At 27.8% G+C, this 230,686-nt stretch carries 247 protein-coding genes, 1 tRNA gene, 4 pseudogenes, 1 riboswitch and 1 other annotated feature (1 of these 254 cut by a window edge); of the genes and pseudogenes, 220 read left to right on the top strand and 32 right to left on the bottom strand.

Going from position 1 to position 230,686, the window contains the following annotated elements; all coding sequences use genetic code 11:
* The first annotated feature begins 154 nt into the window (after window positions 1-154).
* The 19 genes from ACYQ1T_RS12720 (at window position 155) to ACYQ1T_RS12810 (ending at window position 18,594) form a co-directional block, all read left to right on the top strand.
* Window positions 155-556 carry a PBECR3 domain-containing polyvalent protein gene (locus tag ACYQ1T_RS12720; protein ID WP_459835363.1) on the top strand — a complete coding sequence of 134 codons (402 nt, stop codon included), beginning with the start codon at window positions 155-157 and terminating at the stop codon, window positions 554-556.
* Window positions 557-744: 188 nt separating this feature from the next.
* The gene (locus ACYQ1T_RS12725) at window positions 745-1,713 is read left to right on the top strand and encodes an asparaginase (RefSeq protein ID WP_459835365.1); all 969 of its coding nucleotides are present in this window, start codon (window positions 745-747) and stop codon (window positions 1,711-1,713) included.
* Between the two features lie 82 nt (window positions 1,714-1,795).
* Window positions 1,796-1,897, top strand: a riboswitch (purine riboswitch).
* A 121-nt stretch (window positions 1,898-2,018) separates the two neighbouring features.
* Window positions 2,019-3,374 carry an NCS2 family permease gene (locus ACYQ1T_RS12730; RefSeq protein ID WP_459836551.1) on the top strand — a complete coding sequence of 452 codons (1,356 nt, stop codon included), beginning with the start codon at window positions 2,019-2,021 and terminating at the stop codon, window positions 3,372-3,374.
* Between the two features lie 224 nt (window positions 3,375-3,598).
* Window positions 3,599-4,480, top strand: coding sequence for a YicC/YloC family endoribonuclease (locus tag ACYQ1T_RS12735; protein WP_459835367.1), 882 nt, complete (start codon window positions 3,599-3,601; stop codon window positions 4,478-4,480).
* A gap of 14 nt (window positions 4,481-4,494) precedes the next feature.
* On the top strand, window positions 4,495-4,764 hold the full coding sequence (gene remA, locus ACYQ1T_RS12740) for an extracellular matrix/biofilm regulator RemA (protein ID WP_008678315.1): 270 nt from the start codon (window positions 4,495-4,497) through the stop codon (window positions 4,762-4,764).
* The gene (gene gmk / locus ACYQ1T_RS12745; RefSeq protein WP_459835369.1) at window positions 4,764-5,405 is read left to right on the top strand and encodes a guanylate kinase; all 642 of its coding nucleotides are present in this window, start codon (window positions 4,764-4,766) and stop codon (window positions 5,403-5,405) included. The genes remA and gmk overlap by 1 nt, the downstream gene beginning before the upstream one ends.
* Window positions 5,386-5,604: a DNA-directed RNA polymerase subunit omega gene (gene rpoZ / locus ACYQ1T_RS12750; protein WP_459835372.1), complete on the top strand. Its 219-nt coding sequence runs from the start codon at window positions 5,386-5,388 to the stop codon at window positions 5,602-5,604. Before gmk ends, rpoZ begins: the two co-directional genes overlap by 20 nt.
* A gap of 2 nt (window positions 5,605-5,606) precedes the next feature.
* On the top strand, window positions 5,607-6,806 hold the full coding sequence (coaBC, locus tag ACYQ1T_RS12755) for a bifunctional phosphopantothenoylcysteine decarboxylase/phosphopantothenate--cysteine ligase CoaBC (protein WP_459835374.1): 1,200 nt from the start codon (window positions 5,607-5,609) through the stop codon (window positions 6,804-6,806).
* A 64-nt stretch (window positions 6,807-6,870) separates the two neighbouring features.
* Complete coding sequence (gene priA / locus ACYQ1T_RS12760; RefSeq protein WP_459835377.1) at window positions 6,871-9,072, top strand: primosomal protein N'; 2,202 nt, start codon at window positions 6,871-6,873, stop codon at window positions 9,070-9,072.
* Between the two features lie 12 nt (window positions 9,073-9,084).
* Window positions 9,085-9,528 carry a peptide deformylase gene (def, locus tag ACYQ1T_RS12765; protein ID WP_459835379.1) on the top strand — a complete coding sequence of 148 codons (444 nt, stop codon included), beginning with the start codon at window positions 9,085-9,087 and terminating at the stop codon, window positions 9,526-9,528.
* Window positions 9,529-9,540: 12 nt separating this feature from the next.
* A complete protein-coding gene (fmt, locus tag ACYQ1T_RS12770; RefSeq protein WP_459835382.1) occupies window positions 9,541-10,467 on the top strand; it encodes a methionyl-tRNA formyltransferase in 927 nt (308 codons plus the stop codon).
* A gap of 22 nt (window positions 10,468-10,489) precedes the next feature.
* Window positions 10,490-11,188 carry a zinc metallopeptidase gene (locus ACYQ1T_RS12775; protein WP_459835385.1) on the top strand — a complete coding sequence of 233 codons (699 nt, stop codon included), beginning with the start codon at window positions 10,490-10,492 and terminating at the stop codon, window positions 11,186-11,188.
* Between the two features lie 11 nt (window positions 11,189-11,199).
* Window positions 11,200-12,519: a 16S rRNA (cytosine(967)-C(5))-methyltransferase RsmB gene (gene rsmB / locus ACYQ1T_RS12780; protein ID WP_459835387.1), complete on the top strand. Its 1,320-nt coding sequence runs from the start codon at window positions 11,200-11,202 to the stop codon at window positions 12,517-12,519.
* Window positions 12,520-12,527: 8 nt separating this feature from the next.
* Window positions 12,528-13,553 (top strand): dual-specificity RNA methyltransferase RlmN, encoded by a 1,026-nt coding sequence (rlmN, locus tag ACYQ1T_RS12785; RefSeq protein WP_459835389.1) that lies wholly within the window; start codon window positions 12,528-12,530, stop codon window positions 13,551-13,553.
* A gap of 21 nt (window positions 13,554-13,574) precedes the next feature.
* A complete protein-coding gene (locus ACYQ1T_RS12790; protein WP_459835391.1) occupies window positions 13,575-14,294 on the top strand; it encodes a Stp1/IreP family PP2C-type Ser/Thr phosphatase in 720 nt (239 codons plus the stop codon).
* Window position 14,295: 1 nt separating this feature from the next.
* Window positions 14,296-16,317, top strand: coding sequence for a Stk1 family PASTA domain-containing Ser/Thr kinase (gene pknB, locus ACYQ1T_RS12795; protein ID WP_459835393.1), 2,022 nt, complete (start codon window positions 14,296-14,298; stop codon window positions 16,315-16,317).
* A gap of 128 nt (window positions 16,318-16,445) precedes the next feature.
* Window positions 16,446-17,315: a ribosome small subunit-dependent GTPase A gene (gene rsgA / locus ACYQ1T_RS12800; protein ID WP_459835396.1), complete on the top strand. Its 870-nt coding sequence runs from the start codon at window positions 16,446-16,448 to the stop codon at window positions 17,313-17,315.
* The gene (gene rpe / locus ACYQ1T_RS12805; RefSeq protein WP_459835399.1) at window positions 17,309-17,956 is read left to right on the top strand and encodes a ribulose-phosphate 3-epimerase; all 648 of its coding nucleotides are present in this window, start codon (window positions 17,309-17,311) and stop codon (window positions 17,954-17,956) included. Before rsgA ends, rpe begins: the two co-directional genes overlap by 7 nt.
* A gap of 2 nt (window positions 17,957-17,958) precedes the next feature.
* A complete protein-coding gene (locus tag ACYQ1T_RS12810; RefSeq protein ID WP_459835402.1) occupies window positions 17,959-18,594 on the top strand; it encodes a thiamine diphosphokinase in 636 nt (211 codons plus the stop codon).
* 279 nt (window positions 18,595-18,873) lie between these two features.
* Here ACYQ1T_RS12810 and rpmB read toward each other — a convergent pair whose 3' ends face one another.
* A complete protein-coding gene (gene rpmB, locus ACYQ1T_RS12815; RefSeq protein WP_008678335.1) occupies window positions 18,874-19,065 on the bottom strand; it encodes a 50S ribosomal protein L28 in 192 nt (63 codons plus the stop codon).
* A gap of 227 nt (window positions 19,066-19,292) precedes the next feature.
* Between rpmB and ACYQ1T_RS12820 the strand changes: the two genes are divergently transcribed.
* The 6 genes from ACYQ1T_RS12820 to ACYQ1T_RS12845 all read left to right on the top strand — a co-directional run bounded on the left by ACYQ1T_RS12820 (window position 19,293) and on the right by ACYQ1T_RS12845 (window position 25,082).
* Window positions 19,293-19,643: an Asp23/Gls24 family envelope stress response protein gene (locus ACYQ1T_RS12820; RefSeq protein ID WP_459835406.1), complete on the top strand. Its 351-nt coding sequence runs from the start codon at window positions 19,293-19,295 to the stop codon at window positions 19,641-19,643.
* An 11-nt stretch (window positions 19,644-19,654) separates the two neighbouring features.
* Window positions 19,655-21,292 (top strand): DAK2 domain-containing protein, encoded by a 1,638-nt coding sequence (locus ACYQ1T_RS12825; RefSeq protein WP_459835408.1) that lies wholly within the window; start codon window positions 19,655-19,657, stop codon window positions 21,290-21,292.
* A gap of 93 nt (window positions 21,293-21,385) precedes the next feature.
* Window positions 21,386-23,416 (top strand): ATP-dependent DNA helicase RecG, encoded by a 2,031-nt coding sequence (gene recG, locus ACYQ1T_RS12830; protein ID WP_459835411.1) that lies wholly within the window; start codon window positions 21,386-21,388, stop codon window positions 23,414-23,416.
* Between the two features lie 64 nt (window positions 23,417-23,480).
* Window positions 23,481-24,032 carry a 16S rRNA (guanine(966)-N(2))-methyltransferase RsmD gene (rsmD, locus tag ACYQ1T_RS12835; protein ID WP_459835414.1) on the top strand — a complete coding sequence of 184 codons (552 nt, stop codon included), beginning with the start codon at window positions 23,481-23,483 and terminating at the stop codon, window positions 24,030-24,032.
* A 21-nt stretch (window positions 24,033-24,053) separates the two neighbouring features.
* Window positions 24,054-24,527, top strand: coding sequence for a pantetheine-phosphate adenylyltransferase (gene coaD, locus ACYQ1T_RS12840; protein WP_459835416.1), 474 nt, complete (start codon window positions 24,054-24,056; stop codon window positions 24,525-24,527).
* 18 nt (window positions 24,528-24,545) lie between these two features.
* Window positions 24,546-25,082: an ATPase gene (locus tag ACYQ1T_RS12845; protein ID WP_459835418.1), complete on the top strand. Its 537-nt coding sequence runs from the start codon at window positions 24,546-24,548 to the stop codon at window positions 25,080-25,082.
* Here ACYQ1T_RS12845 and ylbJ read toward each other — a convergent pair.
* Window positions 25,068-26,252: a sporulation integral membrane protein YlbJ gene (ylbJ, locus tag ACYQ1T_RS12850; RefSeq protein WP_459835420.1), complete on the bottom strand. Its 1,185-nt coding sequence runs from the start codon at window positions 26,250-26,252 to the stop codon at window positions 25,068-25,070. The genes ACYQ1T_RS12845 and ylbJ overlap by 15 nt on opposite strands.
* 48 nt (window positions 26,253-26,300) lie before the next feature.
* Window positions 26,301-27,506, bottom strand: a complete 1,206-nt coding sequence (locus tag ACYQ1T_RS12855) for a nucleotidyltransferase (protein ID WP_459835423.1) — start codon at window positions 27,504-27,506, stop codon at window positions 26,301-26,303.
* 232 nt (window positions 27,507-27,738) lie between these two features.
* On the opposite strand from ACYQ1T_RS12855, the gene pta reads away from it, so the two are divergent.
* The 19 genes from pta (at window position 27,739) to ACYQ1T_RS12950 (ending at window position 44,824) form a co-directional block, all read left to right on the top strand.
* Window positions 27,739-28,740, top strand: a complete 1,002-nt coding sequence (gene pta / locus ACYQ1T_RS12860; RefSeq protein WP_459835426.1) for a phosphate acetyltransferase — start codon at window positions 27,739-27,741, stop codon at window positions 28,738-28,740.
* Window positions 28,741-28,764: 24 nt separating this feature from the next.
* Window positions 28,765-29,964, top strand: coding sequence for an acetate kinase (locus ACYQ1T_RS12865; protein WP_459835428.1), 1,200 nt, complete (start codon window positions 28,765-28,767; stop codon window positions 29,962-29,964).
* A 199-nt stretch (window positions 29,965-30,163) separates the two neighbouring features.
* The gene (locus ACYQ1T_RS12870; RefSeq protein WP_459835430.1) at window positions 30,164-30,673 is read left to right on the top strand and encodes a YceD family protein; all 510 of its coding nucleotides are present in this window, start codon (window positions 30,164-30,166) and stop codon (window positions 30,671-30,673) included.
* Between the two features lie 2 nt (window positions 30,674-30,675).
* Entirely contained in the window at window positions 30,676-30,861 is a 186-nt protein-coding gene (gene rpmF, locus ACYQ1T_RS12875; RefSeq protein ID WP_021875537.1) for a 50S ribosomal protein L32, read from the top strand.
* Between the two features lie 56 nt (window positions 30,862-30,917).
* Entirely contained in the window at window positions 30,918-31,919 is a 1,002-nt protein-coding gene (gene plsX, locus ACYQ1T_RS12880; RefSeq protein WP_459835433.1) for a phosphate acyltransferase PlsX, read from the top strand.
* A gap of 75 nt (window positions 31,920-31,994) precedes the next feature.
* Complete coding sequence (gene acpP, locus ACYQ1T_RS12885) at window positions 31,995-32,225, top strand: acyl carrier protein (protein WP_459835436.1); 231 nt, start codon at window positions 31,995-31,997, stop codon at window positions 32,223-32,225.
* 165 nt (window positions 32,226-32,390) lie between these two features.
* Window positions 32,391-33,089, top strand: coding sequence for a ribonuclease III (gene rnc / locus ACYQ1T_RS12890; protein ID WP_459835438.1), 699 nt, complete (start codon window positions 32,391-32,393; stop codon window positions 33,087-33,089).
* Window positions 33,082-34,113, top strand: coding sequence for an elongator complex protein 3 (locus ACYQ1T_RS12895; RefSeq protein ID WP_459835440.1), 1,032 nt, complete (start codon window positions 33,082-33,084; stop codon window positions 34,111-34,113). The genes rnc and ACYQ1T_RS12895 overlap by 8 nt, the downstream gene beginning before the upstream one ends.
* A gap of 185 nt (window positions 34,114-34,298) precedes the next feature.
* On the top strand, window positions 34,299-37,859 hold the full coding sequence (smc, locus tag ACYQ1T_RS12900; RefSeq protein ID WP_459835443.1) for a chromosome segregation protein SMC: 3,561 nt from the start codon (window positions 34,299-34,301) through the stop codon (window positions 37,857-37,859).
* A gap of 12 nt (window positions 37,860-37,871) precedes the next feature.
* Window positions 37,872-38,783 (top strand): signal recognition particle-docking protein FtsY, encoded by a 912-nt coding sequence (gene ftsY, locus ACYQ1T_RS12905; protein ID WP_459835446.1) that lies wholly within the window; start codon window positions 37,872-37,874, stop codon window positions 38,781-38,783.
* 144 nt (window positions 38,784-38,927) lie between these two features.
* A complete protein-coding gene (locus ACYQ1T_RS12910) occupies window positions 38,928-39,257 on the top strand; it encodes a putative DNA-binding protein (RefSeq protein ID WP_459835449.1) in 330 nt (109 codons plus the stop codon).
* A 17-nt stretch (window positions 39,258-39,274) separates the two neighbouring features.
* Window positions 39,275-40,627 (top strand): signal recognition particle protein, encoded by a 1,353-nt coding sequence (gene ffh, locus ACYQ1T_RS12915; RefSeq protein WP_459835452.1) that lies wholly within the window; start codon window positions 39,275-39,277, stop codon window positions 40,625-40,627.
* Window positions 40,628-40,665: 38 nt separating this feature from the next.
* Window positions 40,666-40,911, top strand: a complete 246-nt coding sequence (gene rpsP, locus ACYQ1T_RS12920; protein WP_459835455.1) for a 30S ribosomal protein S16 — start codon at window positions 40,666-40,668, stop codon at window positions 40,909-40,911.
* Between the two features lie 47 nt (window positions 40,912-40,958).
* A complete protein-coding gene (locus tag ACYQ1T_RS12925; RefSeq protein WP_459835458.1) occupies window positions 40,959-41,198 on the top strand; it encodes a KH domain-containing protein in 240 nt (79 codons plus the stop codon).
* Between the two features lie 123 nt (window positions 41,199-41,321).
* Window positions 41,322-41,819: a ribosome maturation factor RimM gene (gene rimM, locus ACYQ1T_RS12930; protein ID WP_459835460.1), complete on the top strand. Its 498-nt coding sequence runs from the start codon at window positions 41,322-41,324 to the stop codon at window positions 41,817-41,819.
* Window positions 41,809-42,537: a tRNA (guanosine(37)-N1)-methyltransferase TrmD gene (gene trmD / locus ACYQ1T_RS12935; protein WP_459835463.1), complete on the top strand. Its 729-nt coding sequence runs from the start codon at window positions 41,809-41,811 to the stop codon at window positions 42,535-42,537. The genes rimM and trmD overlap by 11 nt, the downstream gene beginning before the upstream one ends.
* A gap of 101 nt (window positions 42,538-42,638) precedes the next feature.
* Window positions 42,639-42,989, top strand: coding sequence for a 50S ribosomal protein L19 (gene rplS, locus ACYQ1T_RS12940; protein WP_459835466.1), 351 nt, complete (start codon window positions 42,639-42,641; stop codon window positions 42,987-42,989).
* A gap of 138 nt (window positions 42,990-43,127) precedes the next feature.
* Window positions 43,128-44,012 (top strand): ribosome biogenesis GTPase YlqF, encoded by an 885-nt coding sequence (ylqF, locus tag ACYQ1T_RS12945; RefSeq protein ID WP_459835468.1) that lies wholly within the window; start codon window positions 43,128-43,130, stop codon window positions 44,010-44,012.
* A gap of 14 nt (window positions 44,013-44,026) precedes the next feature.
* The gene (locus ACYQ1T_RS12950; RefSeq protein ID WP_459835469.1) at window positions 44,027-44,824 is read left to right on the top strand and encodes a ribonuclease HII; all 798 of its coding nucleotides are present in this window, start codon (window positions 44,027-44,029) and stop codon (window positions 44,822-44,824) included.
* On the opposite strand, the gene ACYQ1T_RS12955 is transcribed toward ACYQ1T_RS12950, so the two are convergent.
* Window positions 44,825-45,196, bottom strand: coding sequence for a YraN family protein (locus tag ACYQ1T_RS12955; protein WP_459835471.1), 372 nt, complete (start codon window positions 45,194-45,196; stop codon window positions 44,825-44,827). It lies immediately after the preceding gene.
* A gap of 117 nt (window positions 45,197-45,313) precedes the next feature.
* Here ACYQ1T_RS12955 and ACYQ1T_RS12960 point away from each other — a divergent pair.
* Window positions 45,314-46,348, top strand: a pseudogene (locus ACYQ1T_RS12960) (YifB family Mg chelatase-like AAA ATPase); the annotation flags it as partial.
* Here ACYQ1T_RS12960 and ACYQ1T_RS12965 read toward each other — a convergent pair.
* The gene (locus ACYQ1T_RS12965) at window positions 46,331-47,947 is read right to left on the bottom strand and encodes a recombinase family protein (RefSeq protein ID WP_459835472.1); all 1,617 of its coding nucleotides are present in this window, start codon (window positions 47,945-47,947) and stop codon (window positions 46,331-46,333) included. The pseudogene ACYQ1T_RS12960 and the gene ACYQ1T_RS12965 sit on opposite strands and share 18 nt — an antisense overlap.
* A gap of 56 nt (window positions 47,948-48,003) precedes the next feature.
* Between ACYQ1T_RS12965 and ACYQ1T_RS12970 the strand changes: the two genes are divergently transcribed.
* Both ACYQ1T_RS12970 and ACYQ1T_RS12975 read left to right on the top strand, forming a co-directional pair.
* Complete coding sequence (locus ACYQ1T_RS12970) at window positions 48,004-48,201, top strand: helix-turn-helix domain-containing protein (protein ID WP_459835474.1); 198 nt, start codon at window positions 48,004-48,006, stop codon at window positions 48,199-48,201.
* Window positions 48,202-48,326: 125 nt separating this feature from the next.
* Window positions 48,327-48,461 (top strand): hypothetical protein, encoded by a 135-nt coding sequence (locus tag ACYQ1T_RS12975; protein WP_459835477.1) that lies wholly within the window; start codon window positions 48,327-48,329, stop codon window positions 48,459-48,461.
* 8 nt (window positions 48,462-48,469) lie between these two features.
* Here the strand turns inward: ACYQ1T_RS12975 and ACYQ1T_RS12980 are convergent, their stop codons facing one another.
* From ACYQ1T_RS12980 to ACYQ1T_RS12990, 3 genes are all read right to left on the bottom strand, one after another.
* A complete protein-coding gene (locus ACYQ1T_RS12980; protein ID WP_459835479.1) occupies window positions 48,470-48,823 on the bottom strand; it encodes a helix-turn-helix domain-containing protein in 354 nt (117 codons plus the stop codon).
* 17 nt (window positions 48,824-48,840) lie between these two features.
* On the bottom strand, window positions 48,841-49,191 hold the full coding sequence (locus ACYQ1T_RS12985; RefSeq protein ID WP_459835481.1) for a helix-turn-helix domain-containing protein: 351 nt from the start codon (window positions 49,189-49,191) through the stop codon (window positions 48,841-48,843).
* Between the two features lie 130 nt (window positions 49,192-49,321).
* Window positions 49,322-49,678, bottom strand: a complete 357-nt coding sequence (locus tag ACYQ1T_RS12990; RefSeq protein WP_459835483.1) for a helix-turn-helix domain-containing protein — start codon at window positions 49,676-49,678, stop codon at window positions 49,322-49,324.
* Window positions 49,679-49,811: 133 nt separating this feature from the next.
* On the opposite strand from ACYQ1T_RS12990, the gene ACYQ1T_RS12995 reads away from it, so the two are divergent.
* Genes ACYQ1T_RS12995 through ACYQ1T_RS13015 form a run of 5 tightly spaced genes read left to right on the top strand, consistent with a single transcriptional unit; the run spans window position 49,812 to window position 50,827 of the window.
* Window positions 49,812-49,970 (top strand): hypothetical protein, encoded by a 159-nt coding sequence (locus ACYQ1T_RS12995; protein ID WP_459835485.1) that lies wholly within the window; start codon window positions 49,812-49,814, stop codon window positions 49,968-49,970.
* A 9-nt stretch (window positions 49,971-49,979) separates the two neighbouring features.
* Complete coding sequence (locus ACYQ1T_RS13000; protein ID WP_459835487.1) at window positions 49,980-50,123, top strand: hypothetical protein; 144 nt, start codon at window positions 49,980-49,982, stop codon at window positions 50,121-50,123.
* A 31-nt stretch (window positions 50,124-50,154) separates the two neighbouring features.
* The gene (locus tag ACYQ1T_RS13005; protein ID WP_459835490.1) at window positions 50,155-50,307 is read left to right on the top strand and encodes a DUF6906 family protein; all 153 of its coding nucleotides are present in this window, start codon (window positions 50,155-50,157) and stop codon (window positions 50,305-50,307) included.
* A gap of 4 nt (window positions 50,308-50,311) precedes the next feature.
* Entirely contained in the window at window positions 50,312-50,476 is a 165-nt protein-coding gene (locus ACYQ1T_RS13010) for a hypothetical protein (RefSeq protein ID WP_459835492.1), read from the top strand.
* A gap of 39 nt (window positions 50,477-50,515) precedes the next feature.
* Entirely contained in the window at window positions 50,516-50,827 is a 312-nt protein-coding gene (locus ACYQ1T_RS13015) for a hypothetical protein (RefSeq protein WP_459835494.1), read from the top strand.
* 174 nt (window positions 50,828-51,001) lie between these two features.
* Here the strand turns inward: ACYQ1T_RS13015 and ACYQ1T_RS13020 are convergent, their stop codons facing one another.
* The gene (locus ACYQ1T_RS13020; protein ID WP_459835496.1) at window positions 51,002-51,373 is read right to left on the bottom strand and encodes a hypothetical protein; all 372 of its coding nucleotides are present in this window, start codon (window positions 51,371-51,373) and stop codon (window positions 51,002-51,004) included.
* 252 nt (window positions 51,374-51,625) lie between these two features.
* Here ACYQ1T_RS13020 and ACYQ1T_RS13025 point away from each other — a divergent pair, with 252 nt between their 5' ends.
* Both ACYQ1T_RS13025 and ACYQ1T_RS13030 read left to right on the top strand, forming a co-directional pair.
* On the top strand, window positions 51,626-51,862 hold the full coding sequence (locus tag ACYQ1T_RS13025) for a hypothetical protein (RefSeq protein ID WP_459835498.1): 237 nt from the start codon (window positions 51,626-51,628) through the stop codon (window positions 51,860-51,862).
* A 91-nt stretch (window positions 51,863-51,953) separates the two neighbouring features.
* Window positions 51,954-52,250 carry a hypothetical protein gene (locus ACYQ1T_RS13030; RefSeq protein ID WP_459835500.1) on the top strand — a complete coding sequence of 99 codons (297 nt, stop codon included), beginning with the start codon at window positions 51,954-51,956 and terminating at the stop codon, window positions 52,248-52,250.
* Here the strand turns inward: ACYQ1T_RS13030 and ACYQ1T_RS13035 are convergent.
* On the bottom strand, window positions 52,230-52,868 hold the full coding sequence (locus tag ACYQ1T_RS13035; protein ID WP_459835502.1) for a hypothetical protein: 639 nt from the start codon (window positions 52,866-52,868) through the stop codon (window positions 52,230-52,232). The genes ACYQ1T_RS13030 and ACYQ1T_RS13035 overlap by 21 nt on opposite strands.
* A gap of 68 nt (window positions 52,869-52,936) precedes the next feature.
* Between ACYQ1T_RS13035 and ACYQ1T_RS13040 the strand changes: the two genes are divergently transcribed.
* From ACYQ1T_RS13040 to ACYQ1T_RS13255, 44 genes and pseudogenes are all read left to right on the top strand, one after another.
* Window positions 52,937-53,182, top strand: a complete 246-nt coding sequence (locus ACYQ1T_RS13040) for an AbrB/MazE/SpoVT family DNA-binding domain-containing protein (RefSeq protein ID WP_459835504.1) — start codon at window positions 52,937-52,939, stop codon at window positions 53,180-53,182.
* A 234-nt stretch (window positions 53,183-53,416) separates the two neighbouring features.
* Entirely contained in the window at window positions 53,417-53,572 is a 156-nt protein-coding gene (locus tag ACYQ1T_RS13045) for a hypothetical protein (RefSeq protein WP_459834710.1), read from the top strand.
* A 277-nt stretch (window positions 53,573-53,849) separates the two neighbouring features.
* Window positions 53,850-54,713: a rolling circle replication-associated protein gene (locus ACYQ1T_RS13050; protein ID WP_459834711.1), complete on the top strand. Its 864-nt coding sequence runs from the start codon at window positions 53,850-53,852 to the stop codon at window positions 54,711-54,713.
* Window positions 54,710-55,003: a hypothetical protein gene (locus ACYQ1T_RS13055; protein WP_459834712.1), complete on the top strand. Its 294-nt coding sequence runs from the start codon at window positions 54,710-54,712 to the stop codon at window positions 55,001-55,003. The genes ACYQ1T_RS13050 and ACYQ1T_RS13055 overlap by 4 nt, the downstream gene beginning before the upstream one ends.
* 12 nt (window positions 55,004-55,015) lie before the next feature.
* Window positions 55,016-55,534: a Holliday junction resolvase RecU gene (locus tag ACYQ1T_RS13060; protein ID WP_459834713.1), complete on the top strand. Its 519-nt coding sequence runs from the start codon at window positions 55,016-55,018 to the stop codon at window positions 55,532-55,534.
* A complete protein-coding gene (locus ACYQ1T_RS13065) occupies window positions 55,535-55,864 on the top strand; it encodes a hypothetical protein (protein WP_459835507.1) in 330 nt (109 codons plus the stop codon).
* 159 nt (window positions 55,865-56,023) lie between these two features.
* A complete protein-coding gene (locus ACYQ1T_RS13070) occupies window positions 56,024-56,431 on the top strand; it encodes a hypothetical protein (protein ID WP_459835510.1) in 408 nt (135 codons plus the stop codon).
* A gap of 141 nt (window positions 56,432-56,572) precedes the next feature.
* A pseudogene (locus tag ACYQ1T_RS13075) lies at window positions 56,573-57,720 on the top strand (IS3 family transposase).
* Window positions 57,721-57,882: 162 nt separating this feature from the next.
* A complete protein-coding gene (locus ACYQ1T_RS13080) occupies window positions 57,883-58,113 on the top strand; it encodes a hypothetical protein (RefSeq protein ID WP_459835512.1) in 231 nt (76 codons plus the stop codon).
* Between the two features lie 72 nt (window positions 58,114-58,185).
* Entirely contained in the window at window positions 58,186-58,413 is a 228-nt protein-coding gene (locus ACYQ1T_RS13085) for a hypothetical protein (protein WP_459835514.1), read from the top strand.
* Window positions 58,414-58,549: 136 nt separating this feature from the next.
* A pseudogene (locus ACYQ1T_RS13090) lies at window positions 58,550-58,678 on the top strand (DUF3850 domain-containing protein); the annotation flags it as partial.
* Window positions 58,679-58,709: 31 nt separating this feature from the next.
* On the top strand, window positions 58,710-59,255 hold the full coding sequence (locus tag ACYQ1T_RS13095) for a hypothetical protein (protein ID WP_459835516.1): 546 nt from the start codon (window positions 58,710-58,712) through the stop codon (window positions 59,253-59,255).
* Between the two features lie 17 nt (window positions 59,256-59,272).
* Complete coding sequence (locus tag ACYQ1T_RS13100; protein WP_459835518.1) at window positions 59,273-59,467, top strand: hypothetical protein; 195 nt, start codon at window positions 59,273-59,275, stop codon at window positions 59,465-59,467.
* A 22-nt stretch (window positions 59,468-59,489) separates the two neighbouring features.
* Complete coding sequence (locus ACYQ1T_RS13105) at window positions 59,490-60,077, top strand: hypothetical protein (RefSeq protein WP_459835520.1); 588 nt, start codon at window positions 59,490-59,492, stop codon at window positions 60,075-60,077.
* 369 nt (window positions 60,078-60,446) lie between these two features.
* Window positions 60,447-60,857: a hypothetical protein gene (locus ACYQ1T_RS13110; protein WP_459835522.1), complete on the top strand. Its 411-nt coding sequence runs from the start codon at window positions 60,447-60,449 to the stop codon at window positions 60,855-60,857.
* Between the two features lie 73 nt (window positions 60,858-60,930).
* Window positions 60,931-61,458 (top strand): terminase small subunit, encoded by a 528-nt coding sequence (locus ACYQ1T_RS13115; RefSeq protein ID WP_459835525.1) that lies wholly within the window; start codon window positions 60,931-60,933, stop codon window positions 61,456-61,458.
* Window positions 61,459-61,621: 163 nt separating this feature from the next.
* Window positions 61,622-62,971, top strand: coding sequence for a terminase large subunit domain-containing protein (locus tag ACYQ1T_RS13120; RefSeq protein ID WP_459835527.1), 1,350 nt, complete (start codon window positions 61,622-61,624; stop codon window positions 62,969-62,971).
* Window positions 62,972-62,973: 2 nt separating this feature from the next.
* Window positions 62,974-64,506 carry a capsid protein gene (locus ACYQ1T_RS13125; protein WP_459835529.1) on the top strand — a complete coding sequence of 511 codons (1,533 nt, stop codon included), beginning with the start codon at window positions 62,974-62,976 and terminating at the stop codon, window positions 64,504-64,506.
* Window positions 64,490-66,181, top strand: coding sequence for a phage minor capsid protein (locus tag ACYQ1T_RS13130; protein WP_459835531.1), 1,692 nt, complete (start codon window positions 64,490-64,492; stop codon window positions 66,179-66,181). The genes ACYQ1T_RS13125 and ACYQ1T_RS13130 overlap by 17 nt, the downstream gene beginning before the upstream one ends.
* Before the next feature lie 4 nt (window positions 66,182-66,185).
* Window positions 66,186-66,377, top strand: a complete 192-nt coding sequence (locus tag ACYQ1T_RS13135; protein WP_459835533.1) for a hypothetical protein — start codon at window positions 66,186-66,188, stop codon at window positions 66,375-66,377.
* Window positions 66,378-66,559: 182 nt separating this feature from the next.
* Window positions 66,560-67,126: a hypothetical protein gene (locus ACYQ1T_RS13140; RefSeq protein ID WP_459835535.1), complete on the top strand. Its 567-nt coding sequence runs from the start codon at window positions 66,560-66,562 to the stop codon at window positions 67,124-67,126.
* A gap of 315 nt (window positions 67,127-67,441) precedes the next feature.
* Window positions 67,442-68,047, top strand: coding sequence for a hypothetical protein (locus ACYQ1T_RS13145; protein WP_459835537.1), 606 nt, complete (start codon window positions 67,442-67,444; stop codon window positions 68,045-68,047).
* Window positions 68,048-68,072: 25 nt separating this feature from the next.
* Window positions 68,073-68,978, top strand: a complete 906-nt coding sequence (locus ACYQ1T_RS13150; RefSeq protein WP_459835539.1) for a capsid protein — start codon at window positions 68,073-68,075, stop codon at window positions 68,976-68,978.
* Between the two features lie 13 nt (window positions 68,979-68,991).
* Window positions 68,992-69,222 carry a hypothetical protein gene (locus ACYQ1T_RS13155; RefSeq protein WP_459835541.1) on the top strand — a complete coding sequence of 77 codons (231 nt, stop codon included), beginning with the start codon at window positions 68,992-68,994 and terminating at the stop codon, window positions 69,220-69,222.
* A 34-nt stretch (window positions 69,223-69,256) separates the two neighbouring features.
* Window positions 69,257-69,619: a head-tail connector protein gene (locus ACYQ1T_RS13160; RefSeq protein ID WP_459835543.1), complete on the top strand. Its 363-nt coding sequence runs from the start codon at window positions 69,257-69,259 to the stop codon at window positions 69,617-69,619.
* A 2-nt stretch (window positions 69,620-69,621) separates the two neighbouring features.
* Window positions 69,622-69,945, top strand: coding sequence for a hypothetical protein (locus ACYQ1T_RS13165; RefSeq protein WP_459835545.1), 324 nt, complete (start codon window positions 69,622-69,624; stop codon window positions 69,943-69,945).
* Window positions 69,945-70,328, top strand: coding sequence for a hypothetical protein (locus ACYQ1T_RS13170; protein ID WP_459835547.1), 384 nt, complete (start codon window positions 69,945-69,947; stop codon window positions 70,326-70,328). The genes ACYQ1T_RS13165 and ACYQ1T_RS13170 overlap by 1 nt, the downstream gene beginning before the upstream one ends.
* Window positions 70,328-70,711, top strand: a complete 384-nt coding sequence (locus tag ACYQ1T_RS13175; protein ID WP_459835549.1) for a phage tail terminator protein — start codon at window positions 70,328-70,330, stop codon at window positions 70,709-70,711. Before ACYQ1T_RS13170 ends, ACYQ1T_RS13175 begins: the two co-directional genes overlap by 1 nt.
* A gap of 8 nt (window positions 70,712-70,719) precedes the next feature.
* Complete coding sequence (locus tag ACYQ1T_RS13180; RefSeq protein WP_459835552.1) at window positions 70,720-71,169, top strand: phage tail tube protein; 450 nt, start codon at window positions 70,720-70,722, stop codon at window positions 71,167-71,169.
* A gap of 12 nt (window positions 71,170-71,181) precedes the next feature.
* Window positions 71,182-71,523 (top strand): hypothetical protein, encoded by a 342-nt coding sequence (locus ACYQ1T_RS13185; protein ID WP_459835554.1) that lies wholly within the window; start codon window positions 71,182-71,184, stop codon window positions 71,521-71,523.
* Window positions 71,480-71,848, top strand: coding sequence for a Gp15 family bacteriophage protein (locus ACYQ1T_RS13190; protein ID WP_459835556.1), 369 nt, complete (start codon window positions 71,480-71,482; stop codon window positions 71,846-71,848). The genes ACYQ1T_RS13185 and ACYQ1T_RS13190 overlap by 44 nt, the downstream gene beginning before the upstream one ends.
* A 40-nt stretch (window positions 71,849-71,888) precedes the next feature.
* Window positions 71,889-72,557: a ribosomal protein L7/L12 gene (locus ACYQ1T_RS13195; protein ID WP_459835558.1), complete on the top strand. Its 669-nt coding sequence runs from the start codon at window positions 71,889-71,891 to the stop codon at window positions 72,555-72,557.
* A 60-nt stretch (window positions 72,558-72,617) separates the two neighbouring features.
* Window positions 72,618-75,200: a phage tail protein gene (locus ACYQ1T_RS13200; RefSeq protein ID WP_459835560.1), complete on the top strand. Its 2,583-nt coding sequence runs from the start codon at window positions 72,618-72,620 to the stop codon at window positions 75,198-75,200.
* A 14-nt stretch (window positions 75,201-75,214) separates the two neighbouring features.
* On the top strand, window positions 75,215-75,565 hold the full coding sequence (locus tag ACYQ1T_RS13205) for a DUF6711 family protein (RefSeq protein ID WP_459835563.1): 351 nt from the start codon (window positions 75,215-75,217) through the stop codon (window positions 75,563-75,565).
* A 98-nt stretch (window positions 75,566-75,663) separates the two neighbouring features.
* The gene (locus tag ACYQ1T_RS13210; protein ID WP_459835565.1) at window positions 75,664-75,927 is read left to right on the top strand and encodes a hypothetical protein; all 264 of its coding nucleotides are present in this window, start codon (window positions 75,664-75,666) and stop codon (window positions 75,925-75,927) included.
* A complete protein-coding gene (locus ACYQ1T_RS13215) occupies window positions 75,927-76,310 on the top strand; it encodes a hypothetical protein (RefSeq protein ID WP_459835567.1) in 384 nt (127 codons plus the stop codon). Before ACYQ1T_RS13210 ends, ACYQ1T_RS13215 begins: the two co-directional genes overlap by 1 nt.
* 37 nt (window positions 76,311-76,347) lie before the next feature.
* On the top strand, window positions 76,348-81,171 hold the full coding sequence (locus ACYQ1T_RS13220; RefSeq protein ID WP_459835569.1) for a carbohydrate binding domain-containing protein: 4,824 nt from the start codon (window positions 76,348-76,350) through the stop codon (window positions 81,169-81,171).
* Window positions 81,172-81,352: 181 nt separating this feature from the next.
* Entirely contained in the window at window positions 81,353-81,634 is a 282-nt protein-coding gene (locus tag ACYQ1T_RS13225) for a hypothetical protein (RefSeq protein WP_459835571.1), read from the top strand.
* Between the two features lies 1 nt (window position 81,635).
* Window positions 81,636-81,932 carry a phage holin family protein gene (locus ACYQ1T_RS13230; RefSeq protein WP_459835574.1) on the top strand — a complete coding sequence of 99 codons (297 nt, stop codon included), beginning with the start codon at window positions 81,636-81,638 and terminating at the stop codon, window positions 81,930-81,932.
* Between the two features lie 43 nt (window positions 81,933-81,975).
* Complete coding sequence (locus ACYQ1T_RS13235) at window positions 81,976-82,464, top strand: cobalt ABC transporter permease (RefSeq protein ID WP_459835577.1); 489 nt, start codon at window positions 81,976-81,978, stop codon at window positions 82,462-82,464.
* Between the two features lie 54 nt (window positions 82,465-82,518).
* Complete coding sequence (locus tag ACYQ1T_RS13240) at window positions 82,519-83,421, top strand: N-acetylmuramoyl-L-alanine amidase (RefSeq protein WP_459835580.1); 903 nt, start codon at window positions 82,519-82,521, stop codon at window positions 83,419-83,421.
* A gap of 181 nt (window positions 83,422-83,602) precedes the next feature.
* Entirely contained in the window at window positions 83,603-84,469 is an 867-nt protein-coding gene (locus ACYQ1T_RS13245; RefSeq protein WP_459835583.1) for a DUF4760 domain-containing protein, read from the top strand.
* A 324-nt stretch (window positions 84,470-84,793) separates the two neighbouring features.
* On the top strand, window positions 84,794-84,916 hold the full coding sequence (locus ACYQ1T_RS13250; protein ID WP_459835585.1) for a hypothetical protein: 123 nt from the start codon (window positions 84,794-84,796) through the stop codon (window positions 84,914-84,916).
* 181 nt (window positions 84,917-85,097) lie between these two features.
* Window positions 85,098-85,277 (top strand): hypothetical protein, encoded by a 180-nt coding sequence (locus tag ACYQ1T_RS13255; RefSeq protein WP_459835588.1) that lies wholly within the window; start codon window positions 85,098-85,100, stop codon window positions 85,275-85,277.
* A 23-nt stretch (window positions 85,278-85,300) separates the two neighbouring features.
* Here ACYQ1T_RS13255 and ACYQ1T_RS13260 read toward each other — a convergent pair whose 3' ends face one another.
* Window positions 85,301-85,459 (bottom strand): hypothetical protein, encoded by a 159-nt coding sequence (locus tag ACYQ1T_RS13260; RefSeq protein ID WP_459835590.1) that lies wholly within the window; start codon window positions 85,457-85,459, stop codon window positions 85,301-85,303.
* 134 nt (window positions 85,460-85,593) lie between these two features.
* On the opposite strand from ACYQ1T_RS13260, the gene ACYQ1T_RS13265 reads away from it, so the two are divergent.
* Both ACYQ1T_RS13265 and ACYQ1T_RS13270 read left to right on the top strand, forming a co-directional pair.
* A complete protein-coding gene (locus ACYQ1T_RS13265) occupies window positions 85,594-86,349 on the top strand; it encodes a DNA adenine methylase (protein ID WP_459835592.1) in 756 nt (251 codons plus the stop codon).
* A gap of 75 nt (window positions 86,350-86,424) precedes the next feature.
* Window positions 86,425-86,568, top strand: coding sequence for a hypothetical protein (locus ACYQ1T_RS13270; protein WP_459835595.1), 144 nt, complete (start codon window positions 86,425-86,427; stop codon window positions 86,566-86,568).
* On the opposite strand, the gene ACYQ1T_RS13275 is transcribed toward ACYQ1T_RS13270, so the two are convergent.
* Window positions 86,569-87,024 (bottom strand): helix-turn-helix domain-containing protein, encoded by a 456-nt coding sequence (locus ACYQ1T_RS13275; protein WP_459835597.1) that lies wholly within the window; start codon window positions 87,022-87,024, stop codon window positions 86,569-86,571.
* Between the two features lie 21 nt (window positions 87,025-87,045).
* Here ACYQ1T_RS13275 and ACYQ1T_RS13280 point away from each other — a divergent pair.
* The 11 genes and pseudogenes from ACYQ1T_RS13280 to ACYQ1T_RS13330 all read left to right on the top strand — a co-directional run.
* Window positions 87,046-87,168: pseudogene (locus ACYQ1T_RS13280) on the top strand (ATP-binding protein); the annotation flags it as partial.
* A gap of 51 nt (window positions 87,169-87,219) precedes the next feature.
* On the top strand, window positions 87,220-87,519 hold the full coding sequence (locus ACYQ1T_RS13285) for a magnesium chelatase subunit ChlI family protein (RefSeq protein WP_459835600.1): 300 nt from the start codon (window positions 87,220-87,222) through the stop codon (window positions 87,517-87,519).
* A 17-nt stretch (window positions 87,520-87,536) separates the two neighbouring features.
* On the top strand, window positions 87,537-88,589 hold the full coding sequence (gene dprA, locus ACYQ1T_RS13290; RefSeq protein ID WP_459835603.1) for a DNA-processing protein DprA: 1,053 nt from the start codon (window positions 87,537-87,539) through the stop codon (window positions 88,587-88,589).
* A 45-nt stretch (window positions 88,590-88,634) separates the two neighbouring features.
* Window positions 88,635-90,719, top strand: a complete 2,085-nt coding sequence (gene topA / locus ACYQ1T_RS13295) for a type I DNA topoisomerase (protein ID WP_459835605.1) — start codon at window positions 88,635-88,637, stop codon at window positions 90,717-90,719.
* A 214-nt stretch (window positions 90,720-90,933) separates the two neighbouring features.
* Window positions 90,934-91,710, top strand: coding sequence for a GTP-sensing pleiotropic transcriptional regulator CodY (codY, locus tag ACYQ1T_RS13300; RefSeq protein ID WP_459835607.1), 777 nt, complete (start codon window positions 90,934-90,936; stop codon window positions 91,708-91,710).
* Window positions 91,711-91,894: 184 nt separating this feature from the next.
* Window positions 91,895-92,596, top strand: a complete 702-nt coding sequence (rpsB, locus tag ACYQ1T_RS13305; protein WP_459835610.1) for a 30S ribosomal protein S2 — start codon at window positions 91,895-91,897, stop codon at window positions 92,594-92,596.
* Between the two features lie 81 nt (window positions 92,597-92,677).
* The gene (gene tsf, locus ACYQ1T_RS13310) at window positions 92,678-93,586 is read left to right on the top strand and encodes a translation elongation factor Ts (protein WP_459835614.1); all 909 of its coding nucleotides are present in this window, start codon (window positions 92,678-92,680) and stop codon (window positions 93,584-93,586) included.
* A gap of 74 nt (window positions 93,587-93,660) precedes the next feature.
* The gene (gene pyrH, locus ACYQ1T_RS13315) at window positions 93,661-94,377 is read left to right on the top strand and encodes a UMP kinase (RefSeq protein ID WP_459835617.1); all 717 of its coding nucleotides are present in this window, start codon (window positions 93,661-93,663) and stop codon (window positions 94,375-94,377) included.
* Between the two features lie 10 nt (window positions 94,378-94,387).
* Window positions 94,388-94,945: a ribosome recycling factor gene (gene frr, locus ACYQ1T_RS13320; RefSeq protein WP_459835619.1), complete on the top strand. Its 558-nt coding sequence runs from the start codon at window positions 94,388-94,390 to the stop codon at window positions 94,943-94,945.
* Between the two features lie 57 nt (window positions 94,946-95,002).
* Window positions 95,003-95,758: an undecaprenyl pyrophosphate synthase gene (gene uppS, locus ACYQ1T_RS13325; protein ID WP_459835621.1), complete on the top strand. Its 756-nt coding sequence runs from the start codon at window positions 95,003-95,005 to the stop codon at window positions 95,756-95,758.
* 18 nt (window positions 95,759-95,776) lie between these two features.
* Entirely contained in the window at window positions 95,777-96,571 is a 795-nt protein-coding gene (locus ACYQ1T_RS13330) for a phosphatidate cytidylyltransferase (protein WP_459835623.1), read from the top strand.
* A 96-nt stretch (window positions 96,572-96,667) separates the two neighbouring features.
* Here ACYQ1T_RS13330 and ACYQ1T_RS13335 read toward each other — a convergent pair whose 3' ends face one another.
* Window positions 96,668-97,606, bottom strand: coding sequence for a 5'-nucleotidase, lipoprotein e(P4) family (locus ACYQ1T_RS13335; protein WP_459835625.1), 939 nt, complete (start codon window positions 97,604-97,606; stop codon window positions 96,668-96,670).
* 380 nt (window positions 97,607-97,986) lie between these two features.
* On the opposite strand from ACYQ1T_RS13335, the gene ACYQ1T_RS13340 reads away from it, so the two are divergent.
* The 29 genes from ACYQ1T_RS13340 to ACYQ1T_RS13480 all read left to right on the top strand — a co-directional run bounded on the left by ACYQ1T_RS13340 (window position 97,987) and on the right by ACYQ1T_RS13480 (window position 133,115).
* Complete coding sequence (locus ACYQ1T_RS13340; protein WP_459835627.1) at window positions 97,987-98,946, top strand: AI-2E family transporter; 960 nt, start codon at window positions 97,987-97,989, stop codon at window positions 98,944-98,946.
* Window positions 98,947-98,966: 20 nt separating this feature from the next.
* Window positions 98,967-100,127, top strand: a complete 1,161-nt coding sequence (gene dxr / locus ACYQ1T_RS13345) for a 1-deoxy-D-xylulose-5-phosphate reductoisomerase (protein WP_459835629.1) — start codon at window positions 98,967-98,969, stop codon at window positions 100,125-100,127.
* Between the two features lie 12 nt (window positions 100,128-100,139).
* On the top strand, window positions 100,140-101,159 hold the full coding sequence (locus ACYQ1T_RS13350) for a M50 family metallopeptidase (protein WP_459835631.1): 1,020 nt from the start codon (window positions 100,140-100,142) through the stop codon (window positions 101,157-101,159).
* A gap of 11 nt (window positions 101,160-101,170) precedes the next feature.
* Entirely contained in the window at window positions 101,171-102,220 is a 1,050-nt protein-coding gene (ispG, locus tag ACYQ1T_RS13355) for a flavodoxin-dependent (E)-4-hydroxy-3-methylbut-2-enyl-diphosphate synthase (RefSeq protein ID WP_459835633.1), read from the top strand.
* 124 nt (window positions 102,221-102,344) lie between these two features.
* On the top strand, window positions 102,345-106,673 hold the full coding sequence (locus ACYQ1T_RS13360) for a PolC-type DNA polymerase III (protein WP_459835635.1): 4,329 nt from the start codon (window positions 102,345-102,347) through the stop codon (window positions 106,671-106,673).
* Between the two features lie 269 nt (window positions 106,674-106,942).
* A complete protein-coding gene (gene rimP, locus ACYQ1T_RS13365; RefSeq protein ID WP_459835637.1) occupies window positions 106,943-107,404 on the top strand; it encodes a ribosome maturation factor RimP in 462 nt (153 codons plus the stop codon).
* Between the two features lie 16 nt (window positions 107,405-107,420).
* The gene (nusA, locus tag ACYQ1T_RS13370; RefSeq protein WP_459835639.1) at window positions 107,421-108,518 is read left to right on the top strand and encodes a transcription termination factor NusA; all 1,098 of its coding nucleotides are present in this window, start codon (window positions 107,421-107,423) and stop codon (window positions 108,516-108,518) included.
* Between the two features lie 13 nt (window positions 108,519-108,531).
* Window positions 108,532-108,798: an RNase P modulator RnpM gene (gene rnpM, locus ACYQ1T_RS13375; protein WP_459835641.1), complete on the top strand. Its 267-nt coding sequence runs from the start codon at window positions 108,532-108,534 to the stop codon at window positions 108,796-108,798.
* Window positions 108,791-109,105, top strand: a complete 315-nt coding sequence (locus ACYQ1T_RS13380) for a ribosomal L7Ae/L30e/S12e/Gadd45 family protein (protein WP_459835644.1) — start codon at window positions 108,791-108,793, stop codon at window positions 109,103-109,105. The genes rnpM and ACYQ1T_RS13380 overlap by 8 nt, the downstream gene beginning before the upstream one ends.
* A gap of 15 nt (window positions 109,106-109,120) precedes the next feature.
* On the top strand, window positions 109,121-111,169 hold the full coding sequence (infB, locus tag ACYQ1T_RS13385) for a translation initiation factor IF-2 (RefSeq protein ID WP_459835646.1): 2,049 nt from the start codon (window positions 109,121-109,123) through the stop codon (window positions 111,167-111,169).
* A gap of 17 nt (window positions 111,170-111,186) precedes the next feature.
* Entirely contained in the window at window positions 111,187-111,537 is a 351-nt protein-coding gene (rbfA, locus tag ACYQ1T_RS13390) for a 30S ribosome-binding factor RbfA (RefSeq protein WP_459835648.1), read from the top strand.
* A gap of 1 nt (window position 111,538) precedes the next feature.
* On the top strand, window positions 111,539-112,513 hold the full coding sequence (locus ACYQ1T_RS13395; protein WP_459835650.1) for a DHH family phosphoesterase: 975 nt from the start codon (window positions 111,539-111,541) through the stop codon (window positions 112,511-112,513).
* Between the two features lies 1 nt (window position 112,514).
* Window positions 112,515-113,393, top strand: coding sequence for a tRNA pseudouridine(55) synthase TruB (gene truB / locus ACYQ1T_RS13400; RefSeq protein WP_459835652.1), 879 nt, complete (start codon window positions 112,515-112,517; stop codon window positions 113,391-113,393).
* A gap of 11 nt (window positions 113,394-113,404) precedes the next feature.
* Window positions 113,405-114,328 carry a bifunctional riboflavin kinase/FAD synthetase gene (locus ACYQ1T_RS13405; protein WP_459835654.1) on the top strand — a complete coding sequence of 308 codons (924 nt, stop codon included), beginning with the start codon at window positions 113,405-113,407 and terminating at the stop codon, window positions 114,326-114,328.
* A gap of 130 nt (window positions 114,329-114,458) precedes the next feature.
* A complete protein-coding gene (gene rpsO / locus ACYQ1T_RS13410) occupies window positions 114,459-114,722 on the top strand; it encodes a 30S ribosomal protein S15 (protein WP_008678426.1) in 264 nt (87 codons plus the stop codon).
* A gap of 154 nt (window positions 114,723-114,876) precedes the next feature.
* Window positions 114,877-116,991, top strand: coding sequence for a polyribonucleotide nucleotidyltransferase (locus tag ACYQ1T_RS13415; RefSeq protein WP_459835657.1), 2,115 nt, complete (start codon window positions 114,877-114,879; stop codon window positions 116,989-116,991).
* Window positions 116,992-117,134: 143 nt separating this feature from the next.
* The gene (locus ACYQ1T_RS13420) at window positions 117,135-118,442 is read left to right on the top strand and encodes a M16 family metallopeptidase (protein WP_459835659.1); all 1,308 of its coding nucleotides are present in this window, start codon (window positions 117,135-117,137) and stop codon (window positions 118,440-118,442) included.
* 81 nt (window positions 118,443-118,523) lie between these two features.
* Window positions 118,524-118,850, top strand: coding sequence for a YlmC/YmxH family sporulation protein (locus tag ACYQ1T_RS13425; RefSeq protein WP_459835661.1), 327 nt, complete (start codon window positions 118,524-118,526; stop codon window positions 118,848-118,850).
* A gap of 19 nt (window positions 118,851-118,869) precedes the next feature.
* A complete protein-coding gene (gene dapG, locus ACYQ1T_RS13430) occupies window positions 118,870-120,072 on the top strand; it encodes an aspartate kinase (protein WP_459835663.1) in 1,203 nt (400 codons plus the stop codon).
* A gap of 53 nt (window positions 120,073-120,125) precedes the next feature.
* Entirely contained in the window at window positions 120,126-120,851 is a 726-nt protein-coding gene (locus ACYQ1T_RS13435) for a ClpP family protease (RefSeq protein ID WP_459836553.1), read from the top strand.
* A 149-nt stretch (window positions 120,852-121,000) separates the two neighbouring features.
* Window positions 121,001-122,836 (top strand): S8 family peptidase, encoded by a 1,836-nt coding sequence (locus tag ACYQ1T_RS13440; RefSeq protein WP_459835665.1) that lies wholly within the window; start codon window positions 121,001-121,003, stop codon window positions 122,834-122,836.
* A complete protein-coding gene (locus tag ACYQ1T_RS13445) occupies window positions 122,808-124,517 on the top strand; it encodes a S8 family peptidase (RefSeq protein ID WP_459836555.1) in 1,710 nt (569 codons plus the stop codon). Before ACYQ1T_RS13440 ends, ACYQ1T_RS13445 begins: the two co-directional genes overlap by 29 nt.
* A gap of 123 nt (window positions 124,518-124,640) precedes the next feature.
* Window positions 124,641-127,115: an FtsK/SpoIIIE family DNA translocase gene (locus ACYQ1T_RS13450; RefSeq protein ID WP_459835668.1), complete on the top strand. Its 2,475-nt coding sequence runs from the start codon at window positions 124,641-124,643 to the stop codon at window positions 127,113-127,115.
* Window positions 127,116-127,206: 91 nt separating this feature from the next.
* Window positions 127,207-128,544, top strand: coding sequence for a 30S ribosomal protein S12 methylthiotransferase RimO (gene rimO, locus ACYQ1T_RS13455; protein WP_459835670.1), 1,338 nt, complete (start codon window positions 127,207-127,209; stop codon window positions 128,542-128,544).
* Window positions 128,528-129,118, top strand: a complete 591-nt coding sequence (pgsA, locus tag ACYQ1T_RS13460; RefSeq protein ID WP_459835672.1) for a CDP-diacylglycerol--glycerol-3-phosphate 3-phosphatidyltransferase — start codon at window positions 128,528-128,530, stop codon at window positions 129,116-129,118. Before rimO ends, pgsA begins: the two co-directional genes overlap by 17 nt.
* Before the next feature lie 187 nt (window positions 129,119-129,305).
* On the top strand, window positions 129,306-130,361 hold the full coding sequence (gene recA, locus ACYQ1T_RS13465) for a recombinase RecA (protein ID WP_459835675.1): 1,056 nt from the start codon (window positions 129,306-129,308) through the stop codon (window positions 130,359-130,361).
* A gap of 280 nt (window positions 130,362-130,641) precedes the next feature.
* A complete protein-coding gene (rny, locus tag ACYQ1T_RS13470) occupies window positions 130,642-132,183 on the top strand; it encodes a ribonuclease Y (protein WP_459835677.1) in 1,542 nt (513 codons plus the stop codon).
* Window positions 132,184-132,389: 206 nt separating this feature from the next.
* Window positions 132,390-132,650, top strand: coding sequence for a stage V sporulation protein S (locus ACYQ1T_RS13475; RefSeq protein WP_016206312.1), 261 nt, complete (start codon window positions 132,390-132,392; stop codon window positions 132,648-132,650).
* Window positions 132,651-132,854: 204 nt separating this feature from the next.
* The gene (locus ACYQ1T_RS13480) at window positions 132,855-133,115 is read left to right on the top strand and encodes an HPr family phosphocarrier protein (RefSeq protein WP_459835680.1); all 261 of its coding nucleotides are present in this window, start codon (window positions 132,855-132,857) and stop codon (window positions 133,113-133,115) included.
* A gap of 51 nt (window positions 133,116-133,166) precedes the next feature.
* On the opposite strand, the gene ACYQ1T_RS13485 is transcribed toward ACYQ1T_RS13480, so the two are convergent.
* Window positions 133,167-133,385, bottom strand: a complete 219-nt coding sequence (locus tag ACYQ1T_RS13485) for a DUF378 domain-containing protein (RefSeq protein WP_459835682.1) — start codon at window positions 133,383-133,385, stop codon at window positions 133,167-133,169.
* Between the two features lie 142 nt (window positions 133,386-133,527).
* Here ACYQ1T_RS13485 and purB point away from each other — a divergent pair, with 142 nt between their 5' ends.
* From purB to ACYQ1T_RS13500, 3 genes are all read left to right on the top strand, one after another.
* Complete coding sequence (purB, locus tag ACYQ1T_RS13490; RefSeq protein ID WP_459835684.1) at window positions 133,528-134,958, top strand: adenylosuccinate lyase; 1,431 nt, start codon at window positions 133,528-133,530, stop codon at window positions 134,956-134,958.
* Window positions 134,959-135,118: 160 nt separating this feature from the next.
* Window positions 135,119-135,286 carry a hypothetical protein gene (locus ACYQ1T_RS13495; protein ID WP_459835686.1) on the top strand — a complete coding sequence of 56 codons (168 nt, stop codon included), beginning with the start codon at window positions 135,119-135,121 and terminating at the stop codon, window positions 135,284-135,286.
* Between the two features lie 177 nt (window positions 135,287-135,463).
* Window positions 135,464-136,762: a hypothetical protein gene (locus ACYQ1T_RS13500; RefSeq protein WP_459835688.1), complete on the top strand. Its 1,299-nt coding sequence runs from the start codon at window positions 135,464-135,466 to the stop codon at window positions 136,760-136,762.
* Between the two features lie 45 nt (window positions 136,763-136,807).
* On the opposite strand, the gene ACYQ1T_RS13505 is transcribed toward ACYQ1T_RS13500, so the two are convergent.
* Window positions 136,808-137,440, bottom strand: coding sequence for a GerMN domain-containing protein (locus ACYQ1T_RS13505; RefSeq protein WP_459835690.1), 633 nt, complete (start codon window positions 137,438-137,440; stop codon window positions 136,808-136,810).
* Window positions 137,441-137,669: 229 nt separating this feature from the next.
* Here ACYQ1T_RS13505 and ACYQ1T_RS13510 point away from each other — a divergent pair, with 229 nt between their 5' ends.
* Window positions 137,670-138,866, top strand: coding sequence for a DUF6398 domain-containing protein (locus tag ACYQ1T_RS13510; protein WP_459835692.1), 1,197 nt, complete (start codon window positions 137,670-137,672; stop codon window positions 138,864-138,866).
* Window positions 138,867-138,904: 38 nt separating this feature from the next.
* On the opposite strand, the gene ACYQ1T_RS13515 is transcribed toward ACYQ1T_RS13510, so the two are convergent.
* Window positions 138,905-139,900 carry a hypothetical protein gene (locus ACYQ1T_RS13515; RefSeq protein WP_459835694.1) on the bottom strand — a complete coding sequence of 332 codons (996 nt, stop codon included), beginning with the start codon at window positions 139,898-139,900 and terminating at the stop codon, window positions 138,905-138,907.
* Window positions 139,901-140,266: 366 nt separating this feature from the next.
* Here ACYQ1T_RS13515 and ACYQ1T_RS13520 point away from each other — a divergent pair, with 366 nt between their 5' ends.
* The 5 genes from ACYQ1T_RS13520 to ACYQ1T_RS13540 all read left to right on the top strand — a co-directional run bounded on the left by ACYQ1T_RS13520 (window position 140,267) and on the right by ACYQ1T_RS13540 (window position 145,336).
* Window positions 140,267-140,605: an arsenate reductase family protein gene (locus tag ACYQ1T_RS13520; protein WP_459835696.1), complete on the top strand. Its 339-nt coding sequence runs from the start codon at window positions 140,267-140,269 to the stop codon at window positions 140,603-140,605.
* Between the two features lie 42 nt (window positions 140,606-140,647).
* A complete protein-coding gene (locus tag ACYQ1T_RS13525; RefSeq protein ID WP_459835698.1) occupies window positions 140,648-141,064 on the top strand; it encodes a hypothetical protein in 417 nt (138 codons plus the stop codon).
* 242 nt (window positions 141,065-141,306) lie between these two features.
* Entirely contained in the window at window positions 141,307-141,999 is a 693-nt protein-coding gene (locus tag ACYQ1T_RS13530) for a tetratricopeptide repeat protein (protein WP_459835700.1), read from the top strand.
* A 40-nt stretch (window positions 142,000-142,039) separates the two neighbouring features.
* The gene (locus ACYQ1T_RS13535) at window positions 142,040-143,158 is read left to right on the top strand and encodes a peptidase S41 (protein ID WP_459835702.1); all 1,119 of its coding nucleotides are present in this window, start codon (window positions 142,040-142,042) and stop codon (window positions 143,156-143,158) included.
* A gap of 159 nt (window positions 143,159-143,317) precedes the next feature.
* Window positions 143,318-145,336 carry an amylo-alpha-1,6-glucosidase gene (locus ACYQ1T_RS13540; RefSeq protein WP_459835704.1) on the top strand — a complete coding sequence of 673 codons (2,019 nt, stop codon included), beginning with the start codon at window positions 143,318-143,320 and terminating at the stop codon, window positions 145,334-145,336.
* A gap of 29 nt (window positions 145,337-145,365) precedes the next feature.
* Here the strand turns inward: ACYQ1T_RS13540 and ACYQ1T_RS13545 are convergent, their stop codons facing one another.
* Both ACYQ1T_RS13545 and ACYQ1T_RS13550 read right to left on the bottom strand, forming a co-directional pair.
* Window positions 145,366-146,544 (bottom strand): iron-containing alcohol dehydrogenase, encoded by a 1,179-nt coding sequence (locus tag ACYQ1T_RS13545; protein WP_459835707.1) that lies wholly within the window; start codon window positions 146,542-146,544, stop codon window positions 145,366-145,368.
* Between the two features lie 133 nt (window positions 146,545-146,677).
* Entirely contained in the window at window positions 146,678-147,103 is a 426-nt protein-coding gene (locus tag ACYQ1T_RS13550; RefSeq protein WP_459835709.1) for an RbsD/FucU family protein, read from the bottom strand.
* Between the two features lie 210 nt (window positions 147,104-147,313).
* Between ACYQ1T_RS13550 and ACYQ1T_RS13555 the strand changes: the two genes are divergently transcribed.
* The 3 genes from ACYQ1T_RS13555 (at window position 147,314) to ACYQ1T_RS13565 (ending at window position 150,850) form a co-directional block, all read left to right on the top strand.
* Window positions 147,314-148,789 carry a sugar ABC transporter ATP-binding protein gene (locus ACYQ1T_RS13555; RefSeq protein WP_459835711.1) on the top strand — a complete coding sequence of 492 codons (1,476 nt, stop codon included), beginning with the start codon at window positions 147,314-147,316 and terminating at the stop codon, window positions 148,787-148,789.
* Between the two features lie 18 nt (window positions 148,790-148,807).
* Window positions 148,808-149,785, top strand: a complete 978-nt coding sequence (locus ACYQ1T_RS13560; protein ID WP_459835713.1) for an ABC transporter permease — start codon at window positions 148,808-148,810, stop codon at window positions 149,783-149,785.
* Window positions 149,786-149,857: 72 nt separating this feature from the next.
* Window positions 149,858-150,850 (top strand): ABC transporter substrate-binding protein, encoded by a 993-nt coding sequence (locus ACYQ1T_RS13565; RefSeq protein ID WP_459835715.1) that lies wholly within the window; start codon window positions 149,858-149,860, stop codon window positions 150,848-150,850.
* Between the two features lie 115 nt (window positions 150,851-150,965).
* Here the strand turns inward: ACYQ1T_RS13565 and ACYQ1T_RS13570 are convergent, their stop codons facing one another.
* Window positions 150,966-152,753 carry an L-fucose isomerase gene (locus ACYQ1T_RS13570; protein ID WP_459836558.1) on the bottom strand — a complete coding sequence of 596 codons (1,788 nt, stop codon included), beginning with the start codon at window positions 152,751-152,753 and terminating at the stop codon, window positions 150,966-150,968.
* Window positions 152,754-152,927: 174 nt separating this feature from the next.
* On the opposite strand from ACYQ1T_RS13570, the gene ACYQ1T_RS13575 reads away from it, so the two are divergent.
* The 21 genes from ACYQ1T_RS13575 (at window position 152,928) to ACYQ1T_RS13675 (ending at window position 169,103) form a co-directional block, all read left to right on the top strand.
* Window positions 152,928-154,337: a rhamnulokinase gene (locus ACYQ1T_RS13575; RefSeq protein WP_459835718.1), complete on the top strand. Its 1,410-nt coding sequence runs from the start codon at window positions 152,928-152,930 to the stop codon at window positions 154,335-154,337.
* 89 nt (window positions 154,338-154,426) lie between these two features.
* On the top strand, window positions 154,427-155,191 hold the full coding sequence (locus ACYQ1T_RS13580; RefSeq protein WP_459835720.1) for a DeoR/GlpR family DNA-binding transcription regulator: 765 nt from the start codon (window positions 154,427-154,429) through the stop codon (window positions 155,189-155,191).
* A gap of 176 nt (window positions 155,192-155,367) precedes the next feature.
* Window positions 155,368-156,162, top strand: a complete 795-nt coding sequence (locus ACYQ1T_RS13585) for a class II aldolase/adducin family protein (protein ID WP_459835722.1) — start codon at window positions 155,368-155,370, stop codon at window positions 156,160-156,162.
* On the top strand, window positions 156,162-157,823 hold the full coding sequence (locus tag ACYQ1T_RS13590; protein ID WP_459835724.1) for a propanediol/glycerol family dehydratase large subunit: 1,662 nt from the start codon (window positions 156,162-156,164) through the stop codon (window positions 157,821-157,823). Before ACYQ1T_RS13585 ends, ACYQ1T_RS13590 begins: the two co-directional genes overlap by 1 nt.
* An 18-nt stretch (window positions 157,824-157,841) precedes the next feature.
* Window positions 157,842-158,450 (top strand): propanediol/glycerol family dehydratase medium subunit, encoded by a 609-nt coding sequence (locus ACYQ1T_RS13595; RefSeq protein ID WP_459835726.1) that lies wholly within the window; start codon window positions 157,842-157,844, stop codon window positions 158,448-158,450.
* The gene (locus ACYQ1T_RS13600; RefSeq protein ID WP_459835728.1) at window positions 158,447-158,839 is read left to right on the top strand and encodes a diol dehydratase small subunit; all 393 of its coding nucleotides are present in this window, start codon (window positions 158,447-158,449) and stop codon (window positions 158,837-158,839) included. The genes ACYQ1T_RS13595 and ACYQ1T_RS13600 overlap by 4 nt, the downstream gene beginning before the upstream one ends.
* Complete coding sequence (locus ACYQ1T_RS13605) at window positions 158,839-160,659, top strand: diol dehydratase reactivase subunit alpha (protein WP_459835730.1); 1,821 nt, start codon at window positions 158,839-158,841, stop codon at window positions 160,657-160,659. Before ACYQ1T_RS13600 ends, ACYQ1T_RS13605 begins: the two co-directional genes overlap by 1 nt.
* 7 nt (window positions 160,660-160,666) lie before the next feature.
* Entirely contained in the window at window positions 160,667-160,972 is a 306-nt protein-coding gene (locus ACYQ1T_RS13610) for a hypothetical protein (RefSeq protein WP_459835732.1), read from the top strand.
* Complete coding sequence (locus tag ACYQ1T_RS13615) at window positions 160,965-161,408, top strand: GlcG/HbpS family heme-binding protein (protein WP_459835734.1); 444 nt, start codon at window positions 160,965-160,967, stop codon at window positions 161,406-161,408. Before ACYQ1T_RS13610 ends, ACYQ1T_RS13615 begins: the two co-directional genes overlap by 8 nt.
* A complete protein-coding gene (locus ACYQ1T_RS13620) occupies window positions 161,387-162,838 on the top strand; it encodes an aldehyde dehydrogenase family protein (protein ID WP_459835736.1) in 1,452 nt (483 codons plus the stop codon). Before ACYQ1T_RS13615 ends, ACYQ1T_RS13620 begins: the two co-directional genes overlap by 22 nt.
* 15 nt (window positions 162,839-162,853) lie before the next feature.
* On the top strand, window positions 162,854-164,056 hold the full coding sequence (locus ACYQ1T_RS13625; protein WP_459835738.1) for a zinc-dependent alcohol dehydrogenase: 1,203 nt from the start codon (window positions 162,854-162,856) through the stop codon (window positions 164,054-164,056).
* Window positions 164,057-164,067: 11 nt separating this feature from the next.
* On the top strand, window positions 164,068-164,373 hold the full coding sequence (locus tag ACYQ1T_RS13630; RefSeq protein ID WP_459835740.1) for a BMC domain-containing protein: 306 nt from the start codon (window positions 164,068-164,070) through the stop codon (window positions 164,371-164,373).
* A gap of 25 nt (window positions 164,374-164,398) precedes the next feature.
* Window positions 164,399-164,677, top strand: coding sequence for a BMC domain-containing protein (locus tag ACYQ1T_RS13635; protein WP_459835743.1), 279 nt, complete (start codon window positions 164,399-164,401; stop codon window positions 164,675-164,677).
* Window positions 164,678-164,691: 14 nt separating this feature from the next.
* Window positions 164,692-164,985, top strand: a complete 294-nt coding sequence (locus ACYQ1T_RS13640; RefSeq protein ID WP_459835745.1) for a BMC domain-containing protein — start codon at window positions 164,692-164,694, stop codon at window positions 164,983-164,985.
* A 141-nt stretch (window positions 164,986-165,126) separates the two neighbouring features.
* Window positions 165,127-165,405, top strand: a complete 279-nt coding sequence (locus ACYQ1T_RS13645; RefSeq protein ID WP_459836560.1) for a BMC domain-containing protein — start codon at window positions 165,127-165,129, stop codon at window positions 165,403-165,405.
* A 76-nt stretch (window positions 165,406-165,481) separates the two neighbouring features.
* Window positions 165,482-166,069, top strand: coding sequence for a phosphate propanoyltransferase (pduL, locus tag ACYQ1T_RS13650; protein ID WP_459836562.1), 588 nt, complete (start codon window positions 165,482-165,484; stop codon window positions 166,067-166,069).
* A gap of 60 nt (window positions 166,070-166,129) precedes the next feature.
* Entirely contained in the window at window positions 166,130-166,378 is a 249-nt protein-coding gene (locus ACYQ1T_RS13655) for a EutN/CcmL family microcompartment protein (RefSeq protein WP_459835748.1), read from the top strand.
* A gap of 23 nt (window positions 166,379-166,401) precedes the next feature.
* Window positions 166,402-167,733, top strand: coding sequence for a 4Fe-4S dicluster domain-containing protein (locus ACYQ1T_RS13660; RefSeq protein ID WP_459835750.1), 1,332 nt, complete (start codon window positions 166,402-166,404; stop codon window positions 167,731-167,733).
* Window positions 167,734-167,735: 2 nt separating this feature from the next.
* Complete coding sequence (locus ACYQ1T_RS13665) at window positions 167,736-168,284, top strand: BMC domain-containing protein (RefSeq protein ID WP_459835753.1); 549 nt, start codon at window positions 167,736-167,738, stop codon at window positions 168,282-168,284.
* A gap of 14 nt (window positions 168,285-168,298) precedes the next feature.
* Window positions 168,299-168,658 (top strand): ethanolamine utilization microcompartment protein EutS, encoded by a 360-nt coding sequence (eutS, locus tag ACYQ1T_RS13670; RefSeq protein ID WP_459835755.1) that lies wholly within the window; start codon window positions 168,299-168,301, stop codon window positions 168,656-168,658.
* Between the two features lie 10 nt (window positions 168,659-168,668).
* Window positions 168,669-169,103 carry a EutP/PduV family microcompartment system protein gene (locus ACYQ1T_RS13675; RefSeq protein WP_459835758.1) on the top strand — a complete coding sequence of 145 codons (435 nt, stop codon included), beginning with the start codon at window positions 168,669-168,671 and terminating at the stop codon, window positions 169,101-169,103.
* 18 nt (window positions 169,104-169,121) lie between these two features.
* Here ACYQ1T_RS13675 and ACYQ1T_RS13680 read toward each other — a convergent pair whose 3' ends face one another.
* Window positions 169,122-169,937 (bottom strand): metallophosphoesterase, encoded by an 816-nt coding sequence (locus ACYQ1T_RS13680; protein ID WP_459835760.1) that lies wholly within the window; start codon window positions 169,935-169,937, stop codon window positions 169,122-169,124.
* A 174-nt stretch (window positions 169,938-170,111) separates the two neighbouring features.
* Here ACYQ1T_RS13680 and ACYQ1T_RS13685 point away from each other — a divergent pair, with 174 nt between their 5' ends.
* From ACYQ1T_RS13685 to ACYQ1T_RS13715, 7 genes are all read left to right on the top strand, one after another.
* Window positions 170,112-170,651 carry a hypothetical protein gene (locus tag ACYQ1T_RS13685; RefSeq protein WP_459835762.1) on the top strand — a complete coding sequence of 180 codons (540 nt, stop codon included), beginning with the start codon at window positions 170,112-170,114 and terminating at the stop codon, window positions 170,649-170,651.
* Between the two features lie 74 nt (window positions 170,652-170,725).
* A complete protein-coding gene (locus tag ACYQ1T_RS13690) occupies window positions 170,726-171,511 on the top strand; it encodes a nucleotidyltransferase domain-containing protein (RefSeq protein WP_459835765.1) in 786 nt (261 codons plus the stop codon).
* 229 nt (window positions 171,512-171,740) lie between these two features.
* Window positions 171,741-172,934: an acetate/propionate family kinase gene (locus tag ACYQ1T_RS13695; RefSeq protein WP_459835768.1), complete on the top strand. Its 1,194-nt coding sequence runs from the start codon at window positions 171,741-171,743 to the stop codon at window positions 172,932-172,934.
* A 228-nt stretch (window positions 172,935-173,162) separates the two neighbouring features.
* Window positions 173,163-174,635, top strand: a complete 1,473-nt coding sequence (locus ACYQ1T_RS13700; RefSeq protein WP_459835770.1) for a sensor histidine kinase — start codon at window positions 173,163-173,165, stop codon at window positions 174,633-174,635.
* 156 nt (window positions 174,636-174,791) lie between these two features.
* Window positions 174,792-176,516 carry an FUSC family protein gene (locus tag ACYQ1T_RS13705; RefSeq protein ID WP_459835772.1) on the top strand — a complete coding sequence of 575 codons (1,725 nt, stop codon included), beginning with the start codon at window positions 174,792-174,794 and terminating at the stop codon, window positions 176,514-176,516.
* Between the two features lie 229 nt (window positions 176,517-176,745).
* Window positions 176,746-177,717, top strand: a complete 972-nt coding sequence (locus ACYQ1T_RS13710) for a PfkB family carbohydrate kinase (protein WP_459835774.1) — start codon at window positions 176,746-176,748, stop codon at window positions 177,715-177,717.
* A gap of 5 nt (window positions 177,718-177,722) precedes the next feature.
* A complete protein-coding gene (locus ACYQ1T_RS13715; protein ID WP_459835776.1) occupies window positions 177,723-179,147 on the top strand; it encodes a glycoside hydrolase family 32 protein in 1,425 nt (474 codons plus the stop codon).
* A 75-nt stretch (window positions 179,148-179,222) separates the two neighbouring features.
* Here ACYQ1T_RS13715 and ACYQ1T_RS13720 read toward each other — a convergent pair whose 3' ends face one another.
* Window positions 179,223-180,509, bottom strand: coding sequence for an NCS2 family permease (locus ACYQ1T_RS13720; protein ID WP_459835779.1), 1,287 nt, complete (start codon window positions 180,507-180,509; stop codon window positions 179,223-179,225).
* Between the two features lie 441 nt (window positions 180,510-180,950).
* Between ACYQ1T_RS13720 and ACYQ1T_RS13725 the strand changes: the two genes are divergently transcribed.
* Entirely contained in the window at window positions 180,951-181,943 is a 993-nt protein-coding gene (locus tag ACYQ1T_RS13725; RefSeq protein ID WP_459835782.1) for a prolyl oligopeptidase family serine peptidase, read from the top strand.
* Between the two features lie 138 nt (window positions 181,944-182,081).
* Here ACYQ1T_RS13725 and ACYQ1T_RS13730 read toward each other — a convergent pair whose 3' ends face one another.
* The gene (locus ACYQ1T_RS13730; RefSeq protein ID WP_459835784.1) at window positions 182,082-183,368 is read right to left on the bottom strand and encodes a dicarboxylate/amino acid:cation symporter; all 1,287 of its coding nucleotides are present in this window, start codon (window positions 183,366-183,368) and stop codon (window positions 182,082-182,084) included.
* Between the two features lie 194 nt (window positions 183,369-183,562).
* Here ACYQ1T_RS13730 and nadA point away from each other — a divergent pair, with 194 nt between their 5' ends.
* From nadA to nadC, 3 genes are read left to right on the top strand one after another with little or no spacing between them, the layout of a single operon-like run.
* Window positions 183,563-184,480 (top strand): quinolinate synthase NadA, encoded by a 918-nt coding sequence (nadA, locus tag ACYQ1T_RS13735; RefSeq protein WP_459835786.1) that lies wholly within the window; start codon window positions 183,563-183,565, stop codon window positions 184,478-184,480.
* Complete coding sequence (locus ACYQ1T_RS13740; RefSeq protein ID WP_459835788.1) at window positions 184,473-185,777, top strand: L-aspartate oxidase; 1,305 nt, start codon at window positions 184,473-184,475, stop codon at window positions 185,775-185,777. Before nadA ends, ACYQ1T_RS13740 begins: the two co-directional genes overlap by 8 nt.
* Window positions 185,755-186,594, top strand: a complete 840-nt coding sequence (gene nadC, locus ACYQ1T_RS13745; RefSeq protein WP_459835791.1) for a carboxylating nicotinate-nucleotide diphosphorylase — start codon at window positions 185,755-185,757, stop codon at window positions 186,592-186,594. Before ACYQ1T_RS13740 ends, nadC begins: the two co-directional genes overlap by 23 nt.
* 43 nt (window positions 186,595-186,637) lie before the next feature.
* Here the strand turns inward: nadC and ACYQ1T_RS13750 are convergent, their stop codons facing one another.
* A complete protein-coding gene (locus ACYQ1T_RS13750) occupies window positions 186,638-187,075 on the bottom strand; it encodes a GatB/YqeY domain-containing protein (protein WP_459835793.1) in 438 nt (145 codons plus the stop codon).
* Window positions 187,076-187,273: 198 nt separating this feature from the next.
* On the opposite strand from ACYQ1T_RS13750, the gene ACYQ1T_RS13755 reads away from it, so the two are divergent.
* A tRNA-Val gene (locus ACYQ1T_RS13755) sits at window positions 187,274-187,349 on the top strand.
* Window positions 187,350-187,417: 68 nt separating this feature from the next.
* The gene (locus tag ACYQ1T_RS13760) at window positions 187,418-188,125 is read left to right on the top strand and encodes a M48 family metallopeptidase (protein WP_459835795.1); all 708 of its coding nucleotides are present in this window, start codon (window positions 187,418-187,420) and stop codon (window positions 188,123-188,125) included.
* 49 nt (window positions 188,126-188,174) lie between these two features.
* On the opposite strand, the gene ACYQ1T_RS13765 is transcribed toward ACYQ1T_RS13760, so the two are convergent.
* Window positions 188,175-189,281, bottom strand: coding sequence for a GH25 family lysozyme (locus ACYQ1T_RS13765; protein ID WP_459835797.1), 1,107 nt, complete (start codon window positions 189,279-189,281; stop codon window positions 188,175-188,177).
* A 118-nt stretch (window positions 189,282-189,399) separates the two neighbouring features.
* Here ACYQ1T_RS13765 and ACYQ1T_RS13770 point away from each other — a divergent pair, with 118 nt between their 5' ends.
* Window positions 189,400-190,890 (top strand): N-6 DNA methylase, encoded by a 1,491-nt coding sequence (locus ACYQ1T_RS13770; protein WP_459835799.1) that lies wholly within the window; start codon window positions 189,400-189,402, stop codon window positions 190,888-190,890.
* Between the two features lie 81 nt (window positions 190,891-190,971).
* Here the strand turns inward: ACYQ1T_RS13770 and ACYQ1T_RS13775 are convergent, their stop codons facing one another.
* Complete coding sequence (locus tag ACYQ1T_RS13775) at window positions 190,972-191,817, bottom strand: hypothetical protein (protein WP_459835801.1); 846 nt, start codon at window positions 191,815-191,817, stop codon at window positions 190,972-190,974.
* Window positions 191,818-191,971: 154 nt separating this feature from the next.
* Here ACYQ1T_RS13775 and ACYQ1T_RS13780 point away from each other — a divergent pair, with 154 nt between their 5' ends.
* The 6 genes from ACYQ1T_RS13780 (at window position 191,972) to ACYQ1T_RS13805 (ending at window position 197,643) form a co-directional block, all read left to right on the top strand.
* Entirely contained in the window at window positions 191,972-192,202 is a 231-nt protein-coding gene (locus ACYQ1T_RS13780; RefSeq protein WP_459835803.1) for a hypothetical protein, read from the top strand.
* A gap of 401 nt (window positions 192,203-192,603) precedes the next feature.
* Window positions 192,604-193,071: a Cys-tRNA(Pro) deacylase gene (ybaK, locus tag ACYQ1T_RS13785; RefSeq protein WP_459835805.1), complete on the top strand. Its 468-nt coding sequence runs from the start codon at window positions 192,604-192,606 to the stop codon at window positions 193,069-193,071.
* A 114-nt stretch (window positions 193,072-193,185) separates the two neighbouring features.
* Complete coding sequence (locus ACYQ1T_RS13790) at window positions 193,186-194,178, top strand: LacI family DNA-binding transcriptional regulator (RefSeq protein WP_459835808.1); 993 nt, start codon at window positions 193,186-193,188, stop codon at window positions 194,176-194,178.
* A 171-nt stretch (window positions 194,179-194,349) separates the two neighbouring features.
* Window positions 194,350-195,729, top strand: a complete 1,380-nt coding sequence (locus ACYQ1T_RS13795) for a sucrose-specific PTS transporter subunit IIBC (protein WP_459835810.1) — start codon at window positions 194,350-194,352, stop codon at window positions 195,727-195,729.
* Between the two features lie 122 nt (window positions 195,730-195,851).
* Complete coding sequence (locus tag ACYQ1T_RS13800; protein ID WP_459835812.1) at window positions 195,852-196,652, top strand: RelA/SpoT domain-containing protein; 801 nt, start codon at window positions 195,852-195,854, stop codon at window positions 196,650-196,652.
* 118 nt (window positions 196,653-196,770) lie between these two features.
* Entirely contained in the window at window positions 196,771-197,643 is an 873-nt protein-coding gene (locus tag ACYQ1T_RS13805; RefSeq protein ID WP_459835815.1) for an SDR family oxidoreductase, read from the top strand.
* A 46-nt stretch (window positions 197,644-197,689) separates the two neighbouring features.
* Here the strand turns inward: ACYQ1T_RS13805 and ACYQ1T_RS13810 are convergent, their stop codons facing one another.
* Window positions 197,690-197,908: a hypothetical protein gene (locus tag ACYQ1T_RS13810; protein ID WP_459835817.1), complete on the bottom strand. Its 219-nt coding sequence runs from the start codon at window positions 197,906-197,908 to the stop codon at window positions 197,690-197,692.
* 163 nt (window positions 197,909-198,071) lie between these two features.
* On the opposite strand from ACYQ1T_RS13810, the gene ACYQ1T_RS13815 reads away from it, so the two are divergent.
* On the top strand, window positions 198,072-198,305 hold the full coding sequence (locus ACYQ1T_RS13815) for a TIGR04540 family protein (protein ID WP_459835819.1): 234 nt from the start codon (window positions 198,072-198,074) through the stop codon (window positions 198,303-198,305).
* A gap of 60 nt (window positions 198,306-198,365) precedes the next feature.
* Here the strand turns inward: ACYQ1T_RS13815 and pflB are convergent, their stop codons facing one another.
* Window positions 198,366-200,597 carry a formate C-acetyltransferase gene (gene pflB, locus ACYQ1T_RS13820; protein ID WP_459835821.1) on the bottom strand — a complete coding sequence of 744 codons (2,232 nt, stop codon included), beginning with the start codon at window positions 200,595-200,597 and terminating at the stop codon, window positions 198,366-198,368.
* A gap of 329 nt (window positions 200,598-200,926) precedes the next feature.
* Here pflB and tnpA point away from each other — a divergent pair, with 329 nt between their 5' ends.
* Complete coding sequence (gene tnpA / locus ACYQ1T_RS13825) at window positions 200,927-201,382, top strand: IS200/IS605 family transposase (protein ID WP_459831012.1); 456 nt, start codon at window positions 200,927-200,929, stop codon at window positions 201,380-201,382.
* 103 nt (window positions 201,383-201,485) lie between these two features.
* On the opposite strand, the gene ACYQ1T_RS13830 is transcribed toward tnpA, so the two are convergent.
* From ACYQ1T_RS13830 to ACYQ1T_RS13840, 3 genes are read right to left on the bottom strand one after another with little or no spacing between them, the layout of a single operon-like run.
* A complete protein-coding gene (locus tag ACYQ1T_RS13830) occupies window positions 201,486-202,112 on the bottom strand; it encodes a TlpA family protein disulfide reductase (protein WP_459835824.1) in 627 nt (208 codons plus the stop codon).
* A 16-nt stretch (window positions 202,113-202,128) separates the two neighbouring features.
* Window positions 202,129-202,806, bottom strand: coding sequence for a cytochrome c biogenesis CcdA family protein (locus tag ACYQ1T_RS13835; RefSeq protein WP_459835827.1), 678 nt, complete (start codon window positions 202,804-202,806; stop codon window positions 202,129-202,131).
* A 13-nt stretch (window positions 202,807-202,819) separates the two neighbouring features.
* Window positions 202,820-203,293 carry a hypothetical protein gene (locus tag ACYQ1T_RS13840; protein WP_459835829.1) on the bottom strand — a complete coding sequence of 158 codons (474 nt, stop codon included), beginning with the start codon at window positions 203,291-203,293 and terminating at the stop codon, window positions 202,820-202,822.
* Window positions 203,294-203,481: 188 nt separating this feature from the next.
* Between ACYQ1T_RS13840 and ACYQ1T_RS13845 the strand changes: the two genes are divergently transcribed.
* Window positions 203,482-203,865 carry a desulfoferrodoxin gene (locus ACYQ1T_RS13845; protein WP_459835831.1) on the top strand — a complete coding sequence of 128 codons (384 nt, stop codon included), beginning with the start codon at window positions 203,482-203,484 and terminating at the stop codon, window positions 203,863-203,865.
* Window positions 203,866-203,948: 83 nt separating this feature from the next.
* On the opposite strand, the gene ACYQ1T_RS13850 is transcribed toward ACYQ1T_RS13845, so the two are convergent.
* Complete coding sequence (locus ACYQ1T_RS13850) at window positions 203,949-204,830, bottom strand: ComEC/Rec2 family competence protein (protein WP_459835833.1); 882 nt, start codon at window positions 204,828-204,830, stop codon at window positions 203,949-203,951.
* 165 nt (window positions 204,831-204,995) lie between these two features.
* Here ACYQ1T_RS13850 and ACYQ1T_RS13855 point away from each other — a divergent pair, with 165 nt between their 5' ends.
* The 18 genes from ACYQ1T_RS13855 to pyrE all read left to right on the top strand — a co-directional run bounded on the left by ACYQ1T_RS13855 (window position 204,996) and on the right by pyrE (window position 223,182).
* Complete coding sequence (locus tag ACYQ1T_RS13855; protein ID WP_459835835.1) at window positions 204,996-205,601, top strand: NUDIX hydrolase; 606 nt, start codon at window positions 204,996-204,998, stop codon at window positions 205,599-205,601.
* 34 nt (window positions 205,602-205,635) lie between these two features.
* Window positions 205,636-206,814, top strand: a complete 1,179-nt coding sequence (locus ACYQ1T_RS13860; protein WP_459835837.1) for an MFS transporter — start codon at window positions 205,636-205,638, stop codon at window positions 206,812-206,814.
* A 128-nt stretch (window positions 206,815-206,942) separates the two neighbouring features.
* The gene (locus ACYQ1T_RS13865; protein WP_459835839.1) at window positions 206,943-207,500 is read left to right on the top strand and encodes a GNAT family N-acetyltransferase; all 558 of its coding nucleotides are present in this window, start codon (window positions 206,943-206,945) and stop codon (window positions 207,498-207,500) included.
* Between the two features lie 62 nt (window positions 207,501-207,562).
* Complete coding sequence (locus ACYQ1T_RS13870) at window positions 207,563-207,826, top strand: ATP cone domain-containing protein (protein WP_459835841.1); 264 nt, start codon at window positions 207,563-207,565, stop codon at window positions 207,824-207,826.
* A 168-nt stretch (window positions 207,827-207,994) separates the two neighbouring features.
* Window positions 207,995-208,195, top strand: a complete 201-nt coding sequence (locus tag ACYQ1T_RS13875) for a heavy-metal-associated domain-containing protein (protein ID WP_459835843.1) — start codon at window positions 207,995-207,997, stop codon at window positions 208,193-208,195.
* A 200-nt stretch (window positions 208,196-208,395) separates the two neighbouring features.
* Window positions 208,396-209,559 carry a galactokinase gene (locus tag ACYQ1T_RS13880; RefSeq protein WP_459835845.1) on the top strand — a complete coding sequence of 388 codons (1,164 nt, stop codon included), beginning with the start codon at window positions 208,396-208,398 and terminating at the stop codon, window positions 209,557-209,559.
* A 10-nt stretch (window positions 209,560-209,569) separates the two neighbouring features.
* Window positions 209,570-210,559 (top strand): UDP-glucose 4-epimerase GalE, encoded by a 990-nt coding sequence (gene galE / locus ACYQ1T_RS13885; RefSeq protein WP_459836565.1) that lies wholly within the window; start codon window positions 209,570-209,572, stop codon window positions 210,557-210,559.
* 9 nt (window positions 210,560-210,568) lie between these two features.
* Complete coding sequence (gene galT, locus ACYQ1T_RS13890) at window positions 210,569-212,086, top strand: UDP-glucose--hexose-1-phosphate uridylyltransferase (RefSeq protein WP_459835847.1); 1,518 nt, start codon at window positions 210,569-210,571, stop codon at window positions 212,084-212,086.
* Window positions 212,087-212,148: 62 nt separating this feature from the next.
* Window positions 212,149-213,162: a LacI family DNA-binding transcriptional regulator gene (locus ACYQ1T_RS13895; protein ID WP_459835850.1), complete on the top strand. Its 1,014-nt coding sequence runs from the start codon at window positions 212,149-212,151 to the stop codon at window positions 213,160-213,162.
* A gap of 154 nt (window positions 213,163-213,316) precedes the next feature.
* Window positions 213,317-216,229 carry an acyl-CoA dehydratase activase gene (locus tag ACYQ1T_RS13900; protein WP_459835852.1) on the top strand — a complete coding sequence of 971 codons (2,913 nt, stop codon included), beginning with the start codon at window positions 213,317-213,319 and terminating at the stop codon, window positions 216,227-216,229.
* Between the two features lie 4 nt (window positions 216,230-216,233).
* On the top strand, window positions 216,234-217,478 hold the full coding sequence (locus tag ACYQ1T_RS13905) for a 2-hydroxyglutaryl-CoA dehydratase (RefSeq protein ID WP_459835854.1): 1,245 nt from the start codon (window positions 216,234-216,236) through the stop codon (window positions 217,476-217,478).
* A 61-nt stretch (window positions 217,479-217,539) separates the two neighbouring features.
* Entirely contained in the window at window positions 217,540-217,770 is a 231-nt protein-coding gene (locus tag ACYQ1T_RS13910; protein WP_459835856.1) for a hypothetical protein, read from the top strand.
* Window positions 217,771-218,048: 278 nt separating this feature from the next.
* Window positions 218,049-218,819, top strand: coding sequence for a class I SAM-dependent methyltransferase (locus tag ACYQ1T_RS13915; RefSeq protein ID WP_459835859.1), 771 nt, complete (start codon window positions 218,049-218,051; stop codon window positions 218,817-218,819).
* 99 nt (window positions 218,820-218,918) lie between these two features.
* The gene (locus ACYQ1T_RS13920) at window positions 218,919-219,767 is read left to right on the top strand and encodes a TerC/Alx family metal homeostasis membrane protein (protein ID WP_459835861.1); all 849 of its coding nucleotides are present in this window, start codon (window positions 218,919-218,921) and stop codon (window positions 219,765-219,767) included.
* A gap of 89 nt (window positions 219,768-219,856) precedes the next feature.
* Window positions 219,857-220,107 (top strand) — a binding site (T-box leader).
* Window positions 220,108-220,153: 46 nt separating this feature from the next.
* Complete coding sequence (locus ACYQ1T_RS13925) at window positions 220,154-220,636, top strand: Lrp/AsnC family transcriptional regulator (protein WP_459835863.1); 483 nt, start codon at window positions 220,154-220,156, stop codon at window positions 220,634-220,636.
* Complete coding sequence (locus ACYQ1T_RS13930; RefSeq protein WP_459835865.1) at window positions 220,633-221,802, top strand: aminotransferase class I/II-fold pyridoxal phosphate-dependent enzyme; 1,170 nt, start codon at window positions 220,633-220,635, stop codon at window positions 221,800-221,802. Before ACYQ1T_RS13925 ends, ACYQ1T_RS13930 begins: the two co-directional genes overlap by 4 nt.
* A 101-nt stretch (window positions 221,803-221,903) precedes the next feature.
* Window positions 221,904-222,329 (top strand): hypothetical protein, encoded by a 426-nt coding sequence (locus ACYQ1T_RS13935; protein ID WP_459835868.1) that lies wholly within the window; start codon window positions 221,904-221,906, stop codon window positions 222,327-222,329.
* Between the two features lie 172 nt (window positions 222,330-222,501).
* Window positions 222,502-223,182 (top strand): orotate phosphoribosyltransferase, encoded by a 681-nt coding sequence (gene pyrE, locus ACYQ1T_RS13940; RefSeq protein ID WP_459836567.1) that lies wholly within the window; start codon window positions 222,502-222,504, stop codon window positions 223,180-223,182.
* A gap of 41 nt (window positions 223,183-223,223) precedes the next feature.
* On the opposite strand, the gene ACYQ1T_RS13945 is transcribed toward pyrE, so the two are convergent.
* Entirely contained in the window at window positions 223,224-224,207 is a 984-nt protein-coding gene (locus ACYQ1T_RS13945) for an alpha/beta hydrolase fold domain-containing protein (protein ID WP_459835870.1), read from the bottom strand.
* A 155-nt stretch (window positions 224,208-224,362) separates the two neighbouring features.
* Here ACYQ1T_RS13945 and ACYQ1T_RS13950 point away from each other — a divergent pair, with 155 nt between their 5' ends.
* From ACYQ1T_RS13950 to ACYQ1T_RS13975, 6 genes are all read left to right on the top strand, one after another.
* On the top strand, window positions 224,363-225,349 hold the full coding sequence (locus ACYQ1T_RS13950; RefSeq protein WP_459835872.1) for a hypothetical protein: 987 nt from the start codon (window positions 224,363-224,365) through the stop codon (window positions 225,347-225,349).
* The gene (locus ACYQ1T_RS13955; RefSeq protein WP_459835875.1) at window positions 225,318-226,214 is read left to right on the top strand and encodes a hypothetical protein; all 897 of its coding nucleotides are present in this window, start codon (window positions 225,318-225,320) and stop codon (window positions 226,212-226,214) included. The genes ACYQ1T_RS13950 and ACYQ1T_RS13955 overlap by 32 nt, the downstream gene beginning before the upstream one ends.
* 314 nt (window positions 226,215-226,528) lie before the next feature.
* A complete protein-coding gene (locus tag ACYQ1T_RS13960) occupies window positions 226,529-227,023 on the top strand; it encodes a QueT transporter family protein (RefSeq protein WP_459835877.1) in 495 nt (164 codons plus the stop codon).
* 106 nt (window positions 227,024-227,129) lie between these two features.
* Window positions 227,130-229,052: an ABC-F family ATP-binding cassette domain-containing protein gene (locus tag ACYQ1T_RS13965; RefSeq protein ID WP_459835880.1), complete on the top strand. Its 1,923-nt coding sequence runs from the start codon at window positions 227,130-227,132 to the stop codon at window positions 229,050-229,052.
* A 23-nt stretch (window positions 229,053-229,075) separates the two neighbouring features.
* Window positions 229,076-230,443, top strand: a complete 1,368-nt coding sequence (locus ACYQ1T_RS13970) for an MBOAT family O-acyltransferase (RefSeq protein WP_459835882.1) — start codon at window positions 229,076-229,078, stop codon at window positions 230,441-230,443.
* An 83-nt stretch (window positions 230,444-230,526) separates the two neighbouring features.
* On the top strand, window positions 230,527-230,686 hold the 5' portion of the coding sequence (locus tag ACYQ1T_RS13975; protein WP_459835885.1) for an acetate uptake transporter. 452 nt of this gene lie beyond the right edge of the window; the window shows 160 of its 612 coding nt (coding positions 1-160); the start codon lies at window positions 230,527-230,529; its stop codon lies off the right edge, out of view.

Consider the following 230,686-nt stretch of genomic DNA (forward strand, 5'->3'; position numbering starts at 1 on the left):
AGATAGAAAAAGGTAGGGAGGTTAACTTTCTACCTTTTTACTATTAATAATAACTTTATATAAAGTGTAAACTTATTTCTTTGTATTGCATAAGATGTATTATAGTAGGATGTTTTAAAAGGCTTATATATACTATGCAGAATAGAGGGGTATTATGGAAAATAGATTTTGTACCTATAAACGAGTAGGTTATTTTAGAGAAAAGATGGCAGAATATTTAGGGGTAGAATATACTGGTACCATTTATGCTTCCCCTGGTGTAATAAAGCATATTAAAAAGAGACATGGAAAACACCTTAGCAAAAAAATTAGCGGGAATTTATTAGAAACTATGAAGAATATTATTGAAGAACCAGATTATGTGGGAATATATAAATTAACAGAGAGAGAAGTTTTAATTGAACTAGTTAAAAAGATAGATACAAATATATTAATAGGAATAGAAATTGATAATTATAGTGAGTATATATATGTTTCAACTATGTATCCAATAACCGAGGGGAAAGTAAATAATAAATTGTATAGTGGAAAGCTAATTAAATGGAAATCATCCTAAAAAAGTTGAAACAATTCAAGATGAAATGTATAATATGTATAGTAAATTTTATAATTTTTGAGGTGAGAAATGGCTCCTCACACGCTGTAAACAGTAAAAAGAGATGTAGGATACGCCGACCTACCAAAAATATTTAAAAACTTTTGGGAAACCAAGAGTTTTTATTTTTATAAATTAGGAGGAACATTATGAGAAAAATAGCAGTGATTTTTAATGGTGGAACAATATCAATGAAGGTTGACGAAAGGTTAAAAGCAGCTGTACCTAGCCTTACTGGAGAAGAAATAATGTCTATGGTTACAGGAATAGAGGATTTTGCAGAAGTGGAGTCATATAGTTTTTCTAGTATGCCATCCCCACACATGACTATAGAAAAAATGTTTGAGCTTAGTAAATTTGTAGAGAAAATAGTTGAAAGAGATGATATAGATGGCGTTGTAATTACTCATGGTACAGATACTTTAGAAGAAACAGCTTATCTTTTAGATCTAACTTTAAAAACAGAAAAAGTTGTTGTAGTTACAGGTGCTATGAGAAGTAGTTCAGAACTTGGTTATGATGGACCATTTAATTTAGCTTCATCTATATGCACTGCTATTTCAGATGATGCGAAGGGGCGAGGAGTTCTTGTTTGCTTTAATGGAGAGTTAAACTCTGCATCAGAGGTTACAAAAGCTAATTCAATGTCTTTAAATGCATTTGTAACACCAAATTTTGGACCGATAGGTATAGTTGATAATAATAAGGTTATATTTTATAGAAAAGTAAAGAAAATAAAATCTTATAATATAGATAAAATAAAGTGTGATGTTGCTCTTATTAAATGTGTAGCAGGGATGGATTCAGCTTACATAGATTTTGCTATAGAAAGAAAGTTTAAAGGTGTAGTTATAGAAGCTATGGGAAGAGGTAATGTGCCACCTTTAATGGTTGATGGTATAAAGAGATGTATTTCTCTTAATATTCCAGTATTGATAGTTTCTAGATGTTACGAAGGAAGAGTTTATGAATCCTATGGCTATGAAGGTGGAGGAAAGATGCTTAAGGATTTAGGTGTTATTTTTGGGGATACTTTACCTGGTCAAAAAGCAAGAATAAAATTAATATTAGCATTATCTTCTAAAGATGAAATTAATTTAAAAGAAGAATTTATATAAATTAAGTTAAACGAATATTCGTTTAACTTAATAAAAAAATATACGGAATCTATTGACATGTTTTCAATAAGAATATATAATAATATTCGTAAAGAAGATAACTCATATAATAACGATAATAAGGATCGTTAGTTTCTACCAAGATGCCGTAAATATCTTGACTATGAGTACGAATATTAATTATATATATATTATTATAATATGTAATTGATATTTACCGCAGCCACTGTGAGTTATCTTATAAGATAACTCACAGTGGTTTTTTTTATAAAAATATAGGGGGATTAGCTATGGAAAATTTATCAATGAAAGAAAGATTATTGCCTATATTAACAAATAAGAATGTTAATATTAAAAGGGAGATGGCAGCAGGCCTAACTACTTTTTTAACAATGGCGTATATAATTGCAGTAAATCCAAATATTTTATCAGCAACTGGGATGCCAGCAGGAGCCTTAGTAACGGCAACTTGTTTATCAGCAGCTTTAGGATGTATATTAATGGGGTTATTTGCAAACTTGCCATTTGCACTAGCGTCAGGAATGGGTTTAAATGCCTTCTTTGCTTTTTCCGTTGTTTTAGGAATGAATATATCATGGGAAATGGCTTTAACAGCAGTATTTATTGAGGGAATTATATTTATATTATTATCTCTATTTAAAATTAGAGAGGCTGTTGTAAATGCAATACCAATGAATATGAAACATGCTGTAACAGCTGGTATAGGTATATTTATAGCATTTATAGGATTAGTGGGATGTGGACTTGTAATTAAAGATGATGCTACACTTGTAACTATGGGAGAGTTTACCCCAGCTGTAATTATAGCTTTATTAGGTGTTGTAGTAATTGCAGTTTGTGATAAAAAGAATATAAAGGGATCAATATTATTTGGTATATTAACTAGTACATTATTAGCGTGGGGATATGCTGTTATTTATCCAGAAAGCGCATCAAACTTAGGTATATATCTACCAGAAGGAATATTTAAGTTTGAAAGTATAGCACCAATAGCAGGAAAATTAGACTTTAGTCATATAATTAATTCTGAAACAGTTGGTAAATTTATAATTGTAGTTTGTACATTCTTATTTGTGGACTTTTTTGATACAGTTGGTACTTTAGTTGGAGTTGCTTCAAGAGCTAATATGCTTGATAAAGATGGAAAAGTTCCAAATGTAGGACGTGCTTTATTAGTAGATGCAGTTTCAACAACAGCAGGAGCTGCTATGGGAGTTTCAACAGTAACAACATATGTTGAAAGTTCGACTGGAGTTGCAGCTGGAGGAAGGACAGGATATACAGCTATAACTACAGGAATATTATTCTTACTTGCTATGTTCTTTTCACCAATATTTATCTCAATTCCAGCGTGTGCTACTGCACCAGCATTGATTTATGTTGGATATTTAATGCTTGGAGCAGTTAAAAATATTGAATTTGATAATATAACAGAAGGAGTTCCAGCGTTTTTAACAATAATAACTATGGCGTTAACATATAGTATAGGAGATGGTTTAACGGTAGGAATACTAGCATATGTAATTATAAATGTAATATATAATTTAATATTTGCAAAAAAAGAAGATAAATGCAAGGTGTCAGGAGTAATGATATTTTTAGCAATTGTATTTATAGTTAAAATAGCATTTTTAGGTTAATTAATATATTAATATATAAATTTTGAAATGTAAAAAAGAAGTAGTATATATTACTTCTTTTTTTGTTTTTATAGAATTAATAGTATAATAAAAATAAATAATAAATCAAATTGTTAACATTTTGTTAACAAAAGGTTGACTTTTATAATGAATCTACTCTATTATAGTTTTTATAAGAAAAGACTATCTATAGATAAAAAGATTTGGAAATTTTGGAGGAGAATATGGTTAAAAGCATGACTAGCTTTGGAAGAGCCAGTAGCGAAGAAGGTAATAAACATCTTTTTTCAGTAGAAATGAAAAGTGTAAATAGTAGATATTTAGATGTTAATGTAAGAATGCCTAAAAGTATACTTGCTTTAGAAGAAGAGATAAGAAAACTTGTAAATGAAACTCTTTCTAGAGGAAAAGTTGATATCTTTATAAATCAAAAAAGTTATTCAGATGGTAATGGTGTAGCAAAAGTGAATCTAAAGCTTGCTAATAGTTACTTAGAAGCTTTAAAGGAGATAGAAAAAACTTTAGGTGTTAAAAATGATATTACTATTACCCAGATAGCTAGATTTCAAGAAGTAGTTACTGTTGTTGAGGAAGAGGATTCTATTGAAGAAGTATGGGAGATATTAAAACCTTTAATAAAAGATTCTCTAAAGATGATGGAAGACATGAGAATTACAGAAGGCGAAAAGTTAAAAGAAGATATATTAAGAAAACTTAATGAAATAGAAGAGTTAGTAAAGAAAATAGAAATTTCTTCTCATAATATACCTAGAGTTTATAAAAAGAAATTAGAAACAAGATTAAAAGAGCTTCTTCAAGGAGTAGATATTGATGAAAGTAGAATTGCTTTAGAAGTAGCTATTTTAGCTGATAAAGCAGCGGTAGATGAAGAAATAACACGTCTTTATAGCCACTTAAGTCAAATGAGAAAAACTTTTGAAGGTAAAGGTCAAATAGGAAGAAAATTAGACTTTATCATTCAAGAGATGAATAGAGAAGCTAATACAATTGCTTCTAAATCAAATGATATTGATATGACTAATAACGTCATCGATATAAAAAATCTAATAGAAAAAATAAGAGAACAAGGACAAAATATTGAATAATTAGGAGGAAGACCATGGGAATCAAATTAATTAACATTGGATTCGGTAACATAGTTTCAGCTAATAGATTAGTGGCTATAGTAAGTCCAGAATCAGCACCTATAAAAAGAATTATCCAAGAAGCAAGGGATAGAGGTATGCTAATAGATGCTACATATGGTAGAAGAACAAGAGCTGTTATAATAACTGATAGCGATCATGTAATATTATCAGCAGTACAACCAGAAACTGTGGCTCATAGATTAGTTGCTAAGGATGAGGCTGTAGATGAGGTTGATGAATAATGAGAACATGTAATAGAGGTGTATTAATTGTTATTTCAGGTCCATCAGGTGCAGGAAAAGGAACTATATGCAAGGAGTTACTTGAAAAACATGAGAATATATATCTTTCAGTATCAGCAACTACAAGAGAACCAAGGTCTGGAGAAGTCCATGGAGTAAATTATTATTTTCTTAAAAAAGAAGATTTTTTAAGAAAAGTTAAAGAAAATGGCTTTTTAGAGTATGCAGAGGTTTATGGTAATTGTTATGGAACACCTAAAGCTAATGTAGAAAAAATGTTAGATGAAGGAAAAGATGTTATTTTAGAAATAGATATACAAGGAGCTTTGAAAGTTAAAGAAAACTTTAGTGAAGGTGTATTTATATTTATTCTTCCCCCATCAATGGAAGAACTTAAACAAAGAATAATAAAAAGAGGTAGCGAAACAGAAGAATCGCTAATGAGAAGATTTAAATCTGCATATAAAGAAATTAACTATGTTTCTAAATATAATTATGCAGTTGTAAATGATACTTTAGATGTTGCAGTTTCAAAGGTAGAGTCAATAATTGCAGCAGAAAAATGTAGAGTAGATAGAATAAAAGAAAATACAATTTTAGATTCTAAGGAGGGCTTAATTCATGAACAACTCTATGATTAATCCATCAATAATGGATTTATTAAAAAAGGTAGACGATAGATATTCACTAGTAATAGTAACTTCAAAAAGAGCAAGACAATTAATAGATGGAAGAGAACCATTAATATACACTAAATCTCATAAACCATTAACTATAGCTATAAACGAAGTTAATGATGGAGCAGTAGGATATGAAACTGCGAAAGAGGGAAATAAATAAAAATGGAAAAGAAAAAATGCGTGTGCATAGGTGTAAGTGGAGGAATAGCGGTTTATAAAGCATTAGATGTAATTAGTGCTTTAAGAAAAAACGATATAGATGTTAGAGTTATTATGACATCATCAGCTACTGAATTTGTTACACCCTTATCATTTCAATCTTTAAGTCAAAACATGGTTATTACAGATATGTTTTCGGAGCCTAAGGCTTGGGAGATACAACATATTTCTTTAGCTAAAAAAGCAGATTTATTTTTAGTAGTACCAGCTACTGCTAACATAATTGGGAAAGTAGCAAATGGCATAGCAGATGACATGCTTTCCACTACTATTATGGCAACTAAATCAAAAGTTATATTTGCACCAGCAATGAATACAAATATGTATGAGAATCCTATTGTTCAAGATAATATAAGAAAACTTTCAAAGTATGGATATGATTTTATAGAACCTGCTTCTGGAAGACTTGCATGTGGGGATTTAGGTAAAGGAAAACTTGCAGATGTTAACACTATTGTAGAAAGAGTATTAAAAGAGCTTAATATTAATGAAAAAGAAAAAGATCTTTTAGGAAAAAAAGTGTTAATTAGTGCAGGACCTACAATAGCACCAATAGATCCAGTTAGATTTATTACAAATAGATCAACTGGAAAAATGGGTTATGCTATTGCAGAAGAGGCTAAGAAGCGAGGGGCAGAGGTTATACTAGTCTCAGGTCCTACAAAGCTTCAAAAACCAAGTGGTGTAAAAGTAATTGATGTAAAAACTAATGAAGAAATGAAAGCTGAAATATTAAAGCATTTTTATGATAGTGATATTGTTATAAAATCTGCTGCTGTTGCAGATTATAAAGCAAAAGATTATAGCAATGAAAAGATTAAAAAAGGTAATGAAGATTTAAATTTAGTTTTAACTAGAGATAATGATATTCTTAAGTTCTTAGGGGATGAAAAGAAAAATCAAATTTTAGTAGGTTTTGCAGCTGAAAGCAATAATGTAGAGGAAAATGCTAAAAATAAGCTAATTAAAAAGAATTTAGATTATATAGTAGCAAATGATATAACATCTACAGAAACAGGTTTTGGAAGCGATGATAATAAGGTTATTATCATTTCTAAATCAGGAGAAAAAATTTTTCTAGATAGGATGAGCAAGAGGGAAGTTGCCTCGAATATATTTCAAACTATTTTGGGAAAGCGCTAAGTGCGCTTTTTTCTTCTATATAAGTGAATAAAGTAAAAATACCTAAATAAAAAGGGTGATAAATTTGAAAATATATGCAGAGATAATATTAAATAGCGATGCTTTAGATATAGATAAACCCTTTACTTATCAGGTTCCTTATGAATTGGAAGATTCTGTAGTCGTGGGGAGTTTAGTTAAAGTACCTTTTGGAGTGAAAAATAATTTAATACAAGGATTTGTTTTAAATATTGAAGAGAAAGAAGACATTAAAGGTATAAGAATTAAAAAGATAAAAGAAGTTATTTATGAAGAATCAATTTTAAGCTTAGATGATATAAAGCTTATTGAATTTATAAGAGAAAGCTATCTTTGTAAATATATAGATGCAATAAGATTATTAATTCCACAAGGAGCACTTAAAGGTGTAAAAAACAAAAGTAGGAAAGTAATAATTTTTATAAAAGATATAGAAAATGAGACTTTAAAAGAAAAATATAAAGATTTATTGGATTTTATAAAAGAAAACGATGGAGTTTTTCAGAAAAGTGAAATTACAAAAAAATACTCATTTTCATTATATAAACTAAATAAATTAATAGATGAAGGGTATTTAGGAGTTACAGAAGAAGTTGTATATAGATATAATACAAAGGAATACAGAAGTTTTGAAAAAAATAAGTTAACTGATGAACAAATAAATGTGTTAGAAGAAATAAAAAATAGCGATGAAAAAATATTTCTTTTAAAAGGTGTAACAGGATCTGGAAAAACTGAAGTATATATGAATTTAGTAGAAGAAGCTATTAATGAAGGTAAATCCGCTATAGTTCTTGTACCAGAAATATCTTTAACTCCTCAGATGATAGAACGCTTTAAAGGGAGATTTGGGAAAAATGTAGCATTATTCCATAGTAAACTATCGGATGGGGAGAGATATGATGAATGGTATAGAGTTAAAGAAGGAAAAGCGAAGTTAATAGTTGGAGCAAGAAGTGCATTATTTTTGCCAGCAAAGAATTTAGGTCTGATAATTATAGATGAAGAGCATGAAAACACATATAAATCAGAACAAAATCCTAAATATCAAACTAAGGAAGTTGCTGAGTTTTTAAGTAAAATTAAAGGATGTAGAGTTATACTTGGTTCAGCAACACCAACTATAGAAAATTATTATAGGGCAATATCTGGAGAAATAAAACTATTAGAGTTAAAAAATAGAGTAGCTAAAAGACCTATGCCTACTATGGAAATAGTAGATATGAGAAAAGAATTAGATGATGGTAATATCTCATTATTTAGTAGGAAATTATATCATGATATTTCTATGACATTAGAAAAAAAAGAGCAGGTAATATTATTTTTAAATAGAAGAGGATTTTCAACCTTTGTATCATGTAGAAGTTGTGGATATGTATTTAAATGTTCGGATTGTGATATTTCAATGACATATCATAAAAATGGATTTTTGGTATGTCATTATTGCGGAAAGGCAGAAAGGGAAAAAAAAGTATGCCCTAAATGTAATAGTAAGTATGTAAAATTTTTTGGAGCTGGAACTCAGAGAGTAGAAGAGGAAGTGAAAAAATATTTTAAAGAAGCAAAGGTCTTGCGAATGGATGTTGATACAACTAGAAATAAGGATTCTCATGAAAAAATTTATAATGCTTTTAAAAATAAAGAGGCTGATATATTAATAGGAACTCAAATGATTTCTAAGGGATTAGATTTTGAAAATGTAACATTAGTTGGTGTTCTTGCAGCAGATATATCAATAAATATTCCTGACTATAGGGCGGCAGAGAAAACATTTCAAATAATAACTCAAGTTGCAGGGAGAGCAGGAAGAGGGAACAAGGAAGGAACTGTTATTATTCAAACTTATACTCCGGATCATTACAGCTTAAAATATGCAAGAAATTATGATTATGAAGGGTTTTATAGTGAAGAGTTTGCAATAAGAGGTTTGATGTATTACCCTCCTTTTGGTAAAATACTATTAGTTAATGGTATATCTAAAAATGAAGATAGTCTAAAAAGTTTTATGAAAACATTAGCTTTAGAGTTTGAAAAAATAAAAAAAGAATATTCTTCTATAGAAATGCTAGGACCTGTTCCTTGTATTGTAACTAAAATAAAGGATAACTATAGATGGCAAATACTATTTAAAGGAGAAGTACCTTTAGAATTTTGTAAAAAAATAAAGAATAGACTTTATGAGCTTAATAAGAATGTATATAATGAAATAAAAGTGACAATTGATATTAATCCAAATAATATGACCTAGGAGGAATAAAAAATGGCGATTAGGAATATAAGAAAAAAAGGCGATGAAGTATTAAGAAAGAAATGTAAGGTTGTAACAGAAATTACACCAAGAACTTTAAAGCTTTTAGAAGATATGGCAGATACGATGTATGAAGCAGATGGTGTTGGGTTAGCAGCTCCACAAGTTGGAATACTTCAAAGAATATTCGTAATAGATATATATGATGATGAAGGTTTAAGAGTATTTATAAACCCAGAGATATTAGAGAAGAGTGGATCGCAAATTGGTGAGGAAGGGTGTCTTAGCATTCCAGGAGAACTTGGAGAAGTTGATAGAGCAAATTATGTAAAAGTTAAAGCTTTAAATGAAAGAGGAGAAGAATTTATTCTTGAGGCTACAGAACTTTTAGCAAGAGCAATACAACATGAAAATGACCATTTAAATGGAGAGCTATTTATAGATCATGTTAAGTAAGGAGGGGTAGAAATGAAAATAGTATTTATGGGAACTCCAGATTTTTCTGTTCCTTCTTTAAAAAAGTTAATAGATGTTTATGGAGTAGAAAGTGTATTTACTCAACCTGATAAACCAAAGGGACGAGGTAAAAAAATGGCATTTTCGGCAGTTAAAGAAGTAGCTATAGAAAATAATATACCTGTATATCAACCTATAAAGTTAAAGGATGATAGAGAATGTATAAATTATTTAAAGGACTTAAGTCCAGATTTTATAATTGTAGTTGCTTTTGGACAAATATTAACAAAGGAAGTCCTAGATATACCTAAATATGGCTGTATTAATTTACATGCATCTTTACTACCTATGTATAGAGGTGCAGCACCTATTAACTGGGCAATAATTAAAGGAGAAAAGAAATCAGGAAACACTACAATGCTTATGGATGTAGGACTTGATACTGGTGATATGCTTCTTAAAAATGAAGTTGAAATAACTGAAGACATGACTGCTGGAGAATTACATGATAAGCTTATGGAATCAGGAGGAGACTTACTTATAGAAACTATTGAAGGATTAGTTAGTAAAGAAATAAATCCAGATAAGCAAATTGGAGAAACTTTTTATGCTAAAATGTTAAATAAAGATCTTGGCAAAATTGATTGGAAAGATTCTGCAAAAAACATTCATAATTTAGTTAGAGGTTTGAATCCTTGGCCTATTGCACATACTACTTACGATGGGCTTAATATGAAAATATTTAAAAGCAGTATTTTAAATGAAAAAAGCAATAAAAATCCAGGAACTATTATTAGTGTTTCAAAAAGTGGTGTTAAAGTAGCTACAGGAGAAGGGGTTATTTTAATTGAAAAGGTACAGTTTCCTAATGGAAAGCCTTTAACTATAGAACAATATATAAATGGTAATGAAATTAAAGAAAATTTAATTTTACTATAAGTAATTTATAGGAGGGGTTGTTATGTTTTATCCAGGATTTTATTTTGATCCCACATATTTAATATTAATACCAGCAGTAGTAATTGCTTTTTGGGCTCAAATGAAAATTGATAATGCTTATAAAAAGTATAGAGAAGTAAGAACCATGAGCGGTATTACAGGAAGTCAAGTTGCAAGAAATATTTTAGATGGAGCAGGACTTTTTGATGTGAGGCTTGAAAGAGTAAATACACATTTAGGAGATCATTATGACCCAAGTAGTAGAGTTGTTAGGCTTTCTCCAGAAGTTTATGATGGCGCTACAATTGCAGCAGCAGGTATAGCAGCACATGAATGTGGTCATGCAATTCAACATCAGACGCATTATAGTCCACTAGTATTAAGAACTAAAATTGCACCAGTTGTAAATATAGGAAGTAAGGTTTCAATTTTTTTATTTATGATAGGAATATTTTTTAGTTCGCCTTTACTAGCAAAATTAGGTATAATATTCTTTGGTGGGGCTGTGCTATATCAATTAATAACTCTACCAGTAGAATTTAATGCATCTACAAGAGCACTTACTATATTAAAAGCTAAAGGTTTTTTATATGGTGATGAAGTTAAAGGAGCACAGAAGGTTTTAGACGCAGCAGCAATGACATATGTTGCAGCAACACTTATGGCTATTTCTCAATTAATTAGATTAATAGCATTAAATAATAGATATAATGATAATTAAGAGGTAGAAAGATGAACAGTAGAAAACTTGCAAGACAAATAATTCAAAGAGTTTTAGAGGAGGGTGCCTATTCTAATTTAGTTCTTTCAAATGAATTAAATAGTAATGATATATCAGATAAAGATAAAGGACTAATTACTGAAATAGTGTACGGAACTTTAAGAAGAAAGAAAACATTAGATGTTATAATAGGAAACTTTGTAAAAGATATAAAGCTTATGGATGAAACGATATTAAATATATTAAGAGTCGCTATATATCAAATACATTTCTTAGATAAGGTTCCTGAATATGCAGCTTGTAACGAAGCTGTAGAAGAAGCGAAGGAAGTATCAGAAGAGGCTTCAAAGCTTGTAAATGGTATATTAAGAAATTATATTAAAGACGAAAAAGAGTTAATTGTACCAGGCAATAGAATAGATGAATTAGCGTATAAATTTTCACTTCAACCATGGATGATTAGATTGTTTATTAAACAATATGGAGAAGAAAGAACTTTAAAATTAATGGCTGGATTAAATGAAACTCCAAAAGTTACAGTGAGAATTAACGGAACAAAAGCAGAATATGATGATGTTTTTGATAAGTTAGAAGAAATGGGTTATGAAATAGAAGAAGGATATGCATGTCCAGAAGCCATCTCAATTAGAGGTGGAAAAGGAATAGAAAGTAATGAATTATTTAATGATGGACTAATTACAGTTCAAGATGAAAGTGCAATGCTTGTTGCTCCGTTATTAGATATTAAAGAAGGGGATAAAGTATTAGATTTATGTGCAGCACCTGGTGGGAAAACTACTCACATAGCAGAACTATTAGAGAATACAGGTGAAGTGTTAGCATTTGATTTGCATGAAAATAAATTATCATTAATAGAACAAAATCTTAAGAGATTAGGATTAACAAATGTTAAGTGTGATGTTTTAGATGCAACTAAATTAAATTCAAAGTATGTTTCTTATGCAGATAAAGTACTTATAGATGTTCCATGTTCAGGGCTTGGAATAATAAGAAAGAAACCAGAGATAAAATGGAATAAAACAAGACAACAATTAAAGGATTTAGTTCCTATTCAAAGAGAAATTATGGATAATGCATGGCAATATTTAAAACCAATGGGTACATTAGTTTATTCAACATGTACATTAAATAAAGAAGAAAATGAAGAAAACATAAATTGGTTTTTATCAAAATATAAGGATGCTAAAATTGAAAAAATATATGTAGGTAATAATAGCAATTTTATATACAATAAAGATGGAAGTTTAACTATACTTCCTAATGATTCAATGGATGGATTCTTTGTTGCTAAGATTGTGAAAACAGTGTAGGTGAATATATGGAAAACATATTGGATTATACTTTAGAAGAACTTTCTATATGGATGAAAGAAAATGGAGAAAGTGCATTTAGAGCTAACCAAGTAATGACTTGGATATATAAAGAAGTTTTTAACTTTGAAGATATGAAAAATATACCTAAGGCATTACAAGAAAAGCTAAAAAACTCACTTTATATTGGGATTCCAGAAATTGTAGAAAAATATGAATCTAAAATAGATGGCACACAAAAATTATTATTAGGATTCAAAGATGGAAATATAATTGAAAGTGTAATAATGAAATATAAGCATGGTAATTCTATATGTATTTCTACTCAAGTTGGGTGCAGAATGGGTTGTAAATTCTGCGCTTCAACTTTAAATGGAAGAGTTAGAGATTTAACAGCAGGAGAAATTCTATCACAAATTATAGTAGCTCAATCCTTAATAGGTGAAAGAATATCAAATGTTGTTTTAATGGGAAGTGGAGAGCCACTTGATAATTATGATAATGTAATTAAATTTTTAAAACTTGTCAATGCTGAATATGGATTAAATATAGGGCAAAGACATATAACATTGTCTACTTGTGGATTAGTCCCTAAAATTTACGATCTTGCAGATAAAGATTATAGTATTACTTTAGCTATATCACTTCATGCTGTAAGTGATGAAAAAAGAAGAGCGATTATGCCTATTGCTAATAAATATTCAATTGATGAAATTTTAGAAGCATGTAGATATTACATAGAGAAAACAGGTAGACGTATAACTTTTGAATACTCTTTAGTTTCAGGAGTAAATGATGATAAAGAAGATGCAAAGGCTTTAGGTAAGTTACTTAAGGGTCTATTATGCCATGTAAATTTAATTCCAGTAAATGAAATTAAAGAAAATACTCTTAAGAGACCTTCAAAAAAGACAATATTAGATTTTGAAGAGATACTAAAAAATCAAGGTATAGAGGTGACTGTAAGAAGGGAAATGGGAAGCGATATAAATGCAGCCTGTGGACAACTAAGAAGAAAATTTTTAGCTACCTAAAACTAAAGGGAGAGGGTATGAATGGTTGGTATAAAAACTGATATTGGTAATGTAAGAAAGTTAAATGAAGATTATGCTGATTATATTTGTAGAGAGGAATATAGTCTATATGTTGTAACTGATGGAATGGGTGGTCATAATGCAGGAGAATTAGCAAGCAAAATTGCCTGTGAAGAAGTAATTACATTTGTTAAAAGTAACTTCAATACTATAAATAAAGAAGAAGTTTTAAAGAAAGCAATAGAATATGCTAATTTAAAGGTTTATGAGTTTGGTCACTCAGATAAAGAGTATAATGGAATGGGAACAACATTAGTTGCTTGTTTAGTAACTAATGAATTTATACAAGTTGCAAATGTAGGAGATAGCTCATGTTTTGGTATAAAAAATGAAGTTATAACAAAAATTACAAAGGATCATTCTTTGGTACAGGAGCTTTTAGATATAGGCTCAATAACAAATGAAGAAGCAAAGCGACATCCTCAAAAAAATATTATTACAAGAGCAATAGGAACAAAAAATTTAGTTGAGATAGATTTGTTTGTTGTTGAAAAAAATAAATTTGATTTATTTATGCTTTGTACAGATGGATTAACAAATGAAGTAAACTTAAATGATGTAATAAATACATTAAGAGGAGAAGAAAATCTAGAAAATGCTTGCGAAAAACTTATCTCGTTATCAAAAAGTAAAGGTGGTAGAGATAATATAACTGTAATTTTATTTGGAGGAGAGGTGTAATATGAAGGGAGTAATACTAGGCGATAGATATGAGCTTCTTGAAAAAATAGGTGAAGGTGGTATGTCAGAAGTTTATAAAGCAAAATGTAATAAACTTAATAGATTTGTAGCTATTAAGATATTAAAAAAACAATTTGCAAATAATGAAGAGATATCTCAAAAGTTTAAAAGGGAAGCTACTGCTATAGCAAATTTATCAGATACAAATATAGTTAATATTTTGGATGTAGGGACTCAAGGGGATATTGATTATATTGTTATGGAACTTGTTAGTGGTAAAACCTTAAAGGATGTAATAAATTTTAATGGAAAGCTAACTTATACAACAGCTATAAGAATTGCATTACAAGTTGCTAAAGCTTTAGATTGCGCTCATAAAAATAATATAATTCATAGAGATATAAAACCACAAAATATAATGGTTACTGAAGGTGGAGAAGTAAAGGTTACTGATTTTGGAATAGCAAAATCAACTGACTCACAAACAATTACAAATACAACAAGCATTATAGGTTCAGCACATTATTTATCACCAGAACAAGCAAAAGGAACATATATAGATTGTAGAGCTGATATTTATTCTTTCGGAATAGTTCTTTATGAAATGCTTACAGGTAAGTTACCCTTTGAGGGAGATTCTCCAGTTACCGTAGCTTTAAAGCATTTACAAGAAGAACCTATACCTCCTAAAAGTATTAATCCAGCTATTCCAGATAGTTTAAATAAAGTTGTATTAAAGGCAATAGAAAAAGAACCTTTAAAAAGATATCAAAGTGCTAAAGAAATAATTCAAGATTTACAAAAGATACAACAAAATCCAGATGTTATTATAGGAGAAAGTGCTAATTATAATAATCAGCATACAATAGTTATGGCTCCAATTACATCACCTAGTGATAAGACAGAGGTTATTTCAAGTATTAAAAGTGACTACTATGATGATGAAGAAGAATATGAAGAAGATGAAGAAGATGATGATTATGATGAAGAGGAATATGAAAAAAAATCCTCAAAGAATAAGAAATCTAAAGGCAAGAAAAATTTAAGTAAGGTTTTATTTGGATTAATCATTGTGGTATCAGTAGCAATACTTGGAGCAGTAGGATATTTTATGGCAACGGGAACTGGTGGAAAAGAAGTTGCTGTTCCTAATATAGTTGGTAAAAATATTGATGAGGCTAAAATTGAACTTTCAAAGCTTGGACTTCAATTAGAGGTTGTAGAAACTAAGAAAAGTGATAAACCTGAAAATACAATTTTAAGTGTAGATCCAAAGCCTGGTACAAATGTTAAGAAAAAATTTAGTGTTAAGGTAGTTGTATCTGGTGGCGAGGAAAAGTTTAAAATGCCTAACTTCAAAGATTATGAAGTTACTAATATTAAGCAATATTTAGAGGCTCAAGGATTTACAAATTACAAAATAGTAGAGCAAAATAGTGAAACAGTTCCTAAGGGATATTATATAAGCCAAAAGCCAGCAGCAACAACTGAAATCAAAAAGGATACTGCTATAGAAATTGCAATAAGTAAGGGACCAGAAGTTAAACTTGTTAAAGTTCCTAGTGTTGTAGGACATAAAGAAGGAGAAGGAAAATCTACTCTTGAAAAATTAAAGTTAACAGTAACTGTGGAAACAAAAACTACTAATAATAAAGATGAAGATGGAAAAATTCTTTCTCAATCAATAACTGATGTTGAAGTTAAAGAAGGTGAAACTGTAGCAATAACAGTTGGGAAATTTGAACAGAAGACTATTGATGTAAAATCATTAGGTATATATCAAGGAATGACAGTAGGTAAGGCTGTAGCTATATTGAAAAGTAATGGACTAAATGTAGACTTTGATGGACCAAAGGATGAAAATGCAACAGTAACTGCTTTTACAGAGAGTGTAAAAGAAGGTGGGACAGTCATATTAACAACTAAAGCAAATGAAGTAAATAATGAAAATCAGGGAAATAGTCAAGGGAACGGTCAGGGAAATTCTACAAATCAAACACAACCAAATGGCCAAAATCATTAGTATATAATAAAAAATCAGCTTAATGCTGATTTTTTATTATATTATGGCAATAAATACAAAAAAATATTTGCATTTTTTAATTAAATCTGTTTATTATAAATAGGAAGAATAAAATACATGGAGGAATTATGGAAGGAAAAATAATAAAAGGAATTGGTGGATTTTATTATGTTAAAACTAAAGAAGGGCTTATAGAGTGTAAGGCTAGAGGAAAGTTTAGACATAAAGATATGAAACCTATGGTAGGAGATAATGTTGACATTAAGGTTGAAAATGGAAAGGGTGTAATTGAAGACCTGTTAGAAAGAACTTCTGAACTTATAAGACCTACAGTGGCAAATGTAACTCAGGCCTTTGTTGTTTTTGCAATTAAAAATCCAGATATTAATTTTGATCTTTTAAATAGATTCCTAATTCTTTGTGAATACAATAATATTGAAGCTATAGTATGCTTAAATAAAGTTGATTTAGTAACAGAAGAAGAAAAAGAAGAGGTAAAGAAGAAAATTAATGATATAGGATATGACGTACTATATATTAATGCAAAAAAAGGAGAAGGAATAGATCTTCTAAAAGAAAAATTAGAAAATAATGAAACAGTTTTATGTGGACCATCAGGAGCAGGAAAATCTACATTAATTAATACATTAATTAATAGATCTTATATGGAAACAGGAGTAGTTTCTGAAAAAATAGGAAGAGGTAAACATACGACAAGGCATAGCGAACTTATAGAGATAGAAAATGGATATCTAGTAGACAGTCCAGGATTTTCAAGTTTAGAAGTTAGCTTTATGGAAAAAGAAGATTTAAGATACTGCTTTCCGGAATTTGAAGACTACAATCATAATTGTAAATTTAGAGGATGCCTTCATAACAAGGAACCAGAATGTGCAGTGAAAAATGCTGTTGAAAATGGTAAAATAAACGAGTATAGATATAATTTTTATATAAGAACATTAGAAGAAATAATGGATGGGAGGAAAAATAAATGGTAAAGATATCACCGTCAATTTTATCAGCTGATTTTTCAAAATTAGGTGAGGATATTATAAATGTAGATAAGGCAGGTGCAGATTTCATACATATAGATGTTATGGATGGATCATTTGTTCCAAATATAAGTCTTGGATTACCAGTAATTAAATCAATAAGAAATAAAACAGATAAGGTTTTTGATGTTCACTTAATGATAGAAAATCCATCAAAGTTTATTGATGATTTTATCGCAGTAGGAGCAGATATTATAACGATTCATTATGAAGCAGAAAAGCATATAGATAGAGCTATAGAATATATTAAATCTAAAGGAATAAAGGTTGGAGTAGCATTAAATCCAGGAACACCAACGATAGTATTAAAGGATATTATAGCAAAGCTAGATATGGTTCTTATAATGTCAGTTAATCCTGGATTTGGAGGACAAAAATTTATTTCATATGCTTTAAATAAAATAAAGGAAGTTAAAGAAATGAGTAGAGGGATTAATGAAAATCTTTTAATACAAGTAGATGGAGGCGTTGATAAGAATAACGCTAAAGAAATTATAGAAGCGGGTGCTAATGTATTAGTTGCAGGATCAGCTATTTTCCGCGATGGAAACCTTAAAGAGAATATTTCTAAAATAAGAGGGGTTTAATAATGAGAGCTTTAATTCTATCTGGAGGAAAAGCTCCATCAAAAGAACTTCTTTTAAGCTTAGTTAAAGATGTTGATTTAATAATAGGAGCAGATAAGGGGTGTGAAACTTTAAAAAAGTATAATATAATACCACACTATATAGTAGGTGACTTTGATTCTGCATCTAAAGAAATAATAAAAATATTGGAGAGTAAAGGGGTACGTAAAATACAATTTCAAAAAGAAAAGGATTTTACAGATACAGATATAGCGTTTAATTTAGCAGTGGAAAAAGGAGCTTTGGAAATTGTTTTATTAGGTGTTACAGGTACTAGATACGATCACTCTTTAAGCAATATTGGATTATTAAAAAAAGCATTAGATTTAAATATAAAAGCAAAAATAATAGATGATAATAATAAAATATTTTTAACAAATAAACCATTAGTTTTAACTGGAAATAAAGGTGATACAATATCTTTTCTTGCGTACTTTAATAAAGTAAATAAGCTTACTTTGAAAGGCTGTAAGTATGAACTAAATAATTATGATTTAGAGGTAGGAGATGGACTAACAACATCAAATGAGTTTTTAGAGTCACCTATTAATGTAAATTTTGAAAGTGGAATCTTAATGATACTTTATACAAAAGATTAAAAAATATAAAAAAATAATCACTGAATCCTTCTTATTTGCATACAATAAATATTAAGGGTACAGTGATTATTTTTTATGGATAGGGGGATTGGAATGAAGATAATAGCAATTAAATTACCAAAATTTATTTCAAATTTTATAAAGTTTTTTAGAAGAGGTAAATAAATTTATACATATGACGAACATGTTAAATAGCCTCAATTAAAATGATAAATTTTTTAAATTTTTGGCAAAATAAAAAATGCGATTGTTAAAAACAATTGCATTTTTTATTTGAACTTATATTGCTCTTTGAACCTTACCAGATCTAAGGCATCTTGTACATACATGAACTGTTTTTGGTGTTCCGTTAACTAAAGCCTTTACTCTCTTTATGTTAGGAGCCCAAGTTCTCTTTGATTGACGATGTGAGTGGGAGTATTGTGTACCTGATACAACCCCTTTGTTACAAACTTCGCATCTTCTTGCCACTTGAAAACACCTCCTTATGTTGTGAAGATAATTTCTCTTCAATAGGACAGATTACATTTTATCATATAACATAATAAAAAAGCAATAGAAAATAAAAAAAAGTTAAAAAAATAAAAAACAATAAATATAAGCTCCTTTTCATATAATAAGGAAAAGAAGATTTACTTGAATAATAAAGATAAGTAATATAAAATATAGTATAAGGATATTTATAAGGAGGTTTCTATATGGTAGGATATTCAAATGAAATTGGAAATATACATTACTCCGAAGAGGTTTTAGCTAAAATAGTAGGGCTTTCAACAATGGAGTGCTATGGTGTAGTTGGAATGGTTTCTAAAAGTGCTACAGAAGGTTTCTGGGAACTTATGAGAATAGAAAATCTAAGCAAAGGCGTTAAGCTTAAGTTTAATGAAGATGATAAATTAGTTATAGAATTATTTGTTATGGTTGAATACGGAACAAAGATTTCTGTAATAGCTAATAATATTATACAAAAGGTGCGTTATAGCGTGGAAAACTTTACTGGATTAAAAGTTTCATCTGTTACAGTAAATGTTCAAGCTGTTAGAGTCTAGGAGGTAAAAAGATGAAATATCAAAAAATAAATGGCCATGATTTTTATAACATGGTTGTTAATGCTAGTAATAGATTGTTAGAAGAAAGTAGCTATGTAAATGCGTTAAATGTATTTCCTGTTCCAGATGGAGATACAGGAACTAATATGTCAGCTACATTTAAGGCGGCTGTAAAGGAAATAGAAGGTTTAAATACATCTTCCATTGGAGAAGCATCTAAAAAGCTTGCTAAGGGAGCTTTAATGGGAGCAAGAGGAAACTCAGGTGTTATTCTTTCACAGATACTAAGAGGAATCTCAAAAGGATTAGACGGTAAAGAGGAAGTAAATACAGTAGAGTTTGCAATAGCTATTCAAGAAGGAAGTAATGCTGCATATAAGGCTGTTATGAGACCAACTGAGGGAACAATTCTTTCAGTAATAAGAGCTGCTGCTGAAGCTGCTATTGATTCAGATGCTAAAGATTTAATAGAGTTATTAGATGTAATAGTTAAAGAATCTAAAATTATGCTAGATAAAACACCAGATTTATTACCAGCTTTAAAAAAAGCTAAAGTTGTAGACTCAGGTGGAATGGGATTATACATAATTTTAAAGGGTATGTATGATGCATTAAGAGAAGATATTAAAGCAGAGATAAAAGATATTAAGCCATCAGAAGCAGGTGGATCACAAGGTGCTCAAGGTACAGAGGAAATTGATATAAAATTTGGATATTGTACAGAGTTTATAATACTTGGAGATGCTAATAAGGCTAATGGTTTTAAAAATGAGATAGAACCACTAGGGGACTCAATGATAGTAGTAGGATATGAGGATGTTATAAAGGTTCATATTCATACAAATGATCCAGGTGCTGTTTTAGCTAAAGCAGTAAAGCTTGGTGAATTATCTAAGATAAAAATAGACAATATGAGAGAAGAGCATAGAGAACTTTTAATAAAAGGTGAAGATTATGTTAAAGAAGTAGCTAGCGAAGAAGAAGTTGAAATGAAAAAATATGCATTTGTTTCTGTAGCTATGGGAGATGGAATTACAAATATATTTAAAGATTTAGGTGTTGATTATGTAATTGAGGGTGGTCAAACAATGAACCCATCAACACAAGATATTATGGAATGTGTTTCAAAGCTTAATGCTGAACATATATTTATATTACCAAATAATAAAAATATAATTATGTCAGCAAATCAAGCAGCTGAAATTTCAGATAAAGACGTAAGAGTAATACCAACAACTACTATTCCTCAAGGAATAACTTGTATAACTATGTTTAATGCTGATGTTGAAGTTAATGAAAATGAAGAAACTTTAAAAGAAGCTATGAATATGGTAAAGACAGGCTCTGTAACATATGCTGTTAGAGATACTGAAATAGATGGAATAGAAATTAAGGAAGGTAATAACTTAGGTCTTATTGAAGGGAAAATAAAGAAAGTAGGAGAAGACTACTGTAAGGTTGCTGAAGAAGTTCTAGAAGAAATGATTGATGAAGATAGTGAACTTATAACTATATTTTATGGTTCTGATGTAGATGAAGAGGTTGCAAATGAGTTTGTTTCAAAATTAGAAGAAAAATATGAAGATTTTGATGTACAATGTTATAAAGGTGAGCAACCACTTTACTATTTCATTATGGCAGTAGAATAATAATTTTAAATTAGCACAAGATGTTACTTTATTTACATAGGTAACAACTTGTGCTTTAATATTATATGATTTTATTAATTTAGAGGTGTAGAGATGGATATTTCTAACGAGGTTTCTACCCTTAAGGGTGTAGGACCAAAGTTAACAGAACGATTAAATAAATGTGGTATTTTCACTGTGTTTGATTTGCTTTTATATTTTCCAAGGGATTATGAATTTATAAGGGGAAATATTGAATTTAATGAAATAGATGGAGAAGAAAAACAAATTTTAACCTGTAAAGTTATATCATTTGAAAAGGATATAAAAACAAAAACAGGTAAATTTATAACTACAATTAAATTTAGTTATAAAGATCATATTGTATTGGGTAAATGGTTTAATCAAAGATTTATAAAAAATTCTTATAAATTAGGAAGTGAATATGACTTAGTAGGGAAATTTAAAAAAATAGGAACTACTCTAGAAGTTATAAACCCTATAATTGGATGCAAAGATGCAAAAAAAAGCGAAATTATTCCTAAATATCCTTTAAAAGGTGACTTGACAGATAAAATTATTACAAAACTTATAAATCAAATACTTGATGATGTAAAAATATGTGAGAATATTCCTTTGAATATATTAGAGAAATATAAAATGATAGGTCTTGAAGAGGCTATTAGAGAGATTCATTTTCCTAAAGGTAAAATAGAATTAGAAAATGCAATTGCAAGATTAAAATTTCAAGAGCTATTTACATATTCAATGAAGTTATTACTTTTGAAAAATAATTTGAGAGGAAAAGAAGGTATTTATTTTGATTGGGTAGAAGAGCTTAAAGATTTAAAATTATCTCTTCCATTTAGTTTAACAGAGGCACAAACAAAAGTTATAAGAGAAATACTAAGAGATCAAAAAAGTAAATATTCAATGAATAGACTTGTACAAGGAGATGTAGGAAGTGGTAAAACTATAGTTGCAATTATAGCATTATTCAATGTGGTTAAAAATGGATACCAAGCGTCTCTTATGGTTCCTACAGAAATATTAGCTAATCAGCATTATTTAGAAAGTAAAAAACTTTTAGAGGATTTTAATGTAAAGATAGAGCTTTTAACAGGAAGCACAAGTAATAAGGAGAAAGTTAGAATTAAAGAAATAATTTCTTCTGGAGAGCCAGTATTAGTTATAGGAACTCATGCATTAATACAAGAAGATGTTAATTTTAAAAATTTAGGATTAGTTGTAACTGATGAACAACATAGATTTGGAGTAGAGCAAAGAAGTAAGCTTATTAATAAGGGAAAAAGGCCGGATGTTCTTGTTATGACGGCAACACCTATCCCAAGAACTTTAGCTTTATATATGTATTCAGATTTAGATGTTTCTATTATAGATAAATTACCACCAGGTAGAAAAAAAATAGATACAAAATTTTTTAAGGATGAGGAAAGAAATAAAGCTTATAGTTTAGCATTAAATGAAGTCAAAAAGGGAAGACAAGTATATATAGTTTGTCCATTAATAGAAGAGGATGAAAAAAATAAGTTGAATTCAGTGGAAAAACTTTATTTAGAACTTAAGGATGGAGTATTTAAAAATATTCCTATAGAAATTCTACATGGAAAAATGAAGCCGAAAGAAAAGGATAATATAATTACTTTATTTAAGGAAGATAAAATTAAGGTAATTATTTCAACAACTGTTATAGAGGTAGGTGTAAATGTTCCAAATGCATCAGTTATGATTATTGAGAATGCTGAAAGGTTTGGATTAGCACAGCTACATCAACTAAGAGGAAGAGTAGGTAGAGGTGGGTATGAATCATATTGCATTTTAATTGCAAATGCTAAAAGTAATACAACTAAAAAACGTATGGAAATAATGACTCAATCAACAGATGGATTTTTTATATCTGAGCAAGATTTAAAGCTTAGAGGGGCAGGAGAAATGTTTGGACTTAGGCAAAGTGGTGATCAGGAGTTTGTACTAGCAGATATATATGAAGATATAAATATATTAAAATGTGCAAGAGGAGAAGCAAATATATTAATAAATTCAAAAGAAATTCAGCATATAAAATTATGTAGAGAAATATCAAAATCTCTTGAAAGATGGAGTCGATATATATGTTTTAATTAAAAAAATTGTATATACAAAAATATTATGATAAAATTAAAACGATAGTACTTAAGGAGGAAATTTAATGAGAATTATAGCTGGAAAAGCAAGAGGACGAAAATTAATACCTCCTGCAACTATGGAAACAAGACCAACATTAGACAGAGTAAAGGAAGCTATGTTTAGTATGATTCAGGGGTATATACCTGATGCTAGGGTTATTGATGTATTTGCAGGAACAGGAAGCTTAGGGTTAGAAGCTGCAAGTAGAGGAGCAGAGGAAGTTTATTTAGTAGATAAAAGTCCAGTTACTTTTCCTCTTCTTAAAGAAAATATAGAAAATTTAAAGTTTACCGAGTTCTGTATGCCTTTAAATATGGATTCTTATGAGGCTTTAAAAAGTCTTTCTAAACAGGGAAAAATATTTGATATTATATTTATAGATCCTCCATATTGTAAAGAAATGATACCAGAAGCTATAAAATTAATAGAAGAGCTAAAAATGTTAAAAGAAGATGGAATAATAGTTACGAAGATAGATAGTATTGAAGGAATATATGAAGGGTATGAAGAAATAAAACTTACTCAAAGTAGAAAATATGGAAATACCACAGTATGTTTTTATAAATATAAGTAGAGGGCTTAGAGGGTGGATGTGATGAAGATAGCAGTTTATCCAGGAAGCTTTGATCCAATAACTAATGGTCATTTAGACATAATAACTAGAGGATCTAAAGTTTATGATAAACTTATTGTGGCAGTTTTAGTTAATGTAGATAAAAGGGGACTTTTTGATATTGAAGAAAGAGTAGAACTTATAAAAAAAGTTACTAAAGAATTGCCTAATGTAGAGGTTCTTAGCTTTAATGGATTATTAGTAGATTTTGTAAAAATGCATAGTGCTAATGTAATTTTAAAAGGATTAAGAACAGTTTCGGACTTTGAGTATGAAATGCAAATGGCATTAATAAACTCAAAGTTAGATTCAGAAATAGAAACTGTTTTTATGATGACTTCACATGAATATTCCTTTATAAGCTCTTCTTCAGTTAAGCAAGTTGCAAAATTTGGTGGTAATATTAATGGATTAGTGCCGAAAGAATTAGTAGACGATATAATAAGTAGAATTTAAATAAAGGGGTGGAACTTTGTGGATAAACTTGAGGTTAATGTTTTAGAGCTTTTGGAGTATTTACAGGAGTTAATTGATACAGCACCAAAGGTGCCTATAACAGGAAAAACAGTAATTGATAAAAAAGAATTTATGGAAGTAATTGATCAGATTATAAATTATTTACCAGATCAGTTTAAGAAAGCTCAGTGGGTAATGACTGAGAAGGATAGAATTTTAGAAGATGCTCAAAAAGAATATGAAAATGTTAAAAGAGAAACTATGGAGATAATGAAACAAAATATAGAAAATCATGACATAGTTAAAGAAGCTAAGCTTAGAGCAAATGAAATAATTGCCCTAGCACAAAGAGATGCTAAGGCAATTAGAATTGGATCAAGAGAATACTCAACTGAAATACTTGCTCAACTTGATAGAGAGTTAGAGATAAAAAAAGCTACTATTATACAAGGTATGCAGGCCTCTTTTGAAAAAGTTGCTAGAGAGATAGATGAAAATATGACTGAAACTGGTAATATGATTAAAGAAAATATTTCTGAACTAAGAGGAATGTAACTTATTTAAATTTTTATAAATAATAGATAATATTAGTGATAGTAGTAAAAAGATTATTATGGGTATAATAAATTTATAATAATTTTCATATATATTTACATTTTGTATTGGTGTAGAAGTAGGTGTTGAAATAATGAAAATATTACTTGCTATAAATGTTATTATAAAACTAATAATACCTTGGATAAGTTTCCAAAAAATATATTTACCCATTGAAGGGTTACAGTTACTTACTACCGAACTTACTTGAGCAATTACTGATAAGCTAGAAAAAGAACAAATAAAACTTATCATACTTAATTTTAAATTTATTGATAATGAAGAAAGTGATATTAATTTGCAACCATTAGTAAACTCGATACTACCTAGAAATAGGTTGTAAAGAGTTCCTTTTGGGATTTTAATAAAATTTTCTAAATCGTTAAAAACAATGCTAATATAAGCATTGTTTTTTATTATGCTTATAAAAACAGAAAATATTATAACAAAGGCTGCAACATTTAAAGTGGTAGATATTCCACCATCTATAGCATCTTTTAGTTTAGTTCCAAAATTTCTAGTATCTATATTTGATGAAGTGTAATTTTTTTCAACTATAGAATTACTAGATTTTTTTGTTAAAAAACCTACAATGATTATAGATAAATAATTAGCTATAAGAAGAATATAACCCATTTTAGAATCAGATAACATACTTGCACCTACAGATCCAAGTATAAAAATTGGCCCGGCATTTGATGCTATATTTAATAATCTTTCATATTCTTCTTTTTCTATATAATTTAAAGAATATATATCAGAAGAATATTTAGCCCCAAGAGGATAGCCACAAATAAAACTTGCTGCAATTGGAAATGAACAGTTTTTTGATAATCTAAGAGGTTTACAAATTAATGGTCCTAATAATTTTGAGTAAAGGGTTATCCCATCATAAGAAATTAAAAGATTACAAATAACACTAAAGGGAAATATAGTTGGCAAGATAGCTTTTACAACTAAAGAAGATCCCTCTAAAGCAGCGCTCATACATCCTTCTAAATTTAAAATAAAAAGAACTATAAATAAGGTAATACAAAAGCATATTATGTAATTTTTCTTAATATTTAAAAGTCTTAGTAAAACAACAATAAGAAAAATGATAAATAGCCACAAGAATATAATACTAAACATGAAAATCTCCTCCCATCTATAGATATATATGCCTGTGGCTAATTAATATTAACTTTTTATTAATGGAGAAATTAAATAATCACTAAAAAACTTAAGTTTTGGATTAAGCAATGAGTAACAATTTGTCCCTTGAATATCTAATTTTAATAGTGGGTTTTCTGTATAACGTGGTATTTTTGTAATTATAGGAATTGATGAAGTTTTTTTCATTTTCTTTAAAATCTTCATACCAATATTATTAAAACCTAAAACCCTACAATATAAATTCTCGTAAGCAATTAAATCATTATAATTATAATTATCAATTCCAATAAAAATTTGAGTTAAAATTCTTGATATTTTAGTATAAGTATATCTTTTGCTTTTTATATTTAAGATTAATTCTTCATAAGAGTTACTATTGTAAATTTCCTTTAATATTTTATTATCAAGACCTTCTGAAACATCAAAAAGATTGTTAAAATTTATACAATTATTTATGAGTTTAAATTTAATATAATTAAACATATTTTCTTCAAAAATAAAAGGATAATTTGTATCATATAAATTTTTAAAGATATCATATGAAGCTTTTGGCATATTAGAAGCAATTTTTTCAATAGAAGTTGAATTTTTTAGGCTTTCTCTAATACTAGTTGCAGAAGAAAAATTTAAGCTAAGATTTTTATCATTATAAGAGGATCCCTCTCTTTTTAAAGTTAATGGTTTAATTGAACTATTAAGAGAAATAAGTGCCTTTATATATTCTATACCTAGAATGTTATTTGAGTTAATTAGAATTTCGCTTAAAGAAGAATCGTTAAGAAATTCCATTAATGCCTTTTCTCTTGCTTTAGCAAAAGTAACTCCAGAGTTAAGATTTAATTTAAGGGCATTTTTGAAATTTTCTGGTTCATTAATTAATACTTCAGATATTTTAGTTAAATTTTCTACATTTCCACATTCACTTCCAAAAAAAATGTTATTAATTACTCCTAATGAGTTAAGAATAGAAATTGATCCTTTAGCAAAAAACTCTGCTGAGGATAAAGCATAAAAAGTTGGTAATTCTATTACTAGATCAACACCATTTTCTAAAGCCATTTGAGTACGGTTCCATTTATCAATTATAGCTGGACCGCCTCTTTGAACATAATTACCACTCATTATACATACTATTCCATCACATTTTGTTTGTGATTTAGCAGAAGTTAAATGATGTAAATGTCCATTGTGAAAAGGGTTATATTCTGTTATTATTCCTGTTATATTCATATTTACACTCCTTAATGGGAAATATAAAGACATTATAACATAAGATAAAAGTTTAGTAGTATAGAAAAAACCTTATTAAAGCTATATTAAAGAGTGATACTTGGAAAATTCTGAAAATTTTAAATATAAAGAATTAAATCTTTGAGATATTTTCTTGTTGAAAATTATAGTTATTTAGGAGTATATTAGTATATGAAGATTAATCCGTGTCCAGTTGAAAGGAGTAATGAATATGGAACTTATGAAAAAATTATGGGATGCAGCTAAGGCTGACAAAAGAAGAATAGTTCTTCCAGAAGGTGATGAAGAAAGAACTATAGTAGCTTCACAAAAGATAAAAGAATTAGGTCTTGCATATCCAGTTTTAGTCGGAGATGAGGAAAAAATTCAAGCAAAAGCAAAAGAGCTTGGAGTAAATTTAGAAGGGGTTGAAATAGTTAACCCAGATAAATCAGATAGACTAGAAGATTATATTAAAGCATTCTACGAATTAAGAAAAAATAAAGGAATGACAATGGAAAAGGCTGAGAGAATTGTAAGGGATCCATTATACTTTGGAACTATGATGGTTAAACTTGACGATGCGGATGGAATGGTTTCAGGAGCAATACATACTACTGGTGACTTATTAAGACCAGGGTTACAAATAATAAAGACTGCACCAGGAGTTTCTGTAGTATCAAGTTTCTTTATAATGATGGTACCAGGATCAAAATACGGTGAAGAGGGAATGCTATTATTCTCAGATTGTGCTGTAAATCCAAACCCATCATATGAACAGTTAGCTGCAATAGCTATAGCTACAGCAGATACTGCAAAATCATTATGTAAAATAGAGCCTAAGGTTGCGATGCTATCTTTCTCAACAATGGGTAGTGCAGATCATGAAATGGTTGACAAAGTAAGAAAAGCTACAGAACTTGCAAAAGAATTAAGACCAGACTTATTAATTGATGGAGAGTTACAGTTAGATGCAGCTATAGTTGATAAAGTTGCTTCACAAAAAGCTCCAAATAGTAAGGTTGCTGGAAAAGCTAATGTTTTAATATTCCCAGATTTACAAAGTGGAAATATTGGATATAAGTTAGTTCAAAGATTTGCAAATGCAGATGCTATAGGTCCTATGTGTCAAGGTTTTGCAAAACCTATAAATGACTTATCAAGAGGATGTAGCTCAGAAGATATAGTAAATGTTGTTGCATTAACAGCGGTTCAAGCACAAGCACAAAAATAATTAGTTAGGAAGGGGTAAATACCAATGAAAGTATTAGTAATAAATTGTGGTAGTTCATCATTAAAATATCAATTAATAGATATGAGTACAGAAGACGCTTTAGCTCAAGGGTTAGTGGAAAGAATTGGAATAGAAGGTTCAGTTTTAACTCAAAAGGTTGAAGGAAGAGATAAATATATAATTAAAACTCCAATGCCTGATCATAAAGTTGCAATAAAATTAGTTTTAGATGCTCTAGTTGATAGTACAAACGGAGTAATTTCATCAATGGATGAAATATCAGCTGTAGGTCATAGAGTAGTACATGGTGGAGAAAAATATAAGGGATCTGTTATTGTAACTGAAGAAGTTAAAGATTATATTAGAGATTGCTTTAAATTAGCACCACTTCATAATCCAGCAAATATGATAGGTATAGAAGCTTGTGAAGAGTTAATGCCAAATACACCAATGGTTGTTGTATTTGATACTGCATTCCATGGAACAATGCCAGAAGAAGCATATCTTTATGCACTTCCATATGAATTATATGAAAAGCATGCTATAAGAAAGTATGGTTTCCATGGAACTTCACATAAATATGTATCACAAAAAGTTGCTGAAGTTATGGGAAAAGATATTAAAGATTTAAAGATAGTTACATGTCATTTAGGAAATGGAGCAAGTCTTTGCGCTGTTAAGGACGGAGTTTCAATTGATACATCAATGGGCTTTACACCACTTGAAGGGGTTGCTATGGGAACAAGATCAGGTAATATAGATCCTGCTATAGTTACTTTCTTAATGAAAGAAGAAGGATTATCAGTTGATGAAGTGAATGATTTATTAAATAAAAAATCAGGTGTTCTTGGAATATCAGGAATTAGTTCAGATTTTAGAGATATTGAAGATGCTGCATTTAAAAATGATATTCATAGAGCTAAATTAGCATTATCTATATTTGAATATAAGGTAAGAGCTACAATTGGATCATATGCTGCTATAATGGGTGGTGTTGATGCTATAGTATTTACTGCTGGTGTTGGTGAAAATGGACCAGAAACTAGAGAAGCTATATTAAAAGGATTAGAATTCTTAGGTGTAGAAGTAGATACGGAAAAAAATAACGTTAGAGGAAAAGTTAGAGAAATATCAAAAGAAGGCTGCAAAGTTAAAGCTTTTGTTATTCCAACTAATGAAGAATTAGTAATTGCTAGAGATACTGTTGAATTAATAGAAAAGTAATTTTAAATAAGGTGCATAATTATTAGAATTGCAATTTCGAATAAACTGCTTGACTTTTAATCATGCACTTTATATAATAAATTGTGTTTATTCAGCAAATATTTATCTAAGGAGTGAAAAAGGGGCTTTGCTCAAGCTATGTACATAATGTACATAATGTATCCTAAAGGATACGAGGACTTAGTCCAGAGTGATACATATGATTATACAATTTTCAGATTTAATTTCACAAAGAGAAAGAAGAAAAGAGATCAATGTAACATATAATTTAGCTCCACTTTATTTTGATGGAGATAAAATTAAAGCTGTTGAAGCTGTAGAAGTAGAGGGAGAAATAACTTCTAATTCAGATGTTATAGTATTGACTGCTTCAGTAAAAACAAAGCTTGAACTGCATTGTTCAAGATGCCTAGAGGCCTTTATCTATCCAATAGATATTGATATAGAAGAAAGGTTTACAAATAATAAGGAACTTCAAGAAGATGAAGAAGTTATATTTGTAGATAGTGATAAAATAGATATCACTGAAATTGTTGAAAATAGTATTATTTCAACCTTACCTATTAAGAGACTTTGCACAGACGACTGTAAGGGACTTTGTCACCAATGCGGCAAAAATCTTAATGAAACTTCTTGTCAATGCACGACAAATGATGTAGACTTAAGACTGGCAAAGTTACAAGAGTTGTTTGGAAATAAGGAGGTGTAATAATGGGAAATCCTGCTAGAAAAACATATAGAGCAAAGAGAGATTCAAGAAGAGCTCAAACTTTTAAGTTAAGCTTACCTGGAATAGTTGAGTGTCCACAATGTCACGAAATGAAATTAGCTCACAGAGTTTGCAAAAACTGTGGATTCTACAAAGGCAAAGAAGTAGTTGCTTCATCAGAAGAATAAAGAAAGTCTAATGACTTTCTTTTCTTTATATATAAAAATAAGGGGCGATGAGTATTATGAAAATAGCTGTAGATGGTATGGGTGGCGATAATGCACCTAAGGCAGTAATAGAAGGTGTTATACAGGCTTTAAATGAATATAATGGAATAGAGTACTATATAACAGGTCCTAAGGAAAAAATAGAAGAGGAACTAAAGAAATATAAGTATGATGAAAGTTTAGTAAAAGTAATAGATGCAAAAGAGGTGATTTCGCCAAATGAGCATCCTGTTATGGCACTAAAGAGAAAAAAAGATTCTAGTATATGCAAAGCTTTAAAGCTTGTTAAAGATAAAGAATGTGATGGAGTAATATCAGCGGGGAGTACTGGAGCTTTTTTAGCAGGTTGTACTTTAATAGTTGGTAGAATAAAAGGCGTAGAAAGACCAGCATTAGCACCAATAATGCCTGGAAAAAATGGTAGTTTTATGATTGTTGATGCAGGGGCAAATGTTGATTGTAAACCTAACTATTTAGTTCAATTTGCACACATGGGTAAAATTTATTATCAAGGAGTTCTTGGAAATAATAATCCATCAGTAGGGTTAGTTAATATAGGTGCTGAAGAAGAAAAAGGAAATGAATTAACTAAAGGTGTTTATAAACTTCTTAAAGAAGAGAAAAATATAAACTTTATAGGTAATGTAGAACCAAGAGATACATCAAAGGGTGATGTAAATGTTTTAGTATGCGATGGGTTTGTTGGAAATACATTATTAAAGATGTATGAAGGTGTAGCATCAACACTTTTAGGTATGATAAAAGAAGAAATTTTATCTTCAGGAATAATGAGTAAGTTAGGTGCTGGGCTTTTAAGTCCTGTATTTAAAAAGCTGAAGGTTAAATTTGATTATAAAGAATATGGTGGAGCACCATTTTTAGGAGTAGAAGGTATTTGTATAAAGGCTCATGGAAGTTCAGATGGGAAAGCTTTTAAGAACGCCATAAGACAAACAAAGCTATTTTATGAAAATGATGTTTTAAATAAAATAAAAGAAGAGTTACAAAATAATATATAATTTATAAATATGTATATTGACTATATAAATAATATATAATATTATCTAGTTGGATACATTTAGGAGGTGAAATAAATGTTTGAAAAAGTAGTAGAAATAATAGCTGAAAAGTTAAGTATTAGTGAAGATAGTATAACTATGGAAGCTTCATTTGTTGAAGATTTAAATGCTGATTCATTAGACCTAGTTGAACTTATGATGGCTTTAGAAGACGAATTAGATATGGAAATTCCTGATGAAGAAGCAGAAAATTTCAAAACTGTTGGAGATGTGGTTAAGTATTTAAAGAGTCATGTTGAAGAATAATATAATCCCGCTATCTTAGCGGGATTTTAAATTTAAATAATATGTTAACTAAATATTACTTAGAGAATATATGGTTATGATATAGGGACTATATTATATATTGGTTTATTCTTGAATTTGTTAGTTTAAGCAAATTGAAGAATAAACTTCAAGGAGTGTATTAAAATGAGTAGATTTAATATAAGGGAAGTTGAAAATTGTATTGGACTGACGTTTAATGAGCCAAAACTTTTAAAAACAGCATTAACTCATAGTTCTTATGCAAATCAGCATAAAGATCAAGAGTATAATGAACGATTTGAGTTTTTAGGAGATTCTATATTACAATTATGCATTACAGAATACTTATTTTTAAATTATAAAAATAAAAGTGAGGGAGAACTTACAAAGATAAGAAGTTTAATTGTTTGTGAAAACTCTCTTTATGAAATAGGAAAAAAATTAAATTTAGGATATTTTATTAGAATAAGTAGAGGCGAAGAACTAACAGGTGGAAGAGAAAGAGTATCAATAATAGCAGATGCTGTTGAAGCTTTACTTGCAGCAGTATACTTAGATAAGGGATTAGAGTTTGCTAAAGATTTTATAATAGGCCATTTTGAGAGTATTATTAAGAAGGCTATAAATAATGATATTGTTTTAGATTATAAAACTAAGTTACAAGAAGAACTTCAAAAGTCAGGTGAAGTATCAATAGTATATGAATTAATAAAATATGAAGGACCACCACATAGAAGAAAGTTTTATACTTCTGTTGTTATAGATAATAAGGAATTTGGAAATGGTGATGGCTACAGCAAAAAAGAATCAGAGCAAAATGCTGCTAAGGAAGCTTTAAATAAATTGGAGGAAGTTAATGGGTAAAAAATATTATATTATACCTATATTTATTTCACATCAAGGATGTCCACATCAATGCGTATTTTGTAATCAAAACAGAATAGCAAAAGTTGTTAATGATGTAACAGGAAAAGATGTTAGAGATACAATAGAAGAATATTTAAAGACTATAAATTATAAAGAAGCTACAGTTGAGGTTTCTTTCTTTGGAGGTACTTTTACTGCTATAGATGTAAATAAACAGAAGGAGCTTCTTTCAGTTGCTAAAGAATATAAAGAAAAAGGGTATATACATAAAATAAGAATGTCTACAAGACCAGATGCGATAAATAGATACATATTAAGCTATTTAAAAGAGTATAAAGCTGACATTATAGAACTTGGAGTACAATCTTTAGATAATGATGTTCTTAAATTATCAGGAAGAGGTCATTTGGCAGAAGATGTATATAATGCATCAAAGCTTATAAAAGAATATGGCTTTACTTTAGGTCATCAAATAATGCCAGGTTTACCAGGAGATTCATTTGAAAAAGACATACAAACTGTAAAAAAATCAATAGAAATGAAGCCGGATATATGTAGAATATACCCTTCTTTGGTAATTAAGGATACTCCTATGGAAGATATGTATAAAAGGGGAGATTATACTCCATATACATTAGAGGAAGCTATAAATGTTTCTAAAGAAATGTATAAGTTATATAATGAGGCGAAAGTCCAAATTATAAGAATTGGCCTTCAACCAACAGAATCTATTACATGGGGAAAAGATATTGTAGATGGACCTTTTCATCCAGCGTTTAGAGAATTAGTTGAAGGAAGTTTATTATGTGATAAAATTAATAATTGTATATTAGAAAATGAAGATATAATAATTGAGTTAAACTCAAAAGATTTAAGTAAACTATATGCAAATAAAAAAATGTATTTTAATAAATTAATTAATACGCACAAAGGAAAAATAAATATTTCTACCAATGATAAACTAAAAAGAGGAAATCTTAAGGTTATAGTAGTCAAAAGAATAGAAGAGGTTAATATATAAGGTAGGCAAATAAAGCCTACCTTATATTGATATTTTATCTTATTTACTATAAACTTAAATAGAATGGGAGTGGTATTATGAAGAAAAAAACAAGGCAAACAATGATATATGTAATTACAATAATTATGGTAATTATGTTTTCGCTTAGCATAATAGTAGCTTTAGTATAGATAAGGAGAGTACCTATGTTTTTAAAGTTCTTAGAGATTAGGGGGTTTAAATCTTTTGCAGATAAAACCCAATTGAAATTTAAAAAAGGTGTAACTGCTGTAGTTGGACCAAATGGAAGTGGAAAAAGTAATATATCTGATTCAGTTAGATGGGTTTTAGGTGAACAAAGTGTTAAAACTCTAAGGGGCGGTAAAATGGAAGATGTAATTTTTGCAGGAACCCAATTTAGAAAACCTGTAGGATTAGCACAAGTTTCATTAACCTTGGATAATACAGATAATTCTTTAGAGACGGATTATTCAGAAGTAACAATTACAAGAAGAATTTTTAGATCAGGTGAAACTGAATATTTAATTAACAATCATAAATGTAGATTAAAAGATATAAACAACTTATTTATGGATACAGGTATTGGAAAAGAAGGATATTCTTTAATAGGACAAGGTAAAATAGAGGCTATTTTAAGTGGAAAGCCTGAAGAAAGAAGAGCTTTATTAGAAGAAGCAGCAGGTATTGTTAAGTTTAAATCAAGAAAAGAAGAAGCAGAAAAAAAACTATCAAATACTGAAAATAATCTAGTAAGAATTAGAGATATAATTTCTACATATCAAGAGAGAATAGAACCATTAAAAATAGAAAGAGAAAAAGCTTTAAAGTATAAGTCTTTAGCAGATGATTTAAAAGGAAAAGAAATATCACTAGTAGTACATCATATAAATAGTATAGAAAATGATTTAGAAAAAATATCTTTAGATATAGAAGAAAGAAATAAAATTATAAATGAAAAAAGAGAAAAATTAAACAAAGATAAAAATGAATTATTGATATTAGAAAATAAAATAGAAGCTTTAGAAAAAAGAAATAGTGAAGAGAAAGCTGAATATTATAATATAAAGGAAAAAAGTAATCAAAGTTTAAAAGACATAGAAATTTTTCAAGAGAGAATTAAGAATTTTAAAGAGATTTTAGAAAAAGATAATAAAGAAATAGAGTTATTGGAAAAATTCTTAAATGTTTCAAATGATGAAAAAAATAAACTTGGAAAAGAACTTGAAATTAAAATTAAAGAACAAATAGAAAAAGAATCTACTCTTCAAAAAATTGAAAAAGAAATACAGGAATTAAATAAAAATGTAAATTTATTGGAAAGAGAAAATTCTTCTTTAAAAGAAGAGGAATTTGAACTTTTAAGAAAGACTTCAGAAATAAATAATGAAATATCAAGTTTAACAAAAGATATATTAAATAAAGAAGAGTTAGAGATAACAGGTGAAGGAACCCTTAAGACTTTAGAAGGTAACATAAGTATTAATTTAGCAACTATTGTAGAATTAAATAAAAATATAATAATATTAAAAAGTGAAAGAGAAAGTTTAAAACAAGAAATAATAGAAAATAAAAAGAAAATAACTTTATTAAGTGGTAGTATAAGTAAAAAAGAATGTGCTATTAGGGATATTGCTAGAAATATAAATACTTTAGAGGGGAAATTAAGTACGCTTAAAGACTTAGAAAAAAGTTACGAAGGCTATCAAATGTCAGTTAAAAGACTTATGGAGAGAATAGAGAAAGGGCAAGTAACTGGACATAAAGCTAAAGTATTAGGAGAAATATTTACAGTAGATAAGAAGTATGAAACTGCAATAGAAATAGCATTAGGTAGTTCTATCTCAAATATAATTACAAGGGATGAGGAAAGTGCAAAGTATTTAATTGATTACTTAAAGAAAAATTCTTTAGGAAGAGCAACTTTCTTACCATTAAATATAATAAAAGGGAATAAATTATCGCTTTCAACAGAAGTCCAGTTAGTAAAAGGTTTTTTAGGAATAGCGTCAGATATAATAAATTTCAATCCTATATATAAAGAAATTATGGATTACTCTTTAGGGAAAACTATAATAGCAGAAAATATGGATGCAGCTCTAAAGATATCTAAAATAGGTAAATATAAGCTTAGAGTAGTTACACTAGAAGGAGAAGTAATAAGTCCTGGTGGAGCACTAACTGGTGGTAGTATTTATAAAAAAAATAATTCTACAATTCTTGGAAGAAGAAGAGAACTTCAAGAGTTAGAAGAGGCTATAAACTTAAATAAAAATACATATAATGATGAAATAAAGAATCTGAATTTATTAAAAAGCGAAATAAATTTAATAGATGAGGAAAACTTAAATAAAAATGATGAAGTTCATATAAAAAATATAGATATTACAAAATATGAAAGTGAAATAAAAGCTTTAGAAAATGAAGGTCAAAAATTAAAGAGTTCATTAGAAATTTCTAAAAAAGAGTTATTATTTAATAGAGAAATATTAAATAAATTAAAAGAGCAAATAATAATAAAAAAGGAAAAACTTAATAATCTAAAAAAAATAAATAGTAATAATAAAGAAAAAGAGATTGAAGTAGAGAATTTACTGAAAAAGAAAAAAGAAATTATAGAAAAGAAAAAAGAAGAAGCTATAGAAATAAAAATTAATAAAGCAACTTTAGATGAAGTAGTTCAAGGAAAAGAGTGGGAAATAAAGAGAAAAGAGAGGGAAGAGAAGGAAAGAGAAGAGAAGATTTTAACCCTAAAACAAGAATCTATAGAAAAAGAGAAGAATATAGTTTATTTAGATAAACAAATCGAAATAAAAAAAGAATTAATAGATAATATATCAAAAAGGGTTTTAGAGTTAGAAGAAAAGTTTAAGGTTGATGAAATAGAGAGAATATCATTAAAAGATAGACTTAAAATAATAGAGGGATTAACTAATGAATTAATTGAAACAATAAGATCTTTAGAAGTTGAATTAAATAAAAAGGAAATTCAAAATGCAAAAGAAGAAAGTGAAAGAGATTCTTATTATAAAAAGTTAAATGAGGAATTAGACTTAACTTTAGCTGAAGCTTTAGAGGTTGCATATGAAGTAGAAAGTGTATCAAAAATTAAAGATGAAATACTAAAGTTAAAATCAAGTATAACGTCCTTAGGTACAGTAAATCTTGCATCTATAGTAGAGTATGAAGAAGTTTGTGAAAAATATGAATTTATGTCATCTCAAGAAGAAGATTTAAATAAAGCAAAAGAAGAACTTTTAAAAGTAATTGGAGAAATGACATCTAAAATGCAAGTTTTATTTAGTGATAATTTTAAAATATTAAATAAAAATTTTAATGAAACCTTTAAAGAATTATTTAAAGGAGGAACAGCAGAACTTATATTATGTAATGGAGATGAACTTACAGCTAACATAGATATAAATGTTCAACCTCCCGGTAAAAAGCTTCAAAACATAAATTTAATGTCAGGTGGAGAAAAAGTTTTATCAGCAATAGCACTTTTATTTGCAATTTTAAAAATGAAACCAACACCATTTTGTATATTAGATGAAATAGAAGCAGCTTTAGACGATGCCAACGTATATAGGTATGCTGAATTTTTAAGAGAGTTTTCTCAAAATATTCAATTTATAGTTATTACTCATAGAAAGGGTACAATGGAAGCTAGTGATATTATGTATGGTATTACAATGGAGGAAAAGGGAGTTTCAAAAGTTGTGTCAGTAGATTTAAGTAAAAATAATTAGGAGGATAAAAATATGTTTGGAAAATTTTTTGATAATTTAAAATCAGGACTTTCAAAAACTAAAGATGCATTAACAGATAAGATTAATGAAGCTTTAAAAATTGCTATTACAATTGATGAAGATTTATATGAGGAATTAGAGGAAATTCTTATAATGTCTGATATAGGAATGGATACTACAATAGAGATAATAGATAGATTAAAAGCTAAAATAAGAAAAGAAAAGATAAATGAACCAAGTGAAGTATATCCAGCTTTAAAAGCAGTTATTAAGGAAATGCTTTTAGATGGAGTAAAGGAAAAAGAAAAGTCTACAGGAAAAGAAGTCCTTTTGATTATAGGGGTAAATGGAGTTGGAAAAACAACTTCAATTGGTAAGTTAGCAGCCAAAAATAAAGCAGAGGGTAAAAAGGTTTTATTAGCAGCAGCTGATACATTTAGAGCAGGGGCAATAGATCAATTAGTTGTTTGGAGTGAGAGAGCTGGGGTTGATATAGTAAAACATCAAGAGGGATCAGATCCAGCAGCGGTAGTTTTTGATGCAATAACAGCATCAAAATCAAGAAATATAGATTTATTAATTTGCGATACAGCAGGAAGACTTCATAATAAGAAAAACTTAATGGACGAACTGGGTAAAATAGGAAGAATTGTTGAGAGAGAATATGAAGGTTCCTCAAAGGAAACTTTATTAGTATTAGATGCAACAACAGGTCAAAATGCAGTAATTCAGGCTAAACAATTTATGGAGGTTTGTCCTATTGATGGTATAATATTGACCAAGTTAGATGGAACTGCAAAGGGAGGAGTTGTAATTTCTATAAAAAACTCTTTAAATATCCCAGTTAAATATATTGGTGTTGGGGAAGGTATAGATGATTTACAAGAATTTGATGCAGAAAGTTTTGCAGAGGCATTATTTTAAAAAAATAAATTTAAATATTTAAATACTTATATATTAGATACTCTTGTTTTTATAACTTTAAAAAGATAATAATGTGTTAAGTAAAAATACTTGACAGGGATAAATAGTTTTGTTAAAATCTCTGTTGTGGGTAAGGTGATTAGTATGGAAGATAGGGTTGAGATTTCACTATTAATGGATCTCTATGGTCCCTTGTTAACAGAAAAACAATATGGCATTATGGAGCTTTATTATAATGAGGATTTATCTTTAGCGGAAATTGCTGAATTGAATAACACAAGTCGTCAAGCTATCCATGATTTAATAAAGAGATGCTATAAGCAATTTTTATCCTATGAAAGTAAACTTAATTTACTTAAAAAAAGTATAGAGCAAGAAAATATAATTATAAGTCTTTTAGATGAAATTAATAGTAAATATTCTCTTTCAAAAGAAGATTACGAAAAATATAAAAATAAATTAGAAGATTTATAAATCATAGGAGGGTTAACATGGCTTTTGAAGGTTTATCAGATAAATTACAGGAGGCTTTTAGAAAACTTAAAGGCAAGGGAAAGCTAACTGAAAAAGATATAAAAGAAGTCATGAGAGAAGTAAAACTTGCGTTGTTAGAAGCTGATGTTAACTTTAAAGTAGTTAAGAAATTCGTTTCGAATGTCAGCGAAAAATGTGTTGGCAGTGAAGTTCTTGAAAGTTTAACTCCAGGGCAACAAGTTATAAAAATTGTTAATGACGAACTTACTGATCTTATGGGTGGTAGTGAAAGCAAAATAAACTTTAATACTGTAGGTCCTACTGTTATAATGATGGTTGGATTACAGGGAGCTGGTAAAACCACAATGAGTGGAAAGCTTGCACTACAATTAAGAAAACAAAATAAAAAACCTTTATTAGTAGCTTGTGATATATATAGACCAGCAGCTATTAAGCAATTAGAGGTTGTAGGAAAGCAAATTGATATTCCAGTTTTCCAAATGGGAGATAAGGTTAATCCTGTAGATATAGCAAAAGCAGGTATAGAACATGCAAGGGAAAATGGAAATAATGTAATAATAATAGATACGGCAGGTAGACTTCATATAGATGAAGAACTTATGGGAGAACTTAAGTCTGTTAAAGAAGAAGTTAAACCACAAGAAATTTTACTTGTAGTAGACTCAATGACTGGGCAAGATGCTGTAAATGTTGCTGAAAGCTTTAATAATTCACTTGATGTTTCAGGTGTTATATTAACTAAGTTAGATGGGGATACAAGAGGCGGTGCGGCTTTATCCATTAGACATATGACTGAAAAGCCAATTAAGTTTATAGGGGTAGGAGAAAAAATGAGTGACTTTGAAGTATTCTATCCAGATAGAATGGCTTCAAGAATTCTAGGAATGGGAGATGTACTTTCATTAATAGAAAAAGCTCAAGCAGCCTTTGAAGATAAAGAAGCTCAAGATTTAAGTGCAAAAATGTTAGAGAATGATTTTAATTATGAAGATTATCTAACTGCAATGGAGCAAATGAAAAAGCTTGGATCTTTAAGTAAGATAATGGAAATGCTTCCAGGAATGCCGAAAGAAATGAAAGATATTGATTTTGATGCAGGAGAAAAACAACTTGGAAGAGTAAAAGCTATAATATATTCAATGACTCCAAAAGAAAGAAGAAATCCTAAGCTTTTAGCTGGTTCATCTTCAAGAAAGAAGAGAATAGCTAAAGGATCAGGTACATCATTACAGGAAGTGAACAAACTCATTAAAGGCTATGAAATGATGAGAAAGCAAATGAAGCAAATGAAATCATTACAAAAGAAGTCTAAAAAAGGAATTTTTGGAAAATTACCTTTTATGAGTTAATATAAATTAACTTATCCTTTAAAGGAGGTGAAAATGACATGGCAGTAAAAATAAGATTAAGAAGAATGGGAGCAAAGAAAGCACCTTTCTACAGAGTAGTAGTTGCTGATTCAAGAAGCCCAAGAGATGGTAGATTCATCGAAGAAATAGGTTACTACAACCCATTAACAGAACCAGCTGAAATCAAAATCAATGAAGAAAAAGCTACTAAATGGGTACAAAATGGTGCTCAACCTACTGATGTAGTTAAGAGACTTTTTGCTCAAGCAGGATTAAATAAGTAATTTTTAGGAGGTGAACTCTGTAATTATTATAATAGTTACAGGTGTTTATGAAGGAATTAGTTGAAGTTATAGCTAAATCCCTTGTGGATAATCCAAACGAAGTTCATGTTAATGAAGTTCAAGGAGAGCAATCACTTATTCTGGAACTAAAGGTTGCTCCTGCGGATATGGGAAAAGTTATTGGTAAACAAGGAAGAATAGCAAAAGCTATCAGAACTGTTATCAAGGCAGCAGCAATAAAGGAAGACAAAAAAGTAGTAGTAGAAATTATTGATGTAAAGAGTTAGGATATTCCTAACTCTTTTTACACATAAATAAAATTAAATAAATGAAAAGAATTAATATATATATGATTCCTTTCATTTTTTTAATTTAAAAAATTTTTAATATATTATACGAGGTGAAAAAATTTGAAAGAAATATTAAGGGTAGGAAAAATAGTTAATACTCATGGCTTAAAAGGAGAAATGAAGGTCATACCTCTAACTGATGATCCTAAAAGATATAAGGAGTTGGAATTTGTATTAATAGATGGGATAAAAAGAAATCTAGAAGGCTGTAAATTTCAAAAAGATAGAGTTATAGTAAAGATTGAAGGTATTGATAATATAGAGCAGGCTGAAAAATTTAAAAATAAGTATATTGAAATACCAAGAGAAAATGCTGTTGAACTAGAAGAGGATTGCTATTTTATTACTGATTTAATAGGATGTGAAGTTTTTGATACTAATGGGAAAAATCTTGGTAAAATTTATGAAGTATTACAAACTAAAAACAATGATGTTTATTGGATAAGAGAGCCTAAGGAGTTATTGATTCCTGTACTTTTAGATATTGTAGAAGATATTGACATAGATAATAGAAAGATTACTATAAAACCAGTAGGAGAATGGCAAGATGAAGATTAATATCCTAACTTTATTTCCAGAAATGTTCGATTTATTTAATCATAGCATTATGGGAAAAGCGCAGGAAAAAGGATTAATAAAAATTGAGCCTATTAATATTAGAGATTTTACATTAAACAAACATAAAAAGGTAGATGACTATCCTTATGGTGGTGGAGCTGGAATGGTTATGACACCACAGCCTATAGTTGATGCTATAAGACATTGCAGAAAAAACAACAATGGAATGGTTATATTTTTAGGACCAAGAGGAAAAACCTTTAATCAAAGAATTGCAACAAAGCTTTCAAAAGAAAAAGAATTAATATTTATTTGTGGTCATTATGAAGGAATAGATGAACGAGTTTATAAGCACATAGATATGGAAATATCTTTAGGTGACTTTATATTAACTGGTGGAGAAATGGCTGCGATTCCTGTAGTTGATTCTATATTAAGACTTATTCCAGGAGTTTTAAATAAAGAAGAAAGTCATATGGATGAATCATTTTCTGATGGGCTTTTAGAATATCCTCAATATACAAGACCAGAAGAGTTTGAAGGAGATAAAGTACCACAAGTTCTTCTTTCAGGACACCATGAAAATATTAGAAAATGGAGAAGATTACAATCTTTGATTATAACAAAAGAAAGAAGGTTAGATCTTTATACTAAATTAGAGATTACAAAAGAAGATAAAAAAATATTATTAAAAAATAAAGAAATTATTGAAAAGTAATAATAATTATGTTAAAATAACCTTTGTGTTAGTACGGGCGGTCCTCTGTCAAGAAATTTGTTAAGAACGTCAAAATAATTATTCAAGGAGGGACTTACACAATGAACGAAATATTAAGAGCTATTGAAGCAGAACAAATTAGAACTGATCTTCCAAACTTCCATGTTGGAGATACTGTTAAAGTATATGTTAAGATCAAAGAAGGTTCAAGAGAAAGAGTACAAATGTTTGAAGGAACAGTTATAAAGAAGCAAAACGGTGGATTAAGAGAAACTTTCACTGTAAGAAGAGTTGCTTATGGAACTGGTGTAGAAAGAACATTCCCAATTAACTCACCTATAATAGAAAAGATGGAAATCACTAGAAGAGGTAAAGTTAGAAGAGCTAAGTTATTCTATTTAAGAGATAGAGTAGGTAAGGCTGCTAAGGTTAAGGAATTAATGACTAGATAATTTTATATTTAGTAGATAGAAGGGACTTTGTTAAAGTCCCTTTTTTCAATATATAAAGTAAACTTATATTTATATAAGGAATATGTAAAGAATAAAGTAGGATATAATATAGATAAGTAATATAGGAGGAATATAAAAATGGCTGTAATTAATTGGTTTCCGGGGCATATGAAAAAAACCCAAAGGGAAATAAAAGAAAATTTGAAACTTGTTGATGCTGTAATAGAAATTAGAGATGCTAGAATCCCAAGAAGTTCTGCAAATCCAGACATAGATAAATTATGTGAGGGAAAGCCTAGGATAATTCTTTTAAATAAAAGTGATTTAGCTGAACCTAGAGTAATGAAAATGTGGATAAATCATTTAACTTCAGAAAATGTTAAAGTTATTGAAGTTAACTGTTTAACAGGTAAGGGACTAAATCAAATAAAACCAGTTTTAGAAGGATTGTTAAAAGAGAAACATGACAGGCTTAAGTCAAAGGGATTAGTTAAGATACAAATGAGAGTAATGGTAGTTGGTATACCAAATGTAGGAAAATCTACTTTTATAAATAAGATGGCAAAAAATAACATTGCTAAAACAGGGGATAGACCAGGAGTTACTAAGAGTAAACAATGGATAAAAACAAAAATGGATATAGAGATGATGGATACTCCAGGAGTTCTTTGGCCAAAATTTGAAGATGAAAATACAGCTTTGAGTTTAGCTTTTACAGGGGCTATAAAAGATGAAATAATGGATATAGAAGAATTATCTTATAATCTTGTTAAAAGACTACAAAATCATTATGGAGATAAATTAAAGGATAGATATAAGCTTAAAGAAATAAATGAAGATCCACTAGAAACATTAAATGATATTGCAAGAAGAAGAGGATGTCTTATAAAGGGTGGAGAAATAGATTATAATAGAATTGCAGTAATACTTCTAGATGAGTTTAGAGGTGGTAAAATAGGGAATATATCATTAGAACGTCCAGATGATTCCTTTGAAGAGAAGGAAGAAGAGGTAGAAAAATAGTGAACATTTTAGAAATGAATATTAAATCTTTAAGTTATAGTAATATAAAAGAAGAAATTTCAAAAATAGATGTGAAACTAATTTATAAGGAAGAAATATTTGAAGAAATTATAAAAACACTTACATCTGATTGTAGAAAGAATGTACAGAGTTTAGGTGTAAAGCTTAATAAGGAAAAGGAAAAGTTAGAAGCAGAAATTATTAGAGTAAAAAATATGTATGCTTTTGATAAGTCTTTTGGAGCGTATAAATACATAGCTGGAGTGGATGAGGTGGGAAGAGGACCACTTGCAGGGCCTATTGTAGCGTGTGCAGTTATTTTAGATTTAAATACACTAGATGATAATATAATATTATGGCTAAATGATTCTAAAAAATTATCAGAGAAAAAAAGAGAAGAATTAGCTATAATTATTAAAGAAAAAGCTTTAGCTTTTCATATAGCAGAATGTTCAAATAAAGAAATAGATAAAAAAGGAATAGCTTATTGTAATAATAAGATATTTTTAGAAGCGTGTACATCAATGAAAATAAAACCTGATTTAGTACTTTCAGATGGATATTTAGTAAAAAATATAGAAATAGAAAATAAATCAGTTATTAAAGGGGATACAAAATCAGCTAGTATTGCGGCAGCTTCAATTGTAGCAAAAGTATATAGAGATCATTTAATGAAAAGATATGCGGAAAAATATAAAGGTTTTGCTTTTGATGAAAATGCTGGTTATGGTACTACTAAGCATATTCAAGGGTTGAAAAAAGTTGGGCCTTGTGAAATACATAGAATATCTTTTTTGAAAAATATATTATAATTAATAGTCCCTAAATGCATCTTCTAAATGATTAATAATATAAGTATTATTAATATTATTAAAAAATATTTCAACGACATCAAATCTACAATTATATTGAAAGAGTTTTTTATAATTTATAAAAAATTTGCATAAGTTAATAATTTGTTTTTGTTTAGAGTAGGTTACAGATTCTTTTGGAGTTCCATAAAGATTGCTGTACCTACTTTTTATTTCTATAAAAATAATAATCCCATCTTTTTTGCATATTAAATCAATTTCTCCAAATTTATTTCTATAATTTTTTGCTAAAGTATAATAACCTTTATTTTTTAGGTAGTTATATGCAATTTCTTCACCATAATTTCCTATATCTTTATTGTAATTTTTCATAATATAACCTCCGTTTAATATATAATATTGACAAAAAAATAAATAAGAAATCATATTTTAAAAAAAGTTAGTTAAATATTTTATTCTATGTCAATACTCTTAAGGGGTGATTTATATATGTCAATAGAATTAATAAGTGCAACACATAATGGTCTTGATGGAATTTTAATTAATGTAGAGGTGGATATTGGAAAGGGACTCCCAAGTTTTAGTATAGTAGGGTTACCAGATACTGCTATAAAAGAAGCTAAAGATAGAGTAAGAGCAGCTATAACTAATAGTGGGTTTGACTTTCCGCTTGGAAGAATAACAGTAAACTTAGCACCAGCTGATATTAGAAAGATAGGATCGCTTTTAGATTTGCCTATTGCAATTGGTATTTTAATGGCATCAGAACAAATTTTTAAAAAGGATCTCATAGATTTTATAGTTTTTGGAGAGTTATCTTTAGCTGGTGAGTTAAAAGGTGTAAAAGGAGCATTGCCTATAATATTTGAAGGCGATAATAATTGTAAGAATAACTTCATATTTCCTTTATCCAACTTAAAAGAAATTAGATATTTTAATTTAGGGAATTTTTATCCATTTAAAAATCTAAAGGAAGTTGTATCATTTATAAACAATGAAGATTTACTTCCTTATGAGTTTAATACTGATGATAAAATATTTAAAAAAGATATATTAGATTATGGAGAAATAATAGGCCAAAGAACATCTAAAAGAGCTATGGAAATTGTGGCAGCAGGAAAACATAATATTTTTCTTTTTGGTTCACCGGGATCAGGAAAAACAATGCTTGCAAAGGCTTTACCATCTATACTTCCTCCTCTTAATAAGGAGGAAGAAAAAGAGATAGCTAAAATTTATAGTGCTTCAGGTTTGTTTACAGGAAAAGATGGAATAGAAAGGCCTTTTAGAAACCCTCATCATACAATAACAAAAACTGCACTAGTAGGAGGAGGAAAAGAAGTGAAAGCAGGTGAAATAACACTAGCACATCATGGAATATTGCTTTTAGATGAAATATTAGAATTTAAAAGAGATGTTATAGAAGTACTTAGACAACCTTTAGAAGATAAAGTAATAAACATAAATAGATTAAATGGAAGTTATGAATTACCTTCTAATTTTTTACTAGTAGGTACCTTTAATAGTTGTCCTTTCAAATATTAAGTCTGACATATTCCAAGAAATATGGATATTGGGAACTAAACTACCACAGTCTATTTTATTATCTATAATAATTTCTTTAATAAATAATCTTATTACTTTCATTTTTTCTTCATCCGTTAAAGTATCAATTTTATTTTTATAGTAAGCAATAACATTTTTCATATTATTTATTATTTGAGTTTTATTTTCATACTCTGATAACTTTTCTTTAAGTTCATCTACAAATTTTAAGTGTATAGATTTTTCATTATTAATATCTTTTAATTGTTCTTCTAACTCGACTTCGGTAATTAGATTTTTTCTATAAAGCTTTAAAATATTAGACTTTTCAGTATCTAAATATTTAATTTTATTTATAATAGCATTTAGTTCAATTTTAGATTCAGAAAGTTTATCTAAAGATGAATTTTTAATTGTATACTTATCAAAGTCCAGCATTATAAATTTACATACATCCCATATATATGTTTCAATTTCATCTGAATTTATATTTAGATTTGTACATTTAATTCCATATAGCTTTTTATTTGAACTTTTTTTTCCACTACATGAATATACTGCATTTCTATCTTTATAAAAAATACCATAGTATGTACTATTACAATGCTTACATTTAATTAACGTTCTTAATATAAAAGTTCTATTTGGACTATTTCTTTTAGATATCTTTAGATTTTCCTTTCTTAATTTTTTAGCTATATCATATATTTCAACAGGAATTATAGCAGGAACATTTCTTATTATAGTTTCTTTTCTCCTGGTAGATCTTTTGCCATATTCATGTATTCCTATATAAGTTGCACTGGATAATATTCTTTGAATGGTAGAAATTGACCAAAGACTCTTTTTCTCTTCTTTATTTCTTTTCCCAGTTCCCCTAGCAGCATAGTTACAGTCTATACCAGTACTATTTAAATAGACGGCTATATCTAAACCTGAAAGTCTATCGTTAATATACATATCAAATATCTTTCTTATTACTATAGCTTCAATTTCATTTACTTTAAGAAATTTATTTTTATCTACATAATAGACATAAGGAACAATTCCTCCAAGCCATTTTCCTTGTTTAGCTGCTCTAGTTGCACCTAGGAACATTCTATCTAAAATATTATTACGTTCTAATTCGGCCATATTTAGATAGGTTATAAATTGAAATCTACCAGTAGGTGTATTAAGGTCAAATGGTTCAGTAATAGATATAATTTCAACATTATATTTTCTAAGTAATTCTACAGCACTTAATCCAGATAGAGTATCTCTACCAAATCTATCTATTTTCCAAACCAATATAGAAGTGAAAAGTCCTTTTTTAGCATCTTCTATTAATTTTTTTCCAGCAGGCCTATTTTCAAATGATATAGTACCAGATATACCATCATCAAGATATTCTTTAAATTTCTCAATATCTTCTTTCATTTCTATATAGGTATTAAGTATTTCTATTTGATTTTCTATAGTTTCTCTTTCTTTTTGATCATCTGAAGATACCCTGCAATATACAGCGATTTTTTGTTTAGTAGTATATCCTTTTACATTTTTTTCTAAGATTAATGACATCATTATTACCACCTTCATAAAATTTTGTAAATAAGTATTTTCATTTGTAATATTATTTTGGAGGAATATTACAAATGAAAATACTTACATGGAATGCAAGAATTGAAAAACAATTAACATTAATACAATTAGAAGCTTTAACTAATATATCAAAAAGTACACTAAATAATATAGAGAATGGAAAAGTGTTTCCAAGAATAGATCAACTAGAAAAAATAGCTAAAGCTACAGGGAAACATATAAGTGATTTATATGAATCAGAATACAAATAAGTTTATCACAAAAAAGGTAAACTAATTCAGTATATAACAATATTTCCAAAAATAAGGAAATATAAAGAAAAAAATATATTTGCATATTTTTAAGTGATATAATGCACAAGAAAGGGGGAGGATTAATGAAAAATAAGGTAAATATATCAAAAGAAAAATATAAAAAAATAATAAAAGATATGGTTGAAAAAATTGATAACATAAAATTACTAGAAAGAATATACAAATTTGTTATGTACATATATATAAATAGCCAGTAAAAAACTGACTATTTATTAGTAAAAATATTAATAAGACTTTCAAACTCATACCAATTATCATCATCAAAAGTGGACAATCTTTTCAATACATTCTTAGCAAATTCATTATTACCATTCAGAATATCATTAAGTAGCTCTAATGTGTTATCATTAGAGCTATTAAACATCTCACCTTCACCAGTTGTCAGCCAGATGTAATCAACTCTAAATTCACGACAAATTAATTTAATCATTTGCTCTGTACAGTTTCTATGACCACTTTCTATTTTTGAAATACCTGGACCAGTAACACCTAATTTTTTCCCAAACTCTTCTTGACTAAGCTTTAAAGCTTTTCTTAATTCTTTTATTCTACAGTTCAAAATAATCACTTCCACAACTATTTAATAAAAATATTTTTTATATAATTTTTTAAAATGTCCCTACTCTCTTTATCTAATTTTAAATACTCAAGTATTATTTTTTTGTCTAATTCATCAAGATTATACTCAAGAGCTAATTCATCTAAAATAACATCAGGGATATTAGCAAACATATCCCCTTCACCAGTAGTAAACCAAATATAATCAACTTTAAATTCACTACAGATAAGCTTAATCATTTGCTCGGTAAAATTATTTATTCCCTTTTCTAAGCGAGAAATACTTGACTTTGTAACGCCTAACCTTGCCCCGATTTCAGCTTGGTTAACATTAAGTGTTTTTCTAATTAATTTTAATCTTTCATTCAACAGTTATCACCTCCTGAAACATCTGAAATGATATCTGCAAATCTGTAGTTGATAAAAATAGTTTTCATTAAATTTACAGTATATAACTTTAAAGGTTCACTCAGGAAGTATTTTTCCGACAATTCCATAACTATTTAATCAAAACATGTTTTATATAATTTTTCAAAACATTTCTACTTTCTTCATCTAATTTCAGATATTCAGATATTAAATTTTTATCCATTTCATCTAAATTATGTTCGATTACCAATTCATCTAAAATAGTTTCAGGAATATTAGTAAACATTTCCCCTTCACCAGTTGTCAGCCAGATGTAGTCTACATTAAATTCACGACAGATAGCTTTAATAGTTTGCTCAGAGAGATTTCTCCTACCACTTTCGTGCCCAGAGACGGATGATCTAACAACACCGATTTTTTTTCCGAATTCTTCTTGAGTTAAATTTAAAGCTTTTCTAATTAATATAACTCTTTCATTTGTATTCAAATAACCACCTCCCAGTAATAGGATAATACAAAAAAGACGCATAGTCAACAAAAAATATTTTATTAGGTTGACAAGCGTCTAAACGAAAGGTATAATAGACGCATAGACAACAAAAACAAAAGGAGTGATACAAATGGATAATATTTTTAAAGATTCTCAAGAAATAAAAGAAATAGCAACAATACTTAGTGCTTTAACAAATGAGGAGAAAAGAGAAGTTAAAGGATTAATTAAAGGTCTAGCTATAGGAGTAAAGCTTTCTAAAAATAAACCAAACAATAAAATTAACTAGAGGTGTGATATGGAAAAAGTAGAGAATAAGGAAACTAGTATAGAAGTAGTTATCAAGACTGGTAGAAGAAAAATGTATATTACAAATACTTTTACTGGTAAAGATGTAAGGAAAGAAGCTGCTGACATAATATTAAAGAATGATAAAACTTAATAAAAATAGGTAAAAAAGGAGGATGGGAAACTTGAAAAGTTTAAAAGGTCTAACTTTAAAACAAAAGAAATTTTTATGTGAGCAAGGTTTTAAACCAGGAGATTTCTTATTAGAAAGAGTTACTGCTGATGATTATGTATTTTATAACATTCATACTAAGCAGTTGATGGAAATAAGAAGATAACTTATTGAAAGAAGGAGCTCTTGAACGTGAAGAATTATCTAATGAAGAAAAAGAAATAGCTCTTAAAATACTAAAAGATTTGGAAGGTACATTAGTAATTAGAGCTAATTCAATTCTGAAATTTTGTTTAAAAGCTATTCAATACAATAAAGTTAAGCAGCGAGTTTAAAATTTAGAGCTAATATCAATAAGAGAAGAGGGTTTATAAATGAATAGAATAGATGTATTAAAAAATTTAGAGATAGAATTAAATACTTATAAGGCTTTAATTCAACTAGAAAAAAATGATTCATATAGGAAATGTTTAAGAGAAAAGATAGATTCTTTAGAATTTGCTATAGGAGAAATAAAATCTTCAATTCCTAAAGTAAAAATACATGAGTTTTTAGATAGTAATAAAAATTGGTGCATTAGAGTACATGTTAATGATGAATTAGTAGACAGTAAGAATATTGAATTTATAAGTGAAAGAAAAACCGCTCCCGAAGTACCAGTTCAAGAGCAGTCTAAAGGAGAATAAAATGCTTAGAAATATAGTATTAATTATTTCAATAATAATAATGATATTGATATGTGAATTAATCGAGAAGTACATTAAATTTAAATCTCAAAAAACGAAGAGTAAATTAATTGGTTTAATTATACCAATTATAATTTGTATGATTATTACTACATTATTTTACTAACATTTATTCTAGATAGGCTTAACATAATCACCAATTTTAACATCTTTAAATGGTTCTAATTTTTTATCGCCTACTTTTAAGTGTATGCCATCATCAATTCTTCCAAGATTAGAAAATGTTTGAATATCAAAAGGTGTAACAGTTTTAAAAGAATCTGATTTTATAGTGCACATTTCATCATGAATAAAAATAATAGTGCCAGTGCCTTTAGTTACTTCAAGCCTACCTAATAATTTATTTGTATCTGGATGGTATATTTCTTCACCATCAAGAGAATAGATTAGAAAACGTTGATGTTCTCTAACTCCATCCAATTTACCACCAGTTATTACGATAGTATATGGATCAATAATTTTTGCAACTTTGAATATTTTTGCCATAGAAATACCTCCTAATATTTTAACTCATTTATTATTTTTTTAGTAACGGTTGGTTTTATAACTATATTATTAATAGCTTTCAATGATGTGATAAATTCATTTTCACTATTTAAAATTGATTCAGATAACATATGAGGTTCGATTTGAATATAACCATCATTTTGTATATTTATTACTATACCATAACCTATTAGATGTTCAAATCCATCTTCTTTTAAGTAAATAGATATTATTGAATCATGAGCGATTGCTTTGTTGGGTTCACATAAAAATATATTATTTGTAAATTTAATAGTTGATAGATTAATATTATATGATTTTTCTTTGGAGTTAAGTATGGTGATGGCAAGTAACCAGAGAAAGAAAAAACAAAAGTATAAGGTTATTACAAAAATCCAAGTATGTATCATACTATCTGGCTGGAGTACCCAAAGAAAAATTGATGGAACTAATGCTATAAAAATTGAGAAAAAATTTACTGAAGATTGAATATATTTTTTAATGTCATTGATGATAAACACCCCCTTTCAACATAATTCTACCATATGTTAGGGGAACATATCAAAAAGGAGAAGTTTATATGAGAAGTTTAGGAATTGTAAGAAAAGTAGATGTAGCAGGAAGAATACCTAAGGTAAAAATACATGAGTTTTTAGATAGCAATAAAAATTGGTGCATTAGAGTACATGTTAATGATGAATTAGTAGACAGTAAGAATATTGAATTTATAAGTGAAAGAAAAACCGCTCCCGAAGTACCAGTTCAAGGGCAGTTGTTAAAAATCCATAGAAACCTTAAAGCTATTCAATTTCGTGTAACAGCTTATTCATTAACTATTATGATTATGTTAAATATATTAGTCCACTTGTTGAACTAATTTTTGTAAAGAATTATCAATACTTTCTAATAATTTTAATTGTAAAGATTGATTTTCAATAATTTGTTTATTTTGTTCTATTTGAATTTGGGAAGTATCATCATATATTGCAACAAAAAATTGTATTATCGTCACAATTGCGGCAACAAATTCAATAAAAGTAATAAGGTCAAGTTTATTTGAAGAAGATTCAACTAATTCATCACTAATTATCTTAATATCTTCTTTGCATGCGGTTATATCTTTGGAAAAATTATTAGGAAAATCATTTATTTCTACTGAATTATATATTTCATCAATTGTTTCTATAAATAAAGATTTATCAATAGATTCTAAAGTATCTGTAGAATATAAAGAAATTGTCTTTAAGTTATTAAGAGCATCTAAAGCAAGATTAGACATAGTTTTATTTATAGTATCAACCATTTCTTTATTAGTTTCATTCATATAATTTATTAGAGGTTGAATTGATAAGTTAATAGAGCTATTTAATGCTTCTAAGCTTGGTTTAATATAATCACCTATAGTAATCGTAGGCAAAGAAAGTTTAATAAGAGAATTAAGCTTTTCAGAAAGAATGCTATAGTCAGGACCTAGCTGATTAGAATTTACAGACAAGTTAACACCCCCTTTCAACATAATTCTACCATATGTTAGGGGAACATATCAAAAAAGGAGAAGTTTATATGAGAAGTTTAGGAATTGTAAGAAAAGTAGATGTAGCAGGAAGAATATCTATTCCTGCAGAGTTAAGAAAAAGCTTAAAGGTAAATGAAGAAGATCCATTAGAAATATACATGGAGGGTGGATGTATAGTACTAGGAAAATATAAGCCTAAATGTGCATTCTGTGGAGAAGATAGAGAAATTAAAATATACAAAGATAAAAATATATGCAAGATATGTTTGGAGGAGCTCACAAGCTTAATATGAGTATCTATATTTTAATTGTGTACGTTGAAGAAGAATGCAATCCAAAGGGAATCAAACCAACGTGGGCAGGCTTAAAGAAATTCGAAAAGGAGTGCTGGAGAAACTAATGAAAAAGATATTAATAATAAATAGTAATTCTATTCAAATAGAAAAGGCTAAGAAAAATGGTATTTTAGAAAAGTTATATAAGATTTTTAAATAAATACAAATAAATAGGATAGAGAGGGTTTTAAAATGAGTAATACTCAAATTATGTTAGATGAAGCAATTAAACATTTTGGGACAAGCGACATAGTAACTATTATGCTAAGTAATAGAAGAGATAAAGAAGTAGCTGAAGAGCAAAAAATGAAATATGAGAAATGGAAAAGAGAAAATTTAAATGTATAAGTGCTGCGGTAAATGCAAGTATTTAGATTATAGTACAAGCTTTATAAGATGCACTTATAAAAATAAACACATTACTAAAACCATGTGGTAGGTGAGTAGTAATGTGTTTTCAAGATAAGTATAAAGAAATTATTTTTATACTTATTCTATAACTAAAAAGTAGGTATGTCAAATACCTTATTATTTTTTTACTTTTTTTAAGCTTTTACCGAGCTTGTAATATGTATTATTATCTCGGACATATACAACTAAAACATAGATAAAATGAGGGTTATAGATGAATAAGAATAAGATAAGAAAACTATATGAAGATTATGACTATGAAGAAATATACAATAAGCAAATAGAAAAATTAGAAGAGTATGAAGATTTAAGAATTAATAATAATTATGTCTATGTAGTTAAAACAATAGTAAGTGGAGAAATGGTAGAAAAAGAAATTTATCCAGTATGGAAATGCAAAGGGGATATACCAAGGAGTAATAAAAATAAGAAGTCAAGTAAATCGCAACAAAATCTTAATAAGAAAAATAAAATAAAAGAGGTAGTTAGGTTAGTAAATACTAATTTTAAAAACGGAGATTTATATGTAACTTTATCTTATTATGGAAAACCACCAAATAAAGATAGGGCAAAAAAAGATATTGATAATTATATAAAAAGAATAAAGCGCTGGTGGAAAGTAAATAAACCAAATGAAGAGTTTAAATATATTTCAGTAATTGACTATGTAGATGATCCTACAAAAAGCAAAAGGACTAGAATACACCACCATTTAATAATGTCAAGGATGGATAGGGATATAGCAGAAAAGAAATGGGGACTAGGAACAGCTAACGCAAATAGACTACAAGCGGATGAAATTAAGTTTGAAAAAGTAGCTACGTATATAGCTTCTCAAAGTAAAACAAGAATAGGAAAATCAAAAAACTTAAAGAAACCAACAGTAACTATAAATAGAACTATATTAACAAGAAGAAAAGCTGAAAAGATAGCAAGAGATGAAAATTGCCATAAAGAGTTTTTTGAAAGTAAATATAAAGGTTTAGATTTTATAGATACTACAACATATATATCAAATAAATTCTCAGGAGTATATATTTATACGAAAATGAGAAAACGGGAAAGGGTGAGTAAATGAATATAGAAGAAGATTTAAAAATATGTAAAGAAATATTGCAGCAATATAAGAAGTTAACAACAGAAGATGGAGAAGGAGCATTTAAATTAAGTCAGCTGTCTATAGCTATGTATGACAGACTCAATGAAATTAGATTACAAGTAAATACATTAGAAGTCAAAGAAAGACATACAAAGTCAGATATAAAGGAATTTCTACGAAGTAAAATGAAGGTTATGGAATATATACATGTAGAAAGTAGAGCAATTTTTAATGCTGTTAACAATGATAAAAAATTCAAAAGAGAATAGGAAGGTGAGAACATGCCAAAAAATCTAGACATGGCAAACAAGGGAAGAGCATTTGAAGAAGAGGTAATAAGAGCAAATAGGTATTACAAAAACATAGGACAAGCGTTAATTCAAAAAATAAGCACTCCTTGGAATGTAATAAGAAGAGGAAGTCAAATAGTATCAGCATTTCCACAAGGAAAGAGTACTCTTGACTTTAGGGGAACGATTAAAGGGGGAATTTCTATATCCTTTGATTGCAAGGAATCAGAAGATGAAAAGGGACTTCCATTAAAACATATTCAGGATCATCAAATAGAATATATAAGATTTGCTTTAGAAATGAATGAAACAAGCTTCATATTATGTTCAATGAAAAAGCTAGATAGAGTTTTCTATATACCAGGTGAAATAGTTCTTGAGTATTGGGACAGATGGCAAGAAAACAAAGGGAAAAGAGGATTTAACTATATACCAGTATTGGATATGAAAGAAATTTTCTATGAAGAAAATGCTAATTTAAATTATTTAAAAGTATTGGAGGATAAGTAAATGATAGATAAAGCTATTGAAAAAATAAGTGATGAAATAGAAAAAGAAAAGAATGCATATGTAAAAGTTATAGGCCAATACCTATTAGGAATTATAAACAATAATGAAGATGCAGCTGAGAAGATACTAGATAAAGATAAAACTATAATGAAGAGCTTAGAGGCTATGAGAAAAGAAGCTGAAAAAGTTAAAGTAGGAAACATGGCCATGATTAGTGTGGGTGATTTAAAAAGAGAAGGTGATGATGTTATTAAATTTACATCTTTTGAAGAACTTCTAAGAGGTTGGGATTCAAAAGCTCCACAAATAATAGCTTGCAAAGAATATTAATATTCTTCAAATCAGCTACAAGAAATGAAAAGTAAATAATAAATATGGCATGAGCATTGAAGAAGATATGACACCAGTAGATAGTGTAGATATGCCTTTCTAAGAAGTGAATAATTTGAAAAAAGTACGAAGTAATAAAAAAAGGAAGTGTTTTTATTAATGGGAAGATGTAACGTAGAATATAAAGGTAAATATGCTTGTTTTTCAAGTATAGTAGACGCATTTGTAACAAAATTTATGAATAAAGAAGATTATGAAAGATGGAGGTTATTGGAATATGGTAAAAACCTTAGACCAATAGAATTTAATATGAAATCTATAGATGATGTTTCTTTTTCTATAAGATTGAATCGTAGCCATGATGAAGCAATAGAATGCTTATTAGAATGTGGGATATCTAAAGAAGAATCAGAACAAATTATATATGAACTGGAAACAAAATATTATGTACCAATTCCTAAAGAAAATAGTAAATTTGAATGTCCTAATTGTGGAAAGGAAATCGAAAAAGACCAATTAGAATGTGATGATGATACTTGTTCACTTAAATTTGTTTGGAGAATATAGTGCGTAATTCAAATAGAAATTGAAACTATTACGAAATAAGAAAATAAATAAAAGAGAGGTTATTGGTGTTAGTATAAAGTAGTGGACACATTAAGTCGAACTAAGTAAAATTATATTTAGTTAAGAAAGGATGTGTCCATTATGGGAAGTGGCAAAAGGTATGATCAAGAATATAAAAATATGATAGTAGATTTATTTAAATCAGGAATGAGCTTAGCAGAGCTAAGTAGCGAATATGGCATTGCAAAATCAACAATCAACGGCTGGGTTAAAGATGTAAAAGAAGTTAAAATAGATGAAAATGAATCTATGACACTTAAAGAAGTAAAGGCTTTAAAAAAGGAAATGGCAAGGATTAAAGAGGAAAATGAAATATTAAAAAAAGCTATGGCCATATTTGCAACAAGAAATTAAATCAAGTAATACTATTTATAGATAATAATAAAAACAATCATGATATTAAGACTATGTGTACCGTTCTAGGCGTAGCCAGAAGTACATATTATAAATCTTTTGATAAAATTAAATCTTCAAGAGCAATAGAAAATGATGCATTAAAAGCAGCGATTACAAGGATATATAAAGCTAATAAAGGGATATATGGTGCTCCTAGGATTCATCATATACTTGGTACAGAAGGCTTTAATGTGTCAATAAAGAGAGTTCAAAGAAAAATGACTGAACTTGGTCTTTGTGCAATAACTGTAAAAAAATATAAGCCTCATTCAAATAAGAAAGTAGCAGAAGATTTAGAAAACGTTTTAAATAGAGATTTTGCAACTACTTCTATTAATGAAAAATGGGTTGGCGATATTACATATATTCATACTATCAAAGATGGTTGGTGCTATTTAGCTTCAGTTCTTGATTTACATTCAAAAAAAATAATTGGCTACGCCTTCGGTAAAAGAATGACTAATGATTTAGTTATTAAAGCTTTAAAAAATGCCTACTACAGCCAAAATCCAGATAAAAATAAAAATTTAATATTTCATACAGATTTAGGCTCTCAATATACTAGTAATGATTTAAAAGAGCTATGTATACAGTTTAATATTATACAATCATTTAGTAAAAAAGGTTGTCCATATGATAATGCTTGTATAGAATCTTTTCATTCTTCAATAAAGAAGGAAGAAATCTATAGAAATACATACCGTACCTTCGAAGAAGCCAATATAGCTATATTTAAATATATTGAAGGCTGGTATAACAGAAAAAGGCTACACTCTTCTATTAATTACATGACTCCAAATCAATGTGAATTATTAGCTAGAGGTGTAGCATAAAAAAAGTTTGACTTTTTGTGTCCAAGATATTGACGTAAGACCAATTATGAATGGTATGTAACACCTTGGAATATAGCAAAAACCTTAGAATGGTACAATGAAGAGTTTGGTGATGATTTAACAGAGGATAACGTAGAGGAACGAGATTTATATAATGATGGAATGTTCCTTCTAACAGAAGATGAAGGTGATATTTCTGACCTTGAGGGAAAAGATGAATTAATAAGTTATATAAAGGTAGATGGTAAATGGAAACAACACCCTAAGTTTGGAGATTTAATGAGGATAGATGGAATGGTTCATAAATACTGTTCATTAAAAGTTGCAATTGAAGAATTATATGGAGATAAAGAATTACTTGAACCAGAAATAATTGCTTCTACAGATTTTTAATACGTATTTCAAATAAATTAAGATCGGACTACATAAGTAATCCGATCTATATAAAAAGGAGCGATATGTAGAATGTATATTAAGATATTAAAATCAACAGGTAATGAATGGTATAGCAAATGCATAGGAAAAAGATTTAAAGTCCATTCAGAAAGCAGAAAAGGAGGACGAGGAAAATATATTGTAAGACTTGAAAAAGAAGATAGATGGTTAATGAATGGACATATGTATGGTTGGGTAGACCAGGAGCATTGTATATTATTAAAGCCATTAGAATGTGAATCAATCGAAATTGTTTAAATGATTATATGGAGGAATAGAATGATACATGAATTAAAAACTGAAAGTAAATATTTTAATGAAGTAGTCAAGGGAAGAAAAAAAGTTTGAAGTTAGAAAAGATGATAGACCTTTTAAAGTTGGAGATAACTTAAAATTAGTTGAATATAAAGATGGGAGATTACAGTATGCAGAATGCAATGTAACCATAACGTATATTCTAGGTAGAAATGAAGATGAAAAGAAATATGTACCAGAAGGTTACGTTATCTTAGGATTTATATAGGTCGAAATTTTTTATATAGGAGGAAGAAAAAATGAGTAAGAGAAAAACATTTAAAAAGACCATAGAAATATTTCTTGTTTTAATCATATTTACTTTTAATAAAACTTGTTTAGCTGCAACTGTAGTAAGGAGCTCTCCAGCTAGAGTTGCTACTAGATCTTCTACAAGTAGTTTTAAAAGTGGATCGTTTAAATCTAGTAGTAAATCAAGTTCGAGCACTAGCAAAACAAATAAAGTGAAAAATAATTCAAGCAATAAGGAAACAAGTAAAAATAATAAAGCAAATACAAAAACAGAATCAAAAAATAAAACTACAGTAATTAAAAAGACATATATAAATAATAACAATACAACTTATATAAATGATAGAGGGGAAAGCTACAGGACGAGCTTCTGGGACAATTACTGGTTATATAGAATGGCAACTAGTCATAATACAGCAGTTATTACAACGAATGGAACTACTGAAACAATTAACTATGGATTCAGTGGAATATGGAAAGATATCTTAACAGGAGTTATCATAATTTCAACAATAGCTGGTGTAGTATTTTTGATAAAAAGGAAAAAATATTAAATAGGAGAAGAGGATATATGTATAAAAATATAATCACATATGAAGAATGTAAAGTAATTTGGGATAGAACAAAGAATCCACTAGAAAGAAAAACTGCAATAAAAAAAGTATGTGAAAAGCTTCATATACCAGTTTTAAAGTATAGTGAATTTATAGGTAACTATTGGGATAGATACATTAATCAAGCATTTAATAAAAAGAACTATAAATAATGAACTATAGGAGGCAAGAGTAATGAGTAAGGAAAAAACAAATTTAGATATAATCAACGAAAATGTAAAAAAGACAATAGAAAAAACAATAGAAGCAAAAACTATAGATATAGCAGATAAAATAATAGAGAAGTTAAATAGTTCAAATAAAATAAAAAATGAGTTGTCTTTTTATAAAAGAGTAGAACTATTACTATATAATTACGAGAATTTAAAAGAAGCAGTAAATCAGAAGGAAGAAGCGATAAAAGATTTAGAAAAATTTGGACTACCTGAAAAATCAAAGAGTATTGTTGTTTTTAGTTCTGCTAATAGATCTACTCAAGGGGATAGATATACAGAATTAAAAGAAAAGTATATGTTAGAGAAGTTAGAAACTGAAAGAGATTTAAAAAGAATAGATAATGCATTAGATAAAATAAGAGAAGATAGATACTTTAATATTATTAGATATAAATATTTAAATGAAGAGGAAGAAAAGATAAGTACAGATGAAGAAATTGCGGAAAAATTTAATAAAGAGAGAATAACAATAATTAGAAATAGGAAGAGGTTAATAAATAAACTAGTAACAATATTATTTCCTGAAAGTATAAGGGACGTTATATAATAAATGTTACAATATATGTTACTTTATATGATATTGAGAACATTAATGTTACGTAGTAATATGATATTGAAAGAAGTTTACTTAGAACTCTCATAAATCCTTAAAACCCAAAACCCTTTATAAACATCAGTATAAAATATTAAAAATTAAATAACCCTCAAATGGACAAGGATTACAAAGAAAAGCACTTAATGATTATTCATTAGGTGCTTTTCTTAATTTACAGAAGAGTATAAAATTGTAAGTTGGGGTGAAGGTGTGGATAATTTTACAATGATTATATGGGGAATAGGTATATTAATTTCTGTCTAGCTTTTTAATATATAAAGAAGATCATAAACTTCTCGAAATAAATATTGAGGTGATTTTATGAGAAATTTTTTTAAGGTATATACTCCTGATTATAAGGAAATATGCAGATTTAAAAAAGAGTTTGAAAAATTTGAATCTAACATGACGTTATTAAGAGAAAGTATATTTAACTGGTTGGGGAAAAAGGATAATAATGAAATAGAAGATATTGAAACAATGTTAATAGTTGAGATAGAGGAGATAAATAAATTTAGTTTACAATCTTCCATATTTCCGATAGTAATTTTTTTTCTAGGTATTATGGGAACGATGTATAAAGAATCAGGAGCTATGTATATTTTTTTAATAATACTGGTAACTTTGCTTACTATATTAACTATTGGTATGATAAGGACTACAAGATATTATAAGTATTATAGTTTCCTACAAAAAATGATATTAAGATATAAAAAAGAAAAGTCTAAATAGCGATAAATTTATTAAGGTTAGCTAAATAAAGAGTTAGCCTTTTGTTATATATAAACAGAAAGGAGTGGCATTAATGGCCAAGTTAACACCAAAACAAGAAAGGTTCGTAGAAGAGTATTTAATAGACCTTAATGCTACACAAGCGGCTATTAGGGCAGGATATAGTGCAAAGACAGCGAATGAGCAAGGGAGTAGATTGTTAACAAATGTTAGTATACGCACGTGTATAGATGAAGCTATGGCGGAAAGATCTAAACGTACTGGAGTTAATGCGGATAGAGTATTAATAGAACTAGCAAGACTAGGATTTGTTAATGCGACAGATGTTATAAATATGGATACAGCTACAGTTAAATCTAATGCTAATAGAGATGATACAGCAGCAATAGCAGCAGTTAAGGTAAAAACTATCCCTACAGAAGGTGGGGGCGAGATAACTGAAAGGGAAATAAAACTATATGATAAAACTAAAAATCTTGAACTTATAGGAAAGCATTTAGGAATGTTTAAAGATAAGTTAGAGGTGAAAGGGAATGTAGATATAGGTATGGGAAAATTAAACTCTATATTAGAGCAGTTGGAAATTGAAGAGGAAGAGTAATTTCGAATAACTCTAATTTAGCGAAATTAGAATAAATGACAGAAACACAAGGTTTTAGAATTATAAATATATTAAAAACAGTTTAATATTTGTAAACTTTATTCATTAAAATATACATTTCGTAGTAAGTAAAACGAAATATATGTATTGGGGGTGGTGATTAATGTCTAATGATTACAAATTATCACCCAAGTACAAAAGATTTTTAAAGTATAATGCTCCAGTAGAATTTCTAGAAGGTACAACAGCAGCAGGAAAAACAACAGTAGGAATATTAAAATTTATGTTACAAGTTGCTAAGTCACCTAAGAAAATGCATGTTATAGCATCTAAAACAACTGGTGTATGTGAAAAAAATATAATTCAAAAGGAGTATGGGATTACTGATGTATTTGGTGATTTAGTTAGATATAACGGAAATGGTGATAAAGATAATAAAATACCTCATATTAGGTACAATACACCTAATGGGGAGAAGATTATATACATCTTAGGCTATGATAATGCCGATAAGTGGAAAATGGCTTTAGGGTCTCAATTTGGATGTGTATTAATAGATGAAGTTAATACAGCAAGTATTGAGTTTGTAAGAGAGATATGTACAAGAAATGATTATCTTATGGCTACACTTAATCCAGATGATCCAAACTTACCTATCTATTCAGAGTTTATTAATTGTGCTAGACCATTAGAACAATATAAGAAAGATGTACCGGTAGAAATATTAGAGCAACTCAATTCAGAAGAGAAGCCTAATTGGACCTACTGGTTTTTTAGCTTCTATGATAATGCATCTTTAAGTAATGAGGATATAGAGAAAAAGAAGTTATCAGCTCCTAAAGGTACTAAGCTTTATAAGAATAAAATATTAGGGCTTAGGGGAAGAGCAACAGGATTAATATTTTCTAATTTTGAAAGAAAGAACAATGTTATAAGCAAAGAAAAAGCTAAAACATATAAATTTATTCAATTTAGTGCTGGTTTAGATACAGCATATTCAGAAAGTAGTCCAGATACATTAGCAATGACTTTTACAGGAATAACTGATAAAGGTAAATTAGTAATACTAGATGAGGAAGTATATAATAATAAAAATTTAGAGATACCATTAGCACCTAGTGACATAGCTCCTAGGTTTTTTAATTTCTTAGAGAGAAATAGAAAAGAATGGGGACTTGCAAGAGATGTTTTTGTAGATTCAGCTGACCAGGCAACTATAACAGAGCTTAAGAAATTTAAAAGAACTAATCCGTGTGTATATAATTTCTTAAATGCTTATAAGAAGATAACTATAATAGATAGAATTCACTTAGCATTAGGTTGGATTAATGTAGAGAATAAAATATATTATGAAGTTTTAAATACGTGTATAGAGCATATTAGAGAGTTAGAGAGCTATAGTTGGAAAGAGGATAAATACGAACCAGAAGATAGTAATGACCATACAATTAACTCTAGTCAGTATGCATGGATACCATTTAGAACAAAGATAGGAAATTATAAAGGAGAATAGATATGGGATTAATAGGAGGATTTAAAAGTATGTTAACAAAAGCAGCAATTAAATATTTAAATGTGCAGCCTGCATCACAAAGTAGTATTAATATACAAGAAGCATATACCTATGAAACTAATCTAATAAGAAATAAACTTTGGTACAGAGGTGAAGCTTACGAGCTAGAGCAATTTTTTAAGAACATAAGTAGTGATCCAGTTAATAAAGCAAGGTTTTGGAGTGCTGTACCCAGTGAAAATTTAAGTATTAGAAAGATACATAGTGGATTACCAGCAATGATAGTTGATAGGCTTAGCGATATTATAGTAGCGGATATAGATAGTATTGAATTAGAAAATGAAGAAGAGAATAATATTTGGGAAGAAATAAGAAGAGATAATAAGTTCGATGAAATGATAGGCGATGTTATTTCTAAAGTTTTAGTAAGTGGAGATGGAGCATTCAAAATATCAATAGATAATGAAGTAAGTGAATATCCTATACTAGAATTCTTTGATGGGTCCATGGTTGAATATGAAACAAATAGAGGAAGATTAAAAGAAATTAAGTTCATAACTTATTATAATAAATCAAATTATAAGAGATATAAGCTAGTAGAGATATATGGTAAAGGGTATGTAAGGTATAAGCTTTATGATGAAAGAGATAATGAAGTAACTTTATCAGCTATAGAAGAAACATCTAATCTAGTTAATGTAACGTTCAATGGTGATTTTATTATGGCATTACCCCTAATGCTCTTTAAAAGTGTTAAATTTGAAGGTAGAGGAAAGAGTTTGTTAGATAATAAATCAGATGCCTTTGATGCTTTAGATGAGGTTATAAGTCAATGGATAGATGCAATAAGAGATGGAAGAGTACAAAAGTATATTCCAGAGGACTTAATACCTAGAAATCCCAATACTGGAGAGTTATTAAAGCCTAATTCATTTGATAATAAGTTTATAGCGGTAGGAACGAGCCTTGCAGAAAATGCAAATAACCAAATAGATATGAAACAAGCTGATATTAATTATTTAGCTTATGTAGAAAGTTACGCTAATGCAATAGATATGTGTTTACAAGGTATTATAAGTCCTTCTACATTAGGAATAGACCTTAAGAAAACAGATAATGCAGAAGCACAAAGAGAGAAGGAAAAGACTACTTTATATACAAGAAATAAGATAGTTGATACCTTGACAGAAGTAATACCACATTTAGTTGAGATAATATTAAAAACTAATGATGTTCTTAACAAAAAATATCCTGGAGAATATGAAGTATCAATTGCTTTTGGTGAATATGCTAGTCCTAGTTTTGATACAGTAGTAGAGATAATAGGAAAAGCTAAGTCTTATGGAATAATGTCTATTGAAAAAGTAGTTGATGAACTTTATGGAGATACGATGACAGATGAAGAAAAGAAAATTGAAGTACAAAGAATCAAGGAACAAAATGGAATGGTTGAAACGGAAGAACCGAAGGTTGTAGATGATGAAGACTATAACAATAATCCAGAGGAAGTGGATTTAGATGGCCAAGAAGAATAAACCTAGTAAGTTAGTAGAAATACTTAAGAAAATAAATAAGCAATATGTAAAAGATGAAGTTAAAAAAGAAAGAGATAAATCTTATGATATTAGAAATATATTTGAACAGATGGAACTTGATTTAATTTCTAGTATGCATAGGGCTTTTTATTTTCATCAAAACGAACAAAAAAAAGAAGGTTTTGAATGGGAACAATGGCAATTATCTAAATTAAGAGCTATGGAGCAGTATAGGAAAAGAAATAAGAAGATAGTTAGTAAATATAATAAGCCTATACAGAAAGCTATAGATAAGGAGTTAAGAGGAAATTTTAATAAAGGTGAAAGTAGAGTAACTAGATTAATAAATAAAGTTAAACAAATCATTAAGCTTAAACCCAAAAATCAATCAATAGAGTTTCCAGATGATATAGAAGAGAAACAAACTACTAGAGAATATATATCTAAAGAGTTAGGAAGGGAAAGTAAACCTCCTAAGGAAGAAAATTTCTTTGGGGTTAATGAAAAAAAGCTAGAAGCATTAATATCTACGGTAAATAAAGATTTAAATAAGGCTCAATATTCAGTCCTAAGAAAGATGGATGATGTATATAGACAAACTATATTTAAAACTCATATGTACTTGCAAAATGGTGCTAAGACGTTAAATCAAGCTATAGATATGGCTACTAAAGATTTCTTAGATAAGGGCATTAACTCTATACAATATAAGAACGGTGCTAATGTTAATATAGCAAGTTATGCAGAAATGGCATTAAGAACAGCCAATCATAGAGCTATGCTTTTAGGAGAAGGTAGCAAGAGAGATGAATATGGAATACATTTAGTAGTTATCAGTGCTCATTCCAATACTTGTCCTAAGTGTGAACCATGGCAAGGAAAGATAGTTATAGATGATATATTTAGTTACCCAAGTACAGAATATATTGAGAAGTATAAAGATAAATATAAATTGGTAAGTGAAGCGATAGAAAAAGGACTACTACATCCTAATTGTAGACATTCATTAATTACTTATTTTGAAGGTATAACAAGACTTCCGGTAGTTCCGGATGGTAAAGAAGCTATTAAGACTTATGAAGCTGAACAAAAGCAAAGAGCACTTGAAAGAAAAATTAGAAAGTGGAAAAGGTTTGAGGGGGGCTCACTTGATGAAGAAAGTAAAAGTATAGCTAGTAATAAAGTTAAAGCGTTAGAAACAAGCCTAAGAACACATCTAGATAATAATAAACAGCTTAGAAGAAACCATAGCAGAGAGAAACTTATAAGTGGGATAGAAATAAATGATAGTAATATAGAATCAGAAGTATTGAAACAAAAATCGCTTAATGCTAAAATTAAAGAAACTAGAGAGTATATAAGGACTACTCAACCTTTAGGAATTGACGTTGGAAAGCAAGGTAAGCATATATTAGGGCATAACAACTATATTGAAGGTAGAAGTTATTTAAATATATTTTTAGAAGAAGCACAAGAACTTGTTAATAAATATGCTGGTACTGGAATAATAAGATTAAATCAAAAAGGCGAATGGGATGGAAAAGAAATTATTAAAGCTGATAAAGATATTGGTGTGAATGTAAATAATAGAACTAATGTAAGGAGTAATACAAATAGATTCAAAATCCACTATTCAAAGAAAGGAATTCATATAGTTCCAATGGAAAAGGAGTGATAGCATGAGATTGTGGGAGTATGTAGGTAAGGAGATAGAAGTAATTTGTGTAGAGGGTGAAATAATAAAGGGTAAATGCACAGACTTTACTCAGGCACTGGATAATGAACCAGAAGTTGATAGTATTGGAGTAGAAGTAGGTAACTTAAGCTATGAACTTTATCAGAATGAAATAGAATCAATTAAAGAAGTATAAGCACTTGCTAAGTATATAGTAAGTGCTTTTATAATCCTAATTTTTAGGATAACATATAAAAAAATAAAAAAAAAGACTATATTTGTAAAAATGCATCCTTTACAATGGTAATAATTAGAAAATAAATTAATTAAAGTCAACTTTGTATCTTAAACATAGATAAAAATATAAAGGAGATGAGAATGATGAAGAAATACAAAAAAATTATTAGTTCAATTTTAGTACTTAGTATGATTTTATCAATTAATACATCTTTAGTACAGGCTGCTACAAATGAGGAATATAATATATCTGATATAACTACATTTGATGATGGAACCTTAATTTTAGGTGAAAAAGAGGTTGAGGTTTTATTATTAATTGAAAATATGCCAGATGATATTATTGAAAGTGGTGCATATAGTGTTAATAAATATTTTGCGGAAAATGGACGACCAGATTTAACCGTTTCAGATACTGTTAGAAGTAAAAGAGGAGTAGTAGGGTGTGTTTCAGCGATAGGAATTGCTGTTTTAGTAAATTTTACTCCAGCTAAACTTGCAAAAGTTAAGAGTGTACTTAAGGCTGTTGGAGGCGCTACAAAATTTGTTAATAAGACAGTAGGATTATATAATAAATTCAAAGCTGCAAAGGGAAAATTAGCAGCAGCTAAAGCAGCAGTTTCGGGTGCAGCTGCAGGTGTTTCAGGAAGAGATATATTACTTGAACTATTCTCGTTAGGAGGAGTATACTCAGCATGTTTTGAGTAATTATATAAATTTATGAAAGATTTTTGGAAAAACATAGTGTTAATAATGCTTGCAATATCTTTTTTTGGAAGTATATTTAAACTTTTTGATTCATACTTAATTATAGATGGAATGTTGCTAATAAGTTTTATTATACTTTTATTTTTGAGATTTGATAAAAATAATTAATATATTTTAAATACAAAGTTGAGTACAAAGTTTAAATTGAGTAAAAAGTCTTAGGAAACTAAGGCTTTTTATTATGCCCAAAACGTGCTTAAGGCTTTAAACTGTGCATGGAAATAACAGCCGACAGGCTATAAATGGAGGTAGTTAATGTTTATAGTAAATTGTAATTTAAGAAAGCAACTAGGTATGGGTAGATTACTCCAAGCAGATGGGGGAGATGGCACTGGAGCTAATGGTGGAGAAGGTAGTCAAGATGGTGGTGAAGGTTCAAAAAATGAAGAAGATCCAGAAGAAAAGACGTTCACTCAAGCTGATGTTGATAAGCTAATTCAAGAGAGAGTAGCTAGAGAAAAGAGAGGGCAACTTTCAAAAGAAGAATTAAAGGCTTATAACGAGTGGAAAGAAAGTCAAAAAACAGAAGAAGAAAAGAAAAATGAAGCTTTGACTAATGCTGAAAAAGCAAGACTTGCAGCAGAGGAAAAGGCAACAGCACTTGAAGCAAAAGTAACTTGTTTATCTAAAGGAGTTATAGCAACTTCTGTAGATGATGTAGTTACATTAGCTAAAGCTATGGTTACAGAAGAAGTAACAATAGAACAGGCTATTGATAAGGTACTAGAAAAGTATCCAAGCTTTAAGGGAGAACAACAGCAACAACAAGAAGAGAATAAAGGCTTTAAGATTGGTGCAGGAGCAGCGCAAACAAAAAATAATGTAAATGATGCTTTATCAAGAGTATTTGGAAACAAATAAAAATAAGAAATGGAGATGATTTTTAATGGCGGTATATAGTTATGCTGAACAATTTGAAAGAGAATTACAACAAAAATATGTAAGGGAGTTAACATCTTATGCATTAACGCAATCTAATCCAGGTATTAAGTTTATTAATGCGCAAACTATTAAGTTACCTAGATTAACTTTAAGTGGTTATAAGGACCATAATAGAAGTAATATGGGATTTAATACTGGAACTATAGCAAATGATTGGGAACCAAAGAAACTTACACACGATAGAGATATAGAGTTTGCGTTAGATCCAATGGATATAGATGAAACAAACTTAGTTTTAGAAGTAGCTAATATCCAAAATGTATTTGAAACAGAGCAGGCAATACCAGAAAAGGATAGTTATAGATATTCTAAATTATATGCAGAAGCGAAAGCTTATAAATCTAAAGGTGCTGTTATTGATAATACAGTTCTTACAATAGCAAATATATTGGATTGGTTTGACACTCAAATGGAGAAGATGGACGATTTAGGAGTACCAAGCGAAGGAAGAATACTTTATGTTACTCCAGCTATGTATAAGTTACTTAAAAATGCTAGTGGTTTAACTAGAAATATTGATGTAACTTCTAATAATGGGAAAATAGACAGAAGAGTTTACTCTTTAGATGATGTAAATATAGTTAAAGTTCCTAGTGCAAGATTTAAGACAAAGTATGACTTTAGTAATGGATGTGCTCCAGCAAGCGATGCAAAACAAATTCATATGATGCTTATTCACCCTTCATGTGTTGTATCAAGGGATAAATATGCTTACATGAAGTTATTTACACCAGGGACAGATAGTCGTACAGCTGATAAATATGTATATCAAAATAGATATTATACAGATACATTCCTAATAGAAAATAAATCTTGTGGTATTGCTATAAATGCAGAAACAGAAGGCTAGAAAGGAGTAATATATGAAGGCAAGTAAGGACAATAAAGTTTACATCATAGATGAATCACAGAAAAATTACTATAAGTCAGAGGGATATGATATATATGACTCTGATGGGAAAATATTAGAATATGGAGAAGGTAAAAAGGTTTCATATGAACTTTATAAAGAATTAGAAGATAAGGCTGCAAAGTTAGAAAAGGAAAATAAAAAACTTAAGGAAGAAATTAAGGAATTGAAGAAGGGTGCTTAATAGTATCCTTCTTTTAATTTAAGGATGTGATTAAATGGCTTATGTAGATATTTCATATTATAAGGAAACCTTTAAAGGAACAATACTTCTAGATGAGAGTATAGAAAAGAAACTTGAAAGAGCATCAGATCAAATTGATACACTAACTTATAATAGAATAAATGGCAAAGGGGTTAATAACCTTACAGAATTTCAAAAGGATAAAATAAAAAAGGCTATATGTATTCATGCAGAATTTACTGAACAGTATGGAGAGTATATAAATATGCCTTTAAGTGGTTTTAGTGCTGGTAGTACATCGGTTAGTTTTAATACAAATAAAGTTAATGGAATTACTACTACACAGGAAGTATTAAATTACATTAAGCAAACTGGCTTAACTTGTAGGAGGGTTTAATTATGGGATTGAAATTACCATTCCCTAGATGGTTAGCTAATACACCTATAGAAGTATGTTTTGAAGGTACTAATGCAGATGGTGATTATGAAGAAAAGTCTATTTATAAAGGTATGTGTAATTTTACAGATAAAACCAAACAAGTACTAAATGCAGAAAAACAGTTAATCACTTTAAGTGGCAAGGCTGTAATAGAAGGTCCTATTTACAATGGTCCATTTGAGGGATATGTAAAAGTAAATGGAATAAAGAAAAAGATTTATTCAATTGAAAGACCTTTAAATCCAGATGGAACAGTATTTAGTACAGAGTTAAATTTACAATAATGAGTGTAAGTGTAAAAATAGAGCTCAACAATGCAAATATAAATAGGCTTATAGAATCACATAGAAAAGCTTTAGAAATGACTGGAGATGCTGTTTTAAGCGATATAAAAACAAGTGCGGTAGTTCCTAAAGATACTAGCACATTAGAGGATAGTGGCTTTGTGGACACTACAGGAATTAACTTGGGTTATACAAGACTTATATTTGATACCCCATATGCTAGGCGTTTATATTGGCATCCGGAATATAATTTTCGTACAGATAAGAATATAAATGCACAAGGTAAATGGATGGATAGTTATTTATATGGGGATAATAAACAGTTTGTTATAGATGCCTATGCTAAAAATCTTAAAACTATTAGCAAGGGGTTGATTAAGTAATGTTATTAAGTGAGATAAGAGAATATTTAAAGACTAAGATAGAAAGTCCACAATGGTACTTAAATAAAGTAGGAGATAAGGAAGAAAGTATTACAATTTATAATACAGTAGGACCTATGCCTAGAATAGCTTTAGGAGGTTTAGCACAAACAAGTTACACCACGAAGGCTATTTCTATTTTAGTACATTGGGGGAAAAATAGTAATAAAGCTGAATTAAAAGCACAAGAAGTTTATAATGCTTTCTTTGGTCAAGATGGAACTATAGGAGGAAAGAGAGTTATTCAGTTTAAAATGAAAACAGATTCTCCTATTTATGTTGGAAGTGATTCAGAAGGTATTATCGAATATGTAATTGAAATAATAATTTATTATGAAAGGTAGGTATAAATATGACTGCATTTAGTGGAGTATTTCCAGTATATAATTTAAAGTTTAAAATTGGAACAAAAGGTAAAGCAAGTGTTGACCAAGATATGGCAACAATAGCTGACATGGAAACTTTTTCTATAAGTATTGATGGTACTGTAGAAGGTTGGACACCTATGACTACAGCGGGTTGGGAAAGAAGTTTAATGACGGGCAAGAAATTTACTATAGGTTTAAATGGTAAAAGAAATGTTGGAGATAAAGGAAATGATTATGTAGCTGCTATAGCTTGGAAAGATGGATTAGAGTGCTCTACAAAAGGAGAAATAGAGTTCCCAGATGGCTCTAAACTAGCATTTGATTGTGTAATTAATGTTAAAAATGTTGGTGGCGGAGATAGTACAAATGTAGCTCCTTTAGAGTTTGAAATGATAGGTGATGGAAAACCAACATACTCACCAGCAGCAGGATAGGAGGGTTAATAAATGGCAAGAGTATATGATATTATAAATAGATTAGAAAATGGTAATCAAAAGCCGGTGATAAAATTAGATGAAGATCATGAATTTAAAATAAATAATAGTAAAGCAGCTGCATTTAAAATTATGGCTATTGCAGAGGATAAAAAAATAAAAGATGATAAAAGGCTGGAGGATATAGTTAAGGTTGCTTTAGGTAAAGAAGCTTTTGAATATATTGAAAAGTTAGACCTTAGTATGCCAAGTTATAATATGATAGTTAATGTAATAATGGCAGCTATTGCAGATGTAGAGTTAGAAGATATTGAAAAAGAAGCAGAGAAAGCGAAGAAATCTCCCAGGGGATAAATGGTACGATATATTTGAGGACTTTGACTTAATAGAAGCAAGTTTTGCAATGCAATACAATATAAGGCTTAGAAATGAGCCGGATATGACATGGAGTGAGTTTTCTACATTATTGAAAGGAATAATGCCAGAAACTCCTCTGGGTCAAATTGTATCTATTAGAAGTGAAGAGGATAAGGATATGCTTAAGAACTTTACTAAAGAACAGCATAAAATAAGAAATGATTGGAGAAACGGAAATAATGCTATTGGAGATATGACAGAAGAAGAAAAGCAAGAAGAAATAAGAAAAGTACAGGAAATATTTGCAAAAGCTTTTGGATAGTATATACTAAAACTAACAAATTGTTGTTGGAGGGGTATATATGAGTGAGACTATTTTTTGTACAAACTGTGGGAATAAGTGTGAGTCTACTTTTAAGTTCTGTAATAATTGTGGAACTGAATTGATTTTAGATAAGAATTTCCAGACACAGAATAAACTAATTGATAATATGGAATCTAATGAGGGAAATATTGAGGCTATATCTATTTTAGAAGAAACAAATTACAATAAAATAGAAGCGATAAAAAAATATGGGGACTTAACCGGTGTAGGGCTAAAAGAAAGTAAAAAAATAATCGAAGAAAGTTATAATAATATAAAGGGAATTGTGGATAAAGGGAAGATGATAGCAACTGCTACATTGAAGTATTTTGGATCACATCCATATTATCCTAAAGAGTGTACTATTACATTGAAATTGTATAAAGATTACTTGGTTTTTTCAAGTTTATTTGGGGCAAAGGTAGATATACATATTTCAGATGTTTTAAATGTAAAGATAGAAACAGAAAAGGAAGTTGTAAGAAGATTTACAGCAACTAGAATTGCATTATTTGGACCATTTGCACTAGCAATGAAAAAGAAGAAAGTAAATAAAAAGAAATATCTTATAATTGAATGTAGAGATTTTACATTAACTTTTGAAGAATGCTTTACAGCGAGAATTTTTTGTAAGTCATTATATGATGCTATGATAAAAGCAAGATAATATTTTAAGCACTTAGTTTAATACTAGGTGCTTTTATTATGATTGAAAGGAGAGAAAGTGATGAGCGATAGTGTAGGTAAAATTAGTTTAGATCTAGAAGTCAAAAGTGATTTAGGAAAGCAAATAAGTTCTATAAGTGGACTTATAGCTAAGAATTTAAAAACTTCATTAAATGCAGGAGCTAAGTCAATGTTTGATGGAATGAAAAAAAATGCTAATAGTAGTGTGAAATCATTAGATTCTAATATTAAGTCTATGATAAATAGAATGAGAAGTAATTTAAAAGATACACTGAAATCTGTATTTGAATCAGTAAAAAATGTTAAATTACCACAAGTGAAATTTCCTAGAGCTAATGTTGAAAAACCTAAAATATCTAATATGCCTAAGACTAATACATTAAGAGGACCGCCAGTTAAATCTATTGATAAAGAGGTTTTAGCAACTCAAATTGATGGTACAGCTAGAGATTTAGATATTACTAATGCAAAAATAGAGCAACAAAGAGAAAAGCTATCAAAATTGAAAGAGTCTTTTAAAGATACATTTAATCAAAATACTAAGAGTAAGATTAACGAACAGATACTTAAAACAGAAGGAACTATAAGTAGTTTAATAAATAAATCTGATAAATTAGGGTTTAAATTAGCTGATTTAGATGCTCAATTTGCTAAGTCAAGTAATGGATCTAGCAATTCAAGTAATAATTATAATAAAGTCAAAAATTCATTAAATCAAGTTGATAATTCAACTAAGAAAGCTAATAACTCTATGAGAGCTCATAGAAGTAATATATCTATAATTGCTAGAAGTATGTTTACTTGGGGAATAATGTTTCCTATGATTTTAAGTGGACTTAAATCAATGGGAACAGGTCTTTTAAATAACCTAAAGACTAATGAACAGTTCTCTAATTCTTTAGCACAAATTAAAAGTAATTTAATGATTGCATTTACACCGATATATCAAGCTATACTACCAGCTATTAATGCTCTAATGAGTGCTTTGAGTATTGTAACTCAATACATTGCTAGTTTTATAAGCGCTATATTTGGAAAAACTTTTAATCAAAGCAAGCAAGCTACACAAGGTTTAATAGATGCTAAGGTAGCTATGGGGGCTTATGGAGATAGTGCAAAAGAAGCAGGAAAGGCTGCAAAAGATGCATTAGGATTAGCAAGCTTTGATGAAATAAATGCTTTAAATTCCCAAAATGATAGTGGAGATAGCTCTGGAGGTGGTGGAGCATCTAAAGTTCCTCAATTAGTAGCACCAGCATTAGATACTAGTAAAGTTGATAGTTCAATGAAGTTATTAGTAGATAGAATTAAAGACTATTTTAAAACTTTCAATTTTCAACCATTAATAGAATCTTTTAATAAAGTTAAGGTAGCAGCTACCCCAATAGTAAATAATTTAGGGAAAATATTAAAATGGTTTTTTGTTGAAATATTAGATCCATTAGCACACTGGACCATAAGCGATTTATTACCAGCATTTTTTAATTTGCTCGCAGGAGCATTGGATTTCTTAAATCCTATCTTAGAGGTATTTATGAGTTTAGGAAAATGGCTATGGGATAGTTTTTTACAACCTATTGCTAGTTGGACAGGCGGTATGATAGTAAGTATATTAAATGGATTAGGAGATTCCTTAAGCAATATAGGGAAATGGATTAGTGAACATAAGCCTTTGGTAGAAGATTTGGTACTGGTATTAGGAAGTTTTGCAGCCGCTTGGGGGTTAGTAACAGGAGCAATGAATCTATGGAATATGGCTGTTGGTATTTGGAACTCTGTAGGGGTAATAGCAACAACTGTTACTACTGGATTTGGATTAGCTATGAAAGCTGTAAATTGGCCAATAGTAATAGCAGTTGCAGCTATAGGAGCTATAATTGCTATAGGAGTATTGCTTTACAAGCATTGGGATGTTGTAAAAGCTAAAGCAATAGAAGTTTGGGACTTTATAAAAAATAAATTTACGCAGTTTAGTTCATGGATGGATAGTATATTCTTAACGGATTGGTCTAAACAATTTGGTTTTCTTGGAGATATAATGAATGGCTTATTACAACCTGTTCGTTCTGTATGGGAAAGTGTTAAACAAATATTTAGGGGAGTAGTAGATTTCATAGAAGGAGCATTTAGTAACGATTGGTCTAGAGCGTTTAAGGGGCTAGTCAACATTTTTGGGGGAATTATGAGTGGCATGACAGGGGTAATGAAACTACCTTTAAATGCAGTTATAGGACTTATAAATGGAGCTATAAACGGATTGAATAAAATATCTGTTAATATTCCTAGTTGGATTCCTGGGATAGGAGGTAAAAGTTTTGGAGTTAATATACCTAATATACCATATCTAGCTAAAGGAGGTATTATAGATAGTCCTACTCTTGCAATGGTAGGTGAAGCTGGTAAAGAAGCTGTAGTACCTTTAGAAAATAATACACAGGGATTAGATTTACTTGCATCTAAACTAATAGAAAGATTAGGGGGAACTAATATATCTAGTGGTGAAAAGGATAGAGCAATACAAATAATATTAAAACTTGGTGATATAGAGTTTGCTAGAGTTTTAATAGATAGCATTAATAAATTAACAGAAATGAATAATGGTGAATGTTTAATTAATTTATAGGGGAGTTGGTATTTATGTCTTATTTAAAGATTAATGGAGTGGAAATGCCTGCTCCTTTACCTTATACAGCAATGATAAGTGATTTAGATAGTAATAAATCTAGCAGAAATACAAAAGGAAGATTGTATAGAGATAGAATTGCAATAAAAAGAAAGCTTGAACTAGAGTGGGGAATATTAACGCAAAATGAATGTTCAGATATATTAAATGCAATTGCACCAAAAGAAGTAAATGTTGAATTTTTAGATCCGCAAAGAGGAGTTATAATTTGTACAATGTATGTAGGAGATAGAACGATGCAAAGAATTGAAACAAGTTCAGGTACACTTTGGAAAGGTCTTAAATTTAGTTTAATAGAATGTTAGGTGTTGTATAAATGAGTAAGATAATTATAGATAAAAAAGGAATTAATATTATTAATGGAAAGTTAAAAGTTATTAAAAATAAGGAAGGAATGATTTAAATGTTAAAAATAAATAGAAGTATATCGCTGTCAGGGGTTAGTATGATAGAGGGGCAACAAGTAGTACATATGAGTGCTACTATAAGTACAGATGCAGGTAGCAACGGAAGTACAACTAGAACAATATATAGCAAAGAGTTGTATGATGCAAATAAAGTAGAAATTAGAAAAGATCTAGATGAGTTTGATAAGGCGGTATATAAGATAGAAGATGAACTAGCAGCTAATAAAGATATAGTAACTAGAACGGAGGTACAAGCATAATGAAATTAAGTAATAAACAGTTAGTAGATAGCGTTGTAGTTTTAAATAGACTAACAGGAATGAATTTAAATATAAAAGTTAGTTATGCAGTAGCAAGGAATATTGCAAAGATAGATAAAGAAGTTAAAGTTTATAATGATGAAAGAGCAAAATTATTAGAAAAATATTGTGTAAAAGATGAAGAGGGAAAGCTAAAAATCAATGAGCAGGGTGATCTTAACATTAAAGAGGAATGTTTAGAGGATTGGAATAAAGATATAAATCAATTGATGGATATTGAAAATGAAGTTGATATACATTTAATAGATCCATGTGATTTAGAAAAATGTAATTGTGATATAACTCCTGGAGAATTAATTGCTATTGATTATATGTTTAGATAACATCTAACCTTAGAATTTTACGAAAGGAGGTTAGGGATTGCAGAATACAAGTACAGCGTATAAAACAGAAATTAAAAAAACTAGTAGAAGTTTTGAATGTAGAATAACTATAGGAGAGAGGGTTTTTACAAATGAAGAAGTAGAAAATATTGAATTAAATGGTGGTATTCAAGAGGTATTTAGCATAGGTAATACACCTTCAATGTGTTTGGATTTAGTTTTAAGAAATACTACAGATACTATATTTAATACCAATCAAATAAAAGTTGAAGTGGGTTTAAAGATAAATAACTCAATAGAGTATGTTCCTTTAGGAATTTTTAATATAGAAAATGTTAAAAAAGATGATTTTACTACAAAATTTACTTGTTATGATAATATGGTTAAATTTAAAACTCCATACTTTAGTAAGTTAGGAGACGCCTCAACATTACAACAAATAGTAAATGAACTAGTAGAGTTTACAGGAGTACAATTTATAGGAAGCCTTCCAACTTATAATAATTTAAAGAAGTTGGAAGGCTTTACTTGTAGAGAAGTATTAGGGTTTATAGCAAGTATATGTGGTGGAAATGCGTTAATAACTAGAGATGGAAAGTTTACTATAATATATCCTACAGATGTTCAGAGAGATATAGGAGAAGGAGTATTTGATTTACAAAGAGATGAAGTTGAATACAAAATAGGCAAGATAAGCTGTCAAGTAGGAGAAGAAATTTTATCCAAAGGCAACTTAGGAATTGATAGTATGGAACTACAGTTTAAGAATCCTTGGGTAAATCAAGCTATTCTTACAGATATTTATAATAGGTTAAATGGATTTTCTTATTTAGGATATACAATTAAATGGCAAGGGGATTTAAGTCTTGATGTAGGGGATATTATAACTTATACGGATGTAGAGGGAATTACAAGAAAACTTCCTATCTTAAATACAAAATTAAGTTATGATGGTGGCTTAGATAGTGAATTAAAAGCAAAAGGAGAAACTAAAAATAAAAATTCTTTTGACCAAAATGGGTCAATGGCAAATAAGATTAATAGAGTTGTTACTGAATTATTAATAGCAAATGAAGCATTAATAAATAAAGCTAATATTGAGGATTTAAATGTTATAGATGCAAAAATACAGAATTTAATCGCTATGGATGCAACAATAAATAAAGCACTTATAAATAAAGCAGATATAACAGATACGAATATTATAAATGCAAAGATTAAAGTATTAGAAGCAGAGTCATCGACTCTTAAAACAATTCTTAATGGAAATTTATCTAGTGAGAACATTCAAACTGGAGGGATTACTGGAGATAAGTTAAACATGAATACTATATTTGTAAAAGATGCAAATATGGTTAATGTTAATATTTCAGCACTTAAAGCAGGAGACATTTCTACTAATAAATTCAGGATAGTAAGCGAAAATGGCGGAATAGAAATTGTAGGAGCTACGCAACAATTTAAAGACAAAAATAATAGAGTTAGAATTCAAATGGGACAAGATACCAAAGGGAATTTTAACTTTATTTTGCGTGGAGAAGATGGCACTACCACCTTAATAGACCATACAGGCATAAAGGAAAAGGCTATAGCGAATGACTTAATAAAAGAAAGCATGATAGCTTCAAATTCAATAGGAGAAAAGCAGATAAATTATTCTAGCTTAATCACAGGATTTAATAAAGACACTAATACACAACGTATTTTAGCTAGCAAGGTAGCTATAGACCTTACTGGACAAACATTAGATGTATCTTTTAATAGTCTTAAAACAGAAGTTCAAAATATAAATATAAGTGATAAAAACTTATGTGAAAAAGATTGTATAGAAGCATTTTTAACAAAGATTTATATTAATAAATACTCTTATACTTTTGATGCAGGAGATTCTTGGGAAGGTAAAGGAATAAAAATTTTAGGGAGAATATTTAAACCTTCGAGTAATTATGTTATAAGATTCTTTATAAAGAAAAATAGTGGTAACTTGAATTGTATAGGAGGACATTCGATATTATTTTTAAAACAAAAACTTTATATAGATGATGTTCTGCAAAATAATAATTATGATACGCCAGGTGTTAATTTACCTAATGATGAAAATCTCCACAAAGTAGTTATTTATGCTAGAACAAAAGATATATTGGAAGGAGATTACAACTTATATATCCAACCTAACAGAAGGAATTATAACTCTGCTTGTAATGTAACTATTTCGAATATAAAAGTAGAAGAAGATATTGAACAAGCTGTATTAGATGTAAAAGAGATAACTACATCTAATAGCACTTCTATTAATGTAATGCAAGGGCAAATAAGTACAGCTATTAATAATACTCAAATCACAAGAGATGGACAAATAGTATTGTTAAAAGATGATTACAATAGAACTGTTGTTAAAGTAGATTCTATTAATAGCACTATTGGAAGTCATTCTAGTAGTTTAGACCAGCTTACAGGAAAGATTACAGGGGTAGAAACTAGAGTTAACTCAGTTGAAAGAGATTTAATTGGTACTAAAAGTACAGTAAGCTCAAATTCAACTCAAATAAATAATTTAAATAGTACAGTTAATAATCAAGTGGCGAGTATAACACAGTTATTAAATAAAATAGATTTAAAAGTAGACCAAACTCAAGTAACTAATACTGTTAATAGTGCTATAGATGCTATGCAGATTGGCGGTAGAAATTTAGCTAAAAATGATAATATTGTAGCTCATCATACTTCGTTTACAAAGAGTGGTAATAAATACTCTTGGAGTAGTTCATACTTAAATTTTGGGTTAAAATTAACTTCAAATATGCTAATACCAGGAAAAAAATATGTATTATCATATAAAATTAGAAAATTAAGCGGAACTATAAATTTTGTAGGGGGACATTGTTCACACGATAATGTAAAAACTTATTTAAATGGAGCACCAACTAATAATTATGTAAGTGGCATTCCATATCCAGAAAATTCTTTAGCACAAGAGATTAGAGTAAGTTTTATTGCCAATAATACTAGTGATAGAAATGTATATATACAAATAGGTAGAGGGGCTAGTATAGCAACAGAATATACAGTTGAGGTATGGGATATACAAATGGAGGAGGGAGATAAGCAGACAAGTTATGTAACTCCATTAGAAGATGTTGACCAGGCTATTAATGAAGTTAATATAAAAGTAGAATTAGTTAAATCTAATGTAGCTAATATAACATTAGATTTAAATTCTATAACTTCTAAAGTAAGTAGTGTAGAGCAAACAACTACTACTATAAATAATAATTTAAATTCTTTAAATAGTAGAATGTCTACAGCTGAACAAAAGATTACAGATAATGCAATTATAAGCACTGTACAAGCTACAATTAATACTGCTAAACAAGAAGCTATAAACAGTGCTAATTCTAGTACAGATAGTAAACTTAATAATTATGCTACTACAAGTGCTTTAAATAGTGCAATAACACAGCAAGCAAATAATATAAAATTAGAAGTTAGCAACACTTTTCTAAGCAAAAATGATGCAAGTGGAATATATGCTACTAAGGCTAGTATGGATTTAACATCTACGCAATTGAAGTTAGATTTTAGCCAAAGTGGCGGATATAACTTACTTAGAAATGGGCAATTTTTAAAAGATACAACAGGATTTTGGACTCACGAGTATGTCTGGAATGGGCAAAATAAAAGCGTTAGTCTAATTGGATCAAATAGTAATTGGTGCTTAGATGGTCGAAATACTTTACAAATAAGGGGACAGTGGGCTACTCAAGGTGAGTACGGATTAGCACAAAGTGTAACTTTAAAGAGAAATACTACTTATACACTATCTGGCTATCAAGCAGGGCATAGAGCTAAAGGTTATGTGCATATACAACGTAATGGCGGAGATTGGAAGATATTCGGTAGTGCAAATTTAAATGAAACAAATGGTGGGAAAAGTGATACTAATTGGAATAAGTTCTCTATAACATTTACAACAGATGGAGAATTAAACGTATATAATATGCACTTTAAGATAGGGCGTTGTGATAACGATGGGTATGTATGGTACACAGATTTAACACTTACAGAAGGTGCTGCATCTAGAAAATATACACCTCACCCAGATGAAATATATTCGGGGAACACTATAATTGACAGAGATGGAGTTACTATTAGAAATGGTGCATTAACAGTATTAAATAATGCAGGGCAAATTATGTTGCAAGGAGATAGTAACGGAAATTTATCATTTCAAGGCAGGCTTCAACCTCATGATCACATTCTAAAGCTATTTGGAGACGATTGTAGAATAGATGGTGCTAATGGTTTTATAAGACTACAATGTAATAAAGAAAATTATTTAAGTGTTCAACCAAACCAATTTGACTTTTATGCAAGTAATTTTAATAAAGCTACTTTTGAATATAAGGATAGACACTTTTTTATACGAGGAAATAGAACTGGTGATTGTGGTGCAATTAAACTTTTAGGAGCATCCGGAGATGTGCAATGTAGAACTGGAGATGATGGTGGATATTCTAGACTTATATGTAGTGCTGTAGTTCAAACTTCGAGACGAGAATATAAAGAGAATATAGAGGAAACTAACAATATAAATTTCAAAGATATTCTTATGAAAAATGAGATTAAAACTTATAATTATAAGCGTGAAAATTATTCTATAATAAAAGATTCAGAAGGAGAATATATAGAAACTAAATCACAAGCATTAGGATTTATATTAGAAGATATGACAGAAGATGCGAGAAGATATTTAAATCCATTAAATTCAGATGGGATAGACTTATATGCAATGATAAGTGTTCTTTGGAAGATATGTCAAGATTATCAAAAAAGAATAGACGTATTAGAAGCAGCTAAATAATTTTAGTTGTTTTTTATTTTAAAAAATACTAGGTAGAGAAAGCAGTATGTGTATTAATCTCTACCTAGCAAAAACAATTAACTACTATAGAAAGATAATAAATTAAAGACAAGATTTATGTCAATCAGAACTTATAGAAATATAGGTTCTTTTTATTTTTAAAAATAAAGGAAGGTGAGTTATGGAAACTATAAGTATCGGATTAGCTTGTACATTACTTGGTGCAATTATAAGCTATTTAAGCTTTCAAAGAAACAAGAATAAAGACATAAGAGCAGAAACAAGGGAGGATGCAGAAACAAAAGCTAAACTAGATTATATATCTAGAGGAGTAGATGATATAAAACTAGATAATAAGCAAAGAGATAGAGAAATGTCAAAAATGAATGATAGATTAATTCGAGTTGAAGAAAGTTGTAAATCTGCACATAAAAGAATTGATAACTTTGAGGAGGAAAAATAACATGGAAAATTTATTAACCTTTATACCTAAAAATCTTTTAATTTTAATAGCTGCTATCTATGTGTTAGGAATATTTTTAAAGAAAATAGAATCAGTTAGAGATAATTATATTACTGTAATATTAATGTTATTTGCTATAACATTTGCAGTATTATTAAATATCATTAACTCGCAATATAAAGTATTTTATGAAGCTGTAATAAATGCAGTGCTACAAGGGATATTATGTTGGGGAGTAGCTATTGGAGTTAATCAAACTGGAAAACAATTAAGTAAGACCAAAGAAGAGCAGGGGTAAATACTGTTCTTTTAATTTATAAAAATAAAAGGAGAGATGTAAAATGCAAGAATTTTTAACACCAGTATTAGGAGCATTAGGGGTAGCTTTAACAGGAGTGCTTGTAGCAATTATAAAAAGTGTAGGAAGTGCAACAGTAGAATATATTGTTAAGAAAAAAGAACTAGCAGAACAAAAGTTAAAGCTAGATAAACATCAAGAAGAGTTCAACATGGCCAAGCAAATATGGAACATAGTGGAGGAAAAATACAGAATTACAGATAATTTAAAAGAGTCTTTAACTTCAAAGGCAGATGAATTTGATAAATTACTTTTAGAGAAAATACCATACCTAACTAAGGACCAGGTAAGTCAATTAAGACAAGCTATAGCTGGAGAAGTAAACAAAGGAAAAGAAGCTTTATTTAAAGATAGCTTCAAAGAAGAAGTTAAAAAAATACAAGAAGAGAATAGTAAATTAATTCAAGAAAATCAAGATTTAAAGAGTAAATTAAATAGAATTTCAGAAGTGGTCCCAAAAGAGCAAGAATAATATCTTGTTCTTTTTTAATATAAAAAAATTTAAATAAGGAAGGAATGATATAATATGAAAATTGCTTTTAGAGGTGGACATAATGAACAAGCTACTGGAGCGAGAGGAATTATAGATGAATTAACAGAAGATAGAAGAGTATTAGCAGAATGTATTAATGTTGCAAAAGAACAGGGACATGAGGTTTTAGACTGTACTCCTGGACCATGTGATGTAAATACAGATTTAGTAGCTGGAGTTAATAAAGCGAACGCGTGGGGAGCAGATATATATATCCCTATACATTTTGATAAGGCATATAGTTATTACGAAGGAGCTATAGGTACAGGAACATTTGTATATAGTAAAAATGATTCTATTAAAGATGAAGATATAGCTCAAAGAATCTCAAATAATATAGCTGCATTAGGATTTAAAAATAGAGGTGTAAAAGAAGCTGATTATTATGATTTGAGAATGACTAAAATGCAGGCTGTATTAGTTGAGGTATGCTTTTGTGAAGCTACTGAAGATGTAGCTTTATATAGAAAGTTAGGGCCAAGGAAGATTGCTGAAGCAATAGTAGGTGGAATATTAAATAAGAATATATCAGTAACTAATAATCAAAATAATATAGAAAAGGTGGAATACAAGATGGAAACAATAGTATTATATACAAACCCAATAGATGAATGTGGAGCTAAATTTTTAGCATATGCAGTAGGTGCAATGGCTTATGATGCAAAAGTACCGTTCAATTTCGATGGAGGAAAAGTTGCTAAAAGAATAATAGCTGTAGGTGGAGATAATCCACGTAAGGGAGAAGCAGGTCAATTTGGATTTACAGGATATATAACTCATAAAATTGCAGATGGAGATAGATTTGATACATTAGATGTTTGTAAAGATTTAGCTAAGAGAGTTTCAAAAGGTGAAAATATAGATTCAGCTTTAAATAAATATAAGATTAATAAATAATTACGAGGTAGAGGGGGTAAAACCCTTCTACCTTTATTTTTTTTGCGATAAATTCTATTTTAAGGCTAATAGGTAGTAGAAATCTTACTTACTAGCATCTTTTATTTTATGTAAAATTTAATACTATATTGTAAAAAAATGAGAAACTATGTATAATATCTATTGGGAATGGGGGGATTTTATGGAAGGAAATAATATTATTCTAGAAAATGGAGCTAACTTCGCAACTATAATAGCGTTATTATTTGTAGGGTATCAAATATATTCAGCTAAAAAGGAGCAGAAAATGCAGCATGATAAGCAGGAAATATTAAAAGCTATTGAATTAGCTGAGTTATACGCACAAAAATTGATGAATAATATGTCATATTTAAATTCTATATTTAAAGCTAGTAAAATAGAAAAATATTTTGAAAATATTAAATATCATGATTTAAAAGAGTTTGATAGAGATGAATTAAAGAAAATATTTAAAGGGCAAGACATAAATAAAATTTATAATGAGATGGAAAATATAAATGAGAATATATTAATGAAAGCTATAATAAACATGAAGAGCGATTTAGATCAAGATGAATTAAATAGACATCTTGATGCACTTAAAGTTAGTAAATACTTTGAAGAAATGAATAAATTACTAGATGCTCAAGGTGAGATTGCTGCTACAGATGAAAAGGCGAATAAAAAGAAAGAAAAAATGTTAAATGAAATTAAGAAACAAGATATGTACTATAAGATATATTGTAAAAAGTTGTATATTGATACTTTAGAAGATACATTAAACACATTAGAATATTTTTGCATGTATTTTAATAGTGGCGTAGCAGATGAAGAAACTGTTTATCAGTCTTTGCATCAATCATTTTTAAGCATGGTTAAGTTAGTATATTTTAAAATAGCGTATATAAATGAGACCGGAAAAGATAAGTATTATACAAATATAACTGAATTATATAATAAGTGGTCTTTACGATATCAAGAAACAGAAGAAAGTGAAATTGATGCAAAAAGAAATCTAGTTCATAAGCATAAAAAGGTAAAAAGGTAATTGCAAAAGCAATTACCTTTTTTAAAAAAATTATATAAAGAAACTATTTCTTATTTTTATCCTTACTATCTTTTTCTTTAGATGGTGAATATACGTTACAGAATTCTCCCCACATAATCAATCCCTCATTTCTATAAATATTACTTTGATATTAACATTATAAGAAAAAAATGTCAATAATATATCAATTTAATATTGTTTATCTTATAAAATGAACACTTAAATTAAAATCTAGGGGTTTTTATTTTTTTTTGAAAAAATCAGAAAAAGCATTGACAAATTTATACTATGCGTAGTATAATATAATTGTAAGGAGGTGATGGTTTGAAGGATATTGAAGATAAAATAAAAGAGCTAATCAAAGTAATAGAATTACTCGAAAAGCTCACAATAAAGTTAATATCGCTTATCGGCTGGATACTGATATTAGTAGCGATATTTAACTGAACCTAGGGGGTTAGGATAAAACCTAACTCCTTATAAAAATAATAACAAATATGTCCTTCAAAATCAATATGAAGAAATTATACAAACAATTAACACTTAAGATAATATCATTAATTGGAGTGATTGCTTTTTTGGTAATACTTATAATGAAATTACTAAAAATTATTTAAGGAGAGCCAAAATGGAAGATAGTAAAAATAGCCAAACAGAAGCTAATAAGAAGTGGCAAGAGAAAAATAAGGAGTATGCAAAGTACCTCAGCAATAGATCAAGAACAAGGAGTTTTATAAAAAAACAAGCAACATTAGAAGATTTACAAGAGTTAGAGAACTTAATTGAGGAAAGAAGAAAGCAAATATAGCTTAAAAAAAATAACACTTAGGATTATTCCCAAGTGTTATTTTTCTTATTTAATTCTTCTGTTATATTTCTTACTTCAATAACACTATTTTTCATAAATATTAATAGCATATAAATAGATATAAGAATTAAAAGTAGAAGAGGAAGTAATACAATTAATAAAGATAAAATAATTTCTAACATATATAATCACCTCATTTTAAATATTTCCAATTTTTAAAATAAATAAACAAAATAATAAATTTTAACTTTACACAAGAACATATGTTCTATATAATTATAGTAATATGTAAATTTGTTCTAAAAGAGGTGATATTATGATGAAACCACCTATATGTAGAGTTGGTGGAAAATCTAAATTAAGAAAAACAATAATAGAAATGATACCAGAGCATACTTGTTATATTGAATTATTTTTCGGTGCAGGGTGGGTATATTTTGGAAAAGAACTTAGTAAAGTTGAGGTAATTAATGATATAGATAAAGAACTTGTAAATTTATTTAAAATGATTAAATATCATAGCCATGAAATGGAGAGGTTATTAGATTATGAATTTAGTGGTAGAGATATATTTGAAGAGTACAAGCATTATACATTAGAGAATTTAACAGAAATACATAGAGCTATTAGGTTTTTATACCTAATTAATTATAGTTTTGCATCAAAAGGAAAACATTATGGATATGGCACAAATACATTACCAAATCAGAAAATGTTTAAAGAAACATACTTAGATCCAGTACGAGAAAGATTAAAAAATACATTTGTAGAAAATCTTTCATTTGAAAAAATAATAGAAAAATATGACAGAGAATATACTGTTTTCTTTTGTGATCCTCCATACCTAGAAACTGCTGGGTACGGCACTGAATTTAAAGAAGATGACCATATATTACTACATGAAAAACTTAAAAATATAAAAGGCAAGTTTATTTTAACAATAAATGATCATGAAAAAATAAGAGAATTATATAAAGGTTTTAACATAAAAGAAGTTGAAGTTAACTATTCTATTTCAAGGGAAAGTTCAGCAAGAAAAAATTATAAGGAATTAATTATAACAAACTATTAAAATTTAGATAAAGATTTATTTTCGAAGAATATATTGGAAATAATGGTTAATACTAATTATTGAGGAGGTATTAACATGTCTAATATAATTTATTTTAATGAATATAAAAAAAGAAAAGAAAAAGTAGAAGAAAAAATAGATTTCAGAGAAGAAATTTGGGATATAGTAATTAGTATGTTAAATAAGGAAGGTTTTAATGATAAAAATAAGAAGGATTAATCAATCCTTCTTATTTTTTATGATATAAACACTTTCTATTATAGAGGATTCTATGTTTATATTTTTACTTTTATGATTTAAATAATCAGTAATAGCACCTTTATAGAATCTTAAAATTAAATCAAGTTCTTTATTAGATTTAACACCATAGTATGCCTTTAAAAAAATGACCTTACCATTTAAAGTGTCTGTTTTAATTAAAGAAAAGTCTAAGTAGTTGTATGCTTTGAAACCAAAATGTCTACAATATATATTATAGTAATAGAAGGGGTTGTTTAGTTGACCTGTTTCTAGGCTTCTTAATGTCTTTTCGCTTATATTTAATAAGCTAGATAAATCTCTTTTTGTTATATTATTTTTTAATCTTAATTCAGCTAACTTATAACCATAAAATTGATATAGATTTTCCTCTATATAATAGGAAGGATTTTTTTTATTATAAGTCAAACCTAACATTTGTAATTTTGTCCATGTGGATGCTACATAGGAGGAATAGATGAAGATACTTGTATTTGTACAGAAAATGAGAGAAGAAAGTATTTAAATAAGCTTTCTAAAGCTTTACTAGATAGAGTAGATCTATTAAATTATGTACCAAGATTAAAATATGATGACATTTATAAAAGAAAAGATAAAATTGATTCTGATATAATGAGGGAAAGAGTTTTAAAAGCAAGAGAAATACAAAATGAAAGATATAAAAATACGAATTATAATTATAACTCAGAATTAAAAGGAAATGATATAGAGGAAATGAGTTACTTGAGTAAGGGAGCAAAAGAACTTTTAGGAGTATATTATAAAAGTTGTAATTTAACAATGAGAGGATATGGGAAAATAATAAAAGTTGCCAGAACAATTGCAGATTTGGAAGGTTCTAAAGTAATAGAAGAGCATCATATTTTTGAAGCTTTAGGCTATAGAAAAAATGTTAATGGAGATATAATTTAAAGTAAAGAGAGGTTGTTATGAATATACATGAATTATGGTTTATATTAACTAAATTAAGCAATAAAAATAAACTAATACTTATAAAAAAATATAAAAGTGAAGAAAATATTAAAAATAATTGGGAAAAAATATTAAATAATAATTTTTATAAAGATAAATTATTAGATAGAAAAGAGATAACTATAGATGAATTAAATTTATTTGAAAAATATATAAAGGAAAATGGAATAGGGTATATTACAATTAATTCTAAGAAGTATCCACAAGGACTAAAAAATATTGAAGAGCCTCCATATGTTTTGTTTTATAAGGGGGATATACAGTTATTAAATGAAAAAATAGGAGCAATTGTAGGTTCAAGAAATTATACAAATTATGGTGCTGAAATAACTAAAGTAATATCAAGAGAACTTGCTTTAAATAATATTGCAGTAATAAGTGGAGCTGCAAAGGGAGTAGATTCAATTGCACATAATACAGTATTAAAAGAAGGCGGAAAGACAATTGGAGTATTAGGGTGTGGTATAGATGTTGTATATCCAAAGAATAATAAAAAATTGTATAATGAAATAATAAAAAATGGTTTATTGATATCTGAATTTTTACCTAAAACTCCACCATTTTCATACAATTTTCCAAGGAGAAATAGAATAATAAGTGCTTTAAGTAGTGGTGTTGTAGTTGTAGAAGCCTCTATAAAAAGTGGCTCTTTAATTACAGCAAATTATGCAGCGGAACAGGGGAAAAGCGTATTAGCAATTCCAGGATCAGTATTTCAAAAAAATAGTGATGGATGTAATAGATTAATAGCAGATGGAGCAAATATATTTTGTGATATAGATGATTTATATACATTTTTTAATATAATTAAAAATAGAAAAGAAAGCATTTATAAAAATACATATAAAAATAAACTTTTAGATATAATAAATGATGAACCTAAGCATTTGGATGATATACTAGAAGGTGTAAATGTTGACAGGAAGGTAGTCTTTGGGTTATTATTTGAAATGCAAAATAGAAATGAAATTATTTGCCTTCCAGGCAATTATTATGCAAAATCATTATGAATTTAAGGGGGTGTAGACTCCAGAAATTATACTGGAGTTTTCTGTATGGGACAAAATCTTGTAATAGTCGAATCACCTGCAAAGGCTAAAACTATTGGAAAGTATCTTGGAAAAAATTATACTGTTGAAGCATCAATGGGACATGTAAGAGATTTGCCAAAAAGTAAGCTAGGCGTTGACATAGAAAATAATTTTAATCCTAAATATATAACTATAAGAGGTAAAGGAGAGCTTCTTGATAAGTTAAAAAAAGCTGCAAAAAAAGCAGATAAAATATATCTTGCTACTGACCCTGACCGTGAAGGAGAAGCAATTTCATGGCACTTAGCTAATATATTAAAAATTTCTGAAGATGAAAGTTGTAGAATAGTTTTTAATGAAATAACTAAGTCTGCAGTTAAGTCATCTATAAAAGAAGCTAGAAAAATAAATTTAAATTTGGTTGATGCACAACAAGCAAGAAGAATATTAGATAGATTAGTTGGGTATGAAATAAGTCCAATTTTATGGAAAAATGTAAAGTGGGGTTTAAGTGCAGGTAGAGTCCAATCAGCAGCTCTTAAATTAATATGTGATAAAGAAGAAGAAATAAAAGCATTTATACCTAAAGAATATTGGACTGTAGATTGTATAGCAACTAAAGAAAGAAAAAAATTTGAAATAAAGCTATCTACATATAAAGGCAAAAAAATAGAAATTGATAGTAAAGAAAAAGCTTATGAAATAATAAGTGAACTAGAAAAAGGAGAATTTAAAGTTGTAAAAGTTAAAAAAGGAAATAAAACTAGAAATCCATTAGCACCTTTTACAACTAGTACTCTTCAACAAGATGCTTCAAAAAAATTGAACTTTATGACTAAAAGAACAATGTCTATAGCTCAAGCTCTTTATGAAGGAGTTGAAGTCAAAGGATATGGTACAGTTGGTTTAATAACATATATGAGAACAGACTCGGTAAGAATATCAGAAGAAGCGCAAGGAAAAGCTTTAGAGTTTATAAAAAACACATATGGAGATAAATATGTTCCAGCTAATGCGAGAGTATATAAGGGAAAGAAAAATATTCAAGATGCTCATGAAGCTATTAGGCCTTCAATAGTTGAAATAACTCCAGAAGTAGCTAAAAATTCATTAACACCAGAGCAATATAAACTTTATTCTTTAATATGGAAGAGGTTTGTAGCAAGTCAAATGTCTTCATGTGAATTAAATACAAATAGTATAGAAATTCATAATGGTGAATATAAATTTAGAGCATCAGGATCTACAATAAGTTTTGATGGATTTATGAAATTATATGAATATGTTACAGAAGAAGAGGAAGAAGGGGTTACACTTCCTAAAATAGAAGAGGGAGAGGTATTAAATAAAGTAAATATAGATGGAAAACAACATTTTACTCAACCTCCAGCTAGATATACAGAAGCTTCTTTTGTAAAACTATTAGAAGAAAAAGGCATAGGGAGACCAAGTACGTATGTTCCAACTATTTCAACTTTGTTAGGAAGAGATTATGTAAATAGAGAAAAGAAAAATCTAATACCAACTGAATTAGGATTTATAGTTAATAATATTGTTAGTGAATACTTTAAACAAATTGTAGATGTTGATTTTACAGCTGATATGGAAAGAAATCTTGACAGTATTGAAGAAGGTAACGAAAAATGGAGAAAGGTTGTAGGGGAATTCTTTGAACCTTTAAAAATAGCAATAGAAAAAGCTGAAAAAGAAATCTCTAAAGTAGTTATTGAGGATAAAGTAAGTGACGTACCATGTGATAAATGTGGTAGAATGATGGTTATAAAGCATGGGCGTTATGGAGATTTCTTAGCATGTCCAGGGTATCCGGAATGTAAAAATGCAAAACCTATAGTAGAGGAAATAGATACTCCATGTCCGAAGTGTGGTAAAAAAATAGTAGTTAAAAAAAGTAAACGAGGTAAAAAGTTCTTTGGATGTTCAGGATATCCAGAATGTGATTTTGTTAGTTGGAATGAACCTATAAAAGAAAAATGTAAAAAATGTGGATCTTATATGGTTCTTAAATATAGTAAATCAAAAGGAAATTATGCTCAATGTTCTAATAGTGAATGTAAGGAAATTATGGATATTCCAAAGGAACAAGAGTAAATAACTTAAAGAAATCAATTACAAATTAACAAAAATTTAAAATTACCTCCTCATCAAGCTAAAATGTCGAAAACCTTAAAAAATTTGTTGAAATTAAGCAAGGGGTATGATAGTATAAATAAGTGGTGAGAATATTTTAGAAAATTAGAATAATTTTAAATTTTCTAAAAATAATAAGCGTTATTAGATAGTTGGAAATGAGGAGGATGATTAAATGTCATCATTATTAAATAAAACTAGAATGTTAAACAAGATATTACAAAAGTCAGGTACTGATCCTGTTGCTTTTGAAGATGTTTGTTCACTTTTAAGTGAAGTTCTTTCATGCAATGTTTATGTAGCTAGTAGAAAAGGAAAAATATTAGGATATACTTTTTCAAAAAATTTTGAATGCGATATAATGAGAAAGCATGTTATAGATGAAAAAAGATTTCCTGCAGAGTATAATGACAAGCTATTAAATGTGCATGATACAATAGCTAACTTAAGTAATAAGGGTCTTTGTGTATTTGATGGTGAAGGCGATTGTATGATGGAAGATAAAATAACTACAATTGTGCCTATAGTAGGAAATAGAGAAAGATTAGGAACTTTAATACTAGCAAGATTTGGAGAAGAATTTACAGATGATGATCTAGTATTAGCAGAATATAGTGCTACTATTGTTGGAATGGAAGTTTTAAGAGCTAAACAAGATGAGATAGAAGAAGAGGCAAGAAAAAAGGCAGTTGTCCAATTAGCAATTGGAACTCTTTCTTACTCAGAATTAGAAGCAGTTGAACATATATTTGATGAATTAGACGGAAATGAAGGATTACTAGTTGCATCAAAAATTGCTGACAAAGTAGGAATAACTAGAAGTGTTATAGTTAATGCTTTAAGAAAATTTGAAAGTGCTGGAGTTATTGAATCAAGATCTCTAGGAATGAAGGGAACTCATATAAAAATATTAAATGAAAAGCTATTAGATGAGTTAAAAAAGATTAAATAGATATATATAGTGTGCTTTTCATATTATGTAACTTTTTATAAAAATATGTTGCTAGCACAAAAACCTTATGTTATACTAACTAAGGTAATAAAATACGCACATTGTCCAATTTATAAAGTTGGTGCCTAATTTAGGATTCTTTATAAGAATGAAGACAGTGGAGGATAAACCAGGAGGTAACAAAATGTCAGTAATATCAATGAAACAATTATTAGAAGCTGGTGTACACTTTGGACACCAAACAAGAAGATGGAACCCTAAGATGGCTCCTTATATATTCACAGAAAGAAATGGAATATATATAATAGATCTTCAAAAGACTGTTAAGAAAGCAGACGAAGCGTACAACTTCATAAAAGAAGTTGCTACAGAAGGAAAGGATATCTTATTTGTTGGAACTAAGAAGCAAGCTCAAGAAGCTATTCAAGAAGAAGCAATAAGATCAAATATGCACTTCGTTAACAATAGATGGTTAGGTGGAATGTTAACAAACTTCAAAACTATCAGAACTAGAATTAACAGATTAGAAGCTTTACAAACTATGGAGCAAGATGGTACTTTTGAAGTATTACCTAAAAAAGAAGTTATAAAGCTAAAAGGCGAAATGGAAAAGCTAGAAAAGAACTTAGGCGGAATCAAAAACTTAGATGCTTCAAATATAGGAGCTATGTTTGTTGTTGATCCAAGAAAAGAAAAGAACGCTATTTCAGAAGCTAAGATTTTAGGAATTCCAGTTGTAGGTATAGTTGATACTAACTGTGATCCAGAAGAAGTTGACTATGTAATCCCAGGAAATGATGATGCTATAAGAGCTGTTAAGTTAATAACTGCTAAAATGGCTGATGGTATAATCGAAGGAAGACAAGGCGAACAATTAGCTGAATAATTTATAAAGGTAGGTGAGGTTACTCATTTACCTTTTAACCTAAATAAGAAGGTTTACATTAATCTTAAGGAGGAATTCGATATGATAACTGCTCAATCAGTTAAAGAATTAAGAGAAAAAACTGGTGCAGGAATGATGGACTGCAAAAAAGCTTTAACAGAATCTCAAGGAGATATGGAAAAAGCTATTGAAATATTAAGAGAAAAGGGTCTTGCTGCTGCTGCTAAGAAGGCTGGAAGAGTTGCTGCAGAAGGTATAGTTAAGACTTTCATTTCAGAAGATAATAAGGCTGCTGGTATAGTTGAACTTAACTGTGAAACTGACTTCGTTGCTGCTAATGAAGAATTTGTAAGCTTTGCTAATAGATTAGCTGAAATGGCTTCAAAAACAACAAGTACTACGGTAGAAGAACTTGTTGCAGAAAAATATGATGAAACTAGCACTGTATCTGAAGCACTAACTGCATTAATCGCTAAGTTAGGTGAAAACATGACAGTTAGAAGATTTGCTAAATTTGCTATAGAAAAAGGCGCTGTTCAAAGCTATATTCATGGTGGTGGAAGAATTGGTGTTGTTGTAGAATTAGCTTGTGATGTTGAAAGCGAAGTTTTAGCAGAAGTTGCTAAGGACGTTTGTATGCAAGTTGCTGCTGCTAATCCAACATTCTTAAGCAAAGATGAAGTAGATAATGAATCTTTAGAAAAAGAAAAAGAAATCTACAGAGTTCAAGCTTTAAATGAAGGAAAGCCAGAAAAGATAGTTGAAAAAATGGTAATGGGTAGAATCCAAAAGTATTACAAAGAAGTATGTCTTTTAGATCAAGCTTGGGTTAAAGATGGAGATAAGAGCATAAGCAAATATCTTGAAGAAAAATCAAAAGAAGTTGGTTCTCCTATAACTGTAACAAGATACGTTAGATTCGAAAGAGGAGAAGGTATCGAAAAGGCTGAAGATAACTTTGCAGAAGAAGTAGCTAAGATGACTAAATAATATAAAGGAGAACACTTTAGTGTTCTCTTTTTTTAGAGAAGAAGTGATCAGAATAATTTATGGAGGGATTAAGAATGGAAAAATGCGAATATAAAAGAGTAATATTAAAAGTTTCAGGAGAAGCTTTAGCAGGTCAAAATGGATTTGGATTTGATTTTGATATAGTAAAGAGAATTGCTTTAGAAGTTAAAGCTTTAGTAGAAATGAATGTTGAAGTAGGTTTAGTAGTAGGTGGCGGAAACATATGGAGAGGTAGAAGTGGAGAAGGAATGGATAGATCTCAAGCTGACTATATGGGAATGATGGCTACATGTATAAATGCTTTAGCTCTTCAAGATTCATTAGAACAAGCAGGGGTAATGACAAGAGTACAAACTGCTATAGAAATGAAAGAAATTGCTGAACCATTCATAAGAAGAAGAGCTGTAAGACACCTTGAAAAAGGAAGAGTAGTAATTTTTGCAGCTGGTACAGGAAATCCATATTTCTCAACTGATACTACAGCAGCTTTAAGAGCAGCTGAAATTGAAGCTGATGTAATTCTTTTAGCTAAAAAAGTTGATGGAGTTTATGATAAAGACCCTCATAAGTATTCAGATGCAAAAAAATATGATACACTAACTTATATAGAAGTTTTAGAGCAAGGATTACAAGTTATGGATTCTACTGCAACTTCTTTATGTATGGATAACAATATTCCAATACTAGTATTTGGATTAGATGAACCAGGAAATATTAAAAGAGCTATTACTGGTGAAAAAATAGGTACTTTAGTTTGTTCTAAAAAATAAGGAGGATTTTATGATTAAAGAAATTGCAAAGCATGCAGAAGAAAAAATGAAAAAAACTATTTCTGTATTAAATTCAGATCTTTCAACTATGAAGGCAGGAAGAGCTAACCCTACAATGCTTGACAGAATTCAAGTGGATTATTATGGTAGCCAATGTCCGATAAGTCAAGTAGCTAATATTTCAGCTCCAGAACCAAGAGTTTTAGTTATAACTCCTTGGGAAAAAAGCTTAGTAAAAGATATAGAAAAAGCTATATTAGTTTCAGATCTTGGAATTAATCCGTCAAATGATGGTACTGTTATAAGGCTGATTGTGCCAGAATTAACAGAGGAAACAAGAAGAAACCTTGTTAAAAATGTTAAAAAAACTGGAGAAGAAGCTAAAATTGCAATAAGATCAATAAGAAGAGATGCTAACGATAAGATTAAAGCTCTTAAAAAGGATGGAGATATTTCAGAAGATGAAGTTAAAAATGGAGAAGAAAAAATCCAAAAAGTAACAGATTCTTATGTTAAAGAAATAGATGTAATAATTTTAGCAAAAGAAAAAGAGATTATGTCAATTTAAAACCTGCTCTTTAGCAGGTTTTTTTCCATATAAAGAAATGGCGGGGAGGAGCTTTGCATGTTAGGAATTTTTAAAAAATATAAATCTAAAGAAGTAAACTTAGAGATAGATAGAAATAATATACCTAAGCATATTGCGATTATTATGGATGGAAATGGTAGATGGGCAAAGGCTAAAAAACTTCCTAGGACAATGGGGCATAAAGCAGGGGTAGAAACAATAAGAAGAATAGTTAAAGAATCAGATAAATTAGGAATAAAGTATATAACTCTTTATGCATTCTCAACTGAAAATTGGAAGAGACCACAAGAAGAAGTTAGTGCGCTTATGAAGCTTTTAGTTGAATACTTAAAAAATGAACTAGAAGAATTAAATAGAAATGGTGTAGTAATAAGGATATTAGGAGATATAAAAAAGTTACCAAAGGATGCTCAAGATGAAGTAAATTCAGCTATAGAATCAACAAAAAATAATAAAGGAATAGTTATGAATATAGCTTTTAATTATGGAGGAAGAGATGAAATAATTAGAGCTGTAAAATCTGTATCTCAAGATGTAAAAAGAGGCATAATAGAAAGTAATGAAATAAATGAAAGTTTATTTGAAAAATATTTATATACTAAAGATACTCCAGATCCTGATTTGATAATTAGACCATCAGGAGAGCAAAGGATAAGTAACTTTTTATTATGGCAATGTGCGTACTCAGAATTTTGGTACTCAAATGTATGTTGGCCTGATTTTAAAGAAGAGCACTTACATAAAGCTATATACGACTATCAAAATAGAGATAGAAGATATGGGGGAGTATAATTAATAGAGGTGAAAAGCATGAATAAAGATAGTAGATATTTAGGGGCATTGATAATAGCTCCTTTTATAGCCTTTATCTTCTTAGGTGGGATTTGGCTTAAGTCATTTACAATTTTACTTTCAATATGCGGGTTATACGAGTTTTATAATGCCGTTAATCAAAAAAATTTTAAACCAATTTCAATAGTGGGATACATAATGTTAGCATTATTTTATTTAACAGGAAATAATTTTGAGTTATTAATGTTTATTATTACAATAGGAACATTTTTATTATTAACAATACCTGTTATAAATTTAAAAATAACATTTATAGATGTAGCATTAACGCTTTTAGGATTTATTTATGTAGGAGTACTATTTAGCTTTATTCCTTTAGTAAATAGCAAAGTTAATGGTAATTATTTAGTTTGGTTGATATTTTTAGGTTCTTGGCTTGCAGATACAACTGCATATTATTCAGGAAAATACTTAGGAAAAAGAAAATTATGTCCAGAAGTGAGCCCTAAAAAAACTATAGAAGGATCTATAGGTGGCTTTTTAGGTAGTACTATTGGATGTGGGATATTTGGTATTATAATTTCTTCTAATGTTCCAGAAGTAACTGTAATTCATTATTTTTTAATTGGAGCATTATGTGGTATAATGGGGCAATTTGGGGATTTAGTTGCATCTTCAATTAAGAGATATGTAGGAATTAAAGACTATAGTCACTTAATACCAGGTCATGGTGGAATATTAGATAGATTTGATTCTATTTTATTTAATGCAACAGTAGTATTTTACTATTTAACATTTGTTGTAAGAATTTGATTATTTAAAGACTTGAAACAATAAAATTTCAAGTCTTTTTTAGATCCTTAAATCAAATATTATTACTACAAATACTACTTTATATAAAACTATAATTTAATTTACAGACTTATACCATTGCTCATATTTATCAGTATTTGTATAGCTATAATTATTTAAAATTTCCTTAATAGCTTGAACTTTTTCAGCTTCCGTTAAGTCCTTTTTATTATTCCATACTGATCCAACATAGTTTCCATAAGTTGAATTTGGTAGTACAATCCATTTATCTCCCCAAAGATCTTTATATTTAGGATCAGAAGCAAGTTCATTTCTATTTACTGTACCTAATTCTCTTGAAAAATCTTCTGTGAAGTCACCAATATTATCTCCTAAATACATAACAACTTCATAATTTTTAAGAATATTTTCTCTTCTTTCTGTTTTATTTGAAGATCCGCCTTCATCACAAACCTGCACATGTTCCTTATCGGCATTAGGGAATCCTAAATGCTTAAGTTGAGATACTGATAAGTCAAGCTGACTATGATCTCTATTAGTAATGTAGAATATTTCTACTCCGTTTTTAGCTGCATAGTTCATAAATTCAACAGCACCTGGAATTGCAACGTTTGAAGTTGAAGCAATTGAATCATAGTAACCATTCCAAGGTTCGTTATCCCATTTTTCATCCTGCATTATAATACCAGCAATATAATTACAGTCTGAGGCAAGTGTATCATCAATATCTGAAATTATGGCAATTGGTTTTTTATAGGTACCAGCGTCTCTTTCAGCAATTCTTTTATCAAGTTGATTTGTTGCAAGTTGATATGCTTGATATTGTAAACCTTTAACTTCAGCTGATAATTGATAAAGAATACCATTTATATAAGATTCTTTTCTCCAGTCATTTGTAACAGAATCTTCAGTACTTGTAATTTTTTCTTTTTCATTATTTGCTTTTGAACTACATCCTATTCCAAATGTACTAACAGATATTATTAAAAAAGTTACAAGTAAAAATTTAAATTTATTTCCGTGTTTTTTTAACATAATAATCCCCCGTACTAAATATTTTAAAATACTATCTATATTTTTTATAAGTAAGACAAGCAGTAATTGTAATTAGAAATAAATGATTGGAACAAATTTAAGAATACTATTATTTACATTAAATGTCAATAATTCAATTAAATTCCTTGGGGTGAGAATGGAAGTTAGTCTTGATAAAATGTTTTATATAGTTAGATTTATATTTCTCTTAAGTATTATAGGAAAAAAATAAATTAGTGAATATATTAAGTTTAATTTGAAAAGTTAGATATTTTCTATAATTTTGAAATATACTTTTTTAAAATCTTTAAGTAATGTTTTGTCATTGAATTTGTTAAATATTAATATAATCATAGTATGAAAGAACAAGGAGTAATGTTATGAAATTCTATGATAAGTACAATAAGATAATTGATTTAACAATAATATTTATAGTGGTTACAATTATTACCTTACTAATCAAAAACTACTTTCAACCATTTATATTTGTGGTAATCATGCTTCTTATCACTCAACCACTATATAAGATAGTTTTAAATTTAAGACTATCAACAGGAATGAGTGTAATAATTAGCTTGTTAATAATAAACTTAGCTATATTTGTAATAATATTCTACTTTGGAAATACATTACTTGGATTAATTCAAAAAATTTATAACAATAATTATTTAGATCTAGAAATATTTATTAATAATTTGAAGACATTATTACATTTTGATTTAAATAAGATAATACAAAATCTAAGTAAATTTTTAAGTGGTTCAATAATAAGGCAAGGAGCAGTTATTACTGGAGATGGAATAATATCATATTTTTTAGCTAACATATCAGTATATTTTATATTAGTAGATAAGGAAAAAATATATGAATTAATCTCTAATATATTTCCATTAAATATATCATCAGTATTATATAAAAAAAATAAAAATTTAAAAGAGGTATTTAAAATTGAAGCAAAATTAGTATTATTAAGCTCCATTATAGTAACTATGGGGTTTAAGATACTAGGAATTTCTAATAGTTTATTTTTAGGTGGATTATGTGCTACACTAGATATACTACCTTTTGTTGGAACAACAATTGTTTTTATACCAATTATAATATACAATATTGTAATGAAAAGATATTTATTAATAGTTGGAGTTATTTCTCTTTATTTACTTGAAAGATTTACAAGAGAAATATTGGAGGCTAAATTTTTAAGTAGCAAATTAGAAATACATCCACTAATAGTAATGTTATCAATTTATATAGGGGTAAAAATGTTTGGAGTTATTGGAGTTATTGCCGGTCCAGTTTATAGTATAATTGCAAAAGATATAATTTATGGTACAAGTTAAATGTACAATAGGAGGTAAAAATGAAAAACATTTCGATTTTAGGAGCTACAGGTTCAATAGGAACACAAACTTTAGATGTAATAAGAAATTCTAAAGATGAGATAAATTTAATAGGGGTAACAGCAAACTCATCAGTAGATAAGATAAAGGATATAATAAAAGAGTTTAATCCTAAGTATGTTGGGATGATGGATAATGAAAGTGCAGATAAAGTTAATAAGTTTTGTATTGAAAATAAGTTAAATATAGAAGTATTATCAGGACTTGATGGGCTAGAAAAAATAGCATCTTTAGATGAAATAGAGATGGTAGTAACATCTGTTGTAGGTATGATAGGACTAAAACCTACATTAAAGGCCATAGAAGCGAAAAAAGATATTGCTCTTGCTAATAAAGAAACATTAGTAGTTGCTGGTGAGTTAGTAATGAAGAGGGCAAAAGAAATGGGGGTAGAAATTTTACCTGTAGATTCTGAACATAGTGCTATATTCCAAGCTTTAAATGGATATACTGAAAAAGATGTAAGTAAAATAATACTTACTGCTTCAGGAGGGCCTTTTAGGGGGAAAGACATCGATTATCTTAAAAATGTGACGGTTAAAGAAGCATTAAAGCATCCTAAATGGAATATGGGACAAAAAATATCTATAGACTCTGCAACTTTAATGAATAAAGGGTTAGAGGTTATTGAAGCACACTTTTTATTTGATTGTCCTTATGAGAATATACAAGTTGTTGTTCATCCACAAAGTATAGTACATTCAATGGTTGAGTATAAAGATGCAAGTATAATTGCTCAATTAGGTTCAGCTGATATGAGACTTCCTATTCAATATGCAATAAATAAAAAAGAAAGAAAAGATCAAATTGCAAGTAGAATAAACTTTTACGAAATTTCACAACTTACTTTTGAAAAACCAGATTTAGAGACGTTTAAATGTCTAAAACTTGCATATGAAGTAGGGGCTCAAGGTGGATTAGCACCAACTATCTTAAATGGAGCAAATGAAGAGGCTGTTGCTCTTTTATTAGAAGAAAAAATAAAATTCTTACAAATAGGAGATATAATAGAAGATTCGTTAAAATACTTTAATGATGAAAAAAATAAGGAATTAACAATAGAAAATATAGTAGAGCTAGATAGAAAAGTAAGAGAATATATAAGAGGAAGATGGAATTAGGAGGAAAGATTATTGTATATTATATATGCGTTATTAGCTTTTAGTTTACTTATAATAGTTCATGAACTTGGACACTTTATAATGGCTAAGGTAAATGGTATAAAGGTAGAAGAGTTTGCTATAGGTATGGGACCTAAAATATTTTCAGCTCAAGGAAAAGAAACAAGATACTCTATAGGAATATTTCCAATTGGTGGATATGTAAAAATGTTAGGGGAAGAAGAGGAAAGCCAAGATGAGAGAAGTTTTTCTTCAAAGTCACCATTAAGAAGAATAAGCGTAATTATAGCAGGAGCTACAATGAATTTTCTATTTGCTATATTAATATTCACATTATTTTTAAATAAGTTTGGATATAGAGTTCCTGAGGTTAAAGAGTTATCAGTGAATTCACCAGCATCTCAAGCTGGATTAATGGTTGGAGATAAGTTTTTAGAAGTAGATGGTATAAAGGTTAAATCTGCTGATGACTTAGTTGTAGAAATTAATATGGCAAAAAATAAGCCTTTAAACTTTCTAATAGATAGAAATGGGGAAAAAAAGGAGCTCACAATTACACCAATTATTAAGGAGCAAAATGGAAGAGAAACATATGTTATTGGATTTGCATTTAATACAAAACAAAATCCAACTCTTTTAGAAAGTTTTAAGCAAAGTTTTGTAGAAACTTCATCTGTAATTTCTCAAACATTTAAGGGACTGAAAATGATGGTAACAGGAAAAGCAAATTTTAAAACAGATGTAGGTGGTCCTGTAACTATAATTAAAATGTCAAGTGTAGCTGCAAAAAATGGAATTTGGAACTTGATGTATTTTACGGCGTTTATAAGTATAAACTTAGCAGTATTTAATATGTTACCATTTCCTGCATTAGATGGGGGATGGACATTAATTTTACTTATAGAATTAATAACAAGAAGAAAAGTACCAGAAAAAATAGTTGGAGTAGTAAATTATGTAGGATTAATGGCCTTATTTGGGTTAATGATACTAGTAACAATAAAAGATATATTATTTCCAATTAAGTTTTAGGAGAGGATAAAATGGAAAGAAAAAAAACAAGAAAAGTTAAGGTTGGAACTTGCTATGTTGGTGGAGATGCTAGTATTTCAATTCAATCTATGACAAATACAGATACAAGAGATGTAGAATCTACTTTAAAGCAAATAGAGGTTTTATATAAAGCAGGATGCGAAATTATAAGATGTGCAGTTCCAGATATGAATGCGGCAGAGGCGCTTAAGGGAATTTGCGAAAAATCACCAATTCCGGTAGTTGCGGATATACATTTTGATTATAGATTAGCTTTAGAAGCTATTAAAAATGGAGTTTCAGCATTAAGAATTAACCCAGGAAATATTGGTAGCGAAGAAAGAGTAAGACTTGTTGCTGAAGCTGCAAAAGAAAAAAATATACCAATAAGAATTGGTGTGAATTCAGGTTCGTTAGAAAAAGATATACTTGAGAGAGATGGTAAGCCTACTGCAAAAGGTTTAGTTGAATCAGCTCTTAGACATGTTAAAATATTAGAAGAGTTAAATTTCTTTGATATAGTAATTTCGATAAAATCATCAGATGTAAATATGATGATAGAAGCATATAGGCTTATGAGTGAATCTTGCAGCTATCCACTTCATTTAGGAGTTACAGAGTCTGGAACTCCATTTAGAGGAACTATAAAATCAAGTATTGGACTTGGTACATTATTAGCAGAAGGAATAGGTGATACAATAAGAGTATCCTTAACAAGTGATCCAATTGAAGAAATAAAGGTTGCAAAAGAAATATTAAAGTCACTTAATTTAAGAGAAAGTGGACTTCAATTTATATCATGTCCTACTTGTGGTAGAACTCAAATAAATTTAATTAAAATTGCAGAGGAAGTAGAAAAGAAATTAGAGAATATAAATAAAAATATTAAAGTTGCAGTAATGGGATGTGTTGTTAATGGGCCAGGTGAAGCAAGAGAAGCTGATATTGGAATTGCTGGAGGAAAAGGAGAAGGAATTATATTTAAAAAAGGTAAAATTATTAGAAAAGTAAAAGAAGAAGATTTAGTAGAAGAATTAATGAAAGAAATAAAAGACCTATAGATTAATTTAAATAATTAAAGAAGTTTTATATTGAAAGAATTACCCTCTAAAGTTTTAAGGTTTAGAGGCTAATTCTTTTAATTTGTGTAATACATTCAATTATTTTGATAAAGGTGGTGATTTTATGGGCGAAGATATAATTAAGAAAATAAGAATGGAAATAAATAAAAATGAAAATTTAGAAGAAAAAGAAATAAAAATAATAAGATTTCAGTTTTTAAGAAAAAGCAATCTTTTAAAAGCAGTACTTAGAGGAAAAGATGGATTAAATGAACAAGAAGAACTTCAAATTAAAAAAGCTATAAAAAACACCTTAAGATTAAATGTAGAAGTTGAAATATTATTTTATAGAGATGTTTCTAATGTATCACTAAAAGAGATAATAGATAATTATTGGCTTGATATAACAAAAGATATAATGAAAAAAACTCCATTATCTAAAACACTTTTATCAAAGGGAATAAAAGAAGTTAAGGATAATGTTATAACTGTTAAAAGTGGATATGACAAAATAAATGAACATTTGAATGGAAAAAACTTACCTAAACAAATTTCAAATAATATTTATGATATTTTTGGAATAAGGGCTAAGGTAATACTAGAGTATGATGAATCCTTATTTGTTGAAAGTAATTATGAGGATAAAATTGAAAAAGAAAAAGAAGTTATGAAAGAGATATTTAGTGGAAGAAATATCTCTAAAGAAGTATCAGCTAAACCTAAGGAGGAAACTCAACAAAATAAACCTAAAAAAAGTTATGAAAAGAGAGAGTTTAAAAGAGAGCCTAAAACTGAAAATAATATTATTGGAAGAGGTATTAGCCAAGAGGCTATAGCAATTAAAGAAATAGATGAAACATCAGGAATTGTTGCTATATTAGGTGAAATATTTAAAACTGATATTGTTGAAACTAAAACAGGCAAAACAATATTAACATTCTTTATAACAGATTATACAAGTTCAATAACAGTTAAGTGCTTTCTAAAACCACAAGAAAAAGATGAAGTTTTAGATTCAATAAAAAAAGGACTTTATTGCAAAGTTAGAGGAGAAGCAATATATGATACCTATTCTAGAGAAGTAGTAATAATGGGTAGAGATATATTAAAAATGTCTAAAATAGAAAGAATGGATGGAAGCGAAGAAAAAAGAGTAGAGTTTCATTGTCATACTACAATGAGTGCTATGGATGGTGTGGCATCAGCTTCAAAAATTATTGAAAGAGCAGCAAAGTGGGGACATAAAGCTATTGCAATTACAGATCATGGTGTAGTTCAAGCTTTTCCAGATGCACAATCAGCTGCAAAGAAAAATAAAATAAAAGTTATTTATGGCGTTGAAGGATATTTGGTTAATGATGGTGTTCCTATAACTTTAAATGAAAAAGGACAAAATTTTAATGACACATATGTTGTTTTTGATATAGAAACTACAGGATTTTCAGCTAAAAATGATAAAATTATAGAAATTGGAGCTGTTAAAATTAAAGGAAGAGAAGTTATAGATTCATTTAGTGAGTTTGTTTATCCTAAATGTAGAATACCATATAAAATAACAGAACTTACTGGAATAACAGATGAGATGGTTGAAAATGCTGAAACTATAGAGACTATATTACCTAAATTTATGAAGTTTTTAGAAGGTTCTGTAGTTGTTGCACACAATGCTTCTTTTGATACTGGATTTATAAAGAAAAATTGTATGGATTTAGGGTTAAATTTTGACTTTACAGTTATGGATACTGTACCACTTGCAAGATTTTTATATCCAGATTTAAAAAGAGTAAAATTAAATGTAGTTGCAAAATATTTAGGTATTTCCCTTGAAAATCATCATAGAGCAGTAGATGATGCAAAGGCTACAGCGGAGATATTATTAATATCAATGAAAAAGATGATAGAAGAAATGGAGATTAATGATCTTAAATCTTTAAATGAAGAATTCTTGAAAAATATAGATATTAGAAAAGAAAATACTTATCACATAATAATACTTGCAAAAACTCAAGCTGGAATGAAAAATTTATATAAACTTATTTCAGAAGCGCATATAGATAATTTCTTTAAAAGACCAAGAACTAAAAAAAGTAGGCTTGTAGAAATGAGAGAAGGTCTTATTATAGGTTCAGCTTGTGAAGCTGGGGAAGTCTATAGAGCTGTTTTAGCTGGTAAACCAGATGAGGAAATAAAAGAAATAATAAACTTTTATGATTATTTAGAAATTCAACCTATAGACAATAATAAATATCTTATTGAAAAAGGAAATGTAAAAGATGAAAAAGAGCTACAGGAATTAAATAAAAAAATATATAATTTGGGAAAAGAATGCAATAAGTTAACAGTAGCTACTGGAGATGTTCATTTTCTAGATCCTCAGGACGAAGCCTTTAGAAGAATTATTATGGCAGGACAAGGATTCTCAGATGCAGATAATCAAGCACCACTATATTTAAAAACAACAGAAGAGATGCTAAAGGAGTTTTCATATCTTGGAGAAGAAATTGCAAAAGAGGTAGTGATTAAAAATCCTAACTATTTAGCAGATTCAGTAGAGATACTAAAGCCAATACCAGATGAAACATTTCCACCTAAAATTGATGGAGCAGACGACGATATAAGAAATATGACAATGGAGAAAGTTCATTCAATTTATGGAGATCCACTTCCAGAAGTAGTTCAAAAAAGACTTGATAAAGAGTTAAACTCAATTATTAATAATGGATATGCAGTTCTTTATCTTATTGCTCAAAAGCTTGTTGCAAAATCCCTTCAAGATGGATATCTTGTTGGATCAAGAGGATCTGTTGGTTCTTCTTTTGTAGCTACAATGTCAGGAATTACGGAAGTTAATGGATTACCACCTCATTATGTTTGTCCAAAATGTAAAAAGTCAGAATTTTTTATGGATGGATCAGTAAGTTCAGGAGCAGATTTGGAAGACAAAGATTGTCCAAAATGTGGAATTCCATATATAAAAGATGGTCACGATATACCTTTTGAAACCTTTTTAGGATTTGAAGGAGATAAGGAACCGGATATAGATCTTAACTTCTCTGGAGATAACCAGGGAGAAATTCATAGATATACAGAAGTTTTATTTGGTAAGGGATATGTATTTAAAGCGGGTACAATAGGTACAGTTGCAGAAAAAACTGCATATGGATTTGTAAAGAAATATTTAGATGAAAGAGGAATCAGAGCTTCATCTGCAGAAATTGAAAGATTAACAATTGGATGTACAGGAATAAAAAGAACTACAGGACAGCATCCAGGAGGAATTATGGTTGTACCTAATGATAATGAAATATATAATTTTACTCCTATTCAAAGACCTGCTGATGATGCTACATCAGATGTAACAACAACACATTTTGATTATCATTCAATTTCAGGAAGACTTTTAAAATTAGATATACTAGGTCATGACGATCCTACAATGATTAGAATGTTACAGGATTTAACTGGATTAGATCCAAAAACAATTCCATTAAATGATAAGAAAGTTATTTCTTTATTTACTTCACCAGAAGCACTAGGAGTTACTAAAGAAGAACTAGGGTGTGAAGTTGGAAGTTATGGACTCCCTGAGTTTGGAACAAAGTTCGTTAGAGGAATGCTTTTAGATACACAACCTAAGAGTTTTGCAGATTTAGTTAGAATTTCAGGACTATCTCATGGTACAGATGTATGGCTTAATAATGCACAATATTTTATAAAGGAAGGATACACTACACTAAAGGATTGTATATCAACAAGAGATGATATTATGGTTTATTTAATGTATGCTGGAGTACCGCCAAAGATGGCATTTACAATAATGGAAAGTGTAAGAAAGGGAAAAGGTCTTACAGAGGAATTTGAAAAAACAATGAAAGAAAACAATGTTCCTGAATGGTATATAGAGTCCTGTAAGAGAATAAAGTATATGTTCCCTAAAGGCCATGCTGTAGCATATGTAATGATGGCAGTAAGAATTGCATATTATAAAGTTTATTACCCAGAAGCATATTATGCTACTTACTTTACAGTAAGAGCAGATGATTTTGATGCCGATCTTATTTGTAAAGGATCAGGTGCAATAATGGCAAAACTAGAAGAACTATATGCACTGGGAACTAAGGTAACAGCTAAAGATAAAGGAATGATAACAGTTTTAGAACTAGCATATGAACTTTATGCTAGAGGATTAAAGTTTAAAAAAGTTGACTTATATGATTCAGAAGCAGTTAAATTTAAAATAGAAGAAGATGGAATAAGGCCTCCAATTAATGCACTTCAAGGTGTAGGTGAAAATGCTGCAAAAAGTATTGTAGAAGCAAGAAAAGATGGAGAGTTTATTTCAAAAGAAGATTTAAGATTAAGGTCAAAAGTTTCAAAAACAGTAATAGAAACTCTTTCAAATCATGGATGTCTAGACGGAATGTCAGAGACAAATCAATTATCATTATTTTAATTTAAAGAATAAATATTCATTTTAAGGGGGAAGAATAAATAAAAGGGTAATTTATAAAGCCTTTCCCCTTGTGTTAGTTAGTAATTTATGATAATATGTTAAGAGAAGTGATTTACTAATAGCTAGAGATTATGAGTGGGAATGACAATTACCCGCTCTTTCTATTTAATTGCAACTACTAATAGTTGCTTTTTTCATATAAGTAAAAGAAAATTTTAGTATATAAACTTCAAAATATCAAAAACTGAATATAGAAAAGGAGGGGTAATATGAAAATTGATGCCTTAATAGAAAATATTGATCAATTAGTAAGACCTATAGCCGATGATTTGAATTATGAAATCTATCACATAGAGTATGTGAAAGAAAATGGAGAATACTATTTAAGAATATATATAGATAAGGAAGGCGGAATTGCTTTAACAGATTGCGAAGCTTTATCAAGAAGAGTTAGTGACGTCTTAGATGAAAAGGATCCAGTTCCTACAGGATACTTCCTAGAAGTGTCATCACCAGGTTTAAATAGAGGATTATTTACAGATGTTCATTTTGAAAAACAAATAGGTAAAGAAGTTTTAGTTAGATTTACTAAAGCTATTAATGGTAAAAAAAATATAAAAGGCATATTAAAGGAAGTTAATTCTGATTCAGTAGTAGTAGAAGAAGAAAAAGAATTAATAACAGTTCCAAAAGATAAAATAAAATCAGCAAATTTAGAAGGGGAAATATAATAAGGAGGATGTAAAAATGAACCAAGAGTTTATAGGTGCTCTTAAAGAAATTGTTAAAGATAAGGGGATTAGCGAAGATTTAATATTTACAACTATAGAGGATGCATTAGTTGCAGCATATAAGAAAAATTATGCTAGTCCAACTACAGCAGCACAAAATGTTAAAGTAACTATAAGTAGAGAAAATGGAGAAATACATGTATATGCTCAAAAGGTAGTAGTTGAAGATGTATATGATGATGTAACTGAAATTAGTTTAGAAGAAGCTAAAGAGGTAAGTCCAAGATATGATCTTGATGATATAGTTGATTTAGAAGTTACTCCAAAGAATTTTGGAAGAGTAGCTGCACAACTTGCAAAAGGTGTAGTAACACAAAGAATCAGAGAAGCAGAAAGAAACATAGTTTATTCTGAATATAAAGAACAGGAATATGATATAATTACAGGAACTATATTAAGAAAAGATAAAGGAAATGTCTTTGTGAATCTAGGCAGAATTGAAGGTGCTATAGGTCCAAATGAACAAATGCCAGGTGAAGAATATAAATTTAATGAAAAGCTAAAATTATATGTAGTAGAAGTTAAAAATGGCTCAAAAGGAGCTCAAATTTTAGTTTCAAGAACTCATCCTGGTTTAGTTAAGAGATTATTTGAGTTAGAAGTTTCAGAAATATATGAAGGTGTTGTAGAAATAAAGAGTATTTCAAGAGAAGCAGGATCAAGAAGTAAAATAGCAGTATTCTCAAATGATGAAAATGTTGACCCTATGGGTGCATGTGTTGGACCTAAAGGTGTTAGAGTTCAGAATATAGTAAATGAACTTAAAGGTGAAAAAATAGATATAATTAAATGGAGTAAAAATCCAGAAGAATTTATAGCTAGTGCATTAAGTCCATCAAAAGTACTAAGTGTAGTTGTTGATGAAAATTCAAAATCTGCAAAAGTAGTTGTTGATGACAATCAACTTTCATTAGCAATAGGAAAAGAAGGTCAAAATGTAAGACTTGCAGCAAAATTAACTGGATGGAAAATTGATATAAAAAGTAAGTCTCAAGCAGAAGCTGCTAAAGAGACTGAATTAGCAGCAGATATAGAAACAGTAGATGCTGAATAAAGGAGGAAACTTTATGAAAGTAAAAAAGATTCCTTTAAGAATGTGTACTGGATGTATGGAGATGAAACCTAAAAAAGAACTTATACGAGTTGTAAAAAGTCCTGAAGGAGAAGTTTCTATGGATTTAACTGGTAAAAAATCAGGTAGAGGTGCATATGTTTGTAAATCATTAGAGTGTCTAGAAAAAGCCTTTAAAGCAAAAAGACTTAGTAGAAATCTTGATATAGCAATAGATGAAACTATATATAATAGATTAAGGGAAGAGATAGAAAATGACTAAATTTTTTAATTTCTTAGGGCTTATAAAAAGGTCAGGAAATATAATTGAAGGGTACAGTAAATGTAATGAGCAAAGAAATAGAATACCGCTATTTTTATTTATAATATCTAATGATGCTTCAGATAGCACTAAAAGAAAATTTAAAAATCATTGCAATGAAAGAAATATCCAAATTATAGAGGATTTTTCAAAAGAAGATTTAGGATACCCAATAGGAAGAGAAGAAGTGAAGATAATAGCTATATCAGATGAAAATATGGCTAAAAAGCTTTATACCCTTTATGAAGAGGGAAAAATTAAAATTTAACCGGGGGTGATTTTATTGTCAAAAATCAGAGTGTATGAATTGGCAAAGGAGCTTAATGTAAGCTCAAAAGATCTTATAGAATTATTAATGAATGAATTTAGTGTTGATGTTAAAAATCATATGAGTGTTATAGAAGATGAAGATGCAGAACTAATAAAGGAATTATTAGGTGGAAGCAGTGAAGATGGTTCAAAAACTATAATTGATGTATATGAAGATGAATTAAATAATACAGTTAACAATCAAGCTAAAAAGAGAAAAAGAAAAAAAGATGAAGAAGACCAAAATGAAAGCATTGGAGAAGGTGGTTCTGGAGTAATAGAGATGGGAGAAACTATTACAGTTAAAGAACTATCAGAGAAACTTGGAAAGCCTTCAGCAGATGTTATTAAAACTTTAATTTTTACTGGAGTAATGGCAGCTATAAATCAAGAAATAGATTTTGCAACAGCTGAAAAAGTATGTGAAAAATATGAGTGTTTAATAGTTAAGAAAGAAGAAACAGAAGAGTTAGATAACTTTGAAGAAGAAGAAATAGTTGAGGAAAATTTAGTAAAGAGACCTCCAATAGTTACAGTAATGGGTCACGTTGACCATGGTAAGACTTCTCTTCTAGATGCAATAAGAAAAGCAAATGTTACTGCACATGAAGCAGGTGGAATTACTCAACATATAGGTGCATACACTGTTAATGTAAATGGAGAAAAACTAACATTTTTAGATACTCCAGGACATGAGGCTTTTACAGCTATGAGAGCTAGAGGAGCACAAGTTACAGATGTAGTTATACTTGTTGTTGCAGCAGATGATGGAATAATGCCACAAACTAAAGAAGCAATAAATCACTGTAAAGCAGCAGAAGTTCCAATGATAGTTGCTATAAATAAAATGGATAGACCAGGAGCCAATCCAGAAAAAGTTAAGCAAGAATTAACAGAACATGGATTAGTATCAGAAGACTGGGGTGGAGACACTATTTGTGTACCAGTATCAGCTAAAACAGGTGAGAATTTAGAACAATTACTAGAAATGGTACTTTTAACTTCAGAAATGGCAGAACTTAAGGCTGACCCAAATAGAAAAGCTAAGGGAACTGTAATTGAAGCTAAACTTGATAAGGGAAGAGGAGCAGTTGCAACTTTACTTATACAAAATGGTACATTAAATGTAGGAGATTCTATATTAGTTGGTTCTACATATGGTAGAATAAGAGCTATGTTTGATGATAAAGGAAAGAAAATTAAGTCAGCAGGACCATCAATTCCAGTAGAAATTCTTGGACTTTCAGAGGTACCAGCAGCAGGAGATAGATTCGCTGTTGTTAAGGATGAAAAAACTGCAAGAAATATGGCTGAAGCCAGAAAACAAAAAATAAAAGATGAAAGCTTCCATTCATCAAATAGAGTATCTTTAGAAGATCTATATAATCAAATTCAAGAAGGTTCAGTAAAAGAACTTGGAATAATAGTAAAGGCTGATGTTCAAGGTTCAGTTCAAGCTATTAAACAGTCATTAGAAAAACTTTCAACAGATGACGTTAAAGTTAGAGTAATTCATGGTGGAGTTGGAGCTATAACAGAAACAGATGTTACTCTTGCTACAGCATCAAATGCACTACTTATAGGTTTTAATGTAAGACCTGATACAAATGCAGCAATAGTTGCTGATAGAGATGGCGTAGATATTAAAACTTATAGAATTATATATGATGCTATAGAAGATGTTAAATCAGCTATGATAGGTATGCTTGATCCAGAATATAAAGAAGTTATAAATGGTAAGGCTGAAGTTAGATTAGTTTATAAAATTTCTAATGTAGGAACTATTGCTGGTTCATATGTCTTAAATGGTAAAATAATAAGAAATTCAGAAGTAAGAGTTATAAGAGATGGAATTGTTATCTTTGAATCTACTTTAGCTTCATTAAAAAGATTTAAAGATGATGCAAAAGAAGTTAATGCTGGATATGAATGTGGTTTAAGCGTTGAAAAATTCAATGATCTTAAAGAAGGAGATATTATAGAGTCATTCACAATGGAAGCAATTAAAAGAAAAGAGCTTTAATAAAGAGGTGATTTTAAATGGCTAACTACAGAGGTGGAAGAATTAACGAAGAAGTTAGAAAAGAAGTAAGTGTTATAATTAGAGATGAAATAAAAGATCCAAGAATGACTGCAATGGTGTCAGTTACAGCTGTTAAAGTTACTAAAGATCTTAGATACGCTAAGGTGTTTGTAAGCATATTTAGTAAAAATGATGAAGAGAAAAATAATACTTTTGCGGCATTAAAAAGTGCAAGTGGATATATAAGAAGAGAAATTGGGCAAAGAATCAATTTAAGAAATACTCCACAAATAATCTTTGAATTAGACGATTCTATTACTTATGGTATGAAGATAGAAGAGCTAATAGAAAGGGTTAAGGAAAAGTAATATGTCTTTAAAAGATATTAGTAGAATAATCTTAAATAGCAAGAAAATAGGTATTACCTACCATGTATCACCAGATGGTGATGCGGTAGGTAGTGCTCTTGCACTATTAAATGGACTTAGAAGCTTAAATAAAGATGCATATTTAATATCAAAAGATACACTATCTGATAACTTAAAGTTTCTTCCTTTATCAGATGAAGTAAGTGGAGAAATAGATTGTCCAGTTGAAGGTACATCAACAGTTATAGTTGTTGACTGTGGTAATTTTGATAGAATATCAGCAAACTTTAAGGGATATAAAGGGAAATTAATTAATATAGATCACCATATATCAAACGATTATTATGGTGATGAAAATTTTGTTGATACAACTGCAGCAGCTACTGCAGAGGTTATATTTGAACTACTAGAAATACTAGGAATAAACTTTGATGAAGAAAATGAAATTACAAAGAGTATAGGAACATGTCTTTATACATCATTAGTAACAGATACTGGTGCATTTAGACATTCAAATGTTACTTATAGAACTCATAAAATAGCTTCAATTCTAAAAAAAATAGGAGTTAATAATACCTACATACATCAAAATCTTTTTGATAATAAAAGTTTTGAAAAGGTAAGGTTAATGGGAAAAGCATTAAACAATATGGAACTTTTATTAGATAAGAAAGTTTCCTTAATACAAATTCCTATGGCATATGCAGAAGAACTTGGTATAGAAATACAAGATACATCAGATATAATATCCTTTGGATTACAAATAAAAGGTGTTGAAGTTGCTGTTCTTATAAAAGAAACAGAAACAGGATCTAAAGCTAGTTTAAGATCTAAAACAGATTTTGATGTGAGAAATGTTGCAGAAAACCTTGGTGGAGGTGGGCACATTAAAGCCGCTGGTATAACATTAAAAGGTGTATGTATGGATGAGGCTAAGGATAGAATATTAGAACAAATAGAGAAAGAGCTTTTATAATATGGATGGAGTAATTAATATTTTCAAAAATAAGGGAATGACATCTTTTGATGTTGTTAGGATAGTTAAAAAAGCAGCTAAAACAGGAAAAGTTGGACATACAGGAACTTTAGATCCAGAAGCGACAGGGGTACTTCCTGTTTGTATAGGAAAAGCTACTAAAATAATTGATTATATAATGAATTCCGAAAAAACTTATGAAGTAGAGTTTAAGCTTGGTTTAAAAACTACAACTTATGATTTAGAAGGAGAAATTCTATTAGAAAAAGATGCTTCTAATTTAAAAGATGAAGAGATATTAAATGCTATAAACTCATTTTTAGGAGAATACTCTCAAATTCCTCCTATGTATTCTGCTTTAAAGCAAAATGGAGTAAGACTTTATGAGCTTGCTAGAAAAGGGATAGAAGTAGAGAGAGAAGGAAGGTTAATAACTATATATAATATAGAAAATATTATAGTAAATAATCCTTATGTTAAAATGAAAGTTACTTGCTCTAAAGGTACCTATATACGAAGTTTATGCTATGATATTGGAGAAAAATTAGATGTTTATGCTACAATGACAGAGCTAAAAAGAAGTAAAACTTCAATATTTACTGAGGATGAATCAGTAAATATTGAAAAGTTAAATGAGGAAAATATTGAAGATTATATTATTTCAATAGAAGATGCATTAAAAATTTATGATAAAATTATAGTGTTAAATAAATTTTCAAAACTTCTTATTAATGGAGTAAGGGTGTTTGATAAAAGACTTACAAAAAATGATGTTATAATAGGAAAGCTATATAGAGTTTATGATGAAGATAATAATTTCATTGGACTTGGGAGAAAAGATCATCAAGGCTTCAAAATAGAAAAATTACTAACTAATTAGGAGAAATAGCTATGATAGTATTAGATGATATTATTATAAAGGAAAAAGAAAAAGCTAATTATGTTGCTCTAGGAAGCTTTGATGGATTACATCTTGGTCATTTATCACTAGTAAAAAAAGCGGTAGAAGTTGCAAGAGAAAAAAATGGGAATAGTATGGTCTTTACATATAAGAATCATCCTAGAGCATTAATAAATCCAGAAAAAGCTCCAAAACTTATTATGGATCTATATTCAAAGTTAGAGATTCTAGAAAATGAGTTTATAGATATTGTAGCACTTAGAGAATTCACAAAACCTTTTATGAGTATGTCACCTGAAGAGTTTGTAAAAATGTTATGTGATGATTATAACGTAAGGGGAATTATAGTTGGATTTAATTTTAAATTTGGCTATAAAAACATAGGTGATGTATCTTTATTAGAAAAATTAAAAGATAAATATAAATATGAGCTTTATGTTATGAAACCATATAAATATAAGAATGATGTAATAAGTAGTACTAGAATTAGAAATAGCATAATTGAAGGAAATGTATTAGAAGCAACTAAAATGCTGTCTAAGCCATATTCAATAAAAGGAGAAGTAGTTCATGGTAAAAAACTAGGAAGAACTATAGGATTTCCAACTGCTAATTTATCATTTAATTCAAAAATGATTATTCCTAAAATAGGAGTATATTATACAAATATTATTTGGAATAAAAAAAAGTATAAAGCAATTACATCTGTTGGGAATAATCCAACAGTAAATGGGCAACAATTAACTATAGAGACATATATTTTAGATTTTAAAGAAGAAATCTATGGACAAGAGATTGAAGTAGCTTTTATTGAAAGAATAAGAGATGAAAAAAAATTTGAATCTTTAGATGCTTTAGTAGAACAATTAAAAAAAGATAAGGAATTTGCTAGTGTAAGTAAAATCTTTATATAAAATATATAAAAATATAATTTACAAGATTTATATCATTTGCTATAATAGCTAATGGAGAACCTAACTCTAAGATTTGAGGGTGCTATCTCTTTTCTTGGATTTAGGGGATAATTAAACGGAGGTGCGAACAATGGACGCAATAAGAAAGCAAGAAATAATTAAAGAACACGGAAGACATGAAGGAGATACTGGTTCACCAGAAGTGCAAATCGCTTTATTAACAGAAAGAATTAATTCTTTAACTGGACATTTAAAGATGCACAAGAAAGACCACCACTCAAGAAGAGGTCTTTTAATGATGGTTGGACAAAGAAGAGGTCTTTTAAATTACTTAGCTGATCAAGATATCGAAAGATACAGAGCTATAATCAAAAAATTAGGCTTAAGAAGATAGTCTGTAGAGCGGTTTTAAGCCGCTCTATTATTTTAAATTAATGAAATTTAATAAGAAGCTACTTTAAATAAAAGAAGTAGATAAATCCAGGAGCTAAATACAAATTTAGCTTACATTCAAATTGATAAGGAACAACCTGAAGGGAGGTTATTAAATGAACAACGTAATGCAAACAAACATAGCAGGAAGAGAACTTAAACTTGAGTTTGGTAAAGTTGGTATGTTGTCAAATGTAGCAGCTTTTATTAGCTATGGAGATACAGTTATTTTAACTAATGTTAATGCTTCAGAACAACCTAGAGACGGAATAGACTTTTTCCCTCTAAGTGTAGAGTATGAAGAAAGATTATACTCAGTAGGTAAAATCCCAGGGGGATTTATAAAGAGAGAGGGTAGACCGTCAGAAAATGCAATTCTTTTTGGAAGAGCGGTAGATAGACCTTTAAGACCTTTATTCCCAAAGGGGTATAGAAATGATGTGCAAGTTGTTTGTACAGTAGTATCAGTTGAAAAAGATAACTTACCAGAAATTTTAGCAATTAATGCAGCATCATTGGCATTATGCTTATCAAGCATTCCTTTCAAAACACCAGTTGCAGCAGTTCAAGTAGGACTAATCGATGGAAACTTTATTTTAAATCCAACATCTAAAGAAAGAGAAGAAAGTATACTTCAATTAACAGTATGTGCTACTAGTGAAAGAGTTATGATGATTGAAGCTGGTGGTAAAGAAATACCAGAAGATGTAATGATTAAGGCAATAGAATATGGATTTGAAAAGTGTCAAGATATTATAAAATTCCAAGAAGAAGCTATGACTAAGTTTGGAAAAGAAAAAATGGTTCCAGAACTATATCATCCAAATGAGGAACTTGAAAAGGAAGCACAAGCTTTTGCAAATGAAATGGTTAAAGAAGCTATGTGGATAACCGATAAAGATGAAAGAAATGCCGCTATGGATGAAGTAAATGAAAAGGTTTATGCACAATTTGAAGAAAAATATGCTGAGTGTATAGGTGACTTAAAAGAAATAATGTATAGCATGCAAAAAGAAGTTGTTAGAGATATGCTTTTAAATCATCATAGAAGACCAGATGAAAGAGCTTTTGATCAAGTTAGACCAATTTCATGTGATGTTTCTATACTACCAAGAACTCATGGTACAGGTTTATTTACAAGAGGATTAACTCAAGTAATGACTGTAGCTACATTAGGTGCTGTTGGTGATATCCAGATAATAGATGGTATTGGTGAAGAAGAATCAAAGAGATATATGCATCATTATAATTTCCCAGCATATTCAGTTGGTGAAGTAAGACCACTTAGAGGACCAGGAAGAAGAGAAATAGGTCATGGTGCTTTAGCAGAAAGAGCTTTAGAACCACTAATTCCTTCAGAAGAAGAGTTCCCATATACTATAAGATTAGTATCAGAGGTATTAAGTTCAAATGGTTCAACATCACAAGCGTCAGTTTGTGGAAGTACATTAGCATTATTAGATGCAGGTGTACCACTTAAAAGACCAGCAGCAGGTATAGCAATGGGACTTATAACTTCAGAAGATCTTACAAGAGAAGAAGTTTTAACTGATATTCAAGGAATAGAAGACTTTTTTGCAGATATGGACTTTAAAGTTGCAGGTACTACAGAAGGAATTACATCAATACAAGTTGATACAAAGATAAAAGGATTAAGCTTTAAAGTTATAGAAGATGCTATAAGAGGCGCTAGAAAAGCAAGATTACACATTTTAGATAAAATTGAAGAATGCATCGCATCACCAAGAAGTGAAGTTTCAACATATGCACCAAAGACTTCAGTTATTAATATAGATCCAGAAAAGATTAGAGATGTAATTGGTGCTGGTGGAAAGGTTATAAATAAAATAATTGAGGAAACTGGTGTTAAAATAGATATCAAAGAAGATGGTACTGTGTTTGTATCATCACAAGATCATAATGGTGTAAATAAGGCTATAAGTATCATTGAAGGACTAACTAAAGAAGTTAAAGCTGGAGAAGTTTATCTAGGAAAAGTTACTAAGATAGCTACATTTGGAGCTTTCGTTGAAATACTTCCAAATAAAGAAGGTTTATGTCATATTTCTAAGTTAGATAAAGCAAGAGTTAATAAGGTTGAAGACATAGTATCTGTTGGAGATGAAATTTTAGTTAAGGTTACAGAAATAGATAATCAAGGTAGAATTAATCTTTCAAGAAAAGATGCACTAACAGATGAATCAGAGTCAGAAACAGAAAAATCAGAATAAAGTACTATAAATAAAGGGCAATTTATTGCCTTTTTTCTTTATATAAATTTATAAAGAATAAATTTATATTTATTGAAATAAACTAAGAAGAATAAATTTAATTAGATAAAATATTATTAAATAGCATAAAAATAGGAGGAAATATGTACAATTTATATACCCTTAAAAATGGGCTAAGAGTAGTTACAGAATATATAGAGCATGTAAATTCTATAAGTGTAGGTGTAATGGTACAAAATGGTTCAAGAAATGAAACAAAAGAATTAAATGGTATATCACATTTTATTGAACATATGTTTTTTAAAGGAACTAATAAAAGAACATCTAAACAAATAGTACAAGAAATTGAAAATGTAGGGGGACAAATAAATGCTTATACAAGTAAAGAAGCAACTTGTTATTATATTAAAGCATTAAATACTCATTTAGATTTATCAATAGAAATATTATCAGATATGATATTAAATTCTAAATTTGACGAAGAAGAAATAGAAAAAGAAAAAGGTGTTGTAATAGAAGAAATAAATATGAGCGAAGATACTCCAGAAGATGTTTTAGATAATGATCAATCTAAAGCAATATTTGGAGAAAATCCATTATCATATCCAATTCTAGGGACTATAGATACTGTTAAATCTTTTAATAGAGATAAGATAATAAATTTTATAAAATCTAATTATACTCCTTATAATTCAGTTATATCAGTATGTGGAAAGTTTAATGAAAAGGAATTAATCAAGTTAATAGAAGAAAATTTCGGTAAATGGAATAAAGATGAAATTTATATTCCAGAATACAATAAACCAATCTTACTAAGTAACAGTAAATATACAAATAAACAAATTGAACAGCTTCACATAAACTTAGCATTTAGAGGGTTACCATATGCTCATGATAAAGCATATTCATTAGTATTATTAAATAATATATTTGGAGGAGGAGCCTCATCAATACTTTTTCAAAAGGTTAGAGAGGAATTAGGTCTTTGCTATACTATATACTCATATGCTCAACCTTATTTAGGAACAGGAATTGTAAGTATTTATACTGGTCTTAGCAAACAATATGCTGATAAAGCTTTAGATGTAATTGATAGGGAAATTAAAAAGTTCTCAATGAATGGAATTTCAAAAGATTTAATGGAGATAAATAAGGAAAAAATTAAGGCTAGCTATATTCTAGGATTAGAAAGTACATCATCAAGAATGTTTGCTAATGCAAAATGTATGTTGCTTCAAAATAAAATAAATACTCAAGAAGAAGTTATAAAAAGAATTAACAAAATAAATAAAGATGACATAGATTATGTATTAGAGACTTGCTTTAAAAACGGTATAATTAGTTCAGCATATGTAGGGCAAGATGTAGAATATGAAAAGTTAAATTTTATATTAGAAAAAAATTTAAAAGCCTATGATAATTCTGGTCAAAATGGAAAATATAAGATATAATTTAAATAACATAATATTATGTAATAAATTTACTTTTTTTAGCATAAGATTTATCTAAGATAAGTAAGGAGGTAAATATTTATGCTAAGAGGAGAAAAAAGAAGACAAGAATATTATGATGTGGAACCTAAACAAGAATCAAAATATAGAGTGTTAAGTGATATTGAGAGATATGAAATATTTAACACTGAAGAGGCTGAAAAATATGATACTCAACAAGCTTTAGATTTTATTATTGATGAAGAAGGAAATTTACAATTTATAGTGGCTGCTGTTGCCGGAAGTAAGTTTGGATTCTTTGGCGGAAGGGAATATGTAGAAATTCCATGGGGATACGTAACTAAGGTTGGGGCCAATGTTATAGTAGTATCTGCTGATAGAGGAAAAATTAAAAGGGCAAGGGCATAGTTTTAGAGGGGGTTATTACTTGAAAATCATTGTACAAAAATTTGGTGGTACATCAGTATCAACAGAAGAAAGAAGAGATCAAGTAGTAGCTAAGGTTAAAGATGCTATAGAAAAAGGATATTCACCAGTTGTGGTAGTATCGGCTATAGGAAGAAAAGGAGCACCTTATGCTACAGATACATTATTATCATTACTTGACAATAATTTTAAAAGAGGAAATTTACAAGCGACGGATATGCTTATGTGCTGTGGGGAAATAATAAGCTCAGTTGTAATGAGCAATGCATTATTTAGCGCAGGAATTCAAGCGGTTCCATTAACAGGAGGACAAGCTGGTATTATTACAGATGATACTTACGCAAATGCTCAATTCATCGATACAAAATCAGATCTTATATTAAGTATTTTAGAGCAAGGAAAGGTTCCGGTAGTAACAGGTTTCCAAGGAATTAATGAAAAAGGGTATTTTACAACTTTAGGAAGAGGGGGAAGTGATACATCTGCATGTATATTAGGTATGTCTCTTAAAGCAGAATCAGTTGAAATTTATACTGATGTGGATGGTATTATGACTGCTGATCCTAGAATTGTAAATAATGCATCTTTAATAGATGTAATAAGTTACAATGAGGTTTTTCAATTAGCAGATCAAGGAGCAAAAGTTATTCATCCAAAAGCTGTAGATTTAGCTAGAAAGGGAAACATACCTATTGTTATTAAAAATACAATGACAGATTGTAAAGGGACATTAATTAACAGTTTTGGATCAGATCATATAGAAAGTGCAATTTCAGGTATAACTCATCTAAATGATAGAATACAGGTAACTGTTAAATTAAAAGAAAATAAAGGTAAAACTAATTATAGATATCTGTTAGATATATTAGCTAAAAACAACATTAGTTTAGATTTAATTAATATATTTCCAACAGAGCAGATATTCACTGTAGATTCATACCAGAAAGAAACACTAGAAAAAATACTAAAAGAATCAGAAATAAAATATTCAATAATTGATAATTGTAGTACAATTGCAATTGTTGGACTAGGTATGACTGGAGTGCCTGGAATTATGGCTAAAATTATAAATAATTTAGTTGAAAATGATATTGAAGTACTTCAAACGGCAGATTCTCATATGACAATATGGTGTTTGATTCCATCAGAAAAAGTTTCAGAAGCAATAAATTTACTTCATAAGGCATTTAAATTAGGTGAATAAAATAACTTCTCCTGTACAGAATAATAATGTATAGGAGGAGTTTTTTTATGATTATGAATAAATATTTAAAATCATCTAATGATGAAAATAATGATAGCAAGGATGATGAAAAAGAAAAACTTGCAGAAGCAAAAGAAAGAAGAGCAGAAATAAAAGAGTTTGGAAATACAAATGGTGTTTCTCAAAATGAAAGTATACAAATATTACCTATAATAGGACAAATTGAAGGTCATCAAGTACTTCCACCACAAACAAAGGCTACTAAGTATGAACATGTTATACCTCAACTTATAGCTATGGAGCAAAATGATAATGTAAAAGGAGTATTAATAGTACTTAATACTGTTGGAGGAGATGTTGAAGCTGGTCTTGCCATTGCAGAAATGATAAGATCTTTATCAAAACCAACAGTATCAATAGTAATAGGAGGAGGTCATTCAATAGGTGTACCTTTAGCAACATCATCAAGCTATTCATTTATTACGCCATCGGCTACTATGATAATACATCCAATAAGAATGAATGGGTTTGTAATTGGCGTAGCGCAAACATTCCATTATTTTGAAAAGATGCAAGAAAGAATTGATAATTTTATAGTTAGAACATCTAAAATAGATAAAAGTGAATTGAAAAAAATGATGTTAAAATCAGATGAACTTTTAAATGATATGGGAACAATTTTAATTGGAAAACAAGCAGTTGAATGTGGACTTATAGATGAAGTAGGTGGAATAAAAAATGCTATAGAAAAATTAAATGAACTAATAGGAGAAAAATAAAAAAACATTATATAAAAATCTATAATCGTAAAAAGATTAATTTTACGATTATAGATTTTTAATTTTTAATATTTTATAAATTATGGTACGTATATTAAATTATAAGTATAGATATATAATGAGAAATAATTTTTAGTAGGCATTAAGGCATGAGTAAAAGAGCATTATTTAATGATCCTAATTATGAAACTTTTATAGTGGAATTTGTTGAAGGATTTACTGAAGAGATGGAAAAGATACCTTATGTATATGGTATTAAAGTTTGGAATAACTTTGGAATAGTTACAGTTAAAAAAGACAAATATTTTGATTTGTTAAAAGATGCTAAGTCTATAGTTTATATAACACCAAGAAGAATTTTTACATTACAATCTATGGAAAGAGATTATGATTTAGCACAATATGAAAGACAAAGTAATACTCCAATAGAAGCTGCTAACTTTATTAAAATACAATCAAATCCTTATAATATATTAGATGGCTCAGGAGTTCTAGTTGGTATAGTTGACACGGGTATAAATTATTTAAGTGAAGAATTTATAAGAGAGGATGATACAAGTAGAATAGCTTATTTATGGGATCAATCTATACCATCAGATAATAAAGATATTTATTTTGGAAGTGAGTATAATAAAGAAAAAATAAATGAAGCTATAAAGCTATCTATAGAAAATAAGGATCCATATACTATAGTTCCTTCAAAGGATACAGTTGGGCATGGTACTAATATGGCTAGTATTGTTGGAGCTAGGGGGGCAAATCCAGAGGTTAAAGGTATATTAACAAATTGTGATTTTATTATAGTAAAGTTAAAAGAAAATATGGTCTATAAAGATATACTAAAATCAAATGGAGTAAAAGATACTGAAGTATACGGAAATGGAGATGTGCTTATAGGAATTCATTATTTAGTTGAAAAAGCTAGAGAACTTAAAAAACCTATATCTATTTTAATATCACTTGGAAGCAATACGGCTTCAAATACAGGAACATCGGCTATAGAATTATATATAGACAATATTAGTAAATTAAGGGGCGTTTCAGTAATAGTAGGAACAGGAAATCAAGGAAGCGCTGAGCTACATGCATCGGGAAATATATTAGCAAGAAATTTAGAGGAAACAGTAGAGATGGTTTTACAAAAAGAGATGAAAGATTTATATTTAGAAATATGGGTAAATAAACCTAATATAATGTCAATAAATATGATATCACCATCTGGAGAAGAAAGTAAAAATATTTCAATAGATTTAGTAGGGGTTCAAGAATACAAATATGTATATGAAAATACCATATTTAGAGTATGGTATATTTCTCCAGATGAATTAAATGGAAATCAATTGATTCTTATGAGATTTTTTTCGATAAAACCAGGAATTTGGAAAATAGTTTTAAAAGGCTTATATATAGTTGATGGAAGATTCGATATATGGCTTCCAGTAAAAGAATTACTTCCAGAAGGAACAAAATTTCTAAATGCAGACCCATTTAATACAATAGTAAATCCATCATCAGCTAAATCTGCAGTAACTGTCGGATATTACAATCAGATAAATGAAGCTGTTATAAGCGAATCAGGTCGTGGGTATAGATTAGATAGGAGAATTAAGCCAGATTTAGTTGCAGGAGGAATTAATCAACCAGCAGTTGGTATTTCATCTAAGGTAGATTATGTATCTGGAAGTTGTGTTGCTGCGGCTATTGTAACAGGTGCAGTTGGAATTTTAATGGAATGGGGAATTGTAGATGGAAATGATACGAGTATGTACAGTGAAAAAATTAAAACTTATTTGATTTCTGGATGTAGAACTAGATCCGGAGAAAATTATCCAAATAGAATATGGGGATATGGAATGCTTGATATGAATGAAGTTTTTAATCAAATAAGTGGAAAGCCTAAATATATAGAATATACAAGAGGAGATATATATTATAGAATTCCTTTAGAAATTGGAGATGATAAATTTGCTTTTAAGAGAGAATGAATGTTTCAAATATGAAGATGATGAATTATATCAAAGATTAATTGTTGAATATCAAGGGAATTTTGAAGAAGAAATTAGCCAAATAGTATATGCTTGTGGAAGAGTATTAAGCGATACATTAGCTATTGTTTTTATAAAACCAGATGATATATCGAAATTAATAAGTGAATCAAAAACAATTATATATTTTGAATTTGATAGCGTCTATGTTTTAGAGGATGTTTCTTCAATTGCAACTGCATATATTCCACAAGTACAAGAAAGTGATTATTTAAATCTTAATGGAACAGGTGTAACAGTTGCTATTATGGATACTGGAATTGATTATTTAAATGAAGCATTTTTAAATGAAAAAGGAGAAACTAGAATAAAATATATATGGGATTTAACAATTAAGGATAATGCTAAAGAATATAGAAATGGAGCATTATATACAAAAGATGATATAAATAATGCTATTGAAGCATATAAAGGTGGAAAAAATCCATATGAAATAGTTCAAAGTAAAGATAATAATGGTCATGGGACAAGTATGGCAGGAATTATTGGAGGTACTGGAATCGAAAGTGTAGCACCTAAATGTGAATATATAATTATAAAATTAAAGCAAAATAATATGATTAAAAAATTTTTTAATACAGAAGAAAATATTTATAATGGAAGTGATTTAATAAGATCTATAGAGTTTTTATTAGATGAAAAAATTAATGATGGAAATCCTTTAGTTATATTTATTCCATTAGGAAGTACGGAAGGAAGTCACACTGGAAATACAATTATAGAATTATATATAGACAGGATTTCAATAAAACGAGGTTTAGTATTTGTAACAGGAACAGGAAATCAAGCCAAAATTGGTGGACATGTAAAAGGAAACATAGAGAAAGCTGAAAAAGAAAAGAATTTAGAATTAATAGTAGGTAATAATCAAGGAAATTTATATTTTGATATTTGGGCAAAAAAACCTAATAGGATTTCAATAGGAGTAATATCACCAGCAGGAGAAACAACAGATACTATTTCTATGTACAATAGAATGGGATCAGTTATTAGATTTTTAATTGAAGAAACAACTTTAGAAATTTTTTATTATTGGCCTGATGAATTTAGTGGGGATGAGGTAATTAGAGTAGTTTTAAAAAATGTAAAATTTGGATTATGGAGATTTAGACTAGTAGGTGAGTATATATTAGACGGTGAGTATAATGCATGGTTACCTCCATATAATATATTAAAAAATGATACGGTATTTTTATCTACCAATCCTTATTTAACTATGACTTTACCTTCTATGTCTAGCTATATAATAACAAATTCGTGGTATAATCAAGCAAATAATACTATCAGTATTTACTCAGGTAGAGGTGCAGAAGTTGGAAGCGCGACTGAGTATTTAAGACCACTTCTTACAATTGGTGGAACTGATATAAGGACTATAGGATTAGATAAACAATTTGTAAGTGTATCAGGCAATAGCCCTGCATCAGCAATAATGGCAGGGTGTGCGGCGTTATTATTTCAATGGGGAATAATAAATGGAAATGATCCGACTATAAATGCACAAAAGATGAAAACATATTTTATGAGGGGGGTAAGAAAAAGGCTTGGAGATACTTATCCAAATCCTGAGTGGGGATATGGAAAACTAGATATGCTATCATTATTTCAAGATATGTGGTAAAATATTATATAGAAAACAACCTATTTATTAGAGATAATGAAAAGGTTGTTTTTTTTAGTATAAAGATTATAATATTATTATGTAAATAATTTGATTACAATAAATGGAAAAAGAGGTGATAAAGTGGCTAGGGGAAAAGCTAAAGCTACGAGGAAGGACAGAAACAATATAAAAAATAAGGAAATAAAGGTGGAAAAGAAAGAAAATGGAGATATTAAGGGGATTATGTATTTAGCTTTGGGAGTGTTATTAGCAGTAGCTATATATACAACCTGGGCAGGAGCTTTATCTATATTTGCAAGTAGCATACTCTATAATCTTTTAGGCATAGGAGCTTATATATTACCAGCATATTTAATTTATTTTGGAATAGATAGTATATTATCAAAAGGTACAATAAAATTTTCAAGAAGGTTTTTTGGAATAACATTAATAGTAATAGTTATTATCCTAGGGTGTGCTACAGGTAGTATTCATACTTTAAATAGTAGTGGAGATTTTAGTGAAACATTAAAAACTATTATATCTAAAGGAGGACTTCATGGAGGTTTTATTGGATATTTAGTTGCATATCCATTAAGTAAGTTTATTGGGTATATAGGATCTTATGTTTTATATATTGCATTATGGGCCATAGGAACTATACTTATATTTGACATTACACTTTATGATATTATTATATTTTTTAAAGAAGAAAAGAAAAAAGTATTTGATAATAGAAATATTAACAAAGAAAATTTAAAAAGCTATATAGAACCGGAAAGCGCTATAGGAAATACATTAAACCCAATGATTAATGTAAAGCCTAAAGAAGAAAAGCAAAGAGAAGATTTTATAAATGGAATAAACAATAAAATTAAAATATTAGATTTTATGAAAAATTCATCTTTAGAAGAAGTAGCTACTACAGAAAATGAACAAAAAAAATCAAATCCATTTAATATAGAGTTATATGAGGATGAAAATAATGATATAAATAATAAAAATTATAGAAGTTTAGAATTTGAAAATAAAATTAATTATGAAGAAAAAACTACATCCCACAATTTAAAAACGGAAGAAAAACAAAAGAAAAAGGAAAAGTTAGAAACTGAAGTAAAGGATGTAGTTAGCAAAGAAATAGAAGAAAGTTTAATAGAAGAAAAGAAAGAAGAAAAAATATATCTTCATCCATCGGTAGACCTTTTAAATATAAATACTAAAATGAAGCTTAAAAGTGAAGATAAAAAAGAGCTTATTGAAAATGCAAATAAGCTAGAGGGAATATTAAAGGATTTTGGGGTAGATGCAAATGTTGTTCAAGTAACAAAAGGACCTTCAGTTACAAGATTTGAAATACAGCCAAGTCCAGGTGTAAAGGTATCAAAAATAGTTAATTTACAAGATGATATAGCTCTTGGGCTTGCAGCTAGTGGCGTTAGAATGGAGGCACCTATTCCAGGAAAAGCAGCAATAGGAATAGAGGTTCCAAATAAGAAACAAACACCTGTATTTTTAAGAGAGGTACTTGATTCTAAAGAATTTAAAAATACGAAGAAAAAATTAGCTTTTGCTTTAGGAAAAGATATTGCTGGGAAGTGTGTTGTTGGTGATTTAAGCACAATGCCACATATGCTTATAGCAGGGGCAACGGGTTCTGGTAAATCAGTATGTATTAATACATTAATAGTAAGCTTATTATACAAGTATAGTCCAGATGAGGTAAGGCTTCTTATGGTAGACCCTAAAGTTGTAGAGCTAAGTGTATATAATGGTATTCCACATTTATTAATACCAGTAGTAACTGATCCTAAAAAGGCAGCAGCTGCACTAAATTGGGCTGTAAATGAGATGACAAAAAGATATAAGCTTTTTGCAGATTCATCAGTTAGAAATATAGAAGGATACAATGCTCTTTATGAAAAAGGAATAATAGAAGAGAAACTTCCATATATAGTAATGATAGTAGATGAACTTGCAGATTTAATGATGGCGTGCCCTAATGATGTAGAAGATTATATTTGTAGATTAGCTCAAATGGCAAGAGCCGCTGGAATGCATTTAATTATTGCAACTCAAAGGCCATCGGTAGATGTAATAACAGGTGTAATTAAAGCAAATATTCCATCGAGAATATCTTTTGCAGTTTCATCAGGGGTAGATTCAAGAACTATACTTGATTCAACTGGAGCAGAAAAACTTTTAGGAAGAGGTGATATGCTTTATAATCCAATAGGAGAAAGTAAGCCTTTAAGAGTTCAAGGGGCATTTATAGATGAAGAAGAGGTTGAAAAAGTTGTTGATTTTATTAAGGATAAAGAAGAGAGTGTTGATTATGAAGAATCAATTATTGAGCATATAGAAAATGAGTCAGAAGGAGTAATATCATCTGGTAAATCTAATGAGTCAGAAGATGAGTTACTAGATGAAGCTATAAAAACAGTTATTGAGTATAATCAGGCTTCAACATCATTTTTACAAAGAAAGCTAAGAGTAGGATTTAATAGAGCATCAAGGATAATGGATGAGTTGGAAGATAGAGGAGTTATTTCTGCTAAAGATGGAAGCAGACCTAGGCAAGTTTTATTATCTAAAGAAGAATTAGAAGCAAGTGAATAAAAAACTTGTAAATATTATATACGTACATTAAAATGAATTTAGCTTAATTTTATATTAGTATGAAAAGTATAAAACACAGGAGGAAATAACTTTGGAAAAATATAAGGTAGGTATGGTTAGCTTAGGCTGCGATAAAAATAGAGTAGACTCAGAACTGATTTTAGGATCAATTAACAAGAACTATGAAATAACAAATAATCCAAAAGAAGCAGAAATAATAATAGTAAATACGTGTGGTTTTATAGAAAAGGCCAAACAAGAATCAATTGATACAATTTTAGAAATGGCAGAATACAAAAAAAAATATAAGTGCAAAATGCTTATTGCAACTGGTTGCTTAACTCAAAGATATGGCGACGAATTATTAGAACTTATGCCAGAAATAGATATTCTTATGGGAGTAAATGACTATATGAAGCTACACAAGCTAATTATGGGGTTTATAAAAGATCAAAAGAGAATTTCATCAGCAGATTACAGTGATGAAAATATAAATGAAGGAGTAAGATTACTGACAACAGATAAACATACAGCTTATGTTAGAATTGCAGAAGGATGTAATAATTTTTGTACTTATTGCATAATACCTAAAATAAGAGGGAAATTTAGAAGTAGAAAAATAGAAAGTATTTTAGAGGAAGTTAAAACCCTTACTGAAAGTGGTGTGAAAGAAATAATACTTATTGCACAGGATTTAACTTTTTATGGAATGGATATTTATAATGAAAAGGCTCTTCATAAATTAATAAAAAAAATATCAGAAATTAATAAAGTAGAGTGGATAAGATTATTATATTGTTATCCAGAAGAAATAACTGATGATTTAATAGAAGAAATTGCAAATAATAAAAAAGTAGTAAAATATTTAGATTTACCAATACAACATATTAGTGATAATATTTTAAGGCTAATGGCTAGAAAAACTAATAAAGAAACAATAACAGGAATAATAAATAAGCTAAGGAAAAGAGTTCCTAATATAGCATTAAGAACATCCCTTATAGTTGGATTCCCAGGAGAAACAGAAGAAAATTTTAATGAACTTAAAGAATTTTTAGATGATTATAAATTAGAGAATGTAGGAGTATTTAAATACTCAAGAGAAGAAGGAACACCTGCTGCTAATATGGAAAATCAAGTGCCAGAAGAAATAAAAGATAAAAGAGAAGAAACTCTTATGAAAGTTCAAAAAGATATAGTAGAAGAGTTAAACAAATTGAAAGTTTCAAAAGTTTATGATACTATTATAGAGGGAAGAAAAGGAAATTATTTTATTGGTAGAAGTTCAGAAATGGCACCAGAAATAGACGGAGTAATTTTAATTAAAACATCTAAAGATCTTAAAAAAGGAGAAATAGTTCAAGTTAAGATAAAAGAGGCTTTAGATTATGATTTAATGGGAGAGATATGTGATGAATTTAGCAAATAAGCTAACAATGATAAGAATATTTCTAGTACCGTTATTCTTAATATTTATAGCGGTACAAGATATTCCATATGGAACTTTTATAGCAACGTTTATATTTATAATAGCATCTTTAACAGATCAACTTGATGGCTATATTGCAAGAAGTCGAAATCAAATAACAACATTTGGGAAATTTATGGATCCTCTTGCAGATAAGCTTCTAGTTACAGCTGCACTAATTTCTCTTGTTGATTTACAAGTTGTACCAGCGTGGGCAGCAGTAGTAATAATAGCACGAGAATTTGCTGTTTCAGGACTTAGAACTATTGCAGCTTCAGAAGGAAAAATAATTGCTGCTAGTTGGTGGGGAAAGATAAAAACAGTAGTTCAAATAATAGCTATAATAACCTTGTTATTACAAGTAAATATAGGTTCATCAGTATATCTTACACAATTAGTAACAAATAGTAGCTTTTTTAAAGTAATAATTTCTTATGCACCGAAATATTTATTATTTGCAGCAGTTATAATTACAATTATTTCAGGGTATGATTACTTTAAGAAAAATAAAAAAATAATAGATACTAATAAATAGTATAAAAATACAAAAAATAGGATATAATTAACAATAAAAGTTCCATCTATGTTATAGTTGGAACTTTTAATAAATATGGGAAATAATAGATTTTAAATTAAAAATATAAAATTATTTGTTGACTATCATAAGTAAATAATTTATAATTTAAATAAGAACAAATGTTCGTTAGAGAGGAAGGTGCTTTATGGGTAATATAGATATGGATAAATTAAAGGCTATAGAAAATGCTATGAGCCAAATAGAAAAACAATTTGGAAAAGGATCAATAATGAAGCTTGGGGAAAATAGTTCTTTAAATGTAGATGCTATTTCAACAGGATGTCTTGATTTAGATATAGCTTTAGGAATTGGTGGAGTTCCAAAAGGAAGAATAGTAGAAATATATGGACCAGAAAGTTCAGGTAAAACAACAGTTGCTCTTCATATTGTAGCAGAAGCTCAAAAACGTGGAGGAGCAGTTGCTTTTATAGATGCAGAACATGCTTTAGATCCAAGTTATGCAAGAAACTTAGGAGTAGATACAGAAGAGCTTATAGTATCTCAACCAGACACAGGAGAACAAGGGCTTGAAATAGCTGAAGCTTTAGTACGCTCAGGTGCAATAGATGTAATAGTTGTAGATTCAGTTGCAGCATTAGTTCCAAGAGCTGAAATAGAAGGAGAAATGGGAGATTCACATGTAGGTTTACAAGCAAGACTTATGTCCCAAGCTTTAAGAAAGTTAACAGGAACAATACAAAAAACAGGATGTGTAGCTATCTTTATAAACCAATTAAGAGAAAAAGTTGGAGTTATGTTTGGTAATCCAGAAACAACAACTGGAGGAAGAGCATTAAAATTCTATGCTTCAGTTAGACTTGATGTTAGAAGAATAGATTCAATAAAACAAGGTGAAAGTATTGTAGGTAACAGAACTAGAGTTAAGGTAATGAAAAATAAGGTTGCACCTCCATTTAAACAAGCAGAATTCGATATAATGTACAATGAAGGAATTTCAAGAACAGGAAATATAGTTGATGTTGGAGTTAAAGAAAATATAGTTCAAAAAAGTGGAGCATGGTTCTCATATGGGGATATTAGACTTGGGCAAGGTAGAGAAAATGCTAAATTATACTTGAAAGAAAATCCAGAAGTTGCATTAGATATAGAAAATCAAATAAGAGAAAAATACAATCTAAAAACAGAGGTTGTAAATAAAGAAAAAACTGAAGAAAAAAAGGTGAATAAGAATATAAAATAGTATAATGGCAATAATAACTGATAGATAAGGTATATTCTATCAGTTATTTTTTATAAAAATAAGTTATTATAACAATAAATTATAAATTTTTAATTTATTGTAAACCATTAAATTTTATTAGTGTATTTATACAACTAAACTTGACATAATTTTAAATTTAAGATAAAATAATAGCAAATACTGGTTTATCATATTCCAAGTATCAGTGAGAATAAGTATGATACCTACTACATTTTCTTATTAAATTATAAATGTTTATTTAGATGGAGGAGGTGTCGATATGGATATTCTTATTTTGATAATAGTTGATATTATAGTATTAGCCATTTTAGGTGCAATACTTTATAAAGCTATACAAAGTGCTTCTAAGACAAAGATAGAAGGCTTAGAGAGAGAAGCAGAAACCATATTAGCAAATGCTAAAAAGGAAGCAGAGGCTACTAAGAAAGAATCAATTTTAGAGGCTAAAGAAGAAGTTCACAGACTTAGAAATGATTTAGAAAGAGATTCTCGTGAGAGAAGAAATGAAGTTCAAAGGCTTGAAAGAAGAGTAATTCAAAGGGAAGAGTCATTAGACAAAAAGAGCGATCTTTTAGAAAAGAAAGAAGAAAACATCAATAAAAGATTACAGGAAATTGATCAAATGGAGGTCAATGTACAAGAGCTGTATAATAAAAGAAGGGAAGAACTTGAAAAAATAGCAAGTCTTTCAACTGAAGAAGCAAGAGAAATTCTTTTAGACGAAGTTAAAAAGGAAATTACTCATGATGCAGCTATGATGATTAAAGATATTGAATCTAAGGCAAAAGAAGAGGCAGAGAAAAAGGCAAGAGAAATTATTACCACTGCAATTCAAAGATGTGCCGCAGATCATGTGTCTGAGTCAACAGTCCATGTTGTTGCCTTACCAAATGACGAAATGAAGGGTAGAATTATTGGTAGAGAAGGAAGAAATATTAGAACGCTAGAAACGTTAACAGGAGTAGATTTAATCATAGATGATACTCCAGAAGCAGTTATTTTATCAAGCTTTGATCCTGTAAGAAGGGAAGTAGCTAAAATAGCGCTAGAAAAGTTAATAGTTGATGGAAGAATCCATCCAGCGAGAATCGAAGAAATGGTAGATAGAGCTAAAAAGGATGTTGAAAATGATATTAAAGAAGAAGGGGAACAAGCAACCCTAGAAACTGGAGTTCACGGAGTTCATCCAGAAATAACAAAACTACTAGGTAGATTAAAATATAGAACAAGTTATGGACAAAATGTATTAAAGCATTCCATAGAAGTTTCATATTTAGCTGGTGTAATGGCTTCTGAATTAGGGTTAGATGTCAACTTAGCAAAGAGAGCAGGCCTATTACATGATATTGGTAAAGTTGCCAATCAAGAAGAAGAAGGACGCCATGCAGTTATTGGTGGAGATCTTGCTAAGAAATATCATGAATCACCAGTTGTTGCAAATGCAATTGCAGCTCATCATGGTGATGTAGAAATGATGACATTAGAAGCAGTATTAGTTCAAGCAGCAGATGCTATATCAGCAGCTAGACCTGGTGCTAGAAGAGAAACCCTAGAGGCATATATTAAGAGATTAGAAAAACTTGAAGAAATTGCAAATTCTTATGAAGGTGTAGAAAAGTCATATGCCATTCAAGCTGGTAGAGAGATTAGAATTATGGTTAAACCAGATCAATTAGATGATGCTGGATCAGTTGAGTTAGCAAGAAACTTAGCAAAGAGTATTGAAGAACAACTAGAATATCCAGGTCAAATTAAAATTAATGTTATTAGAGAAACAAGAGCAGTAGATTTTGCTAAATAATATAAAATACATTTTGCATTGCAAAATGTATTTTATTTTTATATAGATTATAAAGCTATATGTAATAATAAATATAATTTATATAAAATAATAGAAAAAAGTAAAAATAAAAAAGGATTTTAAGAATATATATAGAATATATTATAATGAGGACATAGACCTTAAATAAAATTGTAAACGATTTTTATCTGGGAGGTAAAGACAAAATGGAAGTATTAAAGGTTTCAACAAAATCAAATCCAAATTCAGTAGCAGGGGCTCTAGCTGCAATTATTAAGGAAAAAAATATAGTGGAGATTCAAGCAGTAGGAGCAGGAGCTATAAATCAAGCTGTAAAAGCTATAGCTATAGCAAGGGGGTTCGTAGCACCTAGTGGAAAGGATATCGTATGCGTTCCAGCTTTTACAGATATTGAAATAGACGGAGAAGAAAGAACAGCAATAAAATTAATTGTTCAACCAAGATAAAGATTATTTATTTAAGTAGATGGATTAGGGAGTTAAAAATAAGCGCTAATTAAATGACTACATAAATGTAGATATTTTTAATGTAAACCAATAGTACATTATATTTAATATTTAATATTTAAACTTGAAATTTTAAAAAATTCCGTTTATAATAAAGGAGTTAAGTAGATAACTATATTAATTTTTTGTAAAGAGGTGTTTTTAATGGTATCTAAAGAGGTTGTAGTAAACAACGGAACTGGTTTACACGCAAGACCAGCAACTTTATTAGTAAAAAAAGCTTCATCATTTAAATCAGATGTAAGCATTGAATTCAATGGAAAGAAAGCTAATGTTAAGAGCTTAATCGGAGTTCTTTCATTAGGAGTTACTAAAGGATCAGCTATAACAGTTATTGCTAATGGTGATGACGAAGCTCTAGCTGCAGAAGAAATAGCTAACTTAATAGCAACTTTAGAAGACTAATATAAAAAAGTGCCAAAAGGCACTTTTTTATTTTTAAGTAAATGTATGTAGTTATTTAAATGTAACTAATGATTTACATTTAATTAATACTAGAACTAAATCTATTGCAGCTCCTAAAATAGCAATATAAATTATTCTTTGAAGTAATATAGATCCACCAACTAGTAAAGAAATAATATTAATGCTAAATAAACCTATTACACCCCATGTAATTGCTCCTATTAAAAGTAGAACAAAAGAAATTTTGTCAAGCAAACTAATCTTACACATTTTAAAATCCCCCTTAATATAATTAGTACACAATATATATATTAAAAATTTTTTTAAAATATAACTGAAAAAATAATAAAATTATGTTATAATACGAATGCTAATAAAAAAAAATAAAATTTTATTCGGAGGTTATTTTATAATGAGAGATTTATACAGTACGCCATTAAATTCAAGATATGCATCAAAAGAAATGAGTTACATATTTTCAGATGATATGAAATTTTCAACATGGAGAAAATTATGGGTTGCTTTAGCTGAAGGAGAAAGAGAATTAGGGTTAAATATTACTAAAGAACAATTAGAAGAGCTTAAAGCAAATATATATAATATAAATTATGATGAAGCTATAAAGAAGGAAAAAGAAGTAAGACATGATGTAATGAGCCATGTACATGCATATGGAGTTCAATGTCCAAATGCTAAAGGGATAATACACTTAGGGGCAACTAGCTGCTATGTAGGTGATAATACTGATATAATAATAATGAGAGATGCTTTATTGTTAATTAAAAATAAAATAGTATCTGTTTTAAATCATCTTTCAAATTTTGCAATAAAATATAAAGATATGCCAACATTAGGGTTTACACATTTTCAACCAGCACAACTTACAACAGTAGGGAAGAGAGCTACTCTTTGGATGCAAGACTTAGTACTAGATATAGAAAATATAGATTTTTTACTTTCTACTTTTAAATTAAGGGGAGTTAAAGGAACAACAGGAACTCAGGCAAGCTTTATGACTTTATTTGATGGTGATGAAGAAAGGGTAAAAAAATTAGATAAAATTGTTGCAGAAAAAATGGGATTTGAAAAAAGCTATGGTGTTACAGGGCAAACATATCCAAGAAAGTTAGATTCAATAGTATTGAATACATTATCAGAAATTGCACAAAGTGCATATAAATTTAGTAATGATTTAAGATTATTACAAAGTATGAAAGAAGTAGAGGAACCATTTGAAAAAAATCAAATAGGATCATCTGCAATGGCATATAAAAGAAACCCTATGAGAAGTGAAAGAATAGGTTCTCTTGCTAGATATGTTATAGTAAATTCATTAAATCCAGCTATTACAGCTGCTACACAATGGTTTGAAAGAACTTTAGATGATTCTGCAAATAAAAGAATTGCTGTAGCAGAAGCTTTTCTTGCATTAGATGGTGTATTAAATCTTTATATTAATATAGCTGAAAATATGGTAGTTTATGAAAAAGTTATAGCAACTCATGTTAATAATGAATTACCTTTTATGGCAACAGAAAATATAATGATGGAAGCAACAAAAAGAGGTGGAGATAGACAAGAACTACATGAAAAAATAAGAGTTCACTCTATGGATGCGGCACAAAGGGTAAAAGGTGAAGGCTTAGATAACGACCTAATTGATAGAATAATAAATGATGGAAGCTTTAAGTTATCTAAAGAAGAAATTCTTTCAATTATAGATCCTTCTAAATTTGTAGGAAGAGCCCCTAGTCAAGTTATAGAGTTTATAGAAGAATATATAAATCCTATATTAGATTTAAATAAAGAAGCTTTAAAAATAAAAAGTGAAATATCTGTTTAATAAATATTAATAATTAATATTTATAGTATTAAAAATATAAAATTATATTTTAGGAAAATAGTAGTATTTAATGTTATGCTACTATTTTTTTATTATATGTATTAAAACATAAATTTTTGGAAATAATTAAATATGGTATTGAGAATAGGAGGTGAAAAAAATGAGTAATAATAGTGATTCAAATTTAAGAGATTGTATTAGTTGTAATGGTACTGGTAAAATTAAATGTGATTGTGGTACTAAAAACTCTCCAAATGCAACATGTTTTTCATGTGCTGGAAGTGGAGAGTTTATATGTCCAGTATGTGATGGAGAAGGTAAGTTTTAATAGAAGTAAATAAATTAACTTAAAAGTTAGTCTAACAAAAATGTTGTGGGTTGTAAAAGAAAAGCAATTTTAAAAGTGCTTTTCTTTTTTTATATATGATATTTAATAAAATTTATAAGAACACATTTCTATTATAAAAATAATAGTATATATAATAACAAATATTAAGGAGATATTATGAGAGGTTTTTGTAATAATTTCAAAAAATATAGAGGAAACAATATATTAGATGAGAATATAATTTTATCTAAAGGAGGCAATGTTAAAGGTGGAGAGAAAGAAGCGATTATATATTTAATTGGGAAAAAAGATGGAGAATCAGAAAGTTCAATATATAAAAATTTGAAGATAGTAATATCAGATGGAGAAGATGGTAAAAATACAGAGGTATTAATAAAAAATATAGAGGGATATAATCCTAAAATATATGTTGTAAATTTTACTGATAATGAGTATAAAGAAATTCTTTTTACAATAGAAAATAAAAATGAAAGTGAAGGGATATACTCTAGTGTAATAGGATATGATGGAAGTAAATTTATTGAATTTTTCAATTCCAAAAACTTTGAATATGATCACTCATGTAAAGTCATATATGATAATTTTTATAAAATAAAATTAATAGAAGAAAATGAAAAAAAGTATTTTATAGATATAAGTAATAAGCCTAAACAAAATTTAAATAATATATATACTGAAAAAGGAAAATTAAAATATAAAATAGAGGAGACAGTATCAAAAATTTCAGGAGTTTATCCTATGCTATCAAAAAATGGGGATAATTTTGATTTATGTATAACAAAGGATATAATAGGACAATACAATTTAGGTTATTTTGGAAAAATAATTTATATTTTGAAATATAATAGTAATAAATTTAAAGAAATAACTAATTGTTTAGCTATATATACAGAAGAAAGCTTAGAGGTAAGTAGAACTGAAAAGAAAAACATCATAAAGGAAATAAGTACTCATCGAGTAAATATAGATTTTTCTGAAGTAGATTTTATAGAAAGTGAAAGGTTTAGAAGTTTAAGAGTAGAAAGAGCATTAGAAAAGGAATTTGAATTAAAAGGAGATCGTGATAAAGTAAATTATTTGTATAATAAATATGATTTAAACGATGATAAAAAAGAAGAAGTAATTGTATATTTAGAAGGTCCTTTATTTTGTACAAGCGAAGGTAATACTATAGTGGTTTTGGAAGAAAAGGGATCTGAATATAGAGTAATATCTAAAATAAACATAACTAGAAATCCAATTATAATATCTGAAAATAAAACAAATGGATATAGAGATATTATTGTTAAAGTTATTAATGGAGAAAAGGAAGTATTTAAAGTTTTAGAGTATAATGGTAATTCATATCCATCAAATATAAATAACTCTAGAAACTTAAAAAATGGAGAAAAAATAAAAGGAATAGCAGTAGTATCAGACGATTTATTTTATAAAAGAGGATTAGAATATAAATAAGAAAAAATCTAGGGATTTTTAAATTGAAATTCCCTAGATTTTTCATTATTTTTGAAGTTCAGTTATATTATCATAATTAACTTTAAATGCTTCGCCAGAAGCTTTTGAAAAATGACCTGACTCATATGGTTTTCCACCAAGGGTTATAATTACATTATTCACTTTAAAGTTATATCCAAATGTATTAACTAATGCAGTTAGAGTACTTGCTTCAACTCCACCACCTAAGTTTTGTGCTTTAACAAAATTATCACTAAAATCTAAAGTAATGGTATCCTTAGAACTATCAAGATTTGCAGATATTAAAGATATATCTTTAGAAATAACTCCTCTAATATCAGATGTAGGAGCTTCTTTTAATGAGTTAACTATTGCAGTAGCAACAGCCTTTCCTTTAACTTCAATTGTTTTATCACTATAGACTATTTTATCAGCTACAGCATTATAATAATAAAGTCTTACATCTTTAGATTTTACTTCATCTTCATTAGAAGATTCTTTTGACGACTCACTTTTATTTTCGTCTAAATCACTTTTATCACTATTTGAATTATTACCATTAGATGTATTTTCCTCAATACTTGGAGCATTACTACTTAAATTTTTATTTTCACTACAAGATATTAATGAAAATGGTAAAAGTAATAATAAAAATGTGGCTATAATTTTTTTTCTCATAAATAACTCCCCTTTATTAATATGTAAAATATAATTTAATTTAAATATATTATAACATTATATGGAGAAGGTTACAAATAGGAAAATAAATTACATATATTTCCAGGGGAATTATTTATAAAAACTTTATGATTTGAAAAAATTATGTAAATATCATATAATATAAAGCATCGACTTAGATACATTAATATCTAAATATCCCAAGATAGGAAGAAGGAGAAAATAAATAATGCAAGTAGTACCGAAGGTAAATGTAGAAAGATTTAATGAAATAGTAGAAATGCTAGAAAGTTTTTGTAGTGAAAATTTAAATAGTAATTACTTAGCACTTACAAAAGAAATATGTTTTGAAATATGTGAGATTGAAAAGACAAATATAAACAAAGGAAAAGCAAGCTCTTGGGCTTGTGGTATAGTACATGCATTAGGGTTGAAAAATGGTTTATTTAGTGGAAAAGAAACACCATCATTAAAAGCTGGTGAACTTTATAAAGCTTTTGAAGTAAGTAGTAGTACAGGGCTTTCAAAATCAAAAGAGGTACGTAACCTTATAAATATAGAAAATGAAAAATGGAACATTAAAAATATAAAAAATAATAATGAAAACTTAACAAAAGCTAAAGAAGAAGTTGCAGCTACTTTTCTAGAAGAATCTTATGAAAAAATAGAAAGAGTAGTTGATGAAGAGCTTTTAAAAGCAAATAAAATAGCTCATGAGGCATGGAAACAAAAAAATTATAATCAAAAAGTTAAACTTGCTAAAGAAGCTTTAGAAATAAGTAAAGATTGTTCAGAAGCATATATAATTTTATCTTATGACAATAAACTAAATTCATTAAAGCAAAAAGAATTTGCCTTAGAGGCTGTAGAAGCAGCTAAAAGAGTAATAGGTGAAGAAAATGTAGAGAATTATATTGGGAAATTCTTAGAAGATGATGTGGCCAAAGGATATTATAGTTCAAAATATAGATTAGGAAACCTTTTATGGTCTTTAGGAGAAAAAAAGGATGCTATAAAAGAATATTTAGATCTGATAAAATTGTGTCCAAGAGATAGATTCTTAGTTAGAGCAACATTAGCATCGTGGTTAATATCAGAAAAAATGACTAAAGAACTAGAGGACTTATTAGAACAATATAAAAATGACAATTTAACAGCATTAAAGTTTACTAAAGCCTTATATCTATTTAGCATAGGTAATATAGAAGAAGCTGAAAGAGCTTTGAAAATTTCAAATGTTTTAAATAAATATGTCTTAGATTATATAATAAGACAAAGAAGAATTCCAAAAGAGTTACCAGAAGTTAAAAAAATTGGAACAGAGGAAGATGCAATACATTATATGAAAAATGGAGAACTTGCATGGAAATCAGTAGATGGTGCTATAAATTGGGCAAAAGAATTTAAAAAAAATCAACCATTTTAATAAAAATTTATATTAAACAAAAGAAACTAGAATAATTTCTAGTTTCGTTTGTTTAATACAATAATATTTTTCAATAGCTTACTAAATCCGTGGCAATTTCTATTCTCTATAGGCATGTTATTTTCATTTATTAAAAATAATTCATTTAATATTTTATTATTAAAATAATAATCATAAAGTTTTTTATAATAAATAGAGTTACAATATTTATAAACCTTTTTTGATATTTCATATGGAGGAATAAAATTATCACTTTGTAATTTCATATATATAAAATAAAGTATTATAGAAATAGAAGTTTTTTCTTCTTGCCTATAATCTAAATCTTTTATTTTATCAAAATCTCTTATTAAAGTTTCAAAAAAACTAATTGTAGATGGATGGAGAGAAATAATATCATTATTTAAATAGCTTAGTAAAGAATTAGTGAAAAATGATATATTATTTAAAAAATTCCAAAGATCATTTACGTCAAATTCCACCCAATTAATAGTATTACTTATATTTAAATGTTTGTCTGTCATTATTCTTTTGCTTTCTTCTGGAATAAGACCATCTCCACATATAGAAAACATACGAACTAAATCAAAAGCAATTCTTTTATCTTCTTTAGATCCAATAGCATACTTTCCATCACTATTAAAAAAATTCATTGTACTAATTATAAGATGAAATATAGAAGTTAAAGTTAAGAAAAATAAAGAAGGAATAGATATACCAATACAGAATAGAAGTAGAATTATTAGAAAATCAAAAATTGGACCTATCCATAAAAATATTTTAATTTTTTTTAGAAGAATTAAATAATCTAATGATGAAGAAAGTTTACAGTTTTCAAAATGACATCTACTAGTAATATTATTTTCAATTCTAGGTTTTAAACTTATTTTAAATCTTGATTTATATCTATAAATTGTAAAGGGAATGACATGAAATAAATTACATTTAAATCCTAAAAACAGTGATGCAATGAGATGTATTAATTCGTGTGAAAAAATTAATATATATTCAATAGTAATAATCTTAATAAACATAAATACATAAAACAAAATAAATCATTCCTTAATTAAAGTAGTATTTATTATTAATATATTTTTTAAAAAGTAAATAGTTCAATTTTTACAAAATAAATCAGCATTAAAAAAGCTACCGAAATATGTAAAAGCTTTTTTAATGCTGTATAAAAAATCTATCTCTAGCTTTTATAAAAATTTCTAGAGAAAATAGATCTCAAATTTTTATATTAAATTTTATCTATACTATTAGCTTGTATCATTTTAAAAAAAATATACAAATTAATTATAGTAAAGTATAATAAAAAAAAGATAAAACTATTACTATTTAAGAAAAAAAATAGTATGCTATAATAACTTTATCTTAATTTTAAAGGAGCTAGCAAAATGAATATTCAAATTTTTGGAAGAAAAAAATGTTTTGATACAAAAAAAGCTGAAAGATATTTTAAAGAGAGAAAAATTAGTTTTCAATTTATTGATATTGATATAAAGGGAATTAGTAAAGGAGAACTAAATAGCATTAAAGGAAAAATTTCAATAAATTTATTAATAAATACATCTTTAAAAGAGTATAAAAAGCTTAATATAGATAAAATAAGAAGTGTGGACATAAAAGAAGAATTACTTCTTAAAAATTCAATATTATTTAAAACGCCAATTGTTAGAAATGGCAAAGAATCCACTTTAGGATATTCTAAAGAAATTTGGGATACATGGGAATAATAAAGAAATTATATAAATATTAGATTAAAAAGTGGTGGAAAAATGATAAAAATGAAACTAGAGAAAAGTAAAAAAGGTGAACCCCTTTTTAAAATAGGAATTAAAGAAGAGAATATTATAAAATATAAAGTATTAAAAAGATCATTGATGGAAGGGGAAAAAATAACAGGAAGATATAATTATAATGTGCCATTAAGGTTTTTTGTACCTGTTTTTAATAATATTCCAAAACAGGAAATACGATTAGATAGAACTAGCAAATTAGAATATTTTGAGTATTGGGATGAGTTTGAAGAGAAGTATTATTCATCAATAGATATAACTCCTAAATTTATGAAAAATTGGAGGAAAGAAAAATGTCCAGAAATTTTTAAAATTTCTATTAATAAAGAAACCTTAGAATTAAAAAAGGAAGTAGCTTTTAAAAGAATAACTAGAGTGTTAGAAGATTTTAAGTAAAAAGTTATAATGCAATAAAAAGTAAAAAGAATTAGAAAATCAAAAAACACCATATATTATAGATACTATTTACCAAATATATATAATATATGGTGTTTTTTCATTGTAATTAATACTTTTAAATAATATACTCGTAAATGAGTATATTAAAATAAAAAAATTAAAGTGCACAATAATTATTCAATTATTATAAATATAATGGTAAACTTAAATTAATATAAGAATAGAAAAAGAGGTTTAAAATGCAATTAAACAAAGAATTTATTACTAAATACGAAAATTTAGTTTCAGAGGATAGTACATATGCTATAGAATTTTGTATAAATGAATTAAGTAAGACAAAAAATAAAGAAATATATATTTTTTTAGCAGATGCTTATATGGCAGAAGACAATTTTAAAAAGGCAATAGAGATATTAGAAAAATGGTTAACTTTAGGAGGGGATGATATATGTGGACTTAATCTTTTAGGTGAAGCTTACTTTTATTTAGAAGATTATATAAAAAGTAAAAATGCATTTAATAAAATAATAAAAATAGATAAATTTAATTTTTTTGCAAGAATATATCTTACAGATATTTATATATGGGAAAAAAGATATATTGATGCTTTTGATAACATGTTTAAACTTTTACAATCTAAAAAGATAAGTGAAGAGGATAGAGCATTTGTTGAAGCAAAGATAGGTTGGATAAAATTAAAGTATTTAAACGAAATAGAAGACTCATCTAAATACTTTTTATCATCAATAAAAAGAGATTTTTCTTGTGGAACTGCATATATTGGTCTTGGTACATATAATTTAAAGTTGGAAAATTATAAAGAAGCTCTTAGAAATTATGAAATTGCATTAGAATTAGGTGAAAATTGTTTAGAGCTTCAGGAAGGGTTAAATAAAGCTAAAAATGAAATTGAAAAAGTTATACGGATGTAGGATATTTGCGGAATATTTCGGCTTTAGAGGGTGATAAAACATGAAAAATATTTGGGAAGAAAAATGGATAGAAGATTTAGAAGAATTAAAAGAAAAGCTTACAAGAGAGCATAAAAATTTATTTTTCAATATTTCAAAAAAAGATTGGGAAAATAAAATAGAAGATTTAAAGAAGATTATAAATTTATTAGATTATAATGATATGAAGGTTGAGTTAAGTAAGATAGTAGCTTCAATTAAAGATGCCCATACCTCTATTACCTTTCCAATTAAGTATATTATTCCATTAGAATTTTTTTATTTTAAAGAAGGAATCTATATTATAAATACAACAGAAGAATATAAAAGTATTTTATACAAAAAGATAATTTCAATTAATGATATTAAAATTGACGAAGTAATAAGAGAAGTGGAAAAGGTTATTTCTTATGAAAATAAATATTTTTTGAAATGTCAATTAGTAAAGTATATTCAATCTGTAGAAGTTCTTTATGGACTTTGTATAATAGATGATATTAATTCAATTTCTTTAGAAGTTGAAGATTCTAATAATTTTATAGAAAAAATAACTATATATCCTAAAGCGTATAATGATATAAAATATGTTAGTAAGGATAATATTCACATATATGAAGAAAATTCCTCTTTAAATTATTGGTTTAAGGTATTAGAGGATAATGAAATATATATAAAATATAATTCTTGTAGAGAAGATAATATAGATACTATTTATAATAAAATAAAGGAAACAATAAAGATTATAAAATTAAATAATATTCAGCGAGTGGTAATAGATTTTAGAAATAATAGCGGAGGAGATTCAACTCTTATAGAACCTTTATTAGAATATATAAAAGAAAATAAGATTATAAATAAAAAAGGAAATTTATTTATAGTTATAGGGAGAGAAACTTTTTCTTCAGCACTATTAAATGTATATGAATTTAAAAATAAAACTAACGCAATTTTAGTTGGAGAACCTACAGGTGGCAAACCTAATTGTTATGGAGAGGTAAAAAGATTTGTTCTTAAAAATTCAGGATTTAATGTTAGTTATTCTACAAAGTATTATAAATTAATAGAAGATGACAATTTAGATTCCTTATATCCAGATATAGAACTTTCCAACTCTATTATTGACTATATTAATTATAAATAATAATGAATTTATTAAAAGAACTTATTGTTAAAATAGGTTCTTTTAATTTTGTATAAAAATATAAATAAAACTTTGTAAAAATCTACAATTATACAATAGTAAAAATTCATTTATAATTAAATTAATAAAATATATTTAATTTATTATATGGAGGATACTATGGAAGAAGTTTATAGATATGGAAGAGGGAACTTTAAAACTATAGATCAAGGGAATGAACTTTCATGGATGATTGGAAATGGAATTGGAGGATATTCAAATCATACAATAATCGGTGGTGGAGCAACAGCTTTTCATGGATATTTAATAGCATCATTAAATTCACCTGTAAATAGGTATTTAGTATTTACAAGAACTCAAGAAGATATAAATATAAATGGACGGAAATATGATTTAACATCACAACAATATTTAAATTTTAATAAAAATGGTCATGAATATCTTGAAAGATTTACATTTGATATTGTACCTGAGTATATATACAAGGTCGAAGATGTAACAGTAAAAAAAACCATTTCAATGGAATATGGACATAATACAGTAGCGGTATGCTATGAAATTGAAAATGGATATGAAGAAAGCAAATTAAATATAGTTCCATTATTTAATTATAGACAAGCAGGAGAAATATCAGAAAGAAGCGAATTAAAATTTAATGTAAAAGTATATGAAAAAAATTTAAGTTTAGTTCCTGATAAAAATAAAGATTTAAATATCACACTTTATACATCAGAAGGAGAGTTCTACAGTAGAGAATTAATAAAAACAAGCATGGCAACTCCTAATTATATTATAGAAGAAAATCATTTTTATATGCTAGATAATAGAACAGGATCTTTAAGTTTAGATAATCATTATACTCCATATGAAATTCATATTACTTTGAAACCTAATGAAAAAAAATCTTTCTATATATTATGTTCAACAGAAGATATTAACGAAAAAAATGGATTTGATATAGTTGAAAGCTATAAAAATAGAGCAGATTTATTAGTTAAAAGTGCTGGATATAATGATAAATTTGTAAATAATCTTGTTAAGGCAAGTGATCATTTTATAGTTAAAAGAAATAGTACTGGACTTAAAACTGTTTTAGCGGGATACCCTTGGTTTACTGACTGGGGAAGAGATACTATGATTGCTTTTGAAGGGTTAGTTCTTGTAACAAAGAGATTTGATGATGGAAGAGAAATATTAGAATCATTTGCTAAATATATAAAAAATGGGTTAGTCCCAAATGTATTTCCAGATACTAATATAGAGCCTGGATATAATACTGTAGATGCATCACTTTGGTACTTTCAGGCAGTTTATAAATATTTAAAATATACAGGTGGTGAAGATGATTATAAATTTATAAAGGATGTTATATATCCAAAGCTTATAGAAATATTTAATGCATATTCCAATAAAACAGATTTTTCTATTGGAATGGATAGAGATTACTTAATCTTTGCAGGTAAAGGTTTAGATCAAGTTACATGGATGGATGTTAGAGTAGGAGATTATGTTGTAACTCCTAGACATGGAAAACCAGTAGAAATAAATGCACTTTGGTATAATGCACTTAGAATAATGGAAGTTCTTTCAGAAAGGTTTGGGGATGATTCAAATAAATATAAGGAGTTATCAATTAAAGTAAGAAAATCATTTAATAATAAATTTTGGAATGAAGAGAAAGGATGTCTATATGATGTTGTAGATATAAATGATGATAAAATACGTCCAAATCAAATATGGGCAGTATCATTACCATTTTCAATATTAGATGAGGAAAGAGAAAGAAAGATTGTAGAGAAGGTTCATAAGCATCTTTATTCTACTTATGGATTAAGATCACTTTCTTTTATGGATAATGAATATAAAGAAAAATATATAGGGAAATTGTTTGATAGAGATTGTGCATATCATATGGGAACTACATGGGGATTTTTAATAGGACCTTTCATATCAGCATATTGTAAAGTAAATAAGTATTCAATGGATTCAATAAAAAAAGCAAATTATATGTGTAAAGTATTTGAGGATCATTTAAAAGATGGATGCATAAATGGCATAGCAGAGATATTTGATGGGGGATTTTCAGCAACTAGTAGAGGGTGCTATACTCAAGCTTGGAGTGTTGCCGAAGTTTTAAGAGCGTATATAAATGATGTTTATCCATATATTCAAAAATAGAATAATAAAAAGTCGTCTAAGACGACTTTTTATTTATAGGATTTTTTCATAATATTAATAGTTTCATCTAATGAAAGAGTATATCTATCAACTTCAAATAAATTACCCATAGTACTAATTGCATTTTTAGCAAGAGTTTCTATTTCATTTTCTTTAATAGAGTAATCTGACATTTTCAAGTTATCTACATTACATGCTTTCATTAATTTTATTAAAGCAGTTATAAAAGCATAAGGTTTTTCCTCTATTGGTAGAGAAGATACATTTTCCCCCATAGTCTTAGCCATAGTAATAAACCTATCAGGGATTTTAGAAGCAAAAAATTTATAGTAGCTTTCACAAAGCATAATAAGTCCTGCACCATGAGGTAGATTAGGATTATACGCACTTAAAGAATGCTCCATAGAATGCTCAGAAGTACAGCTTGAAGTTGATTCAACCATCCCTGATAATATACTTGCTAAAGCAAGATTAGTTCTAGCTTCTATATTATTTCCATCATTAACGGCTAAAGGAAGATATTTAGTTATTAGCTCAATACTTTTTAATGCATATATATCACTTAAAGGAGTAGCAACTTTTGCTATATACCCTTCCACTGCATGAAAAAGTGAATCAAAACCTTGATAAGCAGTTAAAATAGGTGGAATAGATAGCATAAGGTTCGGATCAATTATAGAAATTATAGGAAATGTTTCTGTTATACCAAAGCCTATTTTTTCATTAGTTTTTTCATTAGTAATTACTGTCCAAGGATCTATATCTGTACCAGTTCCAGCAGTAGTTGTTATAGCAATAATAGGTAAAGCACCGTTTAATACTTTTTTATTAAGTCCAGTACCTCCATTTATATAATCCCAGTAATCACCAGGATTCTTAGCCATTAGAGCTATACTTTTGGCAGAATCTATAGTACTACCCCCACCAAGCCCTATTATAAAGTCACAATTTTCATCTCTAGCAAGTTTTGATCCTTCCATTACATGTAATTTAATTGGATTAGAAAGAATTTTATCATATACAATTAAAGTAATGCCATTTTCATTTAAAAGTGAAATTACTTTATCTAAGTAACCATATCTTTTCATTGATTTTCCATTAGAAATAACAAGTAAAGCTTTTTTTCCAGGCAGTTCAATTTTAGAAAGTTCCTCTAATTTTCCTTTTCCAAATAAAATTTTAGTAGGTATGTGATAATTAAAATTCATAAAGTCTCTCCTTTTATAAATGTAAAATATTACAATATTTTTAGGTAGTAAAATTAATAAATTGTTAACAAAATTAATCAATAAAAAATATAAAACCAAAAAAATACATAAATTATTTTTTTGGCTTTTTTAATTATAATGTTCCCTTTATTAAAATTATATTTGCATAAAGAGATTTTTCAGATGTTGCAATAACGGCATAAGCATTTTTAGCTTCAGTATAAAAGTCAAATCTTTCAATAAAATTAAAATCTGTAAAACTTGGGAAAAAATCGTTTATAATATTTCTGTATTCATTCCAAATTACTGGAACTACAGGATCTCCTGGAACTATACTCATTAATGAAGCTGGTGTAGGTGAATAAGTATCTAGTGGAAATAGTTTTAAAATAGCATTAAGAATTTCTGAAACGGTATGTCCATCAGCTCTAATTAACCTTTTTGCACAAGTTGAAGAAGGAAAGTTTCCATCTGCAATTACAATTTTATCTCCGTGGCCCATTTCCATTAATATTTTCAATAAATCAGGTGAAATTATTGAAGGAATTCCTTTTAACACTGTATCATCTCCTTTAAACATGTGGTATATTTATCATTATAATACATAAATTGTAAACAAATCAATAAAAATACAAAAAAACTATTGTACAAGTATATAAAAGGAGATATAATGTAATCGTAATCAAAAAGAAACAAATAAAAAACAACATAAAACAAAATTCAGAAGTTCGTGGGGAGTGATTTTGTGGAAAAAACCGTATTATTGAAAATGGAGAATATCGATAAGGGTTTTCCGGGTGTACAAGCATTAAAAAGTGTACAACTTGAAGTATTAAAAGGGGAAGTGCATGTTTTAATAGGTGAAAATGGGGCTGGGAAATCAACATTAATGAAAGTATTAACTGGAGTTTATACTAGAGATCGAGGTACTATTCTTTTTAAAGGAAAGGAGTTCTCAGTAAAAAATCCTAAAGAAGCTGAAGATTTAGGTGTTTCAATTATTCATCAAGAATTTAATCTTTTACCACATTTAACAGTAGCACAAAATATTTATATAGGAAGAGAACCTAAAATAGGTAAAAGTTTCATAATAGATGATAAAAAGATGATTAATGACACAAAGATTTTATTGGAATCTATGCATTTAAAAATAGATCCATGTGCGATTGTAAATTCTCTTACTGTTGCTGAACAGCAAATGGTAGAAATAGCTAAAGCTTTAGCTGTTAAGTCAGAGGTTTTATTATTAGATGAACCAACATCAGCTTTAACAGAAAGTGAAATAGATGAATTATTCAGAATAATAAAAAAATTAAAGAGTGATGGAGTTGGAATTGTTTATATTTCTCATAGAATGGAGGAGTTTAAACATATAGCAGATAGAATTACTGTGTTAAGAGATGGAAGTTATGTTGGTACTAGGGTTTGGAAAGATACAAATATAGATGAAATTATAAAGATGATGGTAGGTAGAGATATAAAAAATAAATACCCTATAAAAAATCATAAAATTGGTAAAGTAATTTTTGAAGCTAAAAATATTAAAAGAGGAAATATAATTAAGAATGTTAGTTTTAATATAAGAGAAGGAGAAATTCTTGGTTTTGCTGGACTTATGGGGGCAGGAAGAACAGAGGTCTGTAGGGCTGTTTTTGGAGCAGATCCTATAGAATCAGGTGAGTTTTATTTAGATGGAAAACAAATTAAAATTAAATCCACAGTAGACGCTATAAAATATCAAATAGCATATCTTTCAGAAGATAGAAAAAGAGATGGATTATTATTAGATTTGGATGTTGAGTTTAATACTGTTTTAGCTAATCTAAATGAATATAGTAAAGGGATTGTTGTTAATGATAAAGAGTGTAAAAAGGTAACTGAAAAAAAGATAACGGATTTAAAAATAAAAACCCCTAATATAGAACAAAAGACTAAATTCTTAAGTGGAGGTAATCAGCAAAAAGTTTTAATAGGAAGATGGTTATGTAGAGACACTAGACTTTTAATATTTGATGAACCTACTAGGGGAATAGATGTAGGTGCCAAATTTGAAGTTTATTCACTTATGAAAGAACTTGCTGAAAAAGGTGTTGCAATTATTATGATATCATCTGAACTTCCAGAGATATTAGGTATGAGTGATAGGATTTTAGTTATGCATGAAGGCGAAAAGACTGGAGAGTTAGATATTAAAGAAGCAAATCAAGAGAAAATAATGCAATTAGCATCAGGTAGAATTGATTAATGAAAGAGAGGATTTTTTATGCAAGTAATAAAAGAAACTAATAAAAAAAGTATATTTAAAGATAATAAAAAGTTAATTCAAAAGATGGCTGCTGGGCTTAGTTTGTTAGTGATGTGTGTATTCTTTTCAATAGCAACACCATATTTTTTAGAATTTGATAATTTAATAACTATAGCTCTTCAGACAGCTGTTATAGGTATTATGGCAATGGGGGTAACTTTTGTAATAGTTACATCTGGTATAGATTTATCGTTAGGTGCAATTATAGCATTAAGTGGTGTTTCAGCTGGTATATGTGTAAATAAAGGTATGGGAATTGCTTTGTCTTTGATTATAGCATTATTAATTGGTACTGCTTTTGGTGCTTTAAATGGATTTTTAATAGGAAAGTTAAAGTTACCACCATTTATTTCAACACTTGGTGCAATGATGGTAGCTAGGGGGTTAACTCTTATATTAACAGATGCAAAGCCTGTATATTTTGATGTTGCTCCGCAATTTGCTCAAATTTCTCAAGGAAAATTATTTGGGTTAATACCTTATCCGGTTATATACTTAATAGTTATAGCTGTAATTTCATCATTTATATTAAAGAAAACTTTAATTGGAAGATATACTTATGCAATTGGTAGTAATGAGGAAGCTGCTAGACTTTCAGGAATTAATATATTTAGAACTAAAATGTTTGTCTACTCTTATTGTGGTTTAATGTGTGCTATTGCAGGTATCGTAATGGCTGCAAGAATAAATTCAGGGCAACCTACAGCTGGACAAGGATATGAACTTGATGCAATAGCAGCAGTTGTTGTTGGGGGTACATCTTTAAGTGGTGGAGAAGGATCAATAATAGGAACTTTTATAGGTGCATTTATAATGGGTGTATTAAAAAATGGTTTAAATCTTATGAATGTATCACAAAACTGGCAAATGCTTGCAATGGGAGTTGTAGTAATAGGTGCTGTTTATATGGATATGTTAAGAAAAAAGGGTAAATAGTTTTAATTCAATAATTATTTTAATTTATATAAATAATTATCAAAATAAATTAAAGTTTGGGAGGTTTTAATTATGAGGTTGAAAAAAATAACTGCCGTTATAGCTACTGCGCTTATTATACCAGCGGTGCTTTTTGGGTGTGGAGAAAAAGGAAAAGGTGAAAACAATACTAGCGAGGGTGGACAAAAATACGTTGCAGTAATTTCAAAAGGGTATCAACATGAATTTTGGAAAACAGTAGAAAAGGGTGCTCTTAAGGCTGGAGAAGAAAATAATGTAAAAGTAACTTTCGAGGGCCCAGACAATGAAACTATGGTAGATAAACAAATAGAAATGGTAGAAAATGCTATAACTAAAAAAGCTAATGTCATAATGTTAGCTCCGCTTGATAATAAAGCACTTCTTCCGGTTGTACAAAAAGCAGAAGAAAAAGGAATTCCTGTTATTACCTTTGACTCTAATTTAGATTCTGATATTCAAAAAAGTTTTATAGCTACAGATAATAAAGCAGCAGGTGCGGTTGCAGCTAAAGAAACAGCTAAGCTTATAGGAGATTCAGGAGAGGTTGCTATAGTTGCACATAATGAGGGAACCTCAACAGCCCAAGAAAGAAGAGATGGATTCAAAGAAGAAATAGAAAAGAATCATCCAAATATAAAAATAGTTTCAATTCAATATTCAGATGGAGATCATGCAAAAGCATTATCAAAATCTACAGATATTATGACATCGAACCCAAATCTAAAGGCTATTTATGCTACTAATGAAGGTGCTGCAATTGGAGTTGCTACTGCTGTTAAGGAAAAAGGAAAAACAGATTCAATTAAAGTTGTTGGATTTGACTCATCAGATCAAGAAATTAAATTCTTAGAAGAAGGTGTTATTACTGGATTCGTTGTTCAAAATCCATATAATATGGGATATCTTGGTGTTAAGGCGGCTACAGATATTTTAGATGGAAAAACTATAGAAAAGAGAATAGATACTGGTGCAACTTATGTTGATAAGAATAATATGAATAATGATGATATTCAAAAATTATTATATCCATTAGGGAAAAATTAATTTAACAAATAAAAAAGCTTCTTAGGAAGCTTTTTTATTTGTTAAATTTACTATTAAATAATTAAGGTATCTTATCTAATTAGATAAGATACCTTAATTATTTAATAGGATTTAACTATTTATAAAGTGGTCCAAAATTATTACAAGCTCTATAATCTGATCCTTCCATATCTTTTGTTCCAAACATGCTCCAAGCACTTGGTCTGAATATTTGTTCTTCTGGAACATTATGCATTGCTACAGGAATTCTTAAAATAGAAGCTAAGGTAATTAAATCTGCGCCAATATGGCCAAAAGATATTGCTCCATGATTTGCTCCCCAATTATTCATTACAGAATAAACATCTTTAAATGCACCTTCTCCAGTTAATCTTGGAGCAAACCAAGTTGTAGGCCAAGAACTATCAGTTCTATTATCAATTATTTCTGTAATATCTTTATCTAGCTCTAAAGAGTAACCTTCTGCTATTTGAAGAATTGGTCCTAATCCATCTATTATACAAAGTCTTGACATTGTAAGTGGTATTCCACCTTCAGAGATGAATTTTGAAGAGAATCCTCCTCCTCTAAAATATTCATCAATCGCAGGCCACCAAGTAGTAGCGTCAAGACATTCTTTAGCTTCATTTTCAGTAATTTTAAAGAATGGTTTCATTGTAGGATTACCATTTTCATCTTTTTGTTTACCACAGGCATCTAACGTAGCAGCTCCAGAGTTTATTAAATGAATAAATCCATTTGAAGAATTTCCTGTTAGTTCCTTACCACTAATTCTTTTAATAGCTTCAGGAGACCAATATGTTCTAACATCAGCAAAAATTTGAGCTGTATTTGTTAAAAGGTGACCAAATAACATTGGAATTGCATTTAAAGAATCATTTTCAGTAGCGAATACATAAGCTTCTCTTAAACCATTCCAGTCAAAGGAAGAATTTAAGATAGCCTCCATAAAATCCCCATTAGGTGAATGATCTGTCCAATGTCTTTGTCCTTGGAATCCACCAGCAATAGCATTATGACCTTCGGCTTCTTCTTTAAAACCTAAATCAGAAAGTCTGGAATTTCCAACCATTAAATCTCTAGTTATTAAAGTCATTTTAACAACCTTTTCCCAAATCTTATCTTTTTCTTCACGAGTTCTTTGTTTGCATATAGAATTTTTATCTTTTCCTTCTTTACAATTTTCTTTAACCCATTTAAGAGCTATTTCAAATTCATTTTTGTCATAAATCTCTCTATCTATTCTTCTAGTTATTTCGCTCATATCAACATATTCATTTCTCATTCCAAGATACTTTTGGAAGAATTTTTGATCTACAATGGAACCTGCAATACCCATTGATACTGATCCTAAAGATAAATAGGATTTTCCTTTCATCATTGAAACAGCAAGTCCAGCTCGAGCAAATCTAATAAGCTTTTCTTTCACATCTTCCGGTATTTCATTACAATCAGCATCTTGAACATCTTTTCCGTATATTCCGAAAGCTGGTAAACCAAATTGAGAATGTCCTGCTAAAGCTGCAGCTAAATATACTGCTCCTGGTCTTTCAGTTCCATTAAATCCCCAAATTGCTTTAGGCATATGTGGATCCATATCTATAGTTTCACTTCCATAACACCAACAAGGAGTTACTGTTATTGTTAAACCGACACCTTCTTTAATAAATTTTTCTGAACATCTAGCAGCTTCAGCAACGCCGCCTATAGTGCTATCAGAAATCACATATTGAACTGGTTGTCCATCAGGATAAGATAAAGAAGATGATAATAGTTCTCCTACTTGTTTCGCCATATTCATTGTTTGAACTTCTAGGGACTCTCTAACACCTTGGCGTCTTCCATCTATAGTTGGCCTTATTCCTATTTTAGGAAAATTTCCATTTAGTCTATTCATAAATATCTCCTCCCATAATAATATTTTAAATTTTTACAATTTAATTTTACTTCCAAAAAAAGTTAAAGTCAACTTAAAAACAATAAAACACAGAAAAAAATATCGTTTTCACTGTTGTTTGTGTTGAAATTGTGTTGTATTATATAAGTGTAATATTGAAATTAAAAGGGAGGGATAGTTTTGGGTATATTTTTAGCTTTTGATTTTGGGGCATCTTCAGGAAGAGCTATTATTTCTAAAATAATTAATAACAAAGTAGTATTAGATGAAATTCATAGGTTTCCAAATGAACCTGTGTTTTTAGGAGATAAATATGTTTGGGATTTTCCAAGATTATTAAATGAAATGAAAATAGCTTTAAGAAAGGCAGCTTTATTAAATGAAGAAATAGAGGGGATAGGAATTGATACTTGGGGTGTTGATTATGGGTTATTAGATAAAGACAATAACCTTATAGGAATGACTATGCATTATAGAGATAAGAGGAATTATAATGGGGTAGAAGAGACAAAAAAAATAATTTCGTTAGAAGAATTATTTTTAAGAACAGGAATATCACCAAATACTTTTAACACATGTTTTCAATTAGCTTCAGATAAAATAATGAGACCTGATATATTAAAAAATAGTGATAGCTTATTATTTATGCCAGATTTATTTGCATATTATTTAACTGGAGAAAAGAAGAATGAATTTACTATTTCTTCAACGTCAGGATTACTTAATATGAAAGAGAGAAGCTGGGATTATGAATTAATTGAAAAGTTAGATATTAATAAAGATATATTTAATGAAATTATTGAACCTGGGGAAATATACGGATATTTAACAGAAGATATTATGGAGGAAACAGGATTAGGTAAGATACCAGTAATAGCTGTTGGGAGTCATGATACAGCTTCAGCAGTTGCAGCAACTCCAATTTTAAATAAAAATTATGCTTTTTTAAGTTCAGGAACATGGTCACTATTAGGGATAGAGTTAGATAGTCCTATAATAAATAAAAAAACATTTAATTATGGTTTTACAAATGAAGGTGGAGTTTCTAATAAAATTAGATTATTGAAAAATATTAATGGGTTATGGCTTATACAACAACTTAAAAAAACATGGTGTGAATTAAAGGAAGAAATAGATTTTCCAGATATAATAAGAGAAGCTAGAAAGAATGAAAATTGTAAATTTATTGTTGATACCAATGATGAAAGTTTGATGAATACTAAAAATATGATTAAATCTATTAAAGAGTATTGTATTAAACATGGACAAGGTGAACCAAAGTCCTTAGGTGAACTTGCAATGGCTGTTTATAATGGATTAACAAATGAATATTCAGAAGCTATAAGAGAAATAGAAGATGTATTAGGTTATAAAATAGAAGGCATAAATATAGTTGGTGGAGGAATTAAAGATTCATATTTATGTGAACTTACATCAAAAAGAACAGCGAAAAAGGTAATAGCTGGACCAGTTGAAGCAGCAGTCCTTGGGAATATGATTTTGCAATGGATTTCAGTAAAAAAAATATTATCTGTTGAAGAAGGTAGAAATATAATATTGAACTCATTTAAAACAGAGTGCTATCTTTAATTCTAGCTAAAAAATACTTTCATATATGGATTTTTTTGTATATAATATAAATATTGTTAATAATATATTAAGAAAGTGAGGATATTGATGTGCTAGCCATAGAAAGAAGACAAAAAATAGTTGATATAATACAAGAACAGAAAAAAGTACTAGTGCAAGAGCTCGCTATTGATTTCTCTGTTACGGAAGAAACTATAAGAAGAGACCTTGAGAAACTTGAAGATCAAGGTGTATTAAAAAGGACTTATGGAGGCGCTATAGTTAATGAGGGAACCAATGTAGATATGCCTTTAGATATGAGAGAAGTTATAAATAAAGAAGGAAAAATGAAGATAGCAGAAAAGGTATCAGAAGAAATAAAAGATGGTGATACATTAATGCTTGATTCATCTTCAACAGCTTTTTATGTAGCTAAATGTTTAAAGAAAAATAAAAGAAACGTTACTATAATAACTAATTCTTTTAAAGTATTAATGGAACTTCAAGAAGTAAAGGAAATCAATCTTATTCTTGCAGGAGGAACCTTTAGAGCAACATCTAAATCCTTTGTGGGAAAGTGGGCTGAAAATATTATAAAAAATTATTATGTAAATAAAGCAATTATATGTTGTAAGGGAATGGATATAAATAGGGGAGTTATGGACTCTAATGAACAGGAGGCAGAGATAAAGAAACTTATGTCAAAATGTTCAAGTAAAGTTTTGTTAGTTGTAGATAAAGTTAAATTTAACAAAAGCTCCTTTGTTAAAATAATGGACTTCAAAGAGGTTGATTATATTTATACAGATGAAGAAGTGTCTGAAGAATGGATAAATGTATTTAAAAGTAATAAAGTAAATTTAATTATATATTAGAAGTATAAATGAAAAAGAGTATCAAAGAGTAAATTATCTTTGGTACTCTTTTTTATTTTGAAAACAAAATAAAATTACAAAATAATCTTTGGTATTTATTGACAACACAAATTTACGATGATAAAATAAAGATAAATAAAGATAAAACAAAATAAAACCAAATAGGAGGATAAATTATGATATCTGAATACGAAATAAAAAAACAAATGTGTGAAATTGGAAAAAGAATTTATATGAATGGGTTTGTAGCAGCAAACGATGGAAACTTATCAGTAAAAATTAATGATAGAGAAGTGCTTTGTACTCCAACAGGTGTATCTAAAGGATATATGACACCAGATATGATATGTAAGGTTGATATAGATGGGAAAGTATTAAGCTCAAATGGTAACTTTAAACCATCATCAGAAGTTAAAATGCATTTAAGAGTATATAAGGAAAGACCAGATGTAAAATCAGTAGTGCATGCTCATCCACCATATGGTACAAGCTATGCTATAGCTGGTATTCCATTAGATAAAGCAATAATGCCAGAAGCGGTAATTGCTTTAGGAAATGTTCCTATAGCAGAGTATGGAACTCCATCAACAGATGAAATTCCAGATGCAGTTGCGAAATATCTTCAATGCTATGATGCTGTTCTTTTGGAAAATCACGGGGCCTTAACTTATGGTCCAGATTTAATGTCCGCATATTTTAAGATGGAATCTTTAGAGTTTTATGCAAAACTTATGTTTATATCAAGCCAAATTGGTGAGCCACAAGTTTTAAATAATAAACAAGTTGATAAATTACTAGATATAAGAAAAAATATGAATTTAATTGGAAAACATCCTGGATTATGCTGTAAGGATACTGAGTGTAAATATAATTCAAATAATATAGAAAATTCTAGCGAAAAAGTTACTAGTGATGCAATAGAAAAAATTGTGCGAGAAGTTACTAAAAAAATATTAGGAGCTATTAAATAATGAAATCAAAAAGATTTCAAGAGTTAAAAAAAAGACCTATAAATCAGGATGTTTTTATGGAGGAATGGCCAGAAAAAGGATTTATAGCAATGAAAAGTCCATATGATCCAAAACCATCTATAAAAATAAAAGATAATAAAATTATAGAGTTAGATGGTAAAAGTAGAGATGAGTTTGACTTTATAGATTATTTTATTGCTGATTATACCATAGATAAAGAAGTAGCTCTTAAAGCTATGGAAATTAGTTCTTTAAAAATTGCAAGACTTTTAGTTGATATATCAACATCTAGAGATGAAATTATAAAAATTGCTAAAGGTCTTACACCAGCTAAAATTGTAGAAGTAATAAATTATTTAAATGTAGTTGAAATGATGATGGGTATGCAAAAACTTAGAGCTAGAAAAACACCAGCTAATCAAGCACATATAACTAATTTAAAAGATAATCCTCTACTTATAGCTGCAGATGCAGCAGAAGGCGCATTAAGAGGATTTAGAGAGGAAGAAACTACAGTAGGAATTGTTAGATATGCACCATTTAATGCAATATCTTTATTAATAGGATCACAAATAGGTAAAAAAGGAGTATTAACTCAATGTGCTGTTGAAGAAGCTACAGAGCTTGAACTTGCAATGAGAGGGTTTACTACATATGCAGAAACAATGTCTGTATATGGAACAGAGAATGTATTTATTGATGGTGATGATACACCATATTCAAAAGCTTTTTTAAATGCAGCTTATGCATCAAGGGGTCTTAAAACTAGGTTTACATCTGGAACTGGGTCAGAAGTATTAATGGGAGATGCAGATAAAAAATCTATGTTATATTTAGAAACTAGATGCTTAATGGTTACAAAGGGGGCTGGGTCACAGGGAGTTCAAAATGGTTCAGTTTCAACTATTGGAATTACATCATCAGTTCCTTCAGGTATAAGGGCTGTATTGGGTGAGAATTTAATAGCAGCATTACTAGATTTAGAGGTTGCATCCTCTAATGATCAAACATTTTCACATAGTGATATTAGAAGAACAGCAAGACTTTTAATGCAATTTTTACCAGGAACTGATTTTATTTTTTCAGGGTATAGCGGAACTCCAAATTATGACAACATGTTTGCTGGATCTAACTTTGATGCTGAAGATTTTGATGATTATAATGTTTTACAAAGAGACTTAAGAGTAGATGGTGGATTAAGACCTATAAAAGAAGAAGAGGTTATAAAGGTTAGGTATAAAGCTGCAAAAGTCATTCAAGATTTATTTAAAGAATTGGATTTATCTATTATTAAGGATGAAGAAGTTATTGCTGCAACTTATGCTCATGGTAGTAAAGATGTTCCAGATAGAGATGTTATTAAAGATTTTGAAGCTATAGAAAATCTTATGAAAAATAAGATTACTGGAATAGATATTGTAAAAGCTTTAGTAAATTCAGGGCATAGAGATGTTGCAAAAGACATTCTTGAAATGTTAAAACAGAGAGTTTCTGGAGATTATCTTCAAACATCCGCAATACTTGATGAAGAATTTAATGTTATATCTTCTATAAATAATAAAAATGATTATTTAGGGCCTGGAACAGGATATAGGCTTAAGGGATTAGAATGGGAAAATGTTAAAAATATAAATAATCTTATAGATAGAAACTCCTATTAGGAAGTTAGGAGGTAAAAGATGAATGAGGATATATTAATAAAAGAAATTACAAAAATTGTAATGAAAAAATTAAAAGAACTAGAAGAATCTAATATTAATATAAATAATATTCATAAAAAAGATAAAGATGAGGTAGTAATTGGAATAAGCCCTACATTTAATGAAGAGGTAAAAACCACACTTTCGGGAATTACCCATAGAGATGTAATAAAAGAAATTGTTGCTGGAATAGAAGAAGAGGGGCTTAAGGCAAGAGTAATTAAGGTTTTTAAAAGTGCAGATGTAGCATTTATTGGAAAAGAAGCAGCTCTTAATAGTGGATCTGGAATAGGAATAGGTTTACAGGCCAAGGGAACTTCAGTGATACATCAAAAAGATTTATATCCTTTAAGTAATTTAGAACTATTTCCCCAAGCTCCATTAATAGATCTTAAGACTTATAGAAATATAGGAAAAAACTCTGCAAAATATGCAAAAATGACTAATCCAATTCCAATTAAGGTAACAAGTGATTGTATGGTAAGACCTAAATTTCAAGTAAAAGCTGCACTTTTTCATATAAAGGATACAGAAAAAGTAATAAGAGGTGCTAAATCAGTTGAAATACCATTGGAGGAATTAATATGAAATATCCGTTAAGTAAAGAAAATGTAGAAATAAAAAGTAAAAGTGGACGAAGATTAGATGATATAACAATAGATGAAGTTATTAAGGGCAATATTACTGGAGAAGATATTAAGATATCTAAAGAAACTTTAAATATTCAGGGAGAAATTGCTAAAAAAGAAGGGCGATATCAATTAGGTGAAAACTTAGAAAGAGCTTCAGAGTTAGTAAATATTCCTGATGATGAATTACTTATTATTTATAATATGTTAAGGCCATATAGAAGTACAGAAAAAGAACTTCTAGAAAAGGCTAAAGAATTAGAAGTTAAATATAATGCTTTTAAATGTAGTAATCTAGTTTTAGATGCTATTAAAGTATATAAAAAAAGAGGGTTGTTAAAAGTATAGTGAAAATTTGTGGAGTAGATATAGGTAATTCAACAACAGAAATTACTTTAAGTAATATAGACACCTTAAGTAAGGAGATTGAATACTTAGGATCATTTTCTGTTAAAACTACAGGGGTTAAAGGAACAAAGGATAATGTAACTGGAATAAGAGTTGCAATAAATGAGTTATTAAAAAAATTAAATTTAAAAATAACTGATATAGACCTTATAAAGATAAATGAAGCTTCTCCTGTTATTGGAGAAAGTGCTATGGAAACTATACAAGAGACAATTATAACAGATTCCGCTATGATTGGACATAATCCTGATACACCAGGTGGTGGAGGATTAGCTCTTGGAAAAACTATAAAAATTCAAGATTTATGCAATGCTAAAAGTAATGAAAATTACATAGTGGTAGTTTCAGAGAATTATAATTATGAAGAGGCATCAAATAAAATAAATGAGTTTTTAGACAAAGGATTAAAAATTACAGGTGCTATTTTAAAAGAAGATGAAGGTGTTCTTTTAAGCAATAGATTAAAAGTAAATATTCCAATTGTAGATGAAGTTATTAATATAAATAAGATTCCAATAAATAAATTAGCAGCTATTGAGGTTGCTAAAGTTGGACAAACAATAAAAAAATTAAGCAATCCCTATGGATTATCTAGTATATTTAATCTTACTGCTGAAGAAACAAAAAAAGTTATTCCAATTGCAAAGGGACTTATTGGTTTAAAATCAGGTGTAGTAATTAGAACTCCAGATGGAGAAGTTAAGGAGCGAAAAATTAAGGCTGGATTTTTAAAAATAATAGGAAAAAAAAGCATTGAGGAAGTTGATATTAGTAATGGGGCAGATTTAATTATGAGAAAAGTAGAGGCTATTGGTGAAATTAAAGATATAGATGGAGAAAATGAAAGTAATATTTTATTTATGATTAAATCTATAAAAAATTCTATGGCAAATATTTCAAAACTTAATATGGAAAGTATAAAGATAAAAGATATATTAGCTGTAGATACAACTATTCCATTAAAGATAAAAGGTGGAATAGCCAATGAAACCTATAGAGAAAAGGCGGTAGCTATTGCTGCTATGGTTAAAACTCATGAGCTTCCATTAAAAAATATTAAATATGAGTTAGAATCAATATTTAAAGTTAATGTTGAAATTAATGGAATCGAAGCAGTTATGGCTTCAATAGGAGCATTAACAACTAGAGGTACAAAATTACCAATTTCAATTGTTGATATGGGTGGAGGATCTACTGATATTGCAATACTTGAAGAAAGTGGTAAGGTAACTACAACTCATTTGGCAGGCGCAGGAGAATTAGTTACTATGCTAATTAATATTGAACTTGGGTTAAATGATAGAAATATAGCGGAAGAAATAAAAAAGAATATTGTAGGAAAAGTGGAATCTTTATATACATTAAGGTTAGAAACAGGAGAAATAAAGTTTTTTAGTAAACCTTTAAGCTCTAGACTTTATGGAAGAATAGTAGTGGTAAAAGAAAATGAGTTAATACCAATATATAAAAATATTACTATAGAAGAAATTATAAAGATAAGAAAAAGATCTAAGGAAGAAGTATTTGTTAGAAATATATTACGAGGTTTAAAAAGCATAAGTCCAATGGGGAATATTCATCTTATATCTAATGTTGTATTAGTTGGTGGATCGGCATTAGATTTTGAAGTTCCAGATATGATAGTTAAAGAACTTTCTAATTATGGAATAGTTGCAGGCTGTGGAAATATAAGAAATTGTGAAGGTCCAAGACATGCAGTTTCAACTGGATTAACATTACATTATATAGAAAGGTTGTAAGTTGAAAATGACAAATAATCTTTTACAAATATATAGTGATCCCAATAATAAAAATTTAATATCTGTAGAAAATGGTATTGAAGAGCAAGGAATTTATTATGAAGTTTTACCTTTAAAGTTATTTGATGAAATAAATTTAAAAGATAAACCATTTAACATGGTTGTTATAATACATGGAAATGAAGCTTGGCTTAATAGTAATGACTTTAAATTTGGAGTTAATACTATATCGAAAAATATTTTTAAGGAATTTGGATTAGATGTTGGAAGATATATTAAAGGAATTCCTTTAAAGGGTGAGTGGAGTGAGTAATTTAGAATATTTAAATTTAAAGATTTCTACTTCAATAATAAATGAGGTTGAAAAAAAAGCAAAAGAACTAGGAACTCCAGTGGTTATAGCAATATCAAATAAGTGGGGTTTTCCAATAGCAGTTCATTTTATGGATGGAGCATTACCAGCTAGTTATGATATAGCTGTTAATAAAGCTTTTACTTCAGCAACAGTAAGAGTATCAACAAAAGAACTTAGAGATTTAGCAAAAGATAGAGGAGATTTATTTGGGATAATAAATACAAATAATAACAAAATAGTAGCCTTTCCAGGCGGATTTCCTTTAGAAGTAGAAGGGAAAGTAGTAGGGGCAATTGGTGTAAGTGGTGGAACAGCAGAGTATGATAATAAACTTGCTGTACTAGGAACATCAATATATAAGGAGGTCATTAAATGGTTAGTAATGAAAAGATAATAGAAGATATAGTTGCTAAAGTTTTAAGTGAAATGATAGGAACAAAAAAAATTAATGAGTCATGTTGTAATGACAGTAAATCTTGCAAAGGAAATTGTAATTGTAGTAAAGAAAAATATATTTTTAATTCAGTTGATGATGCCGTTTTTGCTGCAGAAGAAGCATATAGGAGTTTAAGAGAACTCACTATTACTCAAAGAGAAAAAATAGTAAAAAATATAAGACAAAAATGTTTAGACTATGCAGATGTTTTATCAAATATGGCAGTTGAAGAAACTGGAATGGGCAAAGTTGAAGATAAAATTACAAAACATGTTTTAATAGCAGAAAAAACACCTGGAACTGAAGATATTAAAACTACTGCATGGAGTGGTGATGGTGGACTTACATTAATTGAGAGGGGAGCCTTTGGAGTTATAGCTGCAATTACGCCATCAACAAATCCAACAGCAACAGTTTTATGTAATTCAATTGGAATGATATCAGCAGGAAATGCAGTAGTGTTTGCTCCACATCCAAATGCGGTTAATTGTTCAAATTTTGCTGTTAAGCTTGTAAATGAAGCATCAATAGAAGCTGGAGGGCCTGAAAATATAGTAGTTTCCTTTAAAAAACCAAGTATAGAAATAACTACAAATCTTATGAAACATAAAGGTATTGATTTAATTTCTGCAACTGGAGGTCCAGGAGTTGTACATCAAGCATTATCGTCAGGCAAAAGGGCATTAGGAGCCGGAGCTGGGAATCCACCAGTTATAGTAGATGAAAGTGCAGATATAGAAAAAGCAGCTAAGGATATTATTGATGGAGCAACATTTGATAACAATCTTCCTTGTATAGCAGAAAAAGAAGTAATAGCACTAGATTCTATATGTGATGATTTAATGAAATATATGACTTGTTTTGGAGCATATATGATAGATGATATTGAAGTTATTAAGAAACTTGAAGATACAGTTTTAATAAAAAAAGGTAATAAATTAATTTTAAATAGAGATTTTGTTGGAAAGGATGCAAGTAAAATTTTAGAGGCTATAGGAATTAGTGTTAATGATTCTATTAGATGTATTATATTTGAAGGAAATAAAGATGATTTATTAATTAAAGAAGAGTTAATGATGCCTATTTTAGGGATAGTAAGAGCTAAATGCTTTGAATCAGCTGTTGAATATGCATTAGAACTTGAGCATGGAAATAGACATTCAGCTCATATGCATTCAAAAAATATAGATAATCTAACAACTTTTGCCAGAAAAATTGATACAGCAATTTTTGTTAAAAATGCACCATCATATTCAGCATTAGGTGTAAATGCTGAAGGATTTGCTACATTTACTATAGCAAGTAAAACAGGTGAAGGATTAACATCTACTAAAACGTTTACAAAAAATAGAAGATGTGTATTATCAGATGGGCTTTCAATTAGATAAAGGGAGGGTTAAGTTATGGATGTTAATAATATAAATATTGAAGAAATAGTAAAGAGTATTATAAAAGAAATGACACATGGAAATGAAAGTAAAGAAGATTTTAATTTAGAAAATCAAGGTATAGCTAAAGTAGGTATGTTAGTGGCTAAAGAGAAAATTGAAATAAAAAAATTTAATATACCTGAAATTAGTAATGATGAAATACTTATAAAAGTTGAAGGGTGTGGAATTTGTGGTACAGATGTTCACGAATATAAAAATGATCCTTTTGGAATTATACCTGTAGTTCTTGGACATGAAGGTAGCGGAGAAATTGTAAAAATAGGTAAAAATATTAATAAAGATTCAGCAGGTAAAGATATTAAAATTGGAGATAAAATTGTAACTTGTATAATACCATGTGGCAAATGTGATGTATGCTTAAAACATCCAGAAAGAACAAATCTTTGTGAAAATCAAGGTATTTATGGATTAATTAGCGATGACAATGTACATTTGAATGGATGGTTTAGTGATTATTTAGTTTTAAGAAAGGGATCTACAATTTTTAATGTATCTGATATGGATCTTCGTTCAAGATTATTAATAGAACCATCAGCTGTTGTAGTACATGCTGTTGAAAGAGTTAAGCAAACAGGATTGTTAAAATTTAACTCTAAAGTCTTAGTACAAGGATGTGGACCTATAGGGTTGCTTTTACTTTCAGTACTTAGAACAATGGGGATAGAGAATATTGTTGCTGTAGATGGAAATGAAAAGCGATTAGAAATGGCTAAAAAATTAGGAGCTACTGAAACAATTAATATTATGAATAGCTCTTCCTTTGAAGAAACAATTAGTAAAGTTAAAGCTTTTTCAGATAATATAGGTGTTGATTTTGCATTCCAATGTACAGGCTCACCAAAGGCCGCAGAGGGAATATGGAAATTTGTAAAAAGAGGAGGAGGCTTATGTGAAGTCGGTTTCTTTGTAGATAATGGAAATGCAACTATAAATCCACACTTTGATATTTGTAATAAAGAAATAACCGTTGTTGGATCATGGGTGTATACTCCTCAAGACTATTTAACTACATTTGATTTTCTAAAGAGAGCTAACGGTATAGGATTACCGATAAATGAGTTAATTACACATGAATTTTCTTTGGAAGAACTTGGAGAAGCTTTAGAAACAAATATAAGACAGGAAGGAATAAAAATAGCCATAATAAATAAGTAGTGAGGTGCTAGGTGAGTGCTTTAGGAATAATTGAGGTTTTTGGTTTAACAACTGCATTAGTGGCAGCAGATGCAGCATGCAAATCTGGAAATGTAAGAATAGAAGCTTTAGACAACAATAAACCAGCCAATGCAGATAAATTACCAGTACCTGTATTAATAATTGTAAAGTTTAGAGGCAGCGTAAGTGATGTAGAAATGGCTATGGAAGCAGCCGAAAGAGCTGCAAATAAAGTATCGGGATTTAGTTGCAAAAAGGTAATAGCTAGTCCAGATAAAAAAGTAGAAAATTTTATAAAAGCAAGTTGTATAAAATAAATTTAAATTTTAGGAGGAGTTTATAATGAAACAAGAAGCATTAGGAATGATAGAAACTAGAGGTTTAGTAGCAGCTATTGAGGCAGCAGATGCAATGGTAAAAGCGGCAGATGTAGTGCTTATAGGAACAGAAAAAATAGGATCAGGTTTAGTTACTATTATGGTAAGAGGTGATGTTGGAGCTGTTAAAGCAGCTACAGAGGTTGGAGCTAGTGCAGCTCAAGCTTTAGGAGAGTTAGTAGCAGTTCATGTAATTCCAAGACCAAATGGAGATGTAGAAAAAATATTACCAAAGCTAGATTAAATTAGGGGTTAAATATGGGAGCTATAGGAATAGTTGAAGTAGTAGGTGTAGTATCAGCATTTGAAGCTTTAGATGCTATGACGAAGACTTCAAATGTAAATATAAAAACATTAGAAAAAAAATTAGGTGGTAGATTAGTAACCCTCATAATTGAAGGAAAAGTTGATGATGTAACAACTGCTGTTGATGTTGGAGTTTATACTGCAAATAAAATTACTAAATGTGTAGCAAATGCAGTAATTTCAAAACCACACGAAGAGGTTATTAGATTAATAGAGAAAAGTTCTGCTAAATATAAAGAATTATAAAGAGGGTAAGTAATGGATTATAAGAATTCAGAGGAAATTAATAATAAGATAGAAAATTTAGATGAAAAGAAAAAGAAAACTAGAAAAATAAAAGTTAAAAGTGAAAATATAAATAAAAATAATAAAGTAGGAGGAATTAAAATGGGACAACAAGCATTAGGAATGTTAGAAACTAGAGGATTGGTAGCAGCTATTGAAGGTGCAGATGCAATGGTAAAAGCTGCAAATGTTGAACTTATAGGAACAGAAAAAATAGGATCTGGTTTAGTTACTGTTATGGTAAGAGGTGATGTTGGAGCTGTTAAAGCAGCAACAGAAGCAGGTTCAGAAGTAGCTTCAAGATTAGGGGAAGTAATTGCTATACACGTAATTCCAAGACCTCATACTTCTGTAGAATGTATTTTACCTAAAAATGTATAGTAGTTAGTTGGTGATTTAATTGAATCAGATATTAATAGACTTAATTGCTGAAGCAGTTTTAAATGAAGTAAATAATATGGGAGTTTTAAATATTACTAATAAAAGAGTTAAAGTTGGAGTTTCAGCAAGGCATGTTCATTTATCTAAAGAGGATTTAGACAAATTATTTGGTGAAAATTATAAATTAAATGTAAAAAAAAGCTTAATGGGAGATCAGTTTGCTGCCGAAGAAACAGTTACAATTATAGGAGATAAACTTAAAGCAATAGAAAATGTTAGAATTTTAGGCCCAACAAGAAGTAAAACTCAAGTTGAAATATCTTTAACTGACTCAATATATTTAGGTGTAACAGCACCAATTAGATTATCTGGTGATATCGAGAAAACAGCAGAAATAACTATAGTTGGCCCTAAAGGCGTAGTAAGAAAGAGCGAAGGATGTATAGTGGCTAAAAGACATATTCATATGTCCACATTAGATTCTAAGAAGCTTGGTATAAAAGAAGGAGTAATTTCTGTTAAATTTAATGGAGAGAGAGACGGTATATTGAATAATATAGACGTAAGGATAAGTGATGAGTATCATTTAGAACTGCATATAGATACAGATGAAGCAAATGCTTTAGGAATAAAAAATGGTGAATATGTAGAAATATTAAGTTAACATAAAATAATTAAGAGGCTTTTTTATTAAAAGCCTCTTCTCCTTAAAGGAGGGGGAAATATGATAGTTGGAAAAGTTATAGGAAATATAGTAAGTACAAGAAAAGAAGAAAAGCTTATGGGTTTTAAATTACTAATTGTTGAGCCTTTAGAAGGATATGATAATGGAAAGAAATTGGTAGCTATTGATAGAGTTGGAGCTGGTAGACAAAGCTTAGTTATAGTAACGACAGGTTCAAGCGCAAGGCTTGGATTAAATAAGGAAAGTGTCCCAATAGATGCTGCTATAGTTGGAATAGTAGATGAATAATATTCTAAGAAAGAAGGGGTTTTATGTTACTTCAAGAAGTTAAAAGTTTATTTAAGGAAATGGGAATTGTAGGAGCAGGAGGAGCAGGTTTTCCAACATATGCAAAACTATCTTATGATGTAGAAACGGTTATTTTAAATGGTGCAGAATGTGAACCACTTTTTAGAGTAGATAGAAATCTATTAAAAGAAAATACACTTCAAGTTTTAAAAGGGTTAGATTTTGTTGTAAATACTCTAGGAGCAAAAGAAGGAATAGTAGCTATTAAAGAACATTACAAAGAGGCAGATATTGCTATAGATGAAAATATATATAAATTCCCTAAATTAAGAAAGAAGTTATTAAAAGATAGATATCCAGCAGGTGATGAAGTTGTTTTAGTTTATGAAACAACAAAAAAAATTGTACCTCAAGGAGGAATTCCGTTAAATGTTGGAGTTATGGTAATTAATGTAGAAACAATATTTAATGTGTATAATTCTATAGAAAAAAATATTCCAGTAACACATAAATACATAACAGTTGGTGGTGCAGTGAATTCCCCTAAAACATTATGTGTACCAATAGGAACAACGTTTAAAGATTTACTTTATGAAGTTAATGGAACTTTAATTGAAGATTACAAGTTATTAATTGGTGGTCCTATGACAGGTAGAATAGGAAGTATTGATGAATCAGTTACAAAGACTACTAAAGGTATTTTTATATTGCCAAAAGACAACCCAATAATTGAACTTAGAGAATATAAATTAAATGTAGCTATAAAAAGAGCTATGGGAGTATGTTCACAATGTAGAATGTGTACAGATTTATGTCCAAGATATCTATTAGGTCATTCTATTGAGCCACATAAAATTATGAATTCACTTTCTTTTGGTTTGGAAAATAATTCAAAAGTTTTTATTAATGCATTAGCATGCTGTGAATGCAATCTTTGTTCATCATATTCATGTCATCAAAATTTAAATCCTAAAGCTGTTATATCAGACTTAAAAACAAGGTTAAGAAAATCTGGAGTAAAATTACAAGATACCTCAAGGAAAAGTGTAGATAAAAATAGAGAATATAGGGGAGTTCCGGTAAAAAGGATAGTTTCTAGATTGAAATTAAGTGAATATGATAAAGATGCACCGATTTCATCACTGAAAAAAGAACCTAATATAGTAAATATAAGTACTAGACAATCAATAGGGGCATTAGCAAAAATCATAGTAAAAGTAGGAGATATAGTAAAGAAAAATGATGTTATTGGTATAGTCAATGAGAAGGACTTAGGTGTATATTTACACTCCTCAATAGATGGTGTTATTGCAGAAGTAAATGAAAATAATATTGTTATTAGAAGGGAGAAATAATAATGGATAGGGCATTAGGCTTAGTAGAATATTTAAAAGTTCCAAGTGGTATGATAGCAGCAGATAAAATGGTAAAAACAGCAGATATAAAAGTAATACATGCTGCTACTGTTTGTCCAGGAAAATATATAGTTTTATTTAAAGGAAGCCTTTCTTCTGTAAAATCTGCAATAGAGGCTGGAACAAAGGCTTTTGAAGAAAATGTTATTGATAGTTTTTTATTAGGAAATCCAACAGATCAAATATATGGAGCAATTTCTGGAAGTAATGAAGTTGACATCAAAGGAGCTATTGGAATAGTTGAAAGTTATTCAGTTGCATCTATTATTGAATCAGCAGATACTGCCGCAAAAACTTCAGATGTAAAATTAGTAGAAGTTAGACTTGCAAGAGGTATGTGTGGAAAAAGTTTCTTTATTATAATAGGGGAACTTGCTGCTGTAGATATGGCTATAGAAAATAGTAAGAAAATTTTAAAGGATAAAGGAATGTTTTTAGATTCTGGAATTATTCCAAATCCAGATAAAGGATTTATAGATAATTTATATTAATAAGAGGTGTATAAATGAATATTTTTGAAAATGAAGATAAAACTAGAGTTATTCAAGAGTACGTACCTGGAAAACAAGTTACTTTAGCACATTTAATTGCAAATCCAGTTCAAGAATTATATCAAAAATTAGGATTAATAATAGAAAATAAGAATGCACTTGGTATAATGACTATAACACCAAGTGAAGCTTCAATTATCGCAGCAGATGTTGCAACAAAAACTTCTGATGTAGCAATAGGATTTATTGATAGGTTTAGTGGATCTTTAGTTATTACAGGAAGTGTATCAGCAGTAGAAGAAGCCTTAAAAGAAGTAATTCATGTTCTTTGTGATAATTTAAAATTTTCAGCTACTAATATAACTCGCTCTTAAAGGAGGTAATATGAAAAAGGTTATTTTTATTGGGAAAAGTGGGTGTGGGAAAACCTCTCTTTGTCAAAAACTTCATGGTGAAGAAGTAAAATATAAAAAGACTCAATCTGTAGAGATGTTCATTAACTCAATTGATACTCCGGGGGAATATCTTGAAAATAGAAGTTACTATAGTGCTCTTATAGTAACTTCAGTAGATGCTGAAATAATTGCTTTAGTTCAAGAATGTGGAGATATAGAAACAAAAATACCACCAGCATTTTCATGTACTTTTGGAAAAGAAGTTATTGGAATCATTACTAAAATAGATAAATTAACTACTGATAGTAATATAGATATTATAGAAAATCAACTAATTATGTCAGGAGTAAAAAAAATATTTAAAATTTCAATTATTACAGAAGAAGGGTTACCTGAATTAATAGAATATCTTCATATAAAATAACTGATACATTTAAAAATTTTAATTTAATTCTACTATTGGAATATGAGGTCTGTTATTTATTCTAAATGGGAATAGACTATTTCCAACACCTCTGCTAACTATCATATTTACGTTGTTATCCGAAGTATATAATCCGCTTGAATATTTTGGGAAAAAACCCTGGTGTGGTGCTATAATACCTTTATTAATAAAAGGTATTATTACTTGTCCACCATGGGCATGACCAGCAAAAACCAAATTAGGTACTTTTATATTAGATTTAGAAAAATAAGATGAAAATAAGTCTGGTCTGTGAGCTAGTAATATCATAGGTAAAGTTAATATATCAGATTTATATAAGAATCTTTCAAAATTATAAGTTTCACTATAGCTTAATCCAGCTATAGCAAGTTTTATTTCTCCCTTTTCAAAAATTTCAATAGAATTATCCATAATGTGAATACTATTTTCTTTTAAAATAGTTCTCCATTCTTTAATATTTTCATTATCCATTTCATGATTACCTGTTACTGCATAGGAAGGAGCAATTTTAGAGAGTTCATAACAGAGTTTTGAAAGTAATGTTTCAGATACGTTCGCATGTCTATCTACTAAATCGCCAGTTAATACAATTATATCTGGATTTTCATTTTTTATATTTTTAATTAAAGATTTAATTGAGTCTCTTTTATCTCTTAAGTGCAAATCAGAAATATGAGCAATTTTAATAGAATTAGTATATAGATTTTTAATATTGATACTGAAATGTTCTACATCAATAAATGTATTTTGAGCATATAAGTAAAATGATAATAAACCACAAAAAATTAATATATACATAGTTATTGTAAGCATTTTAAACCTCTTTCTCATTTTTTCTTCTTTAAAATTAGGATTATTAATTATATAGATAAATTTAGTATAACTTATTTTGATATCCAAAAAAATTAAAAAAATATAAATTTATATATTTAAATAAAAAAATAGGAAATACTAATTTAGACAATAAACTTTATGGAGGAAAATAAATTGAAAAATTTATTAATAACATTAATTGTAGTAGTCTCAATTTTATTAATTGGATGTAGCGATGTAAAAATAGAAAATAATGAAGAGGATAACAAAAAAGAATCTACAGCACAAAAACCTGATGAAAACTTAGAAGAGATAGGGGAAACATTTATATTAAGAGCTTCGTATAATAAAGAAAAAGATAATATAGATGAATATACAAAGAAGGTTGAAAAGGATATAAGAGAAAGAGGAAATATACCAATAGTATTAAGAAGACCTGGAAATGCTATTTATGTAATAAAATCAGAAAAAGCAATAAGCGATGTAAGAATACACAAATTATCGGAAGATTTTTTAAGTAATCCTAATATAGATGAATATATAAAAGCCAACCGAGATAAGGATTATGAACTTTTAATAGATAGACTTAAAGATAATGAAATATTATTAGTAGACGTAACTGAAACAAAAGGAATACCAAAAGAAGTACTATCTTGGAAAAATAAAGCCGGAACCATAAAAACATTTCCTATAAATAGTGAATATTATCAATAATATAAACATAAATGAACAAAGAAATTAGTTAATACATATTATGATTCTATAGTTATACCAAGGAGAATTTTAATATGTCAGAGTTTAAGTTATCTAATAGGCTTGATAAACTTAATTTAGAAAAAAATCATATAGAATCAATAATAATATATGGATCTTTTGTAAGAGGGGATTTTGATTCTAAAAGTGATATTGATTTTTTTATTGTAGTTGATGATTGTTATATGAGTACATTAAATAAAATTAAAGATAATATTGCATATGAATTAAAAATACCGCATTTTTGGATAAGTATATTTACAAAATCAGAAGTTACTAGACGTTGTAAAAAGGGAGATTATTTTATATGGAGTGTAAAATTAGAAGGAACCATTATTTATTCAAGAAGTGGATTTATAGAAAATCAATTTGACAATATAAACTTATATTCACTTGATACTATAAGAGATGAATTAAAGTCCATTTATAATGATTTAGAGAAAAAAATATTAGGAAAAGCATTTACTAGAAAACAATTAGAGAATAAAATTTATGTTATTGCTAAAATAGTTAGAGATTTATGTATTAAATATAACTATATGAATGGGATTATAGAGTTTAGTAATTTAGGTGCCATAGAAGAATTCTTTAATATTATTGAAACTGAATCACCTTTTAGTATAAATGAGTACAAAGAATTACTTTTTTTAAAACGAGTTTTTAAATCTACATCAGCTCGTTATTTACCTATGAATGAAGATATTAATATTTATGTAGGGAAATGGACAAAAAAACTTATAAAACTATTAAACCTATCAGTAAAATGTCTTAATAGAGTTTATGATAATGATTTTATAAGTCCCTTATTAAATATAAAATAAGTAATACAGTATAGCCTAGAATCTTTTAATTTAATATTTGATAAAATGTCTTTAAATAGTATTCATTTTTTAATACTTTTAAAGACATTTTATTATTAAAAAAGAAGAATATATTTTGAATTTTCAGATAAAGGAGAATAATAAATCATTTTAAAAGTTATTAATTTTGATGTATGATTATATTATATTAAATGTTAATTATAAAAGGTATGTGAAAAGGAGAAAAAAGATGAAAACTTTAGTGATTAATTGTGGAAGCTCTTCTTTAAAATATCAATTAATTGATATGAATACAGAAGAATCAATGGTACAAGGGTTAATTGAAAGAATAGGTATAGACGGATCATTATTAACCCAAAAGATTGAAGGAAAAGATAAATATGTTGTAACTACTCCTATGAAGGATCATAAAGATGCAATAAAGTTAGTTTTAGAGGCATTAGTAGATAAGGAACATGGAGTAATAAATTCTATGGATGAAATATCTGCTGTAGGTCATAGAGTTGTTCATGGAGGAGAAAAATATTCAAAATCAGTTATAATTACAGATGAGGTTTTAGAATCAATTAAAGAATGTATTGTACTTGCTCCCCTTCATAATCCACCAAATATAATTGGGATAGAAGCTTGCAAGGAATTAATGCCAAATACACCAATGGTAGCTGTATTTGATACTGCATTCCACCAAACTATGCCTAAGGAAGCTTGCATTTGTCCATTGCCATATGAATTATATGAAAAGTATGGAATAAGAAAGTATGGGTTCCATGGTACTTCTCACAAATATGTTTCTAACAAAGTTGCTGAAGTAATGGGAAAAGATATTAAAGACTTAAAAATAATTACTTGTCACTTAGGTAATGGCTGTTCAATAACAGCTATAAAAGGTGGTAAATCAATTGATACATCAATGGGATTCACTCCAATTGCTGGAGTTATGATGGGAACAAGATCTGGAAGCATAGATCCATCAGTTATTGGATTTTTAATTGAAGAGCATGGATATAATATAAAAGAAGTTGATGAATTATTAAATAAAAAATCTGGTGTTCTTGGTATTTCAGGAGTTTCTTCAGATTTTAGAGATGTAATTGATGCTGCAGAAAAAGGTAATGAGAGAGCTCAATTAGCATTAGATATATTCCACTACAAGGTGAGAGCTCAAATTGCTGCATATGCAGGAATTATGGGAGGAGTAGATGTTATTGTCTTTACTGCTGGTATTGGAGAAAATTCATCTTTAACAAGAAAAGAAAGTCTAAAAGGATTAGAGTTTTTAGGATTTACACTTAATGAAGAAAAGAATTCAATCAGAGGAGAAATACAGGAAATATCTAATAAGGATTCAAAAGTTAAAATTTATGAAATTCCAACAAATGAAGAACTTATGATTGCTAGGGAAACAGCTGAACTTGTAAAATAGTTTATAAAAAATGGTAGTTTAATACTATCATTTTTTTTATTTGTAATAAAATAAAATGAATTAGTTAAATTTATATATTTAATAAAATATTAAAATAGAATTTATAAAATAATATATTTCAAATTTGTTTACAGTAAATTGAATAAAAATCATTATTTTACATAAATATACTTAATATGGTATGATGTATAAAAAGATTAAATATATGACAAATTAGGGGGACGCATAATGGATTTAATTTTTAATAATATAGATGATTATATTATTGTTATAGATAAAAGGGGAGAAATACAATTTTGTAATAGTAAAATATTAAAGAAATTAGGTTGTAAAGAAAGCGATTTCTATAGTGAAAGCATATATAAATTTACAAATGAAAGTACTTTAAATAATATAAAGCTTATTAAGTTTAATATTAAAAGCAAAATAAGTATGTTTAAATGTAATACTTTTAAAATAGCTTGGAAAGAAAAAAAATGTTACTGTATTATTTTAAAAGAATATTATAAATGTGATTTTTCATTAAAGGATTTATCATATATAGTAGAAAATATACCGTTTAATGTATGGTTTAAAGATTGTAGTGGTAAATATATCTATGCTAATAAGGGATTTATTAATGAACTTGAACAACAAAATATTAATTTAATAGGGAAAAAGTATTCTGATTTTTTAAATAAAGATATAACAATGTTATTTAACAAACAAGATAAAGAAATAATTAAAGATAAAAAAACTAAAGTATATGAGGATAAGATAAAAATTAATAATAAAGAAAAATGGTATTATAAAAGCAAAATTCCTGTATTAAATGAAATTGGAGATGTGAAATATATTTTTGGAATTTCATTTAATATAACAGAGGAAAAAGAAACACAAATATTAAAAAGAGAGTTAGAAAAAGAATATGAACTTGAAAGTTTGAGAAATGAATTTTTTGCAAATATATCTCATGAGTTTAAAACACCTATAAACATTATATTATCTACTATACAATTGCTAAGTAAGTATAATGATATAAGAGATATAGATAGAAATAAAGTTAATAATTATATAAATTTTATAAAACAAAATTCCTATAGATTATTAAGGCTTGTAAATAATTTAATTGATATAACTAGAATAGATACGGGATATTATAACTTATCTTTAGGAAATCATGATATAGTAAGTTTAATTGAAAATATAACACTTTCAGTTGCTAATTATATAGAAGGAAAAGGTGTAAATCTAGTTTTTGATACTAATATAGAAGAGAAAATATTAGCATGTGATGAAGATAAAATTGAAAGAATTATGCTAAATTTATTATCAAATGCATTAAAATATACAGAAAAAGATGGAGAGATACTTGTAAAATTAGAGGCTTTAGAAAATAATGTGAAAGTATCTGTTAAAGATACTGGAATAGGTATTGAAAAAGATAAAGTAAATAGTATATTTGATAGATATAAACAAATAGATAATTCAATAACAAGAAAAAGTTACGGAAGTGGGATTGGGCTTTCAATTGTAAAATCATTGGTAGAAATGCATGGAGGAAGCATAAATGTTGAAAGTAAAATAAATGAGGGAACTAAATTTTCATTTGAAATACCTATAAGTTATATAGAAAAAGAGTATATTTATACTAATAGAAACGAAATAGAATCTCAAATTGAAAAGTGTAATATAGAGTTTTCTGATATATATTCGATATAAATCGATAAAATCAATTGTAAATTTTCAGGTTAGGATAGTATATTAGCAACTATTTTAAATAAATAATTAGTAGAATATTATTTACAGAATATTTGAATATAAATCTATAAATAATATAATTATGATATTTATAAAGTGAGGAGCACTATAAATTTTATGATTAATAAACTACTTAATAAGTTTAAAATAAATAGATATGCTATGTTAAAGCATGGAACTGTTGCTGTAGCTACTATGTTTGGTGTATGGATATTATTTGGAGTAAAAAATATAATGATAGCTTTTCCAATTGCCTTAACATCATCAGTAGTAGGAAGGCAGAATTTTAAGGTTAAGACATTTAATAAATCTCTTAAAATAATTTTTTTGAACCTAATAATAGTAACGTTTTCATATATTTCTTCTATTAATATTTTATTTGGGATACCAATAAATTTTATCAGTATGTTTTTAATAATGTACTCTGTGATTTCCCCATATGATCCAACATTTTATAAGCCATTTATAATGATGTATGTTTTTACTCAGTATTCAGATATTTCCTTTGTTGAATTACCAATAAGATTTTTAGCCGTTATTTACGGAGTATTAATTGTAATATTCGGAAGTTCATTTAATAAAGCAAATGAGAAATCTATTTTAGGTAAAAATGTTACTGTGTCCTTTGAATTATTGAAAGGACAGCTAGATAATATAATTAATAATAAATTTAATAATAATGTTACAATAGAGTGTTCTGATAAAATGAGAGATTTAGCCTATAGAATATATATAACAAGGCATAAAAAGTACTTAACAACTAATTTAGGTAAAATTCAATTTATGATATATATAAATATAGAATATCTTAATTTAATACTTAAAAATATAAATATAGAGTATAATGAAAATAAAATAAAATTTAAAGTTATTAAGGACTTAATAATAGTTATAGATAATATATTAGATTATTCCAGTAATAAATTATCTATATATAAATTAGAAGAGGTTATAGATGTTTTTATAGATGTAAATAAAAAAGATACAACTTATATTAGAGAAGTTTTATATATTCTAAAATTATTGTTAGAAAGTTTTTTTGAGTTAGAGTCTTTAAAGAAAAGAGATTTTAATAAAATATATAAAGAGTGGGAAAGATCAGGGTTAGATAAATCTATTAATACTTTCAAAGAATATTTTCATCCTGATACTATTAGATTTAAGTTTGCAATGAGAATGTCAATATCATTAACAATAACTTTACTATTAGGAGAGATTTTTGGGTTTTATAAGATTATATGGGTTATTATTACAATAATGTCAACTATGCAAGCGTATTATGAAGATACTCTTTCAAGAGCAAAAGAAAGAGTACTTGGAAATATTATTGCAATTATATTTACAGGAATAATTATTAATATTGTAAATATAAAGTCAGTAACAATAATAATATTAATTTTATCATTATATTTAATATATGGATTTAAAGAGTATTATAAAATATCAATATTTACTTCAATAGCATCCTTATGCATAGCATCTTTAACGGAAAATATAAACAAGTTAATATTTTATAGAATTGGATATGTATTTATAGGAGTAGTTTTAGTTTTATTAGCAAACAAGCTTGTTTTTCCATATAAAAATAAAGATGGTATATTTCAGTTGAAAAATAAAATTTTGAAATTAAAATATATTCTTATTAATGAAAGTGATGGGTATATAAAAGGGAAAAATGAAGCTCATAAAATTAGAGATATAATTATACACTCTACATTACTTAGTCAAAAACTTTATTTGAGAAATTTACAATATGAAAGTAAAGAAATAGACGGTTTTATAATAGAAAATAACGATTTCATAATAAGACTTGGATATAAAACCTTAATGAAAATTTATTAAATATTAGTAGAAAGGATATTATTTAAATTATTAATTTATAAAGAATATCCTTTTTATATATACTTTTAACTAATAATATATAGACTTATTTTATAGTAAGAGATATAATATTTAGTATATCTGGGAACGTTCCCTTTAAGTGCGTAATATGATATTTTAAATAATAAAATTATTATCTAAAATTGTATGAATAAGCTTATATAAATAAATTCTTTGGGAGGTAAAGATTATGAATAAAGTAGTTTCTATAGGAGAAGCATTAATAGACTTTATACCATTTGAAAAAGGTATACCATTAAAGGATGTAACTAGTTTTTTTAGGGTACCAGGTGGTGCACCACTTAATGTAGCTGCTACCGTTGCAAAGCTTGGTGGAAGAGCTACAATGCTTACAAAGCTTGGTCAAGATGGATTCGGTGATCATATAATAGAATGTGTTAAACTCTTAGGTGTTGATACATCATCAATTAAAAGAACTATAAAGGCTAATACAGCTTTAGCTTTTGTATCATTAAAAGAAAATGGAGAAAGGGACTTTTCTTTCTATAGAAATCCAAGTGCAGATATGTTACTAGAATCTTCAGAAATAGAAGAAGATATTTTTGAAGAGAATGGGATTCTTCATTTTTGTTCAGTAAGCTTAATAGAAGATCCAATTAAGGAAGCTCATAAAAGAGCAATTAAAATTGCAAAAACTAAAAAATGTTTAATTAGTTTTGATCCTAATGTTAGATTACCATTATGGGAAAATCCAGAAGATTGTCGTAAAGCGATTTTAGAGTTTTTACCTTTAGCTAATATTATAAAAATAAGTGATGAAGAATTAAAATTTATTACAGGTATAGAAAATGAAAGAAAAGCAATACAATCTCTATTTACAGGAGAAGTACAAATAATTATATATACTAAGGGAATAAATGGAGCAGAATTTATAACTAAAAACAAAACAGTATTTTCTCCATCATTTAAGGTTGTTGCACAAGATACAACTGGTGCAGGAGATTCTTTTATTGGCTCCTTTTTATATAAAGTAATAGAAAATGATTATACTTTAGAAGATTTGCTTAATTTAAAAGGAGAGCAAATAAAGGATATATTAACATTTTCAAATTCAACAGCAGCTTTAACAGTATGTAAAAAAGGAGCAATAAGTGCGCTACCAACTAAAGAAGAAGTTTTAGAATTAGCTAAAGGGAGATAAATTTAATGAAAAGAAACTTTCAAGAAGAAATAATAAAATATAAGAACAAATATATAGAGGTAGTAAATAAAGATAAATGGAGAGCAAATTATCATATAATGGCGCCAATAGGATGGATAAATGATCCTAATGGATTATGTTATTTTAGTGGGAAATATCATGTATATTTTCAGTATTCACCGTTAGATTCAAATGGTGGGCTAAAGTTTTGGGGACATTATACTTCAAGAGACTTAGTTAAATGGAATGAAGAAGAGATTGCACTTTACCCAGATAGTAAGTTTGATAGAGATGGGGTTTATTCTGGTTCAGCTTTAGTTAAAGATAATAAAATTCATTTTTTTTATACAGGAAATGTAAAATTTAAAGGAGAGCATGATTATATTTTATCAGGTAGAGAACAAAATGTAATATTAGTAACAAGTAAAGATGGAATAAATTTTTCTGAAAAAAAGCGTATTTTATCTAATAAGGATTTTCCAAGTAACATGTCGCTACATGTTAGAGATCCAAAGGTTTGGGAAGAAGATGGAATTTATTATATGGTACTTGGTGCAAGAGGAAAGGATAATAAGGGATATCTTTTAATTTATAAATCAAAGGATCTTTATAATTGGGAGTTAGACTGTGATCCAATAGGTGGTAATGAAGATTTAGGCTATATGTGGGAGTGTCCAGATATAATAAAAATAAATAATAATGAAATATTATTATTTTCTCCACAAGGAATAAAAGCACAGGAATATAAATTTAATAATATTTATCAAAGTGGATATATAGTAAAAAAACAAAAGTGTAATGAGAAAAAAATTTGTTTAGATAACTTTATAGAATTTGATAATGGATTTGATTTTTATGCACCTCAAAGTTTTAGAGATAAAAACGGAAGAATAATTATGTTTGGATGGATGGGAATACCAGATGAACCTGAACATAAAAATCCAACAATAAAAAATTATTGGCAACATCAATTAACTATTCCAAGAGAGCTTATATTAAAAAATAATGTATTAATTCAAGTTCCAGTGAAAGAGTTAGAGAAATTAAGAAAAAACCTTATTGAAATACAGTTATTAGATATATCTAATAAGATAAGTTTAGAAATTTTCCATTCTTATTCCTTCGAACTTAATGTAAATTTTAATAATACAAATGAATTTTTAATTGAAATAAGAGAAGATTGCAAATTATCTTTTATGAATAAAGTTTTTAAGTTAGAACTTGGGCAATCTGGTTTTGGTAGAAAAAAGCGACTAGTTGAAATAGATTTTATTAATAATATAAGAATTTTTTCGGATAATTCTTCCTTAGAAGTATTTATAAATAATGGATTAAATGTTTTTTCAACTAGAATCTATAATAATAATTTTGATAATTTATTTAAAATACAAGGAAATGGAAAGGTATATATTCAAAAATGGAATATATAAATATATTAATTTTTAAGATTAAGAATATAAAAAATAAGTAATAAAGATTTTTTAATCTTTATTACTTATTTCAATTTATATATTATGCAATAAGAAATACAATAAAAATATTATACTTATAATATACATTGGTATTGATATTTCCTTTTGTTTCTTAGTAAATAGTTTCATAAGTGTATAGGACATAAATCCAAAAGCAATACCATCTACAATACTAAAAGTTAATGGTATTAATATTATTATTAGAAAATTTGGAATAGCCTCTGAAAAATCTGAAAAATCTATCTTTGTAATTCCTTGAATCATTAAACATCCTATTACAATTAGAATAGGAGCTATAACCTCATTAGGTATTAATTTTATAAATGGAATAAAAAACAAAGATAATAAAAATAATACACCAGAAACAATAGAAGTTAAACCAGTTTTCCCACCAGCAGTAATTCCGGCGGCACCTTCTACTGTAGAAACAGTAGGGCTAGTTCCTAAAAATCCACAAGTTATTGTTGATATTGCAATGGCATTTAATGCCTTATTTTGCTTTTTAGGTGTATTTAATAAACCGATTACTTGTCCGTGTAAAAGACCTATATTTTCAAAAACTAATACAAGTGTTAATGAAAATGTAGCAATCCAAAAAGGTATAGTCATCAATCCACTAAAATCTAATGAAAAGAAAATGGATTTATATGAATTAAAATTAGGAAGTGAAAATTCCAAAGTGCTAATATCAACAAACCCTAATAATACTGATACTATAGTACCTAAAGTTATACTTATTAGAAATGATCCAGTAATATTTCTAGAAAATAGAAATAGTGTAATTAGAAGCATAGCTATAAAAAATAGAACTTTAGTATCTGAAAGTGATCCTAATTTTACTATTGTTGTAGGGTCTGAAATAATAAGTCCTCCTTTTTGAAATCCAAGAAAAGTAATAAATAAACCAATTCCTATTGTAATAGATTCTTTTAAAGAATTTGGAATTGAAGAGTTTAGTATTTTAGCAAGTGGTGTATAGGCTATTATTAAGAACAATACACCTGATATTACTACTGAAGCTAATGCTTCATAGAAGCTAAGTCCCATACTTAATACTATTGTATAGGTAAACAAAGCATTTATTCCCATTCCAGGCATTATAATTAGTGGAGTATTACTTATAAAAGCAACTAATAAACAACCTATAAAGGAAGCTAAAACTGTTGAAATTATAAGCGGTTCTTGAGAAATACCTCCATCACTTAAAATACTAGCATTTACTACAATAATATATACTGCAGCAAAAAAAGAAGTTAAACCTGCAATTAGCTCGGTTTTAAAATTTGTTTTGTGTTCTTTTAATTTAAATAATTTTTCCATCCTTTCGTAAAAACCTCTTTTCTATATCCCTCACCCTCCCACATCAAAGATGCCTTAATATTATAACATTTAAATAAGACATCTTAAATAGTTGTATCCAAAATAAGAACAATATATTAAATTTTATTTATATAAACAAATTTAATTAGTAATATAAAACATGAATTTAATTCTAAAGAGTTTAAAAATTTATATACTTATTATAGATAGTAAGAGCTATATATTAAAAAGAAAAAATATATTTTTACTTATTTAGTATTAATATAAACTTAATAAAGAAACATAGACAAAGCAAGAAGTATAATAGTATGATAAAAAAAGATTTATAAATTAAAATTTTAATTTATAAATGTATATTTTAATATAAAATAGTAAAGTTAATAAATATGTATGCTTTTATAGAAGTTATAATAAAATAATTATAAATAGAAAGGAAAAAGAATGAAAAAATTTTTAAAATGGACTGGAATAGTAATATTATTAATAATTTTTGCACTAATAGCATTTTTATTTATAGAGAGAGGAAAGATAAGCTTATATTTGAATCTTGCTGAAAAATATAAAGTTATTACAAGTGCTGAATATAATAAAGAAGATTTAGTATCTATAGAATCGTTAAATTCAATGGATTATAAGGACGTAGAATATAAAAATGATAATGGTGTTAGCTTAACATTAGATATTTATGGACCCAAAAAGAAGTTAAAAGGTGGCTCCCCTGTAATTTTATATGTCCACGGTGGAAGTTGGGTTTATGGAGATAAGAGTATTCCTACAACTATATCACCTTTGTTAGATGCTTTTAGAGAAGAAGGTTTTACTATAATAAGTACATCTTATGAATTGATGAGAGGAAATGAAATATTTGATAAACAAATAACTGATATTAAAGATACAATAAGATGGATTCATAAAAATAAAGATTTATATGGATTTAATGAAAATGAAATAGGAGTCATAGGAGCTTCTTCTGGGGCACACCTTGCATTAATGGCAAGCTATACTGATGATAATGAATTTTTAGGAAATAATGAATTAAGGGGCTATCAATCAACTGTAAAATATATAGTTGACTTTTTTGGTCCAACAGATTTAAAAACACTAGATTTATCTAATGTTGAATGGGATTTAGAGCAAATTATAAATTCAGTTGAAAGCAATAATACAAAAGATGAGATATTTAAAAAATATAGTCCTATAAATTATATTAAAGAAGATTTACCAAAGACACTTATAGTTCATAGTAAAATGGACAATGTAGTTCCATATGAAAACTCTTTAAAACTTTTTAATGAATTAAATAATAGTAAAAATAAAGTTGAAATATTAACTTTAGAATCAAGTAATCATGATTTTTCAGAAATAAATACTAAAGAAATTATACCGGTAGTTATAAAAATGTTAAGTTTTATTGTTAAGAACTCTCCATTATAAGACATATAGTAATAAAACTTATAAATTTTAAAATTAGTAAAATACAAAATTCCATCTATAATAAATAAAATTTATTATAGATGGAATTTATTTTTTTAGTAAATATTATCTACAAATTGATATTGCAAAATATTAATTTTAACTTGCTATTTTTGCATCTTCAAGTGAATTAGAATCAACAGAATAATATTTTTCTTCATTAAAAGCATTTTCACTTTTACTTATAATAATTGTGCAAATACAATCTCCCATTGTATTTAATGTACTTCTACACATATCTAAAATTCTATCGACACCTAAAATTAACCCTATTCCTTCTATAGGTAAGCCAACAGATTGAAGTACCATAGATAACATAACCATACCAACACCAGGAACCCCCGCTGTACCAATCGAAGCTAAAGTAGCAGTTGCTATAATTGTGATTATAGAACCTAACCCTAATTCAATATTATAAATTTGAGCAATAAATATAGCAGCAGCACCTTGCATTATAGCAGTTCCATCCATGTTTATTGTTGATCCCAATGGAATAGTAAAAGAAGCAATTGAGTTATCAACACCAGCTTCCTCCATTGCTTCTAATGTTACTGGTAGTGCAGCATTACTAGAAGCTGTTGAAAAAACAATTGACCCTGGCGCAATAAATCTTTTTAAAAATGGTCTAATTTTTAACCCTGTAAAAATTTTAAACATTCCAAAATAAATAATTAATCCATGCAGAGAAAGTGAAATTAATATTACAGACATGTATTTTAAAAGTGGAATCATAGCATTAAATCCAGTAGTTGCAAAGGTATTTGCTATAAGTGCAAATACTCCATATGGAGCAATACTCATAAGCATTTGTACAATTTTCATTATTACTTCATTAGAGCTTTCAAATAGTTTTTTTACAGGTTCGGCTTTTTTTCCAACTAAGCTAATAGATAAGCCTAATAAAATTGAGAAAAAAATTATTTGAAGCATATCACCTTTAACCATTGATTCTATAGGATTTAAAGGAATAATACCTAACAATAAGTCAGTAAAGTTTTTTCCTTCAGATATGATTGTTTCTTGAGTAACTAAATGAGACATATCAAGTCCAGTACCTGGGTTTATAACATATGCTATACCAATTGCAATTGTAATAGCTATACATGTTGTAATTAAATAAAAAATAAAAGTTTTTCCACCAACACGACCTAATTTTTTTATATTTCCTATAGAAGAAGCTCCGCAAGTTAACGAAACTAACACTAATGGGACAACCATCATCTTAATTGTTGCTAAAAAACCATTTCCTAATATTTTAATAAGACCATTCAATAAAAATGTATCTTTAAAATATCCATCTGGAATAGATTTGATAAATAATCCGAAAATACATCCAAATATCATAGAAATAAAAATTTTTGTAGTTAATCCAAAACTTTTTTTCATAAAATCCCCCCTAATTATATATATTTCCATTTTAAACCATATAATTATTTTTGACAATCTCATATTGAAATAAAAGTTGTCAGAAATTTTAAATATATATTTTTTGAATTTCTTGAATAAAGAAAAGTTAAATGGTATAATTCTTTTAGTGTATATACAGGTGTAAATAAAAGTGAATACAAAGGAGTGAGGGTATGAATATAGTAGATAAGATATCAAATTTAAAAAGGAAGAGAAATGCAATTATACTAGCACATTATTACCAACCAGAAGAAGTTCAAAAAATAGCTGATTATATAGGTGATTCATACTATTTAAGTGAGATAGCTAGAGATTGCACAGAAGAAACTATAATTTTCTGTGGAGTTCACTTTATGGCTGAAAGTGCAAAGATATTAGCAAATAACAAAAAAATACTTTTTCCATCAATAGATGCGGGATGCCCTATGGCTGAAATGGCTGATTATAAAGAATTAATAAAAGTAAAAGAAAAGTATGAAGATGCTGCTGTTATTTCTTATATAAACTCTACAGCTTTAGTAAAGGCTCATAGCGATGTTATAGTTACTTCCTCTAGTGCTATAGATATAATTAAAAATATATCAAATAGAAGAATTTTATTTTTACCAGATAAAAACTTAGGTGAATATGTAGCCGGATTTTTTGAGGATAAGGAATTTATATTATGGGATGGTTTTTGTAATTGTCATTCAAAAATAAAAAAGGAGGAAATTACGAAACTAAAAGAAGAGTATAAGGAATCTGAAGTATTGGCACACCCTGAATGCACTAAAGAAGTAAGGGATCTTGCAGATTACATTGGTAGTACAAGTGGGATAATTGAGTATGCAACTAAAAGCACTAAAAAGGAATTTATTATAGCTACAGAAGAAGGAATTCTATATGAACTTGAAAAAAAGAATAAAGATAAAAAGTTTATTATTCCTGGTACTGATATTAAGTGTATAGATATGAAAAAAAATAATTTATTTAAGATATATGAAACATTACTAAATATGAATAATGAAATATTAATAGATGAATCAGTTAGAATAATGGCATTAAAACCATTAGAAAATATGCATAGACTAGCGAGAAAAAATTATGAATAAAAGTATAGATGTATTAATAATTGGATCTGGAATTAGTGGATTAACATCTGCTTTAGAGATAAGAAATGATACAAATGTTATGATAGTTTCAAAGGGGAGACTAGAAGACACAAATTCTTTATTAGCACAGGGGGGAATATCAACGGTAAGGGGAGAGTCTGATTTTCAACCCTTTATTGAAGACACATTAAGAGCTGGAAGATATAAAAATAATTTAAATGCTGTAAAAATATTAGCTTTAGAATCTAATAATAGCATAGAATTTTTAAAAAGTTTAGGAGTTAAATTCGATGAAAATGAACAGGGATTAGATTATACAAAAGAAGGTGCTCATAGTATAAATAGGATTCTGCATATCAAGGATAATACAGGAGAATATATAGAAAAAGCTTTAATTAAAGAAGTAAAAAAAAGAAAAAATATAATTTTAAGTGAAAATACTTATTTAGCGGATATTATAGAAGAAAAAGGAGTTGCTAAAGGAGCAATATTATTTAAAGGTCAAAGGAGAATTATTGTAAATTCTAAATGCCTTATATTAGCAACAGGGGGAATAGGTGGACTATATAAAAACTCCACTAATCAAAAATCTTTAACTGGAGATGGTATTGCAATTGCTATAAAGCATAATATAAAAGTTAAGGATTTAAACTATATACAAATTCATCCAACCGCTTTTTTTGAAGAAGATATACAAAAAAGACGATTTCTTATATCAGAATCATTAAGAGGAGAAGGCGGAAAATTGAAAAATATAAATGGGGAAAGATTTATAAATGAGTTATTACCTAGAGATATAGTAACAAAGGCTATTTATAAAGAAATGAAAAAAACTAAGTCTAATTTTGTATATTTAGATATTTCATTTTTAGATAGGAAATATATAATAAATAGATTTTCAAAAATTTATAATGAATGTTTAATTAGAGGTGTAGATATAACTAAATCACCAATAAAAGTTTCTCCAGCTCAACATTATTTTATGGGAGGGATTGAAGTAGATTTAAATTCTAAAACAAGTATGGATAATTTATATGCTGTAGGAGAGACAAGCTGCACTGGAGTTCATGGTGCAAATAGGCTTGCAAGCAATTCATTATTGGAGGCAATTGTATTTGCTAGAAGGGCATCTAAAGCTATTAATAAATCAATAGATAATATAAAGGTTGAAGATACAGATAATAAAATATTCAACGAGGATTTAAATAGTTTTAAACTAATTAATAATAAACTTGTTTTAAATATATTTAATAATATTAGAAAAGAGGAAGAAAATGAATTGGATTATTGTAGATAAAATTATAAAGGAAGCATTACTAGAAGATTCACCATATGGAGATATTACAACATTATCAATTTTAAGTTATAATACAAAGTCATCTGCTGATTTAATTTGTAAAGAAGATGGAGTTCTTGCAGGAGAAGCTATATTTGCGAGAGTATTTGAAATAATAGGAAATGTTAGTGTTAAGTTTAACAAAAAAGATGGAGATAATATTTTATCTGGAGAAGTAATAGCAAAGTTAACAGGAGATACAAATAACATATTATTTGGCGAAAGAGTAGCTTTGAATATTATTCAAAGATTAAGCGGTATTGCTACTTTAACTAACAGATATGTTGAAAAACTATCAAACTATAATACAAAATTATTAGATACACGAAAAACAACCCCTAATTTAAGACTTCTTGAGAAGTATGCAGTTAAAATTGGAGGAGGAGAAAATCATAGATTTAATCTTTCAGATGGAATAATGATAAAGGATAATCATATTAATGCTGCTGGAGGTGTAAAGGAGGCTATAAAAAAAGTTAAAAATAACATATCTTTTGTTAGAAAAATAGAAATTGAAACAGAAAATCTACAAATGGTAGAAGATGCAATAGAAGAAGGTGTAGATATAATAATGCTAGATAATATGGATATATGTACAGCGAAAAAAGCCATTAAAATAATAGATAATAAAGCAATAGTTGAATATTCAGGAAATGTTACACTAGAAAATATAGAAGAGATAGCTAAGATAGGCGTAGATTATATATCTGTAGGAGCATTAACTCATTCTGTTAATATATTAGATATTAGTTTGAAAAATTTAAAAATAATTAAATAAACAATGTCCTGGATTCTATACCAGGACATGTAAATTTTATAAATTAACCTAATAAATTTTTAACCATAGGATTAATTTTTGATCTATCAAATTTTCCATTAACTTTTGGCATAATTTCTTTCATAATTTTCCCCATATCAGCAGCTGTATAATTTCCATTAGATATAATTTCTTTTAACATTTCTGATACTTCTTCTTCACTTAATTGTGCAGGAAGATATGGTGTAAGCAATTCAATTGCAAAGTTTCCTTCTGCAATTTTTTCAGCATCATTAAGTTGAGTTGCATATTGAAGTGCTTCTTTTAATTGCTTTATATGTTTTTCTATTATTTTAATAATTCCGTCATCAGTAATAGTTTCTCTGTTGTTAACTTCGAAGGCCTTTATATCAGCATTAACTAATCTTAATACGCTAACAGTTGCCTTATCTCTTGCTTTCATAGCAGTTATTTCATTCTTTTTTAATAAATCTTTTAACATATATTAAACCTCGCTTTTCACATTTAGTTAATAATTATATTCATATATATTTATATATATGTTATAAACTATAATACCATTATTATACATAAGTAAAGTTGTTATGTTAAGTATTTTAAATAAAAAATTGAAACTTTATAAAAATAACAAAATTTACTAGAAATAAATTTTATTATATGATACAATAAATTTATAAATGGGAGCATAGCTCAGCAGGGAGAGCATCTGCCTTACAAGCAGAGGGTCACAGGTTCGAGCCCTGTTGTTCCCACCATATGTAAAGACTAAAACTTTTAAGTTAATAAAGTTCTAGTCTTTTTTTATATTTCAGGAGAATATAATATGATTAATAAAATATTAATAAAAGATAAAGCTTTAGATATACAAATAAGTTATAAAAATAAAAAAAGTCTATCTATGAGAGTTGATGAAAACGGAAAGATATTAATATCATCTCCGATATTTTTAAAGGAAAATGATATATTGAAAATAATAAGAAAAAAGGAAAATTGGATAATAGAAAGATTAGATGAAATAAATAATCTAAATTATTTTAAATACGAAAATGGAAGTAAAATTTTATATTTAGGAAAAGAGTATGATTTTAAAGTAAGATTTGATAATACTTTAAATGAATTTAAAGTATTATTAGAAAATGATAAGGTTAATTTAATTATTAATAAATATCAAGAAAAGGATGTAAAACTAATAGTAGATAAATGGTTAAAGAAGAAGGCAGTAGAAATACTAGGAAGTAGGACTATTGATATATGTAATAAAATAGATATATTTCCAAGTAGAATAATTATTAAGAATCAAAAATCTAGATGGGGAAGCTGTAATTATAAAAAGGAAATTAGATTAAATTACAATTTAATAAAAGCGCCAATAGAAGTAATTGATTATGTAATAATTCATGAATTATGCCATATTAAACACATGAATCATTCAAAAGAGTATTGGGATTTAGTTAAAATATATATGCCTAGCTATAAGGAAAAAAATAAGTGGCTTAAAGAAAATGGAAGTAAGATACTTAGTAATAACTAATAAAATTAATCCCATAATTTTAATTTTTTAAAATTATGGGAAAATAATTTTAAACATTCAGTACTTCACCTGGAAAAATTAGATTTGGATTTGATATATTATTTATCCTAACTAAATTATTAACAGTAGTATTAAATGAAATAGCTATACCACTTAAAGTATCTCCCGGTTGTACAACATAGGTTTTATTAGTTATAGTGTCTGATGAGGATAATCTAATTTTTAATACTTCACCTGGGAAAATTAAATTAGGATTTGATATATTATTTATTTTTGCTAATTCTTCATAGGTGGTATTAAATTTTTCAGCAATACCACTTAAAGTATCTCCAGGTTGCACAACATAGTATTTTGAAGTAGTTGTAGAAAATGGAATTTTTAAAACTTCACCTACAGTAATATAATTAGGATTTAAAATATTATTAATTTTAGCAATAGTTTGATAAGTGGTATTAAATTTTTCAGCAATACCACCTAAAGTATCACCAGATTGAACAGTATAATTTATATAGTCAATATACCCTTTTATATCTGGAATAGTAATATTTTTATTTAGTAATATTTCTTTAGTAAAAACGTCTAAATCGCAATTTCCATTTACTCCAGGAACATATCCTGAGTTAGAATATTGAAAGGCTATCCAGCTATTCCATATAGGATTAGCATTAGGTGTAGAAACTTCATATTCAGCTATCCATAATGGGTATTTTGAAAGTATACTTGTTATATTATTTATAGCAAAATTAGTATAAGTGTATAAAACTACATCCAAATTAGTGAGCCGTTTAACCTCATCGAGGAATATACTAGCTAAATAAGAAACACTATAAGGATTTAGTCCTCCTGTTACCTCTAAATCTAAAGCTAATTTACAATCAGAGATTTTATTACTAATAGAATTAACAAAATTATTTGCTTGATCTAATGCATTATTCTCAGTAGATGGTATAAAGAAATGATAAAATCCAACTAATAGACCATAAGCTTTAGCATTTTCATAATTACTATCTAACTTAGGATCTACAAAGTTAACACCTTGAGTAGCTTTAATATAAACGATTTTTTTGCCACTACCTCTTACTTTGCTATAATCAATATCACCCTGCCATTCACTTACATCTATTCCTTTTATATCATTAGCGTTAATACTTTGCATTAGTTAAATACCTCCTTCGCTAATAAAATAAATTCATTATTATATATTATGTTAAAATGATATATAGTGATATAAGAATAATAAAATTATATTAAATACTATAAATAGAGGAGATTAAATGGGTAGAAAAGAAAAAATTGTAAAAATTAATATTAAAGATGATAAAAGTAAAAATATAGATAGACGTGAGATAGGATATTACTCAACTCCTTATTTAGTAGGTAGATACATCACGAAAAGAATGCTTACTATAGCTAGTGGTAAAAAAGTACTAGATCCTTGTTGTGGAAAAGAGGAGTTAATAGAGTATTTCTTAAAAGAAAGATTGTATGTTGATGGATTTGATATTATATCTCATAAAGATGATTATGTATGTAATTTTACTAAACTTGATTTTATAAATTATTACTGTAGTAAGAAAAAAGAATCTAAAAATAAAGAGTTAACATTAGATTATGATTATTATATTTTAAATCCGCCCTATAATTGTCATGAAGTTAATTATATAAGAGCTAATAAAGAAAAGCTTAAATATTTCTTTAGTGATGTAGGAGTCTATAATATGTATAGTATGTTTATATCATCTGTAATTGATTTAGCTAAAGATAGAGCAGTAATAGGTATAATAACACATGACTCATTTTTTTATGCAAAATCCTATAAAAAATTAAGAAAAAAAATTTTAGAAACATGCACTATTCATGAAATTACAATGTGCCCAACAAATTTATTTAAAAATCAAGGAGCAGATGTAAGAACAAGTATATTGATATTACAAAAAGGGGTAGATAATCAAAGGAAAATAGTAGTAAATAACAGACCATCAAATATTAAAAATTTTTATAGTATTTTAGAAAATAACTTAAATTCTAATTTTAAGGGGAATTTTAATTTAGAAGATATTATTTTAAAAAATGATAATTTAGAATTTATTATTGAATGTCCTTTAGAAATTAGAATACTATTTAATAGTTATAGATTAGGAGATATATATAAATGTGTAACTGGTATATCAACAGGAGATGATAAAAAATTTCTGAGTTTAAATAAAGTAGAACCATATACAATACCATTTTATAAAAATCCAGGAAAAGATAGATTTTACACAGATAAGTGTATATATTTACATAACGACTTTTTAAATTTAGAAAAAAAGTTAGAAACTTTTATTGTGAGAAATAAAAATTTATTATATAAAGGTGGAATTAGTTGTTCATCTATGGGAGTAGATTTTACAGCATGTATACTTCCGGAAAACAGTACTTACGGAGTGAATCCTAATATAATTTGTAAAGATAATGAACGGTGGTGGTTATTAGCTTATTTAAACTCTTCATTAGTTACATATATTGTAAGAGGTGTACTAATCAGAAGCAATATGATAACTTCAGGATATGTATCTAGAATTCCAATTATTGATATAGATGATTTAAATAAAGATAAATTGACAAATTTAGCAAAAAGAATATATACTAACAAAAAAGAAGGCCTTGATTGTAAAATTTATTTTCAACAAATAGATAACTTAATATTTAAATTAGCGAATTTATCTAATTTTACTATAGAAATAATAATGGATTTTAAAAAGAATTTAATCAAAAACACATAATTTAATAATAAAATATAAATAGGTATCATATAAGTAAATTTTAACTATCTACATTTATGATACCTTTAAAATTAAGTCTATTTAATTAACTTCAAGTGACTTTGGAGCTTTTTTTCTATAGAAAGTATATTGGGCATTTCCAGTATGTAATTGCCACATATGCCAAAATACAAATGGTATTATAAGAATTAAATTAAATTTCCCCCATATATCTAAAACATTAGGGTTAAACCATGATGATGAATCAATTAGCTTTAAAATTGTATTTCCAAAGCAAGAGCGAACTATCATATGTGTAGCTAAAGTATAGACTCTAGCCATAATATATAATTCATGACGACCTTTAAATATTGGGTAAAGCTCTGCTGCTAAAAGAATACATACTGATGAAGCGAAATAAGCTGGGCTTTCACCATAAACAAAAGCTGCATTCCATGTTGTATATAAAAAATTCCAAGCCATTGTTGTGTAAACTATCAAATCACCTTTACCAGTTTTTTGATACTCCCAATACTTTGGTGCAAATGGAATTGTAACACATAAAAGAAAACCACATAATGAATTTGAATAATTTCCTAAAGCAAGATCTTTTAATGTAGCCTCCATAATATTTAGAAATAAAATTAAATATGCAAACCATAATACCCAAGATTTTTGAATAAACTCCCATGTAGGTCCCTTTTTATTTTCATAGCTTGCTATTCTACAAAAGCCAACAAATATTGTAGGTAGTATTACACTGAGAATTTTAGCCCATCTAAACCAACCTTCTACCCCTCCCATAATCCATAATGGAAAAGTTAATAATGAACAAATCCATATAATTGAAGCTGCTTTATACTTTGTACGCATAAATTCCACAATTATTATTAATGATATAAAGTAAGTTAACATTGTTATGGCATATTGCCAAAAAGAAATTTTCATTTTATAATATCCCCCTTAAAAATTTAAAATAGTTAATTATTAATAGTATAAGAAAAATAGACTGTTTAGTCAATATATGTAAAATATATAAAAAGTTGTAGCATTTTAATTTTTATATAGTACTATGTAGTAGAGTTATTTATTGGAGGAAAATATGGACGGATATCAACTTTTAATGAGGATACAAGAAAAAATGAAAAATCCTTTATTTGCTCAAAAGTTTAATCAACTTGCAGACGAACTAAATAATATTCCAGGATTGCAAGCAAGGGTAATGGAAATAATGCAAATCGATAATGAAAAGAAAAGAGAAAAAGCATTAGATAAGTTACCAAGTAGAGCTAAAGGAATTGTAAGAGAATTACTTATAATGATAAATTCGTAACTTTAAAAAGGGGTATATTTATATATCCCTTTTTAAAATATTAATTTAATAAAAATTAATATTGTTTTATAAATATAATCATATTTAACTTTCATAAGTAAAAAATATGTGAAATGTTTTTTTTAATCAGTCTATTCATATATTAGTTAGATATAGGGATATAGTTAATTATTGAAAATGTAGTAATTCAATGATATAATTTATTAAATATTCTGGGTTCTATAAAAAAATAAAGGATTTATATTGTTGGAAATTACTAAAAGTATTACTGATAGCCATATATTATATTTTATAATATATTATAATTATATTTTTATAACTAATATAAAAATATGGATTCATAATTTTCAAATAAGAGAAATACATAAAAATTTAACAGTAGGGTTTGAAGGAATAAAGATATGGATGAAAAAACAAATGTAATGAGAATTTTAGATAAAAAAAAGATTAAATATAATCATTATTGTTATGTAAATACTAATGCAATAAGTGGAATAGAAGTTGCTACAGCTTTAGGAATTAATGCCAAAAACGTTTTCAAAACACTTGTAACAGTTGGAAAGTCAAAGAATTACTATACTTTTATAATACCAGTGGATAAAGAATTAAATTTAAAAAAAGCTGCAAAGAGTGTTGGTGAGAAATCTATAGAAATGCTAAAATCAAAGGAACTATTTTCATTGACAGGATATATTCATGGGGGATGTTCACCAATTGGAATGAAAAAGTTTTTCGTTACTACAATTGATATATCAGTTAAAGAACTTAAAACTTTTATTTTTAGTGCTGGTAAAATAGGATATCAAGTAGAATTAAGCTTAGATGAATTAAGTAAAGTTATTAGATTTCAATTAGCTGATATAGTATAAATAATTTAAATATAAAAAGTATATTTTTATAAGGAATAAAATAATATTGAAAATTAAACTTATAACAGAACTTTAATTATGTTAATTTAATAAAGTAAAAAGGAGGAAGATATTTTGAATATTATAGAAATAGCTAAGATTACAGGAGTATCTAAGTCCACTGTATCTAGATATTTGAATAATGGATATGTAGGAGAAGATGCGAGAAATAGAATTAAGAAAGTTATAGAAGAAACAGGATTTATCCCACAAAGACATGCTATTAGTATGAGAACAAAGAAAACTAATTTAATTGGGGTAATTTTACCTAAAATAAGTACAGAAACTGCACCAAGAGTTGTAGAAGGAATTACTGAAGTAATGTCAATGCATGGATATGACGTTTTAATAGCAAATACAAATCTTTTAATTGAAAAAGAAATAGAATACTTAAAACTATTTAAAAAGAATCAAGTTGACGGAATAATTTTTATGGCTACAAAAGTAACAGATAATCATATTAAATTTATGAATGATGTAGATGTTCCGATTGTCGTAGTATCTCAAAGTATAAGCGGATTTCCATGTGTTTATCATGATGACTATAATGCTTCAAAAGAGATAGTAGAGTATTTAATAAGCAAAAACCATAAAAATATAGGTTTTATAGGTGTATATGAAGAAGATAAGTCAGTAGGAGTTGAAAGAAAAAGAGGCTATATTGATAAATTAAAAGAGCATAATATAGATATAATTAAAGAAAATATAAAAATTGGTGATTTTTCTGAGAAAAGTGGATATGATTTAACAAAAGAGTTACTTAAAAATAAGAATATTCCTACAGCAATATTTGCAGTAACAGATAATTTGGCCTTTGGGGTTATAGAATGTTTAAAGGATAATATGTATAGTATTCCTAATGATATTGCAGTTGTTGGTATAGGTGATTCAAGACTATCAAAGGTTATAACTCCTAAATTAACTACTATGCACTATTCATATAAGACATCTGGTAAAGAAGCAGCAAAAATAATTTTAAATCTTTTAGACTCAGATAAGAATGATTTATTAAATAAAAAGAAAAATATAAAATTAGTATCTAGACTAGTTGAGAGAGATAGTGTATAATAATCTTAAATTAGAGATTATTATATTGATACTTAAGGGAACGTTCCCTTGAGTATCAATATTTTTACACTTTAAGGGAACGTTCCCTCAAGGTGTAAAGGTTATTATTAAAACTGATAAATTTTATATCTATAATTTGAATAATAATTAAATTTTAAGGAGGAATATAAGATGACGAATGCTAAAAGCTATAAGGATGTAGCTAAAAGTATTTTACAATATGTTGGAGGTGATGAAAACGTTATTAGTGCAGCGCATTGTGCAACTAGACTGAGATTAGTTCTTAAAGATGATAATAATATAAATAAAAAAGAAATTGAAAGTTTAGAACTTGTAAAAGGTGTTTTTAATAATGGGGGACAAACTCAAATTATTTTAGGACAAGGAATAGTAAATAAGGTTTACGAAGAATTTGTAAAATATGGAGATATTAAAGAAAGTACAACGGCGGAAGTAAAAAATATAGCAAAACAAAAACTTAATCCTCTACAAAAACTAGCTAGAACATTATCAGATATTTTTGTTCCAATTATACCTGCTATTGTTGCAGCAGGGCTTCTTATGGGATTATTAGGAGCAGCTAATAAGTTTGGATTAAATCAATATTCCGATTCGTGGTGGTGGATGATGCTTGATTGGTTTAGTTCTGCAGCATTTATTTTTTTACCTGTATTAGTTGCAATTAGTGCAGCTAAGGTATTTGGAGCTAATACTTATTTAGCTGCAACGGTAGGTGCTATAATGATACATCCTTCATTACAAAATGCTTGGACACAAGGAGAAGGATATGAAACTCTTAGAGTTTTAGGTCTTATTGATATGCCTCTTTTAGGATATCAAGGTACTGTACTTCCAATTTTAATAGTTATTTTTGTTATGGCCTATCTTGAGAAAAATATAAGAAAAATAGTTCCTGAAATGTTTGATATTTTATTAACTCCATTATTTACTGTTTTAATTACAGGATTTTTAGCATTAGCAGTTATAGGACCAGCGGCTAATTTTATAGGTCATGGACTTACTACATTTTTAACTTTTGCTTTAGGAAAGTTTGGAATTTTAGCAGGAGCTCTTTTTGGAGGATCATACTCAGCAATTGTTATTACAGGAATTCATCATAGTTTTCATGCAATTGAACTTGGATTAATTGCTGACACAGGAGTAAATACATTACTTCCTATATGGTCAATGGCAAACTTTGCACAAGGTGGAGCAGCGTTAGCAGTTTATTTTATGACTAAGAATAGCAAAATGAAGAGCATATCATTACCATCAGCTATAAGTGCATTTGTAGGTATAACAGAAGCAGCAATCTTCGGAGTAAACCTTAAATATGTTAAGCCTTTTATAGGTGCAGCAATTGGTGGAGCTACAGCAGGAGCTTATGTAGTATTTACAAAAGTTGCAATGACAGCTGTAGGGGTTACAGCAATACCAGGAATAACCATAGTTACTTCAGATTCTATGATTAACTATATAATTGGATTAGCAATTGCTTTAATTGTATCATTTTCATCTACTTATATTCTTGGAATAAAAGAAGAAGCTTAAATTATAATAAATTAAATTTTAAATAAACAGTGTACTAAAGTTATACTGTTTATTTATTTTATATTTTTTTTGAAAATGATGTATAATATATATATTAATTTATATTTATATAGGAGATTAGTATGAAAAAAACTTTTAATATAGATGATTTTACAATTAAATATCCATTAACTAAAGAAATTATAAGAAAAGAAAATATTAAAGTAGAAATTTTACAAGAAATTTATAAAGATTATAACAATTATAGAGATTCTTATGAAAATCAAGCTGATTTTATAGCTAATATACTTAGAGCTCACTCTGAAGTTCACTCTGTAAAATCTAGAGTTAAAAATTCTGAAAGATTAATTGAAAAAATAATTAGAAAAACAGAAGATAGAAAATCTAAATATGGAGCTTCTTTTGAATTTAATAATGAAAATTATAAAAATGAAATAAATGATTTAATAGGAATAAGAGTAATTCATATATTTAAAGATCAATGGGAATCAATACATGACTTTATTACAAAAACTTGGAATGTAATTGAAATAACTGCTAATGTAAGAGATGGAGATAACACAAAGATTTTTAATGATTTAGGTATAGAAGTTAGATCAAGAAAGTCAGGATATAGGTCTGTACATTATCTAGTAGAGTTTTATCCAACTAATCAAAAAGTGATTGCAGAGATTCAAGTTAGAACAATTTTTGAAGAAGGATATGGAGAAATTGATCATAGATTAAGGTATTCTAATAGTAAAATACCTGAAATATTAGAATCAAATTTACTTTTGTTTAATAGAATTGCTGGAAGTGCAGATGAGATGGCTTCTTTAATAAATAAATTAAATAAGGAGTGGGGGCAAAAAGAGTTAGATTATAAGAAAAAGTTAGAAGAAAAGGAGTTAGAAATTTCTTTGTTAAAAAATAGGTTAAAATAATTAAATCGTCTAATAAGCTATATTTAGTATGTTTATTAGACGATTTTTATTAGTTTAGACATAAAAATTTAATTTAAGCTAAAACTAAATGAGATAAAAAGAAATGAGGTGATTTGTAATGGTAGCAAAGTTAAATTTCCCAAAACAATTTCCAAAGCAACATCAAAATAAAAAGCCAGGTGAAGAAGCACAAATGAACCCTAAACCAGTATATGAATTAGAAAATTATCATAAACCATCACAAAGATTAAAAGATAAAGTTGCTCTTATAACTGGTGGTGATAGTGGAATCGGGAAGGCTATATCAATCCTGTATGCAAAAGAAGGGGCAAAGGTTGCTATATCATATTTAGATGAAGATACTGATGCTAAAAATACTAAAGCAAGAATTGAAGCACTAGGTGGTGAAGCCAGAATATATAAAGGTGATATTTCAAATGAAGATTTTTGCAAACAATTAGTAAATAGTGTTATACATGATTTTGGATGTATAAATATATTTATAGGTAATGCAGGAGAGCATTACCCTCAAAATGGAATTCTAGATATTAGTACTGAACAACTTATGAAAACTTTTAATATAAATGTTTTTAGTAATTTTTATTTAACTAAAGAAATATCTCCTAAAATGTCATATGGAGATTCAATAATATTTACAACTTCAATAACAGCATATAGTGGAAATGAAACATTATTAGATTACTCAGCCACTAAAGGTGCAATGACATCTTTTACACGAAGTTTAGCTAAGAATTTATCACAAGAAGGAATACGCGTAAATGCAGTTGCACCTGGACCTATTTGGACACCATTAATAGTTGCATCTATGACAGAAGAAGAGGTATCTAAATTTGGTAATAAAACTCCTATTGGGAGAGCAGGGCAGCCAGTAGAGCTTGCAGAAGCATATGTTTTTTTAGCTAGTGATTCCGCTTCATTTATAACAGGAGAAACTATCCATGTTAATGGTGGAGAAATGGCTAACGGATAAATATAAAAAGAGGATATAGACTTTATATCCTCTCTTTATATGTCATTTATAGATTAAAAAAAGTTAATTTTTTTTCTTCATAAGGAATAGCTGAAAGAGAATGCTTTAATGTTAAAAACTCCATTTCAACTTTATCTATTTTATCTGATAATATTCTTTTCGAAGAAGCACTAGTTTCTTTTTGATTAGCATTTAAAAGCTCACTCAATTTATCTGATAATTCAATCATTCTTAGCATAGCTTCATAGCAATTTTTATATTTCATTTAATCACTCCTTTAATTTAATACAGTATAGTATATTCAAAATAGAAAATATGGATTCTTAAGTTAATGTTTACAAAAAAAAATAGCTAAAATTTTTTATTCATATTGACTTAAAATAATAATAGGATAAAATATTAGTAAAATACATATTAAGGAGAAAAACATGAGAGCAGTATACAGAAACCCAAAAGAGTTAGCAACAAAATTAAAGGATGTAGTAGATTTATACCTTGATGATTTAATAACATATGAGAAATTAGAAACTACAGTTATTTCAATGATAAAAGCTAACGATGATAGAGTTTATAAAAATGGCTTTATGCCAACTAAATTAATTAGTGTATTAGGAGAGGAAAGAAAAGAGATTATTGATAAAATAGCAGAAGATATTAAATAGTAATTTAAATAGTGATATTTATAAAAAATGCCTATGGAGCAACCCATAGGCATTTATATATTACATTGTTTTGTGGAATGTTCTATTTATAACATCTAATTGTTGTTCTCTAGTTAATTTTATAAAATTAACTGCATATCCTGATACTCTTATTGTTAATTGTGGATATTCTTCAGGATGATCCATTGCATCTAATAAAGTTTCTCTATTAAATACATTAACATTTAAATGATGTGCATTTTGTCCAAAATATCCATCCATTAAGAAACTTAAATTTTTAATTCTTTCTTCAGGTGTTTTACCTAATGCATCTGGAACAATTGAGAAAGTATTAGATATACCATCTTGAGAATGTTCATATGGTAATTTAGCAACTGAGTTTAATGATGCTAATGAACCATTAGAGTCTCTACCATGCATTGGATTAGCACCAGGTGCAAATGGTTCTCCAGCTTTTCTTCCATCTGGAGTAGTACCAGTTTTTTTACCATAAACTACATTAGAAGTTATAGTTAACACTGATTGAGTATGATAAGAATTCCTATAAGTCTTATTTTGTCTTATTTTTTTCATCATGTTTTCTACTAAGAATATAGCAATTTCATCAACTCTATCATCATCATTTCCGTATTTAGGGAAGTCTCCTTCAATTTCAAAATCTACTGCTAAACCATTTTCATTTCTAATAGGCTTAACTTTAGCATACTTTATAGCTGATAATGAGTCAGCACATACAGATAATCCTGCAATACCACATGCCATTGTTCTAAAGACGTCTCTATCATGTAATGCCATTTGTAATGACTCATATGAATATTTATCGTGCATATAATGAATTACGTTTAATGTATTTACATATAAATTAGCCAACCAATCAGTCATAACATCAAATTTTTCCATTACTTCATCATAGTCTAAATATTCACTGCTGATTCCTTCCATTTTAGGTCCGACTTGAATACCTGATTTTTCATCCTTACCAGCATTAATTGTATAAAGTAAAGTTTTAGCTAAATTAACTCTTGCCCCAAAGAATTGCATTTGCTTACCAACTTTCATAGCTGATACACAACAAGCTATAGCATAATCATCTCCCCAATAAGGTTTCATTAAATCATCATTTTCATATTGTACAGAGCTTGTATCAATAGAAACCTTTGAGCAGAAATCCTTAAAGCCTTGAGGAAGTTGAGTAGACCAAAGTACTGTTAAATTTGGTTCTGGTGAAGGTCCTAAAGTATATAGAGTATTTAATATTCTAAATGAATTTTTAGTAACTAATGTTTTACCATTTAACCCCATACCTCCAATAGATTCAGTTACCCATGTTGGATCACCAGAGAATAAATCATTATATTCAGGAGTTCTTAAGAATTTAACTAATCTTAACTTCATAACAAAATGATCTACTAACTCTTGAGCTTCTTCTTCTGTTATTAATCCATTTTTTAAATCTCTTTCAATATATATATCTAAGAAAGTAGATGTTCTACCAAGAGACATAGCAGCTCCATTTTGTTGTTTTATAGCTCCTAAGAAGCCAAAGTATAGCCATTGAATAGCTTCTTTTGAATTTGAAGCTGGATTTGATATATCAAATCCATAAGTTGCAGCTAAAGCTTTAAGTTCTTTTAAAGCTACAATTTGATCAGATATTTCTTCTCTTAATCTAATAACTTCTTCATCAATACATTTTACTTCTAAACTTTTCTTTTGTTCTATTTTATCTTCAATTAATCTATCAACACCGTAAAGAGCAACTCTTCTATAGTCTCCGATAATTCTTCCTCTACCATAAGCATCTGGTAAACCAGTTACAATTCCATATTTTCTAGCTAATTTCATTTCATCTGTATAAGCATCAAAAACACCTTGATTATGAGTTTTTCTGTATTTAGTAAATATTTCAGAAATTCTAGAATCTACTTCATATCCATAGGATTTAGCTGCTGTTTCAGCCATTCTAATACCACCTTGTGGCATTACAGCTCTTTTAAGTGGAGCATCAGTTTGAACACCAACAATTTTTTCAAAAGCTTCATCTATATATCCAGGCTTATATTCATTTATTCCTGAAATTGTTTTAGTATCAACATCTAAAATACCACCATTTTCTCTTTCTTTCTTAAATAATTCGCTTACTTCATCCCAAAGTTTTTGGGTTGCTTCAGTAGCACCAGCTAAGAAATTATCATTGCCTAAATAAGGGGTATAGTTAGTTTGAATAAAATCCCTTACGTCTATATTTCTTGTCCAATTACCTTTTTGAAAGCTAGTCCATTCAATTTTCATAATATCTACCTCATTTATATAAATATAATTTATTTTGGAAAAATATGATAATTATTATTTATAGATAATCATTATCAAGTTATAGTCATAATATACCATTAAATCTTTTTTATTGCAATAGCAAAAGGAAATAAAGATAAATTTTTAACGATAAAAATAGCTATTTAGAATAATTTCTAAATAGCTATTGTATTATTGTTTAATGAAAACCACCTGCTATGCAGGTGAGTTCCGAAAAGCTTTAGCGGTCAGTAGGAAATAAAAACCTCCTTTGGTATAATTAAACTAGGTTCGACAGCCAAATTTAATAACCAAAGGAGGCATCCGTAATGGATAGTAATAGTTTATCACATACAAAATGGAATTGTAAATATCATATAGTATTCGCGCCTAAGTATAGGAGGAAAGAGCTATATGGAGAAAAGAAAAAAGAAATAGGTAAAATATTAAGACAGTTATGTGAGTGGAAAGGTGTAACTATAATCGAGGCGCATGTATGCGTTGATCATATACATATGTTGGTTGAGATACCACCAAAGATGAGTGTATCAGGCTTTGTAGGATTTTTAAAAGGAAAAAGTAGTCTTATGATTTTTGAAAGATTTGCAAACTTGAAGTATAAGTATGGAAATAGACATTTTTGGTGTCGTGGATTTTATGTGGATACAGTAGGAAGAAATAGAAAGGCAATTGAAGAATATATAAGAAATCAAGAAAAAGAAGATATGATTTCAGATCAAATAAGTATGAAAGAATATATGGACCCTTTTAAGGGTAGCAAGTAACATAGTATGCGGCTGGCGAACCAATTTAAGCGCCTTAAGGCGCAATGCAGGTAAGAGGCCCTTATAGGGCTTAGGAAATACCACCAGCTAAGCTGGTGGATTTTTATTTTATTTTAATTAAATTTTCTATGTCTTCGTTTAATGCATCTTCTGAAATTATTCCAGTATGATCTTTGAATAGATTTCCATTTTTATCTACAAAAATTGTTCTTGGAATACTTCTAATACTATATGCATTAGCACCATTAAGATCTTCATCAAAAAGAACAGTCATAGTATAATTATTTTCTTGAATATGTTTTAAGGCTTTTTCTTTTGTTTCTCTTCTTCCATCAGTAAGATTAACCATAAGAATCTCTACATCATCAGTAGAATATTTCTTAGAAGCACTTTGGAAAAATGGCATTTCAAATTTACAATGAGGACACCAACTTGCCCAGAAATTAATTACAACAGATTTTTTGCCTTTATAATCAGATAAATTTACCTTTTCTCCATTTATATTATAAACTGTAAAATCAGTTGCAGAAATAGAGTCGGAACTTTGGGTATTTGAATTTTTTGAAATTGAAGAATCTTTTGATGTTGATTCTTGAGAAATAGATGGTTTTGATGAAGTTATATCCTTTGGTTTATATTCACTTGTAAGATATTTATAGCCAAAACTAACTATAACAAGCAGTGCAATAATTGATATACTAGAAAAAATTAATTTCTTTTTATTATTCATAAAGTCACTTCCTTATTTAAAATGATAAAAATGATAAAAGCATATTTAAATATCCAGTCATCATCATAAGCCCTATTATAATAAGCAGTATTCCAGAAATCGTATTTATAACTTTATAATTTTGCTTAATAAAATTAAATGTACTTTTTAAGGAATCAATTAACAAGGCAGATAAAATAAATGGAATTCCAAGTCCTAAACTATAGGTAAGAAGCATAAGCACTCCTTCTAATGAATGCTGAGAGTTTGCGGCAATCATTAATGCTGAACTTAAAAAAGTACCAACACATGGAGTCCAACCAATTGCAAAAATTGTACCAAAAACTATAGAAGATATAATATTTAGATTTTTAACCTTTGCTTTATTTTTAAATCCTAGGGTTCTTTGAAGAATTGAAATTTTAATTATTCCAATATAACTAAGACCAAAAATAATCATAATAAGCCCTGCAATGATATTAAAGATGTTCATATATTCTTTGATATATTTCCCAAAAGTTCCTGCAGCAGCACCAAGCATAGTAAATACAAGTGAAAAACCAACTACAAATCCTAAAGCATTTAAAAATACTTTGTTTTTTCCTGACTCATCATTATTGCCCATGAAATAAGATATATATATTGGCAGCATAGGCAATATGCAAGGAGAAATAAAAGTTATTATACCTTCCATAAATAAAATTAAATAATTCATATAGCCTCCTAATTTATAAACCACATTGTAAATTTTTTAATATTTCATCATGAAGTTCTTTTTCATTAATATTATTTAAATCATCAACTACCCTTATAGAACCTGCTAACATAAAATCTATTAATAACCCATATTCAATATCCTTATCTAAAGGTGTATCTAAGGTAAAGGTACCATCTGAAGAACTATTTAATTCAACCATTTTACCTGTAAAAGAGTTTATAAGAGTAACATTACTATCAGGTTTTATATTATCTAGAGTTATAGTGAATGTTGGGTTCTCCTCAACTACTGTTATTAAAGGGGATAAATAATGTCCTTTTAGAGTTTTATTAATAAATTTTGTTTTACTTTTTTCTAAATTATAAATATTATCTGTATGTTTTTCATTGTGATTTTTAATTCTTTCTTTAGAGATAATAAAAAAAGAAATAGAACCTATTATTAAAATAGTAATAACAAGTATAGAAAATTTTATTTTTTTCAAAGAATCCCTCCCTTATTTTTAATTATTCACAGTATAACATAACAATTAAAGAGATTAAAATAGGCACTTTTCAGTAACTACCTTTGTTTAAGTATATTAAAAATGAATAATATATTTACAAAAGAAAATATTAGAAGTATAATTCATATAGAATATTGTAAAAAAATGGAGAGAGAGGATGTGTATATATGACAAAATTTAATGAAATCCATAAATGTGAAATTTGTGGAAATATTGTTGAAGTTTTACAAGAAGGTGCCGGATCTTTAGTCTGTTGTGGTAAATCTATGACATTAAAAAATGAAAGTACCAATGATGGTGCTTTAGAAAAGCACTTACCAGTAATAGAAAAAAAGGATGATGGAATTATCATAAAGGTTGGTGAAGTTGCACACCCTATGATAAAAGAGCACCATATACAATGGATAGAAGTATTTACAAAATCTGAAACAATTAGAATAAATTTAAATTCAGATGATAGACCAGAAGCTTACTTAAATATAAAATTAGAAGATGTAGTATTTGTAAGAGAATATTGTAATTTACATGGTCTTTGGAAAACTATTCTTTAGTTTAACTTATATATAAATTTTATAAAAAGAAATCATAAAAGCCCATGATTATAACTTTACAATCATGGGCTTTTATAAGTATATTATTTATTAAAATTTATAGTATTTCCATCAGATGTTAATATTATTTCGCCTTGTTTATCTGTTCTATAAGATTTAATATTATAATTTTTTATTTTATTTAGTGTTTCTTTATGAGGGTGACCATATTTATTATCTATGCCACAACTTATTATACCATATTTGGGAGAAACCGCTTTAATAAACTTATCTATTGAAGATGTATTTGAACCATGATGGCCAAATTTCAAAACATCTCCTTTTAAATCATTAGGATATTTAGTAATAACCTCTTCTTCTGAAAGTGCTTCTGCATCACCAGTAAAAATGAAAGTATTATTTCCATATGTTAGTTTCATAATAGGAGAATAATTGTTAAATTCCTCATAATTTTCATGAATAGGGGCAAAAATATCAAATTTAGCTTTATTACCTAAATCAAAACTCATACCTTCCTTTATAGTTTTTATTTTAAGACCTTCTTTAGAAACTGCTGATACTAAATTATCAAAGGTTTTTGTTGTATGAGTTACTTTAGGCATATAAAAACTTTCAACTTTATATTTTTCAAATATTTTTCCCATTCCTCCTATATGATCTTCATGAGGATGGGTAGCTATAACAATTTCAAAATCATCTATATTTTTTTCTTTTAATTGTGACAATAATTTATCTGTATCACTTTTTGGACCTGCGTCTATTAATATATCGTAATCATTTATTTTAATATATGTAGCATCTCCTTGTCCAACATCTAGATAAGATATTATTAAATCATTATCTAGTTTATTTCCATTGAAATTTTCTGTTAAGTCTATACCTAGATATCCAGCGATGATAACTATAATTATAGTAACAATTATTTTTATATTTTTGTTTATATTATATTTTCCTTCTTTAGTCATATGATACACCTCTTAAATTAAAAAAATTCTATTATAAAGCATCTTAATGTAATTTTTTAAGTTGCTAGTATTTATTATAATATATATATTATAAATATAAAGCTAGTAAATTTTTTATTAAGAAAGTATAATACTTTATGTAGTAGTTGTAGGAGTTGTTTAATTGTGATAGAAAAATATATAAAAAAATTTGAAAATTTTACTCCATATATAAATGGATGGGAAAAAATGAAAAGAGCATCTGTTGCTATTTTATTAACGGAATATAACGGAGTAGAGAGTATTATTTTTCAAGTTAGATCAAAAAAAATGAGAAGCCAACCTGGAGATATATCTTTTCCAGGAGGAAAAATTGATGCCAATGAATCAGCCAAAGAGGCTGTTATAAGGGAAATATATGAGGAATTAGGTTTAAAAGATAATGATTTTGAAATTATATCAGAATTAGATTTATTTATTACTCATTATGGATTATTAATACATCCTTTTGTTGGATATGTTAAGAATTTCAATTTAATTAATGTTAATGAGGATGAGGTAGATCATATTTTTTATGTTCCAATATATAAATTAAAAAATATTGATCCTATTATAATAAATAATGAGATTGTAATTATAAGAAATGAATCTTTTCCTTATAATTTAATACATCAAGGAAAAGATTATAACTTTAAAAATGGTATATATCCATCATTGTTTTATATTTTTGAAAACTATGTTATATGGGGGATTACAGCTAAAATTCTTGAAAATTTTATGAAATTACTATAAAAAATATTATAATTAGTTACACGGAGGAATACCTATGAAAAATTATTATAACTTAACTACATATATTGTATTTGGGGTATTTAGTATAATAAATGTATTTTACTTTCCTTATCTAAATCAAGAAATAGGATTAACTCTTTCACAAGTAGGGGTTGTGGTTTCCATAGGAGCTTTATTTAGTTTACTATCACAACCAATATTATCAAATAAATTCTCTAAATCAAAAAATAAGAAAAGATTTATACTTACATATCTTATTTTTGTACTTATTGCGATAATAGGATTAACTTTAATTAATAAAACACTTGCAATTGTTTTTGCACCAATATATGGTGGTATTTTAGCTCCTTTAGCAGGAGTATTCGAGATATATATAGAAGAATTATGTGCAAAAGAGAATTTAGAGTTCTCAAATATTAGAAAATGGGGATCAATAGGTTTTGGTTGTATAGTATTACTTGGTGGAGTAATAGTATCAAAATATGGATATAGAACATTACAATTATTTGCAATTTTTATGATTATAATAATATCAATAATAATACTTACTAAATTTGTGAATTTTGAAAGTGATAATAATAAGGCAGAAACCGTAAGTATAAAAAGCTTATTTAAAAATAAAACTATAATACTTTTAACTATTGTAGTGTTTTTAACTATTGGGAGCTATATGGGAGTGGATTTTGCATACTCTTCATATTTATTAGATATTACTAAGGATGTCGAATATGCAAATAAGATATATAGTATATCAATAGGTGTTAGAGTATTTATTGAATTTGTAGCTTTTATGTTAGTTGCTAAATATTTAAGTAATGCAAATAGTAAGCTATGTTTAGTAGTAGCTTTTGTAGTAGCTTCATTAAAAATGATATTATTCTCAACAGGAATATTACCTTTAATAGTTTTAGGTGATCAATTACATGGTATAATGTATGGTCTATATTTAACATTTTTATTTAAATATCTAAGAGACGTTCTAGAAGAGCATCAAGTTGCAAGTTCATTTGCAATATTAGCAGTGTTAAGTAGCGGAGGTGCTAACTTTATTTATCCATCTATCTATAGTTTAGTACAAGCTAATTTAGGATACAGATGGATGTATCTAGTTGGATTTTTACTAATAGTAATAGGAGCTTACATAGCATTTAACTATCTTCCAAATTGTAAAGTAATAAAACTGAATAAAGAAAAAAATAGTATCACAACTTAGAAATATTTAAATATATATTTATCACAAACATATTAATTAATTCCTAAAAGGATGGTAATTTTAATTGCTATCCTTTTTCTTTATATAATATAATAACAAAATAAAATGAATTATTTGGAGGTACTTTAATGAGAAGACTTAATTTAAATAAATCTAATGGACAGATAATAGAAGCAGAGCTTTTAAAATTAAATTTAGATTATTTAGACAAAATAATGGAGTTACAATATGAAATTTTTGATGAATTAGAAAATAAGGAGTTATATGCTGTATCTACTAAAGACGAATTTAAAGAGTATATGTTAGAGAAAGGCATAATTTTGGGTATAGTTGAAAAAAACACAAAAAGTTTAATTGCTATGGGGGTATATGGGCATTTAAAATATGATAAGAACAATTATGGATATGATATTGAATTGAGCTATGAAAATTTAATTAAAGTATGTCAAGTAGAGTCTACTGTAGTAAAAAAATGTTATAGGGGAAATGGGCTTCAAAAGCTTTTGTGTAAAGAAATAGAAAATATAGCAATAAAAAATAAAACTCCTATAATTATGGCTACAGCATCCCCATTAAATGAATATAGTCTTAATACATTTAAATCTTTAGGTTATGAAATTGTTAAGGAAAAATTGAAGTATGGTGGTTTAAGAAGATATGTATTATTAAAAAAATTAGAGTTATAGTATTAACTAAATGTAAACTATTAATTCTAAAAGCATATATTATATAAAAGGGGGAGTAATATATGTTTATTATTAAAAAAAGTGGACAATTAGAAATTTTCGACCCTCATAAAATTCTTACTAGTATAGAGAATTCTGCTAAAGATATAGGAATAGCTTTAAATTCATCAGATTTAAATTTAATACAGCATGATATTTACATTAAAATATCAAATCTTAGAAAGCATCATGAGCATATATCGAGTTATGAATTAACATCAATAGTAATAGAAGTGCTAACTGATTTAGGGTTTAATAGAATCTTAAAATCTTATTTACAAATATAAAGCTATATAATAAAAGCTATATTTATTATTTAAGTAGGTTAAATATAATTTAATTATTTACCTGCTTTTTTGTTTTATTAGATATAATATTTTACATACTTTACGTTGACAATTAAAATAGCAATATTATAATAAAATAAATACTAGATTAAAAGGAGGATTATTTTAATGAAAACAGTTATTATAGAAGGTATGAGTTGTGGACATTGTGTAAGGCATGTTAAAGAAGCTTTAAGTGAACTAGTGGATACCAAGGTAATAGAAGTAAGTTTAGAAAATAAAAGTGCTATAATTGAAACCATGGCTACTGATAAACAAATACAAGAAGTAATAGAAGAGGCTGGTTACGAGGTATCTTCAATAAATTAATTTTAATTTAGGCAAAAGGTGTTGAAAGAAAAAATCTTTCAGCACTTTTTTTATAAAAGAAAACTTAGTAAAAAACTTAGTAAAAAAGAGTAAAATTTAAGTAAAAAAATATTGAAACCGATTATACACTATGCTATTATTAATTTATAGAAGAAAGCGAAATCAAAAAATACTTATATATTTAGAATGGAGAGGTTAAAATGAAAGAAAAAATTAACAAACTATTTTTTAATATTTTTAATGAAAATGATAACATTAAAACATTTTTTTCACCAGGAAGAGTAAATCTAATAGGTGAACATACTGATTATAATGGTGGAAATGTATTCCCTTGTGCTCTTAGTTTCGGAACTTATGGAGCAATAAAATTAAGAGAAGACAAAAAAGTAAGAATGTTTTCTAGTAACTTTGAAGATTTAGGTATTATTGAATTTGAATTAGATAATATTAAGTATGATAAATCACATGATTGGGTTAATTATCCTAAAGGTGTAATCGATGTAATGAAAAAACATGGACATGATATTAATAAAGGATTTGATGCCGTAATTTATGGTAATATACCTAACGGAGCTGGATTATCATCATCTGCATCACTTGAGCTTTTAATAGCTGTTATGATGAACACTTTATTTAATTTCAAAATAGATAGAGTAACTCTTGTTAAATATTCACAAGAAGCAGAAAATAAATTTGTTGGTGTTAACTGTGGAATAATGGATCAGTTTGCTATTGGAATGGGAAAAGATGATAAGGCTATTCTATTAGATTGTAATACGCTAGAATACACTTATTGTCCAGTTGAATTAAAAGAGGAAGTGTTAGTAATAGCAAATACAAATAAAAGAAGAGGACTAGCTGATTCAAAATATAATGAACGTAGAAAAGAATGTGAAACTGCACTTGAAGAATTAAAAGAGAATTTAAATATAAATTCATTGGGAGAATTAACAATAGAGGAGTTTGAAGCGAACAAATATCTTATAAAGGATGAAATAAGAAGGAAGAGAGCTAAACATGCTGTTTATGAAAATCAAAGAACTCTTCAAGCAAAAAAAGCTCTAGGAGATGGAGATTTAAAAACATTTGGTGAATTAATGAATATGTCTCATATATCTCTACGAGATGATTATGAAGTTACAGGTTTAGAATTAGATACATTAGTTGAGGAAGCATGGAAACATAATGGAACAATTGGATCAAGAATGACAGGTGCAGGGTTTGGAGGATGTACAGTCTCATTAGTAAAAAAAGATAATGTAGAAGATTTCATAGCTAAAGTAGGACAAGGGTATTTAAATAAAATTGGTTATGAAGCTAGCTTTTATATTGGAAATATAGGAAATGGAACAAGAGAGCTATAGGAGGTAGTTTATAATGATATTAGTTTGTGGTGGTGCTGGTTATATAGGTAGTCATACTGTATATCAATTAATAGATAAGGGGGAGGATATAGTTATTGTTGATAATTTAGAGACTGGACATAAAGAGGCTATTCATCCTAAAGCAAAATTTTATAACGTTGATATAAGAAATGAAAAAGATTTAGATAGAGTATTTAAAGAAAATAACATAACAGAAGTTATTCATTTTGCAGCAAACTCATTAGTTGGTGAAAGTATGACTAACCCGTTAAAATATTATAATAATAATGTTCATGGAACAGAGGTTTTACTAAAGGTAATGGTAGCAAATGACGTAAAAAAAATAGTATTTTCATCAACAGCAGCAACATATGGTGAAGCAAAGAGGATGCCAATAGTAGAAAGCGATAAGACTGAGCCTACTAACGCATATGGTGAAACTAAATTAGCTATGGAAAAGATGATGAAGTGGGCTAATATTGCACATGGTGTTAATTATATATCTTTAAGATATTTTAACGTAGCAGGAGCTCATGTAAGTGGCAAGATAGGTGAAGATCATAATCCTGAAACACATTTAGTACCTTTAATACTTCAAGTACCTTTAGGAAAAAGAGAGTTTATTTCAATATTTGGAGATGATTACGACACTGAAGATGGTACTTGTATAAGGGACTATATTCATGTAATTGATTTAGCAAATGCACATATATTAGCAGTAGAAAAACTTAGAAAAGATAATCAAAGTGGAATTTATAATTTAGGAAATGGAAATGGTTTTTCAGTAAAAGAAATGATAGAGGCTGCTAGAAAAGTTACAGGCCATTCTATACCAGCTAAAGTATGTGAAAGAAGATCAGGAGATCCAGCTAAATTAATTGCATCAGCAGAAAAAGCTAAAAAAGAATTAGGTTGGGAAGCAGATTATACTAATATAGAAGATATAATAAAAGATGCATGGAATTGGCATAAAAATAATCCTAAAGGATTTAATCATTAGGAGGATGTTATGAATATTTATAAAGAAATAGAACGACTTATCCAATATGGATTAAAAAAACAACTATTTAAAGATGAAGATAAAATATTCATTAGAAATAGTATATTAGATACATTAAATTTAGATGAGTACGAAGTAATTAATATAGAAGATGAAAATTTAGATACTCCTACTGAAATACTCAATAATATTTTAGATTTTGCTTATAAAAATGGAGTTTTAGAATCTAATACTCCTATATATAGAGATTTATTAGATACTAAAATAATGGCACTATTAATGCCAAGACCATCTGAAGTTATTAGAGAATTTAATAATAAGTATAAAGAGAATATAAAAAGCGCTACAGATTATTTTTATGGAATAAGTAAATCTTGTGATTATGTTAGAACAGATAGAATTGCACAAAATATTGTTTGGAAAACACCTACTGAGTATGGAGAGCTAGATATTACAATAAATCTTTCAAAACCAGAAAAAGATCCTAAAGCAATTGCAGCAGCAAAAAATTTACCTGAAGCAAAATATCCAAAATGCTTATTATGCAAAGAAAATGAGGGGTATAGAGGAAGAGTAAATCATCCAGCAAGACAAAATTTAAGAAGTATTCCTCTAAATTTAATAAATGAAAAATGGTTTTTGCAATATTCACCGTATGCATATTATAATGAACATTGCATAGTTTTTTCAGGTGAGCATGTGCCAATGGCAATTAGTAAAAAGACTTTTGATAGAATATTAGAATTCGTAGAAAGATTTCCTCATTATTTTGTAGGATCAAATGCGGATTTACCAATAGTAGGTGGATCAATATTAACTCATGATCACTATCAAGGTGGTAACTATCAATTTGCAATGAATAAAGCAAAAAATGTTTATGAATTTAATATAGATTCATATCCTAATATATCATTAGCTATTGTAAAATGGCCACTAACTGTAGTAAGATTGAAGGGAAGTAATATAAAAGAAATTAGTGAGCTTGCAAACAAATTACTTATTCATTGGAAAGGGTATAGTGATGAAAAAGTTTCAGTATATGCATTCACAAATGAAACTCCTCATAATACTATAACTCCTATAGCTAGAAAAGAAGATAATAAATATGTTTTAGATTTAGTTTTAAGGAATAATCGAACTAGTGAAGAATTTCCAGATGGAATATTTCATCCTCATAAAGAACTTCATAATATAAAGAAAGAAAATATTGGATTAATTGAAGTTTTAGGATTAGCCGTGTTACCAGCAAGATTAAAAGAAGAATTAGAAATTATAAAAGATTCTTTAATTAGCGATAATAATGAAGTATATACAAATGAAAATATGAAAATTCATATAGAATGGTTTGAAAAAATTAAGACAAAATATAAAGCTATCAATATAGAAAATATAGATAAAATAATAAAAGATGAGGTTGGAGATGTATTCTCTAAAGTCTTAGAACATTGCGGTGTATTTAAATGGAATAACGAAGGAAAAGAGGCAATGATTAGATATATTGATGATGTAAAGAAAAATGTATGTTAAAAAGTAATAAAGCAGAGCATAAAATAGCTCTGCTTTTTTCAATAAATAATGAGGTGATATAAGTGGCTACAATAAAGGACATAGCAAAAGTAGCAGGAGTTTCAATTTCTACAGTGTCAAGAATTTTAAATTTTGATAAAAGTCTTAATGTATCAGAAGATACTAGAAAAAAAGTATTAGAGATAGCTGAAGAAATGAATTATGTAACAATGAAGGAAAGAAAGAGTAAATTAAAAAACCATACTATTGGAATTATTTGTTCTTATACTGAATTAAAAGAATTAAGTGACCCATATTTTCTATCAATTAGAATTGCAATTGAAAAAAAGTGTAATATAGAAGATATAGAATTTAAATTACTTTATTTAAATAAAATATTAAGTGATGATAATTCTTCATATAAAGGGCTTGACGGAATAATAGCAATTGGTATTTTTCAAGAAAATGAAATAGAAAAACTTAGTGAATTATCTAAGAATATTGTTTTTATTGATTCTTCACCAGATGAATGGAATTATGACTCTGTTGTTGTTGATTTAAGAAATGGTGTTAAAAGCGCTTTAGAATATTTAACTAGTTTAGGACATAAAAACATAGGGTATATAGGCGCAAAGGTTACGCCGCATAATAATTATAACCATGATGAACTATTAAATTATCGTGAGGAAACTTATAAAGATTTTATGATTAATAAAAATAACTTTAATTCTAATTGGCTCTTTAAAGGGAACTTCACACCAGAAGATGGATATAGCTTAATGAAAGAAGCTTTAAAATTAAATGAAATTCCAAGTGCCTTTTTCATTGCAAGTGATCCTATGGCAATTGGTGCATATAAAGCTATACAAGAGGCAGGATACAGTATACCGAATGATATAAGTATTATAGGTTTTGATGATATAGCTACAGCACAGTATATGACACCATCATTAACAACTATAAAGGTATATACTGATTATATGGGAGAGACAGCTTTAGAAACATTAATAGAAAGAATAAAACTAGATAGAAAAATAAGCAAAAAAATAGTTTTACCTGTTAAACTCATAATACGAGATAGTTGTACTAGGATATAAATACTAGTACATTCAAGAGTCAAAAATATTAAAGTATTAATATTTTTGACTTTTTTATTTTAATATAAATTAAGATAGTTATAATATTTATATTAATTTATTAATAATATAGTCAAGAGGGATAAAATAGTAAGTAATTGTTAGGGGTGATACAATGTACAAATTAGGTATAGATGCAGGATCTACAACTGTTAAATTAGTATTACTAGATAATAATAATAAAATTATTTATAAATCTTATAAAAGGCACTATACAAAAATAAAAGAATCCATAATAAATGAGCTTTATAATATAGTAGATATTGTAAATGAAGAGTTAGTATCTTTATCAATTACAGGATCTGCAGGCTATGGAATTTCAAAAGAATATGATATCCCTTTTGTACAGGAGGTTTTTGCCACTACACTTTCAGTTAAGAATAGATTAAAAGATGTAGATGTAGTAATTGAGTTAGGTGGAGAGGATGCTAAAATTATATATATTTCAAATGGACTTGAGGAGAGAATGAATTCAAGTTGTGCAGGTGGAACTGGTGCTTTTATAGATCAAATGGCTAGCTTAATGGGTATTACAGTTGAAGAACTTGATACTATAAGTTTAAATTCTTCTAATATTTATCCAATTGCATCTAGATGTGGTGTTTTTGCAAAATCTGATATACAACCTTTACTTAATCAAGGGGCTAGTAAAAGTGATATTGCTGCAAGTATATATGAAGCAGTTGTAAATCAAACTATTGGAGGTTTAGCTCAAGGTAGGAAGATAGAAGGAAAAGTAGCATTTTTAGGAGGTCCACTTTACTTCTATAGAGGGTTACAAAAAAAATTTAAAGAGATTTTAAATATAGAATCAGAAAATCAATTACTTCCTGAAAATGCTGAAGTATATGTTGCATTAGGTGCAGCTATTTTCTCATATAATGAAAAAATTAGTACAACAATTAAGGCTCTTATAGAGAAATTAAGTATAAATAATTCTCAAAATTTAATAACAAAAAAAGTATTACCATTATTCAATACAGCTAAAGAATATAAAGAATTTATAAAGCGCCATAATAATGATAAAGTTTTAAAAAGTAATATAGATCTTTACAATGGTAATGCTTATTTAGGTATAGATGCAGGTAGTACAACAACTAAAGTTGTTTTAATAAGTGATGATAATAAAATTTTATATGAGTATTATTCTAACAATAAAGGGAATCCTGTAGATATAATTTTAAAACAATTAAAGTTTCTTAATACTAACTATAAAGATAAAATAAATATAATATCTAGTGCTGTTACAGGATATGGAGAGGATTTAATAAAAAATGCCTTCAATATAGATTTTGGTATAGTTGAAACATTAGCTCACTATATTGCTGCTAAATATTTTAATCCTAATGTTGATTTTATTTTAGATATAGGTGGACAAGATATAAAATGTTTTGAAATAAAAAATAAAGTATTAAAAAGTATAATACTAAATGAAGCTTGTTCATCAGGTTGTGGATCATTTATAGAAACTTTTGCTACTGGAATGGGATATACTGTTGAGGAATTTTCTAAATTAGGACTATTCTCTAAGCATCCAGCAGACTTAGGATCAAGATGTACAGTTTTTATGAATTCATCTGTGAAACAGGCTCAACGAAACGGTGCATCTATTGAAGATGTCTCAGCAGGATTATCAATTAGTGTTGTTAAAAATGCGTTATATAAAGTTCTAAGAAATAAAATCATTGGTGACAATATAGTGGTTCAAGGAGGCACTATGTATAATGATGCTATATTAAGAAGTCTAGAAATCGAACTTGGAAAAAATGTTATTAGATCAAATATTTCAGGACTTATGGGTGCATATGGGGCTGCTTTATATTCAAAGGAAAATAAGAAAGGATATTCTAATATACTTAAATCTAAAGATTTAAGTAATTTTACTCATGTTTCTAAAGGAACAAGATGTGGAATGTGCTCTAATAAATGTAATTTGACTATTAATATATTTAATACTGGTGATAAGTATATTTCAGGAAATAAATGCACTAATCCATTAGGAAAAAAGGTGGAAAATTTAATACCCAATATATATGAGTATAAATATAAAAAAATTCATTCTTATAAATCAGATATAAATCGTAATGGAGAAATAGGTATTCCTTTAGTTTTAAATATGTATGAAAATTTACCGTTTTTTATTACCTTCTTTAAGGAATTAGGAATAAAAGTTGTATTATCAGCTCATTCATCTAAGGAGTTGTATTTAAAAGGACAATACACTATTCCTTCAGATACTGTTTGTTATCCAGCTAAATTATCTCACGGTCATATTATAGATCTTTTAGAAAAGGGAATTAAAAATATATTTTATCCTTGTATGACTTATAATTTTAATGAAAATATTTCTGACAATAATTTTAATTGTCCAGTAGTAGCATATTATCCAGAGGTTTTAAAATCTAATATAAATGAATTGAAAGATGTAAATTATATAAGTCCATATTTAGATTTAAATCTACAAAAGAACTCTATAAGAAACTTATATAGTGCACTTAAAATTACCTTTTCTAATATAACACAAAATCAAGTTAAGCATGCTTTTTTTATTGGGCTAGAGGAGTATAGATTATATAAAAATAATTTAATAGAAGAAGGTGAAAAGGCGCTTAAGTTTGCTAAAGAAAATAATATACTAACAATTGTTCTTGCAGGAAGACCTTATCATATAGATAAAGAGGTCAATCACGGAATTGATAAAATGATAAATTCTTTGGGACTTGTAGTAATTCCCGAAGACTCCATTAATACTAGTTACAACAAATTAGATGTAGATATTTTAAACCAATGGACTTATCAAGCTAGGTTATTAAATATAGCTAATACTATATCTAATATGGAAAATATATCTCTTATACAATTAGTATCGTTTGGATGTGGAACAGATGCAATAATTTCAGATGAGATAAAAAAGATACTTGAAGAAAAAGATAAAATATATACACAAATTAAAATAGATGAAACTAATAACTTAGGAGCGGCTAAAATAAGAGTAAGAAGTATGGTTGAAGCAATTAAAAGTAGGTGAGTAAATGACAGTAGATTATATAAAATTTACGAAAGAAATGAAAAAATCATATAAAATTTTAGCACCCAATATGTTACCAATACATTTTTCTATTCTTGAAGATATATTAAAGAATAAAGGATATAATATAGAGTTTTTGGAAGATGATATAAAAGATATTATAGATTATGGTTTAAAGTATACTAATAATGATATATGCTATCCTGCACTGATAGTTATAGGACAGTTTATACATGCTTTAGAGAGTGGAAAATATGATAAGAGTAAAGTAGCTTTTTTAATGTCTCAAACTGGTGGGGGCTGTAGGGCATCAAATTATATACATTTAATAAGAAAAGCATTAAAAAACAGTGGTAATGAAAATATTCCTTGCATAGGATTAAGTGTAGCTAATATAGAAAGTCATCCTGGTATAAAATTTAATTTCAACACTATTTTAGAAATTCTTTACTGTATGATTTATGGTGATTTAATAATGAATCTATATAATCAATGTAAGCCATATGAAGTTATTGAAAATGAAAGTGACAAAACATTAGAATATTGTATTACGATAATTAAAGAAAAATTTAAAAGTAAAAAATTCCTTAATTATAAGAAAAATTTTAAAGAAATAATATTAATTTTTAATAATATTAAAAGACATAAACTTATTAAAACTAAGGTTGGAATTGTTGGAGAAATTTATATGAAATACTCAAGAATAGGCAATAATAATTTAGAAAAATTTTTATTAGGTGAAGGTGTTGAAGTGGTACAATCTGGAGTAATGGATTTTGTGAATTATTGTATTGTTAATTCAATAATAGATTATAACTTATATGGGATTAATAAAACTAAAAGTAAGTTAGCTAAAATAATATATAAGTATATACATCATATTCAAAATATATGCAATGAACTAATAAAAAGGTACTCTAATTTTAATACCACAAATGATTTTAATAATAATATTAAACTTGTTGAAGGTTATATTGGATATGGTGTTAAAATGGGGGAAGGGTGGCTATTAATTGCTAATATCTTAGATTTAATAGAAAATGGTGTGGAAAATATTGTTTGTGCTCAACCATTTGGATGTCTACCTAATCACATAGTAGGCCGAGGAAGCATACGAAAAATATTAGAAAATCATCCAAATACCAATATAGTAGTTGTTGACTATGATCCTTCACAATCAAAAGTAAATCAGGAGAATAGAATAAAGTTAATGCTAGCTAACGGAAAGTTAAAAGAATATCTACTTTAATATTTATTAAAATGAAGATATTAACTTGAGATTTTAAAATAATTATATATTAGGGGGATATATGTTTAATAATATTTCAAATACAAGATTAAGTGATGATAAAAATGGATATCAAGAATATGAGAAAATAGTATTGGAAGTTATAGCTAAAGGTCTAAAAAATAAAGATGAATTATATTATATAGCACCGTTTCTTTCTAAAGTATTTGTTAAAAGTGAAAAAAATATTTGTAAACAAATAGAAATAATAAATTCAAAACGAGATCCTCTTTATTGGTTTTGGAGTAATTAAAAAAGATATTCTGTTTTTATTTAGCTATATTGGCATATAAAAGCAGAATATCTTTTTTATGATAATTATTATATAAAAAAAGTGCTTAAAATTTTATAATATATTATACTTAAATTAACAAAAAATTACATTTAAAAATGAAAATAATTTACTTTTTAAAATCATGTATTAGATAAAAAAACTAGTAAAATGTTTAGCTTACTAGTTTTTATTTATATAATTAAACTTTTCTTATTATACGAATATATTATAATTATAAATTACTAGGAGTGTATCAAATGGAGAGGAACTTATATAAAAGTTTAGGAATAAAAAATGAATTATTAAAACTTGAAAGACAAGTAGAAATGAGCTATAAAAAAGAAATAAGAACCTTAAAACTTTTAGGCTTAAGTGAAAATATGAATATTTTAGAAGTTGGTTCTGGCCCAGGATTCTTTACTGAAAAAATTTTAGATAATTTTAAAAATACAAAAATTACTTGTTTAGATATTGATAAAGAATATATTGATATTGCTAAATCTAGATTAAAAAATAAGTATAATGAAAGAATTACATTTATTCAATCTTCAATAAATAAAACTATTCTCCCAAGTAACAATTATGATTTTGTAATTGCTAGACTTATTTATCAACATTTAAAAGATCCTTATTCAGCTACAAAAGAAATATATAGATTATTAAAACCAAAAGGGAAAATAGTTATAATAGACATAGATAATGGTCTATGGGGAATAACTAACCCTGAAAATAAAGTTATAAAAATTATGAACTCTAGTTTTGAGAGCTTTCAAAACTCCATAGGAGGAAATAGGAATGTTGGTAGAAGTCTGTTAGAGTATTTAAAACATTCAGGTTTTAAAAATTTGGACTTTGATGCTGTTGTTAGTCATAGTGATGTCATAGGTAAAAACTACTTTAAAAATATTATAAACCCTAATATAGTAAATTCAAGTTATAAAATGATATATGATAGCTATAATAAGTTTATTAATAGTGATAGTACTGCTATTATACTTCTACTTTTCTTGGCTTCAGGTGAAAAATAAAAATAGGCTATTTATATGGCCTATTTTTATTTAATTTATTTCTAAACTATTTTTAAAATTCATATAAATAGTTTGTAGTAATAAAAAGGATGTGTAAAAATGAAAAAAAATAAATCACTATATAAGCTTTTATTTTGGATTGCTCTTTCTATAACTTTTAACATATATATATTTTTTTATATAGGAGAGAGAGAAGCTATTGAATTTTTTGGAGGATATATTCTTGAAATGTCCTTAAGCTTAGATAATCTATTTCTATTTTTAATGATTTTTTCTAGTTTTAATGTCCCATCAGAGTATCAAGAACGTGTTCTTAAATATGGAATACTAGGGGCTATGATTTTAAGGTTAATATTTATATTATTAGGCGTATCTATAATAAATAAATTTAATTTTATTATATATATATTTGGTATTATATTGTTTTTTAGTGGAATACATATGTTTTTCGAGAAAAATAAAAATAATAATGTACATGATAGCAATATAATAAGAATGACCAATAAATTTATTCCAGTAACAGATAAATTTTATGGAAATAAATTTTTCAAGTGTATAAATAAAAAGATCTATGCTACACCTCTACTTGTTATATTACTAATAATAGAAGGATCAGATGTTATATTTGCAATGGATTCTATACCAGCTATTTTTTCAATAACAAGAAATACATTTATTATTTATACCTCTAATATTTTTGCTATATTAGGTTTAAGAAGTATGTACTATATATTAGCAAGAATGAACAATATGTTTAAATTTATGAAATATGGAGTAGCATTTATATTAATGTTTACAGGTATAAAACTACTTATATTATATTTTAATATTGAAATATCAATTGTGGTTTCAATACTTATAATTATGATTATATTATTAATAAGCATACTTTTCTCTCTTTTATTTGATAATAGGTCTAATAGAAAAAGTAACATAAAATTTAGATAGTTATTAAGTTTAAAAAATACAATATTTTTTATAAAAAACCTATTGTATTTTACAAAGTTTATTATTATAATAATAAAAAAGAAAATATCTTAAAAATAGTGATGAGAAATAGTATAATAAGGGAACTTTTCAGAGAGCTAAGTAATGGTGAGAATTTAGTATGGGAACTTATTAGAAGCAGTCTTTGAATTTCTTATTGAGAACTAAGAATTTTTATTCTTAATGTAGGTAATGACGTGTCCCTTACGTTATAAAGGGTTGTATATTTTAATATACATACTGAGTGAGTAAATTAATTTACTTATTAGGGTGGTACCGCGAATATTCCTTCGTCCCTTTATGGGATGGAGGTTTTTTTATAATCAAATTTATTAGGAGGGCTAAATATGGATGAAATTTTAGAAATTTTAGAAAAAAATAGCAGATATAGTGATGAAGAAATTGCAATTATGTCTGGTAAAACTGTTGATGAAGTAAGAAATGCTATTAGAGATTATGAAGAAAAAAGTATTATTGCTGGATATACAACATTAATAAATTGGGAAAATACTGGTAAGGAAACAGTTACTGCTCTTATAGAAGTTAAGATAACCCCTCAAAGAGGTGTTGGATTTGATAAAGTTGCTGAAAGAATTTATAAATTTGATCAAGTTAAAGCATGTTATTTAATGTCTTCAGGTGGTTTTGACCTTACTGTAATAGTTGAAGGGAAAACAATGAAGGAAGTAGCTTTATTTGTATCCAATAAACTTTCTGTACAAGAATATGTTAACGGAACAGCAACACATTTTGTATTAAAAAAATACAAAGATCATGGAACTATATTTAAAGAAAAGAAGACTAATGATAGGGAGGCTATATTTATATGATTTTAGAAAATATGATTTTAGAAAATGTTAAAAATATGCCGCCTTCAGGAATAAGAAAATATTTTGATATGATAAATGAAATGGATAATGTAATATCCCTTGGAGTTGGAGAGCCAGATTTTGTTACGCCATGGAATGTAAGAGAAGCAGGAATATATTCACTAGAAAAAGGACACACTCATTATTCCTCTAATGCAGGATTTTTAGAATTAAGAGAAGAAATATCAAAATATTTAAATAGAAGATTTAACCTAAACTATAATGCTAAAGATGAAATTTTAGTAACTGTTGGAGGAAGCGAAGGAATTGATTTGGCTTTAAGAGCTTTAGTTGGACCTGGAGATGAAGTTATTATTCCTGAACCTAGCTTTGTTGCATATAAAGGCTGTACTGCTTTTACAGGAGCAACATCAAAGGTCTTAAACTTAAAAGCCGAAGATGAATTTAAATTAACTCCTAAAATGTTAGAAGAGGCTATAACTGAAAAGACCAAAGTAGTTATAATTCCATTTCCTAATAATCCAACTGGCGCAATTATGACTAAAGATGAATTAGCAGCTATAGTAGAAGTTTTAAAAGATAAAAATGTAATAATATTATCAGATGAAATATATGCTGAATTATCTTATGATCAAGATCACGTATCTATAGCAAGTTTTAAAGAAGTACGAGATAAGACTCTTGTAATTAATGGTTTCTCTAAGGCTTATGCTATGACTGGTTGGAGACTTGGTTATGTATGTGGCCATCCTATTTTAATTGATGCATTAAAGAAAATACACCAATATGCATTAATGTGTTCTCCTACAACAGCACAATATGGAGCCATTGAAGCACTTAAAAATGGAGATGATAGTGTTAAAGAAATGGCAAAAGAGTATAATAGAAGAAGACGTGTATTATTAAATGGCTTTAGGGAAATGGGATTAGATTGCTTTGAGCCACTGGGAGCATTATATTTATTTCCATGTATAAAATCAACAGGTATGACTTCAGATGAGTTTTGTGAAAGATTACTTCTAGAAGAAAGAGTACTAGCTGTTCCAGGTAATGCTTTTGGTGAATGTGGAGAAGGGTTTATTAGAGCTTGTTATGCTGCTTCAATGGATGATTTAGTAGAAGCTTTAAAACGTATAAAGCGCTTTTTGGAAAATAATAAAAAATAATTTGTTATTAATTTATATTTATCTTCTTACATTTATTGCCTAGCTTAATTTTCAAAATTATTCATATACTATATATATGAATAAAAGGAGGTGCCAAGGCTGTGATAAATAAAAAATATATTATGGTAATTTCAGCTTCTTTATTAGTTGGAGAACTATTAAACTTTAAAGTAAATGCAATAACATTAAAGCCTAATAGTGTTAGAGTCTCAAACTCTTATAATATAATAGTAAATAAAGAAAAGTTTGATGAGTTTTGGACCTCAGAAAATGAAAGTTTTTTAACCTCTGAAGATAAGGAAAAGATAAATCAATTAAGAACTAAAAGTGAAAATGGTGAAATACTATCTGGTTCTGAAAAGTCTCTTTTAAAAAGTATGAAGGTTGAAGTAATCAGAAAAAAATTAGGTGAAGAAAAATTTAATGAACTTCAAAAGCTTATTGAAAAAAGAGAAGGTTCTATTGATCTTACCTTACCTGAACGAGCTAGGTTATATCAATTAGATAAAGAGGCAACAGGTAAATAACTTTTTTTATTCATCTTAAGAAAAGGAATATAATTAGTTCCTTTTCTTTTTGTTTACATTTTAATATTGAAGAAATATTAGTAAAAGATTTAAATTAATGATAGAATAAATAAGACGGATAAAATACTTATAAATAAAAATAATATATGTGTGCATGAAAGGAATGATTTTAATGGAAAAATATAAAAAAGAATTTATTGAATTTATGGTTAAAAGTAATGTATTAAAATTTGGAGAATTTGTAACTAAAAGTGGAAGAAAAACACCATTCTTTATTAATACAGGTAATTATACTACAGGAGATCAACTAAACAAATTAGGTGAATTTTATGCAACAGCTATAAATAAACATTTTGGAAATGATATAGATGTTTTATTTGGACCAGCTTATAAGGGAATTCCGTTAACAGTTACTACTGCTATATCAATGAATAAACTTTATAATACAAATGTAGAGTATTGTTCAAATAGAAAAGAAGTTAAAGATCATGGAGAGGGTGGAATTTTACTTGGTGCAAAAATAGACGATGGTAGTAAAGTTGTAATAGTAGAAGATGTTATGACAGCTGGAACTTCAATTTATGAAACAGCACCAATATTAAAAGCCCAAGGAAATATAGATATAAAAGGATTGATTATATCTGTAGATAGAATGGAAATGGGAAAAACTAATAAATCAGCTCAAGCTGAAATAAAAGAAGCTTTTAATATATCTACATTTTCAATAGTTACAATGTCAGAAGTTGTTGAGTATCTTTATATGAGAGAAATAGATGGTAAAATACATATAGATGATAAAGTAAAGTCTGCCATAGATGCATACTATGAAAAATATGGAGCTAAAAATAATTAGAATCTCTAGAGATAGTAGTTATATAACTACTATCTCTTTTTTTATAATGGTGTATGAAATGTTAAAAATTTTAACATTTCAAAAAAAGTAGCAATTACCTCTTTTTCACTTATTTCTGTAAAATCATGTTTTGTTTCTTTTAATGATAACAATTTACATTTAACATTGTAATCAGTAAGTTTTCTATATAACATTATTGAATTTGAATAAGGTACTAATGTATCATTTTTGCTATGTACTATAAATGTTGATGGAGAGTTGCTATTTACATAATTTATTGGACTATATTTAGACTCTAATAGATTTAAATTTTTAATTGAGCTTATATTATCTTGCATATTATTATCAAGTAATGTTATATCTAATGTAGATAAGTCTGTAGGACCAAATATATCAATTACATATTTAACATTTGATGGATATTGTGCTAAATCTTTATCATCTATAAATTCATCCTTATCTGAATATGAAGCTAATAATGCTAAATGAGCTCCAGAAGATATTCCCATTAATCCAATTTCATTTGTATTAATGTTATATATATCTTTATTTTTATATACCCATCGTATAACATCTTTTATATCACAAATAGGCTTTTCTAAATCTAAATTATTTTTTAAAAGTTCGTAAGATACACTTATAATTGTGAATCCATTTTCACAAAATGATTTTATAATGGGATTAAAACTTCTAGGTATTCCTTTATCTCCATATATCCAACTTCCTCCATGAACATATATTATAACTGGAGAACCATTTTTATTTTCTTTCTTAGAGCTGTATATATCTAATGTTAACTTAGAATTGTTAGTATTTTTATATACAATATCTTTATAATCCATAATATCTGAATTTATATAATTAGTTAATTGACTCATTGATTCAACAGCTTCTTCAGATGAATTAAAATTCTGTAATCCGTTTAAAACTATATTTATAGATCCTTTAAAAAATATTAATATTGTAATTGTAGTTAGTATTGTTGTTATTAATGAAATTGCTGCTAATTTAATTATTTTTCTCAATTGTAGTCACCTCTCTAACAATAAATAAACAATACTAATATTATAGACATAAAATATTAATCTTAATTAAATCAAAAGATATTTATATACCATTTAATACTTATAAACATATACTAATATTAATTATAAGCAGGAGGGGGAAGCCATTTATTAGAATGAATAATAATTTAAAAGATATAAATAAAAATATAGATATTATGAGTTATGATGCTAAAGATAAAAATATATTAAGTACATTTTATGGGAAAATGTTAACTTCAGATATTACATTAATAATTTATAATAGTTATGAAGAGGCTAATAATATTGAAACTATATTAAAATATGATAAATATATTAATATTAAAAATAACCTTATATTTGATAACTTAATAATGGATGAAGATATCAGCTCAATTATAAGTAAAATTAATTTGCTTAATAGAGATTTAATAAAAAAGAAAGAGTTGTTGTATAAGATTTTCAATATCTTTTTTAATAAAAATGATAATGGAAAATCATTATTAGATATGTATAAGTGCACAAATAAAATTATTAATAATAGTGATATAAGATATAGATATTATTATATATATAAAGAAAATTTAGATTTAAACAAATATAGCTATTCATATTTAAAAAATATCACAGAAGAAATTTTAAATGATAATATATTACTTAAATATATTAAGTTTAGAAGATTTTCAAATAATAAGGTATTTGATAGATTTATTAATAATATTAAAAGTGATATTGTAGATAACACCTATAAAAAAATTAGCAAATTATTGAATAATCCTATTTCATTTGAACTACCTTTATATTCATCTAAGTATAAAAAGGATTTTATAGAAACATTTCTTATTAAAAATAATATTGATAATGAAAGCTTAAAAACTTTATCAGAGGTAGTAAATATAAAATATAATGGAGATTTATTAACTAGAAAACCTAAAAAAAAATTATGGAATCCTTTAAATTGGAATAAAAATAGAGAAAATAAAAAAATAGAAGAAAAAAATCTTTTATTATACAAACATTATGAGGACGAAATTTTATTTGAATATAAAGAAAATCTTGAATATTTAAGCATATATATTAAAGCATTTGACTTTTTAAAAGAAGTTGTCAATGATAAAGAATATAAAATTTTTATTAGGTGAAAATGTAATAGATTACTTAAACGCTTTAAATAATACCTTAAATATATATAATAACTTTCAAGAGATAGTATCAGATATAAATGATGTAGATAATAATAAGATAGAAATTCTTAATTATTGTTATAATAAGACAAATAATAAAGAAGAGCTAATAAGTTTACTAAGCTTACTTCCAGAGTTAAAGTTACTAAAGAGCATTGAAGAGGATGAAAATAAATATAATGACGTTTTATATTTATATAAGGATTATAGTATTATAGTAGATGAAATAAAAAAATCAGAGTCTATAAAAAATATATTTATCGGAAAATTATTAAAAAAAGTTTTTAAATTAGATGAAAGCTTTTTCAAAGATATTAAATATATAATGATTAATAGTTCAAATTACAATAAAATTCCTAAAGAATTATTAGATATAGTAGAGACAAACTATATAAATGAAAGTGATAATATATTTTATTTGACTAATAATGTAATTAAGGATATAAATAGTAATAATTTTCTTGATATAACCTATAATTTATCTGAAAAAAATATATATAATGGAGATAAATATAAATTTATAAATGGTATTATAGACTTTATAGATAAAATTGGATGTAAATATAGAGTTAATTATATGTATGGCAAGTATATATTTCCAATAGTTATATATAATAATGAAAAAATAGTTTTAGCTATTGATTTTGATGAAAGTATATATAATTTAAACTATAATTTAGAGTATGATGATATTTATAAGAGTATTTTTCTAGATAAAAGTAAAGTTAGCTATTTAAGATTATGGTCTCGTGATTGGTATCTAGACTCAAAAAAAGTCCTTAAAAATATTGAGATAATTATAAAAGATTTATTACAGTTATAATTTATCTTCATTGACAATAAAATTCTAATATACTATAATGATAAAGGTCAATTGAATATAACTAAATAAGACAGTTCGTAAGCCTCCTGTCTCTAAACAAAACTAAGGTTAAATTTACGCAATATATTAAATTTAGTATTATTTATTAATTGAAATGATATTTTTAATTTTATTGGTTATAATAAAGTTTAAATAGTTTTTTATGTGTGTTATTAGCTATTGAGGGTTACAATGTTTTTTTGTAATCCTTTTTTATATGGTTTTGTATTTTATTATTCAATTTACTATTAATAAAATACTTGGAGGGGTTTTATATGAAAAATAATTTATCCAAAAGACTTGTGAAAACAGCTTTTATTGCAGCTATTTATGCAGTTATTACTATAATTTTGGCACCAATTAGTTATGGACCAATTCAATTTAGACTTTCCGAAATACTTGTTCTTTTAGCTTTTATAAATCCATTTTATATCGGAGGTTTAACGCTAGGATGTTTAATAGCTAATATTTTTGGTGGGTTTGGATTAGCAGATATAGTATTAGGAACATTCGCAACATTTTTAAGTGTTTCTGCAATATCTTTAACTGGTAAAATATTAAAAGATTCAAAATTTAGTTTATTTATTGCTTCTATATGGCCAACTATATTTAATGCTTTAATAATTGGTTGGATGTTAAAAGTGGTAGTAGAAGTTCCTATACCTATGAGTTTAGCAATGATTCAAGTTGGCTTTGGTGAATTTGTTGTAGTTAGTGTTATAGGTGTTCCAATAGCAAAAATACTATTTAAATATTTAAAAGAGGATTAAAGTATATATTACTTTAATCCTCTTTTATTCTCATATCATAGTATTTTCAAAGAAAGATATTAATGGTAAAATAACATTTAGTAACAGATAATAAAAGGAGTTATATATGAATTTATTAACATTAGATAATATAAATAAAACTTATAGTGAAAAGATTTTACTTAATAATATATCATTAGGAATAAATGAAGGAGACAAAATAGGACTAATTGGTATAAATGGAGCAGGGAAATCAACACTTTTAAAAATAATAACTGGAAAAGAAGAATTTTTTGATGGGAAAATTACTAAAGGTAAAAATATAAGAGTAGAATATTTATCACAAAACCCTAACTTTAAAAATGATACAACTATTTTAGAGCAGATATTTAAAGGTGATACAAGAGAAATGAAATTAATCATGGAATATGAAAGTATTCTAGAGAAAATTGATAATGGTAACTATAATGAAAATGAACAAGAAGAGTTAATAAAACTACAAAGTCAAATAGATAATATGAATTTATGGGATTTAGAAAGTGATGCAAAATCTATACTAACCAAACTAGGAATAAAGGATTTTAATTCTAAAATGGGTGATTTATCTGGTGGACAAAGAAAAAGAGTCTTTCTTGCAGCATCACTTATAACCCCTTGTGAGCTTTTGGTTTTAGATGAACCTACGAATCATCTTGATGCTTTTTCAATAGAATGGTTAGAAGAATTCTTAAATTCTAGAAAAGGTGCCTTATTAATGATTACTCATGATAGATATTTTTTAGATAGAGTAGCTACTAAAATTTTAGAATTAGATAGGGGAAATTTATACAATTACGATGGTAATTATAGTGAATTTCTAATTAAAAAGATGGAACGATTAAAAATTGAAGAAGCTAATGAAGAAAAAAGACAAAAGTTAATTATTAAAGAATTAAAATGGGTTAGAAGAGGAGCTAAAGCTAGAACAACAAAACAAAAGGCACGACTTCAAAGATTTGATGAATTAGTAAATCAGGAATATGTTGAAGTTGATAACAATATAGAATTACCATTTGTAGGCAGACGTCTTGGTAAAAAAATTATAGAGATTAATAATTTATCTAAAGCTTATAATAACAAAATATTAATTAAAGATTTTAATTATATTTTCTTGCGTAATGATAGAATCGGAATAGTAGGCAATAATGGCATGGGAAAAACAACCCTTATAAATATTATAAAAGGAACTGTTCCTCAAGATAAGGGATTAATAGATATAGGGGATACTGTTAAAATAGGTGTATTTTCTCAAGATGATACTCATATGAATGTTAAAATGCGAGCTATAGATTATATTAAAGAAGGCGGAGAAAATATTCCAACTGAAGATGGAAGCAGCATTACAGCTTCACAGTTAGCTGAAAGATTTTTATTTAATGGAACAATGCAATATACTCCAATTGAAAAGCTTTCTGGTGGGGAGCGAAGAAGATTGCATCTTCTTAGAGTATTAATGGAAGCACCTAATGTACTTATTTTAGATGAACCAACAAATGATTTAGATATACAAACACTAACTATACTTGAAGATTTTTTAGATACTTTTATGGGAGTTGTATTAGTAGTTTCACATGATAGATATTTTTTAGATAGGATATGCCATAAAATATTTGCTTATAAAGGAAATGGATTTATTAAAGAGTACAATGGTAATTATAGTGATTATCTACTTATTAATCAAATTGAAGAAGATAGTTATTATGAAGAAAAAACTATTATAAAGAAGCAAATAAAAACAGAGAGTAATACTAGTAAAATTAAGAATGAAAAACCTAAGTTTACTTTTAAAGAACAAAAAGAATTTAATGAAATATATGATGTAATTGAAAAAATAGAAACTGAGCTTACTAATTTAGAAGTAAAAATGAATAAAAATTCATCTGATTATGGATTACTTAATGAACTATTGAAGGAAAAAGAAATCTTAGAAGAGACTTTATTATTAAAATATGAACGTTTAGAATATTTAGAAGATATAGATAGAAAAATAAAAGAATTTAAAGAAAATTAAATTTAATGTGATTGGAGTAAAAAATGGTTTTTAGTAGCACTATATTTATTTTTAGATTTTTACCTATAGCGTTATTTATATATTTTTTAACACCAAATAAATTTAAAAATTTAACTTTACTTATTTTAAGTTTGATATTTTATTCCTTTGGAGAACCAAGATACTTTATAATTATGATTTTTTCTATATTTATTGATTTTTTTATTGCCAAAGCAATATACAAAAATCAAAATAAGAATAAATGTATTGTTTTATTAACTATATCTATTCTCTTTAATCTTGGAATATTATTTTACTTTAAATATTTTAGTTTTTTTATGGATAATATTAATAATATATTTAACATAAAAATTCCTATAGTTAATTTAGCATTACCACTAGGAATAAGCTTTTATACTTTTCAAACCATGTCTTATACAATTGATGTATTTAATAAAAAAATTAAACCCGAAAAGAATATTATTAATTTTGGAGCTTTTGTTTCATTATTTCCTCAACTTATTTCAGGGCCTATTGTTAAATATTCTGATATAAATAATGAACTTAAAAATAGAAAAATAAATATAGATGATATAGAGAAAGGAATTGAAGAATTTATAATAGGACTTGGTAAAAAAGTATTAATTGCAAATAATGTAGGATTGCTTTGGAGTGAAGTACAATCTATTGGTTTTACAAATATTTCAACACCCTTAGCATGGATTGGTATTCTGTCATTTTCTTTACAGATATATTTTGATTTTAGTGGATATTCTTCTATGGCAATAGGACTTGGGAGAATTTTAGGTTTTAACTTTCCTATTAATTTTAATTATCCTTATATATCTAGAAGTGTAACAGAATTTTGGAGAAGGTGGCATATTACACTAGGATCATGGTTTAAAGAATATGTTTATATTCCTTTAGGTGGTAATAGAGTAGGGGTCTTTAGAGGAATATTAAATCTGCTTATTATATGGGTATTAACAGGTTTTTGGCATGGTGCTAATTATAACTTTATTTTATGGGGATTATATTTCTTTATATTTATAGTTATAGAAAAATATTTAATAAAATTCTTTTTAAAAAAGCATATAATATTATCTCATATATACTGTATATTAGTACTTCTTATAGGTTGGAGTATATTTTCTATAACAAACTTAAATGATTTGGCTATATTTTTAAAGAAATTATTTATATATTCAAATGGATTAGAGTGGATTTATTATTTAAGAAATTATATAGTAATATTATTTTTAGGTATTATATTATCTACTCCGTTATTAAGAAAAGTATATTTAAATACTAATAATTATATAAAATCAACTATTATGATTTTAATTTTTATAATTTCTATTGGATATTTAGTTGATGCCTCATATAATCCATTTTTATATTTTAGATTTTGATAATATGTGCATTGACAGGAAATAAAATTTCTGTTACTCTTGTAAAGGTCAAAATTAAATGACTTTATACAAAGGAGGAAATTATGGAAAATACTAAACATATAAAAATTGTCACAGCTGATCCATCAGCATTAGGTTTATTTGGACTAGCAGTTATAACTTTAGTTGCATCTTCTCAAAAATTAGGACTAACTAATGGTGTATCCCTTGTATTACCTTGGGCAATATTTTTAGGTGCAACAG

The organism is Clostridium carnis, assembly GCF_054657435.1.

Coding starts and splice junctions, on each gene's coding strand:
- ACYQ1T_RS13070 (WP_459835510.1), top strand. CDS start 56,024: ATGGGAAGATGTAACGTAGAATATAAAGGTAAATATGCTTGTTTTTCA.
- gmk (WP_459835369.1), top strand. CDS start 4,764: ATGAGAACATGTAATAGAGGTGTATTAATTGTTATTTCAGGTCCATCA.
- ACYQ1T_RS12870 (WP_459835430.1), top strand. CDS start 30,164: ATGATTATACAATTTTCAGATTTAATTTCACAAAGAGAAAGAAGAAAA.
- ACYQ1T_RS13175 (WP_459835549.1), top strand. CDS start 70,328: ATGTTATTAAGTGAGATAAGAGAATATTTAAAGACTAAGATAGAAAGT.
- ACYQ1T_RS12965 (WP_459835472.1), bottom strand. CDS start 47,947: ATGAAGGTGGTAATAATGATGTCATTAATCTTAGAAAAAAATGTAAAA.
- ACYQ1T_RS13205 (WP_459835563.1), top strand. CDS start 75,215: ATGTCTTATTTAAAGATTAATGGAGTGGAAATGCCTGCTCCTTTACCT.
- def (WP_459835379.1), top strand. CDS start 9,085: ATGGCGATTAGGAATATAAGAAAAAAAGGCGATGAAGTATTAAGAAAG.
- ACYQ1T_RS13655 (WP_459835748.1), top strand. CDS start 166,130: ATGATAGTTGGAAAAGTTATAGGAAATATAGTAAGTACAAGAAAAGAA.
- ACYQ1T_RS13245 (WP_459835583.1), top strand. CDS start 83,603: ATGGAAGGAAATAATATTATTCTAGAAAATGGAGCTAACTTCGCAACT.
- ACYQ1T_RS13765 (WP_459835797.1), bottom strand. CDS start 189,281: ATGCAAAGTATTAACGCTAATGATATAAAAGGAATAGATGTAAGTGAA.
- ACYQ1T_RS13535 (WP_459835702.1), top strand. CDS start 142,040: ATGAAAAATATTTGGGAAGAAAAATGGATAGAAGATTTAGAAGAATTA.
- ACYQ1T_RS13335 (WP_459835625.1), bottom strand. CDS start 97,606: ATGTTAAAAAAACACGGAAATAAATTTAAATTTTTACTTGTAACTTTT.
- ACYQ1T_RS12955 (WP_459835471.1), bottom strand. CDS start 45,196: ATGAAAAATTACAATAAAGATATAGGAAATTATGGTGAAGAAATTGCA.
- pyrE (WP_459836567.1), top strand. CDS start 222,502: ATGGAAAAATATAAAAAAGAATTTATTGAATTTATGGTTAAAAGTAAT.
- galT (WP_459835847.1), top strand. CDS start 210,569: ATGAATATTTATAAAGAAATAGAACGACTTATCCAATATGGATTAAAA.
- truB (WP_459835652.1), top strand. CDS start 112,515: ATGGATGGAGTAATTAATATTTTCAAAAATAAGGGAATGACATCTTTT.
- ACYQ1T_RS13145 (WP_459835537.1), top strand. CDS start 67,442: ATGTTTATAGTAAATTGTAATTTAAGAAAGCAACTAGGTATGGGTAGA.
- ACYQ1T_RS13705 (WP_459835772.1), top strand. CDS start 174,792: ATGATTAATAAACTACTTAATAAGTTTAAAATAAATAGATATGCTATG.
- rny (WP_459835677.1), top strand. CDS start 130,642: ATGGATATTCTTATTTTGATAATAGTTGATATTATAGTATTAGCCATT.
- ACYQ1T_RS13970 (WP_459835882.1), top strand. CDS start 229,076: ATGGTTTTTAGTAGCACTATATTTATTTTTAGATTTTTACCTATAGCG.
- ACYQ1T_RS13095 (WP_459835516.1), top strand. CDS start 58,710: ATGAGTAAGAGAAAAACATTTAAAAAGACCATAGAAATATTTCTTGTT.
- rpoZ (WP_459835372.1), top strand. CDS start 5,386: ATGAACAACTCTATGATTAATCCATCAATAATGGATTTATTAAAAAAG.
- ACYQ1T_RS13415 (WP_459835657.1), top strand. CDS start 114,877: ATGAACAACGTAATGCAAACAAACATAGCAGGAAGAGAACTTAAACTT.
- ACYQ1T_RS13875 (WP_459835843.1), top strand. CDS start 207,995: ATGAAAACAGTTATTATAGAAGGTATGAGTTGTGGACATTGTGTAAGG.
- rpsB (WP_459835610.1), top strand. CDS start 91,895: ATGTCAGTAATATCAATGAAACAATTATTAGAAGCTGGTGTACACTTT.
- ybaK (WP_459835805.1), top strand. CDS start 192,604: ATGGATGAAAAAACAAATGTAATGAGAATTTTAGATAAAAAAAAGATT.
- trmD (WP_459835463.1), top strand. CDS start 41,809: ATGAAGATTAATATCCTAACTTTATTTCCAGAAATGTTCGATTTATTT.
- rplS (WP_459835466.1), top strand. CDS start 42,639: ATGAACGAAATATTAAGAGCTATTGAAGCAGAACAAATTAGAACTGAT.
- acpP (WP_459835436.1), top strand. CDS start 31,995: ATGTTTGAAAAAGTAGTAGAAATAATAGCTGAAAAGTTAAGTATTAGT.
- nusA (WP_459835639.1), top strand. CDS start 107,421: ATGAACCAAGAGTTTATAGGTGCTCTTAAAGAAATTGTTAAAGATAAG.
- rpmF (WP_021875537.1), top strand. CDS start 30,676: ATGGGAAATCCTGCTAGAAAAACATATAGAGCAAAGAGAGATTCAAGA.
- ACYQ1T_RS13270 (WP_459835595.1), top strand. CDS start 86,425: ATGTCTAATATAATTTATTTTAATGAATATAAAAAAAGAAAAGAAAAA.
- ACYQ1T_RS13165 (WP_459835545.1), top strand. CDS start 69,622: ATGGGATTGAAATTACCATTCCCTAGATGGTTAGCTAATACACCTATA.
- ACYQ1T_RS13340 (WP_459835627.1), top strand. CDS start 97,987: ATGAAATTCTATGATAAGTACAATAAGATAATTGATTTAACAATAATA.
- ACYQ1T_RS13140 (WP_459835535.1), top strand. CDS start 66,560: ATGATGAAGAAATACAAAAAAATTATTAGTTCAATTTTAGTACTTAGT.
- ACYQ1T_RS13235 (WP_459835577.1), top strand. CDS start 81,976: ATGCAAGAATTTTTAACACCAGTATTAGGAGCATTAGGGGTAGCTTTA.
- ACYQ1T_RS13545 (WP_459835707.1), bottom strand. CDS start 146,544: ATGAATTTTAATTATCACATACCTACTAAAATTTTATTTGGAAAAGGA.
- ACYQ1T_RS13100 (WP_459835518.1), top strand. CDS start 59,273: ATGTATAAAAATATAATCACATATGAAGAATGTAAAGTAATTTGGGAT.
- ACYQ1T_RS12810 (WP_459835402.1), top strand. CDS start 17,959: ATGAGAGCTTTAATTCTATCTGGAGGAAAAGCTCCATCAAAAGAACTT.
- ACYQ1T_RS13565 (WP_459835715.1), top strand. CDS start 149,858: ATGAGGTTGAAAAAAATAACTGCCGTTATAGCTACTGCGCTTATTATA.
- ACYQ1T_RS12995 (WP_459835485.1), top strand. CDS start 49,812: ATGGATAATATTTTTAAAGATTCTCAAGAAATAAAAGAAATAGCAACA.
- ACYQ1T_RS13625 (WP_459835738.1), top strand. CDS start 162,854: ATGGATGTTAATAATATAAATATTGAAGAAATAGTAAAGAGTATTATA.
- ACYQ1T_RS13525 (WP_459835698.1), top strand. CDS start 140,648: ATGATAAAAATGAAACTAGAGAAAAGTAAAAAAGGTGAACCCCTTTTT.
- ACYQ1T_RS13865 (WP_459835839.1), top strand. CDS start 206,943: ATGAGAAGACTTAATTTAAATAAATCTAATGGACAGATAATAGAAGCA.
- ACYQ1T_RS13850 (WP_459835833.1), bottom strand. CDS start 204,830: ATGACTAAAGAAGGAAAATATAATATAAACAAAAATATAAAAATAATT.
- ACYQ1T_RS12825 (WP_459835408.1), top strand. CDS start 19,655: ATGAAATATCAAAAAATAAATGGCCATGATTTTTATAACATGGTTGTT.
- ACYQ1T_RS13180 (WP_459835552.1), top strand. CDS start 70,720: ATGACTGCATTTAGTGGAGTATTTCCAGTATATAATTTAAAGTTTAAA.
- ACYQ1T_RS13380 (WP_459835644.1), top strand. CDS start 108,791: ATGACTAAATTTTTTAATTTCTTAGGGCTTATAAAAAGGTCAGGAAAT.
- ACYQ1T_RS13795 (WP_459835810.1), top strand. CDS start 194,350: ATGACGAATGCTAAAAGCTATAAGGATGTAGCTAAAAGTATTTTACAA.
- eutS (WP_459835755.1), top strand. CDS start 168,299: ATGAATATTTTTGAAAATGAAGATAAAACTAGAGTTATTCAAGAGTAC.
- ACYQ1T_RS13055 (WP_459834712.1), top strand. CDS start 54,710: ATGAATATAGAAGAAGATTTAAAAATATGTAAAGAAATATTGCAGCAA.
- ACYQ1T_RS13640 (WP_459835745.1), top strand. CDS start 164,692: ATGGGAGCTATAGGAATAGTTGAAGTAGTAGGTGTAGTATCAGCATTT.
- ACYQ1T_RS13530 (WP_459835700.1), top strand. CDS start 141,307: ATGCAATTAAACAAAGAATTTATTACTAAATACGAAAATTTAGTTTCA.
- ACYQ1T_RS13480 (WP_459835680.1), top strand. CDS start 132,855: ATGGTATCTAAAGAGGTTGTAGTAAACAACGGAACTGGTTTACACGCA.
- ACYQ1T_RS13510 (WP_459835692.1), top strand. CDS start 137,670: ATGCAAGTAGTACCGAAGGTAAATGTAGAAAGATTTAATGAAATAGTA.
- dxr (WP_459835629.1), top strand. CDS start 98,967: ATGAAAAACATTTCGATTTTAGGAGCTACAGGTTCAATAGGAACACAA.
- ACYQ1T_RS13960 (WP_459835877.1), top strand. CDS start 226,529: ATGAAAAATAATTTATCCAAAAGACTTGTGAAAACAGCTTTTATTGCA.
- rlmN (WP_459835389.1), top strand. CDS start 12,528: ATGGAAAACATATTGGATTATACTTTAGAAGAACTTTCTATATGGATG.
- ACYQ1T_RS12950 (WP_459835469.1), top strand. CDS start 44,027: ATGAATATTAAATCTTTAAGTTATAGTAATATAAAAGAAGAAATTTCA.
- remA (WP_008678315.1), top strand. CDS start 4,495: ATGGGAATCAAATTAATTAACATTGGATTCGGTAACATAGTTTCAGCT.
- ACYQ1T_RS13720 (WP_459835779.1), bottom strand. CDS start 180,509: ATGGAAAAATTATTTAAATTAAAAGAACACAAAACAAATTTTAAAACC.
- ACYQ1T_RS13930 (WP_459835865.1), top strand. CDS start 220,633: ATGATTTTAGAAAATATGATTTTAGAAAATGTTAAAAATATGCCGCCT.
- ACYQ1T_RS13045 (WP_459834710.1), top strand. CDS start 53,417: ATGAGTAATACTCAAATTATGTTAGATGAAGCAATTAAACATTTTGGG.
- ACYQ1T_RS13590 (WP_459835724.1), top strand. CDS start 156,162: ATGAAATCAAAAAGATTTCAAGAGTTAAAAAAAAGACCTATAAATCAG.
- nadC (WP_459835791.1), top strand. CDS start 185,755: ATGAATTGGATTATTGTAGATAAAATTATAAAGGAAGCATTACTAGAA.
- ACYQ1T_RS13215 (WP_459835567.1), top strand. CDS start 75,927: ATGAAATTAAGTAATAAACAGTTAGTAGATAGCGTTGTAGTTTTAAAT.
- ACYQ1T_RS13555 (WP_459835711.1), top strand. CDS start 147,314: ATGGAGAATATCGATAAGGGTTTTCCGGGTGTACAAGCATTAAAAAGT.
- ylqF (WP_459835468.1), top strand. CDS start 43,128: ATGGCTGTAATTAATTGGTTTCCGGGGCATATGAAAAAAACCCAAAGG.
- rsgA (WP_459835396.1), top strand. CDS start 16,446: ATGGAAGGAAAAATAATAAAAGGAATTGGTGGATTTTATTATGTTAAA.
- pyrH (WP_459835617.1), top strand. CDS start 93,661: ATGGAAAAATGCGAATATAAAAGAGTAATATTAAAAGTTTCAGGAGAA.
- ACYQ1T_RS13910 (WP_459835856.1), top strand. CDS start 217,540: ATGTTTAATAATATTTCAAATACAAGATTAAGTGATGATAAAAATGGA.
- ACYQ1T_RS13240 (WP_459835580.1), top strand. CDS start 82,519: ATGAAAATTGCTTTTAGAGGTGGACATAATGAACAAGCTACTGGAGCG.
- ACYQ1T_RS13225 (WP_459835571.1), top strand. CDS start 81,353: ATGGAAACTATAAGTATCGGATTAGCTTGTACATTACTTGGTGCAATT.
- ACYQ1T_RS13265 (WP_459835592.1), top strand. CDS start 85,594: ATGATGAAACCACCTATATGTAGAGTTGGTGGAAAATCTAAATTAAGA.
- ACYQ1T_RS13105 (WP_459835520.1), top strand. CDS start 59,490: ATGAGTAAGGAAAAAACAAATTTAGATATAATCAACGAAAATGTAAAA.
- ACYQ1T_RS13420 (WP_459835659.1), top strand. CDS start 117,135: ATGTACAATTTATATACCCTTAAAAATGGGCTAAGAGTAGTTACAGAA.
- ACYQ1T_RS13110 (WP_459835522.1), top strand. CDS start 60,447: ATGAGAAATTTTTTTAAGGTATATACTCCTGATTATAAGGAAATATGC.
- ACYQ1T_RS13040 (WP_459835504.1), top strand. CDS start 52,937: ATGAGAAGTTTAGGAATTGTAAGAAAAGTAGATGTAGCAGGAAGAATA.
- rpsP (WP_459835455.1), top strand. CDS start 40,666: ATGGCAGTAAAAATAAGATTAAGAAGAATGGGAGCAAAGAAAGCACCT.
- coaD (WP_459835416.1), top strand. CDS start 24,054: ATGAAGATAGCAGTTTATCCAGGAAGCTTTGATCCAATAACTAATGGT.
- coaBC (WP_459835374.1), top strand. CDS start 5,607: ATGGAAAAGAAAAAATGCGTGTGCATAGGTGTAAGTGGAGGAATAGCG.
- ftsY (WP_459835446.1), top strand. CDS start 37,872: ATGTTTGGAAAATTTTTTGATAATTTAAAATCAGGACTTTCAAAAACT.
- ACYQ1T_RS13775 (WP_459835801.1), bottom strand. CDS start 191,817: ATGAAAATTTCTTTTTGGCAATATGCCATAACAATGTTAACTTACTTT.
- ACYQ1T_RS13635 (WP_459835743.1), top strand. CDS start 164,399: ATGAAACAAGAAGCATTAGGAATGATAGAAACTAGAGGTTTAGTAGCA.
- ACYQ1T_RS13170 (WP_459835547.1), top strand. CDS start 69,945: ATGAGTGTAAGTGTAAAAATAGAGCTCAACAATGCAAATATAAATAGG.
- ACYQ1T_RS13870 (WP_459835841.1), top strand. CDS start 207,563: ATGTTTATTATTAAAAAAAGTGGACAATTAGAAATTTTCGACCCTCAT.
- ACYQ1T_RS13780 (WP_459835803.1), top strand. CDS start 191,972: ATGGACGGATATCAACTTTTAATGAGGATACAAGAAAAAATGAAAAAT.
- ACYQ1T_RS13440 (WP_459835665.1), top strand. CDS start 121,001: ATGAGTAAAAGAGCATTATTTAATGATCCTAATTATGAAACTTTTATA.
- ACYQ1T_RS12975 (WP_459835477.1), top strand. CDS start 48,327: ATGAAAAATAAGGTAAATATATCAAAAGAAAAATATAAAAAAATAATA.
- fmt (WP_459835382.1), top strand. CDS start 9,541: ATGAAAATAGTATTTATGGGAACTCCAGATTTTTCTGTTCCTTCTTTA.
- smc (WP_459835443.1), top strand. CDS start 34,299: ATGTTTTTAAAGTTCTTAGAGATTAGGGGGTTTAAATCTTTTGCAGAT.
- ACYQ1T_RS13500 (WP_459835688.1), top strand. CDS start 135,464: ATGAGAGGTTTTTGTAATAATTTCAAAAAATATAGAGGAAACAATATA.
- ACYQ1T_RS13080 (WP_459835512.1), top strand. CDS start 57,883: ATGTTCCTTCTAACAGAAGATGAAGGTGATATTTCTGACCTTGAGGGA.
- pgsA (WP_459835672.1), top strand. CDS start 128,528: ATGAATTTAGCAAATAAGCTAACAATGATAAGAATATTTCTAGTACCG.
- rimP (WP_459835637.1), top strand. CDS start 106,943: ATGAAAATTGATGCCTTAATAGAAAATATTGATCAATTAGTAAGACCT.
- ACYQ1T_RS12910 (WP_459835449.1), top strand. CDS start 38,928: ATGGAAGATAGGGTTGAGATTTCACTATTAATGGATCTCTATGGTCCC.
- ACYQ1T_RS12855 (WP_459835423.1), bottom strand. CDS start 27,506: ATGAATATAACAGGAATAATAACAGAATATAACCCTTTTCACAATGGA.
- ACYQ1T_RS12735 (WP_459835367.1), top strand. CDS start 3,599: ATGGTTAAAAGCATGACTAGCTTTGGAAGAGCCAGTAGCGAAGAAGGT.
- ACYQ1T_RS13050 (WP_459834711.1), top strand. CDS start 53,850: ATGAATAAGAATAAGATAAGAAAACTATATGAAGATTATGACTATGAA.
- ACYQ1T_RS13695 (WP_459835768.1), top strand. CDS start 171,741: ATGAAAACTTTAGTGATTAATTGTGGAAGCTCTTCTTTAAAATATCAA.
- ACYQ1T_RS13880 (WP_459835845.1), top strand. CDS start 208,396: ATGAAAGAAAAAATTAACAAACTATTTTTTAATATTTTTAATGAAAAT.
- ACYQ1T_RS13600 (WP_459835728.1), top strand. CDS start 158,447: ATGAAATATCCGTTAAGTAAAGAAAATGTAGAAATAAAAAGTAAAAGT.
- ACYQ1T_RS13830 (WP_459835824.1), bottom strand. CDS start 202,112: ATGAATAATAAAAAGAAATTAATTTTTTCTAGTATATCAATTATTGCA.
- ACYQ1T_RS13405 (WP_459835654.1), top strand. CDS start 113,405: ATGATAGTATTAGATGATATTATTATAAAGGAAAAAGAAAAAGCTAAT.
- codY (WP_459835607.1), top strand. CDS start 90,934: ATGTCATCATTATTAAATAAAACTAGAATGTTAAACAAGATATTACAA.
- ACYQ1T_RS12820 (WP_459835406.1), top strand. CDS start 19,293: ATGGTAGGATATTCAAATGAAATTGGAAATATACATTACTCCGAAGAG.
- ACYQ1T_RS13520 (WP_459835696.1), top strand. CDS start 140,267: ATGAATATTCAAATTTTTGGAAGAAAAAAATGTTTTGATACAAAAAAA.
- ACYQ1T_RS13275 (WP_459835597.1), bottom strand. CDS start 87,024: ATGTTAGGTTTGACTTATAATAAAAAAAATCCTTCCTATTATATAGAG.
- ACYQ1T_RS13620 (WP_459835736.1), top strand. CDS start 161,387: ATGGTTAGTAATGAAAAGATAATAGAAGATATAGTTGCTAAAGTTTTA.
- ACYQ1T_RS12790 (WP_459835391.1), top strand. CDS start 13,575: ATGGTTGGTATAAAAACTGATATTGGTAATGTAAGAAAGTTAAATGAA.
- pduL (WP_459836562.1), top strand. CDS start 165,482: ATGGGAGTTTTAAATATTACTAATAAAAGAGTTAAAGTTGGAGTTTCA.
- ACYQ1T_RS13770 (WP_459835799.1), top strand. CDS start 189,400: ATGGGTAGAAAAGAAAAAATTGTAAAAATTAATATTAAAGATGATAAA.
- plsX (WP_459835433.1), top strand. CDS start 30,918: ATGAAAATAGCTGTAGATGGTATGGGTGGCGATAATGCACCTAAGGCA.
- ACYQ1T_RS13845 (WP_459835831.1), top strand. CDS start 203,482: ATGACAAAATTTAATGAAATCCATAAATGTGAAATTTGTGGAAATATT.
- ACYQ1T_RS13690 (WP_459835765.1), top strand. CDS start 170,726: ATGTCAGAGTTTAAGTTATCTAATAGGCTTGATAAACTTAATTTAGAA.
- ACYQ1T_RS12895 (WP_459835440.1), top strand. CDS start 33,082: ATGGGTAAAAAATATTATATTATACCTATATTTATTTCACATCAAGGA.
- ACYQ1T_RS13160 (WP_459835543.1), top strand. CDS start 69,257: ATGGCTTATGTAGATATTTCATATTATAAGGAAACCTTTAAAGGAACA.
- recA (WP_459835675.1), top strand. CDS start 129,306: ATGGGTAATATAGATATGGATAAATTAAAGGCTATAGAAAATGCTATG.
- ffh (WP_459835452.1), top strand. CDS start 39,275: ATGGCTTTTGAAGGTTTATCAGATAAATTACAGGAGGCTTTTAGAAAA.
- ACYQ1T_RS13030 (WP_459835500.1), top strand. CDS start 51,954: ATGAGAAGTTTAGGAATTGTAAGAAAAGTAGATGTAGCAGGAAGAATA.
- ACYQ1T_RS13285 (WP_459835600.1), top strand. CDS start 87,220: ATGAGGGAAAGAGTTTTAAAAGCAAGAGAAATACAAAATGAAAGATAT.
- ACYQ1T_RS13150 (WP_459835539.1), top strand. CDS start 68,073: ATGGCGGTATATAGTTATGCTGAACAATTTGAAAGAGAATTACAACAA.
- ACYQ1T_RS13020 (WP_459835496.1), bottom strand. CDS start 51,373: ATGGCAAAAATATTCAAAGTTGCAAAAATTATTGATCCATATACTATC.
- ACYQ1T_RS13905 (WP_459835854.1), top strand. CDS start 216,234: ATGACAGTAGATTATATAAAATTTACGAAAGAAATGAAAAAATCATAT.
- ACYQ1T_RS12730 (WP_459836551.1), top strand. CDS start 2,019: ATGAAAGAAAGATTATTGCCTATATTAACAAATAAGAATGTTAATATT.
- ACYQ1T_RS13505 (WP_459835690.1), bottom strand. CDS start 137,440: ATGAGAAAAAAAATTATAGCCACATTTTTATTATTACTTTTACCATTT.
- ACYQ1T_RS13595 (WP_459835726.1), top strand. CDS start 157,842: ATGAATGAGGATATATTAATAAAAGAAATTACAAAAATTGTAATGAAA.
- recG (WP_459835411.1), top strand. CDS start 21,386: ATGGATATTTCTAACGAGGTTTCTACCCTTAAGGGTGTAGGACCAAAG.
- ACYQ1T_RS13710 (WP_459835774.1), top strand. CDS start 176,746: ATGAATAAAGTAGTTTCTATAGGAGAAGCATTAATAGACTTTATACCA.
- dprA (WP_459835603.1), top strand. CDS start 87,537: ATGAATATACATGAATTATGGTTTATATTAACTAAATTAAGCAATAAA.
- ACYQ1T_RS13000 (WP_459835487.1), top strand. CDS start 49,980: ATGGAAAAAGTAGAGAATAAGGAAACTAGTATAGAAGTAGTTATCAAG.
- pflB (WP_459835821.1), bottom strand. CDS start 200,597: ATGAAAATTGAATGGACTAGCTTTCAAAAAGGTAATTGGACAAGAAAT.
- ACYQ1T_RS13065 (WP_459835507.1), top strand. CDS start 55,535: ATGATAGATAAAGCTATTGAAAAAATAAGTGATGAAATAGAAAAAGAA.
- ACYQ1T_RS13210 (WP_459835565.1), top strand. CDS start 75,664: ATGTTAAAAATAAATAGAAGTATATCGCTGTCAGGGGTTAGTATGATA.
- ACYQ1T_RS13680 (WP_459835760.1), bottom strand. CDS start 169,937: ATGCTTACAATAACTATGTATATATTAATTTTTTGTGGTTTATTATCA.
- ACYQ1T_RS13725 (WP_459835782.1), top strand. CDS start 180,951: ATGAAAAAATTTTTAAAATGGACTGGAATAGTAATATTATTAATAATT.
- ACYQ1T_RS13120 (WP_459835527.1), top strand. CDS start 61,622: ATGTCTAATGATTACAAATTATCACCCAAGTACAAAAGATTTTTAAAG.
- ACYQ1T_RS13955 (WP_459835875.1), top strand. CDS start 225,318: ATGATAAAGAATATAAAATTTTTATTAGGTGAAAATGTAATAGATTAC.
- ACYQ1T_RS13585 (WP_459835722.1), top strand. CDS start 155,368: ATGATATCTGAATACGAAATAAAAAAACAAATGTGTGAAATTGGAAAA.
- ACYQ1T_RS13645 (WP_459836560.1), top strand. CDS start 165,127: ATGGGACAACAAGCATTAGGAATGTTAGAAACTAGAGGATTGGTAGCA.
- purB (WP_459835684.1), top strand. CDS start 133,528: ATGAGAGATTTATACAGTACGCCATTAAATTCAAGATATGCATCAAAA.
- ACYQ1T_RS13715 (WP_459835776.1), top strand. CDS start 177,723: ATGAAAAGAAACTTTCAAGAAGAAATAATAAAATATAAGAACAAATAT.
- ACYQ1T_RS13360 (WP_459835635.1), top strand. CDS start 102,345: ATGGGCGAAGATATAATTAAGAAAATAAGAATGGAAATAAATAAAAAT.
- ACYQ1T_RS13260 (WP_459835590.1), bottom strand. CDS start 85,459: ATGTTAGAAATTATTTTATCTTTATTAATTGTATTACTTCCTCTTCTA.
- ACYQ1T_RS13740 (WP_459835788.1), top strand. CDS start 184,473: ATGAATAAAAGTATAGATGTATTAATAATTGGATCTGGAATTAGTGGA.
- ACYQ1T_RS13675 (WP_459835758.1), top strand. CDS start 168,669: ATGAAAAAGGTTATTTTTATTGGGAAAAGTGGGTGTGGGAAAACCTCT.
- ACYQ1T_RS13130 (WP_459835531.1), top strand. CDS start 64,490: ATGGCCAAGAAGAATAAACCTAGTAAGTTAGTAGAAATACTTAAGAAA.
- nadA (WP_459835786.1), top strand. CDS start 183,563: ATGAATATAGTAGATAAGATATCAAATTTAAAAAGGAAGAGAAATGCA.
- ACYQ1T_RS13560 (WP_459835713.1), top strand. CDS start 148,808: ATGCAAGTAATAAAAGAAACTAATAAAAAAAGTATATTTAAAGATAAT.
- ACYQ1T_RS13445 (WP_459836555.1), top strand. CDS start 122,808: ATGATAAATTTGCTTTTAAGAGAGAATGAATGTTTCAAATATGAAGAT.
- ACYQ1T_RS13835 (WP_459835827.1), bottom strand. CDS start 202,806: ATGAATTATTTAATTTTATTTATGGAAGGTATAATAACTTTTATTTCT.
- uppS (WP_459835621.1), top strand. CDS start 95,003: ATGTTAGGAATTTTTAAAAAATATAAATCTAAAGAAGTAAACTTAGAG.
- ACYQ1T_RS13920 (WP_459835861.1), top strand. CDS start 218,919: ATGAAAAAAAATAAATCACTATATAAGCTTTTATTTTGGATTGCTCTT.
- ylbJ (WP_459835420.1), bottom strand. CDS start 26,252: ATGTTTAGTATTATATTCTTGTGGCTATTTATCATTTTTCTTATTGTT.
- ACYQ1T_RS13860 (WP_459835837.1), top strand. CDS start 205,636: ATGAAAAATTATTATAACTTAACTACATATATTGTATTTGGGGTATTT.
- ACYQ1T_RS13015 (WP_459835494.1), top strand. CDS start 50,516: ATGAATAGAATAGATGTATTAAAAAATTTAGAGATAGAATTAAATACT.
- ACYQ1T_RS13610 (WP_459835732.1), top strand. CDS start 160,667: ATGACAAATAATCTTTTACAAATATATAGTGATCCCAATAATAAAAAT.
- ACYQ1T_RS12775 (WP_459835385.1), top strand. CDS start 10,490: ATGTTTTATCCAGGATTTTATTTTGATCCCACATATTTAATATTAATA.
- tsf (WP_459835614.1), top strand. CDS start 92,678: ATGATAACTGCTCAATCAGTTAAAGAATTAAGAGAAAAAACTGGTGCA.
- ACYQ1T_RS13750 (WP_459835793.1), bottom strand. CDS start 187,075: ATGTTAAAAGATTTATTAAAAAAGAATGAAATAACTGCTATGAAAGCA.
- ACYQ1T_RS13700 (WP_459835770.1), top strand. CDS start 173,163: ATGGATTTAATTTTTAATAATATAGATGATTATATTATTGTTATAGAT.
- rnc (WP_459835438.1), top strand. CDS start 32,391: ATGAGTAGATTTAATATAAGGGAAGTTGAAAATTGTATTGGACTGACG.
- ACYQ1T_RS13540 (WP_459835704.1), top strand. CDS start 143,318: ATGGAAGAAGTTTATAGATATGGAAGAGGGAACTTTAAAACTATAGAT.
- ACYQ1T_RS13395 (WP_459835650.1), top strand. CDS start 111,539: ATGTCTTTAAAAGATATTAGTAGAATAATCTTAAATAGCAAGAAAATA.
- rsmB (WP_459835387.1), top strand. CDS start 11,200: ATGAACAGTAGAAAACTTGCAAGACAAATAATTCAAAGAGTTTTAGAG.
- rpe (WP_459835399.1), top strand. CDS start 17,309: ATGGTAAAGATATCACCGTCAATTTTATCAGCTGATTTTTCAAAATTA.
- ACYQ1T_RS12925 (WP_459835458.1), top strand. CDS start 40,959: ATGAAGGAATTAGTTGAAGTTATAGCTAAATCCCTTGTGGATAATCCA.
- rbfA (WP_459835648.1), top strand. CDS start 111,187: ATGGCTAACTACAGAGGTGGAAGAATTAACGAAGAAGTTAGAAAAGAA.
- ACYQ1T_RS12725 (WP_459835365.1), top strand. CDS start 745: ATGAGAAAAATAGCAGTGATTTTTAATGGTGGAACAATATCAATGAAG.
- ACYQ1T_RS13950 (WP_459835872.1), top strand. CDS start 224,363: ATGAATAATAATTTAAAAGATATAAATAAAAATATAGATATTATGAGT.
- ACYQ1T_RS13255 (WP_459835588.1), top strand. CDS start 85,098: ATGGAAGATAGTAAAAATAGCCAAACAGAAGCTAATAAGAAGTGGCAA.
- ACYQ1T_RS13660 (WP_459835750.1), top strand. CDS start 166,402: ATGTTACTTCAAGAAGTTAAAAGTTTATTTAAGGAAATGGGAATTGTA.
- topA (WP_459835605.1), top strand. CDS start 88,635: ATGGGACAAAATCTTGTAATAGTCGAATCACCTGCAAAGGCTAAAACT.
- ispG (WP_459835633.1), top strand. CDS start 101,171: ATGGAAAGAAAAAAAACAAGAAAAGTTAAGGTTGGAACTTGCTATGTT.
- ACYQ1T_RS13485 (WP_459835682.1), bottom strand. CDS start 133,385: ATGTGTAAGATTAGTTTGCTTGACAAAATTTCTTTTGTTCTACTTTTA.
- rnpM (WP_459835641.1), top strand. CDS start 108,532: ATGAAAGTAAAAAAGATTCCTTTAAGAATGTGTACTGGATGTATGGAG.
- ACYQ1T_RS13810 (WP_459835817.1), bottom strand. CDS start 197,908: ATGAAATATAAAAATTGCTATGAAGCTATGCTAAGAATGATTGAATTA.
- ACYQ1T_RS13435 (WP_459836553.1), top strand. CDS start 120,126: ATGAATAAATATTTAAAATCATCTAATGATGAAAATAATGATAGCAAG.
- ACYQ1T_RS13900 (WP_459835852.1), top strand. CDS start 213,317: ATGTACAAATTAGGTATAGATGCAGGATCTACAACTGTTAAATTAGTA.
- ACYQ1T_RS13815 (WP_459835819.1), top strand. CDS start 198,072: ATGAGAGCAGTATACAGAAACCCAAAAGAGTTAGCAACAAAATTAAAG.
- ACYQ1T_RS13185 (WP_459835554.1), top strand. CDS start 71,182: ATGGCAAGAGTATATGATATTATAAATAGATTAGAAAATGGTAATCAA.
- ACYQ1T_RS12865 (WP_459835428.1), top strand. CDS start 28,765: ATGAAAGTATTAGTAATAAATTGTGGTAGTTCATCATTAAAATATCAA.
- frr (WP_459835619.1), top strand. CDS start 94,388: ATGATTAAAGAAATTGCAAAGCATGCAGAAGAAAAAATGAAAAAAACT.
- ACYQ1T_RS13915 (WP_459835859.1), top strand. CDS start 218,049: ATGGAGAGGAACTTATATAAAAGTTTAGGAATAAAAAATGAATTATTA.
- ACYQ1T_RS13330 (WP_459835623.1), top strand. CDS start 95,777: ATGAATAAAGATAGTAGATATTTAGGGGCATTGATAATAGCTCCTTTT.
- ACYQ1T_RS13135 (WP_459835533.1), top strand. CDS start 66,186: ATGAGATTGTGGGAGTATGTAGGTAAGGAGATAGAAGTAATTTGTGTA.
- rpsO (WP_008678426.1), top strand. CDS start 114,459: ATGGACGCAATAAGAAAGCAAGAAATAATTAAAGAACACGGAAGACAT.
- pta (WP_459835426.1), top strand. CDS start 27,739: ATGGAACTTATGAAAAAATTATGGGATGCAGCTAAGGCTGACAAAAGA.
- ACYQ1T_RS13515 (WP_459835694.1), bottom strand. CDS start 139,900: ATGTTTATTAAGATTATTACTATTGAATATATATTAATTTTTTCACAC.
- rsmD (WP_459835414.1), top strand. CDS start 23,481: ATGAGAATTATAGCTGGAAAAGCAAGAGGACGAAAATTAATACCTCCT.
- ACYQ1T_RS13195 (WP_459835558.1), top strand. CDS start 71,889: ATGAGTGAGACTATTTTTTGTACAAACTGTGGGAATAAGTGTGAGTCT.
- ACYQ1T_RS13495 (WP_459835686.1), top strand. CDS start 135,119: ATGAGTAATAATAGTGATTCAAATTTAAGAGATTGTATTAGTTGTAAT.
- ACYQ1T_RS13760 (WP_459835795.1), top strand. CDS start 187,418: ATGATTAATAAAATATTAATAAAAGATAAAGCTTTAGATATACAAATA.
- ACYQ1T_RS12720 (WP_459835363.1), top strand. CDS start 155: ATGGAAAATAGATTTTGTACCTATAAACGAGTAGGTTATTTTAGAGAA.
- ACYQ1T_RS13475 (WP_016206312.1), top strand. CDS start 132,390: ATGGAAGTATTAAAGGTTTCAACAAAATCAAATCCAAATTCAGTAGCA.
- ACYQ1T_RS13965 (WP_459835880.1), top strand. CDS start 227,130: ATGAATTTATTAACATTAGATAATATAAATAAAACTTATAGTGAAAAG.
- ACYQ1T_RS12970 (WP_459835474.1), top strand. CDS start 48,004: ATGAAAATACTTACATGGAATGCAAGAATTGAAAAACAATTAACATTA.
- ACYQ1T_RS13425 (WP_459835661.1), top strand. CDS start 118,524: ATGCTAAGAGGAGAAAAAAGAAGACAAGAATATTATGATGTGGAACCT.
- ACYQ1T_RS13115 (WP_459835525.1), top strand. CDS start 60,931: ATGGCCAAGTTAACACCAAAACAAGAAAGGTTCGTAGAAGAGTATTTA.
- ACYQ1T_RS13800 (WP_459835812.1), top strand. CDS start 195,852: ATGAAAAAAACTTTTAATATAGATGATTTTACAATTAAATATCCATTA.
- tnpA (WP_459831012.1), top strand. CDS start 200,927: ATGGATAGTAATAGTTTATCACATACAAAATGGAATTGTAAATATCAT.
- ACYQ1T_RS13805 (WP_459835815.1), top strand. CDS start 196,771: ATGGTAGCAAAGTTAAATTTCCCAAAACAATTTCCAAAGCAACATCAA.
- ACYQ1T_RS13155 (WP_459835541.1), top strand. CDS start 68,992: ATGAAGGCAAGTAAGGACAATAAAGTTTACATCATAGATGAATCACAG.
- ACYQ1T_RS13230 (WP_459835574.1), top strand. CDS start 81,636: ATGGAAAATTTATTAACCTTTATACCTAAAAATCTTTTAATTTTAATA.
- ACYQ1T_RS13200 (WP_459835560.1), top strand. CDS start 72,618: ATGAGCGATAGTGTAGGTAAAATTAGTTTAGATCTAGAAGTCAAAAGT.
- ACYQ1T_RS13925 (WP_459835863.1), top strand. CDS start 220,154: ATGGATGAAATTTTAGAAATTTTAGAAAAAAATAGCAGATATAGTGAT.
- ACYQ1T_RS13085 (WP_459835514.1), top strand. CDS start 58,186: ATGTATATTAAGATATTAAAATCAACAGGTAATGAATGGTATAGCAAA.
- pknB (WP_459835393.1), top strand. CDS start 14,296: ATGAAGGGAGTAATACTAGGCGATAGATATGAGCTTCTTGAAAAAATA.
- ACYQ1T_RS13665 (WP_459835753.1), top strand. CDS start 167,736: ATGGATAGGGCATTAGGCTTAGTAGAATATTTAAAAGTTCCAAGTGGT.
- ACYQ1T_RS13730 (WP_459835784.1), bottom strand. CDS start 183,368: ATGAAAAAAAGTTTTGGATTAACTACAAAAATTTTTATTTCTATGATA.
- ACYQ1T_RS13060 (WP_459834713.1), top strand. CDS start 55,016: ATGCCAAAAAATCTAGACATGGCAAACAAGGGAAGAGCATTTGAAGAA.
- ACYQ1T_RS13125 (WP_459835529.1), top strand. CDS start 62,974: ATGGGATTAATAGGAGGATTTAAAAGTATGTTAACAAAAGCAGCAATT.